Below are 230686 nucleotides of genomic sequence, written 5' to 3' on the forward strand. Positions count from 1 at the left end.
GCAATGAGGCCGTTATATTTCAGGTTGGTACGCTCTGATACGGGTAGACCTATCATTCCGTTAAACTCGGCTCCTTCCAGTGTATTGGCCATCAGCTTGAGCCCAAAATAGTCAACGGAGAAAGCCCATCCGCTGGCATTGCCTTCGTTGATGGACAGGATATTGTGTGCGCCGAAGGTGCCGCTGATACCGTTATCGTCGATAATCATATCGTGAGCGGAGAAGCTGACGCGTTTGTCTTCTCCTTTCGAGAATTGTGGGGGAAGGGTGACTGCCAGGTTACGGACATAAACGCCTTGCCACAGCATTTCATTGCCGGGGATAAGGTATTGGTCATATCCTTCGGGGAAGGTAAAGTTCTGGGCATTCTTGAGGTCGCTGAAATCGAAAACGGCGTCTTCGACTGTCCAGATAAAGTCTTTCAGCCCTTTGATACAAAATGATGGGAAGGAGACTTGTGCGACTATATCGTTCCAGTTTTCTATTTCCGTCTGGAACTTCCCGATAACTTTATGTTGGGTACTATCGCCTGTAGTACCTGCTTTATAGCAGAGCTTATTAGATAGTTCGACTTCGGCGGAGATACCCAAGCCTTTCAGCCCTTTACAGTCGATGCTGGCATATGTCAAATCGGAAGTAACCCCCGTTTTCTTATTGAAATCGCCTTTTAAACGGAGGATAACATTGCCTCCACTGATGGGGATTTCTATGTCACTCAGCAGGGTCAGCTTGGCATCGCCGATTATATCGCCGTCGTGGGAGAGTTTAATGTCTTTGGCGGCAAAGAAGAGTTCTCGGTTTTCCTTGGCGGGCATCACGATACGCAGGAAGGCACTGATAGAGGTATATTCGGGAAAGAATTCGGCTTCGTAGACAGCAAAGGAGACTTGCATATTGTTGATGCTCTGGCTATAGCCGGAGGGTAGCATATTCATATCCACACGGTTCAGGCTGTCTCTATAGGCGTTTTGGGTATCCAGATGGTCGAATACGGCAACGGCTCTTTGACGGGCATCTTCGGCTAAGAGATTCTGGGACAATATATGCTGGGAAACAAAAATAAATGAGAAAAGCAATAAAATCCGGAGAAGTGATTGTCTTGTTAAGTACATGGAAATATATAGTTTAGATAAAGTTCTGTTTAAGTTTGGATGTAATCTCTAAGGTTAAAAAATATCAAATATTTTCACAGTTGAAGTTAGTCCTCTTTACCGTGTCTAAATATTTTTGCCCCTCACACTCTTTTCGAAATCGGGCCTACATAAATAATTATGAGCATCTTAATCATAACTATATAGAGTCTTCCCTTCATTCCTAATTTTACAAAATTAACGAAAATACTTTAACAAGTATATGTTTTCTTTAAAAATATTTTAAACTAAAAACAGATTTGACCTCCAGGAAAATAAGAGGCAGTAAATCAAATGATTTGCTGCTTTTTTTATGCCTTAACGAAAACGAAGAAGAAAACCACCCAAAAAAGGACAAGTTCCGGCACTGCACCTAACTATTATTATACGCGATAATTTTTGTAATGACGAAAAAAATAATTCTAGGCTAACTGAAGTATTTCGAGTCCTATTCCTGCTAAACCGTTATATATAGACAGTTCATTTTCATTAAGATTATGTATTTTATCTTTTATCAAAGGACTTATATCCTTAACATTGTATGTTCGATTATTACTATCGCTATACTTATATAAAAAATCGACTCCTGCTATAGCAAATAAGTCAGATTGCACATCGTTTTCCAGAGGAAGCATCTTCCTCCATTCTTTTCGAATATCTGGATTAGCAATATTTTCTATATTTCTGCTCAATATGAAGCGGTCGGTAATAGACGGAGTATTTATTTGTATATTCTGTGAGTAATTAATAAATAGTTTGTTTATTAATAGGTTACTTAATTCTGTATCGATATTCAACTCTACCGTTTTATTGATAAAATAGAAAATGGAATTAAGGTATGAAATAGATATATATTCATTGTTTATTAATTCTAAGAATTTAGAGCAATCGACTAATGTTTCGAGAATAATTTCGTTCTTTCCTCTTTGTAGAAAATATAATCCTTTAGTAAATAATGGGATTTCGTCTTCCAAATCGGAGGTAAAGTTTGTATAGGATAGTTGTTTTATCATATCGTCCACCTCTTCCAGAATGTCATCATCGTCATCACTTTCTACAAATCCTTGTTTGATACAATAGTCTAAACCCCATCCTATGCCCGCTATTCCCTTCGAGAAGCTTAAAGAAGAGTCTTTCCCTAATTTGTCATATATAAACTCAATATACGAATCGGATAAGTTGCTGTACATCTCGTTTTGCGTATATTTTGCATAATGGTAAAAGAATAAAGCTATTCCGAGCTTTCCTTCCAGTAATCCGGATTGTTTTACGTGTTGTATATTTATAAAAATAGTATTTGCTATCTGTTGTAAAAGATTTTTATACATAATCGTTGATTGTTAATTGTTTTTTGATGCAATGACTTTTTTGAAAAAGCGTATTAATTCATCTGCATGATAATCGAATGAGAATTTACTTCTATGTTGAAGTGCATTGCAGGTTAAAATATTCATTCTTTGTTTATCCTTGAGTTGGATTATTAAATCATGGATATCTTTATAGAAAATCCCCATGCCATATTGTGCTATATGTGATTGCATGGCAACGATATGTTTACTATTATCCTTTTGTATCATAGGCAAACCAGCTGCGGCTAAAGTATTCATTCTGGCAGGCATATTTAGATCATCCCATCCTGCATCCATAATTCGCTTGTTATTTTTGCTTTCAAAGCAATGTAACCATCCTGCATCATATTTAGAGAATTCATTTACCCATCTTTCGGGAGAACAGTGAGGATGGGTATGAAAATGTTCCGGCGCAACCTTTATGGCATCTTTTATGAAGGATTCTCTGGATGCCAGATAATTTTCGACATACATATGTATATGTATGTTATTTTCGGCTAACAATTTTATATCCTCCACTTGCAATCCGATAATTCGTCCGGGGATAACAGTATGGATAGCATAATCTGAATCGGAAAGCTTATCCGAGAAATCATTTGTAAAATACTCCTCCTTGGGTAGGTCCCCATCTAAAATGAACGATAATCCTTTTTCTGTAATAAATTGCTCATACCACACTTTCAACTCGGGATTCAGATATATTTTCCCATCAGCACGGTTGTAAAGGTCAATTAATTTCTCCCATGTCCCTTTTTGCCTGCATAGAAAAGGCCCTTCCTTAAAATGCCAGACAAATGGTATCTCCGGCACCTTTTTCAATACTTCATGGGCTAATAGAACAGCGCCAAAATTTAGAGTCGCATAAATAATATCAGGTTGTATTTCTTTTACCTTTTCTTCCCAATTCTCATACGGAATATCAATTACATTCCCAAAAGGCAGATGCCCAACAGTAGAAAAACTGAATGTCGGACGATTCATCCATAAACCATATAGTTTATGTCCTTTTTCTTCCAATGCATATATTCTTTCGGGATTATAAGCCAGTTCACCGACGATGAGAATTTTCAATGCGGATTCAGCTTTCGCGGATAAAGGCTTGCGAAAGGTCTTATATAATTCGACTTCGTTTATGAATTTTTGTTTCGAAACCTTCATTCTGATAGGTGTCTGAACATTGTAATATTGTCTGTATATATTCAATCCGCCACCATAATCTTCATTAATCAGCCGGTGACGCTGATGAGTATGTATTGTCCAACAGGCCGTTTCTTCTCCTGTGTATGAAAATACTCCTTTATCGATTAATTTCCTCCAGAATAAATTGAAGAGATTATCATTGACATATTCATCTCTGCAAGTCCATCTGTCATCCGTCCGCTTATGCGCTGTCTGCACCAATTGCAGGCTCATATGATTAAACAGTCCGTTTGTTGACAATTTGCTGTCACGAGCTATCGAGTCTTTTATCTCTGATTTTGCATTTGAATAACAGAGGATAATATCATTTGATTTCCTGAGTTCATTATATAGGGTCATCAGGTGGTTCTCATAGTAATAATCATCCGAAGGAAGATATGCAATATAGGCATATCCCGCTACTTCTAATCCTTGATTTATAGCATATCCGAGCCCTTTATTTCCTTCGTTTTTGATATATCTGATTTTTTCGTTCGAAAGATATTCTTTTATATAATCTTCCGTATCATCAGTTGCCCCATCATTGATAATGATAAGTTCCCAGTTTTCGTAAGTTTGCAATAACAGGCTTTTTATTGCCCGCCGTATATATGTTGCCTGATTATATGTAGGCATAATGATTGAAAAACCTTCCATTAGCTTTTAGTTTATTTTTTTGTATAATTCAATAGCATTGAAAACAGTCTGATCCATATCATTGTATTTATACTCTCCCAATCTGCCTGCAAAAAAAAGATTCTTTTCTTTATGAGCGATGGATTCATATTGTTTATATAAGGAGTTGTTTTTTGTTGTATTTATAGGGTAATATGGCTCTTTCCCTTTCGTCCAAGAATCGGGATATTCTTTAGAGATTACAGTTTTCTGTTGCTCTCCGAATTCAAAATATTTGTGTTCTATTATCCGTGTATATGGTATTTGACTATCTGTATAGTTCACTACGGCATTACCCTGATAACTATGTATATTCAATACTTCTTCTTCAAATCGTAAAGACCTGTATTCGAGGTTACCAAAGCAATAATCATAATATTCATCGATCATACCTGTATATATCGTTTTATCGGCTTTTTCTCTTAAATAGCTGTTTGTCACAAAATCGGTATTCAATAAGATATCGGACGAAGCAAAACATTTTCGGAAAATGGGATTATATCCGCCAATAGGAATGCCCTGATATGGATCATCGAAGTAATTATTGTTATATGAAAACCTAAGCGGAATCCTTTTAATTATAAACGGAGGAAGTTCTTTGGCATTTTTTCCCCACTGCTTCTCTGTATAACCTTTGATTAGTTTTTCGTATATATCTTTTCCTACAAGTTTTAAAGCCTGTTCCTCCAGATTCCGGGGATTATCGACCGTTAAGCGTTGCGATTCTATTATAGCAATTGCTTCGGCAGGTGTCTTTGTTTTCCATAACTGATAGAACGTATTCATATTGAAAGGCATATTGTATAATTGATTATTATACATTGCCAATGGTGAATTTATATAATGGTTGAATTCTGTCAAGGATTGCATAAACTGCCATATTCTTTTATTTTTTGTATGAAAAATATGTGCTCCATATTTATGTACATTTATGCCCTCTATATCCTCGCAATATACATTTCCACCTATATGATTCCGTTTTTCTACGACAAGGCATTTCTTCCCGTCTTTTGCCGCCAGATATGCGATGATGGCATTAAATAGTCCTGCACCAACCAATAGATAATCGTACTTTTTCAGATATTTCATTACTCTAAAAGTTGTTTATATATTTTCCGTCAGTACTTTTCTTATAGGCATCAATAACCTTTCGAGCAGTGATATATCATTCGTTATAATTTCTGCCTCTCCCTCCATGTCAGGCCAATATGGGAGCTCTTTCTTATAAGTTGTTACAAGACCATTCGGCAATGAGATATCAACGGTATAATTAGGTAATTCTTCATCTTTGGATGCTACAAGAGATATATTTGTGACATACCCGTTTATGATTCCAAATTCATTGTCAGGAAAGTTTTTTAATCGGATATTTACTTTCTGGCCGACCTCCACTTTTCCCGATCGTTCGGCAGGAAGGAGCGCTTTACCTATCAATATGCCATTGTTAGCAGGAATTATACTAAATATGTTTTCTCCCGCTGAAATGTTTTGATTCACAGACCAATACTTGCTGAAAGTAATATTGCCTTCTATCGGAGCGCAAAGGACATACCTTAATTCCCAGTTCTGAACATCGGTTTCCAATTGGTTAATAATTGATTTGAGTTGTGTCCTGAGTGTATTTTTTTTATCTATATACTGATACTCGGTGTCTAATAAAGACTCCTCTAATTGTATTATCTGCAGTTGCATATTATCCAATGCTGCATTTATGTTTTCTAATGACAAATGTGCCTGAAGGTATTGGCTGTTTGTCCCTTCAAACTCTGCGTTGGAAATAATCCCTTTGGCATTGAGGGTAGAATCTCTGCTATATTGTTTTTTTGAAATATCGAATTGCTCTTCAACGATCTTCTTCTGACGTAACATATTCTCATAAGATATCTTATTCTGGGCTATCTTATCTTTCATCAGATGTGTCTTTTTCAGATAATATTTTAATTCGTCGAATTGCTTATATTCAGACAAAGTTATGTACAAAGAAGAGTAGGTAGACTGGATATCACCCAAGATTAAATCTTGAGGAGGAAGCAGTATGTTGCTCGAATCAGATTGTAATGTTTTAAGATAATCTTTCAAATATTGTATATCCTTTGTTTTTGCCGGATTTTCTATTACAGCCAGATATTTTCCCTTTAGGACGTACTTATTATCAGCTACATATAATTCTTGTATTTTCCCCGAGGCTTTACTTACAATACTTGCCGCCGGAGTACTTCCGGTTAAAGTAACCTTTGAGGTTATTGTATCAGGATATTTAAATATACTACTTCCGATTAACAATACAACCACAATGATGGCGATGACGCTTATACCCCAGCGTACGATCCAAGGAGGAACCCCTCCGAGTACTTCCTGAAAGTCTTCACTTCTCAATTCTATTTCTTTGTCGGAATTGTTATCTGACATATCAAACTCCTAACTCTAATTGGTTCTTTACTAAGGTATAATAAGCACCTTTTTTGGCAGTCAAGGCAGCATGTGTTCCTTCTTCTATTATTTTCCCTGCATCCAGAACAACAATATTATCGGCATTTTGCACAGTACTTAAACGGTGAGCAATGATTACAACCGTTTTACCTTTATAGAAATCGTTTAGATTGTCTAATATTTTCCTCTCGTTGTTCGCATCCAAAGCATTGGTCGCCTCATCGAAGAATAAAAAATCAGGATTTTTATATACGGCCCGAGCTATTAGCATACGTTGTTTCTGCCCTTGACTGATACCATTTCCCTCCATCCCTATTTTACTGTTGTATTTTAGAGGTAAAGAATTAATGAAGTCGTTTATATTCGCTGTTTTGGAAGCATACAATAGTTTGTTTTTGTCTATGCTCTCTTCGCCAATAGCAATATTATTGGCAATAGTATCCGAAAAAATAAATCCCTCTTGCATTACCGCCCCGGTATTTTTTCGCCATAGATGAGGATTGATGTCTGTCAGAGAATGCCCTCCAATTTTTATATCTCCTTTCAACGGGGTATAGAATCCCAACAACAGTTTGACAATTGTTGTTTTGCCACTTCCACTGGCACCTACGATCGCTGTAACCTTATTATGGGGTATCTTGAGATTGAGGTTTTCCAGCACATAGTCTCTTTCGGCTCCATCGTAACTGAAACAAACATTTTCCAATGCTATCGTTTTGTCTTCGGGCAGGTAGTCGATCTTACCTTGTATCGTTTGCTCCTCATCCTCTCTATTGTTTACTTCATTTAATCTCTCAAGGCTGATCTTTGCATCTTGCAATGATTGTGAAAAGCTAATAACCTGACCGATAGGACCAGATAGTTGGCCTATAATGTAGCTAATCGACATCATCATCCCGAGAGTAATATCTCCATCGATAACAGCTTTGGCTGATAAGAACGAAATCACCAAGGATGTAGTTTGGCTGAAGAATATAGACCCTGTCTGCTGTATTTGCTCTAAAGCAGTCCCTTTTATGCTAATCTTGAATAATTTGATTTGTATGGACTCCCACTTCCATCGTTGCTGTTTTTCGCAGTTATTGAGCTTGATCTCCTGCATTCCGGTGATAAGTTGCACCATATTGCTCTGATTGGCAGATGCTTGTGTAAACCGGGCATTGTCTAACCGTCTCCGGTAACGCATAAAGCTCAAAATCCAAACGATATATAATGCATTTCCCAAAATAAAGACTGTGAGAATCGTGAGGTTATAATAGGCAAGAATAAAGGCAAAAATGAAGAAATTGAAAAAAGAAAAAATGGTCGATAATGTTGATCCTGTCATAAAAGACTGGATACGTCCATGATCGCCTATCCGCTGCATGATATCGCCTATATTCTTAGCATCAAAGAAGCGGATTGGTAACCTCATCAGCTTAGCCAGAAAGTCCGAAATCACCGTGATACTTATCCTTGTATTCATATGTAGTGATATCCAGTTCTGGATAAATCCTACCCCCATTTGTGTAAAAGACAAGATCAATTGGGCAATAAGGATAAGGGTGATAAAACTCAGATTATTATTGCCTATTCCCTGATCGACTACCGCTTGTGTCAGAAAGGGCAGAATAAGAGAAAAAACACTCGCCAATAACATCCCGATAACCAACTGAAATATTTGTGATTTGTAGGGGATGAGATACTGAAGGTAGTAGGAGAGATTTTTCTTCTGCCGTTCTTTATCGTCTATTCGTTCTTGAAATTCCGGGGTAGGGCTTAGTAGTAATGCCATACCGGCTTCTTTCCCTTCCGATTTGGTGCTTATCCAGCATTTTTCGAATCCATGTTTGTCTATTTTGTATTTTCCTTTTGCCGGATCGGATATCAAGAATGTGTAATCTCCTTTTTTACCTTTTTTCTGTATCCCATATAAAACGACAAAATGGTTTTGATTCCAGTGCAAAACGCAAGGCAAAGGCGCTTCCTCTATTAACTGGTCGATGCCAATACGCACCCCTTGTGTCCGGAGACCAATACTTTCGGCAGCATCGCTGATACCCAGCATAGATACTCCTTCGCGCGTAATAAAGGAGCGATCCCGGAGGGTTTGTAACGAATAACTTCGCCCATAGTATCGGGCTATCATGCGCAGGCACGAAGGACCACAATCTATTGAATCGAGTTGTTGATAGTACGGAAAGCTTTTTTTCATTGAGATAGCTGTAATTAGTCTAAAATAAGTATTTTACGGGCAATGTCAATATTTTCGCCCCCCTGTCCTCTAAATATTATTTCCCCGGAACGATTCACTATAATAAAAGATGGAAATGTATTTATATTCAGTTTCTTACAAATTGAATTGTTATAATCGTCCAGATTATCAAACAACAACTTCCATCGAATATCCTTCTCCTTGAATATCCGAACTGCAGCGTCGAAGTTTTCTGGTTTATCAAAGCATATACTGACAAAATCACACGAGGAACTTACCTGCTGATATAACTCCTTTAAGGTAGGTAATCCTTCAATACATGGGGCGCACCATGTACCCCAAAAATCGAGTAGTATATATTCCTTGCCTTCGGTAAAAAGAGCTTTTATTTTATCGAACAGAATTAGGTTTAAATATTCAATGTTTTTTGTGTTTGTTTTTATTTTTGTTATAAAAGCCTTCTGCCAATCCAGACTTATACTATCCACCCTGTAGCACTGTTCGTCAAGATATACAGTATCATTCAATTGATAATTTCGTTTATATTTTTTACCATCTATATATAGGTCTTTATGAACATTTCCATCTTTAGCAATTATCATAAATGTAATTCCTTCATTCTGATTAATATTGGAACTATTTTCCTGAAAGTGAAAAGTATATTCAGCAAAATCTCCTTTCCTTTGTTTCAGATTATATATAGATAAAGGTAGCTGGTTGACTCTAGTATCATTATATGTCATCCCAAAGGCTAAAGGCATCAGCCTGAATTCAATATCTCTTTCCGAAATTTTATTATCTATACAAAAAGGATATTTTATTTTGATGGCAGGGAAAGAACGATCCGGATGTTTTCTGTTATCCCATTTTTTGGTAGATTCATAGTGATATGAAAAAGATATGTCTTTTTCTATAAAAGAATTATGCCGTTTCAGCAAGCAGATATTGAGAGAATCGTTTTCCTTTCTTACCAATATATTTATCCCATTCGGCAAATCAGGACATTGGTATCTATCTATGTCGATAGCGAATTGCTCTGTCACTTCAATAGCTTTAAGATCACCTTGCTTAGCTAATAGACTGAGATAATATTCAGGCTGTATATCCCAATTATATAGTATACTATCTAATGAATTTTTATCATGTTCGTTCTCCCATATAGACACTAAAGCAGGGTAATGGATTGTCCAGTTCTTAGTTTCTTTTATATCAATGAAAGTATCAAGAACTATCTTGACCTGTTCATCTTTGATCTGCGCTTTTCCAAGAACGAAAGATAAAAAGAGTAAAAAAATGATTGCTATGCGCGCTTTTTCTTTTTTCATAGTATTGATCTAAGTAACATAGAAGCTACAAAGAATGTAGCTCCTAATAAATAAATTGATACTCTTTTATTTTGTTTTATAATCGAGCACCAGCACACGTTTGTTTAAACTCTGTATTGTCTCTGTTATCAGTACAATGAACGCCGGTATTATGGGTTTGTCCATTGATAGTTGAAGTAATAAATTTACAGTCTGTTCCAGAACATCCTAAGGAACCACCTGCGCAACTTACAGTGATAGAACATGTCGCAATTCCACTATAAGAACCGCCATAAGAGCCCCCTGCATATCCTCCAAATACATTTTTCATTTCTGTGTCACTTAGAATTTCTGCATCGAGCAGTTTCAATTTTTTTAATTTCATTGTATTATTTATTTAAAATTTGGCTATAGATTGGGGTGCAACAAATAGCTACTTTGTTGCCTATTGTCCTATAGCTTAACAATAGCTATTTAGGGTCGACTTCTAAAAATCTGAGGCCTTTCCATTGGTCCTATTATCTTTGATTATGGAGTTTTAAAAGTAATTGTTCTATCTTTAAAAGAATATAACTTAATACTGTTTTTCTCGATATGACTAATTTCGGCTATTTTTTGATTAGCATATACTATTTTCTACTTAGATTAATCATTCTTTTCATTTTGATTTTGATTTATTATGCGATTCATCTTCTAATATGTTTTCTCTTTTCATCAAATCCATAAAAAAGTTTATCGCTTCATCTGTTTTATGTGCTGAATTCTTTTTATAAACGACTTTCCCTGTATTGTCGAGAATGACATAAGTAGGATAAGCCTTAATGCCTAATCGGTTTATAAACGAAGAAATTGATTTGTTTTCGTCTGGAGTAACCCTATAATTATCCCAGCTAACATTCTGTTCTTGAATAATACTTCTCAGTTTCTCAAGATTCTGATCTTCGTCTAAAGCAACACCTAAGACTAAAATATTGTCATTGTCTTTTACTTTCTCGTAGAACGGTCTAAGTTTAGGGAAGGTACCAATACACCATCCACACCAACTTCCCCAAAAGTCGATAAACACATATTTACCTTTGATCAGGTCATTTATTTTTACTCTATTGTCATCCTTGACGTCCCTTGCATAAGCAATAGGAAAAGGTGAGCCGATCTGGCTATAATCTGCTTGATCCCCGATTTTCTTCAAGTATAATTTGTTGGGTGACTCCACTTTACTCAATACAAATAAATGCTCCTGCACTTGGATAGTATCACCTGTTGAAAAACTCTTCGAATCCTGTTCGCCTGCATAATTAGGATATGAAATACTAAACCAGGTTTCTTCATCCAGCGTATTGTTATAAATGCTTATTGAACCACCATCGTGTATCGTTACAGGAATTTCCTCTATCATCCCATCTGCAGTCATATAATCTCTTAGAATGAGAATATATTCCAAGCGTTTATCGTATTGAGGGGCATTCATAATTTTGTATCCATAAACATTGAACGGATCTATTCCAACATTTCGAATTTCCCCTTTGTGGAGAGTGGATGCAACCTGAATTCCAATACATTTCTCCTTTTTTTTATCAGGCATCAAAGGAGTCTCTGGAAGTGGAATGGTGTACAATGTGTCGTCGCTGAAGTCATGGTTGTTATTCGTATCGATAACTATATACCTTTCTTTCTTCTCATTATTTACCGCAGCGAAGGCATATACTAAATCTTTTGATTTAGTGAAATTCATCTCATAACATAAGATTAGAGAAGTGTCGCATGCTATAGTAGGTATATACTCCAAAAAACTGTATTCTTCTACTAATTGAGGGTATACTAAATTTCCTATACTCGGCAATAATATTGCTTTATTGAGTGATACAATATAACTATCTTCTTGTAATGTTATTTGCGCATTGGCATATCCAAGGAGTGACAGAAAAATAGAAATAAATAAGATTCTTTTCATGGTATTATAATTTTAATAAAGATTTGACTATAGAATGGTTTACTCTGCCAATAATACCTCTAAGTACATAGCTAAATAGGTTGCATTCCCTTGTGCATATACTATTTTTCCGCTTTTATCGACTAATACACCATAGGGAACGCCCTCTATATGATATGCCTTTGACAAGTCAGAAGGTATTCCTTTGTAATCGGTTAGATGTACCCACGGCGTATCGATCTCTTTCATCGCTTTTTTCCAATTCGCTTTTGCCGTGTCGAAAGATATACTTAATATATCGAGGTTCTTATATTTTTCGTTCAGCACTTTTAGTTCCGGCATATCCCTTATACATGGTGCACACCAGGATGCCCAGAAGTCGATATACAAATAGTCATTCTTGCCAACAAAATCCGAGATCTTTTTCTTTTCGCCCTCAGGTGTCTCCAACTCAAAATCTACAAATTGTGTCCCGAATATCTTTTCCCGTTCGGCTTTTTCTTTCAATACTTTTTCTCTATATTTAATGTATTGAAGAACTCTGTAGTCATTCTTTAATTCATCATCTGCTAATTCATATATTTCGTCAAAGTAAGGATCTTCCGCATAATTCAACCCACTGAAGAATATTAATTTACCAGGTAAATTATGGATGTTTCTCTTCTTGAAAGAAGCATAAAACTTTTCTGATTCTCTATTTATTACTCCGATAGAATCCCATAGTTGTCTTTTGCTTATCGCACCCGATTCATATTGCTTCCATACCGCCTTGTTTGCATTACCATATATCCATGTCGAATCAACAAAAGCTCTCATCAAATTATTTAATGGGGTTCCCCTTGTTATAGCGGGAATTGAATCGCACATATCAACTTCTATTTCGCCTCTCTCCAGAATGATTTTCATTGCTTTCACAGGATTAGGGTAGTTTCCTGTAGTGATAATCGCCTCATCTATCAGATATTCCTGCCCTTGAAATGCAAACTCTCCATTATGTATGTATGATGTATCAACTTGACAGATTGTGGTATCATTTACAAAAGTAAAAAGCATGATAGCTTTTCCGTTGAAATCTTCAGAAATTTGCCCTTTTATTCTAAAACTGTCCGATTGAGCCTGAGGATATAGGCTTATTGGAAAACAGACGAAGATGTTAATAACAAGTAAGAGTTTTAATACTTTCATAATAAATATTTTAAATTATTTCTCGGAGTATTCTTTATTTGTTTCGAAAACAATGATTCCGGTTCGGTATCTTTCGCCAAAATAGAATACACACATTTTCGGGTCAGTGTAAGTTAAAGTGCTTATTATTTTTTCGGGATCAGCCCCAAAAGTGGATCGGGCATCTGAATCTTTCCCATCCAATATAATTTTCGCTCTACTCAATGCATAATCAAGTTTTGGTTCCTCTATATTAGTAGTATCTTTTTTTGTTCCAACTATTTCTTGTCCGAAAAGGGTTGGCGTCAAGATAATAAAGAAAATGACAAACAGTATAAATACTTTTTTCATAAATATAATTTTAATTTCTTTTTAACTCAAATAAGATAAATCTATCTGGGAGCTTGCTCCCAGATAGGCTAAGTTATCATTGTATTGGTTTACAATCACAAGTATAAAGAGCTGTAGAACCGCTTCCTAAGGTGATTTTTTGGCAACTATGAGAGACCATTCTCCAGCTATCATCTGACTGTTGTACATTTTTTTGTCTACATTTACCAGAACATGTGCCACTACCATCATAAATAGTCGTAGAATAACTATTTGAATTACAAACATAGCTACTGTCTTGTCCACCAAATACATTTTTCATTTCTGTGTCACTTAGAATTTCTGCATCGAGCAGTTTCAATTTTTTTAATTTCATTGTATTATTTATTTAAAATTTGGCTATAGATTGAGGCATAATAAATGATCAGTTTATTGCTCATTGTCCTATAGATTAACAATGATTCTTAATATTAAGGTAATAACTTCTTTATCGCTTTTTCTATTTTGTCACTCCCTGGGTAACCGACGTATTTGTCTGTTAATTCTCCTTTTGGGTTGAAAAATAAGTAAGAAGGTATAGCTTCTAGCCCATATTCGTCACTGAATTGCTCCCAAACCTCTTTACTTACATAATAATGATCTCCGGGTATATTAATTTTCATCTTCTCCCATGTCAATTTAGGTGAAGATGGACTTGATATATAGATAAATACGAGGTCAGGATTTTTATATTTTTCCTTAATCGGTTCGATTTCCTCTATCCCTCTCAGGCATGGGCCACACCAGGTAGCCCAGAAATCAATAACAAGTGCTTTATTGTTATATCGAGAGAAAAGCTCGTTCATAAAATTATTCATTTTTATTTTAGGGGTAAAGGAACTTTCTGAAGGAGGGTCTTTTCGGGATAACGATAATACTTCATTATTAGCTGCGATTAGAATATCTGCAATCGGATTATCGTCATAATATGATTTTATATTTTCAATTTGCTTGTCTGAAAGAGCTTTCATCTCCAAAAACTGCAATGTATATTCATTTATTACCAGCAAGTCAAAAAATACACCGCTATCGAAACCGACCAAGTCTGCTAAGGTCGCTTTGGTGTTATCCAGCCACAGCGAAATATCCTGATCTCCAATTCTCTGTATGCTAAGATCTTTATTGGTTAAGATACTTTGCAGCAAAAATGGGTACATTGTGCTGGATATGTATTCCTTATCGTTCAAATCGCACTCCCGTAAAAAAGAATAATATGATTTTGTTACTTCAAAAATGGGCATATCCTCCGCAGCAAGGGTGTTCTCATCTTTCAGTGATTGATAAACCAATTTCATTCGGGTGGCATAGTCAAATAACAATGTATTTGTGTAAAATACATCCAATTCATTCTTTAGGCTTTCTTTACCCTTTAACGAAAGAACAGTATTGCTATCTATCGATTGTTTAATTTCCTTCATTTTAGCCGAAACATTGAGAGAATATTCTTCCGGAGTTACAATTTCGTTCTTTATCAATGCTTTATTTGCTATTATATCCATCATTATATTTCTCAGCTGTTGCAGGTCTGCAGAGGAGTAGCCACTTGTCTCTAATGTCTCAATGTAGCTATCTCCAGCATTATTTAAGCCAATATTCAGAACTGTTTTCTGATTTGGGGTGAGGGGGATAATCCCGTTAATGCCAAATGACTCTAATCCTGCTAATGTTTTGTAGTTCAAAGGGATTTTATAGTGGAAAGAGCCGTCGGATGCGATTGGTATCATATAAGTTGTTTGTTCGGCACTACAAATATTTGTGACTACTATTTTCATTTCTTGTGCAGAAGATAAATTCTCTTTAACTTTCCCTTCCAACAAGGCATAGCCCGGTTCTATGGCTATTTGTCCATTTTCCTCTGAATTGCAACTAATCAGCATTACAAACAGAAAAGAGAGGATATATATAGATTTATTATATTTCATCTTGCTTTAAGGTAATAGATTTGTTATTTCCTTTTCCATCACATCATTACCCGGATAGCCTACGTATTTGTTGACAAATTTTCCATCTTTATCGAATATCAGGTAGGTAGGTATTCCGGTAAATTCATATTTATCCAATATATATTCCCATTCTTCTTCGCTGAGGTAGTAATGCTCTCCGCCGATACCTTCTATTTTTGCATCAAATGCTTTTTTAGGAGAAGAAGGATTTGTGATATACACATAGACCACATCTTTATCTTTCATATTTGCTTTCAATCCACGGATTTCTTGCATTGCATCCAAACAAGGTCCGCACCAGGTAGCCCAAAAATCTACGATAACGACTTTCCTCTTGTATTTAGATAGAATTGCGGACATTAGCTTTTCTTTTTCGACAACAGGCGTTTCATTAACAACTGCAATACTCTTACCTTTTGCCAGTCTGATTATTTCATCATTCCTTTGCAGAAGAATTGTTTCTATATCACTATTCTTAAAATAATTATGAATGTTCTCTTTTTGCTTATCAGACAATGGGATAAGCTTGTCATTGAATTGCAGAGCAAAGGCATGTGTGACCAGCAAATCATAGAAAAGGCTTTCGTCAAAGCCTACCAGTTCGCTTAGTATTTCTTTCACCTCTCTGAGCCAGATATCTATCGGAGTATCGCCTATGGCTGGGATAGCAAGCGTATTATTCTTTAGAATTTGTTCAAGAATCCGGCTATAACCTACATTATACAGATATATCGGATCATTTAGATTAAGGTCTTTTAAAAAAGAATAATAAGATTTCTTTGGTTCTTCAGGAACAACGAATTCGCTCCATCTCTCTTTGGGATTATTATCTTTATAGTTCATCTCCATTTCGCCTGTATAGAAAAATACACTGCTTGATAAACAAAATAATTTAAAATCGTTTGATAAATATATTTTACCCCAAGGGGATAAATTTTGATTATCAGAGACAACTTTTTCTATCCTGTAATCTATCATCTCATTTATGTATCGAAGATAAGTATCAGGGCTTACATCATAGGCTGACCTGAACTCATTATGGAGTGAATCATATGCACTATATTGGCTCATTTTTACAAATAAATCGGAGTTTGTGGTTATATCAAATTTATTGAAAGAGATAGCCCCGTTCAGAGTAACATCTGTTATTTCTCCGCCGTTTAAGTCGAGATTCAATATTGTTTCTTTTTCGGTAGATAAACAGATCTGTATATATTTTTCAAAAACATTCGAACTAATGGTTGTTATAGTCTTATCTGTTTCGAGGAGGACTTCATACTCGAAACTTCCATCTGTATTTACTGGAATTTCATACGTTAAGTTATTATGCGTGACAGGGGCATGAATGTACAAATTGAACGAATATATTGGAGTATTACCGGTGATGTTTCCCGATATTTTAGCAACACCCTGTTTTATTACAGGAGAAGGTAGCGTATCCACCTGCTCCGGTGGCGTTGAGCACGAGGTGTTTATTGAGAGAAGAAAGAGAACAAAACAGTAGAGAAATATGTATTTCATAGCATTTTTTTCATTTTTATTTATTTAAGAGTTGGTATAACCTTTCTCTGTCAGAATTAATTCTTACATCTATTATTTCTTGTTTACCATCGGGATATATCAATATGGAGTGAGGTATTCCTTCTATATTATATTCCATGTTCAGCCCTTTCTTTTGGATATCTGTCGCAATTAAACTCCGCCATGGAATGCTTTCCTTTTTCATCAGTTCATTCCATATATTAACATCCTCTTCTCGGTCAATGGATATATAAACTATCTCCATTTTGGAGGATAACTCCTTATAAATATCCTTTAACAAAGGTATCTGCCCATGGCAAGGACCGCACCATGAGGCTGAGAAAATCACTAAAGTATATTTGGAGTTATCGTTTATTACTGGCTCGAATAGATTTGTTGCTGTATTTCGTATTCTTACAGTATCCAAAGTTATAGGCAGAACTATTTCTGTCAAGTATTTTTGAAAATACATACCAGTCTCTGATTCCTTTAACTCTTTGGAAAACTGATCAAATACGAGTTTCATATCCTCTTTTGTTTCATATTTTCCTCCCGAGACAAATAACTTAAATAGAAATTCGGAATTAGGATGTTTTTTTACATAATCGATTCGCTTAGCTAATTCTTCCGGATAATTTTCTTTTGGAATTTTTCCAAATTCAGGAAAATTAAGATAAATCCCGATACTGGTTTTAGAGATTTCTTCTGTTATCTCAATATTGAAAATATCATATTCGAATGTAGGAGCTAAAACGAAAGTGTCTGTAAGTATGTGAGCTATATCATCATCTGCATAACTTATTGTTGTTCCTTGTTCAAAAGTACCCTCAATTATTATCTTTTCATTCTCCACTTCAAATGTAGGTATCATACAGTTTTTTTTTGATATTGAAAATGCTATAAAACCTTCGGTACGAGTGTCAAAATCGAAAGGTTGTTTTTTTATTGCATAGCTATCTATATGTTTATTATGTAAACTATCAGGTATAACAAATTTCCAATTATAGCCATCTTCAGACTCTCCTGCTATTTCAAATGCTAAGGGAACAGCAATTTCACCATTTGAATACGGCTTTTCTAAGGTTAAATATTCTGACCTTAACCATAATTGGTCATATTTCTTTCCTTGTAACTTAAGAAAAACTATTTTTTCGTCTCCATTGGGCTTATTCGAACATGAAAATTGAAGGAATAAGATTACCACAAGAACGTGCAATATATATGTTTTGTTTCTCATTAGATTGATTTTTTATTTGGTAGATGCATTTACGCATCTACCAAATAAGTTAATATTTATGGATATACATGGTTTCCCATTCCTAATTTACATTTTGGGACATATGACATTGGAACTATCCAACATTGACCAACTTGCCTGCAATCAGCAGACCGACATTTTGCCCCACTATAAGCTTCTCCTTCACTACACTGAACAGGCAAATTAAATAACGCCTCGCTGGTACAATAATTCGTTCCTGAACCATAAACATATACAGGAGGTAGATCATATCCACCAACTACATTTTCATCTCCGTATCACTTAGAATTTCTGCATCGAGCAGCTTCAATTTTTTTAATTTCATTGTATTATTTATTTAAAATTTGGCTATAGATTGCGTTACAATAAATGATCAGTTTATTGCCTATTGTCCTATAGATTAACAATAGTTATTTAGAGTCGACTTCTAAAATTCTGATTAATATTTCCATCTTTTTTAATTCTTGATCTTATTTTGATACAGCTATGTGAGTGCTTTTATGAATTAGCTCACCATTAGAGGACATCCCTTCTATTATGACATCATACTTACCGGCAGAATCGGCAGTATAGAACTTTATCTGAGCTTCTCCATTTTTGTCTAAATGCACATCTGGTTTCCAGTATATTGTTGTTCTCAGATCCTTTTCTTCCGAGGCTTTTTCTTCATTCGTTTCATATTTAGGAGAGTAAAACTCGATTGGTTGCTGATAACTTAAGAGGCTAATGTGCTTGACGTTCGATGATTCTTTTACATATTCTATTTTTCCTCGTTTTGTTGTTATAATCAGGGCTGCGCGTCCTTGTCCTCCAAGCCCCCAGGTATTACTAACTTCTGGCCTCATAAGAAATGCACTCTCTACATTGTTAACATCAAGCGAAAAAACATCAATATTAGGTTGGAGTACATCATCGACAACCAACAATACACTACTATTTCTATACGTCACTTTTGGCCCACCCATTTGATTGGATATATCTACAAATGGGATAGTCAGTATTAGCCTTCTCATATCATTTATGTGATATTTTTCTATTTCTTCCGAGGTTATTACTGTTCCTGTATTGATGGCTGAATAATATCTCGAACTCGATTTCGACTTTCTTTTAGCTTTTACCTCTACCTCGGCAAGGTATATACTCCGTATTCCGTTTTCTATTGCCCATTTAGCATCAGCCTTCCCTACAAAATCGACAATATTTGTCTTATCCTTATCTTGTAGGTTTCCAGCCATTTTATACCGGAAAGGGTTATTTCCTACCGGAGAGAAATTTTCATTTTCTGTTACATCGAGAACGACATTGTCTTTCCCTTTCGGATTCACTGCTGTTATTGTTAGTTCGCTTTTTTCAGGATATTCTAATTGAGCCAACTCAAAAAATCCCTCTTTATCAGATACAGTCGAATCGAAATACATATTCGTATCTTGTACAGCCATTATGGTGACTGTTGCATCTCTGACTCCTTTGAAAAGATGTGTTACCTTTCCCTTTATTGTTTGTCCATCTTCGAAAGGATATTTTTCGGGCTGTGCTATTGTTCCCTTTATTACCTCTGGAATATTATATTTTCTCCAGCCATGAGTCAACATGATAAGGTCTAAAGAGAGTAGTTCAGGATAAGATAGCATATTCAGTGCTTTAAGCGGAGTTCTTACATCCCCTTTCAAATCAGAATTTAAAAGCAAAGTGGATATTATGTTTTGTGTACTATCTGTTTTCAGATCATTACTGTTTACAATAGCCACAGAGAGGTCTCCGGTTAAAGGTTTTCCGGTATAATCGGTTACTTTCAGCTTGGCTTCTACTGCCTCTCGCTGTTTATATTGCCTCTTGGAAGTAGAAAACTCTGTATCAGCCAAATCTTTTTCATTCAGAGAAAAGATGAGTCTTTCACTCAGTATTTCGTAATTACTGTTGTACAAAACAACGTGGACAACACCGGACGGTAAATTATCTTGTTGAAAAACAATGCCTTTTCGGGAAGCGTTAAGTTCAGTATTCAGTAAAATCCGTCCCCGTAAGTGTATCAGCAAAAACAACGCTGCATCATTATCAACTATATTCTGTGATTTCTGTACGAGAATGTTGAATTGTTTCTTTCTTTTGAGAATGTTAATCGTATAACAATTTTCGGGCTTTGGCATCTCGAAACGTTTTGTAGTCCCCTGTTTATCGGTACATTCGGCATAAAATCGGTTTGTTTCGTCTAACGGAAAGACTATAAAACTTCCCATGCCTTGAAAAGTAGTTTCAAATGTCTGTATTTCTTTTCCTGACTGGTCATACAAAACTCCTTTAATCTCAATGGGATTTCCATTTTCATCCAATGCTTTGAAGGCAACCTTCGTACTGTTTCCTATGGGGATATACCCACCTTCGGGGAAGAAGGTGACTTCGAAATCTTTGCTTTCCGTACCGAAGTCTACATAATGCTTATAGGTGACATCGTCTATTTTAGTTTCCAATAGGCCGGTTTCCCGTTGTGCCCTATCTTTCGGCCGAACAGGGATATTACCGATAGCATCAGTCCCAAATGAAATATCCGAAGCTTTTCCGTTGTTGAATTTGATATATGATTTTTCAGGATAAACCATATCCCCATTGCTACGATCGAAATAGGTTATCTGGAATGTCTCTTTTTTATCCTCTTTTGCTCGTTGTATTTGATAGCTATATTTTGCCGATAAGGGATGGTATATTTCTATTGGCTTGTTAAAGAAAAAGGTATGATCCATATTCCTCATATGTTGTGTATAAGCCCGCAACCGATAATGCCCCTCGGGAATATCTTCGCTTATATTCAGGTAACCGTGAAATAGCCCAAGGGAATCCGGCCTTATTTTAACTCTTTCCGCAATGGAATCGGTAGGTGAGATAAGCTCGACATATATATATCGACTGCCATAGGCCGGACGATTGCTCAATGCTGAAACGAGATACGCTTTAAAAAAAATCTTTTCTCCCGAAATATATTTGTTTCTATCGCTTTGCACATGTATCTTTTCCTGTGGGAATTGAGATACTTGTCGTTCGAACCGGGCATTAACAGAATCAATCAATGTTGTTCCGTCTATGTTTTGCCCCCAAAGCGAGACAGGGATTATAGTCAATAGTATGAGGATGGTTAGGATACGTAACATAATTTAAATATAATTATATCAATATTTAGTGAGAAAATAGGAAGTAGAAAAACCAACTTCCTATTAATAAGATTATTTACACTCACATATCAAGGTTGTTCCTTCATTTATGTATGTTCTTGGCTTACAGGTTCGTACTCTTGTAGCTGTATATTGCTGTGGTGTTCCATAGTTTTGATCTATGTATTGATACACATATTGTACTTCTCCAGAACAAGTTCCTGTACATTGGTCTCTTCCCCAAGGAGATATAGCATAACATTTACCGTTATTATTCTCATAACCTCCCCGCAACATTTTCATCTCGGTATTACTTAAAATTTCATACTCTCTAAGTTTTAACTTCTTTAACTTCTTTAACTTCTTCATTTGTAGTATAATTTAAAATTTGGCTATAGATTGTATCACAATAAATGATCAGTTTATTGCCTATTGCCCTATAGATTAACAATAGTTATTTAGTATCGATAACTAAATCGGTGAAATATTTGATATCTTCTATCTTGTAGGTATCAGGTAATTCATATCCATTTATCAATATGGTAGGTGTTGCAGCCAAGCGATTGGTCGTCCTCCATGTTTCATGGTTTTCAAATTCTGAATTTATAGCGTCTCCATCGTATTCAATAGCATACTTTTTCGTAAACCCTTCAATATCACTCTTCCCTGATTTATACCAATCGGTCAATATGCTTTCTGCATCTTCTTTATGCAGATATGATGCAATAAGTATTTTATTGCTACTGTCGAGGTCTTCAGAGAAAGAAGAGAAGATATATTGAATACATATCTTATTGCCTATCTCATTTAGTAGTTTATCGACGCGTTGATGCATTCTGGCACATGGCCCGCAATGAGGGTTGGTTAGTATTGTGATAAGAATGCCAGCCTCTTTGTTGCCTAATAAAATTTGTGATGTATTTTTATCAACCTGATAATGCGGCTGTTTTTTTAAGGTGGCTAAAAAGACTTCATCTTTCATCTTCAGGCTATTCATATATTGAATCATCATGTCTTTCTTTTTTCCTTCGCTTAATTGAGGCAACAGCAAATGAAGAATTAGAATGGGAAGTAGATAGATACATCCTGTAAATAGCACTTCGCTATATGAAAAAAGAGGAATCGAGATAAATCCTGCCACAAGATTTACTAAAAACACAAGCCACAATATCAATTGTACAATCAGGCATAGCGGACACCATTGCTTAGCCTTAAATCCCTGATACCAAATGCTCCAGAAAGTATAGGGCAAAGCACAAATATTTACAAGAGCGAGGTAAGAAATCAAATGCGGGACGAAAAGAAGAATAATGACATTAGACATAAAATAGGCTAATCCTACCTCACTCCAACCTATTATACCCATAAATTTGGCTGCGGGTGACTGCAGGATGTCATTACAGTCGCTTTTTTTAAATAATGAACATATTTTATCTGCAGCCTCACTATGGTAATTGATTTGTTTAGAGAACAGTAGCCAACCGATATAAACCCCGGATAGATTTACAAGCAGAGATAAGCAAAGTCCAATATTTCTATGAATTTCATTGTTTACAAATCCTAATATTCCAAGCATTAAACCTGCAAACAATAATAGCCATCTTTCAAACTTGGAAAAGAGCGATTTTTTTTGATTCTCTTTATAATTGGGTTCTATCGAGGATTCATCACTTTCAGCAAAAAGAGCGACTCCACTCCACAATTCGTTGAATTCCTGGACCGATACTTTTATCGTTTTTCCATGCCACAGATATGAAACCTCATCTGTAGAAATTTTAGTGGTAATGACGAATTCTGATCCTACGTGTGCTACAAATGGAGCTTCCAACTGCCCGACATTTTTCTTTTCTTCACTAAGCCTGATAGCAACATTTTCGATACCGTATTCGGACAACATATTAGATAGTCCAAAGAGAGTATATTTGTATGGATGCTCGTTATAAATTTTACCGGAGTATCTTTTCGTATGTTTAACATTTAATAAATCAAGAAAAGAAACGAAGAGATTTTGACTACTTTTCATAATGGTATAGGATCTGTTATTGGGTTGTATATAAAAAATAAAGTTATTTCTGTTTATCTATCTTTGGTATTGAATTCGGGTCTAATGCCCTTCGGGTTATATTGGTATTGTTAAATGTAACTATTATTCTGGATATTCCTTCTTCTTGACTATTTTTTACAATAAAATGACTACCAAGTAATATTTTGCATTTATTTTGTCGAATATGAATAGTTACCATTCATACAAAAACCTGAAAAATAATTATAGAAAATTTCTTCTGAATAAAGAGACGAATTGTCTCTCATATTGAGTTGGAGTTGAATATTGAAGCAATATGATATCAAGAAAAGGAAATGAAAATCTTGAATGCCGATTTAAAGCAATGGTAATACATCACTTTGCGTCGGGATTCACTTTGTATTAATAGATATTTATTTATAAGCGTCTTAGATGCTATTTACAATTTTATGCTGTTCTTCGAAGAAAAACCGTCTCTCCTTAGCTCCACTATTGGATATCAGTGTGCATACTTTTTTCATCGAATTTATCCAATCCCTGACCTGTATACAGGTATCGCAATCATCTGAATAGTTAGAACTCGTGAAAAAGCTATTAAAATAACTATAACATTTACTGTCCGAAAAATAATATGAATATTGTGCTCCCAAATGGATTGTAGATAAATAAATCTGTATCTTATCAGAATCGAGATGATTATAGGAAATTCCGTCACATACCTTTTCCATGTCATGCAACATCTTGTGGATATCGATTCTGATTAATTTAACCTCTTCTTCGCTGAGCGCTTTCAAATGGCTAAAATATTCTACATCTTTAGATAAACAGAAGATTGAGGTCATATCCCAGATATAAGTTATCTTGTGTATTTTTTTATACATCTTGGCTATATCCTCATTGAATGATAATAATTTGGATGGAACCTGCCATGAAGAGAAATTGTTGTATTCCTCGGAGCCGATATAATAATATCCCCATTTGAAATATACAAACTTTAAGAGATTGGGATAAGAAATGACAAATTCGAGAGGTAAGGAATTAAAAACCAATCCATATTCTGTCTCTTCATTCAAAATCCCGTTCAACAAATTTAAATCGGCTTCCATCCAATTGGTCAGGCCATCTATAGATGAGACGCTCTTGGGCTGGTGCAATGCGTAGGTGGGAGGCGAAGAGCCATATTTATGCTTTAGTATGCCATCTATGGATATTCCCAGCTTAGCAGCAAGAATTCCCATTTCTGAAACGGCAAAATATACTTTCTTATTTAAGCGGCGAGAAGCGGACTCTTTTTCGATTTTCAATGAATCGGCAACAAAGTTTACGAGTTCACTTTTCTTACTTATTTTTCTATTAAGAGCTTTGATGAAAGCATCTAATAGATCGGGTTGGTTTGTCATTGGCTTTTTGATTTCAAACTTAATAGTATCGCAAATTCAGATCTTTATGCAAAGAAAACAATTCTCATTTACAAATAGAATACATAATAAAGATAAAATTGAAGAAAAAATAAATTACATCGACTATTTCTGTCATAATAATTGTAAATAAAGATTAAATGTAGTAATAATATTATTATGCTGACAAAATTATATTATTTGTGTAATAGTTGAAACTAAATAGTCTTAACTTTAGAACTTAATTTTATATACATTTGTAATTGTTAAGACTTGAACGGATTTCTATTCGTCTGATAAATTATATAAAAGGAATTTTAAATAAAAAGAATATTATCTCTGAGTATAAAATTTTTGAAAGACGATTTAGACAGACCCTAATAAGAACAAAAACATGAAGCAGCAATACTGAATATGCGTTAAAAAGTGAAAAGACTGTAAAGGATCGTATATTTTGTATTGTTTTTCGTAGAAATTATACCTGGCATTTTGATATGCTTCGGTAAGTTTCTGATAATACGGAAAAAAGTTTTTTTTGAGAGGAACATTATGTATCCTTCAACGGCGAAGCCTTTGCCAATTTTGAGAGAATAGTCTGATTAAAGTATAAAATAGAGAGAAAATAAAAAGACCGATATTAGTTAAATTATTATATCAGAATGTAAGTAAATAACACAATTTGATATTTGGAAATCAAATAGATTAGCAATTATTTTTTAATAACCTAACTCATCCCTAATGTCACATCCCGAATCAAACGTTTGGCTTGCGGCCCGTGTCCGGCGCAACCAAGAGAGACTGGTAAAAACAAAATTAGAGCAGCTCGGCGTAAAAAATTACGTTCCATTCAGGAAAGAATTCCGTAGACGCAGAGATCGAAATGTTGAAGTCTGGATACCAGTTATCCCCAATCTTGTATTTATTCATACAGATCTCCGTACGGGCATGTCAATCGCCAATGACTATGGAGTAAGGCTCTCATATATGAGATCTGTTGATGGCAAGAAATTGCTTGTTGTACCTCAAAAACAGATGGACGATTTCAGATTAATATGCGAGAGTGGTGTGAAATGTGTTCTGGAAGAAACTTTCGAAAAAGGCGATCGGGTGAAAATTATCAAAGGCTGCCTGACTGGCCTCGAAGGCGAATTGGTTGATACCAATAAAGACAATAGCAAGGTATTTGTGAGGTTGGAAGGCATTGCCACTTTCAAGCTGTTTGTTCCTGTAGATATGCTGAGTAAATGTTGAAGCGAATTTCTCAACCCTTTTAGCTGGTTTGTAACATGTCAACGATAAAAGGAAATCTCTTTTCTCCGAACTTCTATAGAGAGAAATTGCACAATCTGCAATATCTGAACCGGAGTATTATATTCATACTCGATCTATTGCTCTCTATTCTTGGTACACTGTGCGCATTGTTGCTCGTTTGGTTTATCCACGGTAAGGGATACATAATGAGTTCGGTAGGAGGTATTATGTCACTGGCCGTCCTCATTTCCATCCTCCTCCTTTTTCTCTTCCGGTCGTATAAGAGAAGTATCCGCTTCTCTACCCTTAGGGAGTTGAGTGGGATATTTTATTTGTTGATAATCAAATGTGTGCTGATTTCATCCGTTGTTGCCAAACAAGGTGTTTTCGATATAAAATACACCCTCATTTGTGGCTTGTTAGACTTGTTTATATCCGCTTTTTTCATGGTCTCTTTCCGCGTGTTTATGGTGAGTATCTATTATTTGCTGTTGCGCAAGGATGTAAAACAAACAAATGATGTATTGATATATGGCGATACTAACTACGCTCCATTGCTTGCCTCACAAATAAATAGCAACGATGATATTCCCTACAACGTGATTGGACTATTGAGCCTGAAACAACAGAAAAAAGGGTTCAAAATAGGAGGAGTATGCGTATATACATGGGATGGAGATTTAGACAAATTGTTATTATCTGTTAAACAGAATGTCACCCATATTGTATTTACCAATTATGCAGATTTCAAATCGGAATCCGACGGATTAGTTTACAGCTGTATGGAATACAATATAAAGATGCTGATGACAGGTGAAATTCACTTGTTGGATAAGCACAATATGAAGCAGCAGATAAAAAGCATCGATATTGTAGATTTGTTGCAGCGGGACGAAATAACAATAGACGTGGAAGCTGTATCGGAAGAGGTGCGCGACAAGATTGTTTTAGTAACGGGAGCGGCTGGTTCTATCGGGCGCGAAATCTCGATGCAATTGGCCTATTTTGGTGTAAAACAACTGATTCTGTTGGATATTGCCGAAACGCCATTGCATAATTTAGAGATGGAGATGCAGAAGAAATTTCCGCATCAGGATATTCGTTTTATATTGAGCGATGTCCGTTCCGAAGCAAGAATCAAAGACCTTTTCGAAAACAATAAACCCGATTTCGTATTTCATGCGGCAGCTTATAAGCACGTTCCGGTTATCGAAGACAATCCGTGCGAAGGGGTGCTTACGAATATTTGGGGAACTGTAAATGTTGCCCGTCATTCACAACTTTATGGGGTAGAGAAATTTGTGATGATATCTACCGATAAAGCCGTGAACCCGACAAACGTAATGGGTGCTACGAAGCGTATAGCCGAATTGTGCGTACAAGGATTAAATAATAGCTCCAAAACCCAATTTATCACTGTCCGCTTCGGGAATGTATTGGGCAGCAATGGTTCTGTTATACCGTTGTTTAAGGAGCAGATAGCGAATGGTGGCCCTGTGACTGTAACGCACCCTGACATTATCCGCTATTTTATGACCATCCCCGAGGCTTGCAGGTTGGTGTTGCAGGCAGCTACTATGGGAAAAGGGGGAGAGATTTTCGTTTTCGATATGGGCGAACAAGTCAAGATCGACAATTTGGCGCGCAAGATGATTCTGTTATCCGGGCTTATCCCCGACGAAGACATAAAAATAGAATATACAGGCCTCCGTTCCGGCGAAAAGCTATATGAGGAACTGTTGACCGAAATCGAATCTACGCAGGCAACGAAGAACAAAAAAATACGTGTTGCACAGGCTGATAAAATCAATGAGGAAGAGCTGAAGAAAAAGATAATCAAGCTTATGCACTATGCCAATCAGACGGATATAACGAATACCGTCAGGGTGATGAAGCGGATTGTTCCCGAATTTAAAAGTAACAATTCCGAATTTGAAGTACTGGATAAAGAAGAAATAGTAACGACAATCGGATAGCAATGAGCGGACAGCCAATCAGAATATTAATGCTTTTCACGATCCTCAATAGGGGAGGAGCCGAAACGATGGTCATGAATTACCTTAGGCGGATAGACCGCTCCAAAGTAATTTTCGACTTTGTAGTGCATCGCGAGGATAAGGGAGCCTACGAAGATGAGATAGAAAGCATGGGTGGCAAAATCTTCCGTTTTCCTCCTTTTCAGGCTTGGCATATCCTGATGTATAAAAAGCTGATAGCCGATTTTTTCGATGCTCATCCCGAATATAAAATGATACACGGGCATTGTTCCGAGTTGGGCTATTTCTTCTACAAAGAGGCATATAAGCGGGGCATTCAGTTTATAGCCGCACATGCCCATAACGAATATAAAGGATTTGACATAAAAACTCCGGCAAGGAATATCCTGAAATGGATAATGCGTCCTTATCTGACACATTATTTTACCTGTAGCCGGGGAGCTGCAAAGTGGTTATTCGGAAATCACTTGATGAATAAAGCCATATTTATGCCGAATGCTATCGATGCCCGCACACTGGCATTCGATCCTGTCAAGAGAGCAGAAATTCGAAATTGCAATGGCTGGACTGGCCGCTTGGTTATAGGGAATGTTTCGAGGTTTTCGCATCAAAAGAATCACTCTTTTCTATTAGACATATTTGTTGAGATAGTTCGCCGGGAAGCCTCTGCCTTATTAGTTCTGGTAGGCAGTGGCGGCGAGCTGGAGGATAAGGTAAAGGAAAAGGCAGCCCGATTGGGACTTGGAGATAAAATCCAATTTATGGGGAGCCGGAACGATATTCCCGATTTATTGCAAGGCATGGATCTTTTTTTATTCCCATCCTATTTCGAAGGCTTGAGTGTCGCTCAATTAGAGGCACAGGCATCAGGTCTGAGTGTTGTAAATTCCACCGGAATCTCGGCGGAAGGAACAATCATCCCCGAGCTTGTAGATTCGCTATCCTTAAACCTTTCTCCTGCCAAATGGGCAGAACGGGTGTTGTGTGTAATAAATAATTATGAACGTAAAGATCGTTTCCGCGAAATTTCGGAGGCGGGATTTGATATAAATAAGAATGTAGAATGGCTTCAGAATCTGTATATAAGGGAAAGCCCACGCTAACCGTGTTCACTCCGGCTTATAACCGTGCTCATACCATAGAGTTGTGTTATAGGAGCTTATTGCGCCAGACTTTGTCCGATTTCAAGTGGTTGATAATAGACGATGGTTCTACGGATGCTACACGCGAATTGGTTGAGTCCTGGATAGCAGAAGGCCGGATTCCTATCACCTATTACTATCAAGACAATCAGGGGATGCACGGGGCGCACAATGCCGCATATCGGCTGATAGATACCGAATTGAATATGTGTATAGATTCCGATGATTACCTTGCCGATAATGCAGTGGAACTTATCGTAAATAAATGGAAGCAGGAAGGATCGGATAAATATGCGGGGATCATAGGCCTGGATGCGAAATACGACGGGACTGTAATCGGTACTCGATTTGATGCCCCCCAAACAACCCTTTCGGGGTTTTATATGCAGGGTGGGCGCGGCGATAAGAAATTGGTTTATCGTACATCGGTGATAAATAGCGTGCCCGAATATCCGGTTTTCGAAGGCGAAAAATATGTTGGATTAGCGTATAAATATCACTTGATCGACCTAAAATATGAATTGCTGACGATGAACGAAGTATTGTGTTACGTCGATTATCAAGCGGATGGCTCTTCGGTAAATATGTATAAGCAATATTTCCGTAATCCACGGGGATTTGCATTTCTACGGAGCGCATCTATGCAACATCACCCCTCACCAAAGCGAAGATTCATCGAAGCAATGCATTATGTGAGTTCAAGCATCATTTGCCGCAATCCTAAGTTTATATCCGACTCTCCGCGTAAGCTGATGACTCTGTCGGCTATTCCATTCGGGGTGGTATTATATCTCTATCTTCTGTTTCAATATAAGCGAAACAAAACGCTATTACTGAAATAATTATAGCAGTTGATATGATAGATTATATCCCGACTCATATATATACGGATGTTTTTAATTTTCTGGTATTTGCACTGGTTATCTATGCTGTATTGCAGAGTTTCTCCGGCAACCTTTTCAAGCCCGAAACGAGAGTTACAAATAATGTAATAGGATATGTTGTTATTGTCTTTGTTATCCTATACATGGGGCTACGCCCGGTTTCATCCGTTTTCGGAGATACAGTAAACTATGCCGAATCGTTTTACAGGCTGCAGATGGATACCAGCCACTTCCGCATATTGGGTGATGGAGAATGGGTATTCAATACAATCATGTTTTGGTTTGCCAAGTACAGCGATATTCATCTGTTCTTTTTGTTCTGTGCGGCAATATATACGGGAACATTGTATTGGGCATTCAAGCGGATTTTCAAGGAAGATTTCTTTATACCCTTTATCATAGCCATGGCTATGTTTACCTTTTGGAGTTATGGGGTGAATGGAATACGTAACGGGATGGCGGCATCGATAATTATCCTTGCCCTGACTTTCAGGAAAAATATTATTGTCATGCTGCTATTGGCAGCTTTGAGTGTCGGAATCCATAAATCCATGTACCTGATAATAGCAGCGGCAGGATTGGCTTACTTCCTGAAAGACGCTAAGATATATTTAGCTATTTGGATAGGGAGTATTCTTGTTTCACTCATTGCCGGTAATACAGTTGCAAATTTCATTGCCGGTAGCGGTTTGTTCGGAGACGATCGTTTTGCAAGCTATATCGAAGGTAATAATACCCGCAGTGTTTTTAGCCATACAGGCTTCAGATGGGATTTCCTGCTGTATAGCGCAGTTCCCGTTGTAACAGGGAGCTATTTCGTTCTGAAAAAAGAATATACAGACAAGTTCTATATCTGGCTGTTTAATATCTACCTGATGACTAACGCCTTTTGGATTATAGTGATCAGAGCGAGTTTTTCCAACCGTTTTGCTCAAATATCATGGTTCCTAATCCCATTAATACTTGCTTATCCTTTCTTTATGAAAAAGTTCTGGGATAATCAGCAGATGAAGATTGGGTACATGGTAATAATCGCTTATTTATATACTTTCTACTTAGTATTTATCGCCAGATGAAAAAGGTAATACGTGTAGCTACTTCGCCTATCTCGCTCGATTTGCTGTTGCGCGGACAACTTCAATTTCTGAATAATTATTATGAAGTTGTAGGAGTTGCATCGCCCGATAGGGAGATACACCGTAAAATATCCGAACGGGAAGGAATACGTACTGTTGAACTCGGGATAGAACGAAAAATATCACTGATTAAAGATTTGAAATCGCTGATTGATTTATACAAGCTTTTCCGTAGAGAGAAGCCCGATATAGTTCATTCCCTGACACCCAAAGCGGGATTGCTTTCCATGCTGGCGGCATGGGTGGCAGGCGTGCCGGTAAGGATACACACTTTTACAGGACTTATATTCCCGTGGAGGAAAGGATATATGTGCAAACTGCTGAAACTCATGGACAGATTGACTTGCATCTCGGCAACAGATATTATCCCCGAAGGAGAGGGAGTAAGGACAGAGTTGATAAATAGCCGCATTACGAAGAAGCCGTTGGAAGTATTAGCTAACGGCAATATCAATGGAATAGATTTGGAATATTTCAAGCCTGCGCAGAGAAAGCAGGCCGATACTGTCACCCGTTTTGTTTTTGTCGGCAGGATAGTCCGCGACAAAGGAATAGAAGAACTGAAAGAAGCCTTCGCCCGGTTGAATAATGCAGAATTGATACTGGTCGGTCCGTTCGAACAGGAACTTAATCCATTGAGTGAGAGTTGTTACCAATGGATTCGGCAAGGGAAACAGGTACGCTATGTCGGTTTCAAAGAAGATATCCGCCCGTATCTTGCCCATGCCGATGTTTTTGTATTCCCCTCGCACAGGGAAGGATTCCCGAATACCCTCCTTCAAGCCGGAGCTATGGGGCTTCCTGCCATAGCAACAAACATTTGCGGTTGCAACGAGATAATTATTCACGGGGCGACGGGATTGCTTATAGAACCTCACAACCCCAATCAACTCTATGAAGCGATGAAATTATTAGCTGAGAATCCTGCTTTGAGGAAAAAGATGGGCGCAATTGCCCGAAAACACATTGCCGAGAGATTTTCGCAACAACAGGTCTGGAATGCCTTATTAGAATTTTATCAAGATGTATCCTGATTTCTTCAAGCGTATATTGGATATAGTAGGAGCAATTACAGGGCTTCTGCTCTTATCTCCTGTGTTGTTCCTGACTTCCATATTGTTGGCTGCCGTCAATGGTGGTTCTCCCTTTTTTCTTCAAAAAAGACCGGGTAAGGGTGGGAGGATATTCCGCATTATCAAGTTTAAGACGATGAATGATAGACGAGATAAGGACGGTAAATTATTGCCCGATTACGAGAGGATGCACCGCATAGGGCGGTTGGTGAGGTCACTTTCCGTAGATGAATTGCCGCAGATGATAAACGTATTGCTCGGGCAGATGAGTTTCATCGGGCCACGTCCGTTATTGGTCGAATATCTTCCGCTGTATACACCTCAACAGGCTATTCGCCATACCGTAAGACCGGGTATCACCGGATGGGCACAGGTAAACGGTCGCAATGCTATTTCGTGGGAACAAAAATTCGAACACGATAGCTGGTATGTCCGTCATGTGAGCTTAAAAACTGATATGAAAATCGTTTGGATGACTATACGGAAAATTATCGTCCGTGACGGAATAGATGCGGACAAGAATACGACTATGATTCCTTTTGATGTCTATTGCAGGCAGATAAGAGGAAATTAGATAAATCACAAAAAGAAGATTGCATGAAAAACCTGATCATTTTTGGAGCAGGAGACCTCGGGAAGTTTATAGCCTATAACATCGATATGTTCGGTGGGGAGTATAATATCCTCGGATTTATGGATGATGATCCTGATAAAGCCGGGCAAATCCTCTGCGGATTGCCGGTATTGGGGACAGACTATTTAGAGTCGAATAAAACGGCTGATTTATGTATGGTTATAGCGGTAAGCTCTCCCGAAGCCAAAGAGTGTATTCTGAAAAAGCTAAAGCCTTACAGAATCGACTTTCCCAATTTCATTTCACCCGCTTGCTGGATATCAAAAGGCGTGGAAATCGGTTGCGGTGTATTGATATATCCCAATAGCACAATCGATTTCGAGACGGAGATAGGCGATTTTGTAACCATCAATGCCGGATGTTCAGTCGGTCATAACAATAGGATAGGGCGCTTCTCTACCTTATCTCCCGGCGTCAATCTGGCAGGGTTTACAAAGATAGACGAGAAAGTGAGCTTAGGTATCGGCTGTTGCTCGATACAAAATGTCAGGATAAACAGCCGGAGCGTGATAGGCGGACAGGCGATGTTGATAAATGATGTCGAACAAGGAAGAACCGTAGCAGGTGTACCTGCACAAATAATAAAATAGATGGAATCGGAAAGAATATGGTTGTCTATTGCCCAAATGGGCGGAAGCGAACAAAAGTATATCCAAGATGCTTTTGATAGGAACTGGATTGCCCCGTTGGGGCCTAATGTTAACGGATTCGAGAAGGATCTCGAAAGTTTTCTGGGAGAAGGATGCCATGTGGTAGGCCTTAGCTCGGGAACAGCAGCTTTGCATTTAGCGCTGATACAATTAGGCGTAGAAACCGGCGATGAGGTTATATGCCAGTCTTTTACCTTTTCGGCGTCGGCCAATCCCATTATGTATCAAGGGGCGATACCTATATTCGTGGATAGCGAAAAGGATACATGGAATATCTCTCCCGAATTACTGGAAAAGGCTATCATCGACAGGAAAGTGGGAACAGGAAAATATCCTAAGGCGATTATTCTTGTCCACCTCTATGGCATACCTGCTAAAATGGATGAGATTCTGGCTATTGCATCCAAATATAATATACCCGTCATAGAAGATGCTGCCGAAGCACTGGGTTCGGAATATAACGGAACTAAATGCGGTACATTCGGCGAGTTTGGGATATTGTCTTTCAATGGGAATAAGATCATAACCACCTCGGGAGGTGGTGCACTTGTCTGCAAACGGTCGGAACAGGCACAACGGGCTATCTTCCTTGCCACTCAGGCAAAGGAGGACAGGCCATACTATCATCACGAGAAGGTAGGCTATAATTACCGGTTGAGCAATATTTGCGCAGGGATAGGACGGGGGCAGATGGAGGTCTTGCGACACCATCTGGCTCGCAGGCGAGAGATTCATGCCTTGTATTCCGAACTATTAGCAGACATCGAAGGGATATCCGTCATGCAATGCCCGGATGCAAACTTCCATTCTAACTATTGGCTGACTTGTATTACGATTGATAGTAAAATGTTGGGGATAACAGCAGATGATATCCGTTTATACCTCGATTCGGTCAATATCGAGTCTCGCCTCTTGTGGAAACCTCTTCACATGCAGCCCGTATTCAAGCTATATCCTGCTTACGTGGATGGCACATCCGAAAGGCTTTTTAACGAAGGGCTTTGCCTGCCTTCGGGTTCTTCGCTGAAAGATAAGGATATAGAAAGAGTTGTCTCGCAATTAAGAAAATGCATAACAATCCAATATAAAACAAACCAGATTAGATTATGAAAACCACATTCAGATTACTCGTAGGAGTATTTATCACATTTTTACTCAGTTCCTGTTCATCATACCGGGATGTCGCATATTTTCAGGATTTTGAAAAGATAGGACAACTTGCCGCCTTTCAGGATTATGAACCGAAGATAAAGAAAGACGATATGCTCAATATCGTTGTCTCCGGCCCGAACAAAGATGTTGTTGCCCCGTACAACAACGAAAAGAAAAGTTATATCGTAGATATAGAAGGCTTTATCGACCTGCCTGTGTTGGGAGAGATACAGGTCGAAGGGCTTACGCTACGGGAATTGTCTGACAAGCTTACGGCCGATATATCCAGGGATATCAGGAATGTAACCGTGAACGTATCCTTGGCAAATTATAAGATAACCATATTGGGCGAAGTCCGCAAGCCGGGCACTTATACCATAGAGAGCGAACGGACAACCATCCTGCAAGCTTTGGGGATGGCAGGCGATCTCACCTTTGATGCAAAGCGCAGTAATGTGATGTTGATTAGGGAGATAGATGGCGAGTATAAATATATAAAGATTGACCTCCGCAAATCCGAGATTCTTTCTTCGCCTTATTTCTATCTCTGCCAGAACGACGTACTATACGTCACCCCTACGTCGACCCGCGCATTCACCGGATCGAGCCAGTCCTCCATTATCCCTATCATAACCTCTTCGCTGGGGTTGATAATATCAATAGTTGCTTTAATTATCAGCCTTTGATTATAAGCATCTGATTTGTAAATGATTTAATAAGATATTTTGAAAGACATGACAGATAGAGAGTTTCTGAAGAAGGAGCAAACAACTAAAATAGATTTCCGTAGAATACGTGCTATTTTATGGAGCATCAAGTATGTATTGCTGGCATCGATCATCATATGCGTGGGCTGTACTTATTTGTATTTGCATTATACAACACCGGAGTATAGAAAGAGTATAACGGTTGTGCTGACGAACCAGCAAAGCCAGTATTCGGACAATTACCAGTTGGTTTCGAATACCTTAGGTACAAGGACAGAGAAGGGAAATGATAACCAGATATTCGTCCTGAAATCAGCTAAGCTGATGAGTAAGGTAGTCGAACAGGGAGGCTTCAATGTAAGATATTTCAATAAGGGAAACTTTGTTGATAGAGAGCAATATAAAGACACTCCTGTTGTATTCTCGTTTACGCCGAAGGAGAAGAAATATGAAAACGCTGATATCGATATGGAAATAACCTTCTCTGGAGGGAAGGGCGTGTTTGTCGATTCATTATTGATTAATGGCGACCCCGTCTCTTTACCTGCCGGGAAAGTGGATTTCGAACAAAGTATCGATACACCTTCGGGAACTATCAGCCTGAAAGTGAGGGGAAATATAAACCCATCAGATCTGAATGGACAAATGCGTATTACCCGGTCGAGTCTGGAAGTGGCAGCGAGACAGTTGATAGGAAAGATGGATATAATTTCTTCGGCTCAACAAGAGAACCTCTTGCTTATCTCATTGACAGAGGGGCATCCCAAGCGGGCAGAGGATATTCTGAATACCTTGATCGAAGAATATAATATCTTGTCCAAGGAGAATGATAGCCAGAGCATACTGAATACCATTGCCTTTTTGGACGAGCGTATTTCGACACTGGAAGAGGATCTGAAAGCGGTGGAAGGCTCGTATGCTGAATACAAGACTGCCAACCAATTGCTCGATTTGGGCTCTAAGTCGCAGATAGTTGTGAATACCAATCAGGGATATAAAGAGCAGCTGAATAACCTGAGATTACAACTCAACCTTTTAGAGAGCCTCAAGAAATCTTTTCAGAGCAAGGAATATAAGCTTATACCTGTTAATATCGGTATCACTGACGGGATGCTCAACTCGTCCATTTCCCAATACAATCAGTATGTTATCGATCGTAACAGGCTATTAGCCGCATCGAGCGAGAATAATCCTAAAGTGCAGGCTGTGGATGAATTGCTGCTTTCGCTGAAAGAGAATATCAAGCAATCGATCACAAATCTGGAAGCGGGTTATAATCTCCAGTTGCAATCCATTGCCAGACAACAAAATCAGAATCAACGGGAATTGGTTTCGATGCCTTCCAAACAGTTGGCTCTGACGCGGATGTCGCGCTTGCAACAAGTGAAAGAACCCCTTTATATCCTTCTGCAACAGAAAAGGGAAGAAGCTTTGTTGACATTATCCTCTTTATCCAACCGCGCCTATGTGGTAGACAAAGCCTTCGGGTCGAACTCCCCGGTTCTATCCCAGAAGAAAGAGATTTACCTGTTTGCATTATTTATCGGCCTTATGATTCCGATAGCTATTGTGGTAGCGATGAATGTATTTCGCGAGAAGATTATGTTCGAAAAGGATATTGTAGAACGGACGGATATCCCCTTGTTAGGTACTATCCCGTCGGCAGAGAAAAACAGGAAATCACCGATGAAAGCCAAGATAATAACTCATACAGGGCGCGATCCTCTCACGGAAAGCTTCCGCATGTTACGTTCCAAATTGGAGCGGCTCAGCATCGACAAGAAAAAGCAGGGGGGAGTGATTCTTCAGGTTTCTTCTTCAGGCCCGTGGGAAGGGAAAAGCTTTATTTCGATTAATATGTCCTTATCATTGGCGTATTTGGGGAAGAAGGTTCTGCTGATAGGCTCGGATTTGCATAAACCGGCTCTGAATAAATATCTGGAAATAGACAATGATGAGATGGGATTATCCAGTTATCTGGCCGGAGAGATAAAAGATGTAGACCAGATTATCATTCCACACAAGGATACCGAGAACTTAGATATCATCCCTGCCGGCCCCATACCACCCAATCCGAGCGAATTACTTTCGCTCCCTTTGGTAGGCGAAATGTTAGATGAACTACGATCCCGCTACGATTATATTATAGTGGATTCTGCGCCGTTTCTTGTTGTTTCCAGTGGATTCATTATGAGCAAATACGTCGATTCTACCTTGTATATTCTCAGATCCGGCTATACCAAATTCTCTATCATAGATACACTGAATAATGTAATCCGCGAAGGAAGCATCGATTCCATAATGCTCATGCTGAACGCCGTCAATTATAACAAAGTTTCTATTTATGGGGCAGGAGGACTGGGCGAGAGCTACAGTTATGGATACAGTTATGAATATGTCGATTATTATAAGAAAAAGGGCAAATACTAACTCTCTTTTAACACAAGCGACAACCTTTCCGCAAAAGCAGCTGAACAACATGTAGATATAGGGAACTCACCGGTGATGTTACACATCATTGGTGTAAATCCTTAGATTTTTTAGTAATAATTAAAACTGAATGAAAATGAAAAGAAAGAATGAAAAGATGAAGGAAAGCTACGTTTCTCCTCTCGTCGAGGTGATTGAAGTAGACGTAGAAGAAGGATTTGCGATGTCGGCAAGCACCGAGATCAATGCCGCTGCGAATGATTTTACGACCAACAATTTCGACCCGAATGATGGTGGTAGTACAATGGGACATTTTTAACTGATGTTGAACGATTGTTTAAAAAAAAATTAAAAAAAATGATGAAAAAAGTAGTATTTGCGTTGCTGGCCTTGTCGGCCGGCTTGTGTTCATGTAGCCAAAGTGATGAACCGAACAATGTACCGGACAAGTATGTAAGTGTAACAATCGGTACTAAATCCGAAGTGTTGGAAAAGAGTATTATCGAGCCTGGAGGAACGACCAGCTGGGATGTGAATGATGTGGTAAACATCATCGATGCCAATGGTACAGTTCAGCCATTTACTTATGCCGACGAAACAGCGAAAGCGTCTGCCAAATTTACGGGATTGCTGCTCGCCAATCAAGGATCGCAAGTGTATAAGGCATATCATGCTCCCGAAAACTCTATCGTCTCTCTGAACGGACAGTCGCTGTTTATCGAGAGAAAGGATATTGAAATCGATGAACATGGGATAGAGAATAACTCAGCTATGTTCGGTTCTTATTGCCCGATGGTGGCTATGCCGGTCGAGTTTGATGCGAATGATACGAGTGGAGATAAGCCGTTACAATTCTATCAATTAATGTCGATGATCGAAGGCCGCGTTTCGTTGAGAACGGAAGAAGATGGATATTATTTGGCTAAGAGATTCGACGAAGTAAGGTTCGAAATACAAGCCAACGGTTCGATGCCATTTTATAAAACAATAGAACTGGCATTGGATAGACTTACTGTTGATTCCAAGGTAGGAGACATCAACGAATGCATCGTGAATAACGGTAATTCTGAGATGACAGACTACATGTGCACCATCATGCACATGGAAGAGCGTAGTATAGCCGAGTTGAAGGAAGAATATAAAAAATTAGGTTCGTTCCCTATTCCTATATTTGCTCTTCCTACAGACCTCGAATTCGACTACACTGCAACTGTAAGTTTCTATTATAAAGGTAATCCACAGTTGATACTGCAAGGTAGCGCTACTGCCGAACGCCTGAATCCGGTAGGACTGAATGTCCTCAATTTCGATCATAACAAGATCGTACCTATATATAACTAATTCTTAAATTATGCTATAAGGGGCTTTATAGCCCTTTATAGCTCTTTTAGCTAACTATTTATCAAAAAAGATGAGAATCAGAAAAGGCTTTAAAGTACAGTCGGTAGGAGGTGAAAATATTATACTCCTGCAAGGAACATACGGTGTGGATACGACCAAGATTATGTCATTCAATCAAACATCTCTTTTTTTGTGGAATCTGTATGAGAATAAGGATTTTACGGTGGAGCAGGTGGCAACTTCCATCATAGAAGAATTCGGCATAGACAGAGATTTAGCCCTCAAAGATGCTGCGGCCTGGATTGATGCATTAGTTCAGAACAGACTTATCGAACTACAATGACAAGCATGACAGATATATTCTTCACCTTGCTTCGGCTAAGCCTGAATGTCAATAAAAATAGCGAGGATTGCTGTTTATCGGTATTTGCTAATACTCAGAGCAAAGATTGGGAACGATTGTTCGACCTTTCGTCAAGGCAGGGAGTCCTGCTTTTATCCTATGGCGGTTTGCAGTATTTGCCTGCGAAATTGCAGCCACCCCGTCAGTTGAAGCTGCGCTGGTGCGTAAATGTCCTGAAAGGGAGTGAGCGATATGAGTATTATAAATCCATTATAACGAAGCTGTCGAACCTGTTTTCTGATAAGGATGTCGAGTTTCTCTTGATCAAAGGGGTTACCATATCCGAGCTATATCCTGTTCCGTACCTGCGGGAGAGTGGGGATATAGATATTTATTTGCCGGAAGAATCGGAACAGGCTAACGATCTGATTGTTTCGCTGGGCGTAAGAATGGAGAACGAAATCCCCAAGCATACGACTTTTGTTATAGATGGCATACCCATCGAAAACCACCATACGTTTTTTGATACAACCTTGCATTTCCAACGAGAAGGCCGTTTGTATCAGAAAATGGAGAATATCCTCCGGGGCATGCTTTCGGAAGGAGCTTACCCGTCGGTGAACTGGAACAATGTGTTTCAATTACCTCCGCAAGTGGCAGCACTTTACTTTATTGGGCACACATTCAGGCATTTTTGCTGTTTAGATATGAACATCAGGCAACTGTGCGACTGGACGATCTTTTTTAGCAAGCACAAAAATGATATCGACAGCAAGCTGTTATCTTCTCAGATAGCAGAACTGGGATTAGAGAAGTTTGTATGCCATATTAATTCTTTTTGTGCCGATTATCTTGGGTTTAATCCCTATTTTATGATTCCATCCGAAGAGGATGCTCATGCAGAACGGTTTATCATGAAAACAGTTATGCCTTACCGGGCTACGCTCAAGATGCATATCCCTGTTGTTAATGTATTGCGTTACCTTTTTCGGAGGAATAATATATATCGAAGATACCTCGGGAAAGTAGGCATCTCGGAGTTTCTGCTTCCTGAAATCAGGAGTTATTTCGCCTATCTGCTGAAACGGAGATGGCGACAGGTAAGTAAGGTGCAAAATTGATTCATTGAAAGAGTTATACTATGAAAAACAGGTACATAGCAGAAGTTGCTAATAGCCGTAAATGGGTGTTATATTTGTGTGTGTTTGCATGCTTCGTTTCGCTGTTTATGCTGAACTCCCTATTTCCCATTTTCACCGATGACTGGGTTTATACCTTTATATTCAGGAGCGACCCGCCGGTGCGCATCACAGGCATTCGGGAGATAATAGATTCACAATACAATCACTACTTCACATGGGGCGGGCGCTTTGTTGTCCACCTTATAGCACAGTTCCTGTTGATGCTGAAACCGTGGATGCACGATTCGCTGAATGCTTTAGCCTTCACGCTCTTACTCTGGCTGATATACCGGATTTCGAATTATAATAACCCCATCAGCCCCATCGTATTTGTCTTTATTTACTTCCTTGTATACTTTTTCCAACCGGCTTTTGCTGCCACCATCCTGTGGATAACCGGCAGTGCCAACTATCTATGGGGAACCCTGATTATTCTCCTGTTTATATATCCTTACTACCTGTTTTTTAGGAATCCCGGATATAAACTCAAAGGCATCATGGTTGCTATCGGCTTCTTTATCGGAGGGATTCTCGCCGGATGGACGAATGAGAATATGGCTGTGGCCGTCCTTCTGATGCTTGTCTTTATGTGTTTCTATTTCCGGAGGAGAGGGGAATTGCCCCGATGGGCTGTTGTAGGCCTTATAGGATTCAGTATAGGATGCGTATTGCTTTTAGCTGCTCCGGGAAATTATGTCAGGATGGAGGTTGCAAGCGCAAATGCCCAACCTGTCACGATAGCAGATACGTTGATAAGCAGGCTGTATACCATGTTCTACCATTATCTATATTATGGCTTGCCGTTAATCCCCATCTATATAATCGGGCTGGTAGCATTGCTGAAAAGTAAGCAAACAACACGCGAAGAGCGTCGGATGATACTCTTTATATCGGCTGTTTTCGTTATCACTGCCCATATCGCCTTTGCCGTAATGATTGCATCGCCCCAGTTCCCGAGCCGGGCACTATTTGGCGTCGTCACCTTTGCCATTATCGCTATCGGCATACTATATGCCAATATCAGGATAGCAAGCCCTTCCGCCAAGGTATTGAAAGTATCAGGTATGATATTGCTGATAGGTATATTGGGTTATAAATACTATCAGCAATATAATGCGTTGAGCTATGCCAACGAGCAGTGGGAGAAGCGCTATACTTATGTATTGCAGCAGAAGGTGCAAGGAAACCTGCATATAGAACTAACAGAGAAAATAATAACAGCACCGGAATACCATTTGCACGAACTCTCCACCGATTCGGCTATATGGTATAATAAGGCCTTCGCAAAATATATGGGTGTGAAATCTGTAAAAGTCACGGAATAAGGTACATCCAAACCAAAATAGTTGCAATGAATGTCAATTCGTATATAAAGCTACTCCCCGCGCAGTTCCGGAGAAGGGCAGTTAAGATGGTTGCCATCGGGATAGTGAACCGCCTGCTCGACTTGGTTGGGTTAGCTTCGCTGCTACCGATTATTATTGTAATTATCAATCCGGCAAGCATCGAAGGGGATAACTCTTTTATGGGGCAACTTTTCCGCTTTATAGGTTTGGACTCGCTTGCCCAATTCGGCTTGATATTAGGGATAGCAGCTTTAGTGCTGCTGCCGCTCAAAAGTGTCCTTATTATCTGGCTTGGGAATATTCAGAACAAGTACTATTTAGAAATATATAGATACTATTCCCGGCGGCTCTACAACTACTATCATAGCAAGGGATTGCTGTTTATACGCCAGACCTATTCTTCGCAATTGGCATTCCATATCAATGGAGCATGCTATGGTTTCGCTACCAGCATTATTAAAACCATTCTGGATTCGGTATCGAATATGGTAATGATGCTGCTGCTAATGGGTTTTCTGCTTTGGCTTGCTCCCGTAATATCGATGGCATTGGTAGGCGCTATGATTCCCATCTCGCTGATATACCTTGCCGTTGTCAGAGGCAGGTTGAAGAAGCTTGGTCTGGCAGCCTATGAAGCCCGCCGCAATCAGGCGCAGATAGTGCAGGAAAGCCTCAAAGGACATGTCTGTCTGAGCGTGAATGGCTCATTCGACAGGATAAGCAACCAATTCGAGGAAGGGCTCGACACCATATCAAAGGCTGATACTAAGAATATTATTTACAGGCAGGTACCATCCGTTATCTTTCAGCTGTGTATAGTGGTTGCGCTTATCATTTTGCTTGTTGCCGGTACGGCTAATGGCGTTTCTGTTAATGCTTTCATCATTTTCGGATTTGTTGCCCTTCGGGTTATGCCCTCTCTATTGACCTTGGTGAGCAGTTGGCATGTCCTTCAGAATAACCAATATGTGATAGACGTCATTAAAGGTGCCGACGAAGACGATAGCAAAGAGGCAGATGAAGAGTTTCCTCAAGCGATAATAAACCTGAACCGGCAAATCGAGCTCCGGGACATAACCTTCGCCTTTGATGTGAATGCGCCTGTATTCTCAAACTTCTCACTGAAAATCCATAAAGGCGAATGCATTGGATTCAAAGGGGATTCGGGAGCGGGTAAAAGTACCTTGTTCAACCTGTTACTGGGCTTCTATATCCCGCAGCAAGGTGGGATATATATCGACGGAATCAAGCTGTCGCCTCGGAACAGGAAAAGCTGGCATAAGCTGATTGGCTATGTAGAACAGGATGTCTTTATCAAAAATGATTCGTTAAGAATGAATATAGCGATGTCTATCGGTGAGCCCGATAATGACAGGATATTGAAGGTCTTGGAACAAGCCGGACTTAAAACATGGTTCGAAAGTCTTCAGGACGGCTTGGACACACTGATTGGAGAAGCAGGTACTACTATCAGCGGAGGCGAAAGACAGCGGATAGGGATAGCAAGAGCTTTGTATAAAGAGCCGGAAGTCCTTTTTGTGGATGAGGCTACTTCGGCCTTGGATGCGAAGAAAGAAGAAGACATCGTTTCCCTGCTGCATGCCTTAGCTGCTGATAACTTTACTTTGTTGATAATCTCGCATAGGGAGCGTACACTTCGCTTCTGTAGCCGAATAGTAGATATATAACCGTATTAGCCACCGAAAAATGAATATGAAAAAGATATACTTGATAGCCGGCCTGACAGTGGAAATGACAGGGGAGCAGATGCTACGGCAGGTAAGCCAGTTTCCGGGGTTTGATATATTCGAAATACCCGAACAGGACAGGGGAGATGCGGATATCTGCATACACATGGATAGGCAGATAGATACGGCCAATCTGATGAATATCCGTCTGATACACTGTTTCAGTATATTAGACCTGAAACATACTTTCTCGAAGTGTGAAGATGGATATCTTTTCGAAATGTATCAGTCTGACGGAAAGAAGATTATCAGCATCATTTATAATCTGAAGGACAATACTGTTTTTACTTCCTCCTCCGACAACGAAATGATTATCAAGTATGCGGTATGGATTGCCTACTTTTTGCCGGCAATAGGGAAAAGAGTTATCCCGATACATGCATCGTCCGTAGTAAAGGACTCGGAGGCAGTCTTGTTCCTTGGCGAGTCGGGGACAGGTAAAAGCACCCATGCCAGATTGTGGCTGAAATATATAGAGAATTCTTATTTGCTGAATGACGATTCTCCTTTGTTGTGCCTTAGAGATGGTAAGATTTTCGTTCACGGTTCGCCGTGGAGCGGAAAGACACATTGTTATCAACAAAAAGCGGCTCTTCTGAAAGCAATGGTCAGGCTAAAGCAATACCCCGAGAATAGGATGAACCGCCGGAGCCGCCTGGAATCTATCGGAGCTATTCACCCGTCGTTTCCGCCCTTTATAGCTCATGACGAAGTTTTATCCGAAAAGGTAATGTATATGATAGACAAAATCGTTAACAATGCGCCTGTATATGAGCTGAGATGCCTGCCGGATAAAGAAGCTGCGGAAATCGCTTATAATACAATATACTGATGGGTATGATTACGAAAGAGATATTATCCAACCAGTTGTTTTTTACGAATGTCCGCCAGATTATCGATTCGGGCAACCCGGTAGAATTGAAGGTGAAAGGAATGAGCATGTATCCTACCTTATTGGACGGCAAGCATAAGGTCGTGCTGATACCTTACCACAGGCAGTATCTGCGCATCGGTGTTATAGCCCTTTTCGTATACAATAAGAAATACATACTGCATCGCCTTGTATCTATCGAGGGTGACCGGTTGATATTTCAGGGCGACAATCTCTCGCGCGTTAGAGAATGCGTCACAGAAAACGATATAGTCGCCATCGTGGAGTATATTATCACGCCCACAGGTAAGCTAATCGATTGCAAAAAGCGCTGGTTCTTTCTCAAAGACAAGCGCTGGCGCTCCGTGCAGCGGTACTATCTGAAGGTAGCAGAAAAGCTAAAAGGCTTCTTATCGGGAGCGAACCGGTAAGGTGATTCTCCACCTCTAAAAATACACAAATGTGTTACTTTTTTGTCACCCTATTGTTACCTTTGTTGTCGAAAATCGCATTCATTATGAGCTAATTAAGAGAAAAAGTGTATATAAAAAATGTTGTTTTTTTTGTAGGTTACTTTTTTATTACTTAACCACGAAGCGCACAAAGAGCCTACAAGAAGTACACAAAAAGCAGACACGCTTGTCATGCTGAATGAAACGAAGCATCTCGTTTTGTTGGAGAAGAGAGAGCCCTCACCTTCGTTCGGGATGACAATAAAAAGTAACAAAAGTATATTGATTTAGGGTGTTTTTTCGAGTTACTTTTCTTGTAAACTAATAAACTCATTTACTTGCCAACTACTTCGATATAGATAAACTTGCGTATATAGCTTGACTATCTATTCACATAAATTAATGAATATTCAATACAAGTGCCGATGTTTAGCAAATGTATAAACTTTGTAAAGTCCCGCTTCCGAAAATACCTTTTGGATGAATATTGGCTCGAAGACTATATAAAATTAGGGATGAAAGTGGGCAGCAATTGCTCTATACAGCCCGGATTGGTGGTAGACGTAAGCCATTGCTGGTTGATAGAGATTGGCGACAATGTAGTGATTGCGCCGCAGGTCTATTTGCTGGCACATGACACCAGTACGAAGAAATATACAGGCTATACCAGAATAGGCCGAATCACTATCGAACGGAATGTCTTTATCGGGGTACGCACGGTCATTATGCCCGGAGTGACGATAGGCGAAAATGCGATTATAGGCTCAAATAGCGTCGTCACCAAAACGATTCCAAAGAATGTTGTAGCAGCAGGCAATCCGGCGAAAATTGTATGCTCCGTGGAAGAATATCGAGCCAAAATTAAAGGGGTCTTCAAAGATGCCCCGCTGTTCTCGGATGAATATACGCTACGCAAAGGAATCGACGAAGACAAAAAAGAAGAAATGAAAACCTTATTGTCATCGGATAAGATTGGTTTTGTGGAATAGATGAATTATAACTATGGAACGGAAAATAAAAGTATTGTTCTTTATAGAGTCGCTTGCCGGAGGAGGTGCCGAAAAGGTGCTTCATACCATTGTGAAGCATATCGATAAAAGCAAATTTGACATAACAGTGGCTACTGTGGCGGCAGGAGGCATATACGAAAAGCCAATCAGCAAGTCTGTCAGATACGAGCCCATAATAAAAACACGTAATCGGTTCTTATATAAACTATTATACCACTTGATTTACTTTTATTTGCCGTTGAGAGTGGTTTATGCTCTCTTTCTACCGAAAGGGAACGATATAGAAGTCGCTTTTTGTGAAGGATTTGCAACAAAGCTGCTTGCCCATTCATCCAATAAGAATAGAATAGCGTGGGTGCATACCGATATGCTGCTCAACCCTTGGACGCAAAATATCGTTTATCCTTCCGTGAAGAAGGAAAGAGATACATACTTGAAATACAGTAAAATAGTATGCGTCTCCGACACGGTGAAAAAATCGGTGGAAACAAAATTCGGCGTAGCAGCTGCGACCATCTACAATCCCATTGATAATGCCGAAATCATCCGCAAATCCAAAGAAGAAGTACCCTTGCCCGAGAAAAGGAAACTCCGCATGGTTACATTGGGGCGTCTTGTGGAGCAAAAAGGATATGACAGGTTGCTAAAGGTGGCAAAAAGGCTGATAGATGAAAAGTGCGATTTTGAATTGTGGATATTGGGAGAAGGGCCGGAGAAAGAAAAGCTGACCCAAGATATTGAAAGAAACAAGTTGAATAATCACATCCGGATGTATGGTTTTATCCCGAATCCCTATCCTTACATAGCGGCAAGCGACATCTTTGTCTGCTCCTCACGATGCGAAGGTTTCAGCACAGCCGCCACCGAAGCGGTGATTCTGGGGCTGCCTGTGGTAACAACGCTTTGTTCGGGAATGAAAGAACTTTTGGGTGATAACCAATACGGCATCATCGTGGAGAATGAGGAAATGACATTATTCGAACCGTTGAAAAAGATTATAACCAACAGTGATTATCTCTCCGTATTAACCCGCAAAGTCAGGGGAAGAGGACACGATTTCGGCATATCGTCATTGATAAAACCCGTGGAAAGGATATTGCAATGAAAAAGAAACACATCGCATTTGTTGTCAATGGGTTATATGGTGGTGGTGCCGAAAAAGTCTTGCAAGTCTTTTTAGCTCATTTCGACAGAGAAAAATACGATATTACGCTCATCAATCATCGGGAAGATGAGATGTCGTACGAATACTATCCGGCAGACATCCAGTATAAAAGTATTCTGAAAAGTATAGAAAAAAGGAAATCAAAAGCCGGAAAACTTTGGGTTAAGATATTTAACAAAATCAACCTGTTCATATACAATCATTTTTCGCCAACCCTTTTCAGACGCTTATATTTAAGAGACAAATTCGATGTTGAAATTGCTTTTATCGAAGGATATGCCACAAGGATTGTCAGCGGAGGATATTCTGGCAGAAAAATCGCTTGGGTTCATATCGACCTCAATATATCCCCTTGGACAGATATAGCTTTCCGTTCGAAAGAGGAACAAACCACCTGTTATTCCTCCTTTGACGAAGTTGTCTCCGTCTCGGAAAGCGTAAAAGAATCGCTTGAAAAACTATATTCCCGCCAATCGATAGTTATCTATAATCCGATTGACGTGGAAGAGATACGTGAAATGTCTGCTCTGTATACAGTCGAAAGGGATAAAAAGAAGCTGCTCTTTGTTTCCGTCGGTAGATTAGTGCCGCAAAAAGGCTATGACCGCCTGATACCCATTATTGGCAAGTTGATTGCCGAAGGCTTTGATTTTAGATTATGGATAGTCGGCGAAGGAGCGGAAAGGATACGTTTGGAAAAGCTGATTCGCGAGTGGAATCTGGAAGAAATCGTTACGCTGTGGGGTAATCAGAGCAATCCATATCCCTATATTGCGGCGAGCGATGTCTTTGTCTGCTCTTCGCGGAGCGAAGGGTATAGCACTGCCGTGACGGAAGCCCTGATACTCGGGTTGCCTGTTGTTACCACACTTTGCGCGGGGATGGAAGAACTTCTGGACGGTGGCGAATATGGTATCATTGTGGAGAATGAAGACGAAGCCTTGTTGAAAGGGATGAGAAACGTATTGTCTGATAGGAAGTTAATGTCACGTTACGCTGACCGGATAGAAAGAGACAAGAACCGTTTTTCGCTGGAGCGCCAGATGAATAATATATATCAGGTGATTGATAATGAATGATATATGGAAATATCGATAATCATACCGGTCTATAATACCGCCCCATACCTGGAAGAATGCTTGGATTCGGTGCTTGCGCAACAGTTCGAGGACTGGGAGTGCCTGCTTATCGACGACGGCTCGACGGATAATAGCGGCGGGATATGCGATTTGTATGCCCGACGTGACAAGCGTTTTCGGGTATTCCATATCGTTAATTCGGGCGTCTCTTTTGCCCGCAACTTAGGTATTCAACATGCCTCAGGGAAATATATAGCTTTTATTGACAGTGATGATTTAATAGATAATTTCTATCTGTCTGCCCTTCACAAAGCAGCCACACAAGCCAAATCCGAATTAGTAGTGTGCGGCATGAAATTGCTCCGCCCTTCAGGTACGGAAGTGCTTACCGCAGCCGACGGATTAGTGATTATAGGAAAGGAAGATTCTGAACGTTTCACCGAATTGAACAGCAAATATCTATTGTATGGGCCGGTGGTGAAGCTATACCGTTCGGACGTCGTCAAGGGGCATGGAATAAGCTTTCCTTTGGGGATTCAATATGGCGAAGATTTGATTTTTAACCTGCAATACCTCGAATATGTCACTCATATTCAGGTCGTAAATTCAGTAGGATATAACTATCGCATCTTATCCGAAGGCTCGCTTTCTTCCGGTGCCCATAGCCAGAGTTTTGAGAATAATTACGGACAGTGGAAAATGATTCGTTCCTTTTTCGAAAAGAGAGGTATCAATGATTCGCATTCCCGGATATTCCTTTCGAACCGTTTATGGGGTATCGCCTACAATATGGCGATGAGTAATGAGCTGTCAATTAGTGAAATAAGAAATACTTTCAGTGCAGAATGCGTAGCCGATTTGAAAACTTTCGATGAATATACGATTGCTGTACCTTGTTGGCTGAAAATAATGATAATGAATAGGTTGTATCGGCTGATATGGCTTATCCAACGAAGATAAAAAATAAAAACCGGATTATATGAAAATTATACTTTCCCCGCATGGCGGTAGTGGTAATCATGGATGTGAAGCAATCGTCCGCGCGACATCCGAAATAATAAAAGAAGCTTATTTTGAGCTGTTTTCTACCTCTGTGGAAGAAGACAGTAAGTACGGACTGGATAGATATTGCAAATTATCGAATCCCCAAAAGCCGATAAATCGTTTTTCGGTGCAATACCTGTTGGCGCGTATCGATGGCAGCGACGAAAGATTCGACAGGCTCACATTCGCCCCGATTATTCAGTCGGCAAAGAAAAGCGATATGATGATGAGTATAGGCGGCGATAATTATTGCTATGGAGTTAATCATCACATTTTGCTGGTAAATAAGGCAGTAAGGCAATTAGGTAAAAAGACCGTCTTGTGGGGATGTTCGATAGAACAGGAGGCGATAGATAACGACATCGTTTTGGGAGACTTAGCAGCTTTTGACCTGATAGTCGCCCGTGAAAGCATAACGTATAATTCATTAAAAAATAAAGGATTGCGGAAAGTTCGCCTGTTCCCTGACCCCGCATTCCAGCTCGAACGCACCGACTTGCCTTTGCCCGAAGGATTCAAAGAACTCAATACGGTCGGAATCAATATCAGCCCGATGATTATCAGTTACGAATCAAGCAAGGGTGCGACATTCAACAATTACGTCAGGCTGATAGAACATATCCTATCCACTTCGGATATGAATGTCGCTTTGATTCCCCATGTCGTGTGGGCGCATAATGACGATAGAATCCCCCTTCGGAAATTGTACAATCATTTTGCCGATACAGGCAGGGTAGTGATGATAGAAGATGCTACCGCTTCGGAACTGAAAGGCTATATTGCCCGTTGCCGTTTCTTTGTGGCAGCCCGTACGCATGCCAGTATTGCCGCCTATTCCGAGAGCGTGCCGACGCTTGTCGTCGGTTACTCGGTAAAAGCAAAGGGAATAGCCCGTGATATTTTCGGGACGGAAGACAACTATGTGATTCCCGTACAAGCATTGGAGAAGGAGAACCAATTAGTCGAAGCCTTCAAATATATATACCGCCACGAAGATAAAATCAGGAAACACTATGCTTCCATGATGAAGCAATATAAGGCGAAAGCTGCCGAAGCAGGAAAAGAGATTACGAAAATATGCTAGTGTTTTTATCCTTATTACTTTTTGTAGCCTTCATTTTTATAGGCTTCGATATTGCCTTGTTCGTGTATGAATGGCAATCGAGAATACATATAGGCAGATGGAATGACCGTTCCGTCTGGCAAAAAGCAATCGAATCGAAGGCTCGCAAATGGCTGCATAGGCCGCCGACAGTGAAACAGACCGATAACAATTGCTATGTACTGTACGATGTGATACGCGGGCGCTATCGCAACAGGACGATACAAAGCTGGCAAACAGCCGGATTGTTATTGGCTTTCGGCAAGGAAGAATCTGCCTGTTATGCAAGTAAAGCGATAGATGACAAAACAGGAAACTGGAAGAAAAAGCCTGCCTATATCGATGAAGCTTTGCTGGCATATGTGCTGAAAAAGAATGGCGTGCTGACGCCAAGAGCCGAAGAGGCGATTCGTTCCCTGCGAATGACTTTGAAGGGCAGCCAAAAGACACTTCCTTATCGTGCGGCGCTTCCTCATATCCGCTTTGTAGATACTATCGGTATGGTCGTGCCTTTTCTTGCTCTTTGTGGCGAAATGGAGCTTGCCCGCATGCAGGTAGAAGAATATGATAAAGCAAAGCTTCCCGGTTCTTCCATCCCTTCGCATGCCTATGATATTGTGCAGAATGTCCCTTTAGGCATATACGATTGGGGGCGTGGCATCGGGTGGTATATATTGGGGCTGGTAGAATCCAATGACAGGGAAGTATGGGATAAGCGGATAGTCCTTTTAGCCGAAGAATTATTCGCATATCAAAAGGCTGATGGCGGATTCGGAGCGATGTTCTTCAATAAGGAAGCTACGAGCGAGTCTTCGGGTACGGCGCTCATCGGTTTGCTGATGGTAAACGCTTACAAAATCACATCCGATAGCCGCTTCTTGGATGCGGCCTTTCGGGCGGAAAAGCGCTTGATGGCAGCCACCCGGCGAACAGGTGCTATTGATTTTTGTCAGGGGGACACGAAAGGTATCGGCTATTATTCCACTACCTATTCTGTTATGCCATTTGCACAAGGAATTGCCTTGAAACTGTCAAAAGAGCTGGATGCCTATGCGCACGGATAATTCACGGAAGAATTTTATTGCCAGCATGTCCATTATGCTGATAATGACTTTTCTGGGATTCTTTACCCGGAAAATCTTTGTAGACAGCATCGGTGTCGAATATCTGGGATTGAATGGCTTATTGCTTAATATTTTAGGTGTGGTTTCCCTGCTCGAAGGCGGATTCGGAACCAGTATCGTCTACAATCTGTATAAACCGCTTGCGGAAAGAGATGAGCCCAAGATTATCGCGCTCGTGCAGTTATACCGTAAGATATACCGTTATATCAGCGGGGGCATACTATTGATGGGGTTGGCTATATACCCTTTCCTCGATGTATTTATCAAGGGCGGCGAATCGTTGGAGTATGTTTCTGCCGTATTTTTTATCTTCCTGTTCAATAGCATCGTTCCTTATTTTGCCGCATACAAATGGTCTTTGATAAATGCCGACCAGAAGCAATATAAACTGGCAGCCATCAACCTGGTATATCAGGTCGGATTGAATCTGGCAAAGTTGGCTATATTGTATTATACCAAGAATTATATCCTGTATTTGCTGATAGAATCCTTGTTTATCGTAGGATATAACGTAGCTATCACTTATCAGGTCAACAGATTATACTCGTACATCAAAACGAAAATAAAATATAAAGTCGACGAAGAAACACGAAAAAAAATCATTACCAACTCCAAAGCCCTGTTCCTGCACGGCTTGGGCGGTTATCTGATGCATTCGACGGGCAATATCGTTATATCTTCCTTTGTCAGCATCGCCATAGTCGGCTTGTATTCGAACTATACATTAATCACCGTTTATATAAACAACCTGATAAATCAGGCATTGAACAGCGTCTCCGAAAGCGTAGGCAACCTCCTTGTCACCGAAAGCCGCGAGCGTGTCAATCAGGTTTTCAATACGATATTCCTGTTGAATTTTATCCTTGTTTCCTTGCCCGTTATTATCCTTTCCAATACACTGAACCCGTTTATAATCTGGTGGTTGGGAAGCGAATATTTATTAGGTACCGTTACGGTAATTATTATCCTCGTCAATGTATATATCTTGGGTATGCGCCTTTCGGCTCAGATATTCAAAGTCAAATCGGGCATCTTTACACAAGACCGCTTTTCGCCTCTTATACAAGGTTGCCTCAACTTAGCTTTGTCCCTTCTGTTTGTTCAATTCTGGGGTATAACAGGCGTTCTGCTTGCTGCCACCATAAGCGTATTGTCTATTGGGTTCTGGCAGTTCCCTTATCTCGTCTACAAACATACCTTTAAGAAACCGTTAAGCCTTTATTTCATAAGGTATGCCAAATATACGGCTGTGGCTCTTTTTTCGTGGGCGATAACTTACTGTATATGTTACCAATTCGAAGGCGATTCGATAGGTTATATCATGCTCAAAGGCATAATCTCCCTAATCGTTCCGGCAGGATTGTATTATATATCCTTTGCCAGAACAGAGGAGATGCAAAGCCTTCTGTTTTCATATGTTAAACCGACATTACTCAAGATATTTCAATGAAGAAGAAACGCCTGTTTATCGCCATCCAATACATGGAAATCGGAGGAGTAGAACGTTCATTGCTGGGGCTATTGGATAGTCTGGATTACTCGCGTGTCGAGGTCGACCTTTTCATATACCGCCATTCGGGCGAACTGATGCAATATATCCCTTCCGAAGTGAATCTATTGCCCGAAATCCCCGCTTATACGACGCTTACACGCCCTATAACACAGATTCTCAAAGAAGGATATTGGAGAATCGCTTTGGGGCGCTTGTATGCCAAATTTCAGGCAAAGCGATTTTCGAATCAGACCGGCGGCGACGAGAATTACTCGATATATCAGTATGTTGCGGATGCTACTACGCCTTATCTGCCGCCAATAAACGACGTTGTATATGATTTGGCGATAAGCTTTATCGCTCCGCACAATATTGTAAAGGATAAAGTGAAGGCGAAACGTAAAATTGCCTGGATTCATACCGATTATTCCAATGTTACCATAGATGCGGCATGTGAATTAAAAACATGGGGTACATACGATTATATCGCTGCTATTTCGGAAGATGCTAAAAGAGCTTTTATACAGAAATTTCCGTCATTGGCAGATAGGATTGTAGTAATAGAGAATATCCTTTCGGCAAATTTTGTCCGTGAGCAAGCCTTATTGGAAAAGCCAACGCTCGACGGCGAGATAAAACTCCTTACTGTAGGGCGCTTTTGTTATGCAAAAGCATTTGACCGGGCGGTGCATATTTGTGCCGAACTGATAAAAAAAGGTATTCCGGTCAAATGGTATGCCATAGGCTATGGTGACGAGAATCCTATCCGTCAGGCGATTGAAGAGTGTGGCATGCAGGAGCATTTTATCATCTTGGGTAAAAAGGCTAATCCTTATCCTTACATTGCTGCCTGCGATATATATATACAGCCTTCCCGTTACGAGGGGAAAGCCGTTACTGTACGCGAAGCGCAGATATTGGGCAAACCTGTCGTTATAACAGCTTTCAATACTTCCGCCAGCCAGCTGCGGAATGGTATCGACGGTCTTATTGTCCCGATGGATATTGAAGGGGCGGCGGATGCCATACAGTCCCTTATCGGAAACAAAGCATTACGGAAAGCCTTTTGTAAAAATATGGCGGTTACGGATTATAGCAACTCCAAAGAAGTAGAACATATATACGCCTTGCTATGAGATTATTATATATAACCAACGGAATCACCGGGGTAGGGGGGCTCGAACGTGTCCTTTCGGTCAAAGCTTCCTATTTTGCCGATAAGCTGGGGTATGACGTTTGTATCGTCTCTCTCAACGAAGCAGGGAAAGAACCGTTTTATACATTCAGCCCTAAAATAATATTCCATTCGGTAGACGTCTCCAAGAACAAGCCGGAATATTTCGCAGGAATCCGCCGTATTGTCAACGCGTTTAAGCCGGATGTAATCTCCGTGTGTGATGACGGATTGAAAGGCTTTTTCGTGCCTCTTTGGATTGGGACGAAGGCGAAGATTATATACGAAAGGCACGTTTCGAAAGAGATGGTTACGCATGGACGAAAGCCGAATCTGAAACAACAACTATCCTTCTTGCTGATGAATATAGGGAGCCGGTTTTATGACAAATTTATTGTCCTGACAAGCGATAACAAACAGCAATGGAAATCAGAAAATGTGGAGATAATACCCAATCCTCTTCCGTTTTACCCTGAATCCGTATCGAAATTGGAGAATAAAACCATTATCGCCGTCGGCAAAGTTTCCATTCAGAAAGGATATGACCGTTTGCAGGAAGCATGGGAACTCATCAGACATACATATCCCGATTGGAGCATCGATATTTACGGAACGATGCCACCCGATAATAACCTTCCCCTGATAGATGAAAATACTTCTATCCATATAAAAAAGCCTGTGAAAGACATACAGAAGGAATACCTGTCGTCCTCCGTTTATGCCCTCCCTTCCCGCTACGAGGGCTTTGGGATGGTCTTGATTGAAGCGATGGCTTGCGGAGTGCCTTGTATTGCATTCGATTGTCCGTGCGGCCCAAGAGACATCATTACGGATGGGATAGACGGCTTTTTGGTGGAAAATGGAAATATACAGCAATTTGCCCAACGGCTTTCGGTGTTGATTGAAGATGAGAAGCTACGCAAAACGATGGGTGAGAATGCCCGTCGCAATGTGAAGCGTTATAATGTGGACATCATTGGCAGGCAATGGGACAGCCTTTTCAGAAGCCTATGAAAAAAATCCCATAAACCGATAGGCCTATGGGATTTCAGATGAAGAATCTACTATAGTATAACTAACATAGTTAGCTATTTGATATAACCGACAGGAATATTATTTGACAGTTATGGTTGCTATTTCGTTTCTGTACATATTCATATACAGAATGTTATCCTTTATTTTATAATCTTTTACTCCCTTTACGGAGACATTTGCCGATGCCAGCTTAAGCGCAAAGCGGTTGGTAGAGAGTGCTTTTAATGTAATCTGTTTAGCCGTTTTATTCTTCCACGAAAAACTGATTTCTCCGTTCCCCCTCACTTTCAAGCCTTTTACTTCGCCTTCTGCCCATTCGTCGGGAATGGCAGGAAGCAGTTCGATGTATCCGGCATGGCTTTGCAGGAGCATTTCCATAATGCCTGCCGAGCCTCCGAAGTTACCATCTATTTGCATAGGCGGATGCGCGCTGAACAGGTTTGGGTAAGTTCCCCAATTGTTTCGGGCGGGTTTGAATAAGTCGCCTATCAGTTTATACGCGTGGTTTCCATCCTTCAACCGCGCCCAGAAATTTATCTTCCATGCCATCGACCAGCCGGTGGATTCGTCACCCCGCCGACGGAGCGTGACTTTTGCCGCCTCCATCAGTTCGGGCGTTTGTTCGTATGTCAGCTCGTTACCCGGGTGCAGCCCATATAGTTGCGACACGTGGCGGTGATGCGGTTCTGCCTCATCGTAATCCTCTATCCACTCCATTATCTGACCATATTTGCCAATGGAGGTAGGAGCTAAATGCGCTTTCTTATCTTCTAATTCCTCTCTGAAATTTTTGTCGATACCCAGTACCGATGCTGCTTGAATGGTATTGGTAAATAACTCGCGTACAAGCTGGTTGTCCATCGTAGAGCCTGCGCAGATGCTCAACGTATCGTTATGGGCGGTTATATACTTATTTTCGGGCGAGGTGGTAGGGGCTGTCACTAAGTAACCATTGTTGGGATTTTCGACCAGCATGTCGTAGAAAAACAGCGACGCACCTTTCATCACGGGGTATACCGAACGCAGGTATTCTCTATCCAGCGTAAACTCATAATGTTGCCACAAGTGCTGGCATAGCCATGCTCCGGCGGTATTGGTCGCTCCCCACGAAGGGTCTTCGGACGGCGAAGTGAATTGCCAGACATTACCCAAGATATGTGTCACCCATCCGCGGCTTCCGTAGTATATTTGCGCCGTTTTTTCTCCGGGCTCGACCAATGTTTTCACATAATCGGACAAAGTGGTATGCAGCTCGGGCAAATTGCCTGTTTCGGCAGGCCAATAATTCATTTGCAGGTTGATATTCAGATGATAATCGCCATTCCAAGGAGTATAAATTTGCGGCGCCCACAACCCCTGCAAATTCGGCGGTAAACCGCCTTTGCGTGTCGAGGAGATGAGCAGATAGCGTCCGTATTGCATATAGAGGGCTGCTAAATCGGCATCTGTTTTGTCCGAAACAAAAGCTTCCAGACGCTTGTCTATAGGGAAGGATGAATTGTCATTCCTACCCAATGTTACATCTACACGACCGAATAATTGCTGATAGGCTTCGCTATGTTGTTTTCTTGCGTGTAGGTAGTCTTTATCGGCTTTTCTTAATACATCCGATGCTATTACCTGTGCCGGTACGGATTTGCCGAAATCGGTTGCAAGTGATACGTATATAACGACTTCGTCTGCATTTCTTACTTCGACTTTATTGCCTTTTAGGGCTAATTCCCCGCCCTGATTTTCCACACGTATTTTACCATAATATATAACCCCTCCGTCGGGCGAAGCGCTTGGCATCTGTCCCGTTATCGTCAGGCAATTGTCTTCGATAGCTATTTGATAATTTTCGTCGCGTTGGAGAGAAAGCAACAAGGATATTGCCTCTTTTTTATCAGCTGTATAACGGATAATGCCGACGTCTTCGGTGAATGAGGTGAAATATTCGCGGTGATAGGTAATACCCCCTTTTTGATAACTTGTGCCCGAAAGCGCCTTGTCCATATCCAGCCAACGTTTGTAGCGGCTCACGGGAGCAAGCGAATCGGAATAGAGCGATTGGATATATAAGTTCCCCAGATTCTGATAGTTGCCGAACCGTGTGATATCCGTTCCTCCGCCACCCAGACAGGTGAATGTTTTGTACATCAATTCTTGTGCTTCTTTGTTCTTATTCTCGAACAATAAGCGGCGAATCTCCGACAGGTGTTTATTGGCATCGGGATTATCGGCATCCTGTTTCGAACCTGCCCAAAGCGATATTTCGTTGAGGATGATGCGTTCTTTGTCAACACCTCCCCAAGGCATCATGCCGATGCGTCCATTCCCGAGCGGGATGGATTCTTCCCATATCTCTGCGGGACGGTCGAAATGGTATCCCCACCTGTATTCTTGTGCCTGACTAAGCAGCGGAGCGCTGAATAGAATCAGATATAGAATATATTTTCTCATTTTACTATCGTTATTTGTTTGCTTAGGCGGATATCGTCCGACGATGCGCCAATTAACAGGTTCACCTTTCCGGCTTCGAGTTCGAATCTCTTCCTTTCCGCATTCCAGTACATCAGATCTTCGGCAGCCAGTTTGAGTTCTATGGTCTTGGTCTTACCTTTTTCGATTGTCTCCCGTTTGAAAGCCCTCAACTGCTTCATCGGGCGCGAGACGTTGGATTGTGGATAGGTCACATAAAGTTGTACAACTTCGTCGCCATCGTAATTACCTGTATTGGCAACTTCGACCGAAAGGGTAAGTGTTTCGCCTTCGGACAAAGAAGTGCCGGACAGCTTTACGTTTTTATATTTGAATGTAGTATAGCTCAATCCATAACCAAACGGATATAAAGGCTTCGTTTTGGCATACATGTAGGTGCGTCCGTTGCGTATATCATAGTCCATCATCGGTGGGAGGTCTGCAATAGATTTCACCCATGTCTGTGTCGTTCTGCCTGCAGGATTATATTCACCGAAGATGACATCAGCCACCCCGTTACCCAGTTCCTGACTGTTATTGGTCACGTGCAATATGGCAGGAAGGTTCTCCTGCGACCAGTTGATGGCAAAAGGGAAACTGCTGACCAGCACCATCAGTGTATTCGGATTAGCGCGGTGAACGACTTTTGCCAAGTCTTCCTGTTCCAGTGTCAGGGCTTTGCGATCGATAGCCTCACGCCCGTCGCTCGGAACAGGCGAATATTTCCAATCGGCTTTTGTACCGTATGGATGGTTTCCTACGCAGACGATGGCAACATCAGCTTGTTTAGCAGCTTCGTAAGCTTTGTCTACCTCGTTACTCCCTGCGAAAATGATTTCTATATCACTTCCAGCGGCATTGCGAATGCCTTCGAGTATGGTTACGACATAAGGAGGCGTACCACTGTACCAATCGAGGATAACTTCATCGGCTCTCGGGCCGATAACGGCTATTTTCTTTATCTTCTTTTTATCAAGAGGCAGGAATTTTCTTTCATTTTTCAGCAGGACAACAGATTTCGCCGTCACTTCGCGGACGAAGTCTTTTACTTCCTGCCGGCGAAACGGGGCAACAGTATCCGTCACTCCTATATGCGCATAGGGTTGCTTAGTGCGATCGGCATCCAATAATCCGAGTTTAAGTGCGACATGGAAATTGCCGCGAATGGCATTGTCTATATCCGTTTCGGTCAACATACCTTTTTCGAGCGCTTCGTAGACATACGGACGATATTCGTCCAGAAATTGTCCGACTCCGGCTTTTACGATGGCCGCAGCCCCTTCGGTGTGGGTAGCATATGTTTTGTGGGCTTTTATCAATAGACTCAAAGCTCCGCCATCGGTACAAATAATGCCGTTTTGCCCCCATTCGTTTCGGGTGTAATCCAAGATAGGATGAATCGTCATCGGTATGTCGTTCCAACTGTTATATGCTGCCATATAGGCTCGCGAGCCGCCTTCTTCTATGCCTTTGCGGAAGGGGTAGGCATAGTATTCGTGAAAGAGGCGATCGTCGAAATTGGATGAGGTAGAGTCGCGCCCGTCTTCGTTGCTGTTAGCCAGAAAATGCTTCATCAAAGAGGCCGATTTCCAATAGCGTTTGTCGTCGCCCTGTAATCCTTTGACGAAGGCAACCGTCAGGCGCGAAACCAGATACGGATCTTCGCCAAAGCTTTCTTCCGTGCGTCCCCATCGTGGATCGCGGGCTAAATCGGCATTGGGTGCGCGCATCACCATGCCTGCTTTTTTGTACTTGTCGTTTTGCGCGTAGTAGCGTATTTCGTCGGCTTCTATGTCTGCCACTTTCCTTATCAATTCGGGAGACCACGTTGCGCCTAATCCGTATGCCTGCGGGAATGTGGTGGTGGGGTAGGTCTGTGGTTCGGCTTTCCCGTATACGATGCGGAATCCGCCCCAGTTGCCGCTCCCGCCTAAAGCCAATCCATGCAACCCTTCGCTGTGCCCCGTAGCGGGTATCCCTAATCGGGAGACGCCCAGATTGGTGGACAGAGCGGTTATTTTTTCGTCTATCGTCATCAGCGATAGCAAGTTCGAAACGCGTTCTTCGTCCGAAAGTGCCGTATCCTGAAACGGATGTACGTGTTGTGCGGATAGAGTGAAACGGGCGAACAAAAGTAACAGGATTAATAAAGGGATATGCTTTTTCATTTGGTATCGATGGTTAAATTATCTTTTTTGGTATAGAACAAAGATAAATAAGTACATCAACAAACTCATTCCTACATGTTTCCGATATGGGGCTTCTCCTATTTAGGCGAGGGGAGTATTTGATAACAAAAGGGAGTTGTGATGTTGCTCCCTTCCGGTTTATTTTTCAGCGTTTTTCTTGTATTCATTAGGGGTTATGCCAAATTCTTCCTTGAAATATTTGCGGAAATATTTGGGATCGTTGAACCCTACCTGAAAAGCAATTTCGTTGACGAACATCTGGCTTTTCTCTAATAGGTCGGCGGCGCGTTTCAGGCGGATAAAGCGGATAAATTCGGATGGCGTTTTGTCCGTCAGCGCCAGAATCTTCTTGTAGAAGTAGACGCGGCTCATTGCCATTTCTTTGCAAAGGCCTTCGACCAAGAAATCGGAATTGCCGATATTCTTTTCTACGATGGCAATAGCCTTTTCGACAAACTTTTCGTCCATTGTTTTTATTTCGATCTCGCTTGGCGAAATATCTATGCGCTTTTTGAAGTTGGTGTGCAATTTTTTCTGCCGTTCGATAATCTTCGATATTTTCAGCTTGAGCATATCTATATTGAACGGTTTAGAAATGTAGTCGTCGGCTCCGGCTTCGATGCCAAGATACTGGTTTTCTTCCGAAGATTTGGCCGTAAGCAATATGAGCGGTATGTGCGAGGTGCGGATGTCGCCTTTCACTTTCCGGCAGAATTCGTATCCGTCCATTAAGGGCATCATCACGTCGCAAAGGATGATGTCGGGCAACTGGTCTAATACGACCGTATAACCCTCTTCGCCGTCGTTGGCGGTAATGACGTGGTAGTCTTCGGTGAAGAGTGCTTCGACGAAGCGGCAGAAATCTTCGTTGTCGTCTACTATCAACAATGTCGGGAGGTTGGGACGTATGGATATATCCGATTTCTTGATGACTTCCTCGGTCGGTTGTATCTCTTCTCTCAATTCGTCGCTGTCGGATGGCTCTATAACCTCCTGCTTGCCTGTAATCATATATTCGGAGCGCGAGAACGGAATATAGACCGTAAAAGAAGTTCCTTTGCCTACGGCGCTTTCGATAGAGATTTCGCCGTTGTGAAGTTTTACGTATTCACTTACCAGATGAAGCCCGATGCCCGTTCCCGGTTGAGAGGAATGGTCGGCACGCTCGATACGGTAGAAGCGGTCGAATATTTTGCTTATCTCTTCTTCAGGAATGCCGATGCCGGTGTCGGATACTTTGATAGACAGCAGGTTTTGGTTGTTATCCTGTAAATTCTCGCGAATACCGATGCTGACGTCTACATTGCCGCTTTCGGTGTACTTGAAGGCATTCGACAGGAGATTGGTGACGATTTTTTCTATCTTTTCGGGATCGAACTCAATCGTCAGGTTATCGACGAAAGTCGTAAATGTCAGGTTAATAGATTTTTCCGTTGCAATGGACGAAAATGGCTGGCACATATCTCTCACAAAGGCAATAATATTCCCGCTGGTCAGGTTAAGCGTCATCTTATTCAGGTCGAACCGCCTGAAGTCGAGGATATCATTCACCATTTTCAGCAGGTTGCGGGCATTGCGGTAGACAATTGTCAGCATCGTCTGTTGTTCCTCCGAACGGGCATCTTTCAGCAACTTCTCTACCGGTGTCAGTATCAGCGTGAGCGGAGTTTTAAACTCGTGGCTGATGTTGGTAAAGAAACGGATTTTCAGTTCATCCAGTTCGTGAGTTTTGTCGGCTTCCATGATTTTCTGTGCCTGTTCGAATTCGCGTTTTTGCTTATCCAGACGCCATTTGAGGAAAACCCTTAACAACAATGCCAATAGCAGGAAGTAACTCAGATAAGCCCACCACGATAGCCAGAAGGGCGGCTTGACGGTGATAATCACTTCCAGCGGCTGTTCAGACCAGATGTTGTCGCCGTTGCTGGCGTACACAATCAGTTTGTAGCGTCCCGGCCTGAGGTTGGAATAGGATGCCGAACCCACGCCGTTTTTGATTTCAGTCCAATCGGAGTCTAAGCCTTCGAGTTTGTAGCGGTAATGGTTTTTCTCGGAATTCAGGTAGCTGAGCGCCGAAAATAATAGGGTGAAATTCGTTTCGTTATAATTCAGTTTCAATTCGTCGAGGTCGCCGATGGTTTTTTCTATGACAATCCGCCCTTTGTATGGGATATTGGGCTTGACTTCCTGATTAGATATAAGCAGATTAGTCAGCCTCACCTGCGGTAGCTTGGTGTCGAAACTGATTTTTTCGGGATGAAAGGCGACATATCCCTTTGTCAGCCCCACATAGATGATGCCGTCATCGTCTTTGTGTATGGCATTCATATTGCAGACAGAGCCGGGAAGCCCGTCTTTCTCGTCGAAATAGGCGATATAATATTCCAGCTTATTGCTCTGGAAGGTGTCGCAGTAGATACATACCAATCCGTTGCGCGTACCTGCCCAGATATTTTGCCTGTCATCTTCGATGAGGGAAACAACTTCGTCGCTCGGCAAACCGTTGGCTTGCGTCAGGTGCTCCATGGAATGGTCGAAGGGGTTGTAGAGGTTGAGCCCTTTGTCGGTTGCTATCCAATACAATCCCCGCGAGTCGATAATCATATTGTTGCAGGAATAGCTGGATAACGAGCTTTGCATGTATTGGTCGTCGAGCAGCGGCTCTATTGTTTTTTGCTTTGTATTAACCACATTGATACCTCTGTCGGAAGACATGTATAGCTTTTTCCCGTCGTCGGAAAATGTCGAGAGGGTATAGTTGGATGTCATGTCCGGTGTGTTTTGGGTATTGTAGTTTGTGAAATGCTTCCGGCTGGCGTCCAGCATATCTATCCCTCCGCCGAGTGTACCTATCCAGAGGTTGTGGGATGCGTCTTCGGCCAAACCATATACGCTCTTGCTGCTGAGGGAGTTTTTATTTCCTTCTTCTATCTGGTAGTGCGTAAATTTCCCGTCGCGATAGCTATTCAACCCACCGAGGAAAGTTCCTATCCAAAGCGTCTTTTCGTGATCTTCGATGATGGATGTTATGATATTGGACGAAACACTGTTTTTGTTGGTTTGGTCGTGTTTGAAGATGGTTATATCCTTTTTCTGCTCGTTATATCTTATCAATCCCTGACCGTTTGTTCCCAGCCACAGATTTTCGTCCGAGTCTTTGAATATGCTGTTATAGTCGAATACCTCGGAGCGTTTCTCGAGATAGGATAGCAATTCGTTTTTGTTGAACTTATAAATGTCAGGATGATAATACGATACGCCATTTTTGTACGTGCCTACCCATACGATTCCGTCGTTGTCGCAGAACATGCTGATAATAGAATTCTGGCTGATCGACCGCGAATCGTATATATTGTTTTTCAGCACCTTGATTTGCTTTGTCTTTTTGTCGAAAAGGTTGATGCCTCCGTGGTCGGTTCCTATCCATATCAGTCCCTTTTTGTCCTGTTCTACGGAACGCACGAAGTTATTTGACAGCCTAAGCGGAGATTCTTCTTCGAGCACTATCCATTTCGTAGACGAAAAATCGTAATACACAGTGCCTTTGTCGGAGACGCCCGGATATATCCAAGGCTCTTCGTTGTTGTCGATGAACAGGTATTTGGGTACGGTCGAACTGCTCATATTCCCTTTGAAAAAGGTATTGCGGAAGTCGACTTTTTTTGTCCTTTTATTTATCCGTTCCAGTACACCATCCTTATGCAGAATCCAGATGTAGTTGGGCGAGATTTTCATTTTCAGCAAGTCGCCCTCTATAAAATCTTTCCCTTCGCCCTGCTTGTAAACTGTCAGCGTACTGTCGTCGCCGTTGTGGGTATATATCCCGTCGTTGCGGTAATAGCAATAGATTTCTTTTTCGGCGCTTATCTCGATGATTGCCGGATTAGGCGGCAGCCCGAATGAGGCAAGTACCGAATCGGTATTTTGCGTAAACCGCTCCTCCTGCAAATCGTATACGACATATACTTCCTCGTCTACCGTGAGCCAGAGACGTTGGGCAATATCTTCCTGGATAGAGAGATACCTATCGTAAGGAGAACTGGCAGGATCATTTTTGAAATGTTTGTATACATTGATATTTATTCCGTCGTATCTGTTCAGCCCCATATTCGTACCAAACCACATAAAGCCGCGGCTGTCTTTATAGATACATACGACCTGATTGCTCGACAAGCCGTTGGTATTATTCAGGTGGGAAAATTCGTATTGTGCAGATGCGGAAAACGGTAACAGCAAAGCTGCAAGAAACATCCATATTTTCATAGTATTCATGGTATTTTCAGACACAAAACAAATATAAGAAAATAATCTTTCCGATGCTGTCTGGTGACAAAATTACCCCCTTTTTAGAAACATATCGCCCTCTGTCCCGAAATAAGTAGGGTGGCTTTATAAACATCTAAGCAAGCCTGTGTTATCGATTCAAAATACTTTTGTTTCGAGGTAAAAGTAAATTTTAAAATCTAATATATGCCATGAGAAAAAACTACTTATCCGTTATACCATTACTATTGGTGTTTTTCTTATTATCATGTGCAGGACCGTATGAGAAAACGGCAGATGGCGTTGTTGTGAATGTAAGCAACAATGATCCGCTGGCTGTAAAAAAAGTACGTCTGCAAGTTATCACAGATGATATCATTCATGTGACAGCCACCCCGGCATCGGATTTCTCCAAAAGGGAAAGCCTTATTACAGCATTCGAAGATACAAAAAAAGAAGGCTGGACAATAGAGGAAAAAGAAGGAAGCGTTGCTTTGAAAACAGCTACTACAATAGCCAATGTGTCGTTGTCGACAGGCGAGGTAGTATTTACCGACCTCGAAGGCAATGTTATCCTTGCCGAGAATAAAGGTGGCGGAAAATCATTCGAACCCGTAGAAGTAGAAGGCAAAAAAGCCTATACTATGCAACAGGTATTCGAATCGCCCGACGATGAATCATTCTACGGATTGGGACAGCATCAGTCCGACGAATTTAACTATAAAGGCAAAAACGAAGAACTTTTCCAGTACAACACTAAGGTGTCTGTACCTTTTGTCCTTTCGAGCAAGAATTACGGTATCCTGTGGGATAACTATTCGTTGAGCCGTTTTGGCGATGCCCGCCCGTATACCGATTTGGACCAATTCAAACTATATGATAAAAAAGGGAACGAAGGCGGATTGACAGCTACCTATATGGTGAACGGCGATCCGAAGAATATTTTTGTAGAGCGCACAGAGGCGACTATCGACTATGAAAACCTCACAACTATCAAAAACTTCCCCGAAAGCTTTCCTTTCAACAACTCCCGCGTTACATGGGAAGGAGAAATTGAAGCACCCGAATCGGGCAATTACCGCTTCATCCTTTATTATGCAGGATATATCACTATCTATTTGGACAATAAAGAAATTGTTCCTGAAAGATGGCGTACTGCATGGAATCCGAACAGTTACAAATTCGACCTTGACCTGAAAGCCGGCGAGAAACACAAGATAAAACTCGACTGGAAACCCGACGGAGGTATTTCTTATATGGGGCTGAAAGCACTCAGTCCGCGTCCCGAAGCAGAACAGAACAAGCTGGCTATCTGGTCTGAAATGGGCGATGAGATAGATTACTTCTTCATCAACGGGAAAGATATGGACGATGTCATAGGCGGTTACCGTGCTGTGACGGGTAAATCTCCGATTATGCCGAAATGGGCGATGGGATACTGGCAGAGCCGCGAACGCTATAAAACGCAATCCGAATTACTGGGAGCGTTGAAGGAATACCGCGATAGGAAAATCCCTGTTGACAATATCGTTCTGGATTGGTCATATTGGCCTGAAAATGCCTGGGGAAGCCATGAGTTTGATCTGGCACGTTTCCCCGACCCGAAAGGGATGGTAGATTCGGTGCATGCAATGGATGCCCGCATCATGATTTCCGTGTGGCCAAAATTCTATATGACTACCGAGCACTTCAAGGAATTTGACGAAAAAGGCTGGATGTACCAGCAAGCGATAAAAGACAGCATCCGCGACTGGATAGGGCCGGGCTATGTAGGCTCGTTCTATGACGCCTATTCTCCTGATGCGCAGAAACTATTCTGGCAACAGATGAAAGAACATTTGTATGTACTCGGCATAGATGCCTGGTGGATGGATGCCAGCGAGCCGAATGTGCGCGACTGTACCAGCATGGAATATCGCAAGGCATTGTGTGGCCCGACAGCTTTAGGCCCGTCGACCGAATACTTCAACGTCTATGCGCTGATGAATGCGAAAGCCATCTACGAAGGGTTGCAGGAAGAAGAACCGAATGAGCGCGTCTTCCAGCTTACACGTTCGGGTTTTGCCGGATTGCAGCGCTATGCTACTGCTACGTGGAGTGGCGATATTGCTACCCGCTGGGAAGATATGAAAGCTCAGATTTCGGCGGGATTGAACTTTGCCATGTCGGGAATCCCTTATTGGACAATGGATATCGGCGGATTCTGCGTAGAAAAACGTTACGAAGCAGCCAAAGAAGGATCGGAAGATATGAACGAATGGCGCGAGTTGAACACACGTTGGTTCCAATTCGGAGCATTCTGCCCGCTATTCCGCAGCCACGGACAATATCCTACACGCGAAATATACAACCTTGCTCCGAGCACGCATCCAGCTTATAAGAGTATGGTATATTACACCGAGCTCCGCTACCGCCTGATGCCGTATATCTATACTTTGGCCGGAAGAACTTATTTCGACGATTACACCATTATGCGTGCCTTGGTAATGGACTTCGGCAACGATGCCAAAACGCACGACATAGGCGACCAATATATGTTGGGGCCTGCCTTTATGGCTTGCCCGGTATATGAATACAAAGCCCGCTCGCGCGAGGTGTATTTCCCTGCCGGAAGCAACTGGTACGATTTCGAATCAAATAAATATATCACAGGAGGACAAACATTGAATATCGCAGCTCCATACGAAAGAATGCCGCTGTTTGTGCGCGAAGGCTCTATTATTCCGATGGGTAAGGTGATTCAGAATACAACCGAATCGCAAGCCGGCGAACTGACTATCAAGGTATATACGGGAGCAAACGGAGAATTCACTATCTACGAAGACGAAGGAACTAATTACAACTATGAAAAGGGGGCTTATGCAACCATAAAACTAAACTATGATGAATCGGCACGGACGCTCAATATCGGTGCTATCAGCGGCGAGTACAATGGTATGCCGAAAGAGCGTAAACTAACAGTGATCTTTGTAAACAAAGATGCTAAAACCTCTAAACCTGTCATTATCGATTATTCCGGCTCTGCAACATCGGTTGCCGCTCCGAAATAAAAAAATGACAGAAAAGTTTAACTTGTTATAGTTAAATAACCTAAATTTATAACTAATGAAGGTCTTATTTTAAAACCTAACGCTATGAATCTAAAACGATTAACGAAAAAACTGGAATCCGGTTTGTTGAAGTCCATTCTGATCATCTTTATCGGCATGGCTTCGGTAAGCGGTATTTATGCCCAGACAGGGACTCACACGGTAACAGGTACAATTACTTTTGAAGACGAAGGGCTCATCGGAGCTTCGGTAGTTGAAAAAGGAACTACGAATGGTGTTTCTACTGATTTGGAGGGAAATTTCTCTATCACAGTCAGTCCGAATGCAACCTTAGAAATCAGCTATGTTGGCTTTGAGACGCAAACTGTCGCTGTCAACGGACAAAGTGTGATTAACCTTGTTATGCAAGAAAAATCTAATGTATTGGAAGAAGTGGTCGCTATCGGTTATGGTGTTCAGAAGAAAAAACTGAATACTGGTGCAACTCTTCAGGTAAAAGGAGATAACCTCGAAAAGCGTAGTACAACTTCTGCCCTTAATGCTTTGCAAGGTCAGACACCGGGTGTGCAAATCACATCTATGTCGGGACAACCTGGCGACGGATACAAGGTGATTGTCCGCGGTACAGGTACAATCGGAAACTCCGGGCCTTTATACATCGTCGACGGTGTGCAAACAAGCGATATTTCGCATATCAACAATGCGGATATTGAATCGATTGATGTACTGAAAGATGCTGCCTCGGCTGCTATCTACGGTTCGCAAGCCGCGAATGGTGTAATTCTTGTTACAACAAAAACGGGAGCTAAAGGTCACAGCCAGATTGCATTCGATGCTTACTATGGAATACAAAATGCTGCACGCAAAGTAAAACTTTTGAATGCGAAACAGTATGCAACCATAATGAACGAGTCGAATATAAATTCGGGACTTTCCCCTTATTTCACGGCAGATGAAGTAGCTGCCATGGGAAGCGGAACGAACTGGATGAACGAAATGCTGAAAAGTGATGTTTCTACCGAGAGTTATACACTTTCGGCTACAGGAGGTACAGAAAAATCTGTTTACTCCCTATCATTAGGATATACTTCGCAAGGTGGTATCGTAGGAGGCAAAGATTATTCAAATTATGATCGTTACAGCTTCCGCATCAATACAGATCATCGCTTGTATGGCGATATAATCAAATTAGGCCAGCACGCAACATTCAGCTATATAAAAACCAAAGGTGTAGGCACAGGTAATGCCTATAACAACGCTTTGCGCGGAGCATTCGGAGCGAGCCCTTTCCTCCCGATGTATGACGATGACGGAAATTATGTTAATACAGCAAATTCCTCTTCGATGGTTAACGGAGAAGTATGGAATACGTGGTATAACGGCGAAGCAAACCCTTATGCAAAAATGGTATTAACCAATCAAAATAAGCGATCTACTCAAAAATTGATAGGAGACGTATATTTAGAAGCAAATCCGATCGATAAGTTGAAATTCAGAACAACTTTGGGATTCGATTATTTCTCTAATGACGAAAACTCTTTCCTTCCTTCATATGAATTGTCAAAATTCGAATACAATACACATGCTACAGCTTATCAGGCTATGAGCAAAGGGCGTGCCTGGAACTGGGATAATGTGTTAACTTATTCTTTCGACATCAAAGACGAGCACAAATTTGATGTAATGGCAGGTATGTCTGCCCGTCAATATTCGGGGTCGTGGCTCAATGGTCGCAATGCAGGCTTTATTTATTCCAACCTCTCTCAGGCATGGCTTGACAATACCGAAAATACCGATGGCGCTCTTATCACGCTGAACGGGGGCCCTGATGCCAGAACTCAATTACTTTCTTACTTTGGTCGTGTAAACTATAACTGGAAAGAAAAATACCTGATGAATGCCACATTCCGTGCCGATGGATCTTCTAAATTTCACAAGGACAACCGTTGGGGTTATTTCCCTTCAGTTTCGTTGGGATGGATTGCATCGAGCGAAGATTGGATGAAAAGCACTTCATCGTGGTTAGATTACCTTAAAGTAAGAGGTAGCTGGGGACTTGTTGGTAACCAGGATATCGAAGACTATAAATATCTGGCATTGGTGATGATGAATAACACCGGATATCTTTTCGGACAAAACAGCGGATCAGCCAGCAATACACAAGGAGCTTATCAAAGCTCACTGGCTAATTCCGATTTGAAGTGGGAAACATCTCAACAAATCAATTTTGGATTTGATGCTAATTTCCTTAACAACAGATTGATTGCCAATGTTGATTTCTATCACAAAAAGACAAAAGACTGGATTGTGGAAGTGCCAACACTTGCAACATCAGGTGTTACTTCTAAATTGATCAATGGTGGTGATGTGGTGAATAGAGGGGTTGAATTGAACCTTACATACAATGACCGTATCGGTAAAGACTTCAACTACAGCATTGCCGGAAACATTTCGTACAACCAAAACGAAGTTGGAAGTATTCCTACCGAAGATGGAATTATACATGGTTTAACCAACCAGATATATGACAACTCTCCCGAATTTTACCGGGCATCCAATGGCGAGCCTATCGGATATTTCTGGGGATACAAAACAAATGGTATCTTCCAGAACCAACAGCAGATCGACAATTATGTAGATACTAACGGTAATAAAATCCAGCCGAATGCATCTCCGGGTGATGTGATCTATGTTGACCGAAATAAAGATGGAAAAATAGACGAAAGCGATAAAACAAATATCGGCGATCCAAATCCGGATGTTACATTCGGTTTGTCTCTTGGATTGAATTATAAGAACTTCGATTTCTCGATAGCAACAAACGGCGTATTAGGCAACCAATTGGTACAAGCATACCGTAACAACTCGGATCGCTATGCAAACTACACAACACGCATCTTGGATCGCTGGCATGGAGAAGGAACTTCTAACAAAATGCCACGGGTAACGAACTCTAATATTAACTGGGAATTCTCTGATTTATATGTACAGGACGGCGACTACTGGCGTATCAGTAATATCACATTGGGTTATGATTTCAGCAAATTGATTAATTCAAAAGCTATCAGCCAGTTCCGTATATATGCTTCAGTACAAAACCTTTATACATTTACCAAATACGATGGAATGGATCCTGAAATCGGTTATGGAGTAGGAAGCTTTGCCTCAGGGGTAGATGTAGGTTTTTATCCGAACCCTCGTACATTCTTGATGGGTATTAATGTTAAATTCTAATTAAAAAAACGAATATGAAAAAGATATATTTATATATAGCTACAGTAGCACTGCTTACATTCGGTTCATGTTCTGACAGCTTCCTGGATAGTAATCCAAAGACCGGTTCGACAGAAGGAACCTTCTATAAAACCAAATCTGATGCAGAAAAAGCGCTTGTAGGATGCTACGATGGGTTGCAACAAATATGGTCATCAGGTGTCAGCTTCCCGCTTATGTCTGAAATATGCTCCGACAACTGCTACGCCGGAGTTGGAAATGGTGATGCGCTTAACTATCAGGCTATCGAGGAATTAAATCCTCTGCGTGCCCCATCTTATAAAGACTTGTTTAATGATAACTGGAAAGCATACTACAATGCTATCTTTCGTTGCAATACATTATTAGTGAAACTGGATGGTATTGATTGGGAAGGTGACGATGCTGCCAAGTTGAGCGTAGAATGTCAAACCCGTTTCTTGCGTGCTTACTTCTATTTTGATATGGTTCGCATATGGGAAAACATTCCATTGCTGACAGAGCCTTCGGATGAAAACTTACCTCAGGCCGATCCGGACGAAGTTTACGCAGTTATCGCATCAGACTTGAAATATGCAATCGATAATATGAACAGTCAGGCATATTCTTCTTCGTGGGCGGAAAAAAATGACGGACGTGCTACGAAATGGGCGGCACAAGCTCTTTTGGCTCGCGTATATTTGTTCTATACCGGATATTATGGTAAATCTGATTTGGTTGGATTGGTAAGCCAAGCAGAAGCTTTGCAAGGATTGGAAGATATTATCTCGAACGGAGGATATGATCTGGTAGATGATTTTGCAGCCCTATGGCCTGCGTCTGCCGCTTACAGCGGAATAGATTATGCAGGAAAAGGCAACAAAGAAACAATCTTCGCAATCAAATATAATTATACAAGTAATTATGACGGAAATAGCGACGGCAACCACTGGCTGGTGATGATGGGACTACGCGGAGTTATGCATTATCCTTATTCTCAGGGATGGGGTTCTTGTACAGTTCCTGAAAGAGTGTGGAATGCATACAGCCCTAATGACAAACGCCGTACTGCTTCTATTATCGATATCGCGGGAGAAGGTATCACACAAGATATAAACGATCAACGTGAATATACCGGATATGCGAATAAAAAATATACACCGAAATCTGTTTACAATGATGCCGGAGAACTGGTAGACGAAGCTGTGGATCTAGGTGCTGCCGACTTCCAGATTGGTCAGTTCCAAGACTATGTTGTAGTACGCTATGCCGATGTATTGTTGATGGCTGCCGAACTTGGAAGCCCTAACGCTCAGAATTATTTCGATCAGGTAAGGCAACGCGCCTATCAGGCAGCTTTCACTTCTATTCCTGTTTCGCAAGCAAATATCTTGGAAGAAAGACGTTTAGAGCTTGCATTCGAAGGAATACGTTATTGGGATGTATTGCGTCAGGGATTGACTCAAGCCGCTTCTATTCTGGCTGAGACAACAACTGTTCAGAACGGTGGTGTTGCTACCCAGAAAGTTATAGATGCAGCTAACATTATTAATACCAGAGGTTTCCAACAAATACCAAACGAACAGATTTCTCAGTCGAATGGTGTTCTGGAACAAAACAGCGGATGGTAATTAATCACCTTAAATACTAACAAATATGAAGAAAATATTTAATATATTCGTTTTATTGGCAGGAGTAGCACTTCTCCTGCCCGGTTGCAGCCCGGATTCGCATAGCTTGGGAAGAATGGCTGATAAAAGTGAGCTGAATTTTAGTGTTACACTTGATCCTTCAAATTCGAACCAAATCATTATAGATTCCGATAATCTGGAATACAGTGTGTACTGGGAATGGGACAACGAGGCCAAGGCCGCTGCCGGTTATTCTACAAAAACCGATGATGTTTTGTTTTTCGGTTTTGCAGGCGACTACACGTTCTCTTATTCTGTTTTGTCTGACGGGGGATTAGTAACGGCAGATCCTGTTACGGTAACTATCCCGACTTACAAACTTGATTATATGTCCAATCCATTGTGGACATACCTGACAGGTGGCGTTGGAATGGAAAAAGAATGGGTACTGGATTTGGATGCTGATGGCGAATCTCTTTATTTCGATGGACCTCTTTATTTTTATGGGATCGGACATAGTTGGGAGACTGTTTCAGGTAGTGCTTATGATCCAACTGATCCTGATCAATGGAGCTGGTGTCCTGATTGGCCAAGTAATCAGTGGCTGATGCCTGCTGCCGATTTTGGTTCTTTGACATTCGGTGCTATTGTCGGGCATACGCTTACGGCTGACAAAAAGGTTGAAGGCATTGTTCAGGAGGGAACTTACTGGCTCGACGTGGACAATCATATTCTGACAATGACCAATGCAACTATGCTGCGCGATGAAGGCCGTATATCAATTGTAACTAACTGGTCGAGAATGACATTGTTATCTCTTACCAACGATGCCATGCAATTGGGGGTTTTACGCGATAATGACCCGAATGATGGTCCATGTCTGCTGGTATATAATTTCATCAGCAAAGATTACTATACTGCAAATAAATAAATTTTTATCTCACCACGATATTACAAATAAATAAGGTTCTTAGGTTTTAGGTCAATTTAGGTTAAGTATGATATCCGACTTCTACCGGAGAGAAATATTCTCCGGTAGAAGGACGGATAAAAATGAAAAATCCATGAAGTACATATATATCATTATTTTGTCGTCTCTCCTTTTTGCTTGTTCTCAACCACAGCAGGTGCGCGAAAGAAGCGAATTCGTAGCAGACTGGTCTTTCTATCCGGGAGACAAGCCCGAAGCATCGGAACCCGCTTTTGATGATTCTTCGTGGCGAAAACTCAATTTACCGCACGATTGGAGTATCGAAGCTGATTTCTCGGTTTCCAACCCTGCTACGCCCGGCGGTGGCGCATTGCCCGGCGGCATAGGATGGTACAGAAAGACATTCGACGTGGCTGAATCCGATACAGGAAAAATCTTCTATATCGACTTCGACGGGGTATATATGAACAGTTCGGTTTGGGTGAACGGGCAGTTGCTGGGCGAACGCCCCAACGGGTATATCTCCTTCCGTTACGACCTTACACCATATCTGAACTATGGCGGAACAAACACAATCGCCGTAAAAGTGGATAATTCAAAACAACCCAATTCGCGTTGGTACTCGGGTTCGGGTATCTATCGCAATGTGTGGCTGACAAAAGTCAACCCATTACATGTCGACCTTTGGGGAACATATCTTACCACACCCGAAGTGACCGAAAATCAAGCTAAAATAGTAGCTAACACAACTATACGCAACAACTACGGACAACAACAGGAAGCAACACTACACACCATACTGCTCGACGCATCGGGCAAACAGGTAGCAACAATACAATCGCCTGTGACAACCGCTCAGGATACGACGGCTGTCGTAGAACAGACGCTGACAATAGACCACCCGCACTTGTGGTCGCTCGACGATCCGTATCTCTATACCGCTGTGACACAGATCGAACAAGACGGAAAAATAATAGACGAATACAAAACAACAATAGGCATTCGCTATTTCGAATTCGATATCAATAAAGGTTTCTTTTTGAACGGGAAATCCGTAAAAATAAAAGGCGTATGCAACCATCACGATTTGGGATGTCTCGGGGCTGCCGTAAACACCCGTGCCATCGAGCGCCAATTGGAAATATTGAAAGAAATGGGTTGCAACGGCATCCGTACGGCGCACAATCCGCCTGCGCCCGAATTGCTCGACCTATGCGACAGAATGGGCTTTATCGTCATGGACGAATCGTTCGATATCTGGCGCAAAAGGAAAAGCCAATACGACTATTCGCACTATTTTCCTGAATGGCACGAACGCGATTTGACTGATTTCATCCTGCGCGACCGTAACCATCCGTCCATCTTTATGTGGAGTATCGGAAACGAAGTGCTGGAGCAATGGTCGCATATCGACGCCGATACGATGGATATGAAGCAGGCGAATATGATACTCAACTTTGCCAATACGCTCAATAAGGTCGAAAATTCACAAGACCTGCACGTCAATTCTATGCTGACAATCAAGCTCGCCGATATGGTTCGCGAATTAGATCCTACACGACCTATTACGTCAGGCAATAACGAGACGGAACCGGGCAACCATCTTTTCCGTTCGGGAGCGATGGATGTTATTGGGTTTAACTATCACGAATACAATTATATAGACTTTCATAAGAAATTTCCGAATCAAAAATTGATTCTGACCGAAACAACCTCCGGACTGATGTCGCGCGGATTCTATCTGATGCCGTCAGACAGCATATATATCTGGCCCATACGTTGGGATCTCCCATTCGATCGCCCTATACATCAGTGCTCATCGTACGATAACAATCATGTTCCGTGGGGAACTACACACGAGGGTACGTGGGATTTGGTAAAAAAATACGACCATATTTCGGGTATGTATATCTGGACAGGCTTCGATTATCTGGGCGAACCAACACCATTCTGGTGGCCATCGCGTAGCTCCTATTTCGGAATTATTGATTTGACAGGCTTCCCGAAAGATGTATACTATATGTATCAAAGCGAATGGACGGATAAAGATGTTTTGCATATCTTTCCGCATTGGAACTGGGAAGAAGGGCAGACAGTCGACATTTGGGCATATTACAACAATGCCGACGAAGTTGAGCTTCTCCTCAACGGCAAATCATTGGGACGCAAACAGAAAACAAACGATACGTACCACGTAATGTGGCGCATTCCATACGAAAAGGGAACATTGAAAGCCGTTTCGTATAAAGATGGCAAAGAGGTGTTGACCAAAGAAGTGAAAACGACCGGCCCGCCCGCTTCTATCCGCCTTGTAGCCGATAGAAATACGATTAAAGCCGACGGAAAAGACTTGTCTTTCGTCACAGTGGAAGTATTGGATAGCAACGGGTTACCCGTTCCGACGGCAGACAATCTAATTCGTTTTTCAGTCAATGGTGATGGATTTATTGCCGGAACAGACAATGGAAATCCGACAGATACCGTATCTTTGAAGAATCCTGACAGGCATCTTTTCAGTGGTAAAGCGTTGGCGGTTTTGCAGTCGACAAAGAAGAACGGTAAGATTTCTCTGACAGCTCAATCTGAAGGTTTGCAGGAAGCAACAATTGAAATTGTAACTATAAAAGATTAGCAAATGAAAAAGTTTCTACTCCTTTCGGTATTATTACTATGTACGATATCATGTTTGTGGGCACAAGATACAATAAGAGTGGCCTGCGTCGGTAACAGTATAACACGTGGATGGGGACTTCCGGAGGATTATCCTGCCATGCTGGGTAAAATACTGGGTGATAAATATAAAGTCGGAAATTTTGGCGAAAATTCCCGTACCGTACTCAATAGAGGCGACTACCCGTATATGCGTTCCGATGTATTCTTCGGAGCGTTGAAATTTATGCCGGATGTAGTTGTTATAAAACTGGGTACAAACGATTCCAAACCCGAAAACTGGCAATATGGCAGCGATTACGAGAAGGATTTGACCTCATTGATTACCATTTTCCAGCATATACCTTCACATCCCGAAATATACTTGTGCTACCCGGCTAAAGTCTATGGAGATACATGGGGTATTAGTGATGAGACTATTACCAATAATATTATTCCCATTATAAAAAAAGTCGCCGAAGAAAGAAATCTGCAAATAATCGACCTTCATTCCGCTACCGATGGGATGGAAGAAAACTTTCCGGATAAGGTTCACCCCGATTCGCAGGGTGCTGCAGCAATTGCTGTAACTGTTTACAGGGCAATTGCAAAAGAATAACTTATTGTGAAAATTAACATTTTGTTTTTGTAGGGGGCAACTACAGCCGATACCCTGCTAAAATCTTTCTGGATGCGGAAAGCTTATTGTATTAATTACAATATATATGCATGTTCTTATTGTATCTTGTATGATATATAAGTATCTGTTATACAATATTTTAACTAAAAATAAATAGTTAAACAGTATTCTTTTCCAAAGATAAATTTATACATTTGCCATACCGGCTAACCAATAAACTAAATAAACCGGCATCATGAAAAACAGCTTCATACATACCTTTGTATCCATTGACTGTGTCGTATTTGGCTTTCAGGATAATCAGCTCAATATTTTGCTGATTCAGCGCAATCCGGAACGGAACGAATCCAAAAACCTGAAGCTTCCGGGTAGCCTGATATATGACCACGAAGACGTAGACGCAGCAGCCGGAAGAGTGCTATACGAATTGACAGGCATTAAAAAAATGGCACTGAAACAATTCCGTTGTTTTTCGTCTCCTGACCGTGCCAATAAGCCCGAAGATATGAAGTGGCTCGATACGGCCTATCAACCGAATATCAATCGCCTGATAACAGTGGCTTATTTGTCGCTGTGCAAGGTAGACCACAAATTGAATACCACCTCGAAGTATAAAGAGACTAAATGGTGCCCCATAAGCCGGATACCCGAATTGCCCTTCGACCATAATCAGATAGTATCCGAATCGCTGGGCGAAGTACGCCGGTGGATAGAATATAATCCGACCATTGTCTTTGAACTCCTTCCCCGAAAATTTATGATAAGCCAATTGCATAAGTTATATGAAGCGATATACGACAAGGCAATCGATATACGGAATTTTCATAAAAAGGTGGCTGCAATGCCTTATGTAGTGGCACTTGAAGAAAAACAAAAAGCTGTTTCGCACCGGGCAGCCCGTTACTACAAGTTCGATAAAAAAGCATACAATAAACTGAAAACAAACATCTAATTATTATAACGAATTATGTATTTATTAGGATACGATATAGGAAGTTCGTCCGTAAAAGTTTGTCTGGTAGAAGCCGAATCGGGCAAAATCGTTGCCTCGGACTTTTATCCCAAACAGGAAATGGAGATAATAGCCCTCAAACCGGGATGGGCAGAGCAAAATCCCTCCGATTGGTGGGAAAACCTGAAAAAAGCTCATCAATCTGTTATGCAACAATCGGGTGTGCGCGGCGAAGATATAAAAGCTATCGGCATCACGTGGCAGATGCACGGGTTGGTATTGGTGGACAAAGACAAGAACGTCCTGCGTCCGTCTATTATCTGGTGCGACAGCCGTGCCGTACCGTATGGCGAAAAGGCATTCGAAGCGATAGGCGAGGAGAGAAGCCTCTCTCACCTGCTCAATTCGCCGGGCAACTTCACTGCATCCAAACTGGCATGGGTGAAAGAGCATGAACCGCATATCTACGAAAAAATAGATAAACTGATGCTTCCGGGCGATTATATTGCCATGAAGTTGTCGGATGAAATTGTAATGACTATAGAAGGGTTATCAGAGGGAATTTTCTGGGATTTTCAAACGAAATCACTTTCCAACGACATATTAGCACACTACGGAATCCCGGAAAGTTTCTTTCCTGAAATCAAGCCGATATTTGGCTATCAGGGCGAAGTTTCGGCTTCGGCAGCCAAAGAATTGGGATTGAAACAAGGTACGCCTATCTCGTACCGTGCAGGCGACCAGCCCAACAATGCCTTGTCGCTCAATGTGTTCAATCCGGGCGAAGTAGCCTCTACGGCAGGTACTTCGGGGGTGGTGTATGGTGTTTCGGACAAACTGGAATATGATCCGCTGTCTCGTGTAAATACCTTTGCACATGTTAATTATACGAAAGAACTCACCCGCTTGGGAATCCTCTTGTGTATCAACGGAACGGGTATTCTCAACTCGTGGCTGAAGCGCAATCTGGCTTTGGAGGGGTTGAGCTATAACGATATGAACAATCTGGCGGCGCAATCACCTGTTGGATCGAAAGGAATATCCATCATCCCATTCGGGAATGGAGCCGAGCGGGTATTGGAAAACAAGGATGTTAACTGCTCTATCCACGGCATCAACTTCAATATACACGACAAGCGTGACATTCTGCGTGCAGCACAGGAAGGCATCGTTTTCTCCTATCAATACGGTATGGAGGTGATGCGGGAAATGGGTATGAATATACACCTTATCCGTGCGGGACATGCCAATATGTTCCTCAGTCCGATTTTTGCGCAGTCGCTTGCGACTATCAGCGGGGCGACTATCGAGTTGTTCGATACCGACGGAGCAGCCGGAGCAGCACGCGGAGCAGGCATGGGAATCGGCTACTACAAATCGAACAACGAAGCATTTGCTTCTTTGGAGAAATTGGCTGTGGTAGAACCTGAAACCAACAAAAAACAGGCGTACGCAGAGGCGTATGAAGTATGGAAATCACATTTGAATCAGTAGTAAACAAGTAGACAAGTAAACAAGTAAACAAAAAGCTATCAGCTTTTCAACTCGTCAACTCAAAAAAACATAATTGTCAAACCAACTAAATAATAAAAGAAAAATATGGCAACAAAAGAGTATTTTCCAAGTGTAGGAAAAATTAAATTCGAAGGAAAAAACAGTAAAAACCCGATGGCATTTCATTACTATGACCCTGAAAAAGTAGTGAAGGGCAAAAAAATGAAAGACTGGTTGAAATTTGCGATGGCTTGGTGGCACACACTTTGCGCCGAGGGTGGTGATCCGTTTGGCCCGGGTACAAAAACTTTCCCTTGGAATGAGGGTGCAACGGCTCTGGATAAAGCAAAAGCGAAAATGGATGCCGGATTTGAGTTTATGCAAAAAATAGGTATCGAATATTACTGCTTCCACGATGTGGATTTGATAGACGAAGCCGATACAATTGAAGAATATGAAGCAAACCTGAAAGCTATCGTAGCTTATGCCAAACAAAAGCAAGCCGAAACAGGCATTAAATTGCTTTGGGGTACGGCAAACGTATTCGGTCACAAACGTTATATGAACGGTGCTGCTACCAACCCGAATTTCGATGTGGTTGCCCGTGCTGCCGTTCAGATCAAAAATGCGATTGACGCTACAATCGAACTTGGTGGTACCAACTATGTATTCTGGGGTGGCCGCGAAGGGTATATGTCTATCCTGAACACCGACCAGAAACGCGAAAAAGAACACTTGGCTCAAATGTTGACTTTGGCGCGTGACTATGCCCGTGCGAAAGGCTTTACAGGTACATTCCTTATCGAACCTAAACCGATGGAGCCGACTAAGCACCAATACGACTTCGATGTGGAAACGGTTGTCGGTTTCTTGCGCAACTATGGTTTGGATAAGGATTTCAAAATCAACATCGAAGTGAACCATGCAACATTGGCGGGACATACATTCGAGCATGAACTGGCTTGTGCCGTAGATGCCGGAATGTTAGGTTCGATAGATGCCAACCGTGGCGACTATCAGAACGGATGGGATACCGACCAGTTCCCGGTTGATTTGTACGATTTGGTGCAGGCTTATATTCAGATCATCCGCAACGATGGTTTAGGCAATGGCGGTACGAATTTCGATGCTAAAACACGCCGTAACTCAACTGATTTGGAAGATATTTTTATCGCGCACATTTCGGGTATGGATGTGATGGCACGTGCATTGGAAATTGCTGCCGACTTGCTCGATAATTCTCCTTATTGCCAGATGTTCAAAGAGCGTTATGCTTCGTTCGATGGCGGAAAGGGTAAAGAGTTTGAAGATGGTAAGCTGAAACTCGAAGATCTTGTTGCTTATGCCAAACAAAATGGCGAACCGAAACAAATAAGCGGGAAGCAGGAATTGTACGAGACACTTATCAATATGTATATTTAATATAAAAAAAATAGCAAGGTTGGTGTATATCAGCCTTGCTGTTTTATCTATATACTGGGCCTCCCCCTGCCCCTCCGTAGGAGGGGAGTAAGGCCTCCCCTGCGGGGAGGTTGGAGGGGCTAAAAGTAACCACAAAAAAAAATGCCTTTCAGAAGTATACTTTTTGGCTGCTTTTTTAATTTAATATATTTATAATCAGATAGATATGTCTCTGTAAAAAGTAACAAAAAGGTAACACTCCTGTAGTACCTAATAGGGAACTATAACTGAACAATATAAACCAAATAATACCATTATATGAAAAACGAAGCAAGTAAATCCTATACAATCGGGCTAACCCTGATTGCCACTCTCGGAGGGTTGCTTTTCGGGTACGATACGGCGGTGATTTCGGGAACAGTCGAGTCGCTCCGCCATTTCTTTATCGACCCGATGGGATTGCCCCAATTCGAGGCCAGTGCCATGGAAGGATTCGTTGTCAGCAGCGCCTTGATAGGCTGTATATTCGGTGCAGCTATTGCCGGATGGGTGAGCCAGCGCTTTGGACGGCGGAGTGCCTTGTTTGCCGCGGCACTGTTGTTTTTGTTTGCCGCAGTCGGTTCTGCATGGCCTGAGATAGGCTATGGCATGCCGGGCGACGGTAACCATACATTTGTCTATCACTTTATTATCTACCGCATCTTGGGCGGGGTAGGGGTTGGAATCGCCTCTATGGTGTCGCCGATGTATATAGCCGAGATTTCGCCTCCTAAAAAAAGAGGTAGTCTGGTGGCACTCAACCAGTTTGCCATCATCTTCGGTATGCTGGTAGTATATTTTGTCAACTACTTCATTGCCAAACAAGACTCGGGTTCGGGCGAATGGCTGCATACCGTGGGATGGCGCTATATGTTTGCCTCGCTGGGTATTCCGTCGCTCTTGTTCTTTGTGTTGCTGTTCTTTGCTCCTGAGACGCCGCGTTGGCTGGTGATGACGGGAAAACCTGCCAAAGCCGAAGGTATATTGATCAAATTGGTCGGGTTGACGGAAGCTAAACAGGAATTGAAGGATATCGAAAACAGCTTTAAGCAAGAAGAAACCGTATCATTGAAATCATACTATACCTTTATGATTACGTGGATGATACTCTTCCTTCTTATTTATTTCGGATTGAATCTGGCAGGCTATTCGAGTGCCTTCGAGATAGGGATGGTAGCCGGCTTCCTCATAGCGCTTATTGTGCCTATCAAATCGTATGGCTTTGCCATTATTATAACAGGTGTCCTCTTATCGGCCTTTCAGCAATTTGTCGGTATCAATGTCGTATTGTACTATGCTCCCGAGATATTCAAGAGTATGGGTTCGGGTACGGATTCGGCACTGTTGCAAACCATTATCGTGGGTATCGTAAACCTCTCGTTTACAACGCTTGCCATTCTTACGGTGGATAAGTTCGGGCGTAAACCATTGCTGATAATAGGAGCTCTGGTGATGGCTGTGTCGATGCTGATATTAGGCAGCTCCTTTGCAGCCGATATGCCGGGAGGAGTGAAGCTTGCCTGCATGTTGACCTATACAGCCGGATTTGCCATGTCGTGGGGACCTGTTTGCTGGGTGATGCTGGCAGAAATATTCCCTAACTCGGTACGCTCGGTGGTGATGTCTATTGCCGTAGCGGCACAATGGGTATCTAACTTCCTTGTATCGTGGACGTTCCCGATTATGGATAAGAACGAGACTTTAGTCGGCATGTTCAATCACGGATTCTCATATTGGGTTTATGGCGGATTGGCCGTAGTGGCTGCGCTGTTCGTTTGGAAGCGCATACCCGAAACTAAAGGGAAGACGCTGGAGGATATGGAGAAACTCTGGAAAAAATAAGGCTTACCGGTACTTAAATAGTAATTTTCATAAAGCCCTGTAAATCAATGCTGGTTTGCAGGGCTTTTGCATTTTAGCTAAAATAAAGTCTGTTTTGCTTTGAGGGTTTTTCGGTTTCAGTCGTTCAAATAAAATTGATATATTCGTGGATTGGATTCTATATCATACCAGCTATTAACTACCTTACTCTACTTAAAGTGTAAATCGTAATGCCTGTAGATGAGCAACATGAAAGAGATTTCAGCAATCTCTATCTTACATATTACAGCAAGCTGCTGAGGTTTGCCGAAGAATATGTCCTTTCCACAGAGGATGCCGAGAATATTGTGCAAGATATATTCCTGAAGCTATGGGAGAAGCAGGAGCTTTTGCCTTTAGTCGAGAATATCAATGCCTATCTTTTCAAGCTGATTCGCAACAGGTGCTTAGATTACCTCAAGCATCAGCTATCGGTGGAGAAATATACGAAGAATACGCAAGATGCATTCAGACTGGAACTGTCGTTGAAGCTGCATTCCTTAGACCAGTTCGACGAAGATATATTTGCCAACGAAAACATAGACAAGGTTATCATGGATGCTATCAATGAGTTACCCGACAGATGCAGGGAAATCTTCATGTTAAGCAAAATCGAAGGTCTCAAATACAAGGAAATATCCGCCCGGCTGGGGATATCGGTCAATACTGTTGAAAATCAAATAGGTATAGCCCTGAAGAAATTACGGTTGAAGTTGAAGCACTATCTTCCGCTCTTATTTTTCATTATTTAGTGATTTCTTTTAGGGGGTAGCCGGGTTAAAGTCGTTCATATATCAAAAGCAAGGAAGCAATAATGTCAGAAGAATTAGATAAATATTTCGCAGGAGAACTGAACGGGGAAGAGAAAGAAGCCTTCTTGCGTAAGGTCGAAGAGGATGAAGCATTGAAAGAAGCGTTTGTAAGGACGCAGAACCTCATGGCTTTGTCGAGCCTTGTCGAGCAAAAAGGCGATTACGACAGGGCGCAGGTGTCCTTATTCGGCTTCAAACAGGATATGCGCAAGGCTAAGAGGAAGAAGTTCTTCCTGAACTTTGCCAAATATGCTGCAGCCATCGTGCTGTTGATTGCATCGACATGGTTTGTCTCCGAGCGCTATTTCAAGCTTTCTTCGAAAGGTTCGTTTATCGAAATCGAAGTGCCGAAAGGACATCGTACCTTCCTGCGCTTGGATGACGGTTCGACCGTTTGGCTGAATTCCCGTTCGAAGTTGAGGTATCCGAGCAATTTCAATGGAGACGAGCGGGTTGTACTGCTCGATGGCGAAGCCTTCTTCTCAGTAGAGAAGGACGAATCTAAACCATTTATTGTCAAGACCTCCCGCTATGATGTGGAGGTGCTGGGTACGAAGTTCAGGGTATTGAATTATTCCGAAAAGACCATGTTCGAGACAACCTTGCTCGAAGGATCAGTCAAAGTCTTCCGCCGTAAAAACAAAAAGGACGCTTTGTTCCTCGATCCGAACGAACAGGTAGTGATGAAAAACGGTATACTCGAAAAGCGGACTATTGAAAAGCAGGATATTTCCCTGTGGGAGAACGGCTATTTCGTATTCGACAACGAGGTATTCGAAGATATTATCCGCAAACTGGAGTTGTATTACGATGTCAAATTCGTTATCCGCAACGAGAAGGCTTTATATAACAGATATACAGGCAACTTCAATGCTAACGATGGCATTATCGAGATACTGGAAGCCATACAAAAAGTCCAGAAATTCAGTTTCGACCTGAGTTCCGACCATAAGATAATCTACATCAACTGATATTGTTGTTGACAAAACAGATGCCATGAAAAATATAAGCCTGATGAGAAAAGTAGTGCTGTTCGTAATATTGGGCATGCTTCTTCTGTCGCCCGTCCGTGCGCAGCAGGCATACTTTGCCGATGGCTATCACGGTGGGATATATGGGCATTACCCGATGTGGAATACCCAATTCATGGTAGATAAACTGGCGCAGCATCCCGAGTGGAGAATCGGTTTGGAGATAGAGCCGGAGACGTGGGACACGGTGATGGTGAAAGAGCCAGAGGCATACCGCAACTTCAAAGCGATTGCCGGAAGTCGACGGATAGACTGGACGAATCCTACTTATGCTCAGCCCTATTGTTTCAATATCTCGGGCGAAAGCATTATCCGCCAGTTTCAATACGGGATGAAGAAGGTGAATCAGCATTTCCCCGATGTCCGTTTTACTACCTATTCAGCCGAAGAACCTTGCTTTACGAGCGCTTTGCCGCAAATCCTCCAACAACTTGGATTCAAATATGCTGTACTCAAAAATCCCGATACCTGTTGGGGCGGATATACCCGTGCCTATGGCGGCGAATTGGTAAACTGGGTAGGCCCTGACGGTACAGCTATGCTGACCGTTCCCCGTTATGCGTGCGAAGAACCGGAAGAAAATTCCACGTGGCAAACAAAGGCATGGAACAACTCCTCGTCTTATCTGGATGCCTGCTTTGCATACGGCATAAAGAATCCGGTGGGGATGTGCTATCAGGATGCCGGATGGAAGAACGGTCCGTGGATAGGGCATGGCGATAATATTCATAACAACTCCCAATACGTGACCTGGACGGGCTATATCGAGCATATCTCTGTTGGGCAAACCGATGATAACTGGCGTGTTTCGCAGGAAGATATGCAAGTGAGCCTTATGTGGGGAAGCCAAATATTGCAGCGCATCGCGCAAGAGGTACGGGCGTCGGAAAACAATATCGTGACGGCCGAAAAGATAGCGGCAATGGCGAATATCGAAAACGGCTACCGTCAGCCACAGACGGAAATAGATGAGGCTTGGCGTACGCTGATGATGGCACAACACCACGATTCGTGGATAGTGCCCTATAACCGCCTGAAAGAGAATCGTACTTGGGCAGAGGAAATAACCCGCTGGACGGGCAACACCGATGCAATAGCAAACAAGATAGTCGAAGAAGCTGCTTGCAGCTTCGGGTCTGCAACAAACAACAAGCCGCTCTATGTGCGGGTATTCAATACCACGGGAACGGAGCGTGACGAGGTGGTTTCCGTCGAGTTGCCTGCGGGTATAGCGGCAAATAATGTAGCAATATACAATGCTAACAATGAAAAGGTTGAGTCTTATAGCGATAAGACGATAAAAAGAAGGTTGATTTTTAGGGTTAAAGTTCCTTCGTTTGGTTATTCCACCTATCGTATCGGTTGGGCAGAATCGGAGTCGAATTACCGTTCGGGTATTTCGTTCGATTCGGATGGGAATTGTATCATGCAGAATGATATGTATAAACTTATCGTCGATCGGTCGAAAGGTGGGGTGATCAAAAGCCTTGTGGCAAAACAATTAGGTAATAAAGAGTTTGCTGATGCCGGCAATTCTTTTGCATTGGGTGAGATACGCGGGTTCTTCTACGAAGAAGGCAACTTCCGCACATCCGTCGAGGCGCCCGTTAAGATTACCGTACTCAACGATAACCCGTTGGAGACAAGTATACGCATCGAGGGCGAAATAGCTTCGCACCCTTATTCGCAGGTCATAACATTGAAGGCTGGACAACGAAACATCGATTTCCGACTGAATATAGATTGGAAAGACAACGTCGGGATAGGCGAATACCGCCAACAGGACAACTGGCGCGAAAACAGGCGTGCATTCTACGACGACCGTTATAAATTGAGTGTCTTGTTCCCGACCAGGCTTTCGAATCCCCAATTATATAAAGATGCCCCATTCGATGTATGTGAAAGCCGTTTAGACAATACATTCTATAATACATGGGACAATATCAAACATACGATTATCCTGCATTGGGTGGACTTGGCAGAGAAAGAGAACGATTATGGCTTAGCCCTTTTCTCCGACCACACGACTACCTATTCCTATGGCGAAGACTTCCCTTTGGCGCTGACCGCCCAATATTCGGGAAAAGGCTTGTGGGGACCCGATTATAAAATCACTCGTCCGCTGGAGATGAAATATGCCCTTGTGCCGCATCGGGGGAAATGGGACGAAGCTTCTGTGTCGGCTGAAAATGCCAATTGGAACGAGCGACTGATAACAACTCTCGGGAATACCCTTCCGATGGAGGATAAATCCTTTATTGACATTGAAAGTACAGGTTATGAAATAACGGCGGTTACAGAGAGCGAAGGCGATATTCTAATCCGCCTCTTCAATGCCGAAGGCGATGACGGATTGAAGCAAATCCGCTTCAATTTTCCTATTGCCAAAGTCGAAGAAGTAGACTTAAACGGGCGGTTATTGTCCGTCCCGAAAATAGAAAAGAATCAGCTTGCTCTCTCGATGCCTCGCTTCGGCCTGAGAACATTGCGAATAAAGAAATCTAACATATAAGTGAATTTATGAAAAAAGGTATAGGTAAATTATGGTTAATTTGCACTCTTCTGATAATAACAGGTTGTACTACGCACGACACAAATAATAACCTCTCCCCGTCGGATTATGTCAATCCGTTTATCGGGGCAAGCACAAGTACCCGCGATGCAGGCGTCTATCACGGATTAGGTAAGACTTTTCCGGGAGCGACTACTCCCTACGGAATGGTTCAGGTCAGCCCCAACACCATAACGGGCGGCGACAACAGCCCGGGATACAGCTACGAGCATAAAACGATAGAAGGATTCGCCTTCACACAGATGAGCGGTGTAGGCTGGTATGGCGATTTAGGCAACTTCCTCGTTATGCCGACTACAGGCAAACTGCAAACCATTGCCGGAAAGGAAGACGGCTCTATAAAAGGTTATCGTTCGGCATATAATAAAACCACCGAAACCGCCAAAGCCGGGTATTATTCGGCAGAACTGACCGATTACAACATAAAAGTCGAAGCGACGGCTGCTCCCCATAGTGGCATGCTCAAATTTACTTTCCCGAAAAATAAGGAATCGAGAATACAAATCGACTTGGCACGCAGGGTAGGAGGGACGTCTACACGCCAATACATAAAAGTGCTGGACGCCTATACCATTCAGGGATGGATGGAATGTACGCCCGACGGCGGAGGCTGGGGCAATGGCGATGGCAATTCGCGTTACATCGTTCATTTCTATGCCAAATTCAGCAAGGCGCTTAGCGACTACGGCTTCTGGAGTGCGGACATCCCCGATACGTGGGAGCGCAAAAGAGATGAGGTTGTCAGTGTTCCTTATCTGGCGCGTGTTTCGCAAGCTCCGATAATCAAGGATAAGGAAGCATTGGAAGGAAAACATTTGGGTTTCTATACGCAATTCGAAACAAAAGAAAATGAAGAGGTTACGCTAAAAGCCGGTATCTCATTCGTGGATATGGAAGGCGCGAAAAAGAACTTCGAAGCAGAGATTGCAGACAAAGATTTCGACCAGATTCGCAACGAAGCCAAAGCCGCTTGGGATAAAGAACTTAGCCGGATAGAAGTACAAGGGGGTTCGAAAGATGAGAAAACCATATTCTATACGGCGCTCTATCACACCATGATAGATCCGCGTGTTTATTGCGATGTAGACAACCGCTATGTAGGTGGCAACGGCGAAATATATACCTGTACCGATTTCACCAAACGCACTATTTTCAGCGGATGGGATGTATTCCGTAGCCAGTTTCCGTTGCAGACGATTATCAATCCTCAGTTGGTCAACGACGAATTGAACTCGCTGATTACCCTTGCCGACCAAAGCGGGCGCAAATATTACGAGCGTTGGGAGCTGTTGAATGCTTATTCCGGTTGCATGATTGGCAATCCGGCCTTATCGGTTCTTGCCGACGCTTATCTCAAAGGTATTCGCGGGTACGACATTGATAAGGCTTACCAGTATGCGCTTAATACCTCCAAAAAGTTCGGCAACGATTCGCTCGGATATACGCCGAATCCGCTTAGCATTTCGCATACATTGGAGTATGCTTATACCGATTGGTGTATTGCGCAATTAGCCAAAGAATTAGGAAAGACAGAAGACGAAGAATCCTTCTTGAAAAAGAGCCAGGCATATCACAATATTTTCGATAAGGAAAAAGGCTGGTTCCGTCCACGCAATCCCGATGGTTCGTGGGAGGCATGGCCCGAGAATGCCCGTCTGGTGGAGTGGTACGGCAGCATTGAATGCAATCCGTATCAACAGGGATGGTTCGTTCCGCACGATGTGCCGGGAATGGTAGAGCTGATGGGCGGCCGCGAGAAGGTAATCGAAGACCTGACTTACTTCTTCGACCATACGCCTAAAAATATGCTTTGGAATGATTATTACAACCATGCCAACGAACCTGTACACTTAGTGCCGTTCCTCTTCAACCGCCTCGAAACACCTTGGCTGACGCAGAAGTGGACGCGCGAAATATGCGAAAAAGCCTATTCCAATTCCGTAGAAGGAATTGTCGGAAACGAAGATGTCGGTCAGATGTCGGCGTGGTATGTGCTCGCGGCGTCGGGCATTCATCCGGCTTGTCCGGGCGATACGCGCTACGAGATAACGAGCCCTGTATTCAATAAGATAGAAATCAAATTAGATCAACAGTATTTCAAAGGAGAGAAGTTTACCATAATCGCCCGAAACAACCTGCCCGAGAATATTTATATCCAGAAAGCAACTTTGAATGGAGAAGAATATAATAAGTGTTATATTGATTTTCAGGATATTGTAAACGGTGGAACACTCGAGTTGTATATGGGCGATAAACCGAACGAGCGTTGGGGTAACTAATCGTCCTCTATCTTATAAGGAAAAGGCTTATGAAGATTCATAGGCCTTTTTCAGATAAAAATACATTCTCCTTTGGTGGAAAAATAGGGCTGAGGCGTCCTACTATAAACACATTGTTATATTCTTAAATAAATAATCCATGAAAAATAGATATCTCATTCTATTTCTGTTTCTTATATCGACTATTTCTTTGTCGGCGCAAGTGAAGTTATCCCCGTTGTTTTCGGATAATATGGTTTTGCAGCAACAAACCGATGCACCTTTCTGGGGTAAAACCAAGCCGAAGAAGCAAGTGAAAATCACAACCTCGTGGAATAATAAACAGTATACGGTTCAGGCTGATGCACAAGGAAACTGGAAAACAACAATCGAAACGCCGTCAGCGGGAGGGCCATATACCATCACCATTTCGGATGGAAAGGTCGTCAAGTTAAATAATGTGATGATTGGCGAAGTCTGGTTGTGTTCGGGGCAATCCAATATGGAAATGCAGGTCGAAGGCTGGGGAAAAGTCAATAACTATCAACAGGAATTAGTCGAAGCTCAAAAATATCCCAATATCCGCCTATTGAATGTGGAAAAAGCAATCAGCACCGTTCCTCTAAGCGATTTCAAGGCTGCCGGAAACGGCTGGCAAGTCTGCTCGTCGGAGACGGTGGCGAACTTTTCGGCGGTAGGATATTTCTTTAGCCGCGATATACATAAATATCAGAATGTGCCTGTCGGTATCATCAACTCCTCGTGGAGCGGGACGATTGCCGAAGCGTGGGTAAGCGGCGAGTCGCTCGAAGCGATGCCCGATTTTGCCGAAGCTGTAGAACAAGTCCGCAGCTTCCCCGAAGATAAAGAGAAACAAGGTCTATTTTACCAGAATCAGCTCGAGAACTGGAAAAAATCCGTAGATAATAAGGATAAAGGTGCAAAGAACGGCTCTCCCGTATGGGCTGCTTTGCAGGCAAACGATGATGATTGGGATGAGATGAAAGTCCCCGGATTTATGCAGGATCAAGGGCTGCTGGGCTTCAATGGTATTGTCTGGTTTCGCAAAACGATTGATATTCCTGCCAACTGGGCAGGTAAAGAACTCACGTTGAATCTGGGCGCAATCGACGATAATGATTTTACTTACTTTAATGGTGTCGAAATCGGCTACACCGAAGGCTGGATGGCTAATCGTACCTACAAAGTTCCGGCAAACCTCGTGAAGGCGGGCAAAGCTGTTATAACTGTCAGAGTGATAGATACAGGCGGTTCGGGCGGCATCTATGGCGAACCGAAGAGTATCTATATCGAAGCAAGCCCTTCCGACCGTCAGCCATTGGCGGGTAACTGGAAATATAAAGTATCACTGAACGTGAATGACTTGCCGCCTATCCCGGTGGATGTGCGGGAAAATCCTAATTCGGTTACATTGCTATATAATGGCATGCTGAACCCGATTGCACCTTACAGCCTCAAAGGGGCTATCTGGTATCAGGGCGAGGCCAATACTGGGCGTGCCTATCAATATCGCGACTTGCTGCCGTTGCTCATCCGCGACTGGCGCAGGCAGTGGGGAACAAAGTTACATTTTTATATCGTGCAGTTAGCCAACTTTACCAAACTGCAAACCGAGCCTGTAGAATCGACTTGGGCAGAACTACGCGAAGCACAGACACGGACGTTGAATCTGGAAAATACAGGAATGGCAGTCACCATCGATATAGGCGAAGCAGACGATATACACCCGAAGAACAAGCAGGATGTTGGGAAGCGTTTGGCTTTGGCAGCCCGTGCAAAGACTTACGGCGAAAAGATTCCGTATTCGGGTCCTATGTTCGACTCTTATAAAATAGAAGGAAACAAAATCAGAATTTATTTCAGCCATACCGACGGCGGATTGAAAACCGCTAATAACGAGTTGCTCCGAGGCTTTACTATTGCCGGATTGGATCATCGGTTTCATTGGGCAGATGCCGTTATCGAAGGCAATTCGGTTGTCGTTTCTTGTCCGCAAGTGGTTTTTCCTGTGACGGTTCGCTACGCATGGGCTGACAATCCCGTTTGCAACCTCTATAATGGAATAGGCCTGCCTGCATCCCCTTTCCGCACCGACGACTGGCCGGGCGTGACATCGAATAGTACGAAATAATATCACATATAACTACCATGAAGAAAAGAATTTTATTCATTATTACTACATATCTGTTCGTTGCAATAGCCTCTTTTGCCCAGCAGAAAGATTTGGTGCAGTATGTCAATACGTTGCAGGGAACGGACTCGCATTTCGGGTTGAGTTATGGAAATACCTATCCCACTACCGGCATGCCCTATGCCATGCATACATGGTCGGCGCAGACAGGGCCGAACGGCGAGGGGTGGAAATATCAGTACTTTGTCGATTCCATCCGTGGATTTCATCAGGCGCATCAGTGCAGCCCGTGGATGAGTGACTATGCTGTTTATTCGTTTATGCCTGTGCTGGGCGATTTGGTTGTCAATCAGGAGAAAAGAGCGACTAAATTCAGCCATGATAACGAGATTGCTAAGCCACACTATTATAAAGTGACGCTTGATAATGGCATCACTACCGAAATGGCTCCTACAACACGGGGAGTGCATCTGCGCTTTTCGTTTCCATCCAAAGGGGATGCCTATTTGGTGTTAGATGGCTATACGGCGATGAGCGAAATCAAAATAGACCCTGCCAAAAGGCAAATATCGGGCTGGGTAAACAATCAGCGCTTTGTCAACCATTCCGAGAACTTCCGCAACTACTTTGTGGTACAGTTCGATAAGCCTTTCGAAGCATACGGAACGTGGGAGAATGAAAACGATGCGATCTTCCCGAACCAGACATCGGGCGAAGGCAAAGGCTATGGTGCATATATCAAGTTCAAAAAAGGAACGAAAGTGCAGGCAAAAGCAGCTTCGTCCTATATCAGTCCCGAACAGGCATTGGTTACGCTGAATGCCGAACTGGGGAAGGATAAAAACCTTGAAGTAACCAAAGCTCGTGGATTCAAGACGTGGAACGACCTCCTGAACCGTGTAGTTGTAGAGGGCGGAACGGAAGAGCAAACACGGACATTCTATTCGTGCCTGTTCCGTGCCAATTTGTTCTCGCGCAAATTCTATGAGCGTGATACCGATGGAAACCCTTATTATTACAGCCCTTACGATGGTAAAATACATTCGGGCTATATGTATACCGACAATGGCTTCTGGGACACCTTCCGTTCGCAGTTTCCGCTGACGAATATCCTGCACCCTACCATGCAGGGACGTTATATGAATGCCTTGTTGGATGCGCAAGACCAATGCGGCTGGTTGCCGTCGTGGTCGGCTCCGGGCGAAACGGGCGGAATGCTTGGAAACCATGCTATTTCGCTGTTGACCGATGCCTGGGCGAAAGGTATTCGTACATTCGATCCCGAACGTGCGCTGAAAGCCTATGCACACGAAGCGATGAATAAAGGCCCTTGGGGTGGGGCAAATGGGCGTGCCGGCTGGAAAGAATATTTTCAGTTGGGTTATGTGACCTATCCCGAATCGATGGGCTCTACGGCGCAGACATTGGAGTATGCTTACGATGATTTCTGCGGCTACAATCTGGCGAAAATGACGGGTAATAAGTTCTACGAAGAAGTATTTGCCAAGCAGATGTATAACTATCGCACAGTATTTGACGCGTCTACCGGCTTTATGCGAGGGAAAGATTTGAGTGGAAACTGGGTAGAGCCTTTCAATCCCTACGAATGGGGCGGGCCATATTGCGAAGGCAACGCCTGGCACTATAACTGGTCGGTATTTCACGATGTGCAAGGGCTGATTGACTTATACGGCAGCGATGCTAAATTCACGCAGAAAATAGACTCTGTTTTCACTGTGCCTAATACGGTAATCCCCGGAACTTATGGCGGAATGATTCACGAAATGGAAGAAATGGTTTTGGCCGGTATGGGACAATATGCGCATGGAAACCAACCTATACAGCACATGATCTATCTGTACAGCTATGCCGGACAACCATGGAAAACGCAATACTGGGCTCGTCAGATTATGGATCGGTTGTACAATTCTTCGGAACGGGGTTATCCGGGCGATGAGGATCAGGGTGGAATGTCGTCGTGGTATATCCTGAGTGCATTGGGTATATATAGTGTTTGTCCGGGTACAGATCAGTATGTGATTGGCAGTCCTGTTTTCCCGAAAGCGACTATCACGATGGAGGATGGAAAGAAATTCGTTATCGAAGCGAATAACAACAACCGCGAAAACGTCTATATCCAATCGGCTACATTAAACGGAAAACCTTTGAATAAAAACTATATAACCTATAGCGATATCGTCGATGGCGGAACTGTCCGTTTCGAGATGGGAAGTCAGCCGGACAAAACGCGCAACACGTCGAAAGATGCTGCTCCGTTCTCTCTTTCAAAAAAATAGCAACTTGTTTGGGGGTATATTGGAGGATAATCGTTCCTATGGTAATTAACATAGGGTAACATCTATTATGTAAATTTTGAAATCAGTTAACTAAAATAATAAACCTTAAAACCTAATCTATGAATGAAACATGAATCATCCTGAAGCTCAACAGCCAAAGCCACATACGGCTTTACCTTAAAAAATGATTGTAATATTTAAATCTAAAAATGAAGAATATGCTTTTATCTTACAACTTAGCAAAATCTGGAATAATCAAAAACAGGTTGCAGATAGTATGCTTTATCCTGGTTTTTGCATTATCGGGATTTTCCAATCTTTCTGCGCAAAGCACCAAGAACCCGGAGGCTGAAGTAAATGTGTCGTCCTCCAAAACACTGAATAACTTATTCAAAGAAGTAGAAAAGCAAACAGGCTACAATTTTGTCTATTCGAAAGAAGATATAGATAAAAATACAAAGCTTAAAACTACTCTTCGGAACGGAAAACTGACGACTGTCCTGAACGAGGCTTTTGCTCCGTTAGGGCTTTCCTATCATTTTTCGGATAACTATATCTCGATAAGCTTGTCTACTGCTACGTCGAAAGCTAACCAGCAGCAAACGCCTTCGGGAGATGCCAAAGGGAAAGAAATAGAAATAACGGGAACGGTACTCGATACCAATAACGAACCCATCATCGGGGCATCTGTAGCCGAAGAGGGAACGACAAACGGTATACAGACCGATATCGATGGTAACTTTACTCTGACAGTTCCTGCTAATTCGAAGCTACGTATAACATACGTGGGATATGCTACGCAAACGTTAGCTGTGAATGGACGCACTAATTTCCAAATTGTAATGAAGGAAAACCAACAGATACTCGACGAAGTAGTCGTTGTCGGTTATGGTGTGCAAAAGAAAGCGACGTTAGTCGGTGCTATCTCTTCCATCAAGGGAGACAATCTGGCCAAAGTAAGCCAGCCTTCACTCAAAGCGAGCATGTTGGGTAAAGTATCAGGTATCCGCTTCCAGCAGACGAATGGCGAGCCGGGTAATGATGGCGGTACATTCGACATCCGCGGATACGGCGATCCGTTGACAATCGTCGATGGCGTAGAGCGTCCGTTTTCGCAAATCGACCCGAACGAAATAGAGTCGGTGACAGTGCTGAAAGATGCTTCGGCAGCTGTATACGGTTTCAAAGGTGCGAACGGGGTTATCATCATCAAGACCAAACAAGGTGCAGACGGTAAACCGAGAATCAACTATAGCTACAACATCGGCTTGCAGTCTCCTGTGAAGAATCTCAATATGATGGATGCATACGAGTATGCTTACTTCCGCAACGAAGCGTTACGTAATGCCGGACAAGCTCCTAAATATACCGATGCGGAACTGGAAAAATACCGTACAGGTTCAGACCCTAACTATCCGGCTACAGACTGGTACGACGAAGCGGTGCGTTCTGTGGCAACAAAACAGCAGCATAACCTGAATATCAGCGGAGGATCGGATGCGATTAAATACTTCTTCTCGTTCGGTTATCTGACGCAGGACGGTATTTTGAAATCGAGCCAATCGTTTGACCGTTACAACTTCCGTTCAAACATCACGACAAAAATAACCTCGAAACTGACTGCCGAAGTCGGTTTGGGCGGACGTCTCGAAGATCGCAACTATCCGTACTATCTCGGCGACGAAGGAATGAAGGTTTTCAAAGCCATCAAGGCAAATGCGCCGAATGTTCCTATATATGCCAACGATAGCAAAAATCACTATTACAATTCCGACGGAAACGAACTCAACCCGATTGCTATGCTCGACCGTGGCGCAACGGGATATAAAGATCGCCGCGATTTGGAATTCAATAGCCAGATTGCCCTCAACTATGAGATTATAAAAGGATTGACGGCAAGAGCATTTGTGGCTTTTGACTATACCGATGCAAGGAAGAAGGAACTAAAAAGAGAGTTTACGCAATATACTTATGACGTTATAAATAACAGCTACGTGCCTTACACCAGAGTGGCAAAAGGCGAACTCTATCAGGAAAGTCATCCGTATTATAAGACCGACCAGCAATACCAGTTGACTTACAACGGCAAGTTCAACGAAGTGCACAATGTGGGTGTTATGGGACTCTTCCAGTGGAAAGAAGTACAGGACGACTGGTTCAGCGGAAAACGCCTCTATTCGATGACTACCGGTATAGACGAACTGGATAAAGGAGACGTCGACGGGCAGGAAGCGAAAGGAAATGCCGGAGAAGTGAAATACGGCGGTTTTGTAGGACGTTTCAACTACGACTACATGGGTAAATACCTTGCCGAATTTACATTCCGCTACGACGGATCATCTAAAACATCGCCTGATCATCGTTGGGGATTCTTCCCTTCGGTATTTGCCGGATGGAGAATTTCGGAAGAGCCATTTGTCAAAGAGGCGGTTCCGTTTATGGATAACCTCAAGCTGCGCGCTTCATGGGGACGTACGGGAGACGACAAAGACCTGAATGCGAATCAGTTTACAAGTGGCTGGCTATTCCCTGAAGGAAGCTATATCTTTGGCGGATCGGGCTCAGGTACAATTACTTCGGGACTGAAAGAAGCGAATCTGGCCAACCGCAATATATTCTGGTATAAGGTGAAGACGACCAATGTCGGTTTCGATGCCGATTTCTGGGACGGAAAACTGGGTATTGTATTCGACTATTTCTATCGTAAAACGACCGGAAAATATGCTACACGCGGATTATCGCTTCCGACAACAAGTGGATTCCCATTGCCGCAGGAGAACCTGAACAGCGACGACAATCGCGGCTTCGAATTGAGTATCAGTACCAGACATAAGATAAATGACCTTCAATTCGAAATCAGAGGAAACCTCGACTATGCACGGGCAAAGGATTTGCACATCGAACAAGCTATGGCACTCAATCAGTATCTGGCATACCGCGATCCGAGCAAAAGCGCTTATCCTGACCGCTACAAAAATATCACATGGGGATATGTCGCTATAGGTCAGTTCCAGTCTTACGACGAGATTTACAACTCGCCTATACAGGACGGAAAAGCCAACTCGTCGCTTCGTCCGGGAGATATCAAATACCGCGACTTGAACAATGACGGCGTAATCGATGAAAAAGACGAAAAGGTTATCGGTAAAGGTCCTTTCCCTGATATTACTTATGGCCTGAACATCAATGCTAATTGGCGTGGTTTCGACTTGGATATTCTTTTCCAGGGAGCGACAAACTATATGCAGATGCCGAACTCGTACAAAAACACCTGGATTGGTCCGGGCGAAGGTAACGGATTCAGCCTGTGGAAAGACAGATGGCACAAAGCCGATTACAACGATCCCAACAGTGCATGGATTCCGGGTAAATACCCTTCACTCCGTTCGTCGGACAATGCCAATAACTCACGCAACTCTACCTTCTGGGCTACAGACGCTTACTATGTTCGTCTGAAAAGCATCGAATTGGGCTATACAGTGCCGAAGCATATTGTAACCAAATTGGGATTGCAGAATGTGCGGGTATATATGAATGCATACAATCCGCTCACGATTACCAATGTGAAATATACAGACCCCGAAGCCGTAGAAGGATGGATGAGTTTCTACTATCCACAAATGAAAGTATATAGTTTCGGAATAAATGTAGGTATCTAAAAAACGAAAGAAGATGAAAAAAATAATATATAGTTTAATCGTTACTGTTTCTCTCGCCTTCTTTGCCTGTGACTTTGACACAAAAGTTACAGATAGACTGGAAGAGGGTAAGGTATGGAATAATGAAAAATTAGTTGTTGCGGCCTTGGCCAATCTCTATGACAACCTGCAGGTTGAGCAGAATCCCTCCTATTTTGACGGTTGGGATGTATGGAATCATAATCTGATAACCACTTCCGACGAAGGTACGGGTGCCTATCAAGCAGGAGACCTCGGGACAGGCGATGTTGCCCGTGCCAACTTCAACGACGAATGGTTCGGATACTGGAAAGACGGCTATGATCGTATCCGCTCCTGCAATATATTCATGTATAAGTTGGAAAATGCTTCTATCGACGAAAGCCTGAAAGCTGCATATATGGCAGAAGCACGTTTCTTGAGAGCATTCCAGTATTTCAGCCTTGCAAAACGTTACGGAGGAGTGCCGCTTATCACCGAAGTGCAGGAATATAAAGGAATCTCCGATTTGGCTCAATTGCAAGTACCTCGCGACAAGGAAGAAGTTATCTGGAGTTTCATCATCGACGAAATCGACGAAATTGCAGCAGATCTACCTGTTAGGCGTGATGATATTTATCGCACACGCATTACCCGTTCGGGAGCCTTTGCTTTGCAATCGAGAGCGGCATTATATGCCGGATCTATTGCCAAATACGGAACAGTACAACTGGGTGGCATTGTGGGGGTAGATCCCGGACGTGCCAACTACTTCTGGGGCAAATGTGTGGATGCGTCTGATAGTGTATTGGTTCTGGGGCAACACTCTTTGTATCAGGTATATGCCGATAAGACCGAAAACTTCCAAAAGATGTTCCTCGAAAAAAGAGGTAACAGCGAATACATCTTCTGGAAAGAATTCTCCGCACCACTCAAAGGGCACTCTTTCGACCTGTTGACCGTTCCTTTCAGTTTCACACAAAACGGTTACGGATGCGGTGTAACACCTACTTTGGATTTGATCGAAGCATTTGAATATACCGATGGAACTCCGGGAACGCTGAAGTTAGTAGACGGAGGCGGCAACCTGATCAAATACAATCATCCGTTGGATTTGTTTGCCAATAAAGATCCCCGCCTGCGTGCGACGTTCTACCTTCCTTATGACGACTGTCGCGGAGGTGTTATAGAAATTCGCAGAGGTATTTATGATGAGTCGTTCATCGGTAATGCCCGTTTTGTAACCTCCGGTAATCCGGATGCAATTTACGAACCTATACCGGGTGGAACAAGAATGCGAATCTTCGGGAAAGATGGTTTGTGGGATACAGGCGATGTGGGTAAGACAGGTTTCTACGAAAAGAAATTTGCCGATGAATCGTTGACCGATATCCGTGGCGAAATGTCGGATGTAGCATGGCCTATCTTCCGCTTGGCTGAAATCTATCTGAATAAAGCCGAAGCCTCGTTCGAACTTGGTCAGGCGGGTAATGCCCAGACTGCCCTGAATATGGTGCGCAACCGTGCAGGCATCAGAGCGTTGACTGTGGGGGAAGTGACTATAGACCGTATCCGCAACGAGCGCCGTGTGGAACTGGCATACGAAAACCATCGTCATTGGGATTTGAAACGCTGGAGAATAGCGCACACCGTATTGGCTGATTTCCCTACTAATGCACTCTACCCTTGGTATGTATGGCAGGATGGTAAATTCGTCTTCACTACAGGCAAAGCGCCTAAACCGAACAAAGTATTCCAAGTGAAAAACTATTATATCAAAATCACCGATACAGATATGGGTAGCAATCCTAAGTTAGGACCGAATAACCCAGGTTTCTAAAACGTTGTGTCATTTTAAATTAAATAATTAGCATATGAAACAATTTGTATATATACTCATTTTAGCATTGGGAGTGATAGTATTGCCAAGCTGCGATGACGATAACTATAGCGAACCGAACTCGGGAATAAAAGGACGGATTATCGATGAGGATACTTCCGAGCCTGTTCCGATGCCTGTGCAAGGTCATGGAAGCTCTGTGAAAATAAGGATGTTCGAGAAAGACCGCCTTCACTCCACAGGAGCAGACCATTCTGAAATGCCTGTCGACTTCAATGCGCAGATGGATGGAACGTACAGCAACACATGGATGTTCAGCACCGACTATCTGGCAACTATCGAGCAAGCCAACTTCTATCCGATAGATACAATAGCCGTAACGCTCAAAGGCGGGAAGATTACCGAATACGATATTCCGGTAACGCCTTACGCCCGCGTCGAAGTAGTATCGGCCAAAATCGTTCAGGTAGTAACCGGAGGGGCTCTTACGCAGCGCGACCTGAAAGTTACGTACAAAATAGACCGTAGCCGTCACGACTATAAGATACAGTCGGCTTTCCTCGCATGGCATTTAAGCCCGTACATCGACAATGCTTCGGGTAACTCGTCGGGCAAAGCATCGGTAGATTATAGCGCGACACCCGATGCCGGCTTGCTGAACGTAAATCTGATTCAGACATACGACTTGTTGAATGACGGTACATTCAACGATGTTGTGAATAAAGCCATTATAAAAGGGAACGAGAACCGCATATTTGTGCGGATAGGTGTATCTACCAACGGAAAAACGAACTATACAGTATCCGTTCCGGTGACAGTCTCTTTCCTAAGCGGCGAATAAAATAGGTGTGGATAACTAAATAGATAAGATTATTAGTAATTAGGCCTGTGTGATAAGGATATTGTTATTCTTATCACACAGTAATTAAAAGGGAACAGTAAAATTATGGGTATATCTAAAAAGATTAAATTGGTTTTTGCAATCGCTTGTCTCTTCTTCATTGCAGGGAAAAGTGTTGCTTCAAATATCGATTATGCTTCAAAGGTTAATACATTAATTGGGACAAAAGGTTCAGGATGGGCATCGGGATACCTCTATCCCGGTGCCACCCATCCTTTTGGGATGGTACAGTTTACGCCCTCTTATTTCTCCAAGCAGTCAGGATTCGTTATCAACCAGTTAAGTGGTGCGGGCTGCGACCATATGGGCAACTTTCCAACCTTTCCATTGAACGGTGAATTGACGGTTTCACCCGATAGCATTATCAATCTGCGCGTGAATGTGTCGGACGAGAAAGGCTCGGCCGGCTATTACGAAGCAACCGTACAAAATAACATAAAAGCCCGCCTGACCGTGACCGAACGTACAGGTATGGCGAGCTATTTATTTTCTCAGGACGAAACAACAGGAACAATCATCATAGGCGGAGGAGTTGCCGCCACCGATATTTCGCAGGCGGCTATTGTCATCACAAGCCCCAACAGCTGCGAAGGCTATGCCGACGGAGGATTTTTCTGCGGCATACCCACTCCGTACAAAGTATATTTTGTCGCCGAATTCGATGCCGATGCCACTTACAGAGGCACATGGAAAGACGGGCGGCTGATGCCGAATACCACCTTTTCCGAAGGGCGTCATTCGGGTGTATTCTTCACATTCGACGTAAGCAAAAAGAAAACAATACAATATAAAATCGGCGTATCGTATGTCTCTGTCGAAAATGCACGGCAGAACCTGAAAGCCGAAAATGCAGGATGGGACTTCGAAGCGACGAAGAACGAAACCGTTGCCCGATGGAATCACTATTTAGGCAAGATTGAAGTGGAAGGTGACAACCCCGACCGCATAACGCAATTCTATACGCATCTCTATCGCACGATGATTCACCCCAACGTTTGTAGTGATGTAAACGGCGAATACATGGGTGCTGACGGCAGGATTTACAAGACTGAATCGAAATATTATACCTCGTTCAGCAACTGGGATACTTATCGCACACAGACGCAATTGATAGCCATGCTGGCACCCGATGTGATGTCGGATATTGTCGTTTCGCATCAACTTTTTGCTCATCAGTCGGGAGGGGCATTCCCTCGCTGGGTGATGGCGAATATCGAAACGGGCGTGATGCAGGGCGATCCTACACCTATTCTGATTTCGAATGCTTATGCCTTCGGGGCGCGCAACTACGATCCACGCTCTATACTGAAGGTGATGAAATACAGTGCCGAAGTGCCGGGCGCTAAATCGCAGGATATAATAGCCCGCCCGGGTTTGCAGCAATATATGGAGAAAGGCTATTACAATGCCTCCATCCAGTTGGAATATACTTCTGCCGATTTTGCCATTGCTCAATTTGCGCTGAAAGCCTGTAACGACGAGCCGGTGAGCTGGTATTATTTCCATCGGGCACGCTCGTGGAAAAACCTCTACAATCCGGAAACAACCTGGTTGCAATCGCGCTACGAAGACGGTTCGTGGAAACCGCTGACGGAAGACTTCCGCGAATCGACATACAAAAACTATTTCTGGATGGTTCCGTATGATCTGAATGGACTGATTGAAATCATCGGCGGAAAAGAAGTTGCCGAAAAGCGATTGGATGACTTGTTCAGGCGATTGGATGCCAGCTACAACGATGATTGGTTTGCTTCGGGCAACGAACCGAGCTTCCAGATTCCGTGGATATACAACTGGGTAGGACGCCCCGATAAAACACAGAATATCGTCAACAGAGTACTCAACGAGCAATATTTCAATAAGATAGATGGCCTTCCGGGCAACGACGACTTGGGCTCTATGGGGGCGTGGTATGTATTTGCCTGTGTCGGTCTTTTCCCCGAAATACCAGGAGTAGGAGGATTTTCGCTCAATAGTCCTATCTTTTCTTCGGTGAAGATTCATTTGCCCGAAGGCGATGTTGTAATTAAAGGCGGTTCGGAGAAGAATATTTATATAAAATCGTTAAATTTGAACGGCAAACCGTACGAAAGTACCTGGATTAGCTGGGATGACCTTTCGCGCGGAGCTACGCTGAATTACACGCTCGTAAACAAACCCGACAGGAAGTGGGGTACGAAAATTGCCCCGCCGTCATTCGAATGATACTATTACAGCAACATTATATTCATAAGAAAACACGAAAAAGAATGAAAAAAGTTTTATTGCATGTAGCCCTTGTGTTGTCGTCACTTTTGATGATAACATCTTGCGAAACAAAGAAACAGACCGAATCGGGCGATTACCCCGATTGGGCATGGATAGGCTTCGAACGCCCCGACGGAGTGAATCCGGTCATCTTGCCGAATCCTTCTACCAAGTTCTATTGCCCTATAACGAAAGACTCCGTAGATTGGGAATCGAACGATACGTTCAACCCTGCTGCCACTATCTATAATGACGATATAGTCGTTTTATATCGCGCCGAGGACAAATCGGGCGAAGGCATCGGAGGGCGTACCTCGCGTCTGGGCTATGCCTGGTCGAAAGACGGTTTGCACTTCGAGCGTAAGACGACCCCCGTATTCTATCCCGACAATGATGGCCAGAAAGAACTGGAATGGCCGGGTGGCTGCGAAGATCCACGTGTGGCGATGACGGAAGACGGCATGTATGTAATGCTCTATACGCAATGGAACCGCCAGCAGGCACGATTGGCGGTAGCTACATCGCGCGATTTACAGAAATGGACAAAATATGGCCCTGCCTTTGCCAAGTCTCACGGAGGCAAGTTTGTGAATGAGTTTTCCAAATCGGCGTCTATCATTACAAAAGTAGTAGACGGCAAGCAGGTTATCGCTAAGATAGATGGTAAATACTGGATGTATTGGGGCGAAAAATCAGTGAAAATAGCTTCTTCCGACGATTTGGTCAATTGGGAAACAATGCTCAACGAGGATGGGACATACAAAGACCTCTTCAAACCGCGCGAAGGAAAATTCGATAGCGATTTGACCGAATGCGGGCCTCCGGCAATCATAACAGACAAAGGTATTTTGTTATTCTATAACGGAAAGAACAGCGCAGGAGAAAGAGGAGATAGCAATTATACGGCTAATTCGTATTGCGCCGGACAAGCCTTGTTCGACCTGAACGATCCGACCAAATTGATAGGGCAGTTGGATAAACCTTTCTTCAAGCCTGAAATGGATTTCGAAAAGAGCGGACAATATCCTGCCGGAACGGTATTTATCGAAGGATTAGTCTTTCATCAGGATAAATGGTTCTTGTATTACGGTTGCGCCGACTCGCGTGTGGCAGTTGCCGTTTATGACCCTGCAAAGTAGAAATAACAGAAATTTGTAAGGTTTTTTTCATACTGGATATGAGTTTGATATGATTTTGCATAAGATATTTACTATCTTCGCCGTATCAAACTCATATTGTTTCACTAATGCCCTTTTTTATGAAGAACCTCTTTTTACTTTTATTTCTTACATTATCATTGAGCCTTTCCGCCCAAGAGCAGGGATATTTCAAAAACCCTGTAATCAGAGGCGATATAGCAGATCCGTCTATCATCCGCATCGGAGACGTTTTCTATGCAGTCGGCACCTCCTCGGAATGGGCGCCGTTTTATCCGGTATTCGTTTCGCTCGACCTTGTCAACTGGAAACAGACCGGACACGTTTTCGATAAAAAGCCCGAATGGACATCCAACTCGTTTTGGGCGCCGGAATTCTATTCTCTTAACGATAAAGTCTATTGTTACTATACAGCGCGCCGTGCCAGCGATGGTGTATCGTACATAGGTGTGGCTACAGCCGATTCGCCGACAGACGAATTTACCGATCACGGTCTTATTGTAGAGTACGGAACGGAAGCTATCGATGCGTTCATTTACGATGACAACGGACAGCTCTATATCAGCTGGAAAGCCTACGGATTGGATAAACGCCCGATCGAAATAACTGCCTCCAAACTTTCGGCCGACGGTTTACGCCTCGAAGGTGAACCGTTTACCTTGTTGCGCGACGACGAAGGCATCGGCATGGAAGGACAATACCACTTCAAGCATGGCGAATACTATTATATCATCTATTCCCCTCATAGCTGCTGTGGCCCGGGTAGCGACTACGATGTATATGTAGCCCGCTCGAAAAGTTACAGAGGCCCTTACGAGAAATATGCCGGCAATCCTATCCTGAAAGGTGGAGGTGTCGACTTTATTTCTGCCGGACACGGAACAGCTGTCGAGACGGAAGACGGACGCATGTTTTACATGTGCCACGGTTACCTCAAAGGCGACGGCTTCTATAACGGCAGGCAGCCTATCTTGCAGGAAATCTTTATGGGACCAGACAAATGGCCTCATTTTACAACAGGATATCTTGCATCTGTAAACGAATATATGCCTTTTGACGGTGTGGTTCAAAAGCCGGTGGAGGATTTTGCTGACGATTTCGAAAGCTCTGTTCTGAAAATAGATTGGACTTGGAACTACCCCTATTCGGACATTCAGACAAAAATACAGAAAGGAAAACTCTCGCTGAACGGAACACCTAAAGACGACAACAAATATGGCACGGCATTGTGCCTACGCTCTCAAACGCCGAATTATTCGTACGAAACACAAATCGTTAATAAAAACGCGTCTTTCAAGGGATTAACCATGTATGGCGATGATAAAAATCTTGTCCTTTGGGGGATTCAGGGGGGTAAAATCGTCTTAAAGCTGGTACACAACGGTGAAGAAAAAATTCTGCACGAAGCTGCCTGCAATTGGAAAAACCCATATCTGAAAGTTGGCGTGGAAAAAGGTTATTTGCTTTCTTTCTATCAAAGCAAGGATGGCGAAAACTGGGAGAATATATCCGAGGCCGCCCTCGATGCACGTTCCCTTGTCCGTTGGGATAGGGTAGCCCGTCCGGGATTGATTCATGTAGGCAATGCGAAGCAACCGGCTGAGTATTCTTACTTTAAAATGACCAATTTAGGCGCAGAATAATTTTTTATCTATACTACAAGCAACTGGAGGAATTATCCGAAGCTGAAAGTAACAAGGTGAAAAATGCCCGAAATGTGTATACTTATGTTACTTTTTACTAAAAGCTATCTGATAATCAGTATAATAAATAATATTACATTACCATGAAGAGAATAATTCTTTCAGTTGCAATCTTTATTAGTTTTACCCTTGCTATGTTTGCCCAATCCGTCAAGCCTTTTCAGGATGGCGACAGGGCTGTTTTTCTGGGGAATAGTATCACCGATGGAGGCCATTACCACTCCTATATCTGGCTGTATTATATGACTCGTTTCCCCGATATGAACCTTCGAGTGCTGAATGCAGGAATCGGCGGCGATACTGCTCACGATATGTATAAGCGCTTGGATGGGGACGTATTCAGTAAGAACCCTACCGTTTTGATGGTTACTTTCGGGATGAACGATTCGGGCTATCACGAATATAACGGAGACAATGCCAAAGCCTTTGGCGAGGGGAGATATAGTACCTGCTACAAGAACTATCAGTTGCTGGAAAAACGGCTGCTGGGATTGGAAAATACCCGCATCGTGCTGATAGGAAGTAGTCCGTATGACGAAACTGTCGAGATAGAAGATAATACACCTTTCCGTGGGAAGAATGCCGTGATGGAGCGCATTGTCGCTTTTCAGCGCGATGCAGCGAAAGAGCATAACTGGGAGTTTACAGACCTCAACGAGCCGATGATGGCTATTAACCGGCGCTTTCAGCAAAAAAATCCCACATTTACCATTTGTGGCAAAGACCGCATTCACCCCGATAATGATGGGCACATGGTGATGGCGTATATCTTCCTTAAAGCGCAGGGATTTTCCGGAAAAGAAGTGGCAGGTATAGCGATAGATGCGAATAAAGCGACAGTCCTCGAAGCTGCCAACTGCGAGATAACAGACGTGAAGAAATCTGGTCGCGATTTAAGTTTCGACTATTTAGCCGGCTCTTTGCCTTACCCTGTCGATACCATAGCACGGGGCTGGGGCGCTCAGAAAAGTCAGGCAGGAGCATTGAATATCGTTCCGTTTATGGAGGAGATGAACAGAGAAATGCTGACAGTCAAAGGGTTGAAAGGAAAATACAAATTGCTTATCGACAACGAAGAAATCGGCATCTGGACAGGCGACCAGTTAGCAAAAGGCATCAATCTGGCAGCAGAGACTAAAACGCCTCAGTATCAACAAGCTTTGGCTATCATGTACCTTAACGAGACGCGCTGGGAAATTGAGCGTACTTTCCGCGATTATGCGTGGATGCAGTTTGGTTTCATGCAACCCAAAGGATTACTTTTTGCCAACAATAGGGCAGCCATAGAGGCGATAGATAAGCATAAGGCAGAAAATATCTGGGCGGGCATCCACCGCGAAACGTATGCTAAAATGATGCATCCGGCTGTGCGCGAAGCGCGCGAAAAAGAGATGGAAATACTCATTGATAAGATATACGAAATAAACAAGCCTGTTAAGAGGACGGTTGTTCTAAGGAAAATCTAAGACTCTTTCGGCTTGAATGACTAAAGAGATAGCCCTGCCATCGGAATACGGCGGGGCTATTTTCGTGTTAGCGTTCGGATAAAGGAATAATAAAGAGGTGTCTCAAAATTGTAATTTTCGGTCATTCTTGCTATATTTGGTGGATTTTGACCGGAAAGTGGGGATAATAGGCATTTTTGTGTTATACGATTAGGCTTTTATCTATTTATTTTGTTGGGTGGAATATTGTGCGCTTCGGGCTGCTCTTGTTCCATTTAACTTTTAAGTATTGAATTCGTATATCTAAAAATTAAAACCAACCAATGAAAACATTCTTAACGATTATCCTATTATTCTCTGTCCTAATCCCGCTTGGCGTTCAGGCGCAAGCAGTTCCTCCGGCTCCGCTATATCGCGATCCTATTACCGACGGGGCGGCCGATCCGTGTATTGTGTATAACCCTGCCGAAAAAGCCTGGTGGATGCTGTATACGCAACGGCGTGCGAATGTCGAAGCTGCCGATGTAGCCTATTGCTACGGCAACGAAATAGGTATTGCCTACTCCGAAGACAATGGAAGGACATGGCGATACAGAGGAACATTGGACCTTGAATTCGAAAGAGGAAAGAATACCTTCTGGGCACCCGATGTAGTATTGCACAATGGTGTATATCATATGTTTGTTTCCTATATTCAAGGGGTAGCTAATCATTGGAGCGGAAGGGCAGTGATGATGCACTATACCAGCACCAACCTTTGGGACTGGAAGCACGAAGGTCCTGTGAAGTTACCCAAAGATGACGTGATAGATGCTACCCTTATCCAACTGCCGAACGGGAATTGGCGTATGTGGTACAAATGGGATAGCAAATCATTATATGCCGACAGCAAGGATTTGTATACATGGACAGGCGATGCCAAACCGGCTGTGAGCGACGAGCCGCACGAAGGTGCTAAGGCTTTCAAATTCAAGGGATCGTATTGGTTTGTGACCGACGAATGGCGTGGCATGGCGGTCTATAAATCGAGCGACTTGCTCAACTGGAAAAAGCAGAAAGAGCGCATCCTCGAAACACCGAGCAACAGAAAAGATGACTATCCAAGCGGTTCGCATGGTGATGTAGTCGTTGTTGGCGACAAAGCTTACATCTTCTACTTTACGCACCCGGGACGACGTTTCCATACGAAGGATTACCATGACAACAATGGCAATATCCCTTACGAAATGCGACGTTCGTCTATTCAGGTGGCCGAGCTGGAAGTTGTAGACGGCGAATTGGTTGTAAAAGACCGCGATAAGCCGTTCCATATTTATTTGCCTAATACCTAACAAATAATATCTTATAATTAATTAAATCTTACCAAATCATGAAGAAAAAGCTTCTTTTATTCGCTGCCTCTGTGGCTTGCTCGCTGGCTCTCAATGCCAATCAGGGCAATCTGCAATTAGTGAATAAGATTTCGATTAAGTCTCCGGGTAACAATGCCGTAACTCATCAGTTGACTGCTGATGGGCGAGGAAATCTCCAAGCTACCCGCGAGTTGCCATTGCAGATAAAGCAAGAAATAGCTGCTGATGGCGATGTGACTCGTATAACTGTTAGGTTGACGGCAAAAGAAAGAGTGTATTATAATTTCGAACAGGCTTACCAGTTGCCGAATGTAAGGCACGACGATTGCCAGTTCTATATGCCGGGATTCTGGTATCACCGCAATATGCGTTCGCCCAAAGAAGCCCCGTCATTCCATACAAGTGATAGCTGGCAGGTACGCGAAGACCGTTTAAGTACACCGCTGACAGGTGTTTACAATGAAAAAACAGGCGACTATTACACTGTGTTGAGGATAGACGATTTTGCAAACGAGTGCCTTGCGCAGCATACATCGGGCGAAGTCATCCTGTCGGGGAAAACGTCGATAGGCTTCACCGGATTTCGCAATATGAATGGCAATTCGGCTTTGGTATTCGGGTTTCCTTATCACGAAGCGCCTAAAACTTATATCCGCAAGCTGACTTTGATTGAGCCTATACAAGCTTTCGAGAAATTGGAAAAAGGCGAAACCCGCACACTGGTTTGGGAAGTAAGAAAAAGTAACGCTGCCGATTATTCTGATTTTGTAGCGGATATATGGAACTACTCGTATGACGCCTTCAAACCGGCTCCCTATACCAATGGTATGAATCACGACGAAGCCAAACGTACTTTGGCTAATTTCTTCAAAGAGAGTTATGTAGACAAGTATGACCTTAAATACTATTCGGGTGTGCACATGCGCACTGACGATTGCAAGAGTACAGGCTCGGTAGAGGTTGGTTTTGTAGGTCGTGTATTGCTCAATGCCTATAACGCATTGGAATATGCCGAACAGACAAACCGCCCTGATTTGGCGAAGGATGCGAATGCTATCTTCGACAGCTATTTGCAGCATGGTTTTACCCCCTCGGGCTTTTTCAGGGAGTTTGTTGATTATAGAACAGGCTACGAAACAGACGTTTATAGTATCCGCCGCCAGTCCGAAGGCGTTTTTGCCGTTCTCAACTACCTGCAATATGAGAAAACAAAAGGCCGCAAACATCCTGAATGGGAGGCGAAGATGAAAAGCATCCTTGCCAACTTTGCCAAGTTACAAGGTGAAGACGGTAGCTTCCCGCGCAAGTTCGATGACAACTTCAATATAAAAGATGCTTCGGGCGGCAGCACACCGTCGGCTACACTTCCATTGACAATGGCGTATAGCTATTCCAAAGATAAAAAATATCTCGAAAGTGCCAAGAATACAGCTGTTTACCTCGAGAAGGAACTGATTTCGAAATCAGACTATTTCTCTTCGACCCTCGATGCTAACTGCGAGGACAAAGAGGCATCCCTGTATGCTTCTACGGCGATGTACTATCTTTCGTTCGTAACCAAAGGCAAAGAGCGTGAGCACTATATCGATTTGTGTAAGAAATCGGCCTATTTCTGCCTGTCGTGGTACTATATGTGGGATGTACCGTTTGCGCAGGGACAGATGTTGGGCGACGTTGGTTTCGAATCGCGCGGATGGGGAAATGTATCTGTCGAGAACAACCATATAGATGTCTTTATCTTCGAATTTGCGACCATCCTCGATTGGCTGGCTGTGGAACGCAAAGAACCTCGCTTTGCTGAATTTTCGTCTGTCATAAAGACTTCCATGCTCCAGCTGATGCCTGTCGAAGGGCATATGTTCAATATCGGCAAGGTAGGTTATTATCCTGAGGTAGTACAACATACCAACTGGGATTATGGCAAGAACGGAAAGGGTTTCTATAACGACATCTTTGCTCCGGGATGGACGGTCGCTTCATTATGGCAAATGATGAGTCAAGATAGAGTTGCAAATTACTTTAAAAAGAAATAACTTAGCGACCAGAAATTTAATCAATAATCATTATATGAAAAAGACATTGTTATTTATTGCCGCTGTATTACTCTTCTGCTCGTGCGAAGAGAAGAAAGATAACGGCATCCAGCTACTGGATAAGAAAGCTTTCGAGAAAGAAATCGATGGCAAGAAAACAGACCTTTATACCCTCGATTCGGGTAATGGACTGATTGTGCAGGTGACAAACTTCGGTTTGCGCGTAGTATCTATCTGGACACCCGACCGTGACGGTAAATACGCCGACGTAGCTATCGGTTACGAGAATATCGACCGTTACATCCACAACGAAGGCGAACGTTTCCTCGGCCCTGTGGTAGGACGCTATGCCAACCGTATTGCTAAAGGTAAATTTACGCTCGACGGAACGGAATATACTTTGCCGCTTAATAATAACGGGCAAACGCTTCATGGCGGATTGAAAGGTATCGATATGGTTGTTTGGGATGTAGAAAACGTGACAGGCAACTCTATCCGTTTCACACACACATCACCTGACGGTTCGGATGGATTTCCGGGTAACCTGAAAATAGTTGTAGATTATACCGTTACGCCTGATAACGAGTTTAAAATCACTTACAAAGCGACTACCGACAAACCGACTGTCGTGAATTTGTCGAACCACGCATTCTTCAACCTGAAAGGTGAATCTGCCGGAACAATAACAGACCACGTTCTGATGCTGAAAGCCAGCAAAACAACACCTGTGGATGAAGTATTGATTCCTTCGGGCGAGATTGTAACTGTTGAGAATACACCATTCGACTTCCGTCAGCCGACAGTTATCGGCGAGAGAATAGGACAGGAGAACGAACAGCTGAAAAACGGTGGTGGTTACGACCACAACTGGGTATTGGACAAAACCGTAGATGGTGTAGAGTTGATAGGTTCGCTATACGAGCCGCAAAGCGGACGTATGATGGAGATTTATACTGATCAACCCGGTATCCAATTCTATAGCGGAAACTTCTTCGATGGAAAAGTAAATGGTAAATATGGCAAGCCGATTGCATACAGAGAAGCATTGGCATTGGAAACGCAGAAATTCCCGGATAGCCCTAACCATGAGAATTTCCCTTCAACCAGATTGAATCCGGGAGAAGAATATACGCAGACATGTATCTATAAGTTTATGACGAAATAGTTGATATTAGACCTCATATTAACTAAAACCTTCCATAATGATGAACGCGGTATAGAGATTTCTCTGTACCGCATTCTTTTTATAGATAGGGGATAACCTTTATTTTTTTCACCCAAACGGCAAGATTCCTTCCTTTGACAGTGAAGTTGCCGTTGCCCTCTTCGTCTATTGTGACTTCCTCTCCGATGCTTCCTGTATATTCGCGCCATACTTCTCCGCTGCGCTCTTTGCCTACGTTCATCACCTTGTTTCCGTCCTGATCGTTCGAAATAAGCAGGCAAAGCCCTGAGCCCTTATGTTTGTCATCACCTTTACGTGTGAATCCTATGACCGAAGGATGGTCGACGTAATTGACCTGCTCGCCGTAGGCATATTCCTTCCGGAGTTTAAGGAGCTCATCTATAATAGCGGTATGCGGCGATTTTTCGCCCTTTATACCATAATAGTCCCCATAGAAAATACATGGGTAACCCTTTTCGGCCAACAAAATAATGCCGTAAGCCATCGGTTTGAACCAATCTTTTACATACGATTCGAGCGAACTCCCTATTTGAGAATCGTGATTATCCACGAACGTCACAGAGCAATCGGGATGTACAGATGTAAGCGTCCCTTCGAACAGTTTTTGCAAATCATAATCTGCTTCCTGATCAGATGCCGCGAACAGATTATAATGCAGAGGAACGTCGAACAAGTCTATGCTGTTCTCCATGGTTGCCAGATATTGCTGGAGTATATCCAGATTTCCGTTCCAATACTCACCTACAGCATAAAAATCCTCGCCTCTCTCTTTTCTGACCGTTTCGAGGAATTGCTTTACAAACACATCATTCATATGCTTTATAGCATCCAGCCGCATTCCATCCAGATTCAACTCCTTAGATACCCAAACACCCCATCTGTTCAGTTCACCTATAACTTCGGGATGATTGAGGTCGAGGTCGTTACCTAACAGAAAATCATAATTCCCGTTTTCGCTGTCCACCCCTTGACTCCAATGCTTATTCTCGCCCTGAATCTGGAATATCCCGCTTCTTTTGCTTGCATCGTCGTAGTCTGTGCCCGAAAAATGCACCCAATGCCATTCGAAGTCGGAATATTTATCCTTTCTCCCCGGGAAATTATATCCTGTCCATCCCTGTATCTCGAAAGGTTTGGAAATAGCCTCGTTCCTGTTCTTGGGATTAACCTCTACTACCGTAAACTTCTCGGTATAGTCTCCCCATGATTTGTGGTTCATTACCGCATCCAGATATACGGATATCTTATATTTATGGAGCTCGTCAATCATTTCTTTAAGCTCCTTTTTTGTTCCGTACTTCGTTCGTATCGTATTTTTCTGATCAAACTCCCCCAAATCAAACAAGTCATACGTCGCATAACCTTCATCCTGCTGTTCATCGGCTTTATATGCCGGAGGAATCCATACGGCTGTCACACCTATTTCATGCAAATGCTTGGCATCAGCTTTAAGTTTTTTCCAAAGATTTCCGTCGTTAGGCAGATTCCATTCGAAATACTGCATCATTACACCATTTTTCATAATCTCAACGTTTTATACAAAGAACACCTACTTCGTATTCTTTGTTTAGGAGATACAAAATTTAGATCTTCAAAAATAATTTTGATTTTTTTTGTGTGGAAAGAAAAATAAGTATTATCTTTGCTGCCCGTTAGCGGTAAATAAGCCACGAGAGAGAGGTTAAGAAAGGCTGGCGGTATTTTCATGGGGGATTAGCTCAGCTGGCTAGAGCACCTGCCTTGCACGCAGGGGGTCAACGGTTCGAATCCGTTATTCTCCACACAATTAAGAAGGAAAGAGAAGGATGTTTACATTCGGACATATAATCCTGCTTAATTTAACAGCGTTCATTGACGTGATGGAGAAAAAATAAAGGTAGAGTAGAGAGTAGCCTATTGTGTTAACGATACCGTTAACTCAAGAAGGCAAAAAAGAATAAAAAAGCGAAACAAGGGCACAAGGTGGATGCCTAGGCTCTCGGCGGCGACGAAGGACGTGATAAGCTGCGAAAAGTTTGGGGTAGGTGCAAATAGCCTGTCATCCCAAAATATCCGAATGGGGCAACCCAATAGGTGAAGAACCTATTACACTACTAACGTAGTGAGCCAACCAGGGGAACTGAAACATCTAAGTACCCTGAGGAAAAGAAAACAAAAGTGATTCCCAAAGTAGTGGCGAGCGAAATGGGACCAGCCCAAACCAGCACTGTTTAGGCAATGCTGGGGTTGTAGGACTGAGCCGTGGGAAACTAATGGAGAGTAGAATGTTTTGGAAAGAACAATCGAAGAAGGTGACAATCCCGTATACGAATCCATTACAACCCTATCAGTATCCTGAGTAAGGCGGGGCACGAGAAACCCTGTCCGAATCCACGGGGACCATCCCGTAAGGCTAAATACGACCGAGAGACCGATAGCGAACCAGTACCGTGAGGGAAAGGTGAAAAGCACCTCGAACAGAGGAGTGAAATAGACCCTGAAACCCTGTGCCTACAAGCGGTCGGAGCATTTTATGATGTGACGGCGTGCCTTTTGCATAATGAACCTACGAGTTACTCTTACTGGCAAGGTTAAGGACAAGGATGTCCGGAGCCGAAGCGAAAGCAAGTCTTCACAGGGCGATATAGTCAGTAGGAGTAGACGCGAAACCAAGTGATCTACCCTTGAGCAGGTTGAAGTTTGGGTAACACCAATTGGAGGACCGAACCGGTAAGCGTTGAAAAGCTTTCGGATGACTTGAGGGTAGGGGTGAAAGGCTAATCAAACTTGGAGATAGCTCGTACTCCCCGAAATGCATTTAGGTGCAGCCTCGGTAATACCTTGTATCAGGTAGAGCGACTGATTGGATGCGAGGGCTTCACCGCCTATCAAGTCCAGATAAACTCCGAATGGGTACAAGGGTCATACCGGGAGTGAGGGCATGGGTGCTAAGGTCCATGTCCGAGAGGGCAACAACCCAGACCATCCGCTAAGGCCCCCAAATATATGCTAAGTTGAAAAAACGCAGTAGAACTACTAAGACAGCTAGGATGTTGGCTTGGAAGCAGCCATTCATTTAAAGAGTGCGTAACAGCTCACTAGTCGAGTGGTTCTGCATGGATAATAATCGGGCATAAGCATATTGCCGAAGCGATGGGATATGAATATATCGGTAGGGGAGCATTCCAGACGCCTAGAAGCAAGACCGGCAAGGTTTTGTGGAGCAACTGGAAAAGCAAATGTAGGTATAAGTAACGATAAAGGAAGCGAGAAACTTCCTCGCCGTAAGACTAAGGATTCCTGATCAACGCTAATCGGATCAGGGTAAGTCGGACCCTAAGGCTACGCCGAACGGCCACGCCGATGGACATACGGTTAACATTCCGTAACTACTGAAGGAAGCGATGCGGTGACGCAGGAGTGACACTGTTACCGGGCGACGGAAGCCCCGGTTGAATGGCGTAGACGTTGATTCTCGTAGGCAAATCCGCGAGAAGAGTTGAAACCAGAAAGTACTACAATCCCCCGGGAGCGTAGATAAACAGGTAACCATACTGCCAAGAAAACCCGCTAAGCGCTATAACCCTCTCAGTACCCGTACCTCAAACGGACACACGTAGTCGGGTAGAATATACCAAGGCGCTCGAGTGAATCACAGTTAAGGAATTAGGCAAAATGACCCTGTAACTTCGGGAGAAAGGGTGCCCATAGCAATATGGGCCGCAGAGAATAAGAGAAGGCAACTGTTTAACAAAAACACAAGGCTGTGCAAATTAGTAATAAGAAGTATACAGTCTGACACCTGCCCGGTGCTGGAAGGTTAAGAGGAGATGTCATCGCAAGAGAAGCATTGAATTGAAGCCCCAGTAAACGGCGGCCGTAACTATAACGGTCCTAAGGTAGCGAAATTCCTTGTCGGGTAAGTTCCGACCTGCACGAATGGTGTAATGATCTTCTCACTGTCTCAACTGTGAGCTCGGTGAAATTGTAGTATCGGTGAAGATGCCGATTACCCGCGATGGGACGAAAAGACCCCGTGAACCTTTACTATAGCTTTACACTGAATTTGGGTATTTGATGTGTAGGATAGGCCGGAGACTGTGAAGCAGGCACGCTAGTGTTTGTGGAGTCATCCTTGAAATACGGCCCTTTAACTATTTGAATTCTAACCCGCGTTGAGCGGGGACACTGTATGGTGGGTAGTTTGACTGGGGTGGTCGCCTCCAAAAGCGTAACGGAGGCTTCTAAAGGTGTGCTCAGGCCGATTGGTAACCGGTCGTAGAGTATAATGGTATAAGCACGCTTGACTGAGAGACCCACAAGTCGATCAGGTAGGAAACTAGAGCATAGTGATCCGGTGGTTTCAGTATGGAATGGCCATCGCTCAAAGGATAAAAGGTACTCCGGGGATAACAGGCTGATCATTCCCAAGAGCTCATATCGACGGAATGGTTTGGCACCTCGATGTCGGCTCGTCACATCCTGGGGCTGGAGCAGGTCCCAAGGGTTGGGCTGTTCGCCCATTAAAGTGGCACGCGAGCTGGGTTCAGAACGTCGTGAGACAGTTCGGTCTCTATCTATCGTGGGCGTAAGAAATTTGCGAAGCCCTGACACTAGTACGAGAGGACCGTGTTGGACAGACCCCTGGTCAATCAGTTGTTCCGCCAGGAGCACCGCTGAGTAGCTAAGTCTGGATGAGATAAGTGCTGAAAGCATCTAAGCACGAAGCTCACTTCAAGATAAGATTTCTACATAAGGGTCGTTGTAGACTACAACGTTGATAGGCTACAGGTGTACAGGCAGCAATGTCATAGCCGAGTAGTACTAATCGCCCGAACGCTTTTAGAGCGCAAGCTCGGACCAGATAAAAAACACTTGAAACACTCCGTTTTTTTTCTCCATCCAATGATATACAGTTGCAGTAAAAGCACGAAACCGGCCAACCTCCCAACAGATGTTGACTGTTGACTGCTCACTGTTGACTGCTCAAGATTAAGGTGGTTATAGCGTAGGGGCTCCACCTCTTCCCATTCCGCACAGAGAAGTTAAGCCCTATAGCGTCGATGGTACTGCCGTCAGGTGGGAGAGTAGATAGCCGCCGTCTTATTGAAAGAGAACCTCATAAGTTGAAATATACTTATGAGGTTTTTTTGTGAACCTTCGCTTTACTTCGTTACAATATACAATACGCCTTTAGTAAAAAAAGCGTATCTTTGCCCATAATTTTTTGAGGCTTAAGTAATTTTATTTATATGTTTTTATTCTCTTTTCTGCAGAAAATAGGACAATATGCATTGCTTATGAGGAAGGTATTTACCAAGCCTCAGAAGTGGCAGGTCTTTTTTCGGCAGTATATGGCAGAGATGAATAAACTGGGTGTCAATTCCATCTGGATTGTCATTATTATCTCTTTCTTTATCGGTGCGGTTATTGTCGTGCAAATCAAGCTGAATATCGATTCGCCTTTTATGCCCCGCTTCACGGTGGGTTATGTTTCTCGCGAGATTCTGATACTGGAATTTTCTTCCTCCATAATGTGTCTTATATTAGCCGGAAAAATCGGTTCGAATATCGCATCAGAGATAGGTACGATGAAGGTTACCGAACAGATAGATGCCCTCGAGATAATGGGGGTGAATTCGGCCAATTATATTATCCTCCCCAAAATTACCTCTTTGATGACTTTTGTGCCTGTGCTGACGGTACTTAGTATCTTTTGTGGAATAGTAGGGGGATATGCTGTCTGCGTTTTTGGCGGCATAATGCCCGCAGACGACTACGAATATGGAATACAAACCATGTTCAAACCTTTCTATGTCTATTATGCTATCGTTAAGACGATTGTCTTTGCTTTCATTATAGCATCGGTGGCCTCGTACTATGGCTACAACGCCAAAGGCGGTTCGCTGGATGTGGGGAAAGCAAGTACCGACTCGGTTGTTATGAGCAGTATTCTTATTCTGGTAGCCGATTTATTAATTACACAATTGATGATGGGATGATAGAAGTAAAGAATCTGGTCAAAGAATTTGAAGGACGAAAGGTGCTGAAAGGCATCAATCTGGAGTTTGAAGAAGGAAAAACCAACCTGATTATAGGACGAAGCGGTTCGGGAAAGACCGTTTTGCTGAAAAACCTGATCGGGCTTATCCGCCCGACAAGCGGCTCGATACTTTACGATGGAAGGGATTTAACCAAAATGCCGACAGCGGAAATGAAAAACCTTCGGCAGGAGATGGGGATGATTTTTCAGGGATCGGCTTTGTTTGACGCGATGACTGTTGCGCAGAATGTCGGATTTCCTCTGATGATGTTCTCTTCCCTTTCGCGCGAAGAGCAGAAAAAGCGTGTGCAGATCTGCCTCGACCGTGTCAATCTGAGCGATGCAGGCCATCTCTATCCGTCCGAGATAAGCGGAGGTATGATGAAGCGTGCAGCTATTGCGCGTGCTATCGCCCTCAACCCGAAATATCTTTTTTGTGATGAGCCGAACTCCGGTCTCGATCCGCAGACCTCGCTGGTTATCGACGACTTGATTCATTCCATTACGAGAGAGTATAATATGACGACTATCATCAATACGCATGATATGAACTCGGTAATGAATATCGGAGAAAAGATATTCTTCATCAAAGAAGGAAACCTCGAATGGGAAGGGACGAAAGACGGAATAATGGATGCCGATAATGATGCGCTGAATGATTTTGTCTTTGCATCCGATTTATTCAGAAAAGTGAAAGCGGTAGAAAATAAAGGCTTCGAACTAAAAACGGATAACCTATGAAAATAATATCATACAACGTGAATGGCATACGTGCGGCTGTGAACAAAGGTTTGTATCAATGGATAGAGGACGAATGTCCCGATATCCTTTGCCTGCAGGAGATAAAAGCGACCGAAGATCAAATCGACGTGTTGACAATACAATCGTTGGGGTATCATTATTATTTTCATCCGGCCGAGAAAAAAGGCTATAGTGGTGTGGGCATCCTAACCAAGCGTAAGCCTGACCATATAGACATCGGCATGAAAACCGACCTTTACGATCGCGAAGGGCGTGTATTGAGAGTCGATTACGGCGACATGACGGTTGTTTGTGTTTATATCCCTTCGGGGACGATGGGCGATGTCCGTCAGGACTTTAAGATGCAATTCTTGGCTGATTTTACAAAGTTTATCAATGAACTGAAAAAAGAACGTCCGCAATTGCTGATATGCGGCGACTATAATATTTGCCACAAACCAATAGACATCAATCATCCGGAAAAGCATTTGAAATCATCCGGATTTTTACCCGAAGAACGTCAGTGGTTCGATGAATTTATTGCATCGGGCATGGTAGATACTTTCCGCGAATACGATCAAAGCCCCGAGAAATATAGCTGGTGGAGTTATCGTTCGAATGCGCGGGAGAAAAACCTTGGCTGGCGTATCGACTATCACATTATTACAGAAGACGCAAGACACCGTTTGAAAGGAGCTTCAATACTTAGCGAAGTGGCATTCTCCGACCATTGCCCCGTTGTTGTTGAAATGGATTTTTAAATAGCAAAGACAACAACTTTCTTTGTCGAGCGTTATATTGATATTTCGACAATCATCTTTTAGAATACTAATATAATGAAAACATCGCATGTTGCTCAGAAACTGGCTTTCCTTAAGCCATTGTTCTGTTTCTTCCTCATCGGGTTACTCTTGATGTCCCTGAGCCGTTTTGTCTTATTCCTTATCTATGTCGATCGTGTCGGTCAGGTTGCCGACTACTGGTTGATTTTCCCGCTGGGATTAAGGACGGACATTATAATGATGAGCTATCTGTCATTCATCCCGGTCGTATTTCTGTTGCTGATACCCGATAGCTGGTCGGCATTCCTTAATAAATTTATGAATATCTACTGTTGCTTCTTCCTGATTCTTATCCTGTTTATGGAGCTGGCAACACCCCAGTTTATCGACCAGTACGATACGCGTCCGAACAAATTATTCCTCGAATACCTCATATACCCGAAGGAAATATTTACCATGCTTCTGAAAGCCCGTCCGGGTTCAATTATTCTGATAGTCTTGGTTTTAGCTGTTGTGATTTTTGCTGCTGTCAAATGGGGACGGAAACTCTTTTACCGAAAACCATCTTCCTATAAACTGCGGTTGGCGTTATTGCCTTTGTTTGCCTTCCTGCTTTTCTGGGGAGCGCGCGGAAGCCTTACCACACGCCGGCCGATAAATGCCAGCAATGCGGTGTTTTCGAACGATCAGCTTACCAATACATTGGGCTTGAACTCTACTTATACGCTGCTGTATGCCGCATATTCGTTGAAGAATGAAGCCAGCGTGCAAAAGATGTACGGCAAGATGAGCGAGAAAGAAGCCTACGCCCGTGTAAAAAAATATATGGATGTGCCGGAAGAAAATTTCTTGGATCCGGAGATTCCATTCCTGCATGTTGACCGTCCCGATACTGTCCTGCAACGCCCTTATAATCTGGTTATCTTCTTGCAGGAAAGCCTTGGAGCCGAATATATCGGTTGCCTCGGCGGTATGCCTCTTACGCCTAATTTAGACCGCTTGTCGGAAGAAGGGATTCTGTTTACGAACCTGTATGCCACAGGTACGCGCAGTGTGCGTGGTATAGAGGCTGTTATGACAGGTTTTCTGCCTTCGCCTTCCGAGAGTGTTGTCAAGCTAAGCGGCTCGCAGATAGATTTTGCCATCACTTCGGCTATACTCGAAGAAGATGGATATACCAGCAGCTTTATTTATGGCGGTATGGCCAATTTCGACAATATGGGCTCTTTCTTCAGCGGAAACGGAGTGGACTATATCATTGACGAAACAAGCTTCGACAAAGACGGCAATACGTATGCCATGAAGGGTACGTGGGGCTATTCGGACGAAGATCTGGTAACCAAAGCCAACGAGTTTTTCAAGAGTATGGGCGATAAGCCGTTTTTCTCTTTGATGTTCTCGTCGTCGAACCATGAACCGTTCGAATTTCCCGACGACAGAATCGAATTATACGAGCAGCCCAAAAATACCGTCCACAATGCGATGAAATATGCCGATTATGCTATCGGCAAATTCTTCGAACTGGCACAGAAAGAAGATTATTACAAAAACACCATATTCGTGATTGTAGCCGATCACAATACCCGTACCTACGGGAAAAACCTTGTCCCGATAAATAAATTCAGAATACCGGCATTGATTATCGGGCCGGGCGTCTCGAAAGGGGTGAGGTATGACAAGCTGTGCAGCCAGATAGACCTCTCGCCTACGGTGCTGGATATGCTGGGCATAACGGTAGAGCATCCGATGGTAGGACGCAACCTGCGCCACTTGCCCGATTCAGTTCCGGGACGTGCGATAATGCAGTTTTATGATATAAACGCTTTCCGTGTAGAGGACGAAGTCGTTATCCTGCAGCCGGATAAGGAACCGCTACAATTTCATGTGGCGAACGATACGACGCTGACACCTATGGCGTTAGATACGACATTGGCACGCGATGCGCTGGGGCATGTTGTTGCTGCCGAATATCTGTATAAGCACAAGAAACACCGTTTAGGCAGATGGGGACTAAATGTTCCGGAAAAGGATAAATGATTAATCCGCTTTCGGAGAGTAGACAAAAAATAAATATTCCTGCCCCGAAGCCCTATTTAGTATCAGTATATACTGGTCGCCGGATTTTGTATAATTGTCAATTGTCAGGCCTTTTATCAGGCTTTTGAAACGGATCGTGTCAGACTGCTGATAGACAAGCGAATAATAGTACATATAATTTGTGTTCCACAGGCTGAACCTTCCTGTACCTCCACTGTATGCATAGATTGATGAATCGTCCTGGTTTATGGTGAACAAACTGTCTGTTACGGATTTGCCCGATTCTGTATAGGGGTAGATAAAGAGCGGCAGCTTTTCAGCCTCCTTTTCGGCTTCGTCGGATTTATTATAATAGAGCGCTATCTTCCGTCGCATATCTATAATTCTATTTTCGTTTTCGCTCTCTTTGTATACGAAAGGATGGTTCGCTTTGATAAAATCTTTCAGGTATTTATTATCTATCTTCTCCTGTTCGGCAAGGTGTTTCATTCGGGCTTCGTTAAGCAGTTCCTGCCCGATACTATCCTGTGGAAAATCCCTTTCGTCGGGGTAAGGGAGATATTCGCACAAAGGCACTCCGAGCCTCTTGGCTCTGTCTCGCCAGATGATCTGGTTTTGGTCGGTGCTGTCGTTTTGGGTAGCAGCTGGCATATCATATAGCTCCCAGTAAGAAAAAATATGGATGGTATCGACTATTTTATTCCTTTTCGCATCATAAATGAAGAATTGAGAGTCTCCATCTTCCTGTTCGGGGTTATAGCTGAAAACACGGTAGCCTTCTTTTGTTATGCCGCTCTGTAAGATGTCTACATGCTTTTTGCCGGTGATGTCTAATGTGTTGTACTTAAGCGCCAGCTCTCCCTTTTGGTTATAAAGTACCTCGCTGAAGATTCCATAACTATCGCCCAACATAAGTTTGGCGGAGATGTCATCTATACTGTATTCGTCGCTTCCGTCGTAGTAGAGGGGTATCAAATCCGATGTCATCGGCGTATAGTAATAGTCGGTATCACGAATCGTTCTTTTCCTGAAATAGGGGATGTTATCGGCTATTTTCGCTTCGTTATCTATCGATAGCAACTGTAAGGGATAGCCGATGCTGTCTCCTGTCGCAAAAAGATCCGGATATTCAGGATGCTTATCCGTATCCGAAAAGAGGCAGGAATTCAGCAGGATAACAACAAGTGCAAGGTAAAGGATAATAAAAACATTCTTCATAGCGTAAATATAAGAAATAAAAGGTATAAATATAAAAAATAACAATCTGTGATAGACCGAAAGTATATCGAATAGCCCGTATTTCACGGGCTATTTTGCGTTTTATTTATTACATTTGTGTTTGTATTTTTTTAAGGTAATAAACATATCCGCATAGCCGGATGTTTCATAATTTTAAAAGCAAAATTAAAAACGAATGACTAAGTTATTACATATAAAGGGGCTACATGCCAAAGTAGAAGGCAAGGAAATTCTGAAAGGATTGAATCTGGATGTGAACGAAGGGGAAGTTCATGCTATAATGGGACCTAACGGTGCGGGTAAGAGTACGTTGGCGTCGGTCTTGGCAGGTCATCCCAACTTTGAGGTGACGGCAGGAGAGGTTACGTTTCGCGGACACAACCTGCTGGATATGGAACCCGAAGAACGTGCGCGCGAAGGATTGTTCCTTAGCTTCCAATATCCGGTGGAGATACCGGGTGTGAGCATGACCAACTTTATGCGTGCCGCCCTGAACGAGAAACGCAAATACGAAGGCTTGGAACCTCTTCCTGCGGGCGATTTTCTGAAACTGATGAAGGAGAAGCGCGAGTTGGTAGAATTAGACAGCAGCCTGGCAAGCCGTTCGGTGAACGAAGGCTTCTCGGGAGGAGAGAAAAAGCGCAACGAAATCTTCCAGATGGCAATGCTTGACCCTAAATTGGCTATTCTGGACGAAACCGATTCGGGGCTCGACATCGACGCTTTGCGTATCGTTGCTTCGGGCGTGAACAAACTGCGCCGCCCCGATAATGCAACTATCGTCATCACGCACTATCAGCGTTTGCTCGACTATATCAAGCCCGATTTTGTGCATGTGCTCTACAAAGGGCGCATCGTGAAAAGTGCGGGGGCTGAACTGGCACTCGAGCTCGAGGAGAAAGGATACGATTGGATTATTAAAGAATTTCAGTAATGATTGAACAACAATATATCGATATATTTACCCAATTCCGTGATAAAATCGATGCCAATTCGGCTGCTGTATTGAACGGGCAGCGCGATAAGGCATTGGAGGCTTTCAGGGAAAAGGGTTTTCCTACCAATAAACTGGAAGACTATAAATATACGAATGTGGCTGCCGAATTCCTTTTCGATTATGGTATGAATATCAACCGCCTGCCATTGAAGGGGAATCCTTATTTTGCTTTTCGTTGCGAAGTGCCGAATCTGGCTACCAATCTCTATTATGTGCTCAACGATATGTTCAGCGGCGACTATCTGCCCGAAATGAACTATCCGACAGGCGTATTCGTAGGCGGTTTGAAGGAATTTGCCGAGAAACACCCTGATGTATGCGCCCGCTATTATGCGCAGGCTGCCGATATGGACGATAATGGTGTGGTCGCTTTTAATACCCTGTTTGCGCAGGACGGTTTTGCTATCTATATCCCCAAAAATGTGGTGATAGAAAAGCCTATCCAGTTGATAAACGTGTTGAAAAGCAATATGAATGCGATAGTATCGCGCCGCATCCTGATTATAGCAGAAGACAATGCACAGGTGAAACTGCTGATTTGCGACCATGCAATGGACGAATCGCAATATCTGGTGACACAGGTATCCGAAATCTTTGCGGGGAAGAATGCGATTGTCGATTTCTACGAACTGGAGGAAAACTCGGATAAGGTGACGCGTTTGTCGTCCGCCTATACCCGTCAGGAAGAAAGTTCGAATGTGCTGATAAATAACCTCACGCTCAATTGCGGCGTTACGCGCAACAATTACCATGTGAAACTGAACGGCGAGCATGCCGAGGCGTATGTCTGCGGGATGGTGATTGCCGATAAACAGCAATCGGTCGACAACTTTGTGTTTATGGATCATGCCAAGCCGCATTGCCAGAGTACGCAGCTATTCAAATATGTGGTGGACGAAGAGGCTACAGGCTCGTTCTGCGGTCGTATTCTCGTGGAGAAGGACGCACAGAAAACGCAGGCCTATCAGACGAATAACAACCTTTGTACATCCGAAGGGGCGCGTATGTATTCGAAGCCGCAGCTCGAAATTTACGCCGATGATGTGAAGTGTTCGCACGGGCTGACTACGGGGCAGTTGGACGAGGAAGCGATGTTTTATATGCGCGCGCGAGGCATCTCTAAAGAAGAAGCCCGTCTGATGCTGATACAGGCCTTTACGGCCGACGTACTCGACCATGTACGCATCGACAGCCTGAAAGTGAGGCTTGCCGATTTGGTAGAGAAGCGCTTCAGGGGCGAAAAAGCCCGCTGCGGTAATTGTGCCGTTTGCAAGTAAATTATAGCTACAGGTTACGAGAAAAAAACACCTTTCCAGCCTTCTTTATAAGAGGGGGAATAAAAACCTCCCCTGTGAGGTGCTTGGAAGGGTTAATAGATACAATATGTTGGATGTGAATAAAATAAGGGCGGATTTTCCTATCCTTTCTACAAAAATATACGGTAAACCACTGATTTACCTCGATAACGGCGCTACTACACAGAAGCCCCGTTGTGTCGTAGATGAGATAGAGTGCGTCTATACTACGCTGAATGCGAATGTGCATCGGGGGGTGCATACGCTCAGCCAACAGGCGACCGATGCGATGGAGGCTACCCGCGAGGCGGTACGTTCCTTTATCAATGCGCCGTCGACGAAAGAAATAATCTTCACGAAAGGAACGACCGAATCCATCAATCTGGTGGCGCATAGCTTCTGCCAGCAATTTTGCAGCGAGGGCGACGAAATCATTATCTCCGAAATGGAGCATCACGCCAACATCGTTTCGTGGCAGTTGCAGGAAACAATCAAGGGTATCAAGTTGCGTGTTATCCCAATTAATGAGCGCGGCGAGTTGAAGCTCGACGAGTTCGAGAAGCTGATAAACCCGAAAACCAAATTAGTTTCCATTATGCACGTTTCCAATGTGTTGGGGACGGTTAATCCGATAGAGGAGATTATTGCAATAGCACACAAGCATGATATTCCCGTATTGATCGACGGGGCGCAATCTATTCAGCATCAGACAATAGACGTGCAGCAACTGGATTGCGACTTCTTCGTGTTCTCGTCGCACAAAATATACGGGCCTAACGGGATAGGCGTTTTGTACGGAAAGGAAAAATGGCTCGACCGGATGCCGCCTTATCAGGGTGGGGGAGAAATGATCGGTCATGTCTCTTTTAAAGGGACGACATTCAATGAGTTACCATTCAAGTTCGAAGCCGGTACACCCGACTATGTCGGTATCATCGCTTTGCGGAAAGCACTGGAATATGTAAAAAATATCGGGCTCGACTCAATAAAACAGTACGAAGATGAGTTATTACAATATTGCACGGCCGAACTGATGAAAATCGACGGGATGAAAATATATGGCACGGCTGTCCGCAAATCATCCGCCATATCTTTTCTGGTCAACGATATTCATCACTACGATATGGGCATGCTACTCGACAAGATGGGCATTGCCGTGCGTACGGGACACCACTGTGCCCAGCCGCTGATGGAGGCATTAGGCATAGAGGGAACGGTCAGGGCTTCGGTTGCATTTTACAATACCCGCGACGAGATAGATGCCTTCGTGGCAGCAGTCAGACGGGTGGTTTCGATGTTTTAATTGAAATATATTCAGGAAAATAGGTATTATTATAAAAGTTTATTTTCAAATTATAAATGCTTTGTGTAAATTTGCAAACTAATTTTGGCATAGGAATGAAGATTAAATTATTCTGTACATGTTTACTGGCAACCTTGCTGCTTTCGTGCGGAGAGTATAATAAGATACTCAAAAGTAATGATGCGGAATTGAGGTATGAATATGCCAAAAAATACTTTGATGAAAAAAAATACGGGCGTACGATAACTTTGCTCGAAAGTATAATGACCACTTATGTGGGGTCGCCTAAGGAACAGGAGATTATGTTCCTGCTGGCACAATCTTACTTCTTCGACAAGGATTATACGACAGCTACATATTATTATACCCAGTATTTCAACCGGTTTTCGCGTGGAGAGTATGTCGAGTTAGCCCGTTTCAATGCGGCTGATGCATTATACCTCGATTCGCCCGATGCTCGTCTGGATCAGACGAATACGATTAAGGCCATTCAGGGATTCCAGGATTTCCTCGAATACTTCCCGCAGAGCGATAAAGCCCAATTAGCGCAGGAAAGGATGTTCGAATTGCAGGAAAAGCTGGCTTACAAAGAATTTTTGTCTGCCCGTTTGTACTATAATTTGGGAACGTATATGGGCAACAATTACGAATCATGTGCCATAACAGCGCGCGAAGCATTGAAAAATTATCCGTTTTCGGCTTATGCAGAGGAGTTTCAGATATTGATTCTCCGTTCTAAGTTCGAAGAGGCACTAAACAGTATCGACGAGAAAAAGCAGGCTCGCTTCTACGAAGTGATTGACGAGCATTTCAACTATAAAAACCTTTACCCGAACGGTAAATTCCTGAAAGAAAGCGAAAAACGCTACCTCAAAGCTATGCAGGAACTGGGTAAGGAAGTCGATGCCGTTACCGAAGAGGCTGTTGAAGCGGAGAAAGCTGAATTTGAAAAAACAAAATAATTAATTATACATTAATCAATTTATGGATTACAGAAAAACTAATGCTGCCAATAATACGATAACAAGAAATGTTGTGAAATTGGCAGAAGATACAGGCAACATTTACGAAACGGTGAAAATTATCGGTAAACGTGCTAACCAGATTTCTGTGGATATGAAGCAGGAGCTGGATAAGAAATTGCAGGAGTTTGCCTCTTATAACGATAACCTGGAAGAGGTATTCGAAAACCGTGAGCAGATAGAAATCTCGCGCTACTACGAAAAATTGCCTAAACCAACGCTTATCGCTATTCAGGAATACGCTGACCGTAAGCTTTACTACCGTAATCCGGCGAAGGAAAAAGATACTATCTAAGAATGTTACAACGTATCCAATCCATATACCTGCTGCTGGTTGTAGCCTTGATGGCTGTGACGACATTCAGCCCGTTGCTCTCCCTCCACGGAAGCGGCAATGTGATGCAGGATATGTATTCGTGTGGTATATATCAAGCGGGAGAACTGATGAAGCCTACATGGGGTGTTCTTTCTATGGCAGGACTGTCGGCACTTGTGGCATTTATTAATATTTTCCTGTTCAAGAAGCGCAAATTGCAGATTAAATTGGGGATGTTGACCGCTTTTCTGCTTATTCTGTTTTATGTTGCAGCAGGAGCTTATTTCTACGTCTATTCCAACCGTATGGCGCTGGAGTTTTCGGGTGCATATTACGGAATAATATTGCCACTGGTAGCATTGATACTTAATTTTATGGCTATCGGGCGGATTAAGAAAGACGAGAAGCTGGTGCGCTCGTTAGATAGGATACGATAACCGGAAGATTCGAAAAAAAGAAATATATTAAGAGCAGCATTCAATGTTGCTCTTTTTTTATCTATTTGTTAGACTGGCAACCAATAAAAAAGCCGGATTTTTGTATCCGGCTCTAAGTTATATGCTTTTGCTGGGGATTATCCCAGATAGCTCTTTAATAATTTGCTGCGCGAATTCTGACGAAGCCGCTTGATTGCTTTTTCTTTGATTTGGCGTACACGTTCGCGTGTTAACTGGAATTTATCACCGATTTCTTCGAGTGTCATTTCCTGATAACCGATTCCGAAGAACATCTTGATGATTTCGCTCTCTCTCTCCGAGAGGGTAGATAGTGCGCGGTCGATTTCCTGCTGCAGCGACTCGTTGATTAACGTGCGGTCTGCAATAGGGGCATCGTCGTTTACTAATACGTCCAGCAAGCTGTTATCTTCGCCTTCGACGAAAGGAGCATCCATCGATATATGTCGTCCCGATACTTTCATCGAGTCGGCGATTTTATCAACCGGAAGATCTAATTCATCGGCCAACTCTTCGGCAGACGGTTTGCGTTCGTGCTCTTGTTCGAATTTGGAAAAAGCTTTGCTGATTTTGTTTAACGAACCTACTTGATTGAGCGGGAGACGTACAATACGTGACTGTTCGGCTAATGCTTGAAGAATGGATTGACGAATCCACCATACGGCATAGCTGATAAATTTAAACCCTCTTGTTTCGTCGAATTTTTCAGCAGCTTTGATAAGTCCCAGATTCCCCTCGTTGATAAGGTCGGGTAGGCTGAGACCCTGATTTTGATACTGTTTTGCAACAGATACTACAAACCGCAAGTTTGCCCTTGTCAGTTTTTCAAGTGCTCTGCGATCGCCTTTTTTTATGGCTTGAGCCAACTCCACTTCCTCTTCGACAGTGATGAGTTCTTCGCGGCCGATCTCTTGCAGGTACTTGTCTAACGAAGCACTTTCGCGATTGGTAATTGATTTTGTGATTTTTAACTGTCTCATATATAAGAATATATGTTTTGTATCCAAAAAATGTTTGCAAATATACGAAAAAAGGCTGACTTTTGAGGCCTTTTTTTGATATTTTACTTCTTAGATGCTTGTTATTATTTTAATTTGTTTTAGTAACACAACCCTTGATGCTATGAAAAGATAACGTCCGAATATAAAACTTAGTTTATATTCGGACGTCGATATTAGTTTAAATTAGTGATTATTCACTTAGGTCTATCGCATAGTAGCGGCGTGCTCCATTGCTGTTCAGTCCGATGATAAAGAGAACCTTGTCTTTCCCTACGGATGCTTTCTGTATTAGGTTTTCAACATCTTTAACTGAGCTTACGGCCTGGTCGTTTATCTTCTGTATGATAAAGCCTTTCTGAATGCCGGCCTGTGCGAACTTGCCACCGCGATCTACTCCTGCCACTTCTACGCCGGAACTTATGCCTAAGTCTTTTTTCTTGGCATCGGTGAGGTCGATAAAGGCAGCGCCTATAGCTGACAATCCGTCAGTCTTTTTCACTACTTCGGTGCTTCCTTCGCTGTTTTTGAGGGTCACATCGAATGTCTTTTCGGCATTGTTGCGGATGATGTCCAATTTTACCTTATCTCCCGGACGGAAGCGGTTGATTTGCTCTTGCAGTTCGCCTACGTTGCGGACTTTCGTGCCATTGACTGCCACTATGACGTCGCTTTCCTGCACGCCGGCCTGTTTAGCCGGGCTTCGGTCGGCGAATCCTCCTACATAAGCTCCTTCGGTCACCTTGATGTTTTTAGTCTTTTCAGGGCTTACTTCTTTGGCTACGGAAATATCCTGTATCATTACGCCTAATACAGCGCGCTGAACAGTACCATATTCTTTGAGGTCGGCAACTACCTTTCCGGCAATCGAGATAGGAACGGCAAAGCCATATCCGGCAAAATCGCCCGTTTGCGAGTAGATAGCCGTATTGATACCTACCAACTGTCCGTCGGTATTGACTAAGGCACCTCCACTGTTGCCGCGATTGATGGCAGCGTCAGTCTGTATATATGATTGTATGGATTCTTGTCCGCCGCCAATCCCGCCACGGCCTTTGGCACTCACGATGCCGGCAGTGACAGTCGATGTCAGGTTGAAAGGGTTGCCGACAGCCAATACCCATTCGCCCACTTTCAGGTTGTCAGAGTCTCCGAACGGAATGTAGGGGAAATCTTTTCCTTCTATCTTTAGCAGGGCGATGTCGGTCGTAGGGTCTGTCCCTATCAACTTAGCCGTGTATTTGGTGTTGTCGTTGAGCGTTACTTCTATTTCGTTGGCGTTGTCTATTACGTGGTTGTTGGTGATGACATATCCGTCTTTGGATATAATCACACCCGAACCATAGCCTATTGCCGGTTGCGTATTTCTACTTCCACCGGGATTGCCAAAAAAGTATTCAAATGGATCGATCATTCTCTCTTGGCGATTGTCGCCTTTCGAGATTATAGATTTAATATGTACAACTGCATGTGTCGAACTTTCGGCGGCTTTGGTGAAATCGGGATAGCCGGCCTGTGTCAGGCTTGCCAGATGCAGGTTGCCATTTTGTCCGAACATTTGCCCGTAGGCCGATACGTCGGATGATGAATCGTACCCCCGCTTGCTTTCGAGGTAATGGAATGTGCCCCATGCAACTCCGCCACTGACGAGCGCTACAACAACAAGGGCAATAATACTTTTGAGAATTTTTTTCATGTCACTAATATTTTTATATTATTATTATCGTTTTTGTTATCATCAAAATAAAGACAAAAATCATACAATTCATAATGTGATATTCTAATTTTTAACACTTTTAACCGAGTGGAAGAGCTTCTAACTTTATTTTAACATTTTTGGAGAAGGAAAATGGAAACAGACTGAAATTTCGGCATGCTGATCGGATTCGGGGCGAACAATTGGAATGCTAAACAGGTAGTTATCTCCTTTTTTTTGAATGTGGCGGCCTTGCGATATGTCGTTTGTTCCGGCAAGAGAACGATTGACCTGTCGGCAGCGAAAGCTTCTTCTTCAGGTTTATTTATTGGACAATAGAAAAGATCAATAAATAAAAATGTGTAAAAATGTAAACTTGACTTTGCAATAAGGCTAAAAAAGTATATCTTCGTAGGGCCTAATGATAATATTTGTTTGTGGAATCGTTTTTTAGGACACATAAATATTTAGTCGAGCACCTGGAACCTGTTATTGACCGTTTGTTGATGTCGCAGGTAGACTGGTCGCATCGCCTCATCGGTATAAAAGGTACGCGAGGCGTAGGCAAAACGACTTTCTTGTTGCAATATGCCAAGAAGTATTTCGACGCAGACAAAAGAGATTGCCTGTATATCAATTTGAATCATTTTTATTTTACGGCTTGTAGCATTTTCGACTTTGCAAGCGACTTTGCTGCACGGGGAGGGAAAACGTTGCTGCTCGACCAGATATATAAATATCCCAACTGGTCGCACGAATTGCGCCAGTGTTACGAGCAATTGCCCGGATTGAAGATTGTTTTTACTGTCTCCACCGTGATGAAGCTGGGCGAAGACAAAGACCTCGCATCCATAGTAGATGTGTACAACCTGCGCGGATTCTCATTCAGGGAATTTTTGAATATCCTGCTCAAAAAGAATTTCAGGGCATATACGCTGAACGAGATACTCAATAATCATCAGAAGATTGCCTTTGAAGTCTGTTCGCAGGTCGACCCGCTGAAACATTTCTGGCCTTATATGCATCACGGTTACTATCCGTTTTTTCTGGAGAAGAAGAATTTTTCCGAAAACCTGTTGAAAACCGTCAATATGATGCTCGAAGTAGATGTGTTGTCGATCCGTCAGGTGGAACACTCCTATCTGGCCAAGCTGCGGAAGCTGCTCTATCTGGTTTCGTTGTCCTCGCCGGGCAAACCGAATATCAGCCAGTTGAGCGTCGATTGCGAAATATCGCGGGCTACGGTAACCAATTATCTCGAATACCTCAAAAGCGCCCGGCTGATAAATATGCTCTATCGCGAAGGGGAAGAGTTCCCGAAAAAGCCCGATATGGTATATATGCACAATACAAATCTGATGTTTCCGCTGAAAATGAACGAGGTAAGCGAACAGGATTTGTGCGAAACTTTTCTTTACAATCAATTGCATCATAGCGATTGCAAAATATCGAAAGGTGAAAAGAAAGTAACCTTTATCGTCGAAAAAAATGATGACCGCTACGAATTCAAGGTGAAGAAACAGAAAGACCGCGAAAGACTGAAATCGGATATGGTGTACGCCGTAGACAAGATAAGGGTAGGCGAGAAAACGATGATACCCTTGTGGCTTTTCGGTTTTTTGTATTAGCCCGGAAACGTGCAAAACAGCATAAAGCTCTTATATTTAGATCACTATAAAACAATATGAATTAGAATAATATCAATCAAAAACAGTATGGCTAAGGAAAAGAAATTCATTACATGTGATGGGAACCAGGCCGCCGCACATATATCTTATATGTTCAGCGAAGTGGCTGCTATCTATCCTATCACGCCATCATCTACTATGGCAGAGTATGTAGATGAATGGGCTGCCGCCGGACGCAAAAACATCTTCGGCGAGATATTGAAAGTACAGGAAATGCAATCGGAAGCAGGTGCTGCGGGAGCTCTTCACGGTTCGTTGCAGGCAGGCGCTCTGACGACTACTTATACGGCATCGCAGGGCTTGTTGCTGATGATTCCTAATATGTATAAAATTGCCGGAGAGTTGTTGCCGAGCGTGTTCCATGTATCGGCGCGTGCACTGGCTGCTCAGGCATTGTCTATCTTCGGCGACCATCAGGACGTTATGGCTGCCCGCCAGACGGGATTTGCCATGCTCTTCTCCGGTTCGGTGCAGGAAACGATGGACCTTTCGGCTGTACCGCATCTGGCGACAATCGAATCCCGGATTCCGTTTATGAACATCTTCGACGGATTCCGCACATCGCACGAAATACAGAAAGTGGAAGAAATGCAGCAAGAGGATTTGATTCCGCTGGTGAACCAAAAAGCATTGGCCGAATTCCGCGAAAGAGCATTGAATCCAGAAAAGCCTGTAACAAGAGGTACGGCTCAGAACGACGATATTTACTTCCAGTCTCGCGAAGCTGCTAATAAATTCTATGACGCAGTGCCTGAGATTGTTGAAAAATACCTGAAAGAAATTTCACGCATCACAGGACGTACGTATAACCTGTTCGACTATTACGGAGCCGAGGATGCCGACCGCGTTATCATTGCGATGGGTTCGGTGACGGAAGCTATCCGCGAAACGGTAGACTATCTGAACGCGAAAGGCGAGAAGGTAGGATTGGTAGCCGTTCACTTGTATCGTCCGTTCAAGGTGGAAGCATTCTTGGGTGCTATCCCTAAAACGGCTAAGCGTATTGCTGTGCTCGACCGCACAAAAGAACCGGGAGCAACAGGGCAACCGCTTTACCTCGATGTGAAAGATTCATTCTTCGGCAAAGAGAATGCACCGACAATTGTGGGTGGTATCTATGGTTTGTCGTCGAAAGATACAACTCCGGCGCAAATTATGTCGGTATACGAAAACCTTGCATTGCCGATGCCTAAGAACGACTTCACTATCGGTATCGTGGATGATGTGACATTCAAGTCGCTTCCGATGAAGGAAGAAATCGCCGTAGACGATACTACTTACGAAGCTAAATTCTATGGTTTAGGTTCTGACGGTACAGTCGGTGCAAACAAAAATACCGTTAAGATTATCGGTGATAATACCAATAAATATTGTCAGGCATACTTTGCTTACGACTCGAAAAAATCGGGAGGATTCACTTGTTCTCACCTTCGTTTCGGTGATAACCCTATCCGCTCGACATATCTGGTGAATACGCCGAACTTTGTGGCTTGCCACGTACCTGCGTACCTGCACTTGTATGATGTGACAAAAGGATTGAAAAAGGACGGAACGTTCTTGCTCAACTCTGTATGGTCTAAAGAGGAAGTAGGCGATAACCTGCCTGATCATGTAAAAAAATATCTGGCAGTAAACAATATCAACTTCTACATCATCAATGCGACTAAGATTGCTACGGAAATCGGCTTGGGCGGACGTACGAATACAATCCTCCAGTCGGCATTCTTCAAGATATCCAACGTAATCCCTTACGATTTGGCAGTAGAGCAAATGAAGAAATTCATTGTGAAATCTTACGGACGTAAAGGGGAAGACGTAGTGAATAAGAACTACGCTGCCGTAGACCGTGGTATCGAAGTAGAAAAAGTAGACGTTCCTGCCGAATGGGCAAACATCAACGTTGGCAAACCTGCCGAAGATGATGCTCCTGAGTTTATCAAAAAAGTGGTACGCCCTGTAAATGCGCAACGCGGTTACGACCTGCCGGTATCGGTATTCGTAGGACGCGAAGACGGTACGTGGGATAATGGTACGACCGAATACGAAAAACGTGGTGTGGCAGCATTCGTTCCGGTGTGGGATGCCGAAAACTGTATCCAGTGTAACCAGTGTGCTTATGTTTGTCCGCATGCTACTATCCGTCCGTTTGTGTTGGATGAAGCAGAGCAGGCAAAAGCACCTAAGGATATTACTTTGCTGAAAGCTCAAGGTAAACAGTTCGAAGGCATGGCATTCAAAATCCAAGTGGATGTCTTAGACTGTCTTGGTTGCGGTAACTGTGCCGACATCTGTCCGGGCAAGAAAGGTAATTCTGCCCTTAAAATGGTTGAAATTGGAACACAATATCACGAGCAGCCAACTTGGGATTTCATGGTGAAAGAAGTGAAGAGCAAAGCGCACTTGGTTGATACTAAGTTGAACGTGAAAAACTCTCAGTTCGCGACTCCATTGTTCGAGTTCTCGGGTGCATGTTCGGGTTGTGGTGAAACTCCATACGTGAAGTTGACAACACAATTGTTCGGCGACCGCATGTTGATTGCCAATGCCACAGGATGTTCGTCTATCTATGGCGGTTCGGCTCCGGCTACTCCGTACACAACCAACGAAGAAGGTAAAGGTCCGGCTTGGGCTAACTCCTTGTTCGAGGACAATGCAGAGTTCGGTCTGGGATATGCTTTGGCAAACATCTCAATGCGTAACCGTTTGGTGAAACTGATGACGCAGGTTCAGGATTGCGACAAGTGCTCGCCTGAACTGAAAGCATTGTATAAAGAATGGATCGAAAACAAAGACGAAGCAGAAAAGACAAAAGAATTGCACGCACAAATTATGCCTTTGCTCGAAAAAGAGAAAGGTGCTTGTGAATATTGCAAAGAAATCTACTCGTTGAAACAATATATCATCAAACGTTCTATCTGGATATTCGGAGGAGACGGTTGGGCATACGATATCGGTTTCGGTGGATTAGACCACGTCATTGCTTCGGGCGAAGATATCAATATCCTTGTACTCGATACGGAGGTATATTCCAATACGGGTGGACAGTCGTCTAAATCGACTCCGGTTGCTGCCGTAGCTAAATTTGCTGCTGCCGGTAAGAAAGTCCGTAAGAAAGACCTCGGTATGATTGCTACTACCTACGGCTATGTATATGTAGCGCAGGTGGCTATGGGTGCTAATCAGGGACAATGTCTCAAAGCATTCAAAGAAGCCGAAGAGTACAAAGGCCCTTCATTGGTGATTGCTTACTCTCCATGTATCAGCCACGGTTTGCGCCGCGGAATGGGACATGCGCAGGATGAGGAAAAGAATGCAGTTGCATGCGGATACTGGCATTTGTGGCGTTACAACCCGATGTTGGAAGAAGAAGGAAAGAATCCATTCACGATGGACAGCAAAGAGCCGGATTGGTCTAAATTCCAGGATTTCTTGGCTGGTGAGGTACGCTATACTTCCCTTCAGAAGTCGAATCCGAAAGAGGCACAAGAGCTTTACGGTGCAGCTCAGGAAAACGCTCTATGGCGTTATAAGAGTTACCTGCGCCTGGCGAATGATGCATCTTACGGAAATGACGCAGAAGCTCAGGCTTAGTTCTTAAAAAACATTTGTTTACAATAGAAGCAGTAACAGGGGAAACCTTGTTACTGTTTTTTTTGTCGCAGATAAAACCCGTTTTGTCTGCCAAAAAAGGGTGTTTCGTCTACAAAATGGATGCTGTATTACGGAACGGCTTATCTTCGGCTGTTGAAACAATAGAAAAGAAACACAAGAAATGGACAATAGACATAACAATACTTCGCGGATAGCTTTCGGGATCTCTAAGAAAGGGGTACTTGTCAGCATTATTCTGACTGTCGGGCTGTTTCTGATAAAAGTAGGCCTCAAAAATTTTTTCCGCGACAGGGAGATAAGGGAAGCCCGAAAAGAGCAACTCATGCAGGATATGGGACCGCTGCCAGAACCAAGCAAGGAAAGGATGCAATCGCTTCTCCGGGATAGTGACGAGCCTTTTACGCCTACGCGCCCGGCAACAGGCGACAGCGCTACCTACACAATTGTGACTTCCGAAACGGGGCGGGTTGAGATGCCTTCTTCGGGGAATACCCGGACAAAAAAATAACTCGAACAAATGAAATATATAAGTCTTTTATCATTGTTTATAGTCCTTCTTTTCTCCTCGTGCGATACGAGGATGGAAAGCGCCGACCTGATAGATGAATTGCAACAGCAGGTCGATACCGTTATGAGTAAGGGCTTCGATATTGCAGAAGTCGATATTTCGAGTAAGGATTATGGCTATGACGGCCCCGATAAAGTCGGCTATTTTAAAATAATGAAAATCTCCGCCGTCTCTCCCGACACAACCATAAAATATATGGCGGAATATATCTATTCGGAAGGAGGACGTTTTGCCGAATTATCTTTCCGTGGCTATCCTACGAATCCGAAAAATGGAGTAACAGGTAAATCGTATGATTACAGGCCTGATTTGCCTGCTGCTATTGCCCGTCTCGACGAAATAAAGGAGCAGATACCCGAGAAGTATACATATAAGAGCCTCTTAGGGTTGAGGTATGCGGTGGAGAACGGATTGCCTGTGTATTCTTTTGAGATAGAGTTGAAGCCGGAATCAGACGATACTTCGCACCCCGATGTGTGGCAGTATAATGTTTCGCATGTTTCGGTATCCAGAACAAGAACAAGGCGAAGGACAGGTGTTACGCAAGAGGTATCCAGCGTAAGTTCGGAAAAGGATGTCCAGCATATCATCACTTTCAGGCTGAAAGAAGATCGCATAGAGATAGAAAAACGTTAAACAATTATAGAACAAAAGCAATGAATACAAAAGTAATCTTACCATTATTGGTCGCAACATTCATCTTAGTTTTCACTTCCTGTGTAGAAAATCTCGGTCCGGGATGGGGCTATCTGGTAGACAATCCGCTGGATAAGGATATTGTTATTAATATAGACGACAAAGACTATACAATTCCCGCTGATAGCTCGCGCACGATAAAACTGTCGAAAGGCAAGCATACACTGACATACGACGGCAGCTCGGTGAATTTTGTCACCAAAGTAAGTGGCAACAAGTCTGTTACGATAATGAATCCTACGCTTTCCAACTATATGTTGCATGCTTATATCTATGTGAAGAAGAATTACAATATCAAGGGAACAGATGATATTTATGCGGAGAACAGCCACGAGTATAAATCGGATGTAGGGGCAGTGATGCTACCTGTGAAGGTGGTGAATAGCCTTTTCATCGAGAAGAACCACCATCAGTGGTCGTTCGGACTGAATCAGGAAGCCAAAACGGAAGTGGGTACGAGCTACCCCGGCAGATATCATGTATTCCATAAAATATACAGGGAGGAGGATTATAGGAACGCTTTTGCCGAAGAGCTTCCTCCGGGTATTGTCTTTCCTGCCAATGCAAAGAAGCTGAACGAGTTGCCGCCATATAAATTTCCTGTAGAGGAAATGATGTCCGACTGCGAGGTTGCGAATAATTATATGAAAGAAATGGCTGAAAAATGGAACGAGACGATTGCCACTTCGACTGATATCCTACAGTCCGAAGCGAGATTCAACCAGCAATTCCATTTCAAGATTCGGGGTGAAATGATCGAGGGGTGTAGCACAGACTACAACCCTAACCGCGACGAGACGTCGTTTAATGCAGCGATGGACAGGTTAAATGAGGAATTGAGATATATAAGCGATGCCAGTTCGTACATTGTAGAATAAATGGAATGATGACAGAGAGAATAGAAATATCGTTTAGTAAAACGAAACTTGTTTTTGGGCTTACCGTGCTTTTGAGTATTGTTATCCTCATAATAGCAATGTTCCTTTTCATGTCGGGCCTGACATCCGTCGAAAAAGGAATTATGGCTCTGGGGGGCTTACTCGCCCTGTTGGGGATGGTAGTTATCATCAAAAAGATGTTTGACAAAACGCCGGCCATAATCATCGATAGAGACGGCATTATCGATAATACGAAGAAACGAAGCGCCGGACTAATAGAATGGGCTGATATATCGCATATAAGTATATCGCAGGCGGGAGTCCTTCGTGTATTACTGATTCATCTGCATTCGCCCGAGAAATACCTGAAACGCCTTGATGCGTGTAATGCCCAAAATCTGATGCAGGACTATGACCTGTTTGGTACACCGTTTGCCATCCAGTCTTCGATAATAAAAATAAGCCTCGGCGATTTGGAAGCACTGCTAAATACAACATTGGAGAGAAATAGATAAGCTACTACATTTTTATAATTAAAACGTTTGGCAGAAGGGGAGAGCTTGTTTCCCTTTCTGTTTTTTTGTATAATCAGAGTGGCTGGACGATATAAAAAAACGTCCTCTTATTTGTCTGCTGAAAAAAAATATATACTTTTAAGGACGGAATTATTTTTATTTACAAACATATTAAAACAAACTATTTATGGGATTTTTTGATTCACTGTTAAATGCATTCGGAGGCACAACCTCCTCGGACGTTCAGAAGAACTGGGAGGAAAACATGACGCTCGAAGATATCGAAAACCTCGAGAGACAGGGTTGCGACATGACCGAATACCGCAAAAAGTATGAAGAACGTATTGCTCGTGAGAAAGCTGAAAGAGAGGCTTATCTTGCTATGCTCGATTATGCGGGGCTGGATGCCTACAAAGCTACGCCGCGCGACATCGACAGCGAGTTCGTGACCAAAATGATGACGCTCAACAAACTCTCGGAAAAGAAACGCGCGCTGATGGTCGATGCCCCTTTGGTATATGGAGCGGTCGTTCAGGCACACAACGAGTTGTGGAAATCTGCCGACGGAGGCTACAAAGCAATGGTCGTTGTCTTTGCCCTCGACGCGCAACACATATACAATGCCGAATGGCTGAACGAAACAGCCAACAGAATAGACGAGATGAACGAGCGCGACCAGGTGCCCGAAGATTGCAAAAGGCTGATAAAAGCTTTGCGCGACCATCAAAGTGTTTTCGGGTATAAATTAGGCGATACCCTTGCCGATGGTGCCGACCTCTGGTGTGCTACTTTTGCAGTGGACAATCAGGCATTGCTGCCGGATAAGCGGCTGGAAGAAGGCTGCGTTGTCCCATTCCTTTTGCTGGAGCAACCGCGCGATAATCGCGGTATCGAACTCGAGCTGATTCCTGCCGAGTTCTATACTAAATAAGATTAAAAAAACGATTCGAAGTCGAAATATTGATTAATCACCGGCGAGGAGGAGCAATAAGCTCCTCCTTTTTTGTAGCCCTGTTACAATAATATTTCATCTCCTTCGTTTAAAAATAAGGTTAATAGTGCGGGTAGCTATCTCGCTAATAAATATTACCTTTGCAAACGTTTTTAATTTATTCGATAACAAATAACTTATATATAAAAAGATGAAAGGTTTAAGAGCATGGTTTGCGACTCCCGGAGGACGACAATTTTTTAATATCATTTACAGTCTCGGAGCAGCCGTTGTTATCATTGGCGCATTGTTCAAAATTATCCATGTGTCATGGGGGAACATTGTATTTGTTATAGGTATGTCTATGGAGGCAGCTATATTCCTGCTTTCAGCATTCGATACATCATACACCGAAAGTTCGCCGGCTACGGGAACGGGCAGTGGCTACATCGTTGCAGGTGGAAGCGGAGCAGCCGGAACAACCGGTTCGGAAGCTACCGTATCGGGCTCGGTTAAGACAGTACACCCTTCTACAGGTGGCGGTACGGGCGGAGGTTCGTCTGTTATCGTTGTAGGTGGTGGAGGCACATCTGCCGGAAGCGGCTCGGTTGCCGCTACGTCGGGCGAAGCTGCTGCAACCACAGCAACACAAGGTACACCGGTTTCGGGAACGGCAAGCCAGCAGGCTCCTATCATTGTAGGCGGAGCTGGTTCGGGTAGTGGAGCATCTGTTTCGGGTGGCGGTAGTGCAGTTGCCGGAAGTGGTGCTGCAGTTGGCGGAGGAGCAGTGGCTGCGGCTAATATCCCTGCCGAAGAGTATGCCAGCAGTGCGACAAATGCCGCTCAGAGCCTCGAAGATTTCTCTACAACGATGAAATCGCTCAACGAGACATCGCAGACAATACTGAATGCTTACAAAGAAATTGCCGAAACGCAGAATCTGGGCGAGGCGATGAATACTGTCCGCTACATCAACGACAGCCTGTCGCGTATCAAGAACCTTTACGATGGCGCTATCGGCGACAGCTATATGTTCAAGGAAGAAATGTCGAAAATGACACGCCATATCGAAGCATTAAATCAGGTCTATGCCCGCTTGTTGCAGGCAATGACGATGAATAATCCGAATAATAACAATTTCCCTCAAAATCCTCCCTATTAATCGAATCGGGTGAATACAGAGACAAACGAAGATTTAACCAAAAAAGGAGGAAAATAACGAATGGCTTCAACAAGAAGAACTTCTACAAGGCAGAAGATGATAAACCTGATGTATCTGGTTTTCATCGCTATGCTTGCGCTGAGGGTTTCGACCGAGGTGTTGGATGGTTTCGACCTGATGAACGATAATATACAAAAGACCATACAAAATACCACGGAGCGGAACAACCAGATTTATGCCGAGATAAATGAGATGTATGCTCAGAATCCGCAGAAAACAGAGCCTACTTACAGGCTTGTCCTGCAACTGAAGCAAAACACCGACTCGGTGTACAACTACATTCAGGCATTGAAACAGGAAGTCGCCGTGCGCACGGATGGCAAGGATGCCGATATGTATAATCTGGAGACAAAGGACGATTTGGATGCGGCATCGGAAATTTTTCTTTCTCCGGCGGGAGGTAAAGGAAAGGATTTCAAAGCGGCAATCGACAATTACCGCGAGAATATAGCTGCTTACATTGCAGATCCTGCGCAGAAGATAATTGTGGAAACGGCTCTCTCGACCGAACCATCGGAAAGGGCTAAAAAGCAGAATAAAGACTGGTTGCAGGCTTCGTTCGAAAATATGCCGAGCATAGCCGTGATTACCTATTTGTCGGAATTGCAATCGAATATCAAACAAGCCGAAGGCGAAGCGTTGAATTCACTATTGAGGGGTGTCGATATGAAAGACTTCCGCGTGAATGAACTGGCAGCCTATGTAATTCCCGAATCCAAGACAGTGGTTCGCGGAGCGCCTTATCGTGCCGATATCATCCTTGCTGCGGTAGATACAACGCAGCGGCCTAAGATAACCATAAACGGAAAAGAAATAGAAAACGGGCGGCTGAATCTGATAGCTTCCGGCTCGGGTTCGGTGCCTATCAAGGGACAAATAGAACTGATGGGACGCGACGGACAGCCTTATATCCGTGAGTTCAATGATAGTTATACAGTGATAGATCCGATGGCAATCGTAGAGCCGGTATTGATGGATGTTGTTTACACCAGCATCGACAACGAAATGATTATTTCGGTTCCGGGTTTTACAGCCTCTCAGATTAGTGCAAGTGTTGCTCAGGGCGGTTCGTTGACGCCGAAAGGGAATGGCCGTTGGATAGCTAAGCCTACTACTCCGGGGAGTAAATTTGTGGTCAATGTTTCGGTGAGAATGTCGGACGGAACGGTTCGCTCTATGGGACAAAAACCTTTCCGCGTACGCCGCTTACCAGACCCTACAGCCTTTATACCATATACCGATGCCAAAGGCACATCGCGCGTATTCAAGCAAGGGCGTATCGCCCGTAACGTATTGTTGAATGCAGGCGGCATAAAAGCCTCTATCGACGACGGAGTGTTGGACGTTCCGTATACTGTTATCAGCTTCCGCACGGTGATGGTGGATGCAATGGGTAACTCGCTACAGGAAATGTCTTCGGGTGCTAACTTCTCGCAACGCCAGTTGGAACAAATACAGCGTATGGATAGGGGGACAACTTTCTTTATCTCTTCGATACGTGCTAAAGGTCCTGACGGAGAGCGCGATATAGCTCCTATGGAAGTGAGAGTAAATTAAAACAAGATATAATATTAGAAAAGCCTGCAGGACAAATCCTTGCAGGCTTTTTTGTATCTTTACCTTGTATATAACCATAAAAAAAGCATCCATGAAAAATAAAAAGACTTTCGCTGTTATTTCCTTACTCCTGTTGATGGCAGCAGGCATGAACGCCCAAACAACCGTAAAGTTATGGCATACAGCACCGCCGACCACAAGCGGATTGACAGGCGAGGAGAAGGACGAAAACGGTGGCGAATGGATTCATAATATCACTGTGCCTACGCTCGAAATCTATCAGCCTGTGAAATCGCGAAATACCGGTATGGCTGTTATCATCTGCCCGGGCGGGGGATATGCCGGAGTGGCGTACAACAAAGAAGGCATTCAGCTTGCCCAATGGCTGACAACGCAGGGTATAACGGGAATCGTGCTGAAATACCGTATGCCGAACGGGCATAAGGAAATACCACTGGATGACGTCCATCAGGCATTCCGTTATGTGCGCGAAAATGCTCCTTCGTTGAATATCGACCGCAATATGGTTGGTATTTCGGGCTTTTCGGCAGGCGGACATTTAGCTGCTACTGCTTCGACGAACTATACGCAAGATACCCGTCCCGATTTTTCCATTCTTTTCTATCCTGTTATTACTATGGGTGAAGGAACGCACCAAGGTTCGCGCGATTTGCTTTTAGGTAAATCACTCTCGAAAGAGCTTCTTGAAAAATACTCCATCGAAAAACAGGTGACACCAGATACCCCTCCTGCTATTCTCTTTTTGAGCAGTGACGATGGGGCGGTGCTTCCGCTGAATAGTATCGGTTATTATAATGCCCTGCTGGCTCATCAGGTTCCGGCATCGATGTATATTTTCCCTGTCGGGGGACATGGTTGGGGAATCAATTATGGCTTCAGATACAATGATGAGGTTTTGTCGCTGACCAAAAAATGGCTCGAAGAAATCAGAAATAAAAAGAGTTAGTGATAAGCATCCAGTCGCTTCCTGACTTCCTCTTTATCGCGGAATAGTTGGGCGCGAAGTTCGTCTAACCCGCCGAATTTGATGTCGGGGCGGACAAATTCGAGAAACTCCACCGTAAGGTCTTTATTATACAAATCGCCGTCGAAGTCGAAGATATTGACTTCTACGCTGATATTCTGTCCGTTGTCGACGGTCGGGCGTGTGCCGATATACAACATGCCGTCGAGTTTCTGCCCGATGGTGTAGACATGCACGGCATAGACGCCGAAAGCCGGAATAACCTTGTACCGCTCCCACGATTCCACATTGGCAGTAGGGAAACCGATAGTGCGTCCCACCTGAAAGCCTTTGATTATTTTGCCGCAGATGGTGTAGTTGTATGTCAGTAGTTTAGCCGCTTTTTCAATATTCCCTTCTTTCAGCAGGGTGCGGATGAAGGACGAACTGACGTATTCGTCGGGGTATTGTTTCGCCTGTACTACGTTCATACCCACCTCTTTGCCGTATTGCACATATTCCTCGAAGCCATCTTCGCGGTTATACCCGAATCGGTGGTCGTAGCCGATGACCAGCGTATCAACGTTGTACATCTGCTTCAATACCTGATGGATAAAATCGCGCGCCGAAAGGCGTGACATTTCGATGGTGAAATCGAGTGGTATGCAATAATCGACACCTGTCGAGGCAAGGCGTTCGATACGCTCTTCGTAGCCGCAGAGCAATGCTGGCTGATAATCGGCCTGCAAGACTTTTCGCGGATGCACGGGGAAAGTGATGACTGCCGAAGCAAGCCCTTTCTCTCCGGCTATCTCTTTTATCTGGCTGATAAGGTAGCGATGGCCGGCGTGTACGCCGTCGAAAAAGCCGATAGAAGCCACTATCGGTTTCCGGTTCGATTCGTCTTGCTGCTGAAGGAGTATCATTTTTCGATTTGGGCGATAACTTTTGTCAAATCTTCGTTCTGGTCGGTCAGGTATGTCTGGAAACCGAGTTCCTGCGCCGCTTTAAGGTTAGCTTCGCCGTCGTCGAAGAACAAGGTTTCGGCAGGATTTATACCCGAATCGTTGATGATGTATTCGTAAATGGCTTTCTCCGGCTTGGCATGACCGATTTCGAATGACAGGTAGCACTTGTCGAAAAAGGCATCGATAGGCTCTTTCGTCGGCGAAAAATCTTCGGAATACATCCATTTTGCCATCGATGGGTTGGTATTGCTCAACAGATATACATTGTATGATTTGCGCAACTCTTTCAGCATCTTATACTTATAGTCGGGTATCCCGATAGCAAACGCCTGCCATGCCAAGTCTATTTGCTCCTCGGTTATGTCCTGATTTCCTGCCAGTTCGCGCAAGGCTTTGTAAAACTGCGGCGCATCGAGCTTCCCTTCTTCGTATTCGAGGAAGATGCCCGATTGGCGGAATTCGTTGAGGTATTCCTCGATATTGGCTATACCTAAGTCTCTGAAAGCGTTCAGCGCATTTTTCTTGTCGAGGCTGACAATAACGCCTCCGAAATCGAAAAGAAGATTCTTAATATTCTTGTACATGGTTTTCTCGTCTTTAGTTCAGAATGCGAAGTTAGTTAATAATACTGATTGGTTGTAGGGTTGGCTGATAAAAAGTTTTAAATATTCGGGTTGACAAGTAAACAAGTAGACGAGTAGACAAGCGTTTGTGATTTTGTCATGCCGAAGCTTGTCTGAGGCATCTCGTTTCGGAAATATATTTTGTATTTTTGTACATGCTTCAGAAAACGCGAGGGGTGGTGCTGAATACCATCAACTATAACGACAAATACCTCCTTGTCCGTATCTACACCGAGGTGGCGGGACAGGTGACGTATATGGTGCCGAAAACGAAGAGCCGTTCGAATAAAGTGCCCCGTTCGTTGTTTTCGCCTCTCGCTGTCCTCGAGATGGAGGTAGACCACCAGCCGAAGCGCGACATTCAGCGGATACGGGAAGCCCGTAGCGGTTTGCAGTTGTATGCTATCCCAACGCACATGGGCAAGACGTCGCTGGCCTTTTTTCTGTCGGAGTTTTTGTCGCGGGTATTGCGTGATACGGGCGATAGCCGCCCGGTGTTCGAGTTTATTTCGCAGTCCGTTCAGATTCTGGAGATGACCGACAAGAATATTGCGAACTTCCATTTGGTTTTTATGTTGAGGTTGAGCCGTTTGCTCGGTTTCTATCCCAATCTCGAAGACTATAATAAATTGTCGGTTTTCGATATGATGAACGGCGAATTTATACAATACCAACCCGCCCACCGCCATTTTCTCGGGGTGGGGGATAGCGAGGTGCTTTCGCGGCTGGCACGCATCACCTACGAAAATATGCACCATTTTGCCTTCAACCGCAACGACCGCGTGACGATTGTCAACCGCATGATTGAGTATTACCGCCTGCATCTGTACGATTTTCCGCAGTTGAAGTCGCTCGAAGTATTGCACGAATTATTTTGATTATCTTTGACGTATGACTACTATAGAAGAGGTAAAGACATCCTATAACCATACCATTGAAGAGGGCGATAGAAACCTCTCGAAAGTTAAACGCCAAATATTCCATATCGGTACTATCCGCCTGCTGATTGTGCTTGCTGCGGGATTTACCTGTTACTGGCTGTGGCCGGATTTTTCGATGATAGGCTTGAGTATTATTGCGGCGCTTGTTATCTATCTGGTTTTTGCTAAATACCATGCGCGGCTTTTTGCCCGTAAGCAGTATATAGAGCAATTGATACAGGATGCCCGCAATGAACTGTCGGCACTCGGTTATGACTTTTCGCCTTTCGACGGGGCAAAGGAATGCACCGATGCAGGACATAGTTTCAGCCTCGATTTGGATATTTTTGGCGAACGCTCGTTCTTTCAGTCTATCAACCGCACCGTAACCGCTTTCGGGAAAAAGGGGCTGGTGGATATGCTATTGCATCCCTTGCAGGATAAAAACCGTATAACCGGGCGACAGGAGGCTATTGCCGAACTTAGCCGGAAGCAGGAATTTATCCGCCATTTCCGGGCGACGGGACAGGTGGGTGATGCGCAGGATTTCGACTATAATGCGTTGACTAAGAATATACAAGCTGCTAAAAGCGGCTGGTGGAAAATTGTTCCTGTTTTCTTCCTGCTGCTGGCTGTGGCGGTTTTTGCGCTTAGCTTTCTGAATGTGATTCCGGCAGGCGTTTTTCCTGTTTATTGGTTTGTGATGATTATCGCGAGCATCCTGTTGGCCCGCAACATCCGGCATAAGCTCGATTTTCTGGATAAGCGTTACGAGGTGATACGCACTTATTCTACCTTGCTCAAAATAATGGAGTCGGAACAGTTCGATTCGCCCTTGTTGAAACAAATACAGGAGAAAATCGTCACACCGCAATCGGCATCTTTGGCGTTTGCCCAACTGAAAAAGTTAGGTAACAATATGGATATTGCCGAAACGGCTGTGGGGGCAATGCTTCTGAATCCTTTTCTGGGGTGGAACGTCTATTATTCTAACAAAATACTCGGCTGGATTGTGCGCCATCAGCAGTATATAAAGACGTGGTTCGAGGCTGTCGGTGAGCTTGATAGTCTCTTATCTTTGGCGATGTTTGCTTATAATCACCCCGATTATGTCTATCCCGAAGTTTCCGATAAGCGCGAAATAGTAGGGAAAGACCTCGGACACCCGATGATGAACAGGGAGAAATGCGTGCATAACGATATTTGCGAGCCGAAATTTCCTTATTTTATGGTGGTTACGGGGGCGAATATGGCGGGTAAGAGTACCTATCTGCGCACGGTGGGGGTGAATCTCGTATTGGCGGGAATGGGTGCGCCTGTTTGCGCTTCGTCTTTCCGCTTCTATCCGTTTGTGCTGGTCACTAATCTGCGGACGTCCGATTCGCTCAACGATAACGAATCGTACTTCTTTGCCGAACTGAAACGCCTGAAAATGATTATCGACCGCTTGGAGGCGGGAGAGGAGCTTTTTATCATTCTGGATGAAATACTGAAAGGGACAAATTCGGAGGATAAGCAACGCGGCTCTATTGCTCTGATGAAGCAATTGGTTTCGCTCGGCGGTAACGGTATTATCGCTACGCACGACCTCGAATTGGGCAATCTCGAACAGGAGTTCCCCGATGCGGTGAAGAATTACCGTTTCGAAGCGGATATAGAGGGCGATACCTTGTCTTTCTCGTACAAGCTGAAAGAGGGTGTCGCGCAGAATATGAATGCCTGTTTCCTGATGAAAAAAATGGGAATAACGGGGTTGTAGCTAATGTGTTGATGAGGAAAATTATGAAAATAAAGATAGCAGTTTTTATAACTTTTGTTCTGGTTATTGCAGTTGCTTGCAAAAAGGAGAATAGGATAATAGAAAAGGATAAATGTATATCCGGTTATATTTTTATCGAATATGCCGGAGAATCAGATTACTACGAGAGGCCTATTTTTATTGTGCCTGAAGGAGATACGACCTATTTCGACGATTTACATAAGCTTTCGGTAACAAAAGAATTCTTTTTGAAGAAGGGTACAAGGACGCTTTTGAAACATGCTGTCGCGTATGAGGTCTCAGATACACTGTTTTCTATTTTTAGAAATTATTTATTGAGCATAGAGGAAGATACAGTTCATACCTTTTATAAAAATGATTTTAGGCTTGTTATTTCTACAAAATGTGATACGTTGAGACGCTATGCAAGCCCACATGATATTTTTTCCAGAACGTTGATTGATTCCATCAAATATGATAAGAAAAATGAAATTGTCTTTTATTTTAAAGATATGAGGAGGAAATATGTTGAAAGAGCTTTCTATAAGGGTTACAATTTCGATTATTAAACACTTCTGGAAGAAATAGCTTATCTTTGCATAACTTACTAATAAAAGAATATGAAAAAACAAAAACCATTAATATTTATCACCAACGACGATGGCTATCAGGCCGGAGGGATTAATGCTTTGATAGACAGCATGCGGGGTTTGGGCGAGATTGTTGTTGTGGCGCCGGACGGTCCCCGTTCGGGTATGTCGAGCGCGATAACTTCCATCAATCCTTTGCGTGCCCACCTGTTGGAAGAACAGGACGACCTGAAAATATATGCTTGTACAGGTACGCCTGTCGATTGCGTTAAGCTGGGTATCAGCGAGATATGCGACCGCAAGCCCGACCTCGTGGTGACGGGAATCAATCACGGTTCGAATGCAGCCATTGCTGTGCTTTATTCGGGTACGATGGGTGCTGCGCTCGAAGGCTGTGTTTTCGAAGTGCCTTCTATCGGCTTTTCGCTGCTCGACCATAGCAAAGATGCCGATTTTGGCGAAGCGCAGAAATATACCCGCCTTATCAGCGAACAAGTGTTGAAATCGGGATTGCCAAAGGGGACTTGCCTCAATGTGAATATCCCTAAAGGGGATGATATTAAAGGGATACGCATTTGCCGCCAGACATCGGGCAAGTGGGTGGAAGAATTCGACCGCTCGCAGGACGGCATCGGCAAGGAAGTGTATTGGCTGACCGGGCATTTCCGCAATGATGAACCCGAAGATGAATCGACCGACGAATGGGCGTTGCATAATGGCTATGTATCCATCGTGCCGACCAAAGTAGATATGACGCATCACGATTTTATGGATGTTATTCGTCATCTGGAACAATTATAATACATAGATATGAAATATTTTCTGATAGCAGGAGAAGCTTCGGGCGACTTACACGGTTCTAACCTGATGGCGGCCATCAAAGAGCAGGACAAAGATGCCGAGTTCGCTTTCTTTGGCGGCGATTTGATGCAGGCGCAGGGCGGGCGGTTGATAAAGCATTACCGCGAACTGGCTTTTATGGGTTTTATTCCCGTGTTGCTCAATCTGCGTACCATTTTGCGGAATATGAAGATGTGTAATCAGGAAATACTGAAATATCAGCCCGATGTTGTCATCCTGGTCGATTATCCGGGCTTTAACCTCAAAATAGCCAAATACGTCAAAACGCATACGTCGATTCCTGTGTATTACTACATTTCGCCCAAAGTATGGGCATGGAAGGAATATCGTGTCAAATCATTCAAAAAGTATGTGGACGAGATGTTTTGCATCCTGCCTTTCGAGGTGGATTTTTTCAAGAAACATAACTACCACGTCGAGTATGTCGGCAATCCGACTGTAGACGCCGTAGCCAACTATAAAGCCGAGAACGCCTCCGACACACGGGAGCTTTTCCTGCAAGAAAATCAGCTGGACGGGCGACCTGTATTGGCTATCCTTTGTGGAAGCCGCCAGCAGGAGATAAAAGACAACTTGCCTTATATGCTCGATGCAGTAAAGGATTTCGGCGATTATCAGCCTGTTATCGCGGGTGCTCCGGGCATAGAGCCCGAATATTATAAGAAATACATCGGCAACCATAATTGCAGGATTGTTTTCGGGCAGACATACCGCGTACTGCAATATGCCGAAGCGGCATTGGTGACGTCGGGGACGGCTACGCTCGAAACGGCTTTGTTCCGCATTCCGCAGGTCGTTTGCTACGAAACGCCGATACCATGCATCGTGTCGTGGTATTTCAAGAATATGATGAATTCTCCTTATATCTCACTCGTGAACCTGATAGCCGGGAAAACGGTGGTGCAGGAGCTTTTCGCCAAATATTTTTCTACCGAAGCCATCCGTAAGGAGGCGGATAAGTTGCTCAACGATAAGGCCTATCGTCAGCAGATGCTGGACGAGTATGACCGGGTTATCGGCATATTGGGCAAGCCGGGAGCTTCGGGTAAAGCAGCGACGCTGATGATTGCGAAGCTGAAAGAAAAACACTGATGAGCTACGTCGGCGAACTTGTTACTTTTCTGAAGAAACCGGTATCCGGCGAAGAGCAAGCGCTTCATTGGAAGCCGCTTCAAGTTCCCGGGATTATTTTGCTGCATTACCTCATTTATGTGGGTTGCCTTTTTATTATTCTCATTATTTGGGGGTCTATCAAATATACTTTTAAGGACCTCCCCGAAGGCTCCAGTTTCGACGCAACTCTTTCCATGGTAATTTTGGTTGTGCTGATTGCCCCTGTTGTGGAAGAATTAATTTTCCGGCTTCCCTTACGCTTTAGCAAAGTAAATCTGTTACTGTCAGCCACTCTACTTTCGGTATGGATGCTTCGCGGCGATTACAAAGCGGTGCTGATAGTGGCATTCGTAGTCGTTGCTGTTGTCGGGTTTCTGCTATTCTACCCGAAACTGGGCGTTAGCCGATACCTCGAGAAATTCTGGGAAAAGCATTACAGCATAGTCTTTTATTTCTTTTCCGCGCTTTTTGCGTTGATGCATATCCTTAACTATACCAACATAGTCTTCCCTCAAGGTTTATTCGTTTTGTGGATGGTAATGCCTCAGTTTGCATTGGGTGTGATGGCAGGCTATCTCCGTGTGCGATACGACAAAGGGTTGTTCTTTGGTATGGCTGTTCATGCGATTAATAATCTGGTCGCGGTAGTCCCTGTTTTACTACTCAATTGGGATGAGTTTCTGGAAAGTTTATCTATATTGAAGTAGTTGACAAGTAAACAAGTATACGAGGAAAAGTAACCCGACAAAAAACGCTCGAAAATAAGTAGAGAAATGTTACTTTTTTATTGTCACTTCGAACGAATGTGAGAAGCCTCCTCCCAATGTTGCGACGAGATGCCTCAGATAAACTTCGGCATGACAAGTGTGCCTGCTCTTAGTGTTTTTGGTGGTTAGGTAATCGCCCCACGCTTACAGAATCCCCAACAATAGCTTCTCGATAGCTTTCACAACCGTCTGGCTGCTGCCGTTGTAATTGTTCACCATCACCGCAAAAGCGTACTTCTTGTCGCCGTCGATATAGTAGCCTGCATAGCAACGCACATTCACGATGCTACCGCTTTTGGCATATACTTTGCCTTGCAGCCTTGTGCCTTTCAAGAGGTTTCTTACCGTCCCCTCTTTGCCCGCTTGCGGCAACGAATGGAGGAAGTCGTCCTTATATTTGCTTTTCGTCTGCATATGCACCAATACGTCGCACATAAAGGCAGGGCTCACCGCATTGGAAGGGGCTAAGCCGCAACCGTCGTACATAAACAGCGCGTCGGTGTCCAAGCCTTGTGCTTTCCAGTATTCGCCGACTTTTTTGGTGCCTTCGTCGAGGGCGGACGAGTAAATATCCTTATTGCGCAGGCGTCCTATTGTCCGCAAAAGATGCTCCGCATAGTGGTTGTTGCTCTTGAAATTGACGTTCTGTATAATGTCTCTTAACGGGAAAGAGTGGTGCGTATAGAAAACCTCGCCATCATAAACGGGCTTACTCTTGGCATACATATTTTCGAAGTAGTCGTATTGCGTGGTGCCGATGTCGCTTACCTCGAAGCCGTTGTCATTCAGTATATCCGCTACCCTTCCCACTAAGTAAAGCCCCGGGTCGGGGATGTCGCCTTTGATGGAAAAGGACTGGCGTCCGGCGGGGATATTGCCTGTCAGTACGCGTGTGTACGATAGCGGCTCGCCGTTGATGTAGCCATTGTCGCGTCCGGAGGTATTCATTTTCATGGTGTTCAGGAAGTAGATATTCTTCATTTGCGGCTCCGTCTTCACGATTATGGGGCATGTGTCCTGCCGTACCGTGTTGAAAAACAGTTGGTAAGTATTGTCAAAGACACTGATGCCATAGGTGGAGGCAGCATAATAGTTTCCCATATCCTGACGAATCCATCGCGGCGAAATGCCATCATAGCCGAAAAGGTTGTCTACGGCCGTTATTTTCGTTATTTTTTTCTCGGGGTAGGATTTTGCTATCTCGTTCGTCCAAGCGCCTAAAAACGCCTCCGAATCGTTCTCTAAGTGTTTAGTGCCGAGGGTAGGGTCGCCCGAGCCGAAGATATACAGGTGCGAGGCATTTTTCTTGTCCTTTGCCAGCGTGGTTTTGTACGTATAGCCGGGTGTCAGCAGTTCCAGGGCGGTGGCGGTGGTAACGATTTTGAGGGTGGAGGCCGGCGTCAACGATTTGGCTGCGTTGTGCGATACGATGCTTTTGCCACTCATATCCTTCACGCAAATGCCTATCGAAGCATGTTTCAGCGCCGGATTCTGTACGAATGCATCCACGGCCGACTGTTTTGTCTGGGCTGCCGCCGAAAGGCTTATCAGGAAGCAAACTGAAAATATTTTCAACTTTAACGTCATCATCTTGGTAAAATAAAATATCTTTGCAAAGATAGATATTTTACTAACACTAAGACTACCTATTACGTGGCAACTCCTGCAAACAGACCTTATACTTTCGACCGTGTCGTACGGTTGGTCATAAGCGCATTGCTTATATTCGGCGCCCTGTACTTCCTGTACATCGTGCGCGAAGCTTTGCTGCCGTTCCTCGTAGCATGGCTTATCGCCTATATGCTTAATCCTATTGTCCGCTTTATACATAAGAAATTGCGGATAGCACACAGTCTTGCGGTTATCATAACGCTGATACTGGTCTTCGGGATATTGGTAGGGATAGGTTTTGCCTTATCTCCTCTTATCGAGAGAGAGCTCTGGCAGATTAACCAGTTGATAACCAACTATAAATTTACGCATGTCGGCGACGACGATATTTCGATAACCATAGCCGAAGTGATAGGCAAGTATATCGATTTTGACGAATTGCGCAACTCGTTGTCTGAAGCGACCATCGTGGAGACGATAAAATATGTGAGCCCTGCCGTGCAGAGCCTGTTTTCGAATACAATTTCGGTCATCGTAGGTGTTGCGGTAATATTTATCGTTATCCTCTACCTGATATTTATCCTGCTCGACTATGACAAGATAAACGAACTGTGGCGCAACCTTATCCCGCACAAATACCGTCCGATAGTGAACCGTATCACTTCCGACGTGGAGTACAATATGAACAAGTATTTCCGGCATCAGGCATTTATCTGCTGCATACTGGCTATTTTGTATGCAACGGGATTCCAGCTTATCGGTTTGCCGATGGCTATCATATTCGGCGTTGTAGTGGGGCTGGTGCATATGATACCCTACCTGCAGGTGGTGACTTTCCCCGTAGCCTTATTGCTTTGCTGGCTGAGGGCTTCGCAGACCGACGACAGTTTCTGGGTGATGCTGGGGCTTACGGCGTTGGTATATATTATCGTGCAATGTGTCATGGACTTATTCCTTGTCCCTAAGATTATGGGGAAAGCTATGGGGCTGAATCCGGCGATTATATTGCTGTCGCTGTCTATCTGGGGTTCGTTGCTGGGCATTGTGGGCATGATTATAGCCATTCCGCTGACCACGCTATTGCTGGCTTACTACCGCGAATTCCTGTCGTCGTACGACAACAAGAACAACGACGACGGCGGCCTGATTGTCCCCCTCGGGGAATGGGATAAAAAAGATAATTCATAAGTAAATATATTAAATAACAAGAGAGAAAAACGTAATGCAATTAACAGCTAAATTAGTCCAAGTGCTTCCTGTGCAGACAGGAACAGGTAAAAACGGAGAGTGGAGAAAACATACAATAGTCGTAGAAACCGATGGCATGTATCCTAAAAAGATATGTATCACCATCTGGGGCGACAAAGCAAGCCCTGAGGTGCTGAAAGAGGGCAATATGCTCGATATATCTTTCGACCTCGAAAGCCGCGAGTTCAACGGACGCTGGTACACCGACGTGAAAGCGTGGAAAGTGGAACTGGCAGGCGCTTCGTCGGGTGGCGGAGACTATCCTGCACCAAGCAACGCCGCTCCTGCTGCGCCGGTAGATTTCGGCGATTCGGGCGACGATTTACCGTTTTGATATATAACATTTTCCGGCAAAGGTTTGTATGAAAAGAAATAAATATTACCTTTGCACCGCAATAATTAAATAAATAAAAAGAATTATGTATTTAGATTCAGCTAAAAAGCAAGAAATCTTCGCAAAATACGGAAAGTCTAACACTGATACTGGCTCACCTGAAGCGCAGATAGCATTGTTTTCGTACCGTATTTCGCATTTGACTGAACACTTGAAGTCAAATAAGAAAGATTATAACACCGAAAGATCTTTGAGACGCCTCGTAGGTAAACGTCGTCGTTTGCTCGATTACCTTATCGATAACGATATCGAAAGATACCGTGCTATCATCAAGGAACTTGGTTTAAGAAGATAATTCGTGGAGCGGATTGTTTAATGAAAGGTTGCCTGTATTGGGCAACCTTTTGTCTTTAGTATACATACAAATTGGATTTTCAATCTTTTTATTTAAATTTACAAGGCACTTAATTCCATAAAAAGACGTTAAAGGAAATGAACCTATAGTTTAACCGGGTTTAATAATCATATTTTAAGATAAATAATATATGTCATCTATCAATAACGAGTTGATTGAAATACTGAAAAGGAAATCTACCGAAAAGAAAAACGCTGCCAGTCTGCTTATGGAAATTCTCCCTATGGGGAAGGAAACGGCCTATCGCAGGCTCAGAGGGGAGATTGTATTTACGCTGGACGAAGCCGTTATTATCTGCAAGGCGTTGGATATATCGATGGATTTGCTGATAGGCACCAATCAGGAAAATAACTATGCTTTCCACCTTAGTGCTATTTTTACCGAAAAGCCGATGGAGGAGTACCTCAGGATGCTGAATGAGATAAGCGAAGCCGTAGCATTCCTGAAGCAAGATCCCGACTGCCTTTCGTACAGGGCATATAATATCATCCCTTCGGAGTTCCTGAATAAGTACGAGCTGTTATCGAAAGTCTACTTGTACATCCTGAGCTATCAGTTGCATTTCGACGTTACGCCTAAAACCTTGTCAGAATTGCAAATCCCCGAAGAAGTATACACGCGCGAAAAAGAAATTGTTTCGCTGGTGAGAGACGTCAATGCTGTTGTAATCCTCAATCAGAGTATCTTTTCCGATTATATCGGGATTGTAAAATATTTCAGCAATCTGGATGTTTTTTCGCCGAACGAAATCAAAAGTATTCATGCCCAGTTGCATCTGCTGCTCAACGAAATGGAACAATATGCCATAACAGGGCGTACATCCACAGGAAAGAAAATAGATATATACCTGTCGCATATCGAATTTGACTGCACCTATTCTTATATCAAAGGATTCGGGCATACTGCCTCCTCGCTGGGCGTATACTGTATCGACCATATTTCGTGTAATAACAAGCGGGTTTGCGAAAGCCATAAGCGCTGGATAGAATCCCTGATGCGGCTGTCTACATTGATTTCCGTCTCGGGAGAATTTCACCGCAATAATTTCTTTGCCAAGCAACGGAAAATTATCGATTCTTTATTGCACTGATGGGCAAAAAAATGACTAATAACATAATACAACCAATGGAGAAACTGACAATTATTAAAGTGGGAGGGAAAATCGTAGAAGAAGAGGATTCCCTGCGAGAATTATTGCACAATTTTGCCCAGATAGAAGGGAATAAGTTATTGGTGCACGGCGGCGGACGATCGGCAACCCGATTGGCCGAGAAGTTAGGCATCGAAAGCCGTATGGTGAACGGGCGTCGTATAACCGACGAGGAAACGCTGAAGGTGGTGACAATGGTTTATGGGGGGCTGGTAAATAAGAATATCGTTGCCAAATTGCAGGCAATGGGCATCAATGCGCTGGGAATGACCGGCGTCGACCTCAACCTTATCCGTGCCGAGAAGCGCCCTGTGAAGGATGTCGATTACGGCTATGTGGGCGATGTGAAGGAGGTGAGAGGGAAAGTGCTGTACCCTTTCGTCAAATCGGGCGTTGTGCCTGTCCTTGCCCCGCTGACGCACGATAATAAAGGCAATATACTGAACACGAATGCGGATACGATAGCCGGAGAAACAGCGAAAGCACTGGCTAAGGATTTCAATGTAGAGTTGGTATTCTGTTTCGAGAAAAAGGGCGTTTTACTCGATGAAAAGGACGAAAATAGCGTAATCCCTACCTTGAACAGGCAGGAGTTCGCACAGCTTGTCGAACGGCAGATTATTCAGGGGGGGATGATTCCCAAACTGGAAAATGCTTTCGAGGCTATCGATGCGGGAGTAAAGAAAGTCATAATCACGCAAGCGTCCGAAATAGGCAAGGGGACAGGGACTGTGGTCTCATAAAGGCATAAAAAAAGAAGAGCTAACCGGGTCCGGTCAACTCTTCCAGCCTGTTGTTACAAACAATATTGAGCTTAATGAAAAACTCGACCTGCTTCACAGCAGGTAATTTCTTTATTTCTTTCAACTTTGGTCTTATTCAAATGAGGTCTTCATTACTTTGATTAGTCTCGGCTTTAACGAGACGCTTATTCATTTAGTCTTTGTGCAAAAAGCACTTTTCCTCGAATTTCCTGTTTGCATAAGCAAAGTTAGTAAAGAATGCTGCCGAAGAGGCAAAAAAATCAGGCGACACAGTTTTTTTGTTTTTAAGAGAGAAAGCAATATGTTAATATGTAATGAGTTAACGAAATTGCTTGCCCTCCTAAATACAGATTTTTGTTTCGACTATTCTATCGAAAATGCTGCCTGATATATATCTACACCTGCATTATTGGTATAAGTTATGGTATACACTCCGGCCGGATAGGCAGTCGTGGAAATGACATAAGTCTCCATGGCGGGCACGATGGATGTTACGTGCATAACGTGGCCTGCGTTGCTGCGAACCGTGAGCGTATAATATTTAGCTTTGTTGAATACTGAGGTTAATGTTCCTTCTCCCTGATACAGTTCTATGGCTGCTAATCCGGGAGTTTTGGGGAGTGTTCCGCCTTGTATCAAATCTGATATTTCTATAGGGGTTAAACCGTCTCCGCTGTTGTTGTAATCGAAGTGTACAGGCCTGTTGTCGTCGTCGGAATAAACAGGAGTAGAAGCGTTGAGTGTCGATGCTAAAAAGATAGCAGATACAATAATAAGATTCAGGACAAATAAAATCTTTTTCATAACAGTAGTTTTTATATGATTGTAATTAGAGTACGGATTAAAAGTGCAATGCTTCGTAAAGTTTACTTAAAGGAAGCTATATTTGATGGAGTATAAAACTGTAAAATGGCAAAACACAGTTTTTTCTTGGGTTAAAAAAATGTAAGCATCTAATAATTAGTTGAATAAAAAAAGCTGTACATAGATTTTATTTGGTTAAATCATCGGGTGTAATTTGGTTATTTTTGCGTAATTTTGTCCCAACTCAGAACAATAACTGAATTGATTGACTGCTGTTATGACCAGAAAAAACATTTATCGTAGCCTTGTTGTTTTTACTATCATTTTGTTTTTGTCGACTTCATGTGGGAACAACTCAAAATATGAACAAGCAATTGATGCAGCCGGGGATATACTTTCGACTAATTCCGATAGCGCACTGCAATTGCTTGATAATGTTCTTTTTCCTGAAAACCTCAATGAGGAATATTATAATAAATATGTCTTGCTGACATTGCGGGCAAAAGACAAAAGCAATTTGAGGATAAAAGACGACTCCGTTATCTTCGGGACGGCGAAGTATTATAAAGAAAAAGGTGATATGTTGAATGCTGCCCGAAGCGCTTTCTATTCTGCCAGAGTGCTTACAGCTCAGAACAAAAAGGAAATGGCTACGCAAGCCTATTCTGAGGCGGAACATCTTGCCGCTAAAACAGACGATTTGTATATGAAAGCGCAGATACAGACTTTTATGGGGCTGGTATACGAATCGCAATTATTGACCGATAATTCCATAGAATGTTTCAAAAAAGCGGCGCAATATTTCAAAGAGTCCGATGATAATGGAAATCTTGTTGAAACCTATAGTAGGATAGCTAATTCTTTCTTAATTGGAATGGAGTCCGATAGTGCATTCTTTTATTATAACCAAGCATTGGCTTTGGCTGTAGAGCATAATTATTCGGATGAACAGGCGCATATTCTAAATAATTTGGGGGTTGCTTATTTGCATATCGAAAAGTACCAACAAGCACGTAATAATTTATTTAAGTCTATTGATTTGCATAAGAACGAATTAGATAGAGCCAGACCATATTTGAGCATTGCTATTTCGTTTGCCAGAGAGCAGAAGCGCGATTCGGCCTTGGCTTATATCAACAAAATTACTTTCGACAAAGAGAAGAAAGATCCGAAAATACAAGCCAATATTGCTAAAACCCTTGCCGAGGTAGAGGCTGTCAGCGGGAATTACCGGCAGGCGTTGGTGTATAAGGATCAATATATCAAATATTTGAGTGGAGTGTTTTTTGAGAAAAACAAGGAAAATATTGCCGATATACAGAAGAAATATAATTATGAACAGACAAGGACAGAGAATCATGCGCTCACTATTTCGCGGCAACGCTATTTTATAGCAATCCTTTTTCTGGGAATAGGCCTCATTATATTCGTTATGATCTTTATCCGTAACCGGCAAAAGTATAAAGATGAGAAACAGCTTGCCGAAGAGAAGATTTATCAGTTGATGAGCTTGGCTGATACGTACAATAAGAAAAACAATTCGATGCGCGATATTATCCTCGACCATTTTAATATCTTCAAAAAAACGGCATTGATGGAGACATACCTGCATGACGAGGAAAAGAAACAAAATCAGAAATTGTTAGCCAAATTCAACGAAACAGTCTACGGTCAGGATTCGTTCGACTGGGAAAAGACCTATCAGACATTAGACCATATCTACGACGGTTTCTGCCAAAAGTTGCGCGAAGCTCATCCCGAACTCGACGAATTGGATTTCCGCATCTGCTGCCTGACCTATGCCAACCTGAGCAATACGGATATTTCTATTATCATCGACTACAAAGTGAATTCGGTGCAGTCGAGGAAGTACGCGCTCAGGAAAAAGTTCGATATCGACAGCTACGGCAACCTTATCGATTACCTGAACAAAAGGTTGTTCGGGAAAGAGACAGAGGTAGAAATAATCGACGAGGACGAAGGCGAGTAACTGCCTGTCCGCCTATCGTTTGTGTACCTCTACCTTGTGTGTCGGCGCTTGATTGTTATTCCGTTCGTCTACCGATTTCGCGAAATTAAAGGCCAGTTCGGCAAAAGCCATCCCGGTGATGCTGTCCTCGTTCAGTGCGACAGGTTTGCCCGCATCGCCGCCTTCGCAGATGCTCTGTACGATCGGTATCTGCCCCAGAAGCGGGATATTCAGCTGTTCGGCTAACTGCTTAGCTCCATCGCGACCAAAGATATAATATTTATTATCAGGCAATTCAGCCGGCGTAAACCATGCCATATTTTCCACCAGACCGATAATTGGTACATTCACCTTTTCGTTGGTAAACATGTCGATTCCTTTGCGGGCATCCGCCAAAGCAACTTGTTGCGGTGTACTGACCACTATCGCGCCAGTCACGGCAAGCGTCTGAACGATAGTGAGATGAATGTCGCTTGTGCCCGGAGGCAAGTCTATGAGGAAATAATCGAGTTCGCCCCAGTTGGCATCGTTGATTAGCTGTTTGAGGGCATTGCTTGCCATCGCTCCGCGCCATACAACGGCATTGTTGGGGTCGACGAAAAAGCCGATAGACAGCATCTTGACGCCGTATTTTTCTACGGGGATAATCAATTCGCGTCCGTCTACCTCCTCTAAATAAGGGCGGGCTTCCTCCTCGCCGAACATTTTCGGCAGCGAAGGGCCAAAAATATCCGCATCGAGCAATCCGACTTTATATCCTTTGTTGGCCAATGCTACGGCCAGATTGACCGAAACGGTACTTTTCCCGACGCCTCCTTTTCCCGACGAAACGGCGATAATATTCTTCACCTTCGGCAGCGGATTATCAGCTTTGGGAGGGGCGGCAGCTTGCTTGGTTATCACTTCTATGTTGCCCTTGATGTCGATATTGGGATCGGCAAAGGTGAGGATTGCCGTTTCGGCAGCCTTCACAACTGACTTCATAAATGGATCGTTCGCTTTCTCAAACAATAGCGAAAAGCTTACCTTATTGCCGGCAATATGGATATCGTCGGATACCATGCCCATTTCTACAATGTCTTTGCCTGTTCCGGGATAGCGCACGTTGCGTAGCGCATCTATTATCAGTTTGGGGTATATAGCCATGTCTTGTATATTTTTGATGTTTTTTATTGTTTTAATTACTACTGCCGCGCAACTATCGTTGCTTGCCTTCAATACTTTTTGCTTGACCAAAAAGTATTCAAAAAGTCACGACTTAGCCGTCTATCCGACCCACAGGCAGCTTGTTCGCTGAGCAAAAAACTCGCTTCGCTCAAACACGTTTTGCTCTTTTCGCTCACTATCGCTGTGTGGGTGCCCCGTTTATCCGGCAATGTCGGAATAGTGTATTTTTCTGCGCATTGCGAAACAATTCTGCGCAGAAAAAGGAATAGTTTGAAAGAACGTTCTTACTTCGCAACTTTACTTGCTTTCAAGCTTTGCGAATTGTTTCGCCCGTAGCTGCGGTATTCATCTTTCTCAATTTCAACATCCGGTTCAACCCAGTTGTTGAGGTGCTGATAGGTGAATTTCAGATATTTAATATTCAATCCGCGCGACAACCACTGTTGTTCGTAGAATGTCTGTATTTGCAGAATATCGTCCACCAACCCCGAATGATATAAATCGTCCGTGCTGAACAGTACCGGCAACTTGTTTGCCTTGACCATTTCGCAGGTGTAGGTGAACATGAAATTGCTGTCCGTCTTGAGGTGGATAATGCTTTCGTCCGACAATATTTCGCCATACAGTTCCATAAAGCGGGTGGAAGTCATGCGCTTATTCACTTTCGCCATCTGCGGATCGGGGAAGGTTATCCAGATTTCGGCCACCTCGCCCTGCTCGAAGAAATGATTAATCAGTTCGATATGTGTACGCAGGAAAGCGACATTTTTCAATCCCTCGTTCTGCGCTTGGGTAGCTCCCGTCCACATGCGCGCGCCTTTGATATCGACGCCGATAAAGTTTTTGTCGGGAAACAATTTCGCTAAACCGACGGTATATTCGCCTTTTCCGCATCCCAACTCGAGGACGATAGGGTTGTCATTTTGGAAAAATTCCTTGTTCCATTTCCCTTTCATTTCGAAGCCTTTTTCCTTCAAAACGGCGAAAGGATATTGGAATACATGCGGATATTCCTCCATGTTGGCAAATTTGGCGAGCTTGTTTTTTCCCATGTCAATTATATATTTAGCTGTTCATGCCAACCTTCATTGCCTGGTAGATTTCCTCCTGAATGCGTTGGCGTATGCTTAGTTTCATCAATTTCGTATGCGTCCGGCTGGGATACACACGGTTCGACAAAAATATAAAAATTAGTTGATTATCGGGGTCTATCCAGAAGCACGTTCCCGTAAAACCTGTATGCCCGTATACACTTGCGGGAGCGCTCGGGGCACAGGGATTCAGTTTGTTGGTACGCGTTTCGGGTTTGTCGAATCCCAATCCGCGGCGCGAAATAGCACTGCGCGTTTTGGTGAAAAGATTGCAGGTATTTTTGGACAGATACTCCTCGTCGCCGTATGAACCGCTATTGAGCAGCAACTGGCAGAGTTTGGCTATATCGTTGGCATCCGAGAACAGGCCTGCATTCCCCGAGATACCGCCCATATAGGCAGCCCCTTCGTCGTGCACATAGCCGCGAACTATCTGTTTGCGGAGGAAACGGTCATTTTCGGTCGGGACAATCTGCGATTTCCCAAAGCGCGTCAAAGGGTTGTAAGTCGTCATGTCCATGCCCAGCGGCTCGTAGAAGTTCTTTTGCAGATAAGTATTCAGGTCTTCGCCCGATTGCTCTTCTACCATCTCTTTCAATAGCATGAAATTCAGGCAGCTATACATCGAGCCCGCTCTCCTTCGTAGGGGCGTTTTGGCAATAGTCGCCAGTATGGTATCGCGATAAGCCTGATTGATAAAGAGATTATCGGCTAAAGGCACGAAGTTTTTGAGCGAATCATTCGAAACAAGGTGCTTTTTGTACTTAAAGGCCGGATTAGCCCATGTTGTTCCATCGAACTGCACTTTGTGCGTTGGCGTCTTGCTCCGGCTGAAAAGGCGCCCTTTGTAGCTGGCCGTGTCGATAGCATTCACGTAATAGGGTATAAATGAGGGCATACGGCTCTCGTGCAATAATGCCTGCCGAACGGTTATTTTAGCTTTGTCCGTGCCTTTCAGAATGGGCACGTAGGTGCTCAAAGCCGAATTGAGCGTGATTTTTTTTTTATCGTACAACTTCATTACTGCCGGAAGTGTAGCGACTGCTTTAGTCATCGAAGCCAAATCGTAAATGGATTCGTTGGTGACCATTTCGGTGCTGTCGCCATAGCGGAAAGTGCCGAATGTCTGTTCGTAAATAACATAACCGTCTTTGGCTACTAATATCTGGCAACCGGGATAAGCTTCGTTTTCGATGCCTTCTTCGGCTATTTTTTCCAATTCTTTCAAGCGGGTAGAGAGCATCCCTACTTCCTCGGGCATACTATATCCCAAGCGGGTTTTGGGTGTGTCCATTCCATCTCCGGCTTTGAACAGCCCTTTCACCGAAACAGGGATGCGGGCATCCATTTCTACTCCGCCAAAGATGGCTTGAGCAGCATATTCGCGGGCTAAGGGCGTATCTTCGTAGGCGAGGACTAATCCGTCTGCCTGTTCGATCGCCGTTTTGTAGGGAGCCATGCGATAGGGGGTAGTGAAAAATGTCAGTATTGTCTTTTTCCCTTTGCAGACCTTCGCGATGGCATCGTTTACGTTGGCTTTGGTGGAATGAATGGAAATAATGACTGTATTGTATTTGTCCAAAGTAGGCTTCAATTTGGTTAATGCAGCAGCATCGGCAGCCGAATAGCAAGGGACTGTTCCGTATTTTTTTAATGTTTTGTGGAACGAATTTCCTGCCGGAGCACCTATCGAAACGGCTACAATTTTGCGTTCGTCGAGCTTTTTCAGCGGGATAATATCGTCGTTGTTTTTGAGCAAGGTCATTGCTTTTTGGTTCAGCTTGCGGTTGATCCAATCGGCATAGTCCGTATTGAGGTTTGCCAACAGGCTGTCGACAGGTATGGGCGTTTTGGTAATATTCAGCAAATATTTATATTCCAATACTTTGCGACATTTAATGTCGATTAACGAATCGCTCAAATCACCGTCTTTAACAGCTTTTTTTACGGATTCGTATTGTTTTATCAGGTTGACAGGCCCCAGAAGGATGTCGTTTCCTGCCTGCAATGCTCTTACGCAATGCTCCTTTTCGACAGTAACGCCTTGCATCGTCAACCCGTCGGTGAAGATTAATCCTTTGAATCCCAGCGAATCCTGCAATACTTCGGTTGCCACTTTCGACGACAACGAAGCAGGTTGTTTGATCGTATCGAGGGCAGGAATATTGAGGTGGGCGACCATCATCCCACCCAATCCGGCGTCGATATAATCGCGGAAAGGGACTAATTCGTATTGATTCAGCCGTTCACGGCTTCCGCTTACCAATGGCAGCGTATAGTGCGAATCGGTAGAGGTATTGCCATGTCCCGGGAAGTGCTTGGCCACCGAAAGTACGTTGCCGTCCTCCAATCCTTTGGCGTACATGATTCCTTTGCGGGAAACCAATTCGGGCGATTCGCCATAGGCGCGGATGCCGATAACGGGATTGTCGGGGTTGGTGTTGGTATCTATATCGGGGGCAAAGTTGACATGAATACCCATCAAGCGGCATTGGCGTGCCATTTCGCGCCCGTACAGGTAAAGGAGCGAATCGTTCTGGATAGCCCCGAGCATCATATTTTTAGGGAAACGGGTGGTGCCTGCCAAGCGCATAGCCAATCCCCATTCACCATCGATGGAAATCATCAGCGGCACTTTAGCCTTTTTCTGTGCGGCATTGGTCAGGTTGGCTTGTATGAGTGGTGCGCCTTTGAGGAAAATAATGCCTCCGATAGATTGGTTTTCTACCTGGCTGAGTATTTCTTTGCGGTGCGCTTCGTCGCCGTAGGTAATGAGTGTAAATAGCTGTCCGACACGTTCTTCGGGCGTCAGTGTATTGAATACGGAGTCTACCCAGATTTGCATGCGTGCAGCATCGGCGCGCTGATAGAGTGCCGGTTGTGCGGTTTGTTTTTGAGCATGTAAGCCGGAAAACAGGGTGCAAGCGAAAAGTAGCAGGGCGAATTTATATCGTTTTGTCATTATTTCCTTTTATTCATTTCAGTTATCAAAAATACAACGTTTCGGGCTATAAATAAAGCTTAAAGGGTAAAACAACCGGCGTTTCGGATGGTTTTAATATTTTTTAGAATAAAACTAATTCTTAAAAAACTGTTTGCTTTTTTTCGGCGCTTTATCTCTATGTGAAAAAAGATTATGGCAAAGTACAGCAAACAATTAGTAGAAGCAATATGCGAACTTATCGCCGACGGCGAATCGACTATCAATGAAATCTGCGGCTTTATGAAGATCAACCGCAAAACCTTTTATGAATGGAAAAATGAAAAGGAAGATTTTCGCGAAGCCATACAGTTAGCCCAATCTCAGCGCAACGAACGTTTGGTTACCCTCGCCCGACAAGCCGCTCGCCGCAAAATGAACGGCTACAAAACCGTAGAAACCAAATACGTCTACGTACCTGACAAACACTACCCCGACCGCCTTGTACTGAAAGAAAAGATAGTGAAAGAGAAAGACCACGCCCCGGACACGGCTACCATCAATGCCGTATTGAAACGCGAAGATGAGCGCCTGCGTCACGAAGAGGCCCTACAACGCGAACGCGAGAAAGAAGAGAAACGACACCACATCACCCGCCAACCGCTCGTCATCGAAGTCATCAACGAAGAAACGAAACGCGAATTAGAAAAGCTGGATCGGGGCGAACGGGATGAGCTTACTCCCGAAGCGATAGCCAAATCGCGCAAGATAATAGAGGAGTATAATAAGTTGTAGGAGTAGTTACAAGTTACTCCGCCCTACGGGCAGTTACGAGTTACGAGGAAAAGTGACTCTGCAAAAACACCGAAAATAAGTAGAGGATTGTTACTTTTTTCTGTCATGCCGACGAAAGGAGGCATCTCTTTCCTGTAATGGGTGAGAAAGAAAGAGGTAACACTGAGTTCCGCAGAGAAGGCACTGAGGCACACTGAGAAAAGTAACTTGATAAAAACGCCTAAGAATGAGTAGAGAAATGTTACTTTTTATGTCATGCCGACAATAGGAGGCATCTCTTTCTTATAATGCGTGAGAAAGAAAGAGGTGACACTGAGTTCCGCAGAGAAGGCACTGAGGTACACTGAGAAAAGTAACTTTCAAGTTGACGAGTAAGCAAGTGTACGAGTTTATTAGCAATGAGTTTACAAGAGGGAAAGAAAAGTAACTCGATAGAAAACATCGAAAATGAGTAGGGTTTTGTTACTTTTTCTGTTATGCCGACAATAGGAGGCGCCTCGTTCCAGTAATATGACGAGATACTTCGTTTCACTCAGTATGACAGGGAAGAATAAGCCTCCCCAAGGGGAGGTTGGAGGGGCTAAAAGTAACTCGGTAAAAAAATGGGCGAAACAAGTAGAGCTTTTGTTACTTTTTGGAGAGGAGTGGGGGAGAAAACAAAAAGGAGCAACCCGCAGGTCACTCCTTTATTATAGAGAGTTAGAATAATCGCTTATTTGCCTGAAAGTTTTTCTTTCAATGCAGCTAATTCTTCGATGTCTCCGAGAGTTGTTTTCTCAACGTTTTGTTGAGGAAGTTCCTCAGATGCTTTCTTCGTAGATTTGCGAGGTTTCTTTTCTGCAGCTTCTTTAGCTTCAGGTTTCTCGTCTTCGAATGTGCGGCTGTGAGAAACAATGATTCTCTTAGAGTCTTTGTTGAATTCGATAACTTTGAACTCGAGCTTTTCGTCAGCTTTCGCTTGCGAACCGTCTTCTTTAACCAAGTGTTTAGGAGTTGCGAACCCTTCAACACCGTAAGGAAGAGCGATTACAGCACCTTTGTCCATCACGTCTACAACTGTTCCTTCGTGTACCGAACCTACTGTGAAGAGGGTTTCGAATACATCCCAAGGGTTTTCTTCGAGTTGTTTGTGACCGAGGCTTAGGCGACGGTTTTCTTTGTCGATTTCAAGTACCTGAACGTCGATATCGGCACCGATTTGAGTAATCTCGCTTGGGTGTTTGATTTTCTTCGTCCAAGAAAGGTCAGAGATATGGATTAATCCATCAACGCCTTCTTCGATTTCAGCAAATACGCCGAAGTTAGTGAAGTTGCGAACTTTAGCAACATGCTTGCTTCCGGCAGGATATTTTTCTTCGATGTTATCCCATGGATCTGGTTTCAATTGTTTGATACCGAGAGACATTTTGCGTTCGTCGCGGTCGAGTGTAAGCACAACAGCTTCTACTTCGTCGCCCACTTTCATAAAGTCCTGAGCGCTGCGCAGGTGTTGAGCCCAGCTCATTTCCGACACGTGGATAAGTCCTTCTACGCCCGGAGCGATTTCGATAAATGCACCGTAGTCAGCCATTACAACAACTTTACCTTTCACTTTGTCACCTACTTTGAGGTCGGCGCTAAGTGCATCCCAAGGATGTGGAGTCAATTGTTTCAAGCCGAGAGCGATACGTTTCTTATCATCGTCGAAGTCGAGGATAACGACATTGATTTTCTCATCCAGTTTAACGACTTCTTCAGGATGCTGAACGCGTCCCCAAGAGAGGTCTGTGATGTGGATCAGTCCATCTACGCCACCAAGGTCGATAAACACCCCGTAAGAAGTGATGTTTTTGACAGTACCTTCGAGTACCTGACCTTTTTCGAGTTTCGATATAATATCTTTCTTCTGTTGTTCCAATTCGGCTTCGATAAGCGCTTTGTGAGAAACAACCACGTTGCGGAACTCATGGTTGATTTTAACCACTTTGAATTCCATTGTCTTACCAACGAATACGTCGTAATCGCGGATAGGTTTCACGTCGATTTGTGATCCCGGCAAGAAGGCTTCGATACCGAATACATCAACGATCATACCACCCTTTGTGCGGCATTTGATAAATCCTTTGATGATTTCGTCTTTTTCGAGCGCTTCGTTTACGCGATCCCAAGAACGTGTAGCACGTGCTTTCTTGTGCGAAAGGATAAGCTGGCCTTTTTTGTCTTCCTGGTTTTCGATGTAGACTTCTACTTCGTCGCCGATTTTAAGGTCAGGGTTGTAGCGGAATTCGTTCATAGAAACGATACCGTCTGATTTGTAACCGATGTTGATAACGACTTCGCGTTTGTTCATCGAAGTTACTTTACCTATAACAACTTCTTTGTCGTTAACGTTGTTCAACGAGTCGTCATAAGTTTTTTCAAGTTCCTGGCGATTCTTCTCTGAAAATGTGTCGCCTTTTTCGTACGCTTCCCAATCGAAATTATCAATAGGTTGTACGTTCTTTAATTTTTCTGATTCAATCATTCAATAACGATCTGAGGCCTGCTCTGATCAGTAACTTTAAAGGGTTAAACATAAATGTGCTTAAAAGCGCAGCAAAGATATTGTTTTTCAGTTAAAAAATCAACTTTTTTCGGGAAAGATTATCTATATAAGAAAAAGGGGAAAATAAAAAAAATAAAAATATTTATTGAAAAAATTTTGCAATTTCCGAAAAGGTAGTATCTTTGTCACCGCTTACGGGCAATTCGGGATGTAGCGCAGTCCGGTTAGCGCACCTGCTTTGGGAGCAGGGGGTCCCAGGTTCGAATCCTGGTATCCCGACGAAAGAAAAGAGGCACCTATGGAAATATAGGTGTCTTTTGTTTATTTATAGGTATAGCGAATTCCATGAAAAAATGTATTTTAATAATACCGATTCTCCTATTTCTTCTTTCGGCTTGTAATAAGAGTAATGGAGAACATGTCGCGACAATAAGTAATGATACTATTGTTTTCGAATTCGAACCGAATCTTCTTGTAAAAACAGAACAATACCTTAAAACGGATAGTCTCAATCCTAAAATAGTCAAAGAAGCATACTATTCTGACAGCCTTTTGCTGAGGGAAATATATTGTAACAACTATATGAGTTCTGAATATGATGGCTCTACGGATGCGGAATATGTTTATTGTTACAATAAGAATAAGCGATTGATATTGAAGTATTGTATAGAGTCTTTTTTGAAAGGGGATACCGTTCGCTATCAATACCAATATTTTGATGAGAATAATAACTGCGAGATATTGATTTATGATTGCAGGAAAAGATTAAAAAATGACTCAATAAGCGATCGGTGCATGATTACGGAAGATGATTATACTAAAGACCGAATTTGGCAGTACAAAACAAAATGGATAAAGAAATACGACGAGCAAAATCGATTGATAGAACACGCCAAGTCAATAACTGATAGTAGCAGGCAATGCCAGAATCTTTATACATATAAATATCAGGGCAATAAACTTGTCGAGAAAAAATCTTTTTTGAATAATAATATACCCTATTGGACAGAGGTGTATGAATATAATGGAGATTCAATCAAGATGGCTCATACAAATCATGACTCTTTTCCAATACCTTTTTATACTAAGATTACAATTTCAGATAAAAAAGGGAATCCTATTGTATCAAAGAAGTTCGATAATAACGGTGGGCTAATGAGAGTGTATCGATATTCGTATGACGACAATGATAGATTGAAAACAATGCGATGTTTCAATGGTGAGAACGAATTAAAAGTAACTCACAGCTTAGTATATAGTATTTTGGAGTAAAAATGACAAAAAGGGAACAACTTTGTAGTTGCTCCCTTCCTTATAGTGGTGTGGATAAAGATTATCCGATTGTTACAATCGTTACGCCTTCGAGCACTGATTCGCCCGGATTGACGTTGATAGCAGTCACTGTTCCGTCTACTGTAGCTTGGATGGAGTTTTCCATCTTCATGGCTTCGAGAATGGCTACTGTCTGTCCTTTCTTCACTGCATCGCCTACGTTAACATTGATGCTGACAACGATACCCGGAAGCGGAGATTTTACTGCTCCGGCTGCATTCGAAGGGGCTGTCGGTTTAGCGGCAGGAGCCGATGCAGTTGCTTTAGGAGCTGCCGCAGCAGGAGCTTTGGCTACCGGCTGAGATACGAGGCTAACTTCATCGTTTACCAATTCCACCTTGTAGTTAGTGCCATTTACAGCTACTTCTGCAAGGGAGTTATCCATTTTGTTTACGGCAACTATGTAGTCCTGACCGTTTATTCTATATATGAACTGTTTCATAATGATTTCTCAAATTTTATTTTCTTGTTGGCATTTGAAGCATAGCGTTCCTTTTATCAGCCCAAGGCAAATATTCTTGCGATACATGCTTGATGGTTAATACATTGCTTTCCACGTCGTGCTGGTATTGCATATCATAGATAGCCATGGCTATTGCAGCTAATACTTCTGTTGGTATATTATTATTACTCATAATTGTATTCCTTAGTTGTTAGAGATTTACAAAGGTAAGTTATCGTGCTTCTTGGCAGGATTCACTTGCTTCTTAGTTCTCAATTGCTCCAATGCACGGGTAACGCGGAAACGAGTATTGCGTGGCTCGATAACATCGTCGATGTAGCCATAGCGGGCAGCATTGTATGGGTTGCTGAACTGTTTGTTGTACTCGTCTTTCTTCGCCGCAGCCACTTCTGCCTGTTTCTCAGGAGTACCGGCTTCTTTGATGTCTTTGGCATACAATACTTCAGCAGCACCATCGGCACCCATCACAGCGATTTCGGCCGTAGGCCAAGCGTAGTTGATGTCTCCGCGAAGCTGTTTACAGCTCATCACAATGTGAGAACCTCCGTAAGACTTACGCAATGTCACAGTCACTTTAGGCACAGTAGCTTCGCCATAAGCATAGAGTAGTTTGGCTCCGTGTACGATTACACCGCCATATTCCTGACCGGTTCCCGGAAGGAATCCCGGTACGTCTACCAAGGTAACCAACGGAATGTTGAAAGCGTCGCAGAAGCGTACGAAACGTGCAGCTTTGCGCGAAGCATTGATGTCCAACACCCCTGCCATGTATTTAGGCTGGTTGGCAACGATACCAACAGATTGCCCGTTCATACGAGCGAAACCGATAATGATATTCTTAGCATAATGTGAGTGAACTTCGAGGAACTCGCCATTATCGATGACTGCGCCGATTACTTCATACATGTCGTATGCCTTATTCGGGTTGTCAGGGATAATTTCGTTCAACAGGTCATCCATTCTGGCGATCGGGTCGGTACACTCTCTGCGAGGAGCTTCTTCCATATTGTTGGAAGGAAGGAATCCGAATAACTGACGGATTAGTGAAAGACCTTCATCTTCGTTCGGAACGGAGAAATGAGCGACACCCGATTTAGTTGTATGTACTGATGCTCCACCCAAATCTTCTTGGGTAACGTCTTCGCCTGTAACGGTTTTTACGACTTTAGGGCCTGTAAGGAACATGTAAGATGTACCTTCGGTCATCAGAATGAAGTCGGTAAGAGCCGGTGAATATACAGCACCTCCGGCACATGGTCCGAAGATTCCCGAAATCTGAGGAATTACTCCCGAAGCCATAATGTTGCGTTGGAAAATCTCAGCATATCCGGCAAGAGCGTTTACTCCTTCCTGGATACGTGCACCACCCGAGTCGTTGATTCCGATAACGGGAGCGCCTACTTTCACGGCATAATCCATCACCTTGCAGATTTTCAATGCCATTGTCTCTGACAATGAACCCCCGATAACGGTGAAGTCTTGTGCAAATACATAAACCAAGCGTCCTTCGATTGTACCACAACCTGTAACTACCCCGTCGCCAAGGAATTTGGTCTTTTCCATGCCGAAGTTAGTACAACGGTGTTCTACAAACATATCGAATTCTTCGAAGCTTCCTTCGTCGAGTAAGATAGCGATACGTTCGCGTGCAGTGTATTTTCCTTTAGCGTGTTGAGCTTCGATTCTCTTCTCTCCACCGCCAAGACGAGCTTTAGCACGTAGCTCTATCAGCTCTTTTACTTTTTCAAGTTGGCTCATTTTTATTTGTTTATTTTGTTGTTATTTAGATTTATAGCCTATTCTTTGTTGAAAAAAGAATAAGCTCTACATAAGGACTTATGTAAAGCTTACTGTATCTTATTTGTTAGGATCTTCGCAAAGCTCGGTAAGGACGCTTCCTGTCGATTTCGGGTGAAGGAATGCGATATTTAATCCTTCGGCTCCTCCGCGAGGTGCTTTGTCGATTAGCTGCACGCCTTTTTCTTCCATCTCTTTCAGGGCATTTGCTACACCGTCGACGCTGAATGCGATGTGGTGGATACCTTCGCCGCGTTTCTCGATAAATTTAGCGATTGTGCTATCAGGGCTTGTAGGCTCGAGAAGCTCAATTTTTGTTTGCCCTACTTTGAAGAATGCAGTCTTCACTTTTTGGTCTTCGACTACTTCGATGTTATAACATTTTAAACCAAGAACGCCCTCATAGTAAGGTAGTTGTTCTTCGATGCTTTTTACAGCAATACCTAAGTGTTCGATGTGCGAAATATTCATGACTTTTATGGTTATAATTAAGTTTGCACAAAAGTACGACTTAATTACAGAACAAAGAAATTTATGTCAGAAAAAATCAACTAAAAGCAACCTTGCTTTGTTATTAAACTATTGTTATTGGGTGGGTTCGCTCATTTTAACGAAATATTAAGGAGGGGCAGGGTATTTCCTGTTATTTTTCGTTAAATATGGGGTTATGTGCTTGGAAATGTGGATATGATGTATTAAATTTAAGAGTGTCATTGGTTGGGTTGTTAAATTTTTAAAGTATGTTGTGTTATGGTAGCTATTAAAGATACTTTAAAAATAGGTAGTACAATTTATGGAGTGGATCTGAAGACCCTGAAAATTACACCTTGCGACAGGCGGAATTTGCATAATATGCGTCAGTATACGACGACGTATGAGGATTTTAGTCGCAGTGATCTGGATCTGGTTCTACGGAATAAACTCCTGCAGAATAAACTGCCTATCGAGTATGACGGAGTCATGTACTTCGGTACGGAGGAAGAAGCCATAGAATTTATTAAATTCCAGATTGGCATCTGACCTCAACAGAATAAAAGCCCCTTGTTTCTCACTACAAGAGGCTTTTTTATGAGAGATAATGTTTTATTTTTTTCTTAAGAGATAAGGGCAGGATTTAATTATTTTTCCATCGTCTGTTACCATTACACAATAATATTCTTTGTTATATGGTAATATATTAGTGCTCATACTTATGTACTGCTTCTTTCCTCCTTTTGATTCTGGTATCAGCTCTTCCTCCATAAACCACTGATAAGATACAAAATTATAACCGCCATTGTATATTGGATTATTATTGATCAATAGCGCATCATTAAATTTTTCAACAATCAAGCCGGAAGTACACGTCACTCTTGTTCTATAGGCTATTTCGTCTATAACAGCTTGCTGTTTAACCGGATCGCTTATAAATTCCCAGAGAGGAATCATCCTTTCATTATTGCTGTAAATTAATGAAGAATTTTGAGGGGTAATGCTTCTGACCCAACCTCCCCAATCGAAAAAAATAGGTGAAATGTAGCCATTTTGATCTACAGTTGTCTTAAATGATTCGACATTGGCTCCTCCATGCTGAACTAATGAAATTGTAACATTCCTGAGCTTATTGATATAAACTGTCGAATCGCTATTCTCTGTTTTAATTACGCCAAGAACATCAGTAACAAATCGTTGAAATTCGGTTTGTGTAGATTCATAGGCATTTGCCGAAACCAAAACGCTGACTTTGCCTCCTATATTTATATCAGTCAACACGTGTGTGCCGAATTCATCCACAATTTCTTTAGCTGTATTGTATTTTAAAGCCCGAAGAAATCTGTCTGACAGAAAGTATTTTAGCCTCGACATACTTGTCGTGCTCAAATATATCCTTTTGGTACTCACGCATAAGTCTGATCTGTAGAATGAATGGTTGCTTTTTTGGTTTATTTTCGAATCAAATTGTTTAGTAAGTTCGTATTTACCCCATTCGGTGAATTTCAAGGAAGATAATATGCTTGGTTTATCGATAGTTGCGGTTACCTTGTTTTTTAATATCCTTTCAAACTCGGCATAGTTCACCCCATAGGTTTCGCGTTGTGTAAAGCTCCCATGTGTCAAAGCTACTTCTAAATTCTCTTTAAAGGTAGTTACCGGTGCCCAGGTGTTAGGGTCTGTTCCATTTCCTGAAGTAAACTTGTCTAAATCAATCACAGGATTAAGGGCGCCTTGGTGATTATCTCCTATGGCATAACGGCAATCATAGCCATAGCCTACCAAATCATAAACTCCATCCCCGGCAGACTTGATTGAAATTGTAGCATAATCGGGTGGGGTGGGGATAACCGCGGAATCATATTCATTGCTATCGACACATGCAGTCAATAATAAAAAGAAAGTCAATAAAGTAATTGTTATTTTTAAGTTCATATTCTTTTGTATTAAGTTAAACTAATAAATTATTTACAGCTGCAATTGTAAAAGTAAAACAAAAGTTGTCGAATTGGTTGGGTTAAAATACAAAATACAGTTTTTTTTTAATAGATGGCGTTGTCTGTCAGTTTATTACAGTTTTGAGACACAGTTTTTTCAATATAAGAATGGGGTGAAATATGCTCGGTTGACGATTTTATTTCCTGATTTTATCCGCCACCTGCATGATGTTTGCCGGAGAACGCTTGTTCAGCAATTCGTTTTTCATAAAGTCCATATAAGGCGCAATATGGTCGAAAAACTTGTAATATCCTATGCACAGATAATTCAATCCCGCTTCGCCCGAATCGGTCGCTATAATCCGGTTCTTGGGGCATTCTCCGTAGCAGGCTTTCAGATATTTGCACCGCTTGCACTGCGATGGCAATGTATCGAACTTATCCTGTCCGAAACGTATTTGCTTAGGCGAATACATCATTTCGGTCAGTGTCATCGAATGAATGTTGCCAATTTTATAATCGGGGAAAACAAAGTGGTCGCAGGCATAGACGTCGCCGTTGAACTCCATCACGCCGGCATGTCCGCATGTCTTGGCAAAAATGCATGTTCCCGGATCTACGCCCATCCATCCCGCCAAAGCGTTGTCGAAATATTGGACGAAGTAATTTCCGACGTCCTTGCGCACCCATTCGTCGAATATGGCGATGAGGAAATCGCCCCATTTCTCGGAGTCGACGCTCCAAGGCAGTAACTCACCGTCTTTTGTTTCCACTACCGGGGCAAACTGGATATAATGACAATCGATAGACTTGAAGAAGTTGTAGAAATCCAATGGATAGTCGACATTGTAATCGTTGACAACCCCCATGATATTGAACTCCACACCGTGCATCTTGAGCAATGCGATTCCGCGCAGGACAAGGTCGAACGAAGGGCGTCCGTCCATCATCTTGCGGTACTTGTCGTGATGCTCGCGCGTTCCGTCGATGGAGATGCCCACGAGGAAATTATGCTCTTTGAAGAATCTGCACCATTCTTCGGTTATCAGGGTACCATTCGTTTGTATGGTATTCTGTATATTGCGTCCCCGCCCGTATTTGCGTTGATATTCCAGCGCTTTTTTGTAGAACTTGATGTCGCGCAGCAATGTCTCGCCCCCGTGCCATGTGAACAGCACATGAGGCGAGGTTTGCGATTGGATATATTGTTTGGTAAATTCCTCGAGCAGACTGTCTTCCATCAGGTATTTCCTGTCGGTAGGATACAGGCCTTTCTTTTCGAGGTAGTAGCAATAACTGCATCGCATGTTGCAGACCGCGCCTATGGGCTTCAGCATCACATATAACGGTCTGGCAAATGGTGCAAATGTTGTCATTTCAGATATACTTTCTTATTTCGGAGCCGGAACGACAAGGCATCTCTCGGCCCATTCGTTGTATTGCTTTATTAATTTCTTGACAATCTTAGGATTCTTCTTCGCCATATTGTTCAATTCAGTGCGGTCGTTGTTTAGGTTGTATAGTTCCCATTCGCCGTTCGAACCGTTCGGCATAACGATCTTCCATCCGTCGTTGCTTATCAATGCTTTCTCGTTGAAGTGTTCGAATCCCAGATGTTCGTGACCTTTCCGCTTGCCGTCGGCGAGGATAGGCACAAGGCTCTTCCCTTCCATCGGGATGATTTTCTTGCCGTTGTACTCTTTCGGGTAACTGGCCTTTGCTAAGTCGATACAGGTAGCCATGATGTCCATTACATGCCCCATTTCTTGAGTCATGCCGCCGGTGTTGTATTTCAACCCTTTAGGCCAGTGGGCAATCATCGGCGTACAAATGCCGCCTTCGTACGATTTTGCTTTCCAAAAACGGAAAGGTGTATTCGCAACATTTGCCCATTTCGCGCCGATAGAAGCGTATGTCAATTCCGAACCCGGCAATACTTCTTTCTTGCGTGGATAGATGATTTTCTCGCCGATGCGTGTCATATCAGGGCGGTCGTTTTCCCCTTCGGAATAGTTCTGGCAATCCTCGCTGCTGCATCCATTATCCGAGAGGAAAAGAATCAGTGTATTGTCTAATTGCCCATTCTTTTCGAGGGCGTCTAACAGTTGTCCGATGCCTCTGTCCATACGGTCTACCATAGCCGCATGCACAGCCATTGCGCGGGCATCCCACTCCTGCGTAGGATTGTCTGTCCACTTATCCGTAAATTGGCGGGGCGACATGGCTATACTATTATCTTGGAAGATGCCCAGTTCGCTCATGCGTTTGTAACGCTCTTCGCGTATGGCATCCCAACCATCTTTGTAGGTGTCTTTATATTTTTCTATATCCTGAGGCAAGGCATGTAACGGCCAGTGCGGAGCGGTGTATGACAAGTACAGGAAGAATGGTTTGTCGTCCTGCGCATAACGGTTTACATAGGACACCGTACTGTCCGAAAGGGCTTGCGTGATATAGTAATCTTTCGGTACGTTCTTTATAGGAGTTTCTCCATTGACGAGGCTGAACGGATCGAAGTAGTTGACTACTCCGTATATGATTCCATAGAAATCGTCGAACCCGCGCTGCGTCGGATAGCAAGCCTTATCGGCAAAATCTTCGTGATAGACGTGATGTGCCAGCCATTCGCGCTGGTCGGGTTTAAGCGGTGTTTCGGCAACATGCCATTTGCCTATCATGCCTGTATTGTAGCCGGCGTCTTTCAATACTTCGGCGATGGTGACGCCGTTCTCGGTCAACTGTCCGCGATAGCCGGGCAAATTCTCGTAGAATGTCATCCGTCCGATACCTGCCTGATGCTGGTAAAGCCCGGTGAGTAGCGATGCACGCGTAGGGCAGCTACGGCTGGCATTGTAGAAGCGGCTGAAACGTAATCCGTTTTCGGCAAGCTTGTCTAAGTTGGGTGTTTCGATTTCGCCTCCGTAGCATCCCATATCGGAATAGCCGAGGTCGTCGGCAAGGATAACGATAATGTTCGGGCGTTCATCTTTCTGGGCATACATCGACGCTGTGAGAGTAGCCAATAGCGAGACGGAACATGCCTTTAGTACCTTGTTGTTCATGGTCGTCTAAATTTAGGTTTTAGCTTAAATGATTAATACAAATCAAGGTTTTATTATTTGGTTAGTTTGTTTCAGAGCGGTAGCTATAGACCTAAAATTGCTGCATATCGCACAATTTACGGTAATAGCCGTCTTTCTCGTAAAGCTCGTCGTGTCGTCCGCGCTCTACTATTTCGCCTTCGTGCATCACGCATATTTCGTCGGCATTTTTGATAGTCGACAAGCGGTGCGCTACAACGATGGTCGTGCGGTTTCTCATCAGGTTGTCCAATGCCTCCTGTACCAGCTTTTCCGATTCGGTATCTAAGGCAGAGGTGGCTTCGTCGAGGATGAGGATTTGCGGGTTCTTCAATATAGCTCGCGCGATGCTGATGCGTTGGCGTTGTCCGCCCGACAGCTTGCTTCCCCGGTCGCCGATATTGGTTTCGTAGCCATGCTCGGTGGCACTGATGAAGTCGTGCGCGTTGGCAATTTTGGCAGCTTCGACCACCTGCTCCATCGTCGCTTCTTTCACGCCGAAAGCAATGTTGTTGAAGAATGTATCGTTGAACAAGATGGCTTCCTGATTCACATTGCCCATAATGGAACGCAAATCGGTCATCTTGAAATCGGTTATATTCGTGTCATCCAGATAGATGCCGCCTTTGTTGACGTCGTAGAAGCGGGGCAGTAAATCCACCATAGTCGATTTACCCGAACCCGATTGCCCAACGAGGGCTATTGTTTTTCCTTTCGGTACGGTCAACGTCACATCTTTTATAACCCAGTTGTTCTGATATTTGAACCAAACATTGCGGTAAGAAACTTCTTTCTCGAATACCACCGGTTTAGGATTGGCAGGATCTTCGATGTCATTCTTGGCATCGAGTATTTTGTCGATACGCTCCATCGACGCCATTCCTTTTTTGATGGTATAGGCCGACTTGGAGAGGTCTTTGGCGGGGTTGATTATCAGATAAAAGATAGTGAGGTAGTAGATGAATGTCGATGCTTCGATAGATGCACTGTCGCCCAAGATTAAAGTACCCCCGAAACACAAGACAATAGCGATTGTTATTGTCCCCAGGAATTCGCTCACAGGATGCGCCAGTTGCTGGCGGCGGGCAATGCGGTTCGACATATCGCGAAACTCGTTGCTGCTGTTGTCGAAGCGGTTGGCTATCTTGGTTTCGGCATTGAAGGCTTTGATGATGCGTAAGCCGCTGAGGGTTTCTTCCATCTGCGACATCAAGGCACCCCATTTGTTTTGGGCTTCGAGTGATTTCTTTTTCAGTGATTTACCTATCTTTCCCATGATGAAACCTGCTATAGGCAGCAGGATGAAGACGAATAGCGTCAACTGCCAACTGATTATCAGCATGGTTGCCAGATATACGGCAATCATTATCGGGTTTTTGCTAATCATATCCAGCGAGCTCATCACCGAGTTTTCCACTTCGGTCACGTCGCCTGTCATGCGGGCAATGATGTCCCCTTTGCGCTCGTTGGAGAAGAATCCTAAAGGAAGGGATAATATCTTGTCGTCTATCTGTTTACGGATGTCGCGTACCACTCCCGTGCGGATAGGGATATGGAAGAAAGCGGCTAAATAAGCTGTCCCCGTTTTGAGGAAAGTCCCGGCGATAAGGAATATCGCCAATCCGATTAATACAAAGGTGATTCCGTCGGCATCGGCTGCCTGCTGTATGGTATAGTTTATGTTGTTCATCAAGGTATCCGAAAATTCTTTCATCGAAGAATAACTGATCTCCTGATCGACATAAACTTTGCCGTCGACCTTGAACAAAATATTGAGGATAGGCACCAACGCAGCAAATGAGAATACGCCCAATACAGCGCTCAGAAGGTTGAAGACAATGTTGAGGACAACGTATTTTTTGTATGGTGGAAGAAATCTTTTTAGTAAACTCAGAAAATCTTTCATCAGATAGCTTATGTGGTTTGGATATTCTTAATTAAAAATAACTCATCAAAATTAGTTGCGCAAGTTACAAATTATTTTTTCCAACCTAAGGCAATAATGCTTACTTTTGTAAGAAACCAAACAAAATTTTATGAAAAATTGGCTATTTATCCCATTATTCCTATTCTTTCCTGCCTTGACACCGGCGCAGGAAATCATCCCGGAAGAAAAAAATATTTATGAATACAAATTCCGTCTTTTCCTGAAAGATAAAGGACAAACGTCTTATTCGACAGATAAACCCGAAGAATTCTTAACGGCTAAGTCTATCGAACGCCGTCAGCGCCAAGGTATTTCCATCGATGAAATGGATTTGCCTATCAGCGCCGATTACATCGAAGCAATCGAGAATTTAGGCGGTATCGTTGTGGCGAAAAGTAAATGGCAAAAGACCATCAGCGTGCATTGTGCCGACAGCGCAATGGTTGATGCGCTAAAGGCTTTGCCTTTTGTCGATAGTGCCATGGTAGTATGGCGCGGGCGTCCGCAAAAGATTGTGAAAAAGGAATATCCCGATTCGCTCTCGTTCCCTAACAAAAAGGAAATTGTTTTCGGCGACCATTATGCCTATAGCAAAGATAACATCAAACCCTTTGCAGGAGACACCTTGCATCGTGCCGGCTTCAAAGGGCAGGGTATGGATATTGCCGTGATTGATGCGGGGTTCAGCCATTTGCCGAGTATCGAGCTGTTCAATAAGACTAAGATAAAAGGCTACAAAGGCTTTGTCTATGGCAACGATAATCTGTTCAATACGGGCAGTCAGCACGGACTGATGGTGCTGTCGTGTATGGGAATCAATAAACCGTTGTTGTTTGTGGGAACGGCTCCCGAAGCTAATTTCTGGCTGTTGGGGACGGAAGACGAACGCAGCGAGTACCCGATAGAAGAAGATTATTGGGCGAATGCCGTAGAGTATGCCGACAGCGTGGGTGTGGACGTAGTGAATACTTCGCTCGGATACAACAGTTTCGATTATCCGACCGAGAGTTATACGCATGCCGATTTGGACGGGAAGAAAGCATATATCTCGCGTTCGGCTTATCTGGCAGCACAGAAAGGAATGCTTATGGTTCACAGTGCCGGAAACTCGGGCGATAGCTCGTGGCGCAAGATAACACCTCCGGGCGATGCAAAAGATGTATTGACTGTGGGGGCTATCCGCCGCGATTCGGTATTGGCACCGTTCAGTTCGCGCGGTCCGTCTGCCGATATGCGCGTTAAGCCTGATGTGGTAGCTTTGGGCTCTAATTCTATGGTGGTGAATAATATGGGATTGATAACCTTTGCCAGCGGAACGTCTTTCTCCTCGCCCATTACAACGGGTATCGTGGCTTGTCTGTGGCAAGCGTATCCGCAGTTGACCAATAAAGAAATTATCAAGATAGTACAAGAATCCTCCAATCGTTACGACAAACCGAACGACGATTTCGGGTACGGTATCCCGAATATGCCGAAAGCGATGAAATTGGCGGCGATAGCTGTTAAGCGGAAAGGTAAAAATGTAGTCGGTTATTCCGATAATTTCCGTATCGAGTCGGACAAGATAGGCGAAGCGCGTGTTGTGTATGTGGGAGATGAGCCATTGACGGGCGAATGTACTTTTATTCTCAGCAAGAAGCAAAAGAGTAAGGTTACGCAGGTCGATAGCTTTGTTTCGCCGGCGGAAGGCGCTTCGTTCGAGCAATATGTATTCTCCAACAAAGCGAAAGAGAAGGAATTGTATATCCTCACCATAACGGGTGCTGATGTAGAAGAAGTCTTAAACTTATATTTCTGACCGACGATGGAAAACAATGCCATATCGCTTTTCGAGCTGAACCGGACGGTGAAGGAGGTGCTGCACGCAGCGCTTCCCGAGAAAGTCTGGATAAGAGCCGAAACCAGCGACGTGCGCCAGAATCAGAACGGGCATTGTTACCTCGAATTTATAGAAAAGGATAAGTCGGGCAAAACGATGCTTGCCAAAGCACGCGGCATGATTTGGTCGACGACTTTTCATCTGCTGAAAGCTTATTTTGAATCTACTACGGGGCAGGCTTTTGCTTCCGGCCTGAAAGTGCTGGTAGAGGTAAGCGTCGAATATCACGAGGTATTCGGGCTTAGCCTGACCGTTCACGATATAGATCCCGCTTATACGTTAGGCGACCAAGCTCTTAACAGGGCGGCTATCCTCCGCCAGTTGGAGGAGGACGGCGTACTGGATCTCAACAAGGAACTTGAATTGCCCTTGCTCACCAACCGTATTGCGGTGATTTCTTCGCCCACTGCTGCGGGATATGAGGATTTTTGCAATCAGTTGGAGAATAACTCGCAGGGATTCGTCTTCTACATCCGGCTTTTCCCTGCTATTATGCAGGGCGACCGTACCGAAAATTCGATTATCTCGGCATTGGAACAAGTGTACGAGCATCAGGAGAAGTTCGATGCTGTCGTCATCATCCGGGGCGGGGGAGCGACTTCCGAATTGAGCGCTTTCGATTCGTATTTGCTGGCTGCGAGTGTAGCGCAATTTCCGTTGCCTGTCATCACGGGTATCGGTCACGAACGGGACGAAACGGTGCTGGATATTGTAGCGCATACGCGGGCTAAGACGCCGACAGCCGTTGCCGAGTTTTTGGTCGGTTACATGGCGGATACTGCGGGAGACCTGGATATGGCGCAGCAGTTGTTGACGGAAATCGTTCAAGACCGCATGCAAGACGAGAAGGATCGCTTGAAGCAGGCCGAATCGGACTTTGTGTATATGAGCCGTAATTGGTATAAAGACCAATCCACCTTCCTTGCATCGCTGGGTACTACCCTGAAAAAAGAAATCCAAGCCTACCGGAAAGGGAGCGATGCCTTGTTGGCTACTATTGCGGCTTCGCTGGTGCGTAATACGCAGCAATTATCCAAAGAGGAGCAGAAAAGGCTTTCGTCCTATCATGCTGTTTTGGAGAAAAATGCCCTTGGTTCGCTTGTTGCTAAAGAGAAGCAATTAGAACTATATGATAAAATACTCGAACTCGTTTCGCCGCAGAATATCCTGAAAAAAGGCTATACGCTGACTATGGCGGATGGGAAGCTGGTCAAATCGGCGGCGCTTCTTGGCGAAGGGCAGGAGTTGACCACGCAATTTGCTGATGGTAAGGTAAAATCAATTATAAAGAAAAAAGTATGATAATAGATAAGTATAAAAAAATACCGAAGGTGACCTATAGTCATGTAGGCCACTTCCACGAAGGGTTCGCCTATATTTGCCGGAAAGGGAAGTATGGCTTTATCAACCGCAACGGAAAGATTGCAATTCCTTGCATATACGAAAAAGTACGTGATTTCTCCGAAGGTTTAGCGGCTGTCTGTAAAAACGAGAAATGGGGATTTATCGATCAGCAAGGGGATCTGGTGATTCCTTGTGTGTATGATAATGTTTCTCCTTTTTCGGATGGACTTAGCATTGTTTTAGCGGGAGGTGATTCCTGGTATTATATCGATAAAGGAGGCTATAAGCGGATAGAAGGTGTTTATACGGCTTCCAGCCTCTTTTCCGAAGGCTTGTGTGTGGTTCGCGATAAGGATTACCGGGTAGGATGTATTGATAAAGAGGGAAAAGTGATCATTCCTTTCGAGTATGACGATATCGATGAATTTCAAGGTGGATTAGCCAGAATCAGGTACAGAAGTCAGAAAGATAAATGTGGCTTTATAAATACTAAAGGGGAGCTTGTTATCCCGATAGAATATATGTCAGATATGAGTAGCAATACCAAAGATGACCATATTTACCTGACAAAGGATGGTGAGTATTGGGATCTTTTTGATAAGAAAGGAAATATCTTAAAGTCGGGCATAAAAGCTAAACTGATTGAGGAAATGTCCGAAGGCGTAGCTGTCATCAACAACGAAGAGGGTGCTGGGGTGATAGATGCCAAAGGCCGGATTGTTGTTCCATGTAAATATGATTATCTTACCCAAAGTTCCGAAGGCCTCCTATCGGTATATGGGGATGCGTATCATGGTTTTATCGATCATCAGGGGAATGAGGTTATTCCGTTGGAATATACTACGGTTAGTCCTTTTAGCGATGGGTTGGCTCTTGTCTTAACAGTAGAATTCGATCTTATCTCAGCAGTAGAAAAAGCGGCGTTTATCGACAAGCATAACAATGCCGTTATCCTCTTACGCAAAGAAGGGGAAAGGAAGAGGTTGATACCTTATCTGATATTAGGGGCGATTACGTTGCTGATTCCTATTCTATATGTAATAATAGAAGAATTGTAACAAACTGAAAATATGGCTAAAAAAGAACAAACATACGGCGAGGCGATGCAGGAATTGCAGGATATCATGTCTCTCATCGAGAACGAAGAATTAGATGTAGACGTGTTGCTGGCAGAAGTGAAAAAAGCGGCCAATCTGATAAAACTCTGCAAAGAGAAATTGTATAAGACGAATGAAGAAATACAGAAGATATTAGACAAGATAGAATGAAAGCAACCAACAATATCATCATCGTAGCAGGTGGAAAAGGTTTGCGGATGGGTGGTGAGCTCCCGAAGCAATTTATACCCATTGGCGGGAAGCCGATACTGATGCACACCATCGAAGCCTTTTACCGTTTCGACAAAGAAATTCATATCATATTGGTGCTTCCGGCTTCGCATCGCGATTATTGGGCGGAATTATGTTGCGAATATCATTTTGTCGTTCCGCATGTCATTACGCTCGGAGGTGAAACCCGTTTTCATTCGGTGCAGAATGGCTTACAGCTCGTCGAAAAAGGTATTGTCGGCGTGCATGACGGTGCTCGTCCGTTTGCCTCTAAGGAGCTGATAAAAAGATGTTTCGATGAGGCGCAGGAATACGAAGTGGTAATACCCGTTGTCGATTCTACCGATAGCCTGCGCGAAGTAATGCCGGACGGAAAAAGCCGCATCATTGACCGAACGAAGATTAAATCGGTGCAGACGCCGCAGGTGTTTACGGTCGATGTATTGAAAAAAGCCTATCAGGCGGCATATAACGAGACTTTCACCGATGATGCTTCTGTTGTTGAGGCGTTGGGGAAAGACATTCACTTGGTACAAGGCGAACCAACCAATATAAAAGTGACCACGCCCATCGATTTGAAAATCAGCGAACTGATATTGTCCTCCCAATAAAAACCTAACCTAATCCGTATTATTATGAAAAAGCTTGTTGTTTTCTTTTTATTCATGCCGGTTATGTTGTCGGCTTATGCGCAAGATAACCGCCCCGATTTCAGAAACGATTATTATAACAACCGAAGAAATATGCAGGAAAGTATGCCTACGCAGCAAGGTGCGATTGTTATGTTCGGCAATAGCATCACCGAACGGGGTATGTGGGACGATCTTTTTCCCGGAAAAGCGATTGTCAACAGAGGTATCGGTGGCGACAGGATTCCGGGGATGATAGACCGGATGCCTTATGTGGCTGATACGCACCCCAAGCAGTTGTTTATATTGGCGGGAGTGAACGATTTGCTTTTCACCGATGTCAGCCTCGAAACTTTCGAGAAAGAATATACGCAACTCGTGCAGATAGTGAAAGAGCATTCTCCGCAAACCAAAATATATTTGCAGAGCATCTTTGCTGTGAATGATGAGATAAATGAATCGACAGCTGTCTATTTCAAAGACAAGAATGAGAAGATAGATCGGTTCAATGAGGTGGTGAAGAAAATAGCAGAAAAGAATAACCTGACATATATCGACATCGCTCCGCTGATGCGCGGGCACGATGGCAAACTAAATGCCGCCTATACGGTAGACGGTATTCACCTGAACGGGAAAGGATATACGGTCTGGGTGTCGGTGTTGAAGAAATATATAGAATAATCGATTCGATGAAGTTCTTTAGTATCAGTTTATTATTGATTTTTGGCAGTTTAACGATGTCGGCACAGAAAATTTCACCGCTCGAACAATCGATGGTCGATCAAGGGATGTTGCACGTGCAGGATTCTATCCCTTCTATCTGGGTGGAGCTGAAATATGCTACGACCGATAATTTTACGGGAGTTGTTTTGTACGACCGCATGCTCAATGCCTATCTTCATCCGCTGGCATTGCAAAAACTAAGGAAAGCACAAACGATATTGCAAAAATCGCATCCCGGATTGTCGCTGCTCGTGTATGATGCTGTGCGCCCTTTGAGTATACAGCAGAAAATGTTCGACGTCGTGAAAGGTACTCCGCAACAAGCATATGTTGCCAATCCAAGTAAAACGGGACTGCACAACTATGGTATGGCGGTAGACTTGACTATCTGCGACGAAAAGGGCTTTCCGCTGGATATGGGAACGCCTTTCGATTATTTCGGGAAAGCGGCTGCTATCCGCGATGAGGAGGGTCTTGTCGAGGACGGATTGCTTACCCCTAAGCAGGTTGCTAACCGCCGCCTGCTGCGAAAAGTGATGACAGATGCGGGCTTCTATGTTATTCAGGGCGAGTGGTGGCATTTCAATGCTGTTACGCTCGAAAATGCCCGAAAAAATTATCAAGTGATAGAATAATGGGTTAAAAATTTTGAGATCATCCGAAAATGTACGTTCTTTGCATTTGATGATAATTGATTCGGAAGTGTATTATATAAATATGAAATATGGCGGTAAAAAACAGTTAACTGATTTTATATTAGTTTGTTGTAATGTGCTATTGGCGTATTCACACACACACACACACACACACGAAATATAGCAAATATTTCGGATTAATCCAAGGTTTCAGTAAATATTTTTTAGAAAATAGTAAACAAGTAGACAGGTTAACAAGTACACAAGAAAGGAATAAACTTGTTTACTGGTCAACTCGTCTACATGTCAACTTAAAATATGCTTGTGTTAATGTCAGGGGTATTTCCGGCTGCGACAGTCGTGGACACCTCCCCCCAGCCCCCTCCGCGAGAGGGGGAGCGAGGGGCAGTATTTTAGTTAACAGTGAGCAGTCAACAGTCAACAGAATTAATGTAGGGGCGAAACATCGTTCGGCGAAGTGTAGGCGAGCCAAAAATCTTTCGCCCGCAATATCCAACATATACGGGGCAATGTTTATTGCCCCCTACAAAGCTATAACGACCCTCGTATCCACTCGGGATGACAATAACCGGCCCCCTCAATCCCCCGAAGGGGGAAGTATGGTTTCTTCCCCAATCGACAGAAACAATATACGCTCCCCTAAGCCTCCCCTACGGGGAGGTTTGGAGGGGCTCAAACAAACTATTTATTCACCCTGCTTCCTTTTCTCCCCCCTGCGGGGGAGTCAGAGGGGGCTATTATTTTTTATAACATGAAAAAAACTTTAACACGGGCTATAATCCTTATAGCCTTAACATTGACAACAATCGCCCTGCACGGGCAAGTAACTATCGGAAGTAATCAGCCTCCTGTGCCGGGTGCATTATTAGATCTAAAAGAAGATGGAGCAACCAATAGAGGTTTAGGTCTGCCTCGGGTGAAGCTGACATCGCTAACTATCCCCTCTGGAAAGAGCCTTGCGCAAACTATCGATGGGAATAGTACAAGTGACAACTGGGATAAAGACAAACATGTGGGGCTAATGGTGTATCATCTATCGGGAGTAACCCCTAAAGCCTGTGCCGACATTGTCGATGGTATGTATATTTGGGATGGTAATCAATGGCAATCCTTGCAGGAAAAACGTAGTGCAGATGTTAAATATATGGAAGATAACCGTTCGCAGATATTGGGAACTCAAACCTATCCGTACCGCACCTTCGGCAATGCAGGCGATTGGATGTTGGAAAACCTGCGTTATATTCCAGATAATACAGAAGCCGGCTTCACAGACTTTGCGCATTACACAGTTGATTATTCTTCTCCAGCTAAATATTGGTGCTACCCATGGAAAGGGCCGAGTGCAGGTTCTCATCTTTATAATGCGGCTCAAGCTGAGGTCGATTGGGTGTGGCGTGCTGGTATTATGTATACTTGGAGAGCTGCTAGTAATGGGCGGGTAGTGGGTATAGGTATCAACGAAGGACAAGGTGAAGCTGACGAAGCAGCTATGCCGGTAGTTCAGGGTATCTGCCCTGCTGGTTGGCATTTGCCCAATGATAGAGAATGGAACGAATTAGAAAAGGAGATTTACAATAACCCCACTGCTTATAGTCAATATACACCAACCGATGTTTTCACTCCAACGACTTGGTCTTCAACATGGGAAGAAGGGGGTGGCGCTTATCGCGGTTCCTCAAATACTAATGGGCATGGCTTTGCTATGTTGTCGCAATGCGCTCTTGATAACCATTATTATCCGACTACTGGAGGAAAAAGTCTTTCTTCTGTACAAGGAGGCTTCGATGTATATCTTACCGGTTATGCAAGTGTGAATAATGTCGGGAATTACGGTTTAATGGGTTCTATTTGGTCGGCGAGTTATAATTCAGGAGCTGCATGGAACCGAAACTTTAGTAATGGCACTGCTTCTGTTTATAATCCGCAACAGGTGCTCCGTACTGGAGATACTATAGCTGCCTTATTTTCCGTCCGTTGCAAGAAGGATTAAAAGAGCTTAACAATTTACCACTTGTAACTCCCCTGTATTTTTCGTACATTCGTGTCCGATATGATAGACAGGGGAACCATCGACCGCATTATCAATGCGGCAGATATAGTAGACGTTGTATCTCAGTTTGTTAACCTCAAACGGAGAGGGGTAAACTATGTCGGGTTGTGTCCTTTTCACGAGGACAAGACGCCTTCGTTCTACGTATCGCCTTCCAAGAATATCTGCAAATGCTTCTCCTGCGGCGAGGGCGGAACTTCCGTCCACTTCATTATGAAGCACGAACAGTTGTCGTATGTCGAGGCGCTTCGCTATCTGGCGAAAAAGTACAATATCGAAGTGCAGGAACGCGAATTGAGCGATGAGGAGAAAGAAGCCTATAACGAGCGCGAAAGCCTCTTCATCCTCAACGAATATGCCCGCGACTATTTTGTCAATATCCTGCACAACCATATCGAAGGCAAGACCGTAGGTCTTAGCTATTTCGAAGAACGTGGATTCCGCGAAGACATTATCCGCAAATTCCAGTTAGGCTACTGCCTCGAGGAGAGGGACGCTTTTACGCAGGAGGCGCTGAAAGCCGGATATAAAAAGGATTACCTCGTCAAAACAGGATTGACATTCGAGGCGAACGACAACAGCTACCTTGCCGACCGTTTTCGTGGGCGGGTGATGTTTCCCATTCATACGATATCGGGCAAAGTGGTTGGTTTCGGCGGACGCATCCTCAAGATGCGCGAGAAAGTCGGCAAATACGTCAACTCTCCCGAAAGCGAAATATATCACAAAGCCAGTGAGCTGTATGGCTTGTATCTGGCTAAGCAGGCGATAACCAAAAACGATTGCTGCTATCTGGTCGAAGGGTATACCGATGTTATATCCATGCATCAGGCTGGCATCGAAAATGTGGTGGCTTCGTCGGGTACGGCGCTTACACCGGGACAGATAAAACTGATTCACCGCTTCACAAGCAATGTCACCGTTATCTACGACGGCGATGCGGCAGGGATAAAAGCCGCTTTGCGGGGGATCGACCTCTTGTTGGAGCAAGGGATGAATATCAAAGTGGTGCTGCTCCCCGAAGGCGAAGATCCCGATTCGTTTGCACGTAAGCAGAATGCCACCTCGTTGAATAAATACATCTCCGATAACGAAGTCGATTTCATCCGTTTCAAGACGCAACTCCTGTTGGGCGACGCCGGAGAAGACCCTACCAAGCGGGCTTCGCTGATTACGGATATTGTCAATAGTATATCGGTTATCCCCGACAATATTATGCGCTCGGTCTACATCAAAGATTGCAGCCGCCTGATGGAGATTGACGAGCAACTGCTTGTCCGCGAGGTAAGCCGCAAAAGGCGCGCGCACCTCGACCATAAATATACCGATAGCCAGCGGGGAGAGGAGCGGGGAGGGATGCCTCTCGCGCCACCCGAAGAGGATTATATTCCGCAGATAGAGCAAAACAGGCAGCAACAACAGGCGCAGAAGAAAGGCCTCAGAGGAAATCCGATTCATGCCAACGAGTTGAAAGTGCTTTACTTCGTCATTCGCTATGGTACGCATATGCTGATAGAGGTTACCGAGGAGAATCCCGATGCGCAGCCGATGAATGTGATTCAATACGTGAAACTCGATTTGGAGAATGACGGGTTGTGGTTTACCCATCCCACCTATAAGCAGATTTTCGAGGAAGCGGTAGAACAACTGTCCAATACCGACTTTGTTCCGTCGCGCTATTTTCTGGCGCATCCCGATCCGGGCGTCAGCCGTATTGCTGCCGAATTGGTCAGCGACAGGCACGAGTTGAGCAAGATACATATCAAGCAGTTTGGCGAAAACGTGTCGAAAGAAGATACGCCTTTGGCGGAGGAAAACCACTTGACGCGCAATGTTCCGTGGGTATTGGCCGAATTGAAGAATGCCTACATCGAACAACGTATAGCCGAGGTGAACGAGCAATTGAAGGAGAAAGAAAAGGCAGGGGATTACGAAGCTGTGCTCGCGCTGATGGCGGAACGTAAGAACCTGAAAGATATAAAAAAGATACTCGATAAGTATCTGGGCGAAAGAATTGTCTTGTCGCGATGACTTTTTTTCCATCGGCTTGTGATATTTTGGGCTCTCTTTCGTCTTATAGAATAAATAAAACCAACAACATATAATTAGCATGTACTATTTAGAAGCTAAAGACATTGTAAAACGCTATGGGAAGCATACGGCGCTGAGCGGCGTGACCGTTCAGGTTCCGCGCGGATGTGTATATGGGCTGTTAGGACCTAACGGTGCCGGGAAAAGCTCGCTTATCCGCATTATCAACCGCATTACGATACCTGACGAAGGGCAGGTGTTTATCAATGGTAAGCCATCGGCCGCCAGCGATATCTACAATATAGGCTATATGCCCGAGGAACGCGGGTTATACAAGAAAATGAAAGTAGGCGAACATATCCTGTTCCTTGCCCGTCTGCGTGGACTGTCGAAAGATGAGGCGCGTAAACGGATGGATTACTGGATGGAGAAGTTCGACATCACTTCGTGGGAGCAGAAGAAAGTGGAAGAACTATCGAAAGGGATGCAGCAAAAAATCCAGTTCATAGCGACGGTGATTCATGATCCCGAATTGCTGATACTCGACGAGCCGTTTAGCGGGCTCGATCCGGTGAATGCCGAAATATTGAAGAATGAAATCCTTGAATTGAAAGAAAAAGGCAAAACAGTAATCCTTTCCACCCATAATATGGGTTCGGTGGAGGAACTTTGCGATAGTATAACGCTTATCAATAAGTCGAAAGCCGTATTGCAAGGAGATGTGAAAGAAGTGCGCGCGCAATTCCGCAAGCATGTTTTCAACGTCGAAGTGAATGGACAAGGCTTCGACATCCAGTCGCCTTTGTTCAGTGTGTTATCGGTCACTCCGAAAAAGCAAACGACTGTTGCACAAATCCATAAACTCGATACCGAAACACCTAACTCGGCGATGATAAAAGAAATAATCGGACAGTACGAAGTCCTTTCTTTCGATGAGGAGCTTCCGACTGTGAACGACATATTTATTCAACTTGTAGCAAAACCGGCAGAATGAAAGCATTGAAACTAATTATACAGCGCGAATATACGGCTACCGTCAAAACGAAAGCCTTTTTGATATCGACTATCATTATCCCTATTGTGATGATTGCGGTAGTAGTGGTACCCATTATGTTGGCAAAGCTCGACAGCGACGACATAAAAAAGATATACGTATTAGACCGTACGGGAGAGTATTTCTCTAAACTGGAATCGTCGGACAAATATCAGTTTATAAGCATCAAAGGCGAATCGGAGATGCCGCAGAAAAAGACAACTGATACCGAAGGCGAAGGTGAGAGTGAAATGATAGCTTTGCTGACGATAGACGCTCCACTGAATGAGAAACCGACTGCGGTAACCTTTTTCTCGGAAAAACAGCAGCCTCCGCAGGAGCTTACCCGCTATATCAATGATGTACTGACAAATACCGTAAGGGAACAGAAGTTGGCCGCTTATACCGCCGAAGCGAATATCGACACGCAGGTGGTGGAATCGCTGCAAGATATTATCAACTCGAAAGACCGCATCAACATCAGCACCAAGCAATGGGCTGAGAGCGGACAGGAAAAAGATACGGTCAGCGATCAGGTCTCTTTTGTAGGGATGGCACTGACTTTCGTCATGTTCTTCTTTGTGATGATGAACGGTTCGATGGTGATGCAGAGCGTGGTGGAGGAGAAAACGAACAAAATCGTAGAGGTTATCGTATCTTCGGCCAAGCCATTTGATTTGATGATGGGAAAAATCATAGCGGTAGCGTTGACAGGATTCACACAGCTTATTATGTGGGGAGTGCTAGGGATAGCAGGATGCCTTGTCGCCTTTTCGTTCCTCGACTTGAATGTCTCAAATGCCGAGATGATGAATATGATGGCAGGTGGCGATACGCAGGCGATGATGGCCAATATGAATTTGGGAGATGGCGGAGAAATGATTGCCCAACTTGTCGGCATCAACTGGTTTAAGGTATTGGGATGTTTCGTCCTGTATTTTATCGGTGGTTACCTGATGTATGCAGCCTTATATGCTATGTTCGGTTCGGCGGCTAACGATTCGCAGGAAGCGCAACAATTCATCATGCCCGTAGTGATTATAATGATGCTGGCCTTTTATATCGGTTTTGCTGCGGCTAAGAATCCGGAAGGAAGCCTTGCTTTCTGGGGTTCGATAATACCGTTTACATCGCCTATTGTGATGATGGTTCGCCTTCCGTTGGAAGTGCCGGTATGGGAAATAGTCCTTTCAATGGTATTATTATATGTCACAGCCATCCTTTGCATCATGTTTGCAGCCAAAATATACCGTGTGGGTATATTGATGACAGGTAAAAAAGCTTCGTTCAAGGATATGTTTAAATGGTTGACATATAAGTAAACGATAACATATAATGAAGAAAGCAGATTCGGAAACGAGTCTGCTTTTTTTCTGCGCGGAATTGTTTTCCAATCCTTTGCTTCATTCATTTATCTAATATGTTTTTTTCTAAAAAATCTATGAAATCAGAATAAATGCCTAATAAAGGCTCAAATGCTCCTTCGGTGTCTATATAACCAAAAATCCAATTGTGCTTTGTGTCATAAGCATAGCATGTTCCTGCAAAATCATCTCCGATAATTAATATTCCATCTAATGCCTGTGCCGTATCTGCATCATAAATATCACTTGGTTCTAAGAAGAGATGCATTCTAAAATAACTATCTCCAATACCTCCATACCCCAGCTTGGTATATAATTCCTTGACCTCTGAAGGTATCTTCCCAAATTGTTGTTCTATGTTTTTGAAATCATCCGAAGCCACTTTTAAGAATGAAGAATCCGGAAATTTCTCATTGATAGTTTTAATGATTATATCTACTTTACTCATCTTTTAAAATTATTGAAAAGTAAGAATAACGATAGATTTTGATTATATGTGACTAAAAAAGATGTTTCTACAACCGTCCTTCAGCTACATAGAGCTGATAAATCGTATCGGGCGTATAAGTCTCTTCGGGCGAATAGATAATCCAGTCGGTCAGCAGTTCGGTCGGATACTCCTTGATGTCGCCTTCATTCAACCCGTCTATCCAATAAGGCTGGTTGAGGAGCTTGCCTTTTATCTTGTTGTCTTCTATTCCTAAAATATCGAACCAGAGGTGTTCACGCTCGTTGTCAGACTCTTGATTGTCCATCGTTAGTCCCAGCTTGACCAGAAAAGCCCAACTGCGTTCGGGATTCTCTTTCTTGCCGAATACCTTTTTGAATAAGCTTCTTTTCGACGGATCGTTATATTTCTCACCGAATACCTCGCAAAAGAGGCTGAAGCGCTCTTTAGCCAAAGCGCTCATACGGTTGGTTTCTTCTGTGGTGATATAATAAATAGGGTTGACGGCGAGGGTAGACGCATAAATCTCGGGCGATATCATATTGCCGTCTTCTACGGCAAAGAGTACACCACTGGGATCGCTGTGTACGTTGTCTTCGCCTTCACGGTCTGCCATTCCGCCCAGCATGTCGGCAGGGAAATCTTTCAGAGCCTCCTCCCAGCGTAGCCAGCACATATTGATGCCCATCCCGTCGTAGCCGATGGTGAAGCGTTCTTTCTCCTTAGCCGGATCGGAAAGGAATTTCTTGACAATCATATTGATGAGGATGTGCATCTGCTCGGAACCTTCTACGATATTCAGCATCTCCAACTCCACCGAACCGCATCGCTGCAATCCGTGTGTATGGAACCAGTAGCGACGTTTGTCATTTTCCGTTTCATCGTACACGCAATGCAGTGTGTACAAATAATCCGGCGACGGAGGAATGGACGATTCGCAGGTGATTTTGAGCCAATAGGGAGATAACAGCCTGTACGACATGAAGTCTATCACCAGACAGGCATCCGGCACTACGGCATGCATCACTTTCAGTTGCAGATGAAAGGATGCCAGGTTATTCTCGCTGAAATACATGGATGTGCCTACCGCATATTCCTGCGAAACAGCCGTATTGAGCGATTCCTCGTCGATGTGATTGGCGAATCCGTATTCGTGGACATGCAACTCCGAGGCTTTTATATAGTACAATTCTATCTTGAAAGTTTCGTCCTGATAGCGGATAGTTGCCGTATAACCTTTGGAATACGGATCGTTATCAGCAGACTCCTCTTCGGTAAAGGCTTCTAATTTGAAATCTTTGTTGCGTTTCAACGCTTCTTCAATGGCAGAACGGGTAGGTATCGGATCTTTTCCGCGCGGGATAACGGCCATGTTCGATTCCATACTCATTTCGTTATCAAGTAATAAGTGGTATTTTTTAGCATTATTCATAAGAAGCCGTTTTACTATATGCAAACTTAAGAAAAATCCTTTTAATATTTCGGCTCGAATAAGCAATTTGTTATACCTTTATGGCCGGAAAAATGAAAATATGACTCATCCTAAAGGCTGTAAACTTATCAGGTGCAAATTACTTATCCCGCCTAAGGCGTTATCATAAAGAACGTTTATAAGTCTTGAATAATATTTATATCTTAATGTGGAATGGATAGTTTTTCTATCTTTGTTCAGGTTCGATACAACGAACCGCTAACTATAGAAGAACTATCATCAAAAAAAATAAGAGTTATGTTGAGTAAAAAAGTAGAAGACGCATTGAATGCGCAAATTAATGCCGAATTGTGGTCGTCGTACCTGTATCTGTCTATGTCAGCACACTTTGCTGCCGACGGAAAAGCAGGATTTGCCAATTGGTTCCGCGTGCAAGCCTCGGAAGAAAAAGGCCATGCAATGAAGTTGTTCGATTACATTGTTTCCCGCAGTGGAAAGGTAGACCTACAACCGATAACGGAAGTGCCTAAGTCGTGGAATTCGCCGCTTGCTGTTTTCGAAGCTTCGCTGAAACACGAGTAACATGTGACAGCTTTGATAAACAACTTGGTTGCAATAGCACGCGAAGAAAAGGACTATGCTACCGAAAGCATGCTGAAATGGTTCGTCGACGAACAGGTAGAGGAAGAAGAAACCGTAACGGGCTATATCGACGCCCTCAAAATGATTGGGGATAACGGATTCGGTATCTATACGTTAGATAAAGAGTTGCAAGGACGATCGGCATAAGATTGCACTCAGAAGAAAAAGCTATATACTTCAGACAATGAAAATCGCTTCGGGAAATTGCTCTCGGAGCGATTTTTTTATGTAATTTGCAGATTCGTATATTACCAGAGGATATACAACCGAATGTTAGTAATCAGATTTCAAATATTTATAACTTAACCTACATATAATAAAATGAAACATATACTAATAGCTCTATCTGCCTTGTTTCTAATTGCATGTAATAGTAAAAACGCACAACAAGAAGAATCCCCAAAGGAAGAAACCGCCTCTCCTAAATCGTCAGGAACAATAACCGTTATAGTCTCTCCCGATGTGCAATCATATTATGCTATGCCATCCTTATCTCTATATAATGGATTCTTTAATGAAAGAATTTATGGAGTGACAAGTACGACTGATGAAAAAAGGTACAATATGGAAATCTACGTTCCGGAAGGAATGTTGAGTTATTTCCATCGAGATGGATATTCATATTCGTATATAGTCCATCCCGACGATACAATCAGGATAACGTTCGAGAATGATGTTCCAATTGCTCTATCCACAGACAAAAAACAATCCCAACATGACTTAAACTGGTTTGCTTACTATAATTCCAAAGAATTGCAAGCTCCGGAGTTTAAAGAATACAGAGTATCTACTACTTTTAACGATGCAAAACGGCATAAAATGATACTCGATTATCATAATTTAAACCCATCTAAAAGAGCATTTTTGAACACTTTAAAGGATGAAAAATTAATATCTGCTGACAGGTATCAATTAGCAAATAAAGAAATTGCATTAGATTCCATTCGGACAGAAACAAATAAGAAAGATTACATTTTTGATTCTTTTGATGATGATAATTTAAACTTTGATTCATACCGAATGTCTGTTCATTCATATATTTTTAAATACTTTGGCAAGAGAACAGCTCCATCAAAAGTATTTGAAAAGCTGTTAGCCGATGAAAAAGTTACTCCTAAAACGAAATTATCTTTTCTATACAATATACTTGGAGAAATAGGACAAGAGCAAAGCACTGAGTTTAAGAACTATGCTGAAATCTTTTTAGCACAAACCAATGGTGATAACACTTGGCTTAAATTAGTAGAAGATATATCACCTTTGCAAACTATCGACTCAAAAGATATGCAGCTTTATGATATGAATATGCAACAAGTTGACTTCGCCAATCTGATGAATACATACAAAGGCAAAGTTGTATATATAGATGTATGGGCTTCATGGTGTTCTCCTTGTCTGGCAGCTATGCCGTCGGCAAAGGAAATAAGAGAAAAGTACAAAAACAAAGATGTCGTATTCTTATACCTTGCTTACAACGACCAAGAAAAAGCATGGAAAAAGAAAGCCGAAGAAAATAGCCTCAATGTCGATAATGCTAAAAGCTACCTGATAGCATCGCCTAACGCACAGTGGGTTAAAGATATGAATCTGAAATCGATACCTCGTTACATGATTTACGATAAAAATGGTAAGCTTGTGTCGAAGGATGCACCAAACCCTAAAAATGAAAAATTGATAGAGACAATCGATTCACTTTTGTAGTTTGATAGCTTTTTATGTGAATTCTTAGTCGAATTATAGTGGAAAGTTTATCGGTGTTGAAATAGTTGACGAGTAAACAAGTAGACGAGTTGACAAGAAAAAAAGTAACTCGATAAAACATTCGGAGATGAGTAGAGAAATGTTACTTTTTATTGTCACTTCGAACGAAGGTGAGAAGTCTCTTCCCGATAAAGCGACGAGATGCTTCGTTTCACTCAGCATGACAAAAAGCATTAAGCTACACTGAGAAAAGTAACTTCTCAAAAACATCGAAAAAGAGTAGAGAAATGTTACTTTTTTCGGGAGAATAAAATAAGTATTGATTGACATAATTCATATATTAGCATTCCCTAAAAAGAAAAGATGATGATAAAAGTAGAAAACATATCCAAATCGTACGGAAGCCAGCAAGCCCTTTCGGATGTATCTTTTACGTTGAACAGGGGCGAGGTTGTTGCCCTGTTGGGCGTCAACGGGGCCGGGAAATCGACCTTGATGAAGATTCTTTCGGGTATTTTGCAGCCTGATAAAGGAACTGTCGATATCTTCGGGAAGAATTATACGGAGAATCCTCTGGCGGCGAAAAAGAAAATCGGCTATCTCTCCGAAGATAACCCGTTGTATGATGATATGTATGTCCGCGAATATCTTGATTATGTGGCAGGTATCTATCACGTGGATAAAGCGGGCATTCCCGCGTTGATAGAGCAAGTGGGCTTGAAGGACGAATACCGCAAAAAGATAGGTACTCTCTCGAAAGGAAACCGCCAGCGTGTAGGGGTAGCGCAGGCATTGATACATAATCCTCCCTTTCTCATACTGGACGAGGCTGCGAGTGGCTTAGACCCTAACCAGCGCGAAAGCCTCAACCAACTGATTTCCGGGCAGTCGGAAGATAAGATAATCCTGCTTTCTACGCATATTCTGCAGGATGTGCGGGATATATGTACCCGTTTTATTGTTATTGACAAAGGGCGTCTTGTCTCGGATAAACAAATAGGGGAGGTAGACTCCGTGGAAGAAACCTTTTTTGCACTGACCAAATGAAGATAATTGCAGATAAAGATATACCCTTCTTGCAAGGAGTAGCCGAACATTTCGGCGAAGTTGAATATATTGCAGGAATCGATTTTTCCAATGCACGCATCCAAGATGCCGAGGTGTTGATAACCCGCACCGTTGCGCGAATGGACGAAGCGATGCTGAAAGGGACGAATGTAAAATTGATTTGCTCGGCAACAGCCGGATTCGACCATATAGATACGGCCTATTGCGACGCTAATGACATTGCGTGGCGTAATGCTCCCGGCTGCAATTCCTCGTCGGTGGAACAATATATCACCTCCTCGCTGCTTATTCTCTCGGCACGTCATAAATTCGATTTGAAAGGCAAAACAATCGGCGTTGTCGGTGTAGGTCATGTCGGCAAGAAAGTGGCTGCTGCCTGCGAGGTGTTGGGTATGAATGTCTTGCTTAACGATCCGCCACGAAGGAGGCAAGAGCCTGATAACGAATCGCTCGTACTGATAGATGAAATAAAGGAGAAATCGGATTTTATCACTTACCATACGCCACTGACCAAGGAGGGGATAGACGAGACGTATCACATGGTAGATGAGCGGTTTTTGAGTTCTTTGGGTAAAAAGCCTTTTATCATAAATGCTGCACGCGGAGGCATTGTGGATACGCAGGCGATGAAACTGGCTATTAAAACGAAGAAGGTAGCAGGTGTGGTAGTCGATTGCTGGGAGAGCGAACCGTATATCGACCTCGAATATATGGAAATGGCCGATATTGCCACCCCTCATATTGCAGGTTATTCGGCCGATGGGAAAGCCAATGCTACCCGTATGGCACTCACTGCGTTGGCCGATTTCTACGGATTGGACAAAGAGCCGATTAAGGCTGTTACTCCTCCGCTGCCGCCTAAAAAGATGATAGATCTCGATTCTTTTTCCTCTAATAACCGGGTCTTCGAGGCCATTCTCGAAACGTACAACCCGATGACGGATCACGAACGTTTAGTGGGTTCGCCCGATTCGTTCAGGCAGTTGCGCAACAACTATCCGTTGAGGCGTGAATATCCGGCGTATATCGTTGTCAATGCAGATGAAAACGAACGAAGGATACTCAATAAACTCGATTTCAAATTGGGATAGGCTATTTTACAAGCTCATCGAATAGTTGTTCGAGCGTTTCATCCAGATTGTCGGAAAAGCCGCTATGCGGACGCGATGTCTGTATGCATGTGCTGCGGACGGCTGTCAGCCAGCGGAAACGTTCGGCAACATCTAACGAAGCTATCTTGCCGCCGTCTCGTTCACCTTTGCACACCTTCTCAAACGATTGCAGGTTGCCGTGGAAGCATTCCATATCTGCCTCCGAAGCAAAACAGTTGAGTTTCCTTTCGTCCACCCCATAGCGGAGTTGCAGGTATTTTGCTCTTTTGGAGAAAAGGATAACCCCCACATTCAGAAACTCCTCGCGCTCGACTTTGGGTACAAAGCGTATGACGGCATATTCATATAAGTGCTTTCCTTGCATCTTGAGCAGCTTTTACAAAGGTTTCGGAATGATCTCTCCTTGTAGTAAGGAACTGATAGTATACTTCGCGCAAATCGTTGGGTGTTTCGCCGTCTTGCGTCCAGTTGAGCCAGTCATCGGGAATGAGGTCGACAATCTCGCGTATCTTCTCGTCGGTCAATAGGGCTTTCAACTTTTGGTCTGCTTCGTCCAGATATTCGGCTTGGGGCAGTAATACATGGTCTTTTATCTGTGCAAAAGGGCTGACGGCATACTTCTCCCAGCCCGTCCATGTATGGTGGAAATAAAGCGTCGAGCCATGGTCGATCAACCATAACTCTTTGTGCCACATCAGCATATTGGTATTGCGCACCGTGCGGTCGATATTCATCAAAAAAGCGTCCATCCATACGATTTCGGATGCCGGATGCGGTTCGATGGTCGTTACCACCGGGTCGTAGGTCAGTGCGCCGGAAAGGAAGTGCAGCCCGATATTCAACCCTTGGCTGGCTTGCAGCAGGTCTTGGATTTCTTCGTCTCCCTCTGTCCGCCCGAAGGCCTCGTCCAGATTGATAAAGACCAGTTCGGGGATCTGGAAGCCGAAGGCTTTGGCAACCATTCCACCGATTAGCTCGGAGACTAATACTTTTGTTCCGTGTCCTGAACCTCTGAACTTGACGACGTATTTGAATCCGTCGTCGGCATCGGCGAGCGCAGGAAGTGAGCCGCCTTCGCGCAGAGGGGTTATATAGCGTATGACGTTGACTGTTCTTAATTCCATACGATAAAGATAGTAATAAAAAGAGAAAAAGCTCCTATTCAGGAGCTTCTTCGATATTATAAGTTAATGCTTTAGCAAAGCGTGCAATTCAATGGCTTCAACTGCTTGAAGAAGTCGTTTCCTTTATCATCTACCAGGATGAATGCAGGGAAGTCTACCACTTCGATTTTCCAGATAGCTTCCATTCCCAGTTCAGGATATTCGAGGCATTCGAGGCTCTTGATGCTGTCTTGCGCTAAGATGGCAGCCGGCCCTCCGATACTTCCCAGATAGAAGCCGCCATGTTTATGGCAGGCGTCTGTAACTTGCTGGCTACGGTTTCCTTTGGCAATCATAATCAAGCTTCCTCCGTGCGATTGGAACGAGTCTACGTACGAGTCCATACGTCCTGCCGTAGTAGGTCCCATCGAGCCGCTGGCATAACCTGTCGGCGTTTTAGCCGGACCTGCATAATAGATAGGATGGTCTTTGATGTATTGTGGCAGGTCTTCGCCTCTGTCGAGACGTTCCTGCAACTTGGCATGCGCTATATCGCGCCCTACGATGATGGTTCCCGTAAGCGACAGACGTGTCGATACCGGATATTTAGTTAATTCGGCAAGGATTTCCTTCATCGGGCGGTTGAGGTCGATTTTTACGCCTCCCGCTTCTCCCACTTGCTGATATTCGGCAGGGATAAGGCGAGCCGGATTGTCTTCTAATTTTTCCAGCCAGACACCGTCTTTGTTGATTTTACCTTTGATGTTGCGGTCGGCCGAGCAAGAAACGCCCATACCTACCGGGCAAGATGCTCCGTGACGAGGCAGGCGTACTACGCGGATGTCGTGTGCGAAGTATTTTCCGCCGAATTGCGCACCTAAACCTAAGTCGTAAGCAGCTTTCAAAAGGCGTTTTTCCATTTCTATGTCGCGGAAGGCTTGTCCGCCTTCGTTGCCTTCGGTCGGTAGGCTGTCGTAGTATTTGGTCGACGCCAGTTTTACGGTTTTTAAATTGGTTTCGGCTGATGTTCCTCCGATTACAAAAGCAATATGGTACGGAGGGCAGGCAGCTGTACCCAGCGATTTCATTTTTTCTATCAGGAATGGCTCTAATTTCTCAGGCGTAAGCAATGCTTTTGTCTCCTGATAGAGATATGTCTTGTTGGCAGAACCTCCTCCTTTGGCTACAAACAGGAATTTGTATTCGTTTCCTTGTATGGCGTACAAGTCGATTTGGGCAGGAAGGTTTGTGCCTGTATTTATTTCGTCGAACATGTTGAGTGGCGCATTTTGCGAATAGCGCAGGTTGTCCGTCGTGAAGGTATTGTAAACACCTTTCGATAGGGCTTCTTCGTCGTTGGCACCAGTCCATACGTTTTGTCCTTTCTTACCCATGATGATGGCTGTACCTGTATCCTGACAAAAAGGGAGAATGCCTTTTGCCGAGATTTCGGCATTGCGAAGGAAAGTCAATGCCACGAATTTGTCGTTGTCGCTTGCTTCGGGGTCGTTGAGTATTTTTGCCACCTGTGCCTGATGGTCGGGGCGAAGCAGGAATTCTACATTGTGGAAAGCATGTTGTGCAAGAAGTGTCAAAGCTTCGGGTGCTACTTTCAGAATTTCCTGACCTTCGAAAGTGGCTGTAGAAACATAGTCTTTGGACAAAAGATAGTATTCGGTCGTGTCTTTTCCCATCGGAAACATTTCCTGATACTTGAATGGAGGTGTTGCCATAATCTTATTCTTTATTGTTGTTTATTTTGGTTGATTTTGTTCATTGTTACAAATTTACAAAAATAAGATTGATAAAACATTTATCTGCTACAAAAAGAGAAAGAGGATACAAAATGCATCCTCTTTATAGTTTATAGAGTGGTGATTTTACCAAGGTGTTGTCTGAACTCTCCAGCCTTTACCCTCTGCTATTTCTTTGTTGCAGCTGTCAGTCCCCGGGTTGCCGTATATGTATAGAATGTAATCGTATGCCTCTTCCCGGGTTACGGATGGCAATCGATTAAACAATGCGTTAAATTCTTCTTTCTCTATTTGGTTGTTTTCAAGATAAATATAATCCAACTCTTCATAGATATTTGTCCCTAAAAGGAATTCTTTCAAGCTGCTGTCTGTGACATATAGATTCTCTAACTTACTTTGCTTACTGATGTTGATAGTTTCTATATCACTATTATATATAACCAAATTAGTTAGTTTGAGATTAGACTGTAAATCAAGAGAAGTCCAATTGCAACTGTTGAGATAAACAACTTCGAGTTCCTTATAATTTTTGTAATTAACGGCATTGCTTGTCAATAGAGGGCAATTGTCTATCGATATAGTTTTGGTATCGGCCGGCAATTTTATGTTACTCAATAGCTGATTATTCTGCAATATTATACTTTTCAATCTGAACTTGGCGAAAGAAGTGTAATCTATTGCTGTGAAGGTTGTTGCATTTAGAATCAATTGCTCTAATTCAGGCAATTTAGCATGATTAATATCACTGCTTTCCATATCTTCTACACCAAGCAATTCGACCGAATGTAGGGTAGGACACTGCTTGAAATCTACGAATTTAACGATGCTGGCCAATACGTTCGAATTTGCGGGATCGGGCTTGATTCTAAAATCAAATAATCCTTTTCCGTTGATCTTTACAGTATATTCTTTTGTCCCTGTCGATACCGGATACTGATGCTCAAATTTACTCCATGAAAGTCCACTGCTTGAAAGGTAGGTGTTTAAATCACTGCCGTCGCCCCAATCAACTGTTATTTCGGAGCCGAAAATTTCGAGTTCAGTTCCACGATACGTGGCATTTGTCTGAACCGTTAACTCGATTTCGAATGGGGCATTGAATCTGTTCTCGCCGTCATCATCACTACAAGATACGAGGCTGCTTCCAAAGACAGTAACTGCTAATACAAAAAAGAAATTTCTTAGTTTCATCATAATAGGTTGTGTTTTTTTAATTGTTAAGGTCGTAAAGATAGCCTTTTTCCTTAAATAATGTGAATCGGTTTTGAGCATATGATTGCAAGTTTATCTATATTTATTTATAAGTAGACGAGTAGACGAGTAGACAAGTATACAAGTTACGAGAAAAAGTAACTCGATGAAAAATAACAAAAATGAATATACTTGTGTTACTTTTTTCTGTCACTTCGAACGAAGGTGAGAAGTCTCTTTTCGATAAAGTGACGAGATGCTTCGTTTTACTCAGCATGACAAAGAGCATTAGCCATAATGAAAAAAGTAACTCGCCAAAAAACATCGAAAAGAAGTAGAGAAGTGTTACTTTTTCTGTCACTTCGGACGAAGGTGAGAAGTCTCTTTTCGATAAAGCGACGAGATGCTTCGTTTCACTCAGCATGACAAGAAGCATCAGTTACACTGAGAAAAAGTAACTCGCCAAAAAACATCGAAAACAAGTAGAGAAGTGTTACTTTTTCCTGTCACTTCGAACGGAGGTGAGAAGTCTCATTTCGATAAAGTGACGAGATGCTTCGTTTCACACAGCATGACAAGAAGCATCAGTTACACGGAGAAAAAGTAACTCAATAAAAAACATCGAAAATAAGTAGAGGTTTGTTACTTTTTTTGAATACTCTTGTTGTAATCAGCTTTTCCGTAGCACCGAAGGAGCCATGAATGCCTGCATGATGCCCCGTATCCCCAGATAGGTCAGGAAGGCTGTCCAAAGGACATTATTGGCATAGGCATCGAAGAAATCGGGAAGTAAGAACTTGCATCCAAAGTAGAGCAGGAAGAAAGTGGTGGCAGCCACCAGCATCGAATTGCGCATCTGCCGCGAGGCGGTAGCCCCGACAAATATGCCGTCCCATAAGAAAGCCGAAAATCCGGTAATGGGTATCAATAACGCCCAGAGTCTATAATCCATGGCGAGTGCTACAATGTCTTTCTTGTCCGTAATGATGGACAGTATTTGTTCGAAAAACAGGGCGTAGGCGATCGTAAACAAGGCGACTATCCCGATGCCCCAAGCAAAAAGGTTCTTTATCAGCTTGCCTAACAGTTCTTTTGTCCTTGCACCTACAAACCTTCCGGTGAGGGCTTCGGCAGAGTAGGCAAAGCCGTCCATCATATACGAAAAGAATGTGAATAGTTGCATGATGAGGGCATTCACAGCCAGAATATCATCCCCTTCGCGGGTGGAGGCCGAAACGAAGAATGTGGTGACAAAGACCAGTGCCAGTGTGCGGATAAAGATATTGGAATTGACTTTGAAGAAAGGGATATAGGAGCGGACATCCTTCAATACCGACCAATGCAGCAATTGCTTCATGTAGCCGTATTTGTGCAGCCAGATAAAGGCTGCCGTGACGATTCCCGTATATTGTGCGCAAAGTGATGCCAACGCGACGCCTTCGATATTCATTTTCAGGACGAAGACGAAGAACAAGCATAAAGCGATGTTGATGATATTGATACCGATAGCGATAAACATCGGTGTTTTGGCATCCTGCATCCCCACAAACCAGCCATTGAAGGCGTACATGCCCAAGACTGCCGGTGCTGCCCACACATAGATGCGGAAATAGTCCGATACGTAGCTGTGTGTTGTGTTGCCTGTCGGAAAGATATAGAAGCCCAGTTGCAAAATCAGGGATTGCAGGGCGATGATAAACAGTCCGCCGATGAAAGCTACGAAAAGGGAACGTTGCAGGATATTGGCTTGTTCGCGTGTGTCTTCTGCGCCAAAGGATTGGGCAGTAAAGCCGCTTGTCCCCATTCGCAGGAAGGAGAAGTTCCAGTAGATGAAGTTGAAGATGGTTGTCCCTACGGCAATAGCCCCGATATAAGCAGCATCGTCGAGGTGGCCAACTACGGACATATCGACCAGACCTAATAACGGGACGGTTATATTAGATATAATATTGGGGATTGCTAATCGGAGAATGGCCTTATTCATACTGATGACAAAGGTAATTGAACCAAATAACCTTTGCAAATTATAAGGTATCAGTATCTGACAATTCAGGGTCTTTCGCCTGTATTGGGATTGTCCGGGTTGTCTATAGGGCCGTCGCCTAATAACGGATGTTTGAACGTATACACCTGATTGGTCTCGGTTGCCCCTTTGTAGAGATCGTCTCTTCTTAATAGCCTCATCTCATTCTCTATGTTTTGGTAGAATGACAGGCGAATAGCGGTTCCGGCTGAAGCTGCAATAGGACAGGTTAACATCCTGCTTCCTGCGTAAAATTCCTCTATCGACATCCTGCTTTCAGCGGGAGCTAAGGATAGGTCGGACGCGGATGAAGCTATTTCCCGGGATGCTACTCCATCAGTCACGGCAAAACCGTAATGATACGGTTCTACTTCGAGAACGATGTCGGTCACTTCGCTGGATATGATATACGGATCATTGGCAACTATCTCCATGTTTACTTCCGACCACATCGGCTGCAATTCGGCGCTGACTATATCTACTTCATCGTTGCATGCCCCGCAACCTTTCACGTTGTAGGTGAATGAATCGAAGAAAATATTGAGATTGTTGTTTATCCGGGTGGCCGAGTTATTACCTATACAGTAGTCGGTATCGTAATTCGCGGGCGTCAATACGGGTGTTCTGTCCGATGTCTTTTCAGCTTTGATCAGTACGGCGTGAAGCGTTCCCACAGGCAACTCTTCCTCGAATGTGATAGAGCCCGAAATGTCATCAGCTAAAGGGATATATCCGGCCAGTTGAATGCTTCCGTCTTCTTTGTATATGACATATTGGATATAAGTGCCAACGGGAACTTCGTCGAAAGTCATCTTCGATTCGGTTACAAGGGTGGACGATACATTGCTGACAGAGGGTGCAAGTGCAACATTAAACCTGACTGTTTTAATGGTCTTGGGCGGGATAACGGTTGTTGATTCGCTCGTACAACCTGTCAGAATGAAGGATATAACAAACAGGGCAAATATGAATTTCCTCATCTATAGTCTTTATTGAAAAACCTTATTGTTGCTCATTTAATGTAATAGAAAAACAAAAATAATATAAATATTGGAATTGATAGGTTAAATAAATCTCTTTTAATATTTCTTTTTATCTATAAAGTGATACCTCAACTCTAAAAAGGTGAAAGGTAATCTGTTTTTTGTTATTTTTGTATGAAACTATTAAAACGATATATTTTATTTAATTTAGAATGACTGAATTATGAGTGCAATAGGATATTTTTTCATTGACAAAACGACTAATCAACAACAAGGACCTTTTTCGATAGACGAACTTAAGGCAAAGAGCATAACTCCTGATACGATGATTTGGTTCTCGGGACTTCCTAATTGGGTGGAAGCCGGAAAAATTCCTGCGCTTTCGTTCCTGTTCAACCCGTCGGCTCAGACAACAGCGCAGCAGACGCAACAAACACAACAGACAACGACAGCGCAAAATACCAATAACCAACAGTACCAGAGTATGTACCGTCCGAATGTATATGGCAACTACGGGGCGCCCAAAAGAGGGAATAACATGGAGGTACGCCCTATGCCCAAATCGTGGTTGATAGAATCGATATTGGTGACTGTCTTTTGTGCGCAAATATTCGGGATAATTGCAATTATCTATGCTTCTAAGGTTGAATCCGCTTATTATTCGGGCGATTACGAAACTGCCGAAAAATCGTCGAAGAATGCTAAAATGTGGATGCTTATAGGACTTGGGATAACAGGGGGCTTGATACTTCTTGCCGTTTTGTTCTATGCCTTCATGATTATTGCAGCTGTAGCTTCGGAAGTGTAGTCGAGGATGAAGCAGACGAAGCAAAAGCGGATACCCGTAATCTTATTTCTGCTGGTGGCCGTTGTGTTGGTAGCGTTGTTGTATCTTTTCAACCCTGCAACGGAAGGATTCTTCCCGCAATGTCCGTTTCATTATTTCACAGGATTGGATTGCCCCGGATGCGGTACGCAACGGGCTTTTCATTCACTCCTGCATCTCGAGATAGGTCAGGCTCTATCGTATAATCCCCTCTTTGTATTTTCCATCCCTTACCTGCTGGTGGGATTCTATTTTGAGTATCTGGGTGGAAAGGAACGATTCCCGCGAGTACGTAGGCTTCTTTTCGGCAGAAAGGCTATAATCCTTATCCTCGGCATCATCCTTCTCTATTGGGTGTTGCGCAATATGCCTTATTTCTTTTAACATTCTTTGCTTTCGGTTGAACCTTTTGAAGTGCGCGATGTTTCATATTTTATAATGAGGAATCTTCCGGATTACTCTAAATAATATTAGATACTATTTCTCATGGAAAAGAAACATAGTGTACCGTTTGGCTCTCTCGGTGTTATACTCGCAATAGGAATTGTTTTCGGCGATATAGGTACTTCCCCGCTGTATGTGATGCGGGCTGTTATCCATACCCTCCCGGATGGGCAACTGGCGAATCCCGATTATATACTGGGGGCAGTATCGTGTGTCATCTGGACGTTGACTATCCTGACCACCATCAAATATGTCGTTATCACCCTGCGCGCCGATAACAAAGGCGAGGGAGGCATATTGTCCCTGTTTGCACTTATCAGGCGTAAATATCGCTGGGCATATATCATCGCTGCCGTAGGGGCGGCTATGTTGCTTGCCGACGGCGTCATTACGCCGGCCATGACGGTGACATCTGCTATCGAAGGGCTCGATATTCTTGTGCCTGATATTCCCGTTATGCTGATAACGATTGTCATCGTACTCCTTATATTCCTGCTTCAACCTTTCGGTACGGGGGCTATCGGTAAATACTTCGGGCCTTTTATGGTACTGTGGTTCCTGATGATGACAGTTGTCGGGTTCTCGCAACTGATACAGGATATCAGCGTATTGAGAGCCTTTAATCCGTGGTATGCAATCCACTTCCTGTTGAACGTTCCCGAAGCCTTGGTGATAATGGGGGCAATCTTCCTTTGTACCACAGGGGCGGAAGCTTTGTACTCGGATTTGGGGCATTGCGGACTGAAGAATATCCGTGTAGCATGGGCAGGCGTCAAGGTAGCCCTGATTATCAACTATCTGGGGCAAGCGGCATGGGTGATTAATAACCCTGCGGTGATAACGCACGGGACGAATCCTTTCTATGCCATTATGCCGTCGTGGTTTCTCATTGCCGGCATTGTAATGGCTACGCTGGCGGCTATCATTGCCAGTCAGGCGCTTATCAGCGGTTCGTATAGTGTTATCAGCGAGGCTATTTCGATGAATCTCTGGCCGAATGTCAAAATCAAATACCCGTCTATGCTGAAAGGGCAGTTGTTTATCCCTTCGGTCAATTATTCGCTGATGGTGCTTTGTATCCTTGTTATCTTGGTATTGCAAACCTCTATCCGCATGGAAGCAGCTTATGGACTGGCTATTACGTTGAGTATGATGATGACTTCCATCCTCTTGTTCCTGTATTTTGTCAAGAATAAGAAACCGCTTTGGTACAGCATTCCTGTGACCCTCTTCTTTGTCGCTATCGAGTTTATCTTCTTCATTGCCAATATGCAGAAGTTCGGACATGGAGGGTTTGTACCTATCCTTATCGGAGGAGTGGTGTTTATCGTCATGTACTCGTGGTATAACGGTACACACCTCAAAAAGCGCTTTACGCAATATGACCAGATTAATGAGCAGTATATTAGTCAGATAGACCAGATAAGCCAAGATGCTACTATCCCTAAAACGGCTACGCACCTCGTTTACCTGACAAGTGCCAAGCGAAAAGACAATATAGAAACGAAGGTGACTTATTCGCTCTTCCGGAAGATGCCAAAACGTGCTGATACCTATTGGTTTATCAATATTCAGCGTACGGACGAACCATATGAATTCGGGTATGAGACAACAGTCTTTGTTCCGAAAAAGGTTTTCCGCCTCGATATCCGTGCCGGCTTCAAATTGGGCATCCATACCGACCGCTATGTAGGCTTGATTGTGCACGACTTGGAACGCAGAAATATAGTCGACCTCTCTACACGTTACCCTTCGCTCAAGGACGGAGAGTACAATAAGGGTGACTTCCTGTATGTGATTGTAGAACGTGTCATACGGAACGTGGAGAAGAAGCCGATGCAGTCTTTGGTGCTACTTTGCTATAAAATCATCAAGCATTATATAACATCCGATGCGCAGATGTACGACTTAGATCCATCGTTGGCTGTGTCGGAAACGGTACCGCTATATCGGCATGAGCATACCGAAGCAGAATTGCAGGAACTGTTGCTTCAGGCTGATTTTCAAAATCATAAGGATAGCGAGTCAAAGCCGCAGACCGTCGAGTAGCTTGTAGTACAGCTCGATTGCTTCGCGAATCTCTTCCAGCTTGATGTATTCGTCGGCAGTGTGCGACCGTGCCGAGTCTCCCGGGCCTATCTTGACGCTTGGGAATTTCATAAATGCCTGATCCGACAAGGTAGGTGAGCCGTACGGTTCTTTGCCAATAATGATAGCCCTTTCTACGAAAGGATTTTCGAGCGCTATGCGCGACGAGTTGAGGCGGAACGAACGGGGCTTGACCTCGCAGCCGGTCATCTCGTCTATCAGGTGGAAAAGCTCCTCGTTGCTGTATAGCTCGTTGCTGCGGACATCGACTACAAACTCGCACCGGTCGGGAACGACATTGTGCTGAGTGCCCGAGCTGATCATCGTAACGCTCATTTTTACAGAGCCTAACAAGTGGCTTTTCTTGGGGAACTCGAATGTTCTGAACCATTCGATGTCTTTCAATGCCTTGTAGATGGCATTCTCGCCTTCGTTGCGGGCAGCGTGCCCCGAGCGCCCTTTGACGGTGCAGTCGAGTACCATCAATCCTTTCTCGGCAACGGCAGGATGCATACCTGTGGGTTCGCCTACAATGCCGAAAGTGATAGGCGGAAGCTTTGTCAGCGCCAATTCGGCACCGTTTGTGCCTGAGACTTCTTCTTCGCACGAAGCCAGAAAGATGAGGTTATAATCCTGCGGCTTCTCGGTGAGCAAGAAGAAGGTATGTAGCAAGGAAACTACGCTGGCACCTGCATCGTTGCTGCCCAAGCCGTATAAGATGCCTTCCTCCTCCAACGGGGCGAAAGGCTCTTTTGTCCATCCTGCAACAGCCTTTACGGTGTCGATGTGCGAATTGAGCAGGATAGTCGGCTTAGCCGTGTCGAAGCCGGGCGACTGCACCCAGACATTATTGCCTATACGGTGAGGCGTATGACTATTCTGACGAATGTAGTCCTCTATCAGTAGGGCAACCTTGTCTTCTTCGCGGCTGAAAGAGGGGATAGCGATCATCCTTTTCAGCAGGTCTACGGCATCGTAGTATTTCTCGTCTACATCAATCATAGGCTATTCTTTGTGGAATATACTTGCAGCGGCTTGTGCCGTAGGCATCACGAGCATATCCTGCACATCGACATGCGGAGGCTGCGAAACGGCATAGAATACCGCATCGGCTATATTCTCGGCATCGAGAGGGGTAAATCCTTGATATACTTGGTCGGCACGGCCTTTGTCGCCTTTGAAGCGGACAATCGAGAACTCTGTTTCGACCGCCCCCGGGCAGACCTGTGTGACGCGTATGCCGAAAGGAAGCAAGTCCATGCGCATGCCTTTGCTCAGAGCGTCAACAGCATGTTTTGTAGCGCAATAGACATTCCCGCTTGGGTAAACCTCTTTCCCTGCAATGGATGCGATGTTGATGATATGCCCGCTTTTGCGTTCCACCATTCCCGGAGAGACGGTACGGGTGACATACAACAGCCCTTTGACGTTGGTGTCTATCATTCGTTCCCAGTCGTCTACAACGCCTTGGTGGATAGGATTCAGCCCGACGGCTAACCCTGCATTGTTGACCAATACGTCTATTGCTGCCCATTCGGAAGGAAGATTGCCTAAGGCAGCCTTCACTTCGTCATATTGGCGGACATCGAAAGCCAGCGTTAATACGCTGGTTCGATGCTGCTTTTCTATTTCGGCTTTCAGGGAGTCTAACCGTTCCTGACGGCGACCGGTGATTATCAGGTTATAGCCCTCTTGGGCTAAACGCATACTGATGGCCTCGCCAATGCCGGCGGTAGCTCCCGTTATTAATGCTATTTTGTTCATTTACTGTAATTTATTTTCTTCTACCCCTTCGAAGGTTATCTTAACCGGAAGGATGTTTCCGTTCTCATCGAAATGCATTTCATCTATACACGTCTCGCGGTGGTTGAAGTGAGTATCCGTCAACGGTCGACGGTGATAGACGATATAGTATTTATCCGATTTTGGTTCGTGGATAACCGAATGGTGTCCTGCACCCACAGCCACTTCAGGATCTTGTTGCAGGATTTTCCCGATGCGTTTGAATGGTCCCATAGGACTGTCGGCAATGGCATAGGCTACCGAATAGTCCGGGCCTCCCCATCCGCCTTCCGACCACATGAAGTAGTATTTGCCGTCGCGGATGAACATGAATGGTCCTTCTACATAGTTCTCGGGAGTAACCTCCTTGAACATCTCTCCATCGTCGAAAGGAACAACCGATGTGAGGTCGGCAGATAGCTTACACACGTTGCAATGTCCCCATCCGCCGTAATACATATAGAATGTACCGTCTTTATCTTTGAATACGAACTGGTCGATTGGTTGCGCGCCATTCACAATCTTGTTGATAAGTGGCTTGCCTATTGCATCTTTGAATGGCCCTGACGGTTTATCAGCCACAGCCACACCGATTCCTCCATGTTCATTATCGTTCTGAATATCATTTCCTCCGAAGAAAAGATAGTATTTGCCATTGGCTGCTATAATGGAAGGCGCCCACATAGCATACTCTACCCACGGAACGTTTTCGACCGAAAGCACTTTCGGATGCTTTGTCCAGTTCACTAAGTCTTTGGAAGAGAAAGCGTCTATGAATGTCTGGATGTTATAAGCCGGGTTGATTGTATTGTTCTCTTTTACCGGATAAGGGACAACCGAGTCGGGCTTCTCACGGACATATACATCCGAGAAAGTTGGATAAATCCAATATTCATCGTCGAAGATGATACCCTCGGGATCGGCATACCAGCCTTCGAAAACGGGATTGCCCGATTTCTTCACTTCCTTCGGGGTAGAGTCGCATGAGGCGAATAGAGCCAATGCAACTGTTGATAAGAGTAGTAATTTACGAGTCATTTTTGTCTATATTAGGTTTTAGTTTAAGCACATAAAGATAATACAAATTATGGAGTCGAAAAAGATTTGATTTCTTTAAAAAAAGAACTACCTTTGTTTGTCTTGATACTCACACGGATATGTTGTCGGAAGGCTTCTTGACTATCTGATAGGTTGTGAGTGATGTTTAAAGTATAATCGAAAGTTGAAAATGAGTCCATTATATAGCTTGGAGGAAATCCTTGATATCGTCAATACCCAGATAAAGGGTATTCGATTTACACAGAAACCCGCATCCTTGTTCGAACCTATAAATTACATCCTCTCTTTAGGAGGTAAGCGTATCCGTCCGGCACTTGCCCTGATGGCGTGCAACCTCTACCGGAACAATATAGCTGCGGCAATTCCTGTGGCGATGGGGGTGGAAGTATTCCACAACTTTACGCTCCTGCACGATGATTTGATGGACAGAGCCGACCAGCGTCGCGGGAAGCCCACTGTACACGTCAAGTGGAGCGACAATACGGCTATCCTCTCGGGAGATGCCATGCTGATAGAGGCCTACAAGGAAATATGCAAGGTAGACAGGCGTTATCTGGAGCCGGTATTGAATCTGTTCTCTGTCACGGCATCCGAGATATGCTGCGGTCAGCAATACGATATGGAGTTCGAAAAGCGCATGGATGTGACGATACCCGAATACTTGGAGATGATACGCCTGAAAACGGCTGTACTCCTTGGGTGCGCGCTGAAAGAAGGTGCGATGGTTGCCGGCGCTTTCGAGGATGATATGAAACTGCTATATGACTTCGGGATTAACATGGGATTGGCTTTCCAGTTGAAAGACGACCTGCTGGACGTATACGGCAACCCCGAAACCTTTGGCAAGAAGACAGGCGGAGACATCCTCTGCAACAAGAAGACTTTCTTGCTGATAAACGCCTTGGCCGATCCTACAGCTAAGGATGAGTTATATAGCTGGATAGAGAAGAAAGAGTTTGACGAAGCCGAAAAGATAGCTGCCGTTACGGCGATATACGACCGCTTGGGACTGAGAGCCAAATCGGAAGAATTGATTCGGGAATATTACGATAAGTCGGTTGCCTGCCTTGGGAAAGTGTCGGTGAGTGATGACCGCAAGGAGGTCCTATTTGCTTTGGCTGAGGATTTAATTAACAGAAACGTTTAACTAACCCAATAACGAGTTCAGAAGGAATGCCTTATCGAAGATTACCCAACACTGATAATGCCCGTATAAGGTCGCTGAAAACAGCGATAGAGAAAATGTCTGCTTCTCGTGATGCCAATATCATTAAGTTCGACGTTATCAGCCTCGAAACAATGCTTCGGAACTTCGAAAACGCCCAGTTGATGTATAAGCAGAGCTTGGAGAAACAGGCTGCCGAGAACCGTAAGCTACAGAAGCTGGTGAAGAATGCGCGGCTCTATGTCTCGCACTTTATACAGGTACTCAATCTATGCATTGCCAGAGGCGAAATCAAGAAAGATGTTCGCTCTTTTTATAACCTCGAGGTAGATAGTCAGGCGGTGCCTGATCTCGCTACCAATGAGGCTTTACTGACATGGGGCGAAGATATAATCAAAGGAGAAAACCTGCGCATCCAGAACGGAGGCGCACCTATATATAACCCGACCATTGCCCGTGTGAATGTTGCCTATTCGCAGTTCAAGGACGGGTACTTCACTCAAAGGACTTTCCAGTCTACTACTGCCCGCCATCTGGAGACATTGAGCCAACAACGCGAGGATATAGACAAAGCGCTTTGCTCGCTGTGGAACCAGATAGAAGCTTTCTTTGCCGACTTGGAGTCGGAGGAGAAGTTGGAGCGATGCAAGGACTTCGGCATCATCTATTACCTGAGGCGCTCGGAGAAAGAGCCGCAAGAGGGAGAGGAAGAAGTTCCCGATGATATCCCACGCGAGAAGCCGAAACCGGGCAATATCCAATTGAACTTCATGTATGATGATGATTGATACGCACACGCATATCTATGCGGAGGAGTTCAACGACGATGCCGCCGAGATGGTTGCTCGTGCCCGCGAGGCCGGAGTAGCTAAGGCGCTGCTGCCTAATGTCGATGGGGAGTCCGTAGGCTTGTTACATGCTTTCGTCGAAAGCTTCCCGGATTTTGCCTACCCGATGATGGGGCTTCACCCGACCAGTGTAGAGCTGGACTGGGAGCGGCAACTGGCGGCTATAAAGCCATTGTTCGCCGAGCGCTCTTATGTGGGTGTGGGCGAGATAGGGCTGGACTTCTATTGGAGCAAGGAGCGTGTGGCTGAACAGAAAGCCGCCTTAGAGGAGCAGCTCCGATGGGCTGTAGAATATGGCCTGCCGGTGTCGATTCACTCGCGAGAGGCTGTCCGTGAGGTAGTTGCGAGCATTAAGGCTGTAGGTGAAGATAGCTTGAGAGGCGTGTTTCATAGCTTTGGCGGGAGTGCCGATGAGCTTATGGAAGTTGTTGATTTAAAGAGCTTTATGATAGGTGTAAATGGGGTGGTTACCTTCAAGAACTCGGGTCTGGCAGATGTGCTGAAAAGTGTTGTCGACCTGTCGCGCATCATACTTGAGACGGATGCGCCTTACCTATCGCCTGTCCCTTACAGGGGTAAACGGAACGAGCCTGCTTATATTCCTTATATTGTAACCAAACTGTCGGAAGTGTATGACGTATCGCCCGAAGAAGTGGCAGCCATCACTACCCGAAATGCACAAACACTTTTTGGCATCTAAAAATCCAACGTTAATTGCTTGTCTAACAGATTAAAGCTCATCCGGTGATAGGATGTAGCGCCGTATTGCTCTATTGCCTGACGATGTGCCTTGGTTGGATAACCCTTATTCTGTTTCCAGAGATATTGAGGATGTTCTTCGCCTATCTTATCCATGAAGTCATCCCGGTAGGTTTTGGCAAGGATAGATGCCGCTGCGATGGGCAGGTATTTGCCGTCGCCTTTGACTACGCAGGTGTGTTTGATTCCTTCGTAAGGTTTAAAGCGGTTCCCGTCAATCAACAAGTGTTGCGGGCGCACTGTCAGTTGGTCTACTGCACGGTGCATGGCAAGAAAAGAGGCGTTGAGGATGTTTATTTTGTCTATCTCGTTATTGTCTACAATGCCTACCGCCCATGCGAGCGCCTTTTCTTCAATAATCGGACGTAAAGCATAGCGCTGTTTCTCGGTCAATTGCTTCGAATCGGTAAGCAGTTCATTCTCAAAGTCTTTCGGTAAAATGACGGCCGCCGCAAATACAGGGCCTGCCAGACAACCTCGTCCGGCTTCGTCGCAACCGGCTTCTATCAGTTCGGGATATAGGGATAATTCGAGCATAACGTTAAAATTGGATAACTGTATTATTGTCGGATGGGAAGAAATCCAGTTCGAAGTCGGATATATCCCCGCCCATCTGGTTGTTTATCTTGTTCAGGTCGTCGGCTAACGATTGCAATTCGGGGGTAATAGTCTCATCCCCTGCCATATGCAAGATAAAGAGTTGAGCGGCAAATTCGGTCAGAATATCCTCTGTCTCCTTCGGCGAAGTCATGTATAAGGCTTTCAACTTATTCTTAGCCAACTGTTTGCCTATCCGCAACAGATTGCCTTTGCTTTCGTCTACCAAACGGAGATTCTCCGGCAAAGAATTGATATTGAAAGTCATAACATTCGCCTGATCGGGATAGTAGTAAACAAAACGGTAGGCAAAAGGGTAGGAGGACAGCGATGCCGTTTCCACATCGTGCAACTTATTACCTTCGGGCGAGAGGTAGGTTGTAATATCGTTGGCATGGCAATGCCCGGTAAAGATAACCCGCATCCCTTTGTCGGCGAATAATTGCCTCAAACGTCCATAATCGTCGACAAGGTAGTTTTTCATCAGCGCCGATTGATACATAAAATGTTCGGTGATGCCCCAGTGCATCATGCCTATCACGCTAATATTCTTGCTCTTGGCTTCATCCAGTATGTTGACGATCCATTTTTCTGTCTCCTGCGAAATCCGGCCTTCGGATAAAGTACGGTTCGTGTAGCGTTTATATTGTGCCGCGTCGATGGCGACCAGCCATGTATGTTCGTCGAGGACGGCTGCATAGCTGAGCGAAGCGGTATCGCGATCGAAAGCGTCGGCATAGCCACACCTATTATATATATGTACAAATTCTTCGGGCGAGGTATTCTCCGTTTGATACGTTCTATTGCCTACATAGCCTATCGGATCGGGAACGTTGATGTCGTGATTGCCGGGAATGACAAATACTTTTGTGCCTGCTTCCTGTAGTGGTTTTAGCTTCTTTGCAAAGTCAATATGGCTTTGTCGTTCGCCGTCTTTGGTTATGTCGCCGCAGATGAGCAGTACATCCGGCTTCCAGTTGGAATGTAGATAAAAATGCATGACCGAATCGAGGATGGCAGGCGTATATTGTATCATCCTCCCCGATGCGTACATATAATCTTCTACAGCATACCCTCCGTCCATCAACTTTTCGGATAGGTAATGCGTATCGCTGATAACGCCTATTTTCAGCGGTTCGGTTGCTTGCCCCTGCACCGCCAACGGAAGCAGCAGGATAAGTGCTATATATATAATGCGTATTTTCATTTTTTGTTTTATTTTTTTAATATTCCCCAAAAAGTAACAAACCCCTATTCATTTTTGATGCTTTTGGGCGAGTTACTTTTTTCATTATAGCAAATGCTCTTTGTCATGCAGAGTAAAACGAAACATCTCGTCACATTTATCAGAAAGAGACTTCTCACTTTCGTTCGAAGTGACAGGAAAAAGTAACACTTCTCTACTTGTTTTCGATGTTTTTTGGCGAGTTACTTTTTTTATTATACAAATGCTTTTTGTCATGCTGAGTAAAACGAAGCATCTCGTCACTTTATCAAGAAGAAACTTCTCACTTTCGTTCGAAGTGACAGGAAAAAGTAACACTTCTCTACTTGTTTTCGATGTTTTTTGGCGAGTTACTTTTTTCATTATAGCTAATGCTCTTTGTCATGCTGAGTAAAACGAAGCATCTCGTCACTTTATCAGAAAGAGACTTCTCACTTTCGTTCGAAGTGACAGGAAAAAGTAACACTTCTCTACTTCTTTTCGATGTTTGTGGTAAAAAAAATGTCAAGTTTTATATAAGAACGCTTTCTTATAACTTATCAACTCGTATACTTGTTTACTTGTCAACTTGTTTACTCGTCTACTCGTTCACTCGTCAACTTATAAATAAATATAGATAAACTTGTAGCCATATAATCGAGTCATTACAAAAATACTTCTTTTAATTTATAATTCTACCCCTTCTTGTTCAGATTTTAACCCCGCGAGATTTCGATATTTGAAACAGAATACGCATATTTGTACGAATTTTAAAAGGAGACGCGCTTAATGGAGAGTTATATACAGCTTGAAAACATAGAACTATTTGCCTATCATGGAGTTATGCTCCAAGAGCGGGTAGTAGGCAATACATTCAAAATAGATGTGAAAATAAAAGTAGATGTAAGCTATGCGGCTGAAAATGACGATTTAGCCGATACTGTCAATTATGCCGAGGTATACGAGCTTATCAAAAAAGAAATGGCTATTCCCTCCAAATTGATTGAACATGTTGCCAAAAGAATTATCAATAGCATAAAGACAACCTATCCTCAAGTAGAGCAGGTTGAAATAAAATTATCCAAGCGTAATCCCCCGATTGAAGGTCAGGTAGATTACGCCAGTGTAATACTGATTGATTGACAATAGAATGAGAGTAAAAAAAATAACCGAATTAGCACGAATCTCTGTCGATGAGTTTAAGCAAACCGGGAAAATCCCGTTGACTGTCGTATTAGATAACGTCCGCAGCCTCAATAATATAGGTTCTGTATTCCGCACGGCCGATGCCTTCCTTATCGAATCCATTTGCCTGTGTGGTATAACAGCGCAACCCCCTCATGCCGAGATACATAAAACCGCATTAGGAGCCGAGGATTCAGTCGATTGGCGCTATTATCCCGATACGTTGCACGCATTGGACGAGCTGAAAAAGCAAGGCTATATCATTTGTGCTATCGAGCAGGCTACCGGCAGTATTCCATTGGATACGCTTGACGTTGATAAGAGTAGAAAATATGCTGTGATACTGGGCAATGAGGTGAAAGGCGTGGAGCAGCCGGTTGTGGATGCCTGCGATTGTTGCATCGAAATACCCCAGTTCGGCACGAAGCATTCGCTCAATGTTTCCATTGCGGGAGGCTTGGTTTTATGGGAATTTTTCAAGAAACTACGTTGATTTGTAAAGTTTTTATTATTTTTGCCATTCACAATGAATTCTTAAAAACGATTTATGGAAAATGTAAATCTTACGGAAGAAGATAAATTGCTTCTTCAGAAAAAGGGAATATCAGAAGAAGAGTTGTACAAACAGTTAGATTGTTTCCGTCAGGGATTTCCTTACCTTGACATTGTAGCTCCTGCTTCCGTCGAAAGAGGTATAAAAATCATTGCCCCGGAAGATGAAACTGCTTATCTCGATTTATGGGATAACTATCTGGGATGCGGGAAATCCGTTACGAAGTTTGTACCGGCATCGGGTGCGGCAAGCCGCATGTTTAAAGATTTATTTGCATTTGTCGATGCCTCTTATACTACTCCCGAAACCGATTTTGAAAGAGAATTCTTTGACAATATCCAAGATTTTGCTTTTTACGAAGACCTGGATGACGTTTGTCTGGCAAACGAAGGCAAGAATATTGCCGATTTGCTCTCGTCAGGGAATTACAAAGCGGTAGTGGTGAATTTGCTCACCGAAAAAGGATTGAACTATGGTAACCTCCCCAAAGGATTGCTGAAATTTCATAAATATCAGGCTTCATCCCGCACTCCGGTCGAAGAGCATTTGAAAGAAGGTTATTTGTATACTAAAACCTCGACAAACGATATAAATATCCACTTTACAGTCTCGCCCGAGCATCGCTCGTTGTTCGAGGCACTGGTAAGTGAGAAATTGCCCTTTCTGGAAGATGAGCTCGGAGTTAAGTACCATGTGTCTTTCAGTGAGCAAAAACCGAGTACCGACACGGTTGCTGCCGACGCCGAAAACAACCCTTTCAGAGAGAATGGTAAAATGCTTTTCCGTCCCGGTGGGCATGGCGCATTGATAGAGAATCTGAACGATTTGGACTCGGATATTGTCTTTATTAAGAATATAGACAATGTCGTTCCTGATAAATACAAAACGGTTGAGACCAAGTATAAAAAGATATTGGCCGGCGTTCTGGTTGATACACAGACCAAAATATCGGAATACCTCAACCTGTTGGACGGCGGGAAATATACGCATGAACAATTGCTGGATATATTATATTTTTTGCAAAATGTGTTAAATGTCAAAAATCCCGACACAAAAATGTTGGAGGATTCCGAATTAGTATTATATTTGAAAAAGAAACTCGATCGTCCTTGCCGCGTATGTGGAATGGTGAAAAATGTGGGTGAACCGGGAGGTGGTCCGTTTCTGGCTGTTGATACAGACGAAACTATATCTCCTCAGATTCTGGAAAGTTCGCAAATAGATATGAACAATCCGGAGAAAAAGGCTATGTTTGCTGATGGTACACACTTCAACCCGGTCGATTTGGTTTGCGGAATAAAAGATTACAGAGGTAATCATTTCAATCTGAAAAATTTTGTGGATCTTAATACCGGTTTTATTTCGATAAAATCGAAGAATGGCAGGGAGCTGAAAGCTCTTGAGTTACCAGGGCTGTGGAATGGGGCAATGTCGGATTGGAACACGATTTTCGTGGAGGTGCCGATAGAAACATTCAACCCTGTTAAAACGGTCAATGACTTATTGCGCAAACATCATATGCAAGTCTGATGTTGAGTATGCAAAAGTTAAACATATGCATAAATTTCAGAAAAAACTTTTTTATAAATAGATTTATATCTATATTTGTGCTGTGAAAAGTTTTGAGGTATAATTAACGACTTAATACATTTTTTATTTTAAAGGTTACCAGCAGTGAAAGCTTTTATATTGAATAGAATGACGAACTTTGATAAAACTACAATAATGAATTTACGATTTTTACTAATCGCTACTATCCTATTATTCCCTTTTGTGCTTAATGCTCAAGTTTTACCTCCTCCATCTACAGGGGACATGAAGACTACACCCGTTAAGTTTTATTCGGAAGGAAAAATGTTTGTAGGTGATAATGCAGTGAATGCCACTCAGGCTGTGATGTATGTAGACGGATCGATGAAGTATGCTTCGTCTGGTACGGCTGCGGGTACGGTTGTCGTTGAACAGGATGGTATAACCGAATTGACCGGGGATATTATTGATGCGATGGCTGCAAAAGATCCTTCTGCGCCGGATAAGTTATTTGTGAATACGGCTACTCCTACTAAACAAGGTGTTATTAGCTTTGTGGGAGAGGAGAAGACACAGTATATATATAGGGACAGAACAGCTGCGGTAAAAAGTGCCGATGGTTATAATTATTTGAATTTTCCTACTATACGTGTTGCCCAGAAATTGACTTCTCCACATACGCTTCCTACACAGGTGGATATGACTAAAAATTTGCAGGTTGTTGTATGGCCGTTTGTGGCTATGTCTGTAGATAATATAGAGGTCGGTGATCCATCTAAGATAGGAGCTGATCGCTATGGAGCTTTCACCGTGGAGGCTTCTTATAATACAGAGGACCATGTGGCTACTATGTCTGCAGACGAAGCTCGAAAATTATATATTCCGAGGGTGTTTATCGATAAGGTAAATGGATCTGATGCCGATAATGCGGGAGCGTCTTCGGCTGGTTGGATGCGCTATAACCTAAAACTGAATAATTGTATATTTAAAGATGGGTCTCAGGTTTGGGACATAAATAAAACAATATATGTGGGAAATGATGCGAATAAACGTCATTTGACGCCATTCTCTTCTCCGTTTAAAGAAACGGCATTAGACTATATGTATTATAGTTTTGTAATGTCGGTCGGTGCTACATCTTCTACTTGGTTGCCGGGTTTGTCTATAACAGATCCTCGCTTCAGAATGAAGGCAGGTAGTGGCTATTTTATGGCTATGGAAGCAGGTGTGAATGTTGCTGATAATGCTTATCTCGATTTTAATCCAAACCCCACTAATACTGCGGTTATACTTAAAGAGTTGACTTTTGCTCATGATTTTAAAGATATCTATGATAATAATAATAATATTAATCCTTTTGGTCGGGTAAAAGGTGAAATCCAATTCTCGCGTAAGTTGTTAGCTGATTATCATAATACTCCTGCAGTTTCTTATTATAAAGAGGGGTATTCCCAGTTTGCATCAAATGCTGTTTCTCTAAATTCATTGAAAGAATATTTCACACGCTCTACGCAAGGGATAGATGTTCAATTGAATGAAGGACTTAACTTTGTGGCAAATCCATATATGCTTCCATTAGATTTGGAGCCACTTTTGAATACTGCACCAGGTGACGGAGGTGATACTTTTGATTTGCCCGCTGGTACAATTTCTAATACTCATGGAGCAAATAAAATACGATCTAAATTTTGGGTTATCCATAACTCTTATATTGAGCATATTGGAAACCAGGGCTGGTGGGGTGATGCCTATAAGTTCTACATAAATGCATATATCGCACAATACGATGGCTCTACTAGTTGGATAGGTCCTTCAGGGCCGAGTCCTTCGGTTTACTATGCACCACCGTTGTCTGTCTTTGCTGTCGAAGCAAGTGATCCTATCCTTTTGAAATTTAGAGCTCGGGTAGAGGCTGATGTCGCTCCTACAGATTTAAGGAAGAATGTTACTACACCTAAATCTGTAAAATCCTCTCTATCTACTCCTGTCGATGAAGTGTTATTCAGTACAGTAAATAAGACTACTGGTATTGAGGATCGTATATCGCTTGTGTTCCGCGATAAAATGATGACGGACGCCGAATATAAAGATATAAATGTACATAAAATGTTTGCCCGCTCAGTAGCAGCACAAGACAAGGTGTCATATCTTGAAGGAGCGCTGTATACAAAAACGACTGACGGCGATATGGTACCGCTTGCTATCAATGCACTGCCTACAGATATCAAACAATTGGCATTGTACGTTGTGCCGCCTAAGACTGGTGAACAGGTAATTGAGATCACTCCATATAGAATGAATACATTGCAGTCAATAGATCGTATTTGGATCGAAGATAAATTGACTGGTGACATAAAGGAAATGCTTCCTGAAGAGTCGCTTGAATATACTATCGCAGCTACAGGCGAGAATCCTAAAAACGGATTAAAAAATAGATTTGTCCTATACTTCAATGAGTTGCCGAATGACGCAGGCAATGTTATTCCGGAAGAATCTCCATTAGCAGTCTCGTATTTCCAGCAAACAATATATGTGACAGGATTACAGGATATTGATAATGGTAGCAGGCTCGAAGTATATGATTTGCAAGGACGTTTGGTAGCCAAAGATATAATTGACTCTGTTGGTGAAAGAATGGAGATTTACAAACCACTTTCGCAAGGAGCGTATGTCGTGAAAATTACCGGTAAACGTAACTATAGAGGTAAATTTATGAGCCTGAAAAATTAATCGAAATATACACAGAACTTACAACAAGATAGAACTATACGCTGATTTTAGAAAACAAGAATAGATGAAAAATAGAATTATTATATTGGTATTTGTGATGACTCTCTTTGGAGCCGCTTTCGGAGGTTCTTCAATCATGGCGAGTGAGGGAGGAGAGTTGCCATCAACTTCTTACTTGGAAGCAGAAAAACAGAGTTTCCTTCTTCAGAATAACACCGAACGTTCAACTGCGCCTATGTCAATGCACTTCGAAGCCTTTGGTCTCAGATCGAGTTGGGGGGATTATGATAACCTTTTCGGAGAAGATTGGCTAATGGGTGGTGAACACGTTGGAGCACCAATCGGAGAAGTAACGCCTATAGTAGTTGCACTTATATTGATACTTTACTTTATATATCGTAGTGTATCGATATCTAAGAGGAAGAATTTTTAAAAAAGAGTAAAAAATCGAATATATCGAATAAAAAAGAGACATTTTATAATGTCTCTTTTTTTATATACTACTATTGAGTTTCCTTGATTAAATAACTCCTTGAGCGATCATTGCCCGTGCCACCTTCATAAAGCCGGCTATATTAGCACCTTTTACATAGTTTATATACCCATCTTTCTCCTTCCCATGTTCGATGCACTGCTGGTGAATATTTATCATAATCTGATGTAAACGGCTATCCACCTCTTCGGCAGACCATTGTATGTGCATTGCATTCTGGCTCATTTCCAACCCGGAAGTTGCTACACCACCCGCGTTGACAGCTTTTCCCGGAGCAAATAATATCTTCTTTTCGATGAAATAGTCTACAGCCTCGGCTGTACATCCCATATTCGATACTTCGGCTACACAAGTCACGCTATTCGAAACCAGCAACTCTGCATCCTGCTTATTCAGTTCATTCTGTATAGCACAAGGGAGCGCGATGTCTACCTTTTGTTCCCAAGGCTTTTTGCCTGCAAAGAACTTGCTGTTAGGATATTTTTCTGCATAAGGCGCAACGATATCCTCGCCGGAATTGCGCAGTTCGAGCATATAGTCTATTTTCTCGCCCGATATACCGTCCGCATCATAGATATAGCCGTCAGGGCCGGATATAGTAACCACTTTTCCTCCAAGCTCGACAGCTTTGAGGGCAGCACCCCAGGCAACGTTTCCGAATCCCGAAATAGCAATGGTCTTACCTTTAATATCGATATTTTTAGCTTTCAGTATCTCGTTTACGAAATACAATGCCCCATATCCAGTAGCTTCGGGGCGAACGAGCGAACCGCCGTATTCCAAGCCCTTTCCGGTGAAAGTTCCTGTATTTTCGCGCGCCAATTTCTTATACATACCATATAGATAGCCTATTTCGCGCGCTCCTACACCGATATCTCCGGCAGGAACGTCCGTGTCGGGGCCGATATTCCGCCACAATTCCAGCATAAAAGCCTGGCAGAAACGCATAATTTCGGCACTCGATTTGCCTTTCGGGCTGAAATCGGAGCCACCTTTGGCACCTCCCATCGGAAGGGTAGTCAGGGCATTCTTAAAAGTTTGCTCGAATCCGAGGAATTTGAGCGATGACAAATTGACCGACGCATGGAAGCGTATACCTCCTTTGTATGGGCCTATTGTATTGTTGAATTGCACACGATAGCCGATATTGACCTGTATCTGCCCTTGGTCGTCTACCCACGGCACTTTGAACGTGAAAATCCTGTCCGGTTCGACAAGGCGCTCTATAATGCGGTGCTTTTCAAACTCGGGATGCTCGTTATATACTTCTTCTATCGAAACAAGCACTTCTTTTACAGCTTGCAGATATTCACTTTCGCCGGGATGTTTGGCTTCGAGCGATGACAAAATGTTATCTATTTTCATGATATGATAAGTTTAAAAGGTTTATAGCCTATTACAAATGTATAAATAAATATGAATAAATATCAAATTGTTTATAAATCTTTTTCTTCTTCTGATTGTTATTTTTATATAACCTTTTGTGCGTCTTATTTCCCTTGTTTCCTTGAATTGGAATGGAAAGTAAGCGCTATCTTTGTAAACTGAATATTTTATAGAAGGAAATGGATTTTAGCATTGAGGTATTTACCATTATTTTGTTTTTGGGAGCCTGTTTGGCGGGCTTTCTGGGTTCTCTCACCGGGTTGGGTGGGGGAGTAGTTGTTATTCCCTTGCTGACATTGGGCTTTGGTGTGGACATGCGCTATGCCATCGGGGCGGCTCTGGTAACCTCCATCGCCAGTTCGTCGGGAGCGGCAGCTGCTTATATAAAAGAAGGAATCACCAATGTGCGCATCGGTATGTTCCTCGAGATTGCCACTACCACAGGCGCTGTAATAGGAGCTTTGGTGGCCATGTATCTGGACAAGATGTATATTGCTATCATATTCGGTGTCGTTTTGATATTTTCGGCTGTCCGTTCAGTCTCTAAGAAAAATGTCGATGCCGATCCCGCTGCTAAGGGCGACAAGCTGGGAGAAGTCCTTAAATTGAACGGTTCGTATCCTCAGAACGGGGAAACGGTGCATTATAAAGTGCACAATGTCGTAATCGGATATCTGTTGATGACGGTGGCCGGAGTTGTTTCCGGTTTGCTCGGAATCGGTTCGGGAGCATTGAAAGTATTAGCCATGGATACGGCAATGAAGATTCCCTTCAAAGTGTCTACTACAACCAGTAATTTTATGGTAGGAGTGACGGCGGCCGCAAGTGCCGTAGTTTACTTGCAGCGTGGATATATCGATCCCGGACTGGCATTCCCGATTGTAGTCGGGGTGTTGTTGGGCGCATTTATCGGTTCCAAGATATTGCCTAAGGCGAATGTGCGGAAGTTGCGCCTGCTCTTTAGCGTAGTAATATTCTTCCTTGCGCTGTCGATGATGTATAATGGTATAACCGGAAAATTGTAAGGCTATGAAGATATTTACAAAAGCATTCTGGGCGGAGAGGGATATGGAAATCCTTATCGGGAAATTGCTGCGTTACGGCGTGATGTTGGCCTGCGGTATAACCGTTTTCGGGGGGATTGTATATATCCTTCAGCATAGTGGCGACAGTAGCGCTATCTACCGTGCTACCGATGTGCCGAACGAGGCCTTTGGCGTTTCTCATTATCTGCGGGAGCTGTCGACCATCTTTCCGCGCCTTTTGCAGTTCGATGGAGCGGCTATTGTGCAGTTCGGGGTATGTGTGCTTATCGCGACGCCTGTTATGCGTGTAGCGGTCTCTGTATTCGCTTTTCTCATAGAGAAGGACTATTTATATACGGGCATCACTATTCTTGTCTTGGCAATTATTCTTGCCAATATGATTTTCGGATTACATTGAGGTACTGATTTTTTTGGAAAAACGAATAATAATTCGTTCCTTTGTTGTGGATTCCTATTCATAACATATGTATACGAATAATAATAAATATATTGAATATTATATTAATATGCTGATTATTAATTCTATAATCTGTCATATTTCTGTACACACACACACACACACACACGAAATATAATGAATATTTCGGAATAATCCAAGGTTTTAGGAGAAAAAGTCACCTCCCCCCGTCCCCCTCCAACAGAGGGGGAGTAAAAACATATACTCTTTTCCTATCTCCTCCCCTCGTGGGGGAGGCAGGGAGGGGGTGCCCGAATGCTTGTGTTAATGTCAGGGGTAAAACCCCTAATTCATCCCGTCTTCTCCGTGAGGAGGAGCGGGGTTTTTCAGTTAACAGCAGGCCCCCTCAATCCCCCGAAGGGGGAAATCAATATACTTTGTCATGCCGACGGCAGGAGGCATCTCTTTCAATTAATGGGATGAGATATTTCGCTTTCGCTCAGCATGACAACGCTATTCTATCAGCTAATGGGCTAACAGCTATAAAGAATTTACAAATCTTCAAATTGATATTATTATGAAAAGAACTTTAACATGGGCTATTCTACTTATAGCCTTAACATCAACAACAGTAGGCTTATATGCACAAGTGAAAATCGGCGACACCACACCGCCTGTTGCAGGAGCAATACTCGAACTAAGTCAAGGTGCTACTACAAGCAAAGGCTTGGGTATGCCCTGTGTGGAATTAACCAACTTGAAACCGACTACTCCCACCGAGTTATCTGCTTCTATCGGTGGAACAGGAAACTGGGCATTGAATGATCATACAGCATTAGCTGTATATAATACTAAAGTTGACCGTTGTGCTCAGCCTGAACCTATTTATGAGGGGCTATATGTTTTCGATGGAGCAGAGTGGCAATTTTTAGGTAAAAAGCCTGAACCTTCTCCAGATGTATACACCTTCACTGATGCTCGGGATAATGAAATATACATGGCACGTACTTTTGGTGCTGCCGGCGATTGGATGTTGGAGAACCTCCGATACATACCTACTGCAGCTGATTATACTCATACAACTGGTTATTCGGGTAAATGCTGGTGTTATCCCATGAGTGGAGGGGGATTAGGAGGTATTATTTACAATCCAACCACAGCAGCAGCCGAATGGGATACCCGGGCCGGTATTTTATATAACTGGATGGGGGCGACTAATGGTGAGAATACTTCTACGATAAATCAGGGGCAGTTCTCTGCCAGTCCGAGTGCTCCGGGGAATGATGAAGTGGAGACAAAGTTTGAAACAAGTCCGGGCGCGAAAGATGGGAAAATACAAGGTATTTGCCCTGCCGGATGGCATCTCCCGAGCGATCGCGAACTGAATGAACTGGAAAAGGAAATATACAATAATCCTACAATTTACAGCCAATATACGGCAAGCGATGCAATTCTTCCGGTCAACTGGGATAAAAGCTGGGAATCCGGTTTTTCTTCTTCTTCTCCGGCGTATGGCTATCGTGGCGCTGGAACCGCTAACGGTCATGGTCTTGCGATGTTAAGCGAGTGCAAATTATTGGGCAGCACAGACGCTACCGGAGGAAAAAGCCTTTCTGCACTACAAGGAGGCTTTGAACTTTATCTCTCAGGTTATGCTTTTGGTAGAACGTATAGTTACGGTACCAGCTCTATGTTGTGGTCAGCAAGCAGTATCAATAATCAGGATGCGTGGGACCGGGGTTTTATTTCTTCCGGAGCTGAAGTGGAGCGGTATAATCCTTCTCGAAGGAGCTTATTCTCCGTCCGCTGCAAAAAAGACTAACTCACCTCCCCCCAGCCCCCTCCATAAGAGGGGGAGGAATGAAACACAAGAGTCCCCCAATATATTTCGGGGACTTTTTTTATCGGGCTTTCGGGTTATTTTAATAACTTTGTGCGAGACTAAAATAACAGATGTATGTTGACATTGAAAACCATCAGCCAAAACCCCGAAGAGGTTATCCGCCGCTTGGCGAAGAAGCATTTCGACGGAAAAGAAATTATAGCCCGTGTACTCGAAGCGGATAAAATCCGCAAACAGACGCAAACGGAATTGGATAATAATCTGGCTGAACAAAATAAGCTCTCGAAAGAAATCGGGGCGTTGATGAAAGAAGGCAAAAAGAGCGAAGCTGAAATAGCCAAATCGCGTGTTGCCGAAATGAAAGAAAGCACCAAAATGCTCGAAGATACCCTACGTCAGGCAGAACAGGATTTGCAGGATATGCTCGTGCTTATCCCTAACCTGCCGCACGATAGCGTACCCGAAGGCAAGGTTGCCGAGGACAATGTAGTGGAAAAAACAGGTGGTGTCGTTCCCGAATTAGGCGAAAATGCTCTGCCACACTGGGAACTGGCAAAGAAATACGACCTTATCGACTTCGAGTTAGGGGTGAAGATAACAGGAGCAGGATTCCCTGTTTACAAAGGGATGGGCGCACGCTTGCAGCGCGCATTGATAAACTTCTTCCTCGACCGCGCCCGCGAAGCCGGCTATCTGGAAGTACAACCGCCTTATGTGGTGAATGCCGCTTCGGGATATGGAACGGGACAGTTACCCGACAAAGAAGGGCAGATGTATCATGCCGTACTGGATGATTTGTACCTGATACCGACAGCCGAAGTGCCTGTGACCAATATCTACCGCGATGTTATCCTCGAAGAAAAAGACCTGCCGGTGATGAATACCGCTTACTCGGCGTGTTTCCGTCGCGAAGCCGGTTCGTACGGAAAAGATGTGCGCGGCTTGAACCGCCTGCATCAGTTCGACAAAGTAGAGATTGTACGCATCGACAAGCCGGAACATTCTTACGAATCGCTCAAAGAGATGGTTGCACATGTAGAATCGTTGGTCAGCGACTTGGAATTACCTTGGCGCATTCTTCGTCTCTGCGGTGGCGATATGAGTTTCACATCGGCATTGACATTTGATTTCGAAGTATTCTCGGCCGCCCAGCAACGTTGGCTCGAGGTGAGTTCGGTTTCCAATTTCGAAAGCTATCAGGCTAACCGCTTGAAATGCCGTTACCGTACTGCCGACAAAAAGACGGAACTGGTGCATACGCTCAATGGTAGCGCGTTGGCGCTTCCGCGTATTGTTGCCGCTTTGTTGGAAAACCATCAGACGCCCGAAGGTATTCGCATACCGAAAGCCTTAGTGCCTTATACGGGATTCGAAATGATAAAATAAGCCGATAGAAATAAACTATTTAGCAGGCTTATCCGTTTTAACTTAATAAACAAAGCGTTATATTTGTAGTTGAAGAAATAAATAACTAATTGATATGAATAAGAAATACGTAGGATTAGGATTGGTAGTAGCAAGTTTGCTGTTGTTCGGTTCATGTAAGCCGAAGCAGAGTGCTTATAAACAAGTATATGAAGCAGCTAAAGAGCGCGAAATGGACGAGAACAAGCAATCTTCGGTTACGGTAGAAGATAGCGATACGCCTGTTGCGCCAGCTTATGCTTATGATAATACATCTTCGAGCGAATCGGTGCGTAAAGAAAAGATTACTCCGGTATACGACAGCGATGCATCGGGCTTGAAGGCTTATAATGTGGTTATTGCCGCTATGGGTATGAAACCGAATGCCGAATCGTTGAAGAAACGTATCGAAGCCGAAGGCTATAAGGTTATCCTGGCGAAGAACGAATCGGGCATGTTCCGCGTTATCATTGCGAGTGCCGATACCAAAGATGAAGCCGTAGCGAAGAAAAACCAGATATTATCGGATTTCTATGCCAAAGGGGATACCGAAACGTTGCGTGCTAAATATGGTATTCCGTTCAACGACTGGTGGATACTTCAACGGACATACTAAGAGTAGTTACAAGTTACCGTGCCCTACGGGCAGTTACGAGTTACAAGTAGCAAATCGAATATAAGAAAACCTCTCCTGAATAGGGAGAGGCTTTTTTATTGGACATAGTGCCTTGTCTCGAAATTGTTTCCTCGTAACTTGTAATTCGTAACTCGTAACTGATTTTCTATCTTCTGCTTCCGCTAAGCGCTATCATGATGTAATAGAACAACGTAGCTAATGAGCCGAGCGCCGCAACTACGTATGTGTAAGCCGCCCATTTGAGGGCATCCTTAGCCATCGGATAGTTATTGTCTGTCGTGATGCCTGCATGATTCAGCCATGCCAACGCTCTCGAACTGGCATTGATTTCGACAGGCAGTGTTATGATGCTGAAGAAAGTTGTCAGGGCGAACAAGCCTATCCCAACCCATATCAGCGAAGGAAATACGTTGATAAGGAATACCCCTGCCAATAAAACAATCATCACTATATTGGAGGCGAAACTCACCACGGGTACGATAGCCGACCGGAACTTCAACGGAGCATATCCATACGCATGTTGTACGGCATGCCCGCATTCGTGCGCCGCAACGGCTGCCGCTGCCACACTGTTCGATGCATAAACGTCTTCGCTCAGGTTGACGGTTTTGTTCGTCGGATTGTAGTGGTCGGTGAGGCTTCCGTTGGTCGAAATCACCTGCACATCGTAGATGCCGTTGTCGTGAAGCATCTTGAGGGCTACGTCGCGTCCCGTCATACCATTGGTGAGCGGAATCTGCGAGTACTTCTTAAACTTGCTTTTCAGCGTGTTGGATACGATAAAGCTAAGTATCGCAATCAAACCGAATATTACCCATCCTAAATACATATATCTTCTCTTTTAAGTTAAACCTATATACCTTATAACAAAGAAAGTGCCAATTGAAACGATTGGCACTTCTGTATCGGGTAAAAGTGCTTTTATTATCTGATAATTGTCTGTTCCCTGTCCGGACCTAATGAAACGATGCGGATTGGAACGCCTAATTTCTCCTCTATAAAACGTATATATGCCGCGAAAGGTTCTGTGAATTCGCTCTCCGAACGCACTTTTGTCATGTCGGTATTCCAGCCTGACAATTCTTCATATACGGGCGTCACATTATCCTCGAGGTTGTAAGGCACTTCGTCTACTCTTTTGCCGTTTATCTCGTAAGCAACACATACTTTTATCTTTTCGAATGTATCCAAGACGTCGCTTTTCATCATGATAAGCTGTGTTACTCCGTCCAGCATGATGGCATATCGCAAAGCAACCAGGTCGAGCCATCCGCAACGGCGCGGACGTCCTGTCACCGAGCCGAACTCGAAGCCTCTTTCGCGCAACTCGTCTCCCGTTTCGTCGTGCAACTCGGTCGGGAAAGGGCCACTTCCTACGCGTGTGCAATAAGCTTTGAAGATGCCGTATACATCACCGACACTTCGGGGAGATACCCCTAAGCCGATACACGCTCCGGCCGTAATGGTATTGGATGAAGTAACAAACGGATATGAACCGAAATCAATGTCGAGCATTGTTCCTTGTGCGCCTTCGGCAAGGATTTTCTTATTGTTTTTGAGTGCATTGTTCAGGTAGTATTCGCTATCGATGAACTCAAATTCTCTCAACTTCTTTATTCCCTCGAACCATTCTTTTTCGATGGCAGGTAAAGCAGATGCATCGAATTTATATTGTTGCAGCACTTGCATATGCGAAGCTTTTACGCGCTCATATTTTTCTTCTATTCCTTCCAGAATATCGCCAACGCGAAGACCGCTACGCCCGATTTTCTCGGTGTAAGTAGGACCGATACCCTTTCCGGTGGTACCTATCTTAGAATCGCCTTTGGCTTGCTCGTAGCAAGAATCGAGCAAACGGTGTGTCGGCAGAATGAGATGTGCTTTTTTAGATATCAGCAGGCGTTTCTTCAAATCGTGTCCCGAAGCTTCCAGTGCTTCTACTTCGCCTTTGAACAGGGCAGGGTCTAAAACGACACCGTTCCCGATGATATTTACGCTTCCTTCCTGAAATATGCCGGACGGAACGGAGCGGAGGACATATTTCTGTCCTTCGAATTCGAGGGTGTGACCGGCATTCGGCCCTCCTTGAAAACGAGCTACTATTTCATATTCGGGAGTCAGGACGTCCACAATTTTACCTTTACCTTCGTCACCCCATTGCAGGCCTAAAAGTACATCTATTTTCATTTCTTTTTTGTTCGGAGATTATTATTATCTAAATTCTTATTTTTCTTGAGTTCAGCCTTTTTGGCACGCTGGCATTTGTTGCATATGCCAT

Annotated in this window: 177 protein-coding genes, 2 tRNA genes, 2 rRNA genes and 2 pseudogenes (1 of these 183 cut by a window edge); 124 read left to right on the forward strand and 59 right to left on the reverse strand. The window is 43.5% G+C overall.

Features of this window, described 5'->3' with window-relative positions; translation table 11 throughout:
* The 19 genes and pseudogenes from D0T66_RS03230 to D0T66_RS03320 form a co-directional block, all read right to left on the reverse strand.
* Window positions 1–1112, reverse strand: a pseudogene (locus D0T66_RS03230) (hypothetical protein); the annotation flags it as partial.
* Window positions 1113–1552: 440 nt separating this feature from the next.
* Window positions 1553–2458: a lanthionine synthetase LanC family protein gene (locus tag D0T66_RS03235; protein WP_163355556.1), complete on the reverse strand. Its 906-nt coding sequence runs from the start codon at window positions 2456–2458 to the stop codon at window positions 1553–1555.
* 12 nt (window positions 2459–2470) lie between these two features.
* Window positions 2471–4315 (reverse strand): glycosyltransferase family 2 protein, encoded by a 1845-nt coding sequence (locus D0T66_RS03240; RefSeq protein ID WP_163355558.1) that lies wholly within the window; start codon window positions 4313–4315, stop codon window positions 2471–2473.
* A 6-nt stretch (window positions 4316–4321) separates the two neighbouring features.
* The gene (gene glf / locus D0T66_RS03245; protein WP_163356262.1) at window positions 4322–5413 is read right to left on the reverse strand and encodes a UDP-galactopyranose mutase; all 1092 of its coding nucleotides are present in this window, start codon (window positions 5411–5413) and stop codon (window positions 4322–4324) included.
* 24 nt (window positions 5414–5437) lie between these two features.
* Window positions 5438–6742 (reverse strand): HlyD family secretion protein, encoded by a 1305-nt coding sequence (locus tag D0T66_RS03250; protein WP_163355560.1) that lies wholly within the window; start codon window positions 6740–6742, stop codon window positions 5438–5440.
* A gap of 1 nt (window position 6743) precedes the next feature.
* Window positions 6744–8957, reverse strand: a complete 2214-nt coding sequence (locus D0T66_RS03255) for a peptidase domain-containing ABC transporter (protein WP_163355562.1) — start codon at window positions 8955–8957, stop codon at window positions 6744–6746.
* A 14-nt stretch (window positions 8958–8971) separates the two neighbouring features.
* Entirely contained in the window at window positions 8972–10282 is a 1311-nt protein-coding gene (locus D0T66_RS03260; RefSeq protein ID WP_163355564.1) for a TlpA disulfide reductase family protein, read from the reverse strand.
* Between the two features lie 76 nt (window positions 10283–10358).
* Window positions 10359–10646: a hypothetical protein gene (locus D0T66_RS03265; protein WP_163355566.1), complete on the reverse strand. Its 288-nt coding sequence runs from the start codon at window positions 10644–10646 to the stop codon at window positions 10359–10361.
* Window positions 10647–10919: 273 nt separating this feature from the next.
* Complete coding sequence (locus D0T66_RS03270) at window positions 10920–12212, reverse strand: TlpA disulfide reductase family protein (protein ID WP_163355568.1); 1293 nt, start codon at window positions 12210–12212, stop codon at window positions 10920–10922.
* A gap of 39 nt (window positions 12213–12251) precedes the next feature.
* Window positions 12252–13376, reverse strand: coding sequence for a TlpA disulfide reductase family protein (locus D0T66_RS03275; protein ID WP_163355570.1), 1125 nt, complete (start codon window positions 13374–13376; stop codon window positions 12252–12254).
* Window positions 13377–13391: 15 nt separating this feature from the next.
* Window positions 13392–13706 (reverse strand): hypothetical protein, encoded by a 315-nt coding sequence (locus tag D0T66_RS03280; protein ID WP_163355572.1) that lies wholly within the window; start codon window positions 13704–13706, stop codon window positions 13392–13394.
* A gap of 76 nt (window positions 13707–13782) precedes the next feature.
* The gene (locus tag D0T66_RS03285) at window positions 13783–14061 is read right to left on the reverse strand and encodes a TIGR04149 family rSAM-modified RiPP (RefSeq protein WP_163355574.1); all 279 of its coding nucleotides are present in this window, start codon (window positions 14059–14061) and stop codon (window positions 13783–13785) included.
* A gap of 94 nt (window positions 14062–14155) precedes the next feature.
* Window positions 14156–15646, reverse strand: a complete 1491-nt coding sequence (locus D0T66_RS03290; RefSeq protein WP_163355576.1) for a TlpA disulfide reductase family protein — start codon at window positions 15644–15646, stop codon at window positions 14156–14158.
* A gap of 6 nt (window positions 15647–15652) precedes the next feature.
* Window positions 15653–17188 (reverse strand): TlpA disulfide reductase family protein, encoded by a 1536-nt coding sequence (locus tag D0T66_RS03295; protein WP_163355578.1) that lies wholly within the window; start codon window positions 17186–17188, stop codon window positions 15653–15655.
* Between the two features lie 16 nt (window positions 17189–17204).
* Entirely contained in the window at window positions 17205–18425 is a 1221-nt protein-coding gene (locus tag D0T66_RS03300) for a thioredoxin-like domain-containing protein (protein ID WP_163355580.1), read from the reverse strand.
* Between the two features lie 491 nt (window positions 18426–18916).
* Window positions 18917–21589 carry a Plug domain-containing protein gene (locus D0T66_RS03305; RefSeq protein WP_163355582.1) on the reverse strand — a complete coding sequence of 891 codons (2673 nt, stop codon included), beginning with the start codon at window positions 21587–21589 and terminating at the stop codon, window positions 18917–18919.
* 72 nt (window positions 21590–21661) lie between these two features.
* Window positions 21662–21958 (reverse strand): hypothetical protein, encoded by a 297-nt coding sequence (locus D0T66_RS03310; RefSeq protein ID WP_163355584.1) that lies wholly within the window; start codon window positions 21956–21958, stop codon window positions 21662–21664.
* Between the two features lie 85 nt (window positions 21959–22043).
* A complete protein-coding gene (locus tag D0T66_RS03315) occupies window positions 22044–23612 on the reverse strand; it encodes a vitamin K epoxide reductase family protein (RefSeq protein WP_163355586.1) in 1569 nt (522 codons plus the stop codon).
* A gap of 428 nt (window positions 23613–24040) precedes the next feature.
* Window positions 24041–25012 (reverse strand): hypothetical protein, encoded by a 972-nt coding sequence (locus D0T66_RS03320; RefSeq protein ID WP_163355588.1) that lies wholly within the window; start codon window positions 25010–25012, stop codon window positions 24041–24043.
* A gap of 735 nt (window positions 25013–25747) precedes the next feature.
* On the opposite strand from D0T66_RS03320, the gene D0T66_RS03325 reads away from it, so the two are divergent.
* From D0T66_RS03325 to D0T66_RS03460, 28 genes are all read left to right on the forward strand, one after another.
* The gene (locus D0T66_RS03325) at window positions 25748–26260 is read left to right on the forward strand and encodes a UpxY family transcription antiterminator (RefSeq protein WP_163355590.1); all 513 of its coding nucleotides are present in this window, start codon (window positions 25748–25750) and stop codon (window positions 26258–26260) included.
* A 35-nt stretch (window positions 26261–26295) separates the two neighbouring features.
* On the forward strand, window positions 26296–28236 hold the full coding sequence (locus tag D0T66_RS03330) for a nucleoside-diphosphate sugar epimerase/dehydratase (RefSeq protein WP_163355592.1): 1941 nt from the start codon (window positions 26296–26298) through the stop codon (window positions 28234–28236).
* 2 nt (window positions 28237–28238) lie between these two features.
* Entirely contained in the window at window positions 28239–29360 is a 1122-nt protein-coding gene (locus D0T66_RS03335; protein ID WP_163355594.1) for a glycosyltransferase, read from the forward strand.
* Window positions 29321–30241: a glycosyltransferase family 2 protein gene (locus D0T66_RS03340; protein WP_163355596.1), complete on the forward strand. Its 921-nt coding sequence runs from the start codon at window positions 29321–29323 to the stop codon at window positions 30239–30241. The genes D0T66_RS03335 and D0T66_RS03340 overlap by 40 nt, the downstream gene beginning before the upstream one ends.
* Before the next feature lie 14 nt (window positions 30242–30255).
* Complete coding sequence (locus D0T66_RS03345) at window positions 30256–31359, forward strand: EpsG family protein (protein ID WP_163355598.1); 1104 nt, start codon at window positions 30256–30258, stop codon at window positions 31357–31359.
* Complete coding sequence (locus D0T66_RS03350; protein WP_163355600.1) at window positions 31356–32453, forward strand: glycosyltransferase family 4 protein; 1098 nt, start codon at window positions 31356–31358, stop codon at window positions 32451–32453. Before D0T66_RS03345 ends, D0T66_RS03350 begins: the two co-directional genes overlap by 4 nt.
* Complete coding sequence (locus tag D0T66_RS03355) at window positions 32443–33066, forward strand: sugar transferase (protein WP_163355602.1); 624 nt, start codon at window positions 32443–32445, stop codon at window positions 33064–33066. The genes D0T66_RS03350 and D0T66_RS03355 overlap by 11 nt, the downstream gene beginning before the upstream one ends.
* A gap of 23 nt (window positions 33067–33089) precedes the next feature.
* Complete coding sequence (locus tag D0T66_RS03360) at window positions 33090–33716, forward strand: acetyltransferase (RefSeq protein ID WP_163355604.1); 627 nt, start codon at window positions 33090–33092, stop codon at window positions 33714–33716.
* Window positions 33717–34886, forward strand: a complete 1170-nt coding sequence (locus D0T66_RS03365; RefSeq protein WP_163355606.1) for a DegT/DnrJ/EryC1/StrS aminotransferase family protein — start codon at window positions 33717–33719, stop codon at window positions 34884–34886.
* Window positions 34883–35614, forward strand: coding sequence for a polysaccharide biosynthesis/export family protein (locus tag D0T66_RS03370; RefSeq protein WP_163355608.1), 732 nt, complete (start codon window positions 34883–34885; stop codon window positions 35612–35614). The genes D0T66_RS03365 and D0T66_RS03370 overlap by 4 nt, the downstream gene beginning before the upstream one ends.
* A gap of 48 nt (window positions 35615–35662) precedes the next feature.
* Window positions 35663–38065, forward strand: coding sequence for a polysaccharide biosynthesis tyrosine autokinase (locus tag D0T66_RS03375; RefSeq protein ID WP_163355610.1), 2403 nt, complete (start codon window positions 35663–35665; stop codon window positions 38063–38065).
* Between the two features lie 136 nt (window positions 38066–38201).
* Window positions 38202–38384 (forward strand): hypothetical protein, encoded by a 183-nt coding sequence (locus D0T66_RS03380; protein WP_163355554.1) that lies wholly within the window; start codon window positions 38202–38204, stop codon window positions 38382–38384.
* A 38-nt stretch (window positions 38385–38422) separates the two neighbouring features.
* On the forward strand, window positions 38423–39406 hold the full coding sequence (locus D0T66_RS03385) for a hypothetical protein (protein ID WP_163355612.1): 984 nt from the start codon (window positions 38423–38425) through the stop codon (window positions 39404–39406).
* 70 nt (window positions 39407–39476) lie between these two features.
* Entirely contained in the window at window positions 39477–39749 is a 273-nt protein-coding gene (locus D0T66_RS03390) for a PqqD family protein (RefSeq protein WP_163355614.1), read from the forward strand.
* Between the two features lie 5 nt (window positions 39750–39754).
* Window positions 39755–40870: a nucleotidyltransferase family protein gene (locus D0T66_RS03395; RefSeq protein WP_163355616.1), complete on the forward strand. Its 1116-nt coding sequence runs from the start codon at window positions 39755–39757 to the stop codon at window positions 40868–40870.
* A 20-nt stretch (window positions 40871–40890) separates the two neighbouring features.
* Window positions 40891–42255, forward strand: coding sequence for a DUF6056 family protein (locus D0T66_RS03400; protein ID WP_163355618.1), 1365 nt, complete (start codon window positions 40891–40893; stop codon window positions 42253–42255).
* Window positions 42256–42281: 26 nt separating this feature from the next.
* Complete coding sequence (locus D0T66_RS03405) at window positions 42282–43964, forward strand: ABC transporter ATP-binding protein (protein ID WP_163355620.1); 1683 nt, start codon at window positions 42282–42284, stop codon at window positions 43962–43964.
* A 25-nt stretch (window positions 43965–43989) separates the two neighbouring features.
* The gene (locus tag D0T66_RS03410; protein ID WP_163355622.1) at window positions 43990–44856 is read left to right on the forward strand and encodes a hypothetical protein; all 867 of its coding nucleotides are present in this window, start codon (window positions 43990–43992) and stop codon (window positions 44854–44856) included.
* Complete coding sequence (locus D0T66_RS03415) at window positions 44856–45326, forward strand: S24/S26 family peptidase (protein ID WP_163355624.1); 471 nt, start codon at window positions 44856–44858, stop codon at window positions 45324–45326. The genes D0T66_RS03410 and D0T66_RS03415 overlap by 1 nt, the downstream gene beginning before the upstream one ends.
* A gap of 446 nt (window positions 45327–45772) precedes the next feature.
* Complete coding sequence (locus D0T66_RS03420; protein ID WP_163355626.1) at window positions 45773–46336, forward strand: DapH/DapD/GlmU-related protein; 564 nt, start codon at window positions 45773–45775, stop codon at window positions 46334–46336.
* Window positions 46337–46349: 13 nt separating this feature from the next.
* A complete protein-coding gene (locus D0T66_RS03425; RefSeq protein WP_163355628.1) occupies window positions 46350–47462 on the forward strand; it encodes a glycosyltransferase in 1113 nt (370 codons plus the stop codon).
* The gene (locus tag D0T66_RS03430; RefSeq protein ID WP_163355630.1) at window positions 47459–48601 is read left to right on the forward strand and encodes a glycosyltransferase; all 1143 of its coding nucleotides are present in this window, start codon (window positions 47459–47461) and stop codon (window positions 48599–48601) included. Before D0T66_RS03425 ends, D0T66_RS03430 begins: the two co-directional genes overlap by 4 nt.
* Window positions 48602–48604: 3 nt before the next feature.
* Complete coding sequence (locus D0T66_RS03435) at window positions 48605–49561, forward strand: glycosyltransferase family 2 protein (RefSeq protein WP_163355632.1); 957 nt, start codon at window positions 48605–48607, stop codon at window positions 49559–49561.
* 19 nt (window positions 49562–49580) lie between these two features.
* Window positions 49581–50729 (forward strand): polysaccharide pyruvyl transferase family protein, encoded by a 1149-nt coding sequence (locus D0T66_RS03440; protein ID WP_163355634.1) that lies wholly within the window; start codon window positions 49581–49583, stop codon window positions 50727–50729.
* Window positions 50723–51811 carry a glycoside hydrolase family 88 protein gene (locus D0T66_RS03445; protein WP_163355636.1) on the forward strand — a complete coding sequence of 363 codons (1089 nt, stop codon included), beginning with the start codon at window positions 50723–50725 and terminating at the stop codon, window positions 51809–51811. Before D0T66_RS03440 ends, D0T66_RS03445 begins: the two co-directional genes overlap by 7 nt.
* Window positions 51798–53321 carry a lipopolysaccharide biosynthesis protein gene (locus D0T66_RS03450; RefSeq protein WP_163355638.1) on the forward strand — a complete coding sequence of 508 codons (1524 nt, stop codon included), beginning with the start codon at window positions 51798–51800 and terminating at the stop codon, window positions 53319–53321. The genes D0T66_RS03445 and D0T66_RS03450 overlap by 14 nt, the downstream gene beginning before the upstream one ends.
* Entirely contained in the window at window positions 53318–54499 is a 1182-nt protein-coding gene (locus D0T66_RS03455; protein ID WP_163355640.1) for a glycosyltransferase, read from the forward strand. The genes D0T66_RS03450 and D0T66_RS03455 overlap by 4 nt, the downstream gene beginning before the upstream one ends.
* Window positions 54496–55551, forward strand: a complete 1056-nt coding sequence (locus D0T66_RS03460; protein ID WP_163355642.1) for a glycosyltransferase family 4 protein — start codon at window positions 54496–54498, stop codon at window positions 55549–55551. The genes D0T66_RS03455 and D0T66_RS03460 overlap by 4 nt, the downstream gene beginning before the upstream one ends.
* Window positions 55552–55650: 99 nt before the next feature.
* Here D0T66_RS03460 and D0T66_RS03465 read toward each other — a convergent pair whose 3' ends face one another.
* The 3 genes from D0T66_RS03465 to D0T66_RS03475 form a co-directional block, all read right to left on the reverse strand.
* A complete protein-coding gene (locus D0T66_RS03465; RefSeq protein WP_163355644.1) occupies window positions 55651–58014 on the reverse strand; it encodes a glycoside hydrolase N-terminal domain-containing protein in 2364 nt (787 codons plus the stop codon).
* Complete coding sequence (locus tag D0T66_RS03470; RefSeq protein WP_163355646.1) at window positions 58011–60200, reverse strand: glycoside hydrolase family 3 C-terminal domain-containing protein; 2190 nt, start codon at window positions 60198–60200, stop codon at window positions 58011–58013. The genes D0T66_RS03465 and D0T66_RS03470 overlap by 4 nt, the downstream gene beginning before the upstream one ends.
* A 159-nt stretch (window positions 60201–60359) precedes the next feature.
* On the reverse strand, window positions 60360–64493 hold the full coding sequence (locus tag D0T66_RS03475; protein ID WP_163355648.1) for a two-component regulator propeller domain-containing protein: 4134 nt from the start codon (window positions 64491–64493) through the stop codon (window positions 60360–60362).
* 203 nt (window positions 64494–64696) lie between these two features.
* Between D0T66_RS03475 and D0T66_RS03480 the strand changes: the two genes are divergently transcribed.
* The 26 genes from D0T66_RS03480 (at window position 64697) to D0T66_RS03605 (ending at window position 110983) form a co-directional block, all read left to right on the forward strand.
* The gene (locus tag D0T66_RS03480; protein WP_163355650.1) at window positions 64697–67534 is read left to right on the forward strand and encodes a TIM-barrel domain-containing protein; all 2838 of its coding nucleotides are present in this window, start codon (window positions 64697–64699) and stop codon (window positions 67532–67534) included.
* 84 nt (window positions 67535–67618) lie between these two features.
* Window positions 67619–70768: a TonB-dependent receptor gene (locus D0T66_RS03485; RefSeq protein WP_163355652.1), complete on the forward strand. Its 3150-nt coding sequence runs from the start codon at window positions 67619–67621 to the stop codon at window positions 70766–70768.
* Window positions 70769–70782: 14 nt separating this feature from the next.
* Window positions 70783–72396 (forward strand): RagB/SusD family nutrient uptake outer membrane protein, encoded by a 1614-nt coding sequence (locus D0T66_RS03490; protein WP_163355654.1) that lies wholly within the window; start codon window positions 70783–70785, stop codon window positions 72394–72396.
* 25 nt (window positions 72397–72421) lie between these two features.
* Window positions 72422–73327, forward strand: a complete 906-nt coding sequence (locus D0T66_RS03495) for a hypothetical protein (RefSeq protein ID WP_163355656.1) — start codon at window positions 72422–72424, stop codon at window positions 73325–73327.
* A 133-nt stretch (window positions 73328–73460) separates the two neighbouring features.
* Window positions 73461–75959 (forward strand): glycoside hydrolase family 2 TIM barrel-domain containing protein, encoded by a 2499-nt coding sequence (locus D0T66_RS03500; protein ID WP_163355658.1) that lies wholly within the window; start codon window positions 73461–73463, stop codon window positions 75957–75959.
* A gap of 3 nt (window positions 75960–75962) precedes the next feature.
* Complete coding sequence (locus tag D0T66_RS03505; protein ID WP_163355660.1) at window positions 75963–76595, forward strand: GDSL-type esterase/lipase family protein; 633 nt, start codon at window positions 75963–75965, stop codon at window positions 76593–76595.
* A 256-nt stretch (window positions 76596–76851) separates the two neighbouring features.
* A complete protein-coding gene (locus D0T66_RS03510; RefSeq protein ID WP_163355662.1) occupies window positions 76852–77568 on the forward strand; it encodes an NUDIX domain-containing protein in 717 nt (238 codons plus the stop codon).
* A gap of 15 nt (window positions 77569–77583) precedes the next feature.
* Window positions 77584–79062 carry a xylulokinase gene (locus D0T66_RS03515; RefSeq protein ID WP_163355664.1) on the forward strand — a complete coding sequence of 493 codons (1479 nt, stop codon included), beginning with the start codon at window positions 77584–77586 and terminating at the stop codon, window positions 79060–79062.
* 105 nt (window positions 79063–79167) lie between these two features.
* Window positions 79168–80484 (forward strand): xylose isomerase, encoded by a 1317-nt coding sequence (gene xylA / locus D0T66_RS03520; RefSeq protein ID WP_163355666.1) that lies wholly within the window; start codon window positions 79168–79170, stop codon window positions 80482–80484.
* A gap of 297 nt (window positions 80485–80781) precedes the next feature.
* The gene (xylE, locus tag D0T66_RS03525; RefSeq protein ID WP_163355668.1) at window positions 80782–82344 is read left to right on the forward strand and encodes a D-xylose transporter XylE; all 1563 of its coding nucleotides are present in this window, start codon (window positions 80782–80784) and stop codon (window positions 82342–82344) included.
* 209 nt (window positions 82345–82553) lie between these two features.
* Window positions 82554–83114, forward strand: coding sequence for an RNA polymerase sigma-70 factor (locus D0T66_RS03530; protein ID WP_163355670.1), 561 nt, complete (start codon window positions 82554–82556; stop codon window positions 83112–83114).
* Between the two features lie 62 nt (window positions 83115–83176).
* Window positions 83177–84145: a FecR family protein gene (locus tag D0T66_RS03535; RefSeq protein ID WP_163355672.1), complete on the forward strand. Its 969-nt coding sequence runs from the start codon at window positions 83177–83179 to the stop codon at window positions 84143–84145.
* 43 nt (window positions 84146–84188) lie between these two features.
* Window positions 84189–86717, forward strand: a complete 2529-nt coding sequence (locus D0T66_RS03540; protein ID WP_163356263.1) for a glycoside hydrolase family 38 C-terminal domain-containing protein — start codon at window positions 84189–84191, stop codon at window positions 86715–86717.
* A gap of 8 nt (window positions 86718–86725) precedes the next feature.
* Complete coding sequence (locus D0T66_RS03545; RefSeq protein ID WP_163355674.1) at window positions 86726–89056, forward strand: GH92 family glycosyl hydrolase; 2331 nt, start codon at window positions 86726–86728, stop codon at window positions 89054–89056.
* 139 nt (window positions 89057–89195) lie between these two features.
* Window positions 89196–91187: a sialate O-acetylesterase gene (locus D0T66_RS03550; RefSeq protein WP_163355676.1), complete on the forward strand. Its 1992-nt coding sequence runs from the start codon at window positions 89196–89198 to the stop codon at window positions 91185–91187.
* Between the two features lie 17 nt (window positions 91188–91204).
* Entirely contained in the window at window positions 91205–93484 is a 2280-nt protein-coding gene (locus tag D0T66_RS03555) for a GH92 family glycosyl hydrolase (RefSeq protein WP_163355678.1), read from the forward strand.
* Window positions 93485–93693: 209 nt separating this feature from the next.
* Complete coding sequence (locus tag D0T66_RS03560) at window positions 93694–97143, forward strand: TonB-dependent receptor (protein ID WP_255489700.1); 3450 nt, start codon at window positions 93694–93696, stop codon at window positions 97141–97143.
* A 13-nt stretch (window positions 97144–97156) separates the two neighbouring features.
* On the forward strand, window positions 97157–98980 hold the full coding sequence (locus D0T66_RS03565) for a RagB/SusD family nutrient uptake outer membrane protein (RefSeq protein ID WP_163355680.1): 1824 nt from the start codon (window positions 97157–97159) through the stop codon (window positions 98978–98980).
* 34 nt (window positions 98981–99014) lie between these two features.
* On the forward strand, window positions 99015–99821 hold the full coding sequence (locus tag D0T66_RS03570; protein WP_163355682.1) for a DUF3823 domain-containing protein: 807 nt from the start codon (window positions 99015–99017) through the stop codon (window positions 99819–99821).
* 105 nt (window positions 99822–99926) lie between these two features.
* Entirely contained in the window at window positions 99927–102086 is a 2160-nt protein-coding gene (locus D0T66_RS03575) for a GH92 family glycosyl hydrolase (RefSeq protein WP_163355684.1), read from the forward strand.
* A 44-nt stretch (window positions 102087–102130) separates the two neighbouring features.
* Window positions 102131–103267, forward strand: a complete 1137-nt coding sequence (locus tag D0T66_RS03580) for a glycoside hydrolase family 130 protein (RefSeq protein ID WP_163355686.1) — start codon at window positions 102131–102133, stop codon at window positions 103265–103267.
* 119 nt (window positions 103268–103386) lie between these two features.
* Window positions 103387–104928, forward strand: a complete 1542-nt coding sequence (locus D0T66_RS03585) for a family 43 glycosylhydrolase (RefSeq protein ID WP_163355688.1) — start codon at window positions 103387–103389, stop codon at window positions 104926–104928.
* 143 nt (window positions 104929–105071) lie between these two features.
* Window positions 105072–106454, forward strand: coding sequence for an SGNH/GDSL hydrolase family protein (locus D0T66_RS03590; protein ID WP_163355690.1), 1383 nt, complete (start codon window positions 105072–105074; stop codon window positions 106452–106454).
* Between the two features lie 302 nt (window positions 106455–106756).
* On the forward strand, window positions 106757–107764 hold the full coding sequence (locus D0T66_RS03595) for a glycosyl hydrolase (protein WP_163355692.1): 1008 nt from the start codon (window positions 106757–106759) through the stop codon (window positions 107762–107764).
* Window positions 107765–107802: 38 nt separating this feature from the next.
* A complete protein-coding gene (locus D0T66_RS03600) occupies window positions 107803–109818 on the forward strand; it encodes a hypothetical protein (RefSeq protein ID WP_163355694.1) in 2016 nt (671 codons plus the stop codon).
* A 34-nt stretch (window positions 109819–109852) separates the two neighbouring features.
* Window positions 109853–110983 carry an aldose epimerase family protein gene (locus tag D0T66_RS03605; RefSeq protein WP_163355696.1) on the forward strand — a complete coding sequence of 377 codons (1131 nt, stop codon included), beginning with the start codon at window positions 109853–109855 and terminating at the stop codon, window positions 110981–110983.
* Window positions 110984–111062: 79 nt separating this feature from the next.
* On the opposite strand, the gene D0T66_RS03610 is transcribed toward D0T66_RS03605, so the two are convergent.
* On the reverse strand, window positions 111063–112526 hold the full coding sequence (locus D0T66_RS03610) for an alpha-amylase (protein WP_163355698.1): 1464 nt from the start codon (window positions 112524–112526) through the stop codon (window positions 111063–111065).
* 185 nt (window positions 112527–112711) lie between these two features.
* Between D0T66_RS03610 and D0T66_RS03615 the strand changes: the two genes are divergently transcribed.
* The 7 genes from D0T66_RS03615 to D0T66_RS03645 all read left to right on the forward strand — a co-directional run bounded on the left by D0T66_RS03615 (window position 112712) and on the right by D0T66_RS03645 (window position 120586).
* Window positions 112712–112785, forward strand: a tRNA-Ala gene (locus D0T66_RS03615).
* Between the two features lie 158 nt (window positions 112786–112943).
* A 23S ribosomal RNA gene (locus D0T66_RS03620) occupies window positions 112944–115830 on the forward strand.
* A 146-nt stretch (window positions 115831–115976) separates the two neighbouring features.
* Window positions 115977–116087: ribosomal RNA gene (gene rrf / locus D0T66_RS03625) — 5S ribosomal RNA — on the forward strand.
* Window positions 116088–116235: 148 nt separating this feature from the next.
* A complete protein-coding gene (locus tag D0T66_RS03630) occupies window positions 116236–116985 on the forward strand; it encodes an ABC transporter permease (RefSeq protein ID WP_163355700.1) in 750 nt (249 codons plus the stop codon).
* On the forward strand, window positions 116982–117767 hold the full coding sequence (locus D0T66_RS03635) for an ABC transporter ATP-binding protein (RefSeq protein WP_163355702.1): 786 nt from the start codon (window positions 116982–116984) through the stop codon (window positions 117765–117767). Before D0T66_RS03630 ends, D0T66_RS03635 begins: the two co-directional genes overlap by 4 nt.
* On the forward strand, window positions 117764–118528 hold the full coding sequence (locus tag D0T66_RS03640; protein ID WP_163355704.1) for an exodeoxyribonuclease III: 765 nt from the start codon (window positions 117764–117766) through the stop codon (window positions 118526–118528). The genes D0T66_RS03635 and D0T66_RS03640 overlap by 4 nt, the downstream gene beginning before the upstream one ends.
* Window positions 118529–118603: 75 nt before the next feature.
* Window positions 118604–120586 carry an LTA synthase family protein gene (locus D0T66_RS03645; RefSeq protein WP_163355706.1) on the forward strand — a complete coding sequence of 661 codons (1983 nt, stop codon included), beginning with the start codon at window positions 118604–118606 and terminating at the stop codon, window positions 120584–120586.
* On the opposite strand, the gene D0T66_RS03650 is transcribed toward D0T66_RS03645, so the two are convergent.
* Window positions 120587–121804, reverse strand: coding sequence for a hypothetical protein (locus D0T66_RS03650; protein WP_163355708.1), 1218 nt, complete (start codon window positions 121802–121804; stop codon window positions 120587–120589). It abuts the gene before it with no gap.
* Window positions 121805–122000: 196 nt separating this feature from the next.
* On the opposite strand from D0T66_RS03650, the gene sufC reads away from it, so the two are divergent.
* From sufC to D0T66_RS03680, 6 genes are all read left to right on the forward strand, one after another.
* Entirely contained in the window at window positions 122001–122759 is a 759-nt protein-coding gene (gene sufC, locus D0T66_RS03655; protein ID WP_163355710.1) for a Fe-S cluster assembly ATPase SufC, read from the forward strand.
* Window positions 122759–124099 (forward strand): Fe-S cluster assembly protein SufD, encoded by a 1341-nt coding sequence (sufD, locus tag D0T66_RS03660; RefSeq protein WP_163355712.1) that lies wholly within the window; start codon window positions 122759–122761, stop codon window positions 124097–124099. The genes sufC and sufD overlap by 1 nt, the downstream gene beginning before the upstream one ends.
* Before the next feature lie 106 nt (window positions 124100–124205).
* Window positions 124206–125420, forward strand: coding sequence for an aminotransferase class V-fold PLP-dependent enzyme (locus D0T66_RS03665; RefSeq protein ID WP_185154812.1), 1215 nt, complete (start codon window positions 124206–124208; stop codon window positions 125418–125420).
* Between the two features lie 95 nt (window positions 125421–125515).
* Window positions 125516–126382 (forward strand): outer membrane protein assembly factor BamD, encoded by an 867-nt coding sequence (locus D0T66_RS03670; protein ID WP_163355714.1) that lies wholly within the window; start codon window positions 125516–125518, stop codon window positions 126380–126382.
* Window positions 126383–126404: 22 nt separating this feature from the next.
* On the forward strand, window positions 126405–126737 hold the full coding sequence (locus tag D0T66_RS03675) for a DNA-directed RNA polymerase subunit omega (protein ID WP_163355716.1): 333 nt from the start codon (window positions 126405–126407) through the stop codon (window positions 126735–126737).
* A gap of 2 nt (window positions 126738–126739) precedes the next feature.
* Complete coding sequence (locus D0T66_RS03680) at window positions 126740–127195, forward strand: DUF4293 domain-containing protein (protein WP_163355718.1); 456 nt, start codon at window positions 126740–126742, stop codon at window positions 127193–127195.
* A gap of 137 nt (window positions 127196–127332) precedes the next feature.
* Here D0T66_RS03680 and D0T66_RS03685 read toward each other — a convergent pair whose 3' ends face one another.
* Both D0T66_RS03685 and D0T66_RS03690 read right to left on the reverse strand, forming a co-directional pair.
* Entirely contained in the window at window positions 127333–128193 is an 861-nt protein-coding gene (locus tag D0T66_RS03685) for an RNA polymerase sigma factor RpoD/SigA (RefSeq protein ID WP_163355720.1), read from the reverse strand.
* Window positions 128194–128404: 211 nt separating this feature from the next.
* A complete protein-coding gene (locus tag D0T66_RS03690) occupies window positions 128405–129907 on the reverse strand; it encodes a Do family serine endopeptidase (protein WP_163355722.1) in 1503 nt (500 codons plus the stop codon).
* Between the two features lie 437 nt (window positions 129908–130344).
* Here D0T66_RS03690 and D0T66_RS03695 point away from each other — a divergent pair, with 437 nt between their 5' ends.
* From D0T66_RS03695 to D0T66_RS03740, 10 genes are all read left to right on the forward strand, one after another.
* A complete protein-coding gene (locus D0T66_RS03695; RefSeq protein WP_185154813.1) occupies window positions 130345–131535 on the forward strand; it encodes an AAA family ATPase in 1191 nt (396 codons plus the stop codon).
* Window positions 131536–131622: 87 nt separating this feature from the next.
* Window positions 131623–135186 carry a pyruvate:ferredoxin (flavodoxin) oxidoreductase gene (nifJ, locus tag D0T66_RS03700; RefSeq protein ID WP_163355724.1) on the forward strand — a complete coding sequence of 1188 codons (3564 nt, stop codon included), beginning with the start codon at window positions 131623–131625 and terminating at the stop codon, window positions 135184–135186.
* Window positions 135187–135367: 181 nt separating this feature from the next.
* Window positions 135368–135715, forward strand: a complete 348-nt coding sequence (locus D0T66_RS03705; RefSeq protein ID WP_163355726.1) for a hypothetical protein — start codon at window positions 135368–135370, stop codon at window positions 135713–135715.
* Between the two features lie 9 nt (window positions 135716–135724).
* Window positions 135725–136411 carry a hypothetical protein gene (locus D0T66_RS03710; RefSeq protein ID WP_163355728.1) on the forward strand — a complete coding sequence of 229 codons (687 nt, stop codon included), beginning with the start codon at window positions 135725–135727 and terminating at the stop codon, window positions 136409–136411.
* 20 nt (window positions 136412–136431) lie between these two features.
* Entirely contained in the window at window positions 136432–137349 is a 918-nt protein-coding gene (locus tag D0T66_RS03715; RefSeq protein WP_163355730.1) for a hypothetical protein, read from the forward strand.
* A 5-nt stretch (window positions 137350–137354) separates the two neighbouring features.
* Entirely contained in the window at window positions 137355–137864 is a 510-nt protein-coding gene (locus tag D0T66_RS03720; RefSeq protein WP_163355732.1) for an STM3941 family protein, read from the forward strand.
* Window positions 137865–138051: 187 nt separating this feature from the next.
* Window positions 138052–138795 (forward strand): hypothetical protein, encoded by a 744-nt coding sequence (locus D0T66_RS03725; RefSeq protein ID WP_163355734.1) that lies wholly within the window; start codon window positions 138052–138054, stop codon window positions 138793–138795.
* Between the two features lie 211 nt (window positions 138796–139006).
* Window positions 139007–139957 (forward strand): gliding motility protein GldL, encoded by a 951-nt coding sequence (locus D0T66_RS03730; protein WP_163355736.1) that lies wholly within the window; start codon window positions 139007–139009, stop codon window positions 139955–139957.
* Window positions 139958–140017: 60 nt separating this feature from the next.
* Window positions 140018–141574, forward strand: a complete 1557-nt coding sequence (gene gldM / locus D0T66_RS03735; protein ID WP_163355738.1) for a gliding motility protein GldM — start codon at window positions 140018–140020, stop codon at window positions 141572–141574.
* 91 nt (window positions 141575–141665) lie between these two features.
* Window positions 141666–142541: an alpha/beta hydrolase gene (locus D0T66_RS03740; RefSeq protein ID WP_163355739.1), complete on the forward strand. Its 876-nt coding sequence runs from the start codon at window positions 141666–141668 to the stop codon at window positions 142539–142541.
* Here the strand turns inward: D0T66_RS03740 and ribF are convergent.
* Together ribF and D0T66_RS03750 are read right to left on the reverse strand one after the other, a co-directional pair.
* A complete protein-coding gene (gene ribF / locus D0T66_RS03745) occupies window positions 142538–143464 on the reverse strand; it encodes a riboflavin biosynthesis protein RibF (RefSeq protein WP_163355741.1) in 927 nt (308 codons plus the stop codon). The two genes, D0T66_RS03740 and ribF, sit on opposite strands and share 4 nt — an antisense overlap.
* Window positions 143461–144090: an HAD family phosphatase gene (locus D0T66_RS03750; protein ID WP_163355743.1), complete on the reverse strand. Its 630-nt coding sequence runs from the start codon at window positions 144088–144090 to the stop codon at window positions 143461–143463. Before D0T66_RS03750 ends, ribF begins: the two co-directional genes overlap by 4 nt.
* Before the next feature lie 194 nt (window positions 144091–144284).
* On the opposite strand from D0T66_RS03750, the gene recO reads away from it, so the two are divergent.
* Genes recO through D0T66_RS03780 form a run of 6 tightly spaced genes read left to right on the forward strand, consistent with a single transcriptional unit; the run spans window position 144285 to window position 150079 of the window.
* Window positions 144285–145007, forward strand: a complete 723-nt coding sequence (gene recO / locus D0T66_RS03755) for a DNA repair protein RecO (RefSeq protein WP_163355745.1) — start codon at window positions 144285–144287, stop codon at window positions 145005–145007.
* Window positions 145008–145020: 13 nt separating this feature from the next.
* Window positions 145021–146808 carry a MutS family DNA mismatch repair protein gene (locus tag D0T66_RS03760; RefSeq protein ID WP_163355747.1) on the forward strand — a complete coding sequence of 596 codons (1788 nt, stop codon included), beginning with the start codon at window positions 145021–145023 and terminating at the stop codon, window positions 146806–146808.
* A gap of 23 nt (window positions 146809–146831) precedes the next feature.
* The gene (locus D0T66_RS03765; RefSeq protein ID WP_163355749.1) at window positions 146832–147377 is read left to right on the forward strand and encodes a hypothetical protein; all 546 of its coding nucleotides are present in this window, start codon (window positions 146832–146834) and stop codon (window positions 147375–147377) included.
* Window positions 147378–147428: 51 nt separating this feature from the next.
* On the forward strand, window positions 147429–148199 hold the full coding sequence (surE, locus tag D0T66_RS03770; protein ID WP_163355751.1) for a 5'/3'-nucleotidase SurE: 771 nt from the start codon (window positions 147429–147431) through the stop codon (window positions 148197–148199).
* A 9-nt stretch (window positions 148200–148208) separates the two neighbouring features.
* Window positions 148209–149351 (forward strand): lipid-A-disaccharide synthase, encoded by a 1143-nt coding sequence (lpxB, locus tag D0T66_RS03775; RefSeq protein ID WP_163355753.1) that lies wholly within the window; start codon window positions 148209–148211, stop codon window positions 149349–149351.
* The gene (locus tag D0T66_RS03780) at window positions 149351–150079 is read left to right on the forward strand and encodes a type II CAAX prenyl endopeptidase Rce1 family protein (protein WP_163355755.1); all 729 of its coding nucleotides are present in this window, start codon (window positions 149351–149353) and stop codon (window positions 150077–150079) included. Before lpxB ends, D0T66_RS03780 begins: the two co-directional genes overlap by 1 nt.
* Before the next feature lie 204 nt (window positions 150080–150283).
* Here D0T66_RS03780 and dacB read toward each other — a convergent pair whose 3' ends face one another.
* Window positions 150284–151729, reverse strand: coding sequence for a D-alanyl-D-alanine carboxypeptidase/D-alanyl-D-alanine-endopeptidase (gene dacB, locus D0T66_RS03785; protein WP_163355757.1), 1446 nt, complete (start codon window positions 151727–151729; stop codon window positions 150284–150286).
* Window positions 151730–151792: 63 nt separating this feature from the next.
* Between dacB and D0T66_RS03790 the strand changes: the two genes are divergently transcribed.
* The 5 genes from D0T66_RS03790 to argB all read left to right on the forward strand — a co-directional run bounded on the left by D0T66_RS03790 (window position 151793) and on the right by argB (window position 155640).
* Entirely contained in the window at window positions 151793–152938 is a 1146-nt protein-coding gene (locus tag D0T66_RS03790; protein ID WP_370520759.1) for an AI-2E family transporter, read from the forward strand.
* Between the two features lie 34 nt (window positions 152939–152972).
* A complete protein-coding gene (locus D0T66_RS03795; RefSeq protein ID WP_163355759.1) occupies window positions 152973–153332 on the forward strand; it encodes a DUF3127 domain-containing protein in 360 nt (119 codons plus the stop codon).
* Window positions 153333–153417: 85 nt separating this feature from the next.
* Window positions 153418–153687: a 30S ribosomal protein S15 gene (gene rpsO, locus D0T66_RS03800; protein ID WP_163355761.1), complete on the forward strand. Its 270-nt coding sequence runs from the start codon at window positions 153418–153420 to the stop codon at window positions 153685–153687.
* Window positions 153688–153877: 190 nt separating this feature from the next.
* Window positions 153878–154837 carry a helix-turn-helix domain-containing protein gene (locus D0T66_RS03805; RefSeq protein ID WP_163355763.1) on the forward strand — a complete coding sequence of 320 codons (960 nt, stop codon included), beginning with the start codon at window positions 153878–153880 and terminating at the stop codon, window positions 154835–154837.
* A gap of 35 nt (window positions 154838–154872) precedes the next feature.
* Window positions 154873–155640, forward strand: coding sequence for an acetylglutamate kinase (gene argB, locus D0T66_RS03810; RefSeq protein WP_163356268.1), 768 nt, complete (start codon window positions 154873–154875; stop codon window positions 155638–155640).
* A 384-nt stretch (window positions 155641–156024) separates the two neighbouring features.
* Here argB and D0T66_RS03815 read toward each other — a convergent pair whose 3' ends face one another.
* The gene (locus D0T66_RS03815; protein ID WP_163355765.1) at window positions 156025–156465 is read right to left on the reverse strand and encodes a hypothetical protein; all 441 of its coding nucleotides are present in this window, start codon (window positions 156463–156465) and stop codon (window positions 156025–156027) included.
* Between the two features lie 277 nt (window positions 156466–156742).
* Here D0T66_RS03815 and D0T66_RS03820 point away from each other — a divergent pair, with 277 nt between their 5' ends.
* A complete protein-coding gene (locus D0T66_RS03820; RefSeq protein ID WP_163355767.1) occupies window positions 156743–158455 on the forward strand; it encodes a hypothetical protein in 1713 nt (570 codons plus the stop codon).
* A 12-nt stretch (window positions 158456–158467) separates the two neighbouring features.
* On the opposite strand, the gene D0T66_RS03825 is transcribed toward D0T66_RS03820, so the two are convergent.
* From D0T66_RS03825 to D0T66_RS03835, 3 genes are all read right to left on the reverse strand, one after another.
* A complete protein-coding gene (locus D0T66_RS03825) occupies window positions 158468–159580 on the reverse strand; it encodes an Mrp/NBP35 family ATP-binding protein (protein WP_163355769.1) in 1113 nt (370 codons plus the stop codon).
* Window positions 159581–159885: 305 nt separating this feature from the next.
* Window positions 159886–160653 carry a tRNA (guanosine(46)-N7)-methyltransferase TrmB gene (gene trmB / locus D0T66_RS03830; protein ID WP_163355771.1) on the reverse strand — a complete coding sequence of 256 codons (768 nt, stop codon included), beginning with the start codon at window positions 160651–160653 and terminating at the stop codon, window positions 159886–159888.
* Between the two features lie 13 nt (window positions 160654–160666).
* Window positions 160667–163654, reverse strand: a complete 2988-nt coding sequence (locus D0T66_RS03835; protein WP_163355773.1) for a glycoside hydrolase family 3 N-terminal domain-containing protein — start codon at window positions 163652–163654, stop codon at window positions 160667–160669.
* Window positions 163655–163828: 174 nt separating this feature from the next.
* Here D0T66_RS03835 and D0T66_RS03840 point away from each other — a divergent pair, with 174 nt between their 5' ends.
* Complete coding sequence (locus D0T66_RS03840; RefSeq protein ID WP_163355774.1) at window positions 163829–164407, forward strand: hypothetical protein; 579 nt, start codon at window positions 163829–163831, stop codon at window positions 164405–164407.
* A 712-nt stretch (window positions 164408–165119) separates the two neighbouring features.
* Here the strand turns inward: D0T66_RS03840 and rpsA are convergent.
* A complete protein-coding gene (gene rpsA / locus D0T66_RS03845; RefSeq protein WP_163355776.1) occupies window positions 165120–166910 on the reverse strand; it encodes a 30S ribosomal protein S1 in 1791 nt (596 codons plus the stop codon).
* 225 nt (window positions 166911–167135) lie between these two features.
* On the opposite strand from rpsA, the gene D0T66_RS03850 reads away from it, so the two are divergent.
* Window positions 167136–167210: transfer RNA gene (locus D0T66_RS03850), tRNA-Pro, on the forward strand.
* Between the two features lie 66 nt (window positions 167211–167276).
* On the forward strand, window positions 167277–168203 hold the full coding sequence (locus D0T66_RS03855) for a hypothetical protein (protein ID WP_163355778.1): 927 nt from the start codon (window positions 167277–167279) through the stop codon (window positions 168201–168203).
* Window positions 168204–168264: 61 nt separating this feature from the next.
* Here D0T66_RS03855 and D0T66_RS03860 read toward each other — a convergent pair whose 3' ends face one another.
* The 4 genes from D0T66_RS03860 to mce all read right to left on the reverse strand — a co-directional run bounded on the left by D0T66_RS03860 (window position 168265) and on the right by mce (window position 170994).
* A complete protein-coding gene (locus D0T66_RS03860) occupies window positions 168265–168705 on the reverse strand; it encodes a biotin/lipoyl-containing protein (RefSeq protein WP_163355780.1) in 441 nt (146 codons plus the stop codon).
* Between the two features lie 16 nt (window positions 168706–168721).
* The gene (locus tag D0T66_RS16185; RefSeq protein ID WP_185154814.1) at window positions 168722–168898 is read right to left on the reverse strand and encodes a hypothetical protein; all 177 of its coding nucleotides are present in this window, start codon (window positions 168896–168898) and stop codon (window positions 168722–168724) included.
* Between the two features lie 26 nt (window positions 168899–168924).
* A complete protein-coding gene (locus tag D0T66_RS03865; protein WP_163355782.1) occupies window positions 168925–170484 on the reverse strand; it encodes an acyl-CoA carboxylase subunit beta in 1560 nt (519 codons plus the stop codon).
* 99 nt (window positions 170485–170583) lie between these two features.
* Window positions 170584–170994, reverse strand: a complete 411-nt coding sequence (gene mce, locus D0T66_RS03870) for a methylmalonyl-CoA epimerase (protein ID WP_163355784.1) — start codon at window positions 170992–170994, stop codon at window positions 170584–170586.
* Between the two features lie 279 nt (window positions 170995–171273).
* Between mce and D0T66_RS03875 the strand changes: the two genes are divergently transcribed.
* Entirely contained in the window at window positions 171274–171543 is a 270-nt protein-coding gene (locus D0T66_RS03875; RefSeq protein WP_163355786.1) for a hypothetical protein, read from the forward strand.
* 63 nt (window positions 171544–171606) lie between these two features.
* Here D0T66_RS03875 and D0T66_RS03880 read toward each other — a convergent pair whose 3' ends face one another.
* The 4 genes from D0T66_RS03880 to D0T66_RS03895 all read right to left on the reverse strand — a co-directional run bounded on the left by D0T66_RS03880 (window position 171607) and on the right by D0T66_RS03895 (window position 177917).
* Window positions 171607–172929: an MAC/perforin domain-containing protein gene (locus D0T66_RS03880; RefSeq protein WP_163355788.1), complete on the reverse strand. Its 1323-nt coding sequence runs from the start codon at window positions 172927–172929 to the stop codon at window positions 171607–171609.
* Between the two features lie 199 nt (window positions 172930–173128).
* Complete coding sequence (locus D0T66_RS03885; protein ID WP_163355790.1) at window positions 173129–174307, reverse strand: anaerobic sulfatase-maturation protein; 1179 nt, start codon at window positions 174305–174307, stop codon at window positions 173129–173131.
* A gap of 15 nt (window positions 174308–174322) precedes the next feature.
* On the reverse strand, window positions 174323–175993 hold the full coding sequence (locus D0T66_RS03890) for an arylsulfatase (protein WP_163355792.1): 1671 nt from the start codon (window positions 175991–175993) through the stop codon (window positions 174323–174325).
* Between the two features lie 91 nt (window positions 175994–176084).
* Entirely contained in the window at window positions 176085–177917 is a 1833-nt protein-coding gene (locus D0T66_RS03895) for an ABC transporter ATP-binding protein (RefSeq protein WP_163355794.1), read from the reverse strand.
* Window positions 177918–178047: 130 nt separating this feature from the next.
* Between D0T66_RS03895 and D0T66_RS03900 the strand changes: the two genes are divergently transcribed.
* The 11 genes from D0T66_RS03900 (at window position 178048) to D0T66_RS03950 (ending at window position 190933) form a co-directional block, all read left to right on the forward strand.
* Window positions 178048–179736, forward strand: a complete 1689-nt coding sequence (locus D0T66_RS03900; protein WP_163355797.1) for a S8 family serine peptidase — start codon at window positions 178048–178050, stop codon at window positions 179734–179736.
* A gap of 6 nt (window positions 179737–179742) precedes the next feature.
* Entirely contained in the window at window positions 179743–181119 is a 1377-nt protein-coding gene (xseA, locus tag D0T66_RS03905) for an exodeoxyribonuclease VII large subunit (RefSeq protein WP_163355799.1), read from the forward strand.
* Window positions 181116–182219 (forward strand): WG repeat-containing protein, encoded by a 1104-nt coding sequence (locus D0T66_RS03910; protein ID WP_163355801.1) that lies wholly within the window; start codon window positions 181116–181118, stop codon window positions 182217–182219. The genes xseA and D0T66_RS03910 overlap by 4 nt, the downstream gene beginning before the upstream one ends.
* A 12-nt stretch (window positions 182220–182231) precedes the next feature.
* Complete coding sequence (gene xseB, locus D0T66_RS03915; RefSeq protein ID WP_163355803.1) at window positions 182232–182429, forward strand: exodeoxyribonuclease VII small subunit; 198 nt, start codon at window positions 182232–182234, stop codon at window positions 182427–182429.
* Complete coding sequence (locus D0T66_RS03920) at window positions 182426–183100, forward strand: 2-C-methyl-D-erythritol 4-phosphate cytidylyltransferase (protein WP_163355805.1); 675 nt, start codon at window positions 182426–182428, stop codon at window positions 183098–183100. Before xseB ends, D0T66_RS03920 begins: the two co-directional genes overlap by 4 nt.
* Before the next feature lie 24 nt (window positions 183101–183124).
* Window positions 183125–183799: a GDSL-type esterase/lipase family protein gene (locus tag D0T66_RS03925; protein WP_163355807.1), complete on the forward strand. Its 675-nt coding sequence runs from the start codon at window positions 183125–183127 to the stop codon at window positions 183797–183799.
* Window positions 183800–183855: 56 nt separating this feature from the next.
* On the forward strand, window positions 183856–184476 hold the full coding sequence (locus tag D0T66_RS03930) for a M15 family metallopeptidase (RefSeq protein ID WP_255489702.1): 621 nt from the start codon (window positions 183856–183858) through the stop codon (window positions 184474–184476).
* Between the two features lie 772 nt (window positions 184477–185248).
* Window positions 185249–186487: an FISUMP domain-containing protein gene (locus D0T66_RS03935; RefSeq protein ID WP_163355810.1), complete on the forward strand. Its 1239-nt coding sequence runs from the start codon at window positions 185249–185251 to the stop codon at window positions 186485–186487.
* Window positions 186488–186547: 60 nt separating this feature from the next.
* Window positions 186548–188578, forward strand: a complete 2031-nt coding sequence (dnaG, locus tag D0T66_RS03940) for a DNA primase (RefSeq protein WP_163355812.1) — start codon at window positions 186548–186550, stop codon at window positions 188576–188578.
* 79 nt (window positions 188579–188657) lie between these two features.
* Window positions 188658–189572, forward strand: coding sequence for an ABC transporter ATP-binding protein (locus tag D0T66_RS03945; protein ID WP_163355814.1), 915 nt, complete (start codon window positions 188658–188660; stop codon window positions 189570–189572).
* Window positions 189569–190933: an ABC transporter permease gene (locus tag D0T66_RS03950; protein WP_163355816.1), complete on the forward strand. Its 1365-nt coding sequence runs from the start codon at window positions 189569–189571 to the stop codon at window positions 190931–190933. The genes D0T66_RS03945 and D0T66_RS03950 overlap by 4 nt, the downstream gene beginning before the upstream one ends.
* 85 nt (window positions 190934–191018) lie before the next feature.
* On the opposite strand, the gene D0T66_RS03955 is transcribed toward D0T66_RS03950, so the two are convergent.
* Both D0T66_RS03955 and D0T66_RS03960 read right to left on the reverse strand, forming a co-directional pair.
* Window positions 191019–191423: an SMI1/KNR4 family protein gene (locus tag D0T66_RS03955; protein WP_163355818.1), complete on the reverse strand. Its 405-nt coding sequence runs from the start codon at window positions 191421–191423 to the stop codon at window positions 191019–191021.
* 67 nt (window positions 191424–191490) lie between these two features.
* Window positions 191491–192855: a DUF4026 domain-containing protein gene (locus D0T66_RS03960; RefSeq protein WP_163355820.1), complete on the reverse strand. Its 1365-nt coding sequence runs from the start codon at window positions 192853–192855 to the stop codon at window positions 191491–191493.
* A gap of 297 nt (window positions 192856–193152) precedes the next feature.
* Here D0T66_RS03960 and D0T66_RS03965 point away from each other — a divergent pair.
* The 4 genes and pseudogenes from D0T66_RS03965 to D0T66_RS03980 all read left to right on the forward strand — a co-directional run bounded on the left by D0T66_RS03965 (window position 193153) and on the right by D0T66_RS03980 (window position 197357).
* Window positions 193153–193644: pseudogene (locus D0T66_RS03965) on the forward strand (ferritin).
* 174 nt (window positions 193645–193818) lie between these two features.
* Entirely contained in the window at window positions 193819–195198 is a 1380-nt protein-coding gene (locus D0T66_RS03970; RefSeq protein ID WP_163355822.1) for a TlpA disulfide reductase family protein, read from the forward strand.
* A gap of 363 nt (window positions 195199–195561) precedes the next feature.
* Window positions 195562–196245 (forward strand): ABC transporter ATP-binding protein, encoded by a 684-nt coding sequence (locus tag D0T66_RS03975; protein ID WP_255489703.1) that lies wholly within the window; start codon window positions 195562–195564, stop codon window positions 196243–196245.
* A complete protein-coding gene (locus tag D0T66_RS03980) occupies window positions 196242–197357 on the forward strand; it encodes a 4-phosphoerythronate dehydrogenase (protein ID WP_163355824.1) in 1116 nt (371 codons plus the stop codon). Before D0T66_RS03975 ends, D0T66_RS03980 begins: the two co-directional genes overlap by 4 nt.
* Before the next feature lies 1 nt (window position 197358).
* Here the strand turns inward: D0T66_RS03980 and D0T66_RS03985 are convergent, their stop codons facing one another.
* The 6 genes from D0T66_RS03985 to D0T66_RS04010 all read right to left on the reverse strand — a co-directional run bounded on the left by D0T66_RS03985 (window position 197359) and on the right by D0T66_RS04010 (window position 204429).
* A complete protein-coding gene (locus tag D0T66_RS03985) occupies window positions 197359–197742 on the reverse strand; it encodes a DUF3037 domain-containing protein (RefSeq protein ID WP_163355826.1) in 384 nt (127 codons plus the stop codon).
* Complete coding sequence (locus tag D0T66_RS03990; RefSeq protein ID WP_163355828.1) at window positions 197720–198502, reverse strand: HipA family kinase; 783 nt, start codon at window positions 198500–198502, stop codon at window positions 197720–197722. Before D0T66_RS03990 ends, D0T66_RS03985 begins: the two co-directional genes overlap by 23 nt.
* A gap of 71 nt (window positions 198503–198573) precedes the next feature.
* Window positions 198574–200214 (reverse strand): fumarate hydratase, encoded by a 1641-nt coding sequence (locus D0T66_RS03995; protein WP_163355830.1) that lies wholly within the window; start codon window positions 200212–200214, stop codon window positions 198574–198576.
* Window positions 200215–200361: 147 nt separating this feature from the next.
* Window positions 200362–201429: a hypothetical protein gene (locus D0T66_RS04000; protein WP_163355832.1), complete on the reverse strand. Its 1068-nt coding sequence runs from the start codon at window positions 201427–201429 to the stop codon at window positions 200362–200364.
* Between the two features lie 667 nt (window positions 201430–202096).
* Window positions 202097–203410, reverse strand: coding sequence for an MATE family efflux transporter (locus D0T66_RS04005; protein WP_163355834.1), 1314 nt, complete (start codon window positions 203408–203410; stop codon window positions 202097–202099).
* A gap of 65 nt (window positions 203411–203475) precedes the next feature.
* Window positions 203476–204429: a hypothetical protein gene (locus D0T66_RS04010; protein WP_163355836.1), complete on the reverse strand. Its 954-nt coding sequence runs from the start codon at window positions 204427–204429 to the stop codon at window positions 203476–203478.
* Between the two features lie 226 nt (window positions 204430–204655).
* On the opposite strand from D0T66_RS04010, the gene D0T66_RS04015 reads away from it, so the two are divergent.
* The 3 genes from D0T66_RS04015 to D0T66_RS04025 all read left to right on the forward strand — a co-directional run bounded on the left by D0T66_RS04015 (window position 204656) and on the right by D0T66_RS04025 (window position 207751).
* Window positions 204656–205240: a CD225/dispanin family protein gene (locus D0T66_RS04015; RefSeq protein WP_163355843.1), complete on the forward strand. Its 585-nt coding sequence runs from the start codon at window positions 204656–204658 to the stop codon at window positions 205238–205240.
* Window positions 205241–205246: 6 nt separating this feature from the next.
* Complete coding sequence (locus D0T66_RS04020) at window positions 205247–205642, forward strand: DUF2752 domain-containing protein (protein ID WP_163355845.1); 396 nt, start codon at window positions 205247–205249, stop codon at window positions 205640–205642.
* Between the two features lie 102 nt (window positions 205643–205744).
* A complete protein-coding gene (locus D0T66_RS04025; protein ID WP_163355847.1) occupies window positions 205745–207751 on the forward strand; it encodes a KUP/HAK/KT family potassium transporter in 2007 nt (668 codons plus the stop codon).
* On the opposite strand, the gene D0T66_RS04030 is transcribed toward D0T66_RS04025, so the two are convergent.
* The 3 genes from D0T66_RS04030 to D0T66_RS04040 are packed head-to-tail and all read right to left on the reverse strand — an operon-like array spanning window position 207728 to window position 210610.
* Window positions 207728–208792 (reverse strand): M20 family metallo-hydrolase, encoded by a 1065-nt coding sequence (locus D0T66_RS04030; protein ID WP_163355849.1) that lies wholly within the window; start codon window positions 208790–208792, stop codon window positions 207728–207730. The two genes, D0T66_RS04025 and D0T66_RS04030, sit on opposite strands and share 24 nt — an antisense overlap.
* Window positions 208793–208795: 3 nt before the next feature.
* Window positions 208796–209554 (reverse strand): SDR family oxidoreductase, encoded by a 759-nt coding sequence (locus tag D0T66_RS04035; protein WP_163355851.1) that lies wholly within the window; start codon window positions 209552–209554, stop codon window positions 208796–208798.
* On the reverse strand, window positions 209555–210610 hold the full coding sequence (locus tag D0T66_RS04040) for a glycoside hydrolase family 43 protein (RefSeq protein ID WP_163355853.1): 1056 nt from the start codon (window positions 210608–210610) through the stop codon (window positions 209555–209557).
* Between the two features lie 190 nt (window positions 210611–210800).
* Between D0T66_RS04040 and D0T66_RS04045 the strand changes: the two genes are divergently transcribed.
* Genes D0T66_RS04045 through D0T66_RS04055 form a run of 3 tightly spaced genes read left to right on the forward strand, consistent with a single transcriptional unit; the run spans window position 210801 to window position 213344 of the window.
* Entirely contained in the window at window positions 210801–211778 is a 978-nt protein-coding gene (locus D0T66_RS04045; protein WP_163355855.1) for a polyprenyl synthetase family protein, read from the forward strand.
* Window positions 211779–211804: 26 nt separating this feature from the next.
* Window positions 211805–212584, forward strand: coding sequence for a hypothetical protein (locus D0T66_RS04050; RefSeq protein WP_185154815.1), 780 nt, complete (start codon window positions 211805–211807; stop codon window positions 212582–212584).
* Window positions 212571–213344: a TatD family hydrolase gene (locus tag D0T66_RS04055; RefSeq protein ID WP_163355872.1), complete on the forward strand. Its 774-nt coding sequence runs from the start codon at window positions 212571–212573 to the stop codon at window positions 213342–213344. Before D0T66_RS04050 ends, D0T66_RS04055 begins: the two co-directional genes overlap by 14 nt.
* Here D0T66_RS04055 and D0T66_RS04060 read toward each other — a convergent pair.
* A complete protein-coding gene (locus tag D0T66_RS04060; protein WP_163355874.1) occupies window positions 213341–213940 on the reverse strand; it encodes a ribonuclease HII in 600 nt (199 codons plus the stop codon). The two genes, D0T66_RS04055 and D0T66_RS04060, sit on opposite strands and share 4 nt — an antisense overlap.
* Before the next feature lie 4 nt (window positions 213941–213944).
* Complete coding sequence (locus D0T66_RS04065) at window positions 213945–215207, reverse strand: metallophosphoesterase (protein ID WP_163355876.1); 1263 nt, start codon at window positions 215205–215207, stop codon at window positions 213945–213947.
* A 786-nt stretch (window positions 215208–215993) separates the two neighbouring features.
* On the opposite strand from D0T66_RS04065, the gene folB reads away from it, so the two are divergent.
* From folB to D0T66_RS04090, 5 genes are all read left to right on the forward strand, one after another.
* A complete protein-coding gene (folB, locus tag D0T66_RS04070) occupies window positions 215994–216347 on the forward strand; it encodes a dihydroneopterin aldolase (RefSeq protein WP_163355878.1) in 354 nt (117 codons plus the stop codon).
* A gap of 7 nt (window positions 216348–216354) precedes the next feature.
* Complete coding sequence (locus D0T66_RS04075) at window positions 216355–216882, forward strand: RNA methyltransferase (protein ID WP_163355880.1); 528 nt, start codon at window positions 216355–216357, stop codon at window positions 216880–216882.
* Between the two features lie 54 nt (window positions 216883–216936).
* Window positions 216937–218472, forward strand: a complete 1536-nt coding sequence (locus tag D0T66_RS04080) for a DUF4301 family protein (RefSeq protein ID WP_163355882.1) — start codon at window positions 216937–216939, stop codon at window positions 218470–218472.
* A gap of 144 nt (window positions 218473–218616) precedes the next feature.
* Window positions 218617–221202, forward strand: a complete 2586-nt coding sequence (locus D0T66_RS04085; RefSeq protein ID WP_163355884.1) for a hypothetical protein — start codon at window positions 218617–218619, stop codon at window positions 221200–221202.
* 64 nt (window positions 221203–221266) lie between these two features.
* The gene (locus D0T66_RS04090) at window positions 221267–221635 is read left to right on the forward strand and encodes a hypothetical protein (protein ID WP_163355886.1); all 369 of its coding nucleotides are present in this window, start codon (window positions 221267–221269) and stop codon (window positions 221633–221635) included.
* 87 nt (window positions 221636–221722) lie between these two features.
* Here D0T66_RS04090 and gdhA read toward each other — a convergent pair whose 3' ends face one another.
* Window positions 221723–223060 (reverse strand): NADP-specific glutamate dehydrogenase, encoded by a 1338-nt coding sequence (gdhA, locus tag D0T66_RS04095; protein ID WP_163355888.1) that lies wholly within the window; start codon window positions 223058–223060, stop codon window positions 221723–221725.
* 200 nt (window positions 223061–223260) lie between these two features.
* On the opposite strand from gdhA, the gene D0T66_RS04100 reads away from it, so the two are divergent.
* The 5 genes from D0T66_RS04100 (at window position 223261) to D0T66_RS04120 (ending at window position 228387) form a co-directional block, all read left to right on the forward strand.
* Complete coding sequence (locus D0T66_RS04100; protein ID WP_163355890.1) at window positions 223261–224106, forward strand: sulfite exporter TauE/SafE family protein; 846 nt, start codon at window positions 223261–223263, stop codon at window positions 224104–224106.
* A 4-nt stretch (window positions 224107–224110) separates the two neighbouring features.
* The gene (locus D0T66_RS04105) at window positions 224111–224524 is read left to right on the forward strand and encodes a DUF1634 domain-containing protein (RefSeq protein WP_163355892.1); all 414 of its coding nucleotides are present in this window, start codon (window positions 224111–224113) and stop codon (window positions 224522–224524) included.
* 577 nt (window positions 224525–225101) lie between these two features.
* On the forward strand, window positions 225102–226346 hold the full coding sequence (locus tag D0T66_RS04110) for an FISUMP domain-containing protein (protein WP_163355894.1): 1245 nt from the start codon (window positions 225102–225104) through the stop codon (window positions 226344–226346).
* A gap of 135 nt (window positions 226347–226481) precedes the next feature.
* Complete coding sequence (gene serS, locus D0T66_RS04115; RefSeq protein WP_163355896.1) at window positions 226482–227753, forward strand: serine--tRNA ligase; 1272 nt, start codon at window positions 226482–226484, stop codon at window positions 227751–227753.
* 94 nt (window positions 227754–227847) lie between these two features.
* Window positions 227848–228387 (forward strand): SPOR domain-containing protein, encoded by a 540-nt coding sequence (locus D0T66_RS04120; protein ID WP_163355898.1) that lies wholly within the window; start codon window positions 227848–227850, stop codon window positions 228385–228387.
* A 166-nt stretch (window positions 228388–228553) separates the two neighbouring features.
* On the opposite strand, the gene D0T66_RS04125 is transcribed toward D0T66_RS04120, so the two are convergent.
* The 3 genes from D0T66_RS04125 to D0T66_RS04135 all read right to left on the reverse strand — a co-directional run.
* A complete protein-coding gene (locus tag D0T66_RS04125) occupies window positions 228554–229237 on the reverse strand; it encodes a zinc metallopeptidase (protein WP_163355900.1) in 684 nt (227 codons plus the stop codon).
* A gap of 95 nt (window positions 229238–229332) precedes the next feature.
* Window positions 229333–230595, reverse strand: coding sequence for an adenylosuccinate synthase (locus D0T66_RS04130; RefSeq protein WP_163355903.1), 1263 nt, complete (start codon window positions 230593–230595; stop codon window positions 229333–229335).
* Window positions 230592–230686: the end of a Fur family transcriptional regulator gene (locus D0T66_RS04135; RefSeq protein WP_163355905.1), read on the reverse strand. The gene runs 415 nt beyond the window's last position; the window shows 95 of its 510 coding nt (coding positions 416–510); its start codon lies beyond the right edge, outside the window — the gene reads right to left on this strand; its stop codon occupies window positions 230592–230594. The genes D0T66_RS04130 and D0T66_RS04135 overlap by 4 nt, the downstream gene beginning before the upstream one ends.

It is taken from the genome of Dysgonomonas sp. 25 (assembly GCF_010501075.1).
Taxonomy (GTDB): Bacteria; Bacteroidota; Bacteroidia; order Bacteroidales; family Dysgonomonadaceae; genus Dysgonomonas.

Coding starts and splice junctions, on each gene's coding strand:
- D0T66_RS03270 (WP_163355568.1), bottom strand. CDS start 12,212: ATGAAAAGAATCTTATTTATTTCTATTTTTCTGTCACTCCTTGGATAT.
- D0T66_RS03545 (WP_163355674.1), top strand. CDS start 86,726: ATGAAAAAAGGTATAGGTAAATTATGGTTAATTTGCACTCTTCTGATA.
- D0T66_RS03385 (WP_163355612.1), top strand. CDS start 38,423: ATGATGAAAAAAGTAGTATTTGCGTTGCTGGCCTTGTCGGCCGGCTTG.
- D0T66_RS03550 (WP_163355676.1), top strand. CDS start 89,196: ATGAAAAATAGATATCTCATTCTATTTCTGTTTCTTATATCGACTATT.
- D0T66_RS03505 (WP_163355660.1), top strand. CDS start 75,963: ATGAAAAAGTTTCTACTCCTTTCGGTATTATTACTATGTACGATATCA.
- D0T66_RS03360 (WP_163355604.1), top strand. CDS start 33,090: ATGAAAAACCTGATCATTTTTGGAGCAGGAGACCTCGGGAAGTTTATA.
- D0T66_RS03290 (WP_163355576.1), bottom strand. CDS start 15,646: ATGAAATATAATAAATCTATATATATCCTCTCTTTTCTGTTTGTAATG.
- D0T66_RS03945 (WP_163355814.1), top strand. CDS start 188,658: ATGTACTATTTAGAAGCTAAAGACATTGTAAAACGCTATGGGAAGCAT.
- D0T66_RS04050 (WP_185154815.1), top strand. CDS start 211,805: ATGCCTTATCGAAGATTACCCAACACTGATAATGCCCGTATAAGGTCG.
- xseB (WP_163355803.1), top strand. CDS start 182,232: ATGGCTAAAAAAGAACAAACATACGGCGAGGCGATGCAGGAATTGCAG.
- D0T66_RS03470 (WP_163355646.1), bottom strand. CDS start 60,200: ATGAAAAAGCATATCCCTTTATTAATCCTGTTACTTTTGTTCGCCCGT.
- D0T66_RS03535 (WP_163355672.1), top strand. CDS start 83,177: ATGTCAGAAGAATTAGATAAATATTTCGCAGGAGAACTGAACGGGGAA.
- D0T66_RS04130 (WP_163355903.1), bottom strand. CDS start 230,595: ATGAAAATAGATGTACTTTTAGGCCTGCAATGGGGTGACGAAGGTAAA.
- D0T66_RS03705 (WP_163355726.1), top strand. CDS start 135,368: ATGGACAATAGACATAACAATACTTCGCGGATAGCTTTCGGGATCTCT.
- D0T66_RS03980 (WP_163355824.1), top strand. CDS start 196,242: ATGAAGATAATTGCAGATAAAGATATACCCTTCTTGCAAGGAGTAGCC.
- D0T66_RS04010 (WP_163355836.1), bottom strand. CDS start 204,429: ATGAGGAAATTCATATTTGCCCTGTTTGTTATATCCTTCATTCTGACA.
- surE (WP_163355751.1), top strand. CDS start 147,429: ATGAAAAAACAAAAACCATTAATATTTATCACCAACGACGATGGCTAT.
- D0T66_RS03345 (WP_163355598.1), top strand. CDS start 30,256: ATGATAGATTATATCCCGACTCATATATATACGGATGTTTTTAATTTT.
- D0T66_RS03610 (WP_163355698.1), bottom strand. CDS start 112,526: ATGAAAAATGGTGTAATGATGCAGTATTTCGAATGGAATCTGCCTAAC.
- D0T66_RS03665 (WP_185154812.1), top strand. CDS start 124,206: ATGTTGGATGTGAATAAAATAAGGGCGGATTTTCCTATCCTTTCTACA.
- D0T66_RS03970 (WP_163355822.1), top strand. CDS start 193,819: ATGAAACATATACTAATAGCTCTATCTGCCTTGTTTCTAATTGCATGT.
- D0T66_RS03675 (WP_163355716.1), top strand. CDS start 126,405: ATGGATTACAGAAAAACTAATGCTGCCAATAATACGATAACAAGAAAT.
- D0T66_RS03725 (WP_163355734.1), top strand. CDS start 138,052: ATGGGATTTTTTGATTCACTGTTAAATGCATTCGGAGGCACAACCTCC.
- D0T66_RS03885 (WP_163355790.1), bottom strand. CDS start 174,307: ATGACAACATTTGCACCATTTGCCAGACCGTTATATGTGATGCTGAAG.
- D0T66_RS03690 (WP_163355722.1), bottom strand. CDS start 129,907: ATGAAAAAAATTCTCAAAAGTATTATTGCCCTTGTTGTTGTAGCGCTC.
- D0T66_RS03255 (WP_163355562.1), bottom strand. CDS start 8,957: ATGAAAAAAAGCTTTCCGTACTATCAACAACTCGATTCAATAGATTGT.
- D0T66_RS03605 (WP_163355696.1), top strand. CDS start 109,853: ATGAAAAAGACATTGTTATTTATTGCCGCTGTATTACTCTTCTGCTCG.
- D0T66_RS03515 (WP_163355664.1), top strand. CDS start 77,584: ATGTATTTATTAGGATACGATATAGGAAGTTCGTCCGTAAAAGTTTGT.
- D0T66_RS03370 (WP_163355608.1), top strand. CDS start 34,883: ATGAAAACCACATTCAGATTACTCGTAGGAGTATTTATCACATTTTTA.
- D0T66_RS03455 (WP_163355640.1), top strand. CDS start 53,318: ATGAAGAAGAAACGCCTGTTTATCGCCATCCAATACATGGAAATCGGA.
- D0T66_RS03835 (WP_163355773.1), bottom strand. CDS start 163,654: ATGACAAAACGATATAAATTCGCCCTGCTACTTTTCGCTTGCACCCTG.
- D0T66_RS03815 (WP_163355765.1), bottom strand. CDS start 156,465: ATGAAAAAGATTTTATTTGTCCTGAATCTTATTATTGTATCTGCTATC.
- D0T66_RS03235 (WP_163355556.1), bottom strand. CDS start 2,458: ATGTATAAAAATCTTTTACAACAGATAGCAAATACTATTTTTATAAAT.
- D0T66_RS03925 (WP_163355807.1), top strand. CDS start 183,125: ATGAAAAAGCTTGTTGTTTTCTTTTTATTCATGCCGGTTATGTTGTCG.
- trmB (WP_163355771.1), bottom strand. CDS start 160,653: ATGGGAAAAAACAAGCTCGCCAAATTTGCCAACATGGAGGAATATCCG.
- D0T66_RS03795 (WP_163355759.1), top strand. CDS start 152,973: ATGCAATTAACAGCTAAATTAGTCCAAGTGCTTCCTGTGCAGACAGGA.
- D0T66_RS03275 (WP_163355570.1), bottom strand. CDS start 13,376: ATGAAAGTATTAAAACTCTTACTTGTTATTAACATCTTCGTCTGTTTT.
- D0T66_RS03425 (WP_163355628.1), top strand. CDS start 46,350: ATGGAACGGAAAATAAAAGTATTGTTCTTTATAGAGTCGCTTGCCGGA.
- rpsO (WP_163355761.1), top strand. CDS start 153,418: ATGTATTTAGATTCAGCTAAAAAGCAAGAAATCTTCGCAAAATACGGA.
- D0T66_RS03355 (WP_163355602.1), top strand. CDS start 32,443: ATGTATCCTGATTTCTTCAAGCGTATATTGGATATAGTAGGAGCAATT.
- D0T66_RS03375 (WP_163355610.1), top strand. CDS start 35,663: ATGACAGATAGAGAGTTTCTGAAGAAGGAGCAAACAACTAAAATAGAT.
- D0T66_RS04035 (WP_163355851.1), bottom strand. CDS start 209,554: ATGAACAAAATAGCATTAATAACGGGAGCTACCGCCGGCATTGGCGAG.
- D0T66_RS03350 (WP_163355600.1), top strand. CDS start 31,356: ATGAAAAAGGTAATACGTGTAGCTACTTCGCCTATCTCGCTCGATTTG.
- D0T66_RS03435 (WP_163355632.1), top strand. CDS start 48,605: ATGGAAATATCGATAATCATACCGGTCTATAATACCGCCCCATACCTG.
- D0T66_RS03715 (WP_163355730.1), top strand. CDS start 136,432: ATGAATACAAAAGTAATCTTACCATTATTGGTCGCAACATTCATCTTA.
- argB (WP_163356268.1), top strand. CDS start 154,873: ATGGAGAAACTGACAATTATTAAAGTGGGAGGGAAAATCGTAGAAGAA.
- D0T66_RS03720 (WP_163355732.1), top strand. CDS start 137,355: ATGATGACAGAGAGAATAGAAATATCGTTTAGTAAAACGAAACTTGTT.
- D0T66_RS03330 (WP_163355592.1), top strand. CDS start 26,296: ATGTCAACGATAAAAGGAAATCTCTTTTCTCCGAACTTCTATAGAGAG.
- D0T66_RS03445 (WP_163355636.1), top strand. CDS start 50,723: ATGCTAGTGTTTTTATCCTTATTACTTTTTGTAGCCTTCATTTTTATA.
- D0T66_RS04025 (WP_163355847.1), top strand. CDS start 205,745: ATGGAAAAGAAACATAGTGTACCGTTTGGCTCTCTCGGTGTTATACTC.
- D0T66_RS03300 (WP_163355580.1), bottom strand. CDS start 18,425: ATGAGAAACAAAACATATATATTGCACGTTCTTGTGGTAATCTTATTC.
- D0T66_RS03875 (WP_163355786.1), top strand. CDS start 171,274: ATGGTAGCTATTAAAGATACTTTAAAAATAGGTAGTACAATTTATGGA.
- D0T66_RS03820 (WP_163355767.1), top strand. CDS start 156,743: ATGACCAGAAAAAACATTTATCGTAGCCTTGTTGTTTTTACTATCATT.
- dnaG (WP_163355812.1), top strand. CDS start 186,548: ATGATAGACAGGGGAACCATCGACCGCATTATCAATGCGGCAGATATA.
- D0T66_RS03565 (WP_163355680.1), top strand. CDS start 97,157: ATGAAAAAAATAATATATAGTTTAATCGTTACTGTTTCTCTCGCCTTC.
- D0T66_RS03510 (WP_163355662.1), top strand. CDS start 76,852: ATGAAAAACAGCTTCATACATACCTTTGTATCCATTGACTGTGTCGTA.
- D0T66_RS03595 (WP_163355692.1), top strand. CDS start 106,757: ATGAAAACATTCTTAACGATTATCCTATTATTCTCTGTCCTAATCCCG.
- dacB (WP_163355757.1), bottom strand. CDS start 151,729: ATGATGACGTTAAAGTTGAAAATATTTTCAGTTTGCTTCCTGATAAGC.
- D0T66_RS04040 (WP_163355853.1), bottom strand. CDS start 210,610: ATGACTCGTAAATTACTACTCTTATCAACAGTTGCATTGGCTCTATTC.
- D0T66_RS03440 (WP_163355634.1), top strand. CDS start 49,581: ATGAAAATTATACTTTCCCCGCATGGCGGTAGTGGTAATCATGGATGT.
- D0T66_RS04125 (WP_163355900.1), bottom strand. CDS start 229,237: ATGTATTTAGGATGGGTAATATTCGGTTTGATTGCGATACTTAGCTTT.
- mce (WP_163355784.1), bottom strand. CDS start 170,994: ATGAATATTTCGCACATCGAACACTTAGGTATTGCTGTAAAAAGCATC.
- D0T66_RS03750 (WP_163355743.1), bottom strand. CDS start 144,090: ATGTACAAGAATATTAAGAATCTTCTTTTCGATTTCGGAGGCGTTATT.
- sufC (WP_163355710.1), top strand. CDS start 122,001: ATGACTAAGTTATTACATATAAAGGGGCTACATGCCAAAGTAGAAGGC.
- D0T66_RS03890 (WP_163355792.1), bottom strand. CDS start 175,993: ATGAACAACAAGGTACTAAAGGCATGTTCCGTCTCGCTATTGGCTACT.
- D0T66_RS03400 (WP_163355618.1), top strand. CDS start 40,891: ATGAAAAACAGGTACATAGCAGAAGTTGCTAATAGCCGTAAATGGGTG.
- D0T66_RS03840 (WP_163355774.1), top strand. CDS start 163,829: ATGGCAAAGTACAGCAAACAATTAGTAGAAGCAATATGCGAACTTATC.
- D0T66_RS03280 (WP_163355572.1), bottom strand. CDS start 13,706: ATGAAAAAAGTATTTATACTGTTTGTCATTTTCTTTATTATCTTGACG.
- lpxB (WP_163355753.1), top strand. CDS start 148,209: ATGAAATATTTTCTGATAGCAGGAGAAGCTTCGGGCGACTTACACGGT.
- D0T66_RS04105 (WP_163355892.1), top strand. CDS start 224,111: ATGAAGATATTTACAAAAGCATTCTGGGCGGAGAGGGATATGGAAATC.
- ribF (WP_163355741.1), bottom strand. CDS start 143,464: ATGATACTCCTTCAGCAGCAAGACGAATCGAACCGGAAACCGATAGTG.
- sufD (WP_163355712.1), top strand. CDS start 122,759: ATGATTGAACAACAATATATCGATATATTTACCCAATTCCGTGATAAA.
- D0T66_RS03780 (WP_163355755.1), top strand. CDS start 149,351: ATGAGCTACGTCGGCGAACTTGTTACTTTTCTGAAGAAACCGGTATCC.
- D0T66_RS03340 (WP_163355596.1), top strand. CDS start 29,321: ATGGCTTCAGAATCTGTATATAAGGGAAAGCCCACGCTAACCGTGTTC.
- recO (WP_163355745.1), top strand. CDS start 144,285: ATGCTTCAGAAAACGCGAGGGGTGGTGCTGAATACCATCAACTATAAC.
- rpsA (WP_163355776.1), bottom strand. CDS start 166,910: ATGATTGAATCAGAAAAATTAAAGAACGTACAACCTATTGATAATTTC.
- D0T66_RS03650 (WP_163355708.1), bottom strand. CDS start 121,804: ATGAAGAATGTTTTTATTATCCTTTACCTTGCACTTGTTGTTATCCTG.
- D0T66_RS03640 (WP_163355704.1), top strand. CDS start 117,764: ATGAAAATAATATCATACAACGTGAATGGCATACGTGCGGCTGTGAAC.
- D0T66_RS03295 (WP_163355578.1), bottom strand. CDS start 17,188: ATGAAATACATATTTCTCTACTGTTTTGTTCTCTTTCTTCTCTCAATA.
- D0T66_RS04060 (WP_163355874.1), bottom strand. CDS start 213,940: ATGCTCGAATTATCCCTATATCCCGAACTGATAGAAGCCGGTTGCGAC.
- D0T66_RS03570 (WP_163355682.1), top strand. CDS start 99,015: ATGAAACAATTTGTATATATACTCATTTTAGCATTGGGAGTGATAGTA.
- D0T66_RS03310 (WP_163355584.1), bottom strand. CDS start 21,958: ATGAAGAAGTTAAAGAAGTTAAAGAAGTTAAAACTTAGAGAGTATGAA.
- D0T66_RS03710 (WP_163355728.1), top strand. CDS start 135,725: ATGAAATATATAAGTCTTTTATCATTGTTTATAGTCCTTCTTTTCTCC.
- D0T66_RS03975 (WP_255489703.1), top strand. CDS start 195,562: ATGATGATAAAAGTAGAAAACATATCCAAATCGTACGGAAGCCAGCAA.
- D0T66_RS03630 (WP_163355700.1), top strand. CDS start 116,236: ATGTTTTTATTCTCTTTTCTGCAGAAAATAGGACAATATGCATTGCTT.
- D0T66_RS03960 (WP_163355820.1), bottom strand. CDS start 192,855: ATGAATAATGCTAAAAAATACCACTTATTACTTGATAACGAAATGAGT.
- D0T66_RS03645 (WP_163355706.1), top strand. CDS start 118,604: ATGAAAACATCGCATGTTGCTCAGAAACTGGCTTTCCTTAAGCCATTG.
- D0T66_RS03430 (WP_163355630.1), top strand. CDS start 47,459: ATGAAAAAGAAACACATCGCATTTGTTGTCAATGGGTTATATGGTGGT.
- D0T66_RS03420 (WP_163355626.1), top strand. CDS start 45,773: ATGTTTAGCAAATGTATAAACTTTGTAAAGTCCCGCTTCCGAAAATAC.
- D0T66_RS03730 (WP_163355736.1), top strand. CDS start 139,007: ATGAAAGGTTTAAGAGCATGGTTTGCGACTCCCGGAGGACGACAATTT.
- D0T66_RS03265 (WP_163355566.1), bottom strand. CDS start 10,646: ATGAAATTAAAAAAATTGAAACTGCTCGATGCAGAAATTCTAAGTGAC.
- D0T66_RS04000 (WP_163355832.1), bottom strand. CDS start 201,429: ATGATGAAACTAAGAAATTTCTTTTTTGTATTAGCAGTTACTGTCTTT.
- D0T66_RS03540 (WP_163356263.1), top strand. CDS start 84,189: ATGAGAAAAGTAGTGCTGTTCGTAATATTGGGCATGCTTCTTCTGTCG.
- D0T66_RS04075 (WP_163355880.1), top strand. CDS start 216,355: ATGAGAGTAAAAAAAATAACCGAATTAGCACGAATCTCTGTCGATGAG.
- D0T66_RS03465 (WP_163355644.1), bottom strand. CDS start 58,014: ATGAGAAAATATATTCTATATCTGATTCTATTCAGCGCTCCGCTGCTT.
- D0T66_RS03325 (WP_163355590.1), top strand. CDS start 25,748: ATGTCACATCCCGAATCAAACGTTTGGCTTGCGGCCCGTGTCCGGCGC.
- D0T66_RS03760 (WP_163355747.1), top strand. CDS start 145,021: ATGACTACTATAGAAGAGGTAAAGACATCCTATAACCATACCATTGAA.
- D0T66_RS03990 (WP_163355828.1), bottom strand. CDS start 198,502: ATGGAATTAAGAACAGTCAACGTCATACGCTATATAACCCCTCTGCGC.
- D0T66_RS03285 (WP_163355574.1), bottom strand. CDS start 14,061: ATGAAATTAAAAAAATTGAAACTGCTCGATGCAGAAATTCTAAGTGAC.
- D0T66_RS04045 (WP_163355855.1), top strand. CDS start 210,801: ATGAGTCCATTATATAGCTTGGAGGAAATCCTTGATATCGTCAATACC.
- D0T66_RS03415 (WP_163355624.1), top strand. CDS start 44,856: ATGGGTATGATTACGAAAGAGATATTATCCAACCAGTTGTTTTTTACG.
- D0T66_RS03365 (WP_163355606.1), top strand. CDS start 33,717: ATGGAATCGGAAAGAATATGGTTGTCTATTGCCCAAATGGGCGGAAGC.
- D0T66_RS03405 (WP_163355620.1), top strand. CDS start 42,282: ATGAATGTCAATTCGTATATAAAGCTACTCCCCGCGCAGTTCCGGAGA.
- D0T66_RS04030 (WP_163355849.1), bottom strand. CDS start 208,792: ATGATTGATGTAGACGAGAAATACTACGATGCCGTAGACCTGCTGAAA.
- D0T66_RS03410 (WP_163355622.1), top strand. CDS start 43,990: ATGAAAAAGATATACTTGATAGCCGGCCTGACAGTGGAAATGACAGGG.
- D0T66_RS03920 (WP_163355805.1), top strand. CDS start 182,426: ATGAAAGCAACCAACAATATCATCATCGTAGCAGGTGGAAAAGGTTTG.
- D0T66_RS16185 (WP_185154814.1), bottom strand. CDS start 168,898: ATGAGTAATAATAATATACCAACAGAAGTATTAGCTGCAATAGCCATG.
- D0T66_RS03670 (WP_163355714.1), top strand. CDS start 125,516: ATGAAGATTAAATTATTCTGTACATGTTTACTGGCAACCTTGCTGCTT.
- D0T66_RS03880 (WP_163355788.1), bottom strand. CDS start 172,929: ATGAACTTAAAAATAACAATTACTTTATTGACTTTCTTTTTATTATTG.
- D0T66_RS03765 (WP_163355749.1), top strand. CDS start 146,832: ATGAAAATAAAGATAGCAGTTTTTATAACTTTTGTTCTGGTTATTGCA.
- D0T66_RS03985 (WP_163355826.1), bottom strand. CDS start 197,742: ATGCAAGGAAAGCACTTATATGAATATGCCGTCATACGCTTTGTACCC.
- D0T66_RS04055 (WP_163355872.1), top strand. CDS start 212,571: ATGATGATGATTGATACGCACACGCATATCTATGCGGAGGAGTTCAAC.
- xylE (WP_163355668.1), top strand. CDS start 80,782: ATGAAAAACGAAGCAAGTAAATCCTATACAATCGGGCTAACCCTGATT.
- D0T66_RS03805 (WP_163355763.1), top strand. CDS start 153,878: ATGTCATCTATCAATAACGAGTTGATTGAAATACTGAAAAGGAAATCT.
- D0T66_RS03530 (WP_163355670.1), top strand. CDS start 82,554: ATGCCTGTAGATGAGCAACATGAAAGAGATTTCAGCAATCTCTATCTT.
- D0T66_RS03955 (WP_163355818.1), bottom strand. CDS start 191,423: ATGAGTAAAGTAGATATAATCATTAAAACTATCAATGAGAAATTTCCG.
- xylA (WP_163355666.1), top strand. CDS start 79,168: ATGGCAACAAAAGAGTATTTTCCAAGTGTAGGAAAAATTAAATTCGAA.
- D0T66_RS04120 (WP_163355898.1), top strand. CDS start 227,848: ATGAATAAGAAATACGTAGGATTAGGATTGGTAGTAGCAAGTTTGCTG.
- xseA (WP_163355799.1), top strand. CDS start 179,743: ATGGAAAACAATGCCATATCGCTTTTCGAGCTGAACCGGACGGTGAAG.
- serS (WP_163355896.1), top strand. CDS start 226,482: ATGTTGACATTGAAAACCATCAGCCAAAACCCCGAAGAGGTTATCCGC.
- D0T66_RS04005 (WP_163355834.1), bottom strand. CDS start 203,410: ATGAATAAGGCCATTCTCCGATTAGCAATCCCCAATATTATATCTAAT.
- D0T66_RS03590 (WP_163355690.1), top strand. CDS start 105,072: ATGAAGAGAATAATTCTTTCAGTTGCAATCTTTATTAGTTTTACCCTT.
- D0T66_RS03930 (WP_255489702.1), top strand. CDS start 183,856: ATGTCGGCACAGAAAATTTCACCGCTCGAACAATCGATGGTCGATCAA.
- D0T66_RS03600 (WP_163355694.1), top strand. CDS start 107,803: ATGAAGAAAAAGCTTCTTTTATTCGCTGCCTCTGTGGCTTGCTCGCTG.
- D0T66_RS03575 (WP_163355684.1), top strand. CDS start 99,927: ATGGGTATATCTAAAAAGATTAAATTGGTTTTTGCAATCGCTTGTCTC.
- D0T66_RS03685 (WP_163355720.1), bottom strand. CDS start 128,193: ATGAGACAGTTAAAAATCACAAAATCAATTACCAATCGCGAAAGTGCT.
- D0T66_RS03490 (WP_163355654.1), top strand. CDS start 70,783: ATGAAAAAGATATATTTATATATAGCTACAGTAGCACTGCTTACATTC.
- D0T66_RS03855 (WP_163355778.1), top strand. CDS start 167,277: ATGAAAAAATGTATTTTAATAATACCGATTCTCCTATTTCTTCTTTCG.
- D0T66_RS03950 (WP_163355816.1), top strand. CDS start 189,569: ATGAAAGCATTGAAACTAATTATACAGCGCGAATATACGGCTACCGTC.
- D0T66_RS03460 (WP_163355642.1), top strand. CDS start 54,496: ATGAGATTATTATATATAACCAACGGAATCACCGGGGTAGGGGGGCTC.
- D0T66_RS04110 (WP_163355894.1), top strand. CDS start 225,102: ATGAAAAGAACTTTAACATGGGCTATTCTACTTATAGCCTTAACATCA.
- D0T66_RS03500 (WP_163355658.1), top strand. CDS start 73,461: ATGAAGTACATATATATCATTATTTTGTCGTCTCTCCTTTTTGCTTGT.
- D0T66_RS03315 (WP_163355586.1), bottom strand. CDS start 23,612: ATGAAAAGTAGTCAAAATCTCTTCGTTTCTTTTCTTGATTTATTAAAT.
- D0T66_RS03995 (WP_163355830.1), bottom strand. CDS start 200,214: ATGGCAACACCTCCATTCAAGTATCAGGAAATGTTTCCGATGGGAAAA.
- D0T66_RS03825 (WP_163355769.1), bottom strand. CDS start 159,580: ATGGCTATATACCCCAAACTGATAATAGATGCGCTACGCAACGTGCGC.
- nifJ (WP_163355724.1), top strand. CDS start 131,623: ATGGCTAAGGAAAAGAAATTCATTACATGTGATGGGAACCAGGCCGCC.
- D0T66_RS03900 (WP_163355797.1), top strand. CDS start 178,048: ATGAAAAATTGGCTATTTATCCCATTATTCCTATTCTTTCCTGCCTTG.
- D0T66_RS03555 (WP_163355678.1), top strand. CDS start 91,205: ATGAAGAAAAGAATTTTATTCATTATTACTACATATCTGTTCGTTGCA.
- D0T66_RS03485 (WP_163355652.1), top strand. CDS start 67,619: ATGAATCTAAAACGATTAACGAAAAAACTGGAATCCGGTTTGTTGAAG.
- D0T66_RS03395 (WP_163355616.1), top strand. CDS start 39,755: ATGACAGATATATTCTTCACCTTGCTTCGGCTAAGCCTGAATGTCAAT.
- D0T66_RS03635 (WP_163355702.1), top strand. CDS start 116,982: ATGATAGAAGTAAAGAATCTGGTCAAAGAATTTGAAGGACGAAAGGTG.
- D0T66_RS03335 (WP_163355594.1), top strand. CDS start 28,239: ATGAGCGGACAGCCAATCAGAATATTAATGCTTTTCACGATCCTCAAT.
- D0T66_RS04090 (WP_163355886.1), top strand. CDS start 221,267: ATGAAAAATAGAATTATTATATTGGTATTTGTGATGACTCTCTTTGGA.
- D0T66_RS03480 (WP_163355650.1), top strand. CDS start 64,697: ATGAGAAAAAACTACTTATCCGTTATACCATTACTATTGGTGTTTTTC.
- D0T66_RS03910 (WP_163355801.1), top strand. CDS start 181,116: ATGATAATAGATAAGTATAAAAAAATACCGAAGGTGACCTATAGTCAT.
- D0T66_RS03240 (WP_163355558.1), bottom strand. CDS start 4,315: ATGGAAGGTTTTTCAATCATTATGCCTACATATAATCAGGCAACATAT.
- D0T66_RS03450 (WP_163355638.1), top strand. CDS start 51,798: ATGCGCACGGATAATTCACGGAAGAATTTTATTGCCAGCATGTCCATT.
- D0T66_RS03680 (WP_163355718.1), top strand. CDS start 126,740: ATGTTACAACGTATCCAATCCATATACCTGCTGCTGGTTGTAGCCTTG.
- D0T66_RS03260 (WP_163355564.1), bottom strand. CDS start 10,282: ATGAAAAAAGAAAAAGCGCGCATAGCAATCATTTTTTTACTCTTTTTA.
- D0T66_RS03580 (WP_163355686.1), top strand. CDS start 102,131: ATGAAAAAAGTTTTATTGCATGTAGCCCTTGTGTTGTCGTCACTTTTG.
- D0T66_RS03740 (WP_163355739.1), top strand. CDS start 141,666: ATGAAAAATAAAAAGACTTTCGCTGTTATTTCCTTACTCCTGTTGATG.
- D0T66_RS04065 (WP_163355876.1), bottom strand. CDS start 215,207: ATGAAAATACGCATTATATATATAGCACTTATCCTGCTGCTTCCGTTG.
- folB (WP_163355878.1), top strand. CDS start 215,994: ATGGAGAGTTATATACAGCTTGAAAACATAGAACTATTTGCCTATCAT.
- D0T66_RS03895 (WP_163355794.1), bottom strand. CDS start 177,917: ATGAAAGATTTTCTGAGTTTACTAAAAAGATTTCTTCCACCATACAAA.
- D0T66_RS03305 (WP_163355582.1), bottom strand. CDS start 21,589: ATGTTACGTATCCTAACCATCCTCATACTATTGACTATAATCCCTGTC.
- D0T66_RS03250 (WP_163355560.1), bottom strand. CDS start 6,742: ATGTCAGATAACAATTCCGACAAAGAAATAGAATTGAGAAGTGAAGAC.
- D0T66_RS04015 (WP_163355843.1), top strand. CDS start 204,656: ATGAGTGCAATAGGATATTTTTTCATTGACAAAACGACTAATCAACAA.
- D0T66_RS03560 (WP_255489700.1), top strand. CDS start 93,694: ATGAAGAATATGCTTTTATCTTACAACTTAGCAAAATCTGGAATAATC.
- D0T66_RS03390 (WP_163355614.1), top strand. CDS start 39,477: ATGAGAATCAGAAAAGGCTTTAAAGTACAGTCGGTAGGAGGTGAAAAT.
- D0T66_RS03865 (WP_163355782.1), bottom strand. CDS start 170,484: ATGAGCCAACTTGAAAAAGTAAAAGAGCTGATAGAGCTACGTGCTAAA.
- gldM (WP_163355738.1), top strand. CDS start 140,018: ATGGCTTCAACAAGAAGAACTTCTACAAGGCAGAAGATGATAAACCTG.
- D0T66_RS03380 (WP_163355554.1), top strand. CDS start 38,202: ATGAAAAGAAAGAATGAAAAGATGAAGGAAAGCTACGTTTCTCCTCTC.
- D0T66_RS04100 (WP_163355890.1), top strand. CDS start 223,261: ATGGATTTTAGCATTGAGGTATTTACCATTATTTTGTTTTTGGGAGCC.
- D0T66_RS04080 (WP_163355882.1), top strand. CDS start 216,937: ATGGAAAATGTAAATCTTACGGAAGAAGATAAATTGCTTCTTCAGAAA.
- gdhA (WP_163355888.1), bottom strand. CDS start 223,060: ATGAAAATAGATAACATTTTGTCATCGCTCGAAGCCAAACATCCCGGC.
- D0T66_RS04020 (WP_163355845.1), top strand. CDS start 205,247: ATGAAGCAGACGAAGCAAAAGCGGATACCCGTAATCTTATTTCTGCTG.
- D0T66_RS03475 (WP_163355648.1), bottom strand. CDS start 64,493: ATGAATACTATGAAAATATGGATGTTTCTTGCAGCTTTGCTGTTACCG.
- D0T66_RS03320 (WP_163355588.1), bottom strand. CDS start 25,012: ATGACAAACCAACCCGATCTATTAGATGCTTTCATCAAAGCTCTTAAT.
- D0T66_RS03495 (WP_163355656.1), top strand. CDS start 72,422: ATGAAGAAAATATTTAATATATTCGTTTTATTGGCAGGAGTAGCACTT.
- D0T66_RS03935 (WP_163355810.1), top strand. CDS start 185,249: ATGAAAAAAACTTTAACACGGGCTATAATCCTTATAGCCTTAACATTG.
- D0T66_RS03585 (WP_163355688.1), top strand. CDS start 103,387: ATGAAGAACCTCTTTTTACTTTTATTTCTTACATTATCATTGAGCCTT.
- D0T66_RS03860 (WP_163355780.1), bottom strand. CDS start 168,705: ATGAAACAGTTCATATATAGAATAAACGGTCAGGACTACATAGTTGCC.